The organism is Nostoc sp. FACHB-110 (assembly GCF_014697425.1).
Lineage (GTDB): Bacteria > Cyanobacteriota > Cyanobacteriia > Cyanobacteriales > Nostocaceae > Nostoc_B.
On sequence record NZ_JACJRU010000002.1, the window covers coordinates 1 to 230,686 of the forward strand.

Annotated in this window: 195 protein-coding genes, 2 tRNA genes and 4 pseudogenes (1 of these 201 cut by a window edge); 97 read left to right on the forward strand and 104 right to left on the reverse strand. The window is 40.6% G+C overall.

What is annotated here, in order from left to right:
* A pseudogene (locus H6G69_RS02475) lies at window positions 1-410 on the reverse strand (photosystem II q(b) protein); the annotation flags it as partial.
* Window positions 411-826: 416 nt separating this feature from the next.
* Between H6G69_RS02475 and H6G69_RS02480 the strand changes: the two are divergent.
* The 3 genes from H6G69_RS02480 (at window position 827) to H6G69_RS02490 (ending at window position 3,869) form a co-directional block, all read left to right on the forward strand.
* Window positions 827-1,669 carry a DUF2382 domain-containing protein gene (locus tag H6G69_RS02480; RefSeq protein ID WP_190681232.1) on the forward strand — a complete coding sequence of 281 codons (843 nt, stop codon included), beginning with the start codon at window positions 827-829 and terminating at the stop codon, window positions 1,667-1,669.
* A gap of 380 nt (window positions 1,670-2,049) precedes the next feature.
* On the forward strand, window positions 2,050-2,946 hold the full coding sequence (locus tag H6G69_RS02485; protein ID WP_190681233.1) for a DUF2382 domain-containing protein: 897 nt from the start codon (window positions 2,050-2,052) through the stop codon (window positions 2,944-2,946).
* A gap of 116 nt (window positions 2,947-3,062) precedes the next feature.
* On the forward strand, window positions 3,063-3,869 hold the full coding sequence (locus H6G69_RS02490) for a YsnF/AvaK domain-containing protein (RefSeq protein ID WP_190681235.1): 807 nt from the start codon (window positions 3,063-3,065) through the stop codon (window positions 3,867-3,869).
* A gap of 121 nt (window positions 3,870-3,990) precedes the next feature.
* Here the strand turns inward: H6G69_RS02490 and uvrB are convergent, their stop codons facing one another.
* Complete coding sequence (uvrB, locus tag H6G69_RS02495; protein WP_190681237.1) at window positions 3,991-5,988, reverse strand: excinuclease ABC subunit UvrB; 1,998 nt, start codon at window positions 5,986-5,988, stop codon at window positions 3,991-3,993.
* Window positions 5,989-6,238: 250 nt separating this feature from the next.
* On the opposite strand from uvrB, the gene H6G69_RS02500 reads away from it, so the two are divergent.
* From H6G69_RS02500 to H6G69_RS02515, 4 genes are all read left to right on the forward strand, one after another.
* Complete coding sequence (locus H6G69_RS02500; protein ID WP_190681239.1) at window positions 6,239-6,700, forward strand: hypothetical protein; 462 nt, start codon at window positions 6,239-6,241, stop codon at window positions 6,698-6,700.
* Between the two features lie 560 nt (window positions 6,701-7,260).
* Entirely contained in the window at window positions 7,261-7,443 is a 183-nt protein-coding gene (locus H6G69_RS02505; protein ID WP_190681240.1) for a CsbD family protein, read from the forward strand.
* A gap of 291 nt (window positions 7,444-7,734) precedes the next feature.
* Entirely contained in the window at window positions 7,735-8,175 is a 441-nt protein-coding gene (locus H6G69_RS02510) for a hypothetical protein (RefSeq protein WP_190681242.1), read from the forward strand.
* A 99-nt stretch (window positions 8,176-8,274) separates the two neighbouring features.
* Entirely contained in the window at window positions 8,275-8,796 is a 522-nt protein-coding gene (locus H6G69_RS02515; protein ID WP_190681244.1) for a hypothetical protein, read from the forward strand.
* 102 nt (window positions 8,797-8,898) lie between these two features.
* Here H6G69_RS02515 and H6G69_RS02520 read toward each other — a convergent pair whose 3' ends face one another.
* On the reverse strand, window positions 8,899-10,182 hold the full coding sequence (locus H6G69_RS02520) for an MFS transporter (protein ID WP_190681246.1): 1,284 nt from the start codon (window positions 10,180-10,182) through the stop codon (window positions 8,899-8,901).
* Between the two features lie 1,109 nt (window positions 10,183-11,291).
* On the opposite strand from H6G69_RS02520, the gene H6G69_RS02525 reads away from it, so the two are divergent.
* The 6 genes from H6G69_RS02525 (at window position 11,292) to H6G69_RS02550 (ending at window position 19,487) form a co-directional block, all read left to right on the forward strand.
* Window positions 11,292-12,149: a TauD/TfdA family dioxygenase gene (locus H6G69_RS02525; protein WP_190681248.1), complete on the forward strand. Its 858-nt coding sequence runs from the start codon at window positions 11,292-11,294 to the stop codon at window positions 12,147-12,149.
* Between the two features lie 18 nt (window positions 12,150-12,167).
* Window positions 12,168-12,749, forward strand: a complete 582-nt coding sequence (locus tag H6G69_RS02530) for an FcoT family thioesterase (RefSeq protein ID WP_190681250.1) — start codon at window positions 12,168-12,170, stop codon at window positions 12,747-12,749.
* A 14-nt stretch (window positions 12,750-12,763) separates the two neighbouring features.
* A complete protein-coding gene (locus H6G69_RS02535) occupies window positions 12,764-13,150 on the forward strand; it encodes an acyl carrier protein (protein ID WP_190681251.1) in 387 nt (128 codons plus the stop codon).
* Window positions 13,147-17,418 (forward strand): non-ribosomal peptide synthetase, encoded by a 4,272-nt coding sequence (locus H6G69_RS02540; protein WP_190681253.1) that lies wholly within the window; start codon window positions 13,147-13,149, stop codon window positions 17,416-17,418. The genes H6G69_RS02535 and H6G69_RS02540 overlap by 4 nt, the downstream gene beginning before the upstream one ends.
* A complete protein-coding gene (locus H6G69_RS02545; protein ID WP_190681255.1) occupies window positions 17,408-18,985 on the forward strand; it encodes a long-chain-fatty-acid--CoA ligase in 1,578 nt (525 codons plus the stop codon). Before H6G69_RS02540 ends, H6G69_RS02545 begins: the two co-directional genes overlap by 11 nt.
* A gap of 268 nt (window positions 18,986-19,253) precedes the next feature.
* The gene (locus H6G69_RS02550) at window positions 19,254-19,487 is read left to right on the forward strand and encodes an EF-hand domain-containing protein (protein WP_190681257.1); all 234 of its coding nucleotides are present in this window, start codon (window positions 19,254-19,256) and stop codon (window positions 19,485-19,487) included.
* Window positions 19,488-19,549: 62 nt separating this feature from the next.
* Here H6G69_RS02550 and H6G69_RS02555 read toward each other — a convergent pair whose 3' ends face one another.
* From H6G69_RS02555 to H6G69_RS02600, 10 genes are all read right to left on the reverse strand, one after another.
* Window positions 19,550-19,774 carry a hypothetical protein gene (locus tag H6G69_RS02555; RefSeq protein WP_190681259.1) on the reverse strand — a complete coding sequence of 75 codons (225 nt, stop codon included), beginning with the start codon at window positions 19,772-19,774 and terminating at the stop codon, window positions 19,550-19,552.
* Window positions 19,771-20,421 (reverse strand): MOSC domain-containing protein, encoded by a 651-nt coding sequence (locus H6G69_RS02560; protein ID WP_242071958.1) that lies wholly within the window; start codon window positions 20,419-20,421, stop codon window positions 19,771-19,773. The genes H6G69_RS02555 and H6G69_RS02560 overlap by 4 nt, the downstream gene beginning before the upstream one ends.
* A 230-nt stretch (window positions 20,422-20,651) precedes the next feature.
* Window positions 20,652-21,446 carry a peroxiredoxin-like family protein gene (locus tag H6G69_RS02565; protein ID WP_190681261.1) on the reverse strand — a complete coding sequence of 265 codons (795 nt, stop codon included), beginning with the start codon at window positions 21,444-21,446 and terminating at the stop codon, window positions 20,652-20,654.
* 174 nt (window positions 21,447-21,620) lie between these two features.
* Window positions 21,621-22,739, reverse strand: a complete 1,119-nt coding sequence (locus H6G69_RS02570; protein ID WP_190681263.1) for a site-2 protease family protein — start codon at window positions 22,737-22,739, stop codon at window positions 21,621-21,623.
* A 203-nt stretch (window positions 22,740-22,942) separates the two neighbouring features.
* Window positions 22,943-23,998 carry an RNA 3'-terminal phosphate cyclase gene (gene rtcA, locus H6G69_RS02575; RefSeq protein ID WP_190681265.1) on the reverse strand — a complete coding sequence of 352 codons (1,056 nt, stop codon included), beginning with the start codon at window positions 23,996-23,998 and terminating at the stop codon, window positions 22,943-22,945.
* 375 nt (window positions 23,999-24,373) lie between these two features.
* Window positions 24,374-25,732: an FAD-binding oxidoreductase gene (locus H6G69_RS02580; protein ID WP_190681267.1), complete on the reverse strand. Its 1,359-nt coding sequence runs from the start codon at window positions 25,730-25,732 to the stop codon at window positions 24,374-24,376.
* Between the two features lie 93 nt (window positions 25,733-25,825).
* On the reverse strand, window positions 25,826-26,641 hold the full coding sequence (locus H6G69_RS02585; RefSeq protein WP_190681269.1) for an ABC transporter permease: 816 nt from the start codon (window positions 26,639-26,641) through the stop codon (window positions 25,826-25,828).
* Between the two features lie 6 nt (window positions 26,642-26,647).
* Window positions 26,648-27,400, reverse strand: coding sequence for an ABC transporter ATP-binding protein (locus H6G69_RS02590; protein ID WP_190681271.1), 753 nt, complete (start codon window positions 27,398-27,400; stop codon window positions 26,648-26,650).
* Complete coding sequence (locus tag H6G69_RS02595; RefSeq protein WP_190681273.1) at window positions 27,397-28,464, reverse strand: ABC transporter substrate-binding protein; 1,068 nt, start codon at window positions 28,462-28,464, stop codon at window positions 27,397-27,399. The genes H6G69_RS02590 and H6G69_RS02595 overlap by 4 nt, the downstream gene beginning before the upstream one ends.
* Window positions 28,465-28,497: 33 nt before the next feature.
* Window positions 28,498-28,968, reverse strand: a complete 471-nt coding sequence (locus H6G69_RS02600; protein ID WP_190681274.1) for a tetratricopeptide repeat protein — start codon at window positions 28,966-28,968, stop codon at window positions 28,498-28,500.
* Between the two features lie 297 nt (window positions 28,969-29,265).
* Here H6G69_RS02600 and H6G69_RS02605 point away from each other — a divergent pair, with 297 nt between their 5' ends.
* From H6G69_RS02605 to H6G69_RS02620, 4 genes are all read left to right on the forward strand, one after another.
* Entirely contained in the window at window positions 29,266-30,525 is a 1,260-nt protein-coding gene (locus tag H6G69_RS02605; RefSeq protein WP_190682001.1) for a GTP cyclohydrolase II, read from the forward strand.
* 186 nt (window positions 30,526-30,711) lie between these two features.
* Window positions 30,712-31,944: a URC4/urg3 family protein gene (locus tag H6G69_RS02610; RefSeq protein ID WP_190681276.1), complete on the forward strand. Its 1,233-nt coding sequence runs from the start codon at window positions 30,712-30,714 to the stop codon at window positions 31,942-31,944.
* A 156-nt stretch (window positions 31,945-32,100) separates the two neighbouring features.
* On the forward strand, window positions 32,101-32,736 hold the full coding sequence (gene upp / locus H6G69_RS02615; RefSeq protein WP_190681277.1) for a uracil phosphoribosyltransferase: 636 nt from the start codon (window positions 32,101-32,103) through the stop codon (window positions 32,734-32,736).
* Between the two features lie 524 nt (window positions 32,737-33,260).
* Entirely contained in the window at window positions 33,261-33,665 is a 405-nt protein-coding gene (locus tag H6G69_RS02620; protein WP_190681279.1) for a DUF2294 domain-containing protein, read from the forward strand.
* Here the strand turns inward: H6G69_RS02620 and H6G69_RS02625 are convergent.
* The gene (locus H6G69_RS02625) at window positions 33,628-34,029 is read right to left on the reverse strand and encodes a PleD family two-component system response regulator (protein ID WP_190681281.1); all 402 of its coding nucleotides are present in this window, start codon (window positions 34,027-34,029) and stop codon (window positions 33,628-33,630) included. The two genes, H6G69_RS02620 and H6G69_RS02625, sit on opposite strands and share 38 nt — an antisense overlap.
* Window positions 34,030-34,389: 360 nt before the next feature.
* Between H6G69_RS02625 and H6G69_RS02630 the strand changes: the two genes are divergently transcribed.
* From H6G69_RS02630 to H6G69_RS02640, 3 genes are all read left to right on the forward strand, one after another.
* Window positions 34,390-34,527: a hypothetical protein gene (locus H6G69_RS02630; RefSeq protein ID WP_190681283.1), complete on the forward strand. Its 138-nt coding sequence runs from the start codon at window positions 34,390-34,392 to the stop codon at window positions 34,525-34,527.
* A 381-nt stretch (window positions 34,528-34,908) separates the two neighbouring features.
* The gene (locus tag H6G69_RS02635; protein WP_190681285.1) at window positions 34,909-35,349 is read left to right on the forward strand and encodes a DoxX family protein; all 441 of its coding nucleotides are present in this window, start codon (window positions 34,909-34,911) and stop codon (window positions 35,347-35,349) included.
* Between the two features lie 13 nt (window positions 35,350-35,362).
* The gene (locus H6G69_RS02640) at window positions 35,363-35,857 is read left to right on the forward strand and encodes an ureidoglycolate lyase (protein WP_190681287.1); all 495 of its coding nucleotides are present in this window, start codon (window positions 35,363-35,365) and stop codon (window positions 35,855-35,857) included.
* Window positions 35,858-36,122: 265 nt separating this feature from the next.
* On the opposite strand, the gene H6G69_RS02645 is transcribed toward H6G69_RS02640, so the two are convergent.
* The 4 genes from H6G69_RS02645 to H6G69_RS02660 form a co-directional block, all read right to left on the reverse strand.
* Window positions 36,123-36,983 (reverse strand): nitrate ABC transporter ATP-binding protein, encoded by an 861-nt coding sequence (locus H6G69_RS02645; protein WP_190682004.1) that lies wholly within the window; start codon window positions 36,981-36,983, stop codon window positions 36,123-36,125.
* Between the two features lie 264 nt (window positions 36,984-37,247).
* On the reverse strand, window positions 37,248-39,251 hold the full coding sequence (locus H6G69_RS02650) for a nitrate ABC transporter ATP-binding protein (protein WP_190681289.1): 2,004 nt from the start codon (window positions 39,249-39,251) through the stop codon (window positions 37,248-37,250).
* Between the two features lie 105 nt (window positions 39,252-39,356).
* Window positions 39,357-40,196 (reverse strand): nitrate ABC transporter permease, encoded by an 840-nt coding sequence (gene ntrB / locus H6G69_RS02655; RefSeq protein ID WP_190681292.1) that lies wholly within the window; start codon window positions 40,194-40,196, stop codon window positions 39,357-39,359.
* A 39-nt stretch (window positions 40,197-40,235) separates the two neighbouring features.
* On the reverse strand, window positions 40,236-41,615 hold the full coding sequence (locus H6G69_RS02660; protein WP_190681293.1) for a CmpA/NrtA family ABC transporter substrate-binding protein: 1,380 nt from the start codon (window positions 41,613-41,615) through the stop codon (window positions 40,236-40,238).
* A gap of 550 nt (window positions 41,616-42,165) precedes the next feature.
* Between H6G69_RS02660 and H6G69_RS02665 the strand changes: the two genes are divergently transcribed.
* Window positions 42,166-43,035 (forward strand): endonuclease/exonuclease/phosphatase family protein, encoded by an 870-nt coding sequence (locus tag H6G69_RS02665; RefSeq protein WP_190681295.1) that lies wholly within the window; start codon window positions 42,166-42,168, stop codon window positions 43,033-43,035.
* A gap of 36 nt (window positions 43,036-43,071) precedes the next feature.
* Here the strand turns inward: H6G69_RS02665 and H6G69_RS02670 are convergent, their stop codons facing one another.
* Complete coding sequence (locus H6G69_RS02670) at window positions 43,072-43,239, reverse strand: hypothetical protein (RefSeq protein ID WP_190681297.1); 168 nt, start codon at window positions 43,237-43,239, stop codon at window positions 43,072-43,074.
* A gap of 216 nt (window positions 43,240-43,455) precedes the next feature.
* On the opposite strand from H6G69_RS02670, the gene H6G69_RS02675 reads away from it, so the two are divergent.
* The 3 genes from H6G69_RS02675 (at window position 43,456) to H6G69_RS02685 (ending at window position 52,074) form a co-directional block, all read left to right on the forward strand.
* Complete coding sequence (locus H6G69_RS02675; RefSeq protein ID WP_190682007.1) at window positions 43,456-44,913, forward strand: YdiU family protein; 1,458 nt, start codon at window positions 43,456-43,458, stop codon at window positions 44,911-44,913.
* A 775-nt stretch (window positions 44,914-45,688) separates the two neighbouring features.
* Window positions 45,689-51,094, forward strand: a complete 5,406-nt coding sequence (locus H6G69_RS02680) for a PAS domain S-box protein (RefSeq protein ID WP_242071959.1) — start codon at window positions 45,689-45,691, stop codon at window positions 51,092-51,094.
* Window positions 51,091-52,074 carry a PleD family two-component system response regulator gene (locus tag H6G69_RS02685; protein WP_190681299.1) on the forward strand — a complete coding sequence of 328 codons (984 nt, stop codon included), beginning with the start codon at window positions 51,091-51,093 and terminating at the stop codon, window positions 52,072-52,074. Before H6G69_RS02680 ends, H6G69_RS02685 begins: the two co-directional genes overlap by 4 nt.
* A 321-nt stretch (window positions 52,075-52,395) precedes the next feature.
* Here the strand turns inward: H6G69_RS02685 and H6G69_RS02690 are convergent, their stop codons facing one another.
* Window positions 52,396-53,436, reverse strand: a complete 1,041-nt coding sequence (locus tag H6G69_RS02690; protein WP_190681301.1) for a glycerate kinase — start codon at window positions 53,434-53,436, stop codon at window positions 52,396-52,398.
* A 34-nt stretch (window positions 53,437-53,470) separates the two neighbouring features.
* Complete coding sequence (locus tag H6G69_RS02695; RefSeq protein ID WP_190681302.1) at window positions 53,471-53,803, reverse strand: DUF565 domain-containing protein; 333 nt, start codon at window positions 53,801-53,803, stop codon at window positions 53,471-53,473.
* A gap of 570 nt (window positions 53,804-54,373) precedes the next feature.
* Here H6G69_RS02695 and H6G69_RS02700 point away from each other — a divergent pair.
* Together H6G69_RS02700 and H6G69_RS02705 are read left to right on the forward strand one after the other, a co-directional pair.
* Window positions 54,374-55,006 (forward strand): hypothetical protein, encoded by a 633-nt coding sequence (locus H6G69_RS02700; protein WP_190681304.1) that lies wholly within the window; start codon window positions 54,374-54,376, stop codon window positions 55,004-55,006.
* A gap of 186 nt (window positions 55,007-55,192) precedes the next feature.
* Window positions 55,193-57,046, forward strand: a complete 1,854-nt coding sequence (locus H6G69_RS02705) for a glycosyltransferase family 39 protein (protein WP_190681306.1) — start codon at window positions 55,193-55,195, stop codon at window positions 57,044-57,046.
* Between the two features lie 46 nt (window positions 57,047-57,092).
* Here H6G69_RS02705 and H6G69_RS02710 read toward each other — a convergent pair whose 3' ends face one another.
* Window positions 57,093-60,419 (reverse strand): hybrid sensor histidine kinase/response regulator, encoded by a 3,327-nt coding sequence (locus H6G69_RS02710; RefSeq protein ID WP_190681308.1) that lies wholly within the window; start codon window positions 60,417-60,419, stop codon window positions 57,093-57,095.
* Between the two features lie 665 nt (window positions 60,420-61,084).
* Between H6G69_RS02710 and H6G69_RS02715 the strand changes: the two genes are divergently transcribed.
* From H6G69_RS02715 to H6G69_RS02745, 7 genes are all read left to right on the forward strand, one after another.
* Window positions 61,085-61,666: a KaiA family protein gene (locus H6G69_RS02715; protein WP_190681310.1), complete on the forward strand. Its 582-nt coding sequence runs from the start codon at window positions 61,085-61,087 to the stop codon at window positions 61,664-61,666.
* A 116-nt stretch (window positions 61,667-61,782) separates the two neighbouring features.
* Window positions 61,783-62,109, forward strand: coding sequence for a circadian clock protein KaiB (gene kaiB / locus H6G69_RS02720; RefSeq protein ID WP_190681312.1), 327 nt, complete (start codon window positions 61,783-61,785; stop codon window positions 62,107-62,109).
* An 80-nt stretch (window positions 62,110-62,189) separates the two neighbouring features.
* The gene (kaiC, locus tag H6G69_RS02725) at window positions 62,190-63,749 is read left to right on the forward strand and encodes a circadian clock protein KaiC (RefSeq protein ID WP_190681314.1); all 1,560 of its coding nucleotides are present in this window, start codon (window positions 62,190-62,192) and stop codon (window positions 63,747-63,749) included.
* Between the two features lie 104 nt (window positions 63,750-63,853).
* The gene (locus H6G69_RS02730) at window positions 63,854-66,112 is read left to right on the forward strand and encodes a TolC family protein (protein WP_190681316.1); all 2,259 of its coding nucleotides are present in this window, start codon (window positions 63,854-63,856) and stop codon (window positions 66,110-66,112) included.
* A 126-nt stretch (window positions 66,113-66,238) separates the two neighbouring features.
* Window positions 66,239-66,619 carry a hypothetical protein gene (locus H6G69_RS02735; RefSeq protein WP_190681318.1) on the forward strand — a complete coding sequence of 127 codons (381 nt, stop codon included), beginning with the start codon at window positions 66,239-66,241 and terminating at the stop codon, window positions 66,617-66,619.
* Window positions 66,620-66,788: 169 nt separating this feature from the next.
* Window positions 66,789-67,286, forward strand: coding sequence for a hypothetical protein (locus H6G69_RS02740; RefSeq protein WP_190681321.1), 498 nt, complete (start codon window positions 66,789-66,791; stop codon window positions 67,284-67,286).
* A gap of 64 nt (window positions 67,287-67,350) precedes the next feature.
* Entirely contained in the window at window positions 67,351-68,130 is a 780-nt protein-coding gene (locus H6G69_RS02745; protein ID WP_190681323.1) for a photosystem II S4 domain protein, read from the forward strand.
* A 177-nt stretch (window positions 68,131-68,307) separates the two neighbouring features.
* Here H6G69_RS02745 and H6G69_RS02750 read toward each other — a convergent pair whose 3' ends face one another.
* Complete coding sequence (locus H6G69_RS02750; protein ID WP_190681325.1) at window positions 68,308-69,024, reverse strand: response regulator transcription factor; 717 nt, start codon at window positions 69,022-69,024, stop codon at window positions 68,308-68,310.
* A gap of 540 nt (window positions 69,025-69,564) precedes the next feature.
* On the opposite strand from H6G69_RS02750, the gene H6G69_RS02755 reads away from it, so the two are divergent.
* Window positions 69,565-72,027, forward strand: coding sequence for an NACHT domain-containing NTPase (locus H6G69_RS02755; RefSeq protein ID WP_190681327.1), 2,463 nt, complete (start codon window positions 69,565-69,567; stop codon window positions 72,025-72,027).
* 154 nt (window positions 72,028-72,181) lie between these two features.
* Entirely contained in the window at window positions 72,182-72,634 is a 453-nt protein-coding gene (locus H6G69_RS02760; RefSeq protein WP_190681329.1) for a rhodanese-like domain-containing protein, read from the forward strand.
* A gap of 150 nt (window positions 72,635-72,784) precedes the next feature.
* Here H6G69_RS02760 and H6G69_RS02765 read toward each other — a convergent pair whose 3' ends face one another.
* The 6 genes from H6G69_RS02765 to trpB all read right to left on the reverse strand — a co-directional run bounded on the left by H6G69_RS02765 (window position 72,785) and on the right by trpB (window position 80,627).
* Complete coding sequence (locus H6G69_RS02765) at window positions 72,785-73,414, reverse strand: ribonuclease H-like domain-containing protein (protein ID WP_190681331.1); 630 nt, start codon at window positions 73,412-73,414, stop codon at window positions 72,785-72,787.
* An 86-nt stretch (window positions 73,415-73,500) separates the two neighbouring features.
* Entirely contained in the window at window positions 73,501-74,037 is a 537-nt protein-coding gene (locus tag H6G69_RS02770; RefSeq protein ID WP_190681333.1) for a CAP domain-containing protein, read from the reverse strand.
* A 167-nt stretch (window positions 74,038-74,204) separates the two neighbouring features.
* On the reverse strand, window positions 74,205-77,477 hold the full coding sequence (locus H6G69_RS02775; RefSeq protein WP_190681335.1) for a PAS domain S-box protein: 3,273 nt from the start codon (window positions 77,475-77,477) through the stop codon (window positions 74,205-74,207).
* A 469-nt stretch (window positions 77,478-77,946) separates the two neighbouring features.
* Window positions 77,947-78,360: a CAP domain-containing protein gene (locus H6G69_RS02780; RefSeq protein ID WP_190681337.1), complete on the reverse strand. Its 414-nt coding sequence runs from the start codon at window positions 78,358-78,360 to the stop codon at window positions 77,947-77,949.
* A 464-nt stretch (window positions 78,361-78,824) separates the two neighbouring features.
* Window positions 78,825-79,280, reverse strand: a complete 456-nt coding sequence (locus H6G69_RS02785) for a DUF29 domain-containing protein (protein WP_242071960.1) — start codon at window positions 79,278-79,280, stop codon at window positions 78,825-78,827.
* Window positions 79,281-79,391: 111 nt separating this feature from the next.
* Window positions 79,392-80,627, reverse strand: coding sequence for a tryptophan synthase subunit beta (gene trpB, locus H6G69_RS02790; protein WP_190681340.1), 1,236 nt, complete (start codon window positions 80,625-80,627; stop codon window positions 79,392-79,394).
* An 89-nt stretch (window positions 80,628-80,716) separates the two neighbouring features.
* Here trpB and H6G69_RS02795 point away from each other — a divergent pair, with 89 nt between their 5' ends.
* Together H6G69_RS02795 and fghA are read left to right on the forward strand one after the other, a co-directional pair.
* Window positions 80,717-81,064 (forward strand): translation initiation factor, encoded by a 348-nt coding sequence (locus tag H6G69_RS02795; protein ID WP_190681342.1) that lies wholly within the window; start codon window positions 80,717-80,719, stop codon window positions 81,062-81,064.
* Window positions 81,065-81,217: 153 nt separating this feature from the next.
* Window positions 81,218-82,060 (forward strand): S-formylglutathione hydrolase, encoded by an 843-nt coding sequence (fghA, locus tag H6G69_RS02800; protein ID WP_190681344.1) that lies wholly within the window; start codon window positions 81,218-81,220, stop codon window positions 82,058-82,060.
* Window positions 82,061-82,088: 28 nt separating this feature from the next.
* On the opposite strand, the gene H6G69_RS02805 is transcribed toward fghA, so the two are convergent.
* Window positions 82,089-88,046, reverse strand: a complete 5,958-nt coding sequence (locus H6G69_RS02805; RefSeq protein ID WP_190681346.1) for a non-ribosomal peptide synthetase — start codon at window positions 88,044-88,046, stop codon at window positions 82,089-82,091.
* A 91-nt stretch (window positions 88,047-88,137) separates the two neighbouring features.
* Complete coding sequence (locus H6G69_RS02810) at window positions 88,138-88,794, reverse strand: DUF6875 domain-containing protein (RefSeq protein ID WP_190681348.1); 657 nt, start codon at window positions 88,792-88,794, stop codon at window positions 88,138-88,140.
* A gap of 1,400 nt (window positions 88,795-90,194) precedes the next feature.
* On the opposite strand from H6G69_RS02810, the gene glgP reads away from it, so the two are divergent.
* The gene (gene glgP, locus H6G69_RS02815; protein WP_190681350.1) at window positions 90,195-92,405 is read left to right on the forward strand and encodes an alpha-glucan family phosphorylase; all 2,211 of its coding nucleotides are present in this window, start codon (window positions 90,195-90,197) and stop codon (window positions 92,403-92,405) included.
* 129 nt (window positions 92,406-92,534) lie between these two features.
* Entirely contained in the window at window positions 92,535-93,323 is a 789-nt protein-coding gene (locus tag H6G69_RS02820) for a Tab2/Atab2 family RNA-binding protein (protein WP_190681352.1), read from the forward strand.
* A gap of 456 nt (window positions 93,324-93,779) precedes the next feature.
* Here H6G69_RS02820 and H6G69_RS02825 read toward each other — a convergent pair whose 3' ends face one another.
* Window positions 93,780-94,097 carry a DUF3155 domain-containing protein gene (locus tag H6G69_RS02825; RefSeq protein WP_190681354.1) on the reverse strand — a complete coding sequence of 106 codons (318 nt, stop codon included), beginning with the start codon at window positions 94,095-94,097 and terminating at the stop codon, window positions 93,780-93,782.
* 284 nt (window positions 94,098-94,381) lie between these two features.
* Here H6G69_RS02825 and H6G69_RS02830 point away from each other — a divergent pair, with 284 nt between their 5' ends.
* Window positions 94,382-95,743, forward strand: a complete 1,362-nt coding sequence (locus tag H6G69_RS02830) for a GAF domain-containing sensor histidine kinase (protein ID WP_190681356.1) — start codon at window positions 94,382-94,384, stop codon at window positions 95,741-95,743.
* A gap of 108 nt (window positions 95,744-95,851) precedes the next feature.
* Here H6G69_RS02830 and opcA read toward each other — a convergent pair whose 3' ends face one another.
* From opcA to nrdJ (H6G69_RS02870), 8 genes and pseudogenes are all read right to left on the reverse strand, one after another.
* Window positions 95,852-97,222: a glucose-6-phosphate dehydrogenase assembly protein OpcA gene (gene opcA / locus H6G69_RS02835; RefSeq protein WP_190681358.1), complete on the reverse strand. Its 1,371-nt coding sequence runs from the start codon at window positions 97,220-97,222 to the stop codon at window positions 95,852-95,854.
* A 77-nt stretch (window positions 97,223-97,299) separates the two neighbouring features.
* Window positions 97,300-98,829, reverse strand: a complete 1,530-nt coding sequence (zwf, locus tag H6G69_RS02840) for a glucose-6-phosphate dehydrogenase (protein ID WP_190681360.1) — start codon at window positions 98,827-98,829, stop codon at window positions 97,300-97,302.
* A gap of 106 nt (window positions 98,830-98,935) precedes the next feature.
* Entirely contained in the window at window positions 98,936-100,081 is a 1,146-nt protein-coding gene (gene tal / locus H6G69_RS02845; RefSeq protein WP_190681361.1) for a transaldolase, read from the reverse strand.
* A 243-nt stretch (window positions 100,082-100,324) separates the two neighbouring features.
* Window positions 100,325-101,374, reverse strand: a complete 1,050-nt coding sequence (gene fbp / locus H6G69_RS02850) for a class 1 fructose-bisphosphatase (RefSeq protein ID WP_190681363.1) — start codon at window positions 101,372-101,374, stop codon at window positions 100,325-100,327.
* A 465-nt stretch (window positions 101,375-101,839) separates the two neighbouring features.
* Entirely contained in the window at window positions 101,840-102,139 is a 300-nt protein-coding gene (locus H6G69_RS02855) for an RNA-binding protein (RefSeq protein ID WP_190681365.1), read from the reverse strand.
* Window positions 102,140-102,616: 477 nt separating this feature from the next.
* Window positions 102,617-102,820, reverse strand: coding sequence for a hypothetical protein (locus H6G69_RS02860; protein ID WP_190681367.1), 204 nt, complete (start codon window positions 102,818-102,820; stop codon window positions 102,617-102,619).
* 130 nt (window positions 102,821-102,950) lie between these two features.
* A pseudogene (gene nrdJ / locus H6G69_RS02865) lies at window positions 102,951-104,021 on the reverse strand (ribonucleoside-triphosphate reductase, adenosylcobalamin-dependent); the annotation flags it as partial.
* Window positions 104,022-104,324: 303 nt separating this feature from the next.
* Window positions 104,325-105,554, reverse strand: a pseudogene (gene nrdJ, locus H6G69_RS02870) (ribonucleoside-triphosphate reductase, adenosylcobalamin-dependent); the annotation flags it as partial.
* A 124-nt stretch (window positions 105,555-105,678) separates the two neighbouring features.
* On the opposite strand from nrdJ (H6G69_RS02870), the gene H6G69_RS02875 reads away from it, so the two are divergent.
* On the forward strand, window positions 105,679-106,257 hold the full coding sequence (locus H6G69_RS02875) for an Npun_F5749 family FMN-dependent PPOX-type flavoprotein (RefSeq protein ID WP_190681369.1): 579 nt from the start codon (window positions 105,679-105,681) through the stop codon (window positions 106,255-106,257).
* Between the two features lie 128 nt (window positions 106,258-106,385).
* Here H6G69_RS02875 and nblB read toward each other — a convergent pair whose 3' ends face one another.
* From nblB to H6G69_RS02905, 6 genes are all read right to left on the reverse strand, one after another.
* Window positions 106,386-107,042: a phycobilisome degradation protein NblB gene (nblB, locus tag H6G69_RS02880; protein ID WP_190681371.1), complete on the reverse strand. Its 657-nt coding sequence runs from the start codon at window positions 107,040-107,042 to the stop codon at window positions 106,386-106,388.
* Window positions 107,043-107,204: 162 nt separating this feature from the next.
* Window positions 107,205-107,663, reverse strand: a complete 459-nt coding sequence (locus H6G69_RS02885) for a CBS domain-containing protein (protein WP_190681373.1) — start codon at window positions 107,661-107,663, stop codon at window positions 107,205-107,207.
* A gap of 526 nt (window positions 107,664-108,189) precedes the next feature.
* Entirely contained in the window at window positions 108,190-108,966 is a 777-nt protein-coding gene (locus H6G69_RS02890; RefSeq protein ID WP_190681375.1) for an ABC transporter ATP-binding protein, read from the reverse strand.
* Between the two features lie 8 nt (window positions 108,967-108,974).
* A complete protein-coding gene (locus H6G69_RS02895; RefSeq protein WP_190681376.1) occupies window positions 108,975-109,985 on the reverse strand; it encodes an iron ABC transporter permease in 1,011 nt (336 codons plus the stop codon).
* A 593-nt stretch (window positions 109,986-110,578) separates the two neighbouring features.
* On the reverse strand, window positions 110,579-111,880 hold the full coding sequence (locus tag H6G69_RS02900) for a recombinase family protein (protein WP_190681378.1): 1,302 nt from the start codon (window positions 111,878-111,880) through the stop codon (window positions 110,579-110,581).
* A gap of 358 nt (window positions 111,881-112,238) precedes the next feature.
* Entirely contained in the window at window positions 112,239-112,598 is a 360-nt protein-coding gene (locus H6G69_RS02905; RefSeq protein WP_190681380.1) for a VOC family protein, read from the reverse strand.
* Between the two features lie 526 nt (window positions 112,599-113,124).
* On the opposite strand from H6G69_RS02905, the gene H6G69_RS02910 reads away from it, so the two are divergent.
* Complete coding sequence (locus H6G69_RS02910) at window positions 113,125-114,375, forward strand: DUF4912 domain-containing protein (protein WP_190681382.1); 1,251 nt, start codon at window positions 113,125-113,127, stop codon at window positions 114,373-114,375.
* A 104-nt stretch (window positions 114,376-114,479) separates the two neighbouring features.
* Here the strand turns inward: H6G69_RS02910 and murD are convergent, their stop codons facing one another.
* Entirely contained in the window at window positions 114,480-115,850 is a 1,371-nt protein-coding gene (gene murD / locus H6G69_RS02915; RefSeq protein WP_190681384.1) for a UDP-N-acetylmuramoyl-L-alanine--D-glutamate ligase, read from the reverse strand.
* Between the two features lie 83 nt (window positions 115,851-115,933).
* On the reverse strand, window positions 115,934-118,084 hold the full coding sequence (glyS, locus tag H6G69_RS02920) for a glycine--tRNA ligase subunit beta (RefSeq protein WP_190681386.1): 2,151 nt from the start codon (window positions 118,082-118,084) through the stop codon (window positions 115,934-115,936).
* A 205-nt stretch (window positions 118,085-118,289) separates the two neighbouring features.
* Here glyS and H6G69_RS02925 point away from each other — a divergent pair, with 205 nt between their 5' ends.
* Window positions 118,290-119,240, forward strand: a complete 951-nt coding sequence (locus H6G69_RS02925; protein ID WP_190681388.1) for a class I SAM-dependent methyltransferase — start codon at window positions 118,290-118,292, stop codon at window positions 119,238-119,240.
* A gap of 116 nt (window positions 119,241-119,356) precedes the next feature.
* Here the strand turns inward: H6G69_RS02925 and H6G69_RS02930 are convergent, their stop codons facing one another.
* From H6G69_RS02930 to H6G69_RS02965, 8 genes are all read right to left on the reverse strand, one after another.
* Entirely contained in the window at window positions 119,357-120,100 is a 744-nt protein-coding gene (locus H6G69_RS02930; RefSeq protein ID WP_190681390.1) for an ABC transporter ATP-binding protein, read from the reverse strand.
* 496 nt (window positions 120,101-120,596) lie between these two features.
* Window positions 120,597-121,316 carry a PEP-CTERM sorting domain-containing protein gene (locus H6G69_RS02935; protein WP_190681391.1) on the reverse strand — a complete coding sequence of 240 codons (720 nt, stop codon included), beginning with the start codon at window positions 121,314-121,316 and terminating at the stop codon, window positions 120,597-120,599.
* A 414-nt stretch (window positions 121,317-121,730) separates the two neighbouring features.
* A complete protein-coding gene (locus tag H6G69_RS02940; RefSeq protein WP_190681394.1) occupies window positions 121,731-122,924 on the reverse strand; it encodes a 4-hydroxy-3-methylbut-2-enyl diphosphate reductase in 1,194 nt (397 codons plus the stop codon).
* Between the two features lie 119 nt (window positions 122,925-123,043).
* Window positions 123,044-123,862 carry a GDSL-type esterase/lipase family protein gene (locus H6G69_RS02945; protein ID WP_190681396.1) on the reverse strand — a complete coding sequence of 273 codons (819 nt, stop codon included), beginning with the start codon at window positions 123,860-123,862 and terminating at the stop codon, window positions 123,044-123,046.
* Between the two features lie 101 nt (window positions 123,863-123,963).
* Window positions 123,964-125,319 carry an ammonium transporter gene (locus tag H6G69_RS02950; protein WP_190682015.1) on the reverse strand — a complete coding sequence of 452 codons (1,356 nt, stop codon included), beginning with the start codon at window positions 125,317-125,319 and terminating at the stop codon, window positions 123,964-123,966.
* 372 nt (window positions 125,320-125,691) lie between these two features.
* Window positions 125,692-126,015, reverse strand: a complete 324-nt coding sequence (locus tag H6G69_RS02955; RefSeq protein WP_190681398.1) for a YnfA family protein — start codon at window positions 126,013-126,015, stop codon at window positions 125,692-125,694.
* Window positions 126,016-126,312: 297 nt separating this feature from the next.
* Window positions 126,313-127,923, reverse strand: a complete 1,611-nt coding sequence (locus H6G69_RS02960) for an ammonium transporter (protein ID WP_190681400.1) — start codon at window positions 127,921-127,923, stop codon at window positions 126,313-126,315.
* 830 nt (window positions 127,924-128,753) lie between these two features.
* A complete protein-coding gene (locus tag H6G69_RS02965; RefSeq protein WP_190681402.1) occupies window positions 128,754-129,323 on the reverse strand; it encodes a DUF3611 family protein in 570 nt (189 codons plus the stop codon).
* 587 nt (window positions 129,324-129,910) lie between these two features.
* On the opposite strand from H6G69_RS02965, the gene H6G69_RS02970 reads away from it, so the two are divergent.
* A complete protein-coding gene (locus tag H6G69_RS02970) occupies window positions 129,911-130,921 on the forward strand; it encodes a saccharopine dehydrogenase-like oxidoreductase (protein WP_190681404.1) in 1,011 nt (336 codons plus the stop codon).
* A gap of 27 nt (window positions 130,922-130,948) precedes the next feature.
* On the opposite strand, the gene H6G69_RS02975 is transcribed toward H6G69_RS02970, so the two are convergent.
* The 4 genes from H6G69_RS02975 to H6G69_RS02990 all read right to left on the reverse strand — a co-directional run bounded on the left by H6G69_RS02975 (window position 130,949) and on the right by H6G69_RS02990 (window position 136,164).
* The gene (locus H6G69_RS02975; protein WP_190681405.1) at window positions 130,949-131,515 is read right to left on the reverse strand and encodes a hypothetical protein; all 567 of its coding nucleotides are present in this window, start codon (window positions 131,513-131,515) and stop codon (window positions 130,949-130,951) included.
* 154 nt (window positions 131,516-131,669) lie between these two features.
* Window positions 131,670-132,893, reverse strand: coding sequence for a type II secretion system F family protein (locus H6G69_RS02980; protein WP_190681407.1), 1,224 nt, complete (start codon window positions 132,891-132,893; stop codon window positions 131,670-131,672).
* A 92-nt stretch (window positions 132,894-132,985) separates the two neighbouring features.
* Window positions 132,986-134,107 (reverse strand): type IV pilus twitching motility protein PilT, encoded by a 1,122-nt coding sequence (locus tag H6G69_RS02985; protein WP_190681409.1) that lies wholly within the window; start codon window positions 134,105-134,107, stop codon window positions 132,986-132,988.
* Window positions 134,108-134,151: 44 nt separating this feature from the next.
* The gene (locus tag H6G69_RS02990) at window positions 134,152-136,164 is read right to left on the reverse strand and encodes a GspE/PulE family protein (RefSeq protein ID WP_190681411.1); all 2,013 of its coding nucleotides are present in this window, start codon (window positions 136,162-136,164) and stop codon (window positions 134,152-134,154) included.
* A gap of 297 nt (window positions 136,165-136,461) precedes the next feature.
* Here H6G69_RS02990 and grpE point away from each other — a divergent pair, with 297 nt between their 5' ends.
* The 6 genes from grpE (at window position 136,462) to mgtE (ending at window position 144,099) form a co-directional block, all read left to right on the forward strand.
* Complete coding sequence (gene grpE, locus H6G69_RS02995) at window positions 136,462-137,205, forward strand: nucleotide exchange factor GrpE (protein WP_190682018.1); 744 nt, start codon at window positions 136,462-136,464, stop codon at window positions 137,203-137,205.
* Window positions 137,206-137,419: 214 nt separating this feature from the next.
* On the forward strand, window positions 137,420-139,381 hold the full coding sequence (gene dnaK / locus H6G69_RS03000) for a molecular chaperone DnaK (protein WP_190681413.1): 1,962 nt from the start codon (window positions 137,420-137,422) through the stop codon (window positions 139,379-139,381).
* A gap of 438 nt (window positions 139,382-139,819) precedes the next feature.
* Entirely contained in the window at window positions 139,820-140,950 is a 1,131-nt protein-coding gene (dnaJ, locus tag H6G69_RS03005) for a molecular chaperone DnaJ (RefSeq protein ID WP_190681414.1), read from the forward strand.
* Window positions 140,950-141,207: a sulfurtransferase TusA family protein gene (locus H6G69_RS03010; protein WP_190681416.1), complete on the forward strand. Its 258-nt coding sequence runs from the start codon at window positions 140,950-140,952 to the stop codon at window positions 141,205-141,207. The genes dnaJ and H6G69_RS03010 overlap by 1 nt, the downstream gene beginning before the upstream one ends.
* Window positions 141,204-142,325, forward strand: coding sequence for a small ribosomal subunit biogenesis GTPase RsgA (rsgA, locus tag H6G69_RS03015; RefSeq protein ID WP_190681418.1), 1,122 nt, complete (start codon window positions 141,204-141,206; stop codon window positions 142,323-142,325). The genes H6G69_RS03010 and rsgA overlap by 4 nt, the downstream gene beginning before the upstream one ends.
* A gap of 373 nt (window positions 142,326-142,698) precedes the next feature.
* Window positions 142,699-144,099, forward strand: a complete 1,401-nt coding sequence (gene mgtE, locus H6G69_RS03020; protein WP_190681420.1) for a magnesium transporter — start codon at window positions 142,699-142,701, stop codon at window positions 144,097-144,099.
* Window positions 144,100-144,148: 49 nt separating this feature from the next.
* Here mgtE and H6G69_RS03025 read toward each other — a convergent pair whose 3' ends face one another.
* The gene (locus H6G69_RS03025; RefSeq protein WP_190681422.1) at window positions 144,149-144,406 is read right to left on the reverse strand and encodes a hypothetical protein; all 258 of its coding nucleotides are present in this window, start codon (window positions 144,404-144,406) and stop codon (window positions 144,149-144,151) included.
* A 453-nt stretch (window positions 144,407-144,859) separates the two neighbouring features.
* On the opposite strand from H6G69_RS03025, the gene H6G69_RS03030 reads away from it, so the two are divergent.
* A complete protein-coding gene (locus tag H6G69_RS03030) occupies window positions 144,860-145,522 on the forward strand; it encodes a class I SAM-dependent methyltransferase (RefSeq protein ID WP_190681424.1) in 663 nt (220 codons plus the stop codon).
* Window positions 145,523-145,524: 2 nt separating this feature from the next.
* On the opposite strand, the gene H6G69_RS03035 is transcribed toward H6G69_RS03030, so the two are convergent.
* The 3 genes from H6G69_RS03035 to H6G69_RS03045 all read right to left on the reverse strand — a co-directional run bounded on the left by H6G69_RS03035 (window position 145,525) and on the right by H6G69_RS03045 (window position 147,625).
* A complete protein-coding gene (locus H6G69_RS03035) occupies window positions 145,525-145,980 on the reverse strand; it encodes a response regulator (RefSeq protein WP_190681425.1) in 456 nt (151 codons plus the stop codon).
* A gap of 256 nt (window positions 145,981-146,236) precedes the next feature.
* Window positions 146,237-146,428: a hypothetical protein gene (locus H6G69_RS03040; RefSeq protein WP_190681427.1), complete on the reverse strand. Its 192-nt coding sequence runs from the start codon at window positions 146,426-146,428 to the stop codon at window positions 146,237-146,239.
* A gap of 291 nt (window positions 146,429-146,719) precedes the next feature.
* On the reverse strand, window positions 146,720-147,625 hold the full coding sequence (locus H6G69_RS03045; protein WP_190681430.1) for a rhodanese-related sulfurtransferase: 906 nt from the start codon (window positions 147,623-147,625) through the stop codon (window positions 146,720-146,722).
* Between the two features lie 71 nt (window positions 147,626-147,696).
* On the opposite strand from H6G69_RS03045, the gene H6G69_RS03050 reads away from it, so the two are divergent.
* Window positions 147,697-147,769 (forward strand) — tRNA-Ala (locus H6G69_RS03050).
* Window positions 147,770-147,777: 8 nt separating this feature from the next.
* On the opposite strand, the gene H6G69_RS03055 is transcribed toward H6G69_RS03050, so the two are convergent.
* Window positions 147,778-149,046 (reverse strand): glycosyltransferase family 2 protein, encoded by a 1,269-nt coding sequence (locus H6G69_RS03055; RefSeq protein ID WP_190681432.1) that lies wholly within the window; start codon window positions 149,044-149,046, stop codon window positions 147,778-147,780.
* Between the two features lie 833 nt (window positions 149,047-149,879).
* Between H6G69_RS03055 and H6G69_RS03060 the strand changes: the two genes are divergently transcribed.
* From H6G69_RS03060 to H6G69_RS03100, 9 genes are all read left to right on the forward strand, one after another.
* Window positions 149,880-151,316 carry a sugar transferase gene (locus H6G69_RS03060; RefSeq protein ID WP_190681434.1) on the forward strand — a complete coding sequence of 479 codons (1,437 nt, stop codon included), beginning with the start codon at window positions 149,880-149,882 and terminating at the stop codon, window positions 151,314-151,316.
* A 69-nt stretch (window positions 151,317-151,385) separates the two neighbouring features.
* The gene (locus tag H6G69_RS03065; protein WP_313950118.1) at window positions 151,386-152,375 is read left to right on the forward strand and encodes a glycosyltransferase family 2 protein; all 990 of its coding nucleotides are present in this window, start codon (window positions 151,386-151,388) and stop codon (window positions 152,373-152,375) included.
* Between the two features lie 171 nt (window positions 152,376-152,546).
* The gene (locus H6G69_RS03070; protein ID WP_190681436.1) at window positions 152,547-153,920 is read left to right on the forward strand and encodes a flippase; all 1,374 of its coding nucleotides are present in this window, start codon (window positions 152,547-152,549) and stop codon (window positions 153,918-153,920) included.
* Window positions 153,921-153,971: 51 nt separating this feature from the next.
* Window positions 153,972-154,928, forward strand: a complete 957-nt coding sequence (locus H6G69_RS03075; protein ID WP_190681438.1) for a glycosyltransferase family 2 protein — start codon at window positions 153,972-153,974, stop codon at window positions 154,926-154,928.
* A 27-nt stretch (window positions 154,929-154,955) separates the two neighbouring features.
* The gene (locus H6G69_RS03080) at window positions 154,956-156,218 is read left to right on the forward strand and encodes an O-antigen ligase (RefSeq protein ID WP_190681441.1); all 1,263 of its coding nucleotides are present in this window, start codon (window positions 154,956-154,958) and stop codon (window positions 156,216-156,218) included.
* Between the two features lie 86 nt (window positions 156,219-156,304).
* Window positions 156,305-157,375 carry a glycosyltransferase family 4 protein gene (locus tag H6G69_RS03085; protein ID WP_190681445.1) on the forward strand — a complete coding sequence of 357 codons (1,071 nt, stop codon included), beginning with the start codon at window positions 156,305-156,307 and terminating at the stop codon, window positions 157,373-157,375.
* Complete coding sequence (locus H6G69_RS03090; protein ID WP_190681448.1) at window positions 157,356-158,159, forward strand: WecB/TagA/CpsF family glycosyltransferase; 804 nt, start codon at window positions 157,356-157,358, stop codon at window positions 158,157-158,159. Before H6G69_RS03085 ends, H6G69_RS03090 begins: the two co-directional genes overlap by 20 nt.
* A gap of 65 nt (window positions 158,160-158,224) precedes the next feature.
* Window positions 158,225-159,394, forward strand: a complete 1,170-nt coding sequence (locus tag H6G69_RS03095; protein WP_397326879.1) for an endo-1,4-beta-xylanase — start codon at window positions 158,225-158,227, stop codon at window positions 159,392-159,394.
* A 245-nt stretch (window positions 159,395-159,639) separates the two neighbouring features.
* Window positions 159,640-161,868, forward strand: coding sequence for a polysaccharide biosynthesis tyrosine autokinase (locus tag H6G69_RS03100; RefSeq protein ID WP_199335697.1), 2,229 nt, complete (start codon window positions 159,640-159,642; stop codon window positions 161,866-161,868).
* Window positions 161,869-161,925: 57 nt separating this feature from the next.
* Here H6G69_RS03100 and H6G69_RS03105 read toward each other — a convergent pair whose 3' ends face one another.
* On the reverse strand, window positions 161,926-163,344 hold the full coding sequence (locus H6G69_RS03105; RefSeq protein ID WP_190681454.1) for a right-handed parallel beta-helix repeat-containing protein: 1,419 nt from the start codon (window positions 163,342-163,344) through the stop codon (window positions 161,926-161,928).
* Window positions 163,345-164,273: 929 nt separating this feature from the next.
* Between H6G69_RS03105 and ppsA the strand changes: the two genes are divergently transcribed.
* The 3 genes from ppsA (at window position 164,274) to H6G69_RS03120 (ending at window position 167,922) form a co-directional block, all read left to right on the forward strand.
* Complete coding sequence (gene ppsA / locus H6G69_RS03110) at window positions 164,274-166,706, forward strand: phosphoenolpyruvate synthase (RefSeq protein ID WP_190681458.1); 2,433 nt, start codon at window positions 164,274-164,276, stop codon at window positions 166,704-166,706.
* Window positions 166,707-166,913: 207 nt separating this feature from the next.
* The gene (locus tag H6G69_RS03115; protein WP_190681461.1) at window positions 166,914-167,393 is read left to right on the forward strand and encodes a universal stress protein; all 480 of its coding nucleotides are present in this window, start codon (window positions 166,914-166,916) and stop codon (window positions 167,391-167,393) included.
* A gap of 103 nt (window positions 167,394-167,496) precedes the next feature.
* The gene (locus H6G69_RS03120; protein ID WP_190681463.1) at window positions 167,497-167,922 is read left to right on the forward strand and encodes a hypothetical protein; all 426 of its coding nucleotides are present in this window, start codon (window positions 167,497-167,499) and stop codon (window positions 167,920-167,922) included.
* A 212-nt stretch (window positions 167,923-168,134) separates the two neighbouring features.
* Here H6G69_RS03120 and H6G69_RS03125 read toward each other — a convergent pair whose 3' ends face one another.
* Entirely contained in the window at window positions 168,135-168,614 is a 480-nt protein-coding gene (locus tag H6G69_RS03125) for an Hsp20/alpha crystallin family protein (protein ID WP_190681466.1), read from the reverse strand.
* 471 nt (window positions 168,615-169,085) lie between these two features.
* On the opposite strand from H6G69_RS03125, the gene H6G69_RS03130 reads away from it, so the two are divergent.
* The 4 genes from H6G69_RS03130 to moeB all read left to right on the forward strand — a co-directional run bounded on the left by H6G69_RS03130 (window position 169,086) and on the right by moeB (window position 173,133).
* Window positions 169,086-169,799, forward strand: coding sequence for a carbonic anhydrase (locus H6G69_RS03130; RefSeq protein ID WP_190681469.1), 714 nt, complete (start codon window positions 169,086-169,088; stop codon window positions 169,797-169,799).
* 410 nt (window positions 169,800-170,209) lie between these two features.
* On the forward strand, window positions 170,210-170,965 hold the full coding sequence (locus H6G69_RS03135) for a carbonic anhydrase (RefSeq protein WP_190681472.1): 756 nt from the start codon (window positions 170,210-170,212) through the stop codon (window positions 170,963-170,965).
* A gap of 456 nt (window positions 170,966-171,421) precedes the next feature.
* On the forward strand, window positions 171,422-171,898 hold the full coding sequence (locus H6G69_RS03140; RefSeq protein ID WP_190681475.1) for a Mov34/MPN/PAD-1 family protein: 477 nt from the start codon (window positions 171,422-171,424) through the stop codon (window positions 171,896-171,898).
* A 62-nt stretch (window positions 171,899-171,960) separates the two neighbouring features.
* Window positions 171,961-173,133 carry a molybdopterin-synthase adenylyltransferase MoeB gene (moeB, locus tag H6G69_RS03145; RefSeq protein WP_190681477.1) on the forward strand — a complete coding sequence of 391 codons (1,173 nt, stop codon included), beginning with the start codon at window positions 171,961-171,963 and terminating at the stop codon, window positions 173,131-173,133.
* 190 nt (window positions 173,134-173,323) lie between these two features.
* On the opposite strand, the gene tkt is transcribed toward moeB, so the two are convergent.
* The 3 genes from tkt to H6G69_RS03160 all read right to left on the reverse strand — a co-directional run bounded on the left by tkt (window position 173,324) and on the right by H6G69_RS03160 (window position 177,576).
* The gene (gene tkt, locus H6G69_RS03150; protein WP_190681479.1) at window positions 173,324-175,336 is read right to left on the reverse strand and encodes a transketolase; all 2,013 of its coding nucleotides are present in this window, start codon (window positions 175,334-175,336) and stop codon (window positions 173,324-173,326) included.
* Between the two features lie 416 nt (window positions 175,337-175,752).
* Window positions 175,753-177,003, reverse strand: a complete 1,251-nt coding sequence (gene fabF, locus H6G69_RS03155; RefSeq protein ID WP_190681480.1) for a beta-ketoacyl-ACP synthase II — start codon at window positions 177,001-177,003, stop codon at window positions 175,753-175,755.
* A 321-nt stretch (window positions 177,004-177,324) separates the two neighbouring features.
* On the reverse strand, window positions 177,325-177,576 hold the full coding sequence (locus H6G69_RS03160) for an acyl carrier protein (protein ID WP_190681481.1): 252 nt from the start codon (window positions 177,574-177,576) through the stop codon (window positions 177,325-177,327).
* Between the two features lie 332 nt (window positions 177,577-177,908).
* Here H6G69_RS03160 and H6G69_RS03165 point away from each other — a divergent pair, with 332 nt between their 5' ends.
* On the forward strand, window positions 177,909-178,814 hold the full coding sequence (locus H6G69_RS03165) for a CoB--CoM heterodisulfide reductase iron-sulfur subunit B family protein (protein WP_190681482.1): 906 nt from the start codon (window positions 177,909-177,911) through the stop codon (window positions 178,812-178,814).
* Between the two features lie 426 nt (window positions 178,815-179,240).
* On the opposite strand, the gene lpxD is transcribed toward H6G69_RS03165, so the two are convergent.
* The 4 genes from lpxD to rd form a co-directional block, all read right to left on the reverse strand.
* A complete protein-coding gene (lpxD, locus tag H6G69_RS03170; protein WP_190681483.1) occupies window positions 179,241-180,287 on the reverse strand; it encodes a UDP-3-O-(3-hydroxymyristoyl)glucosamine N-acyltransferase in 1,047 nt (348 codons plus the stop codon).
* A 143-nt stretch (window positions 180,288-180,430) separates the two neighbouring features.
* On the reverse strand, window positions 180,431-181,504 hold the full coding sequence (locus H6G69_RS03175) for a hypothetical protein (RefSeq protein ID WP_190681484.1): 1,074 nt from the start codon (window positions 181,502-181,504) through the stop codon (window positions 180,431-180,433).
* A 210-nt stretch (window positions 181,505-181,714) separates the two neighbouring features.
* Window positions 181,715-182,944 (reverse strand): NAD(P)/FAD-dependent oxidoreductase, encoded by a 1,230-nt coding sequence (locus H6G69_RS03180; protein ID WP_190681485.1) that lies wholly within the window; start codon window positions 182,942-182,944, stop codon window positions 181,715-181,717.
* Between the two features lie 417 nt (window positions 182,945-183,361).
* A complete protein-coding gene (gene rd / locus H6G69_RS03185) occupies window positions 183,362-183,526 on the reverse strand; it encodes a rubredoxin (protein ID WP_190681486.1) in 165 nt (54 codons plus the stop codon).
* A 459-nt stretch (window positions 183,527-183,985) separates the two neighbouring features.
* Here rd and H6G69_RS03190 point away from each other — a divergent pair, with 459 nt between their 5' ends.
* Entirely contained in the window at window positions 183,986-185,230 is a 1,245-nt protein-coding gene (locus tag H6G69_RS03190; RefSeq protein ID WP_190681487.1) for a serine protease, read from the forward strand.
* Between the two features lie 83 nt (window positions 185,231-185,313).
* Here H6G69_RS03190 and H6G69_RS03195 read toward each other — a convergent pair whose 3' ends face one another.
* Complete coding sequence (locus H6G69_RS03195) at window positions 185,314-185,508, reverse strand: hypothetical protein (RefSeq protein WP_190681489.1); 195 nt, start codon at window positions 185,506-185,508, stop codon at window positions 185,314-185,316.
* Between the two features lie 260 nt (window positions 185,509-185,768).
* On the opposite strand from H6G69_RS03195, the gene H6G69_RS03200 reads away from it, so the two are divergent.
* Entirely contained in the window at window positions 185,769-186,326 is a 558-nt protein-coding gene (locus tag H6G69_RS03200; RefSeq protein ID WP_190681491.1) for an SRPBCC family protein, read from the forward strand.
* Between the two features lie 68 nt (window positions 186,327-186,394).
* Here H6G69_RS03200 and crtO read toward each other — a convergent pair whose 3' ends face one another.
* Both crtO and H6G69_RS03210 read right to left on the reverse strand, forming a co-directional pair.
* Window positions 186,395-188,089: a beta-carotene ketolase CrtO gene (gene crtO, locus H6G69_RS03205; protein WP_190681493.1), complete on the reverse strand. Its 1,695-nt coding sequence runs from the start codon at window positions 188,087-188,089 to the stop codon at window positions 186,395-186,397.
* An 86-nt stretch (window positions 188,090-188,175) separates the two neighbouring features.
* Window positions 188,176-188,934, reverse strand: coding sequence for a DUF2993 domain-containing protein (locus tag H6G69_RS03210; RefSeq protein ID WP_190681496.1), 759 nt, complete (start codon window positions 188,932-188,934; stop codon window positions 188,176-188,178).
* A 414-nt stretch (window positions 188,935-189,348) separates the two neighbouring features.
* Between H6G69_RS03210 and H6G69_RS03215 the strand changes: the two genes are divergently transcribed.
* Complete coding sequence (locus tag H6G69_RS03215; RefSeq protein WP_242071961.1) at window positions 189,349-190,593, forward strand: OFA family MFS transporter; 1,245 nt, start codon at window positions 189,349-189,351, stop codon at window positions 190,591-190,593.
* Between the two features lie 186 nt (window positions 190,594-190,779).
* On the opposite strand, the gene H6G69_RS03220 is transcribed toward H6G69_RS03215, so the two are convergent.
* Entirely contained in the window at window positions 190,780-192,165 is a 1,386-nt protein-coding gene (locus tag H6G69_RS03220; protein ID WP_190681502.1) for a cytochrome P450, read from the reverse strand.
* Between the two features lie 315 nt (window positions 192,166-192,480).
* Here H6G69_RS03220 and H6G69_RS03225 point away from each other — a divergent pair, with 315 nt between their 5' ends.
* From H6G69_RS03225 to H6G69_RS03255, 7 genes are all read left to right on the forward strand, one after another.
* Window positions 192,481-194,694, forward strand: a complete 2,214-nt coding sequence (locus tag H6G69_RS03225) for a phosphoketolase (protein WP_190681505.1) — start codon at window positions 192,481-192,483, stop codon at window positions 194,692-194,694.
* Window positions 194,695-194,785: 91 nt separating this feature from the next.
* Window positions 194,786-196,414, forward strand: a complete 1,629-nt coding sequence (locus H6G69_RS03230; RefSeq protein ID WP_190681508.1) for a DUF4435 domain-containing protein — start codon at window positions 194,786-194,788, stop codon at window positions 196,412-196,414.
* Between the two features lie 281 nt (window positions 196,415-196,695).
* Window positions 196,696-196,914, forward strand: a complete 219-nt coding sequence (locus H6G69_RS03235; RefSeq protein WP_190681510.1) for a hypothetical protein — start codon at window positions 196,696-196,698, stop codon at window positions 196,912-196,914.
* Window positions 196,915-197,027: 113 nt separating this feature from the next.
* Window positions 197,028-197,171 (forward strand): type II toxin-antitoxin system RelE/ParE family toxin, encoded by a 144-nt coding sequence (locus H6G69_RS34315; protein ID WP_313950120.1) that lies wholly within the window; start codon window positions 197,028-197,030, stop codon window positions 197,169-197,171.
* Between the two features lie 273 nt (window positions 197,172-197,444).
* On the forward strand, window positions 197,445-198,038 hold the full coding sequence (locus tag H6G69_RS03245; protein ID WP_190681512.1) for a Uma2 family endonuclease: 594 nt from the start codon (window positions 197,445-197,447) through the stop codon (window positions 198,036-198,038).
* Window positions 198,039-198,082: 44 nt separating this feature from the next.
* Window positions 198,083-198,313, forward strand: a complete 231-nt coding sequence (locus H6G69_RS03250; RefSeq protein ID WP_190681514.1) for a hypothetical protein — start codon at window positions 198,083-198,085, stop codon at window positions 198,311-198,313.
* Window positions 198,314-198,583: 270 nt separating this feature from the next.
* Complete coding sequence (locus tag H6G69_RS03255) at window positions 198,584-199,618, forward strand: Gfo/Idh/MocA family protein (protein ID WP_190681515.1); 1,035 nt, start codon at window positions 198,584-198,586, stop codon at window positions 199,616-199,618.
* A 64-nt stretch (window positions 199,619-199,682) separates the two neighbouring features.
* Here the strand turns inward: H6G69_RS03255 and H6G69_RS03260 are convergent, their stop codons facing one another.
* The 12 genes from H6G69_RS03260 to H6G69_RS03315 all read right to left on the reverse strand — a co-directional run bounded on the left by H6G69_RS03260 (window position 199,683) and on the right by H6G69_RS03315 (window position 206,531).
* Window positions 199,683-199,871: a hypothetical protein gene (locus H6G69_RS03260; protein ID WP_190681518.1), complete on the reverse strand. Its 189-nt coding sequence runs from the start codon at window positions 199,869-199,871 to the stop codon at window positions 199,683-199,685.
* 18 nt (window positions 199,872-199,889) lie between these two features.
* A complete protein-coding gene (locus tag H6G69_RS03265) occupies window positions 199,890-200,195 on the reverse strand; it encodes a hypothetical protein (protein ID WP_190681521.1) in 306 nt (101 codons plus the stop codon).
* A gap of 14 nt (window positions 200,196-200,209) precedes the next feature.
* Entirely contained in the window at window positions 200,210-200,554 is a 345-nt protein-coding gene (locus H6G69_RS03270; RefSeq protein WP_190681524.1) for a hypothetical protein, read from the reverse strand.
* Entirely contained in the window at window positions 200,551-201,054 is a 504-nt protein-coding gene (locus H6G69_RS03275) for a hypothetical protein (RefSeq protein ID WP_190681527.1), read from the reverse strand. Before H6G69_RS03275 ends, H6G69_RS03270 begins: the two co-directional genes overlap by 4 nt.
* Complete coding sequence (locus tag H6G69_RS03280; protein ID WP_190681530.1) at window positions 201,038-201,265, reverse strand: hypothetical protein; 228 nt, start codon at window positions 201,263-201,265, stop codon at window positions 201,038-201,040. The genes H6G69_RS03275 and H6G69_RS03280 overlap by 17 nt, the downstream gene beginning before the upstream one ends.
* The gene (locus H6G69_RS03285) at window positions 201,252-201,794 is read right to left on the reverse strand and encodes a hypothetical protein (protein WP_190681534.1); all 543 of its coding nucleotides are present in this window, start codon (window positions 201,792-201,794) and stop codon (window positions 201,252-201,254) included. The genes H6G69_RS03280 and H6G69_RS03285 overlap by 14 nt, the downstream gene beginning before the upstream one ends.
* A gap of 119 nt (window positions 201,795-201,913) precedes the next feature.
* Complete coding sequence (locus H6G69_RS03290) at window positions 201,914-202,735, reverse strand: hypothetical protein (protein WP_190681537.1); 822 nt, start codon at window positions 202,733-202,735, stop codon at window positions 201,914-201,916.
* Window positions 202,735-203,046, reverse strand: a complete 312-nt coding sequence (locus H6G69_RS03295) for a hypothetical protein (protein WP_190681540.1) — start codon at window positions 203,044-203,046, stop codon at window positions 202,735-202,737. The genes H6G69_RS03290 and H6G69_RS03295 overlap by 1 nt, the downstream gene beginning before the upstream one ends.
* On the reverse strand, window positions 203,039-203,509 hold the full coding sequence (locus H6G69_RS03300) for a hypothetical protein (RefSeq protein ID WP_190681544.1): 471 nt from the start codon (window positions 203,507-203,509) through the stop codon (window positions 203,039-203,041). Before H6G69_RS03300 ends, H6G69_RS03295 begins: the two co-directional genes overlap by 8 nt.
* The gene (locus H6G69_RS03305; protein ID WP_190681547.1) at window positions 203,509-205,695 is read right to left on the reverse strand and encodes a hypothetical protein; all 2,187 of its coding nucleotides are present in this window, start codon (window positions 205,693-205,695) and stop codon (window positions 203,509-203,511) included. The genes H6G69_RS03300 and H6G69_RS03305 overlap by 1 nt, the downstream gene beginning before the upstream one ends.
* A gap of 2 nt (window positions 205,696-205,697) precedes the next feature.
* On the reverse strand, window positions 205,698-206,183 hold the full coding sequence (locus tag H6G69_RS03310; RefSeq protein WP_190681550.1) for a hypothetical protein: 486 nt from the start codon (window positions 206,181-206,183) through the stop codon (window positions 205,698-205,700).
* Window positions 206,184-206,201: 18 nt separating this feature from the next.
* On the reverse strand, window positions 206,202-206,531 hold the full coding sequence (locus H6G69_RS03315; protein ID WP_190681552.1) for a hypothetical protein: 330 nt from the start codon (window positions 206,529-206,531) through the stop codon (window positions 206,202-206,204).
* Window positions 206,532-206,747: 216 nt separating this feature from the next.
* Here H6G69_RS03315 and H6G69_RS03320 point away from each other — a divergent pair, with 216 nt between their 5' ends.
* Together H6G69_RS03320 and H6G69_RS03325 are read left to right on the forward strand one after the other, a co-directional pair.
* Complete coding sequence (locus tag H6G69_RS03320) at window positions 206,748-207,329, forward strand: tyrosine-type recombinase/integrase (RefSeq protein WP_190681555.1); 582 nt, start codon at window positions 206,748-206,750, stop codon at window positions 207,327-207,329.
* Entirely contained in the window at window positions 207,326-207,484 is a 159-nt protein-coding gene (locus H6G69_RS03325; RefSeq protein WP_190681559.1) for a hypothetical protein, read from the forward strand. The genes H6G69_RS03320 and H6G69_RS03325 overlap by 4 nt, the downstream gene beginning before the upstream one ends.
* A 116-nt stretch (window positions 207,485-207,600) precedes the next feature.
* Here H6G69_RS03325 and H6G69_RS03330 read toward each other — a convergent pair whose 3' ends face one another.
* From H6G69_RS03330 to H6G69_RS34745, 4 genes are all read right to left on the reverse strand, one after another.
* The gene (locus tag H6G69_RS03330) at window positions 207,601-208,008 is read right to left on the reverse strand and encodes a hypothetical protein (RefSeq protein ID WP_190681561.1); all 408 of its coding nucleotides are present in this window, start codon (window positions 208,006-208,008) and stop codon (window positions 207,601-207,603) included.
* A gap of 48 nt (window positions 208,009-208,056) precedes the next feature.
* Window positions 208,057-208,482 (reverse strand): hypothetical protein, encoded by a 426-nt coding sequence (locus H6G69_RS03335; RefSeq protein ID WP_190681564.1) that lies wholly within the window; start codon window positions 208,480-208,482, stop codon window positions 208,057-208,059.
* On the reverse strand, window positions 208,479-209,183 hold the full coding sequence (locus H6G69_RS03340; protein ID WP_190681567.1) for a hypothetical protein: 705 nt from the start codon (window positions 209,181-209,183) through the stop codon (window positions 208,479-208,481). The genes H6G69_RS03335 and H6G69_RS03340 overlap by 4 nt, the downstream gene beginning before the upstream one ends.
* Window positions 209,184-209,550: 367 nt before the next feature.
* Window positions 209,551-209,748, reverse strand: coding sequence for a ribbon-helix-helix protein, CopG family (locus tag H6G69_RS34745; protein WP_397326873.1), 198 nt, complete (start codon window positions 209,746-209,748; stop codon window positions 209,551-209,553).
* A 546-nt stretch (window positions 209,749-210,294) separates the two neighbouring features.
* Between H6G69_RS34745 and H6G69_RS03350 the strand changes: the two genes are divergently transcribed.
* From H6G69_RS03350 to H6G69_RS03405, 12 genes are all read left to right on the forward strand, one after another.
* The gene (locus H6G69_RS03350) at window positions 210,295-210,477 is read left to right on the forward strand and encodes a hypothetical protein (protein ID WP_190681572.1); all 183 of its coding nucleotides are present in this window, start codon (window positions 210,295-210,297) and stop codon (window positions 210,475-210,477) included.
* A complete protein-coding gene (locus H6G69_RS03355) occupies window positions 210,474-210,746 on the forward strand; it encodes a hypothetical protein (protein WP_190681575.1) in 273 nt (90 codons plus the stop codon). Before H6G69_RS03350 ends, H6G69_RS03355 begins: the two co-directional genes overlap by 4 nt.
* Window positions 210,747-210,835: 89 nt before the next feature.
* Window positions 210,836-211,168 (forward strand): hypothetical protein, encoded by a 333-nt coding sequence (locus H6G69_RS03360; protein ID WP_190681577.1) that lies wholly within the window; start codon window positions 210,836-210,838, stop codon window positions 211,166-211,168.
* Between the two features lie 20 nt (window positions 211,169-211,188).
* Window positions 211,189-211,347 (forward strand): hypothetical protein, encoded by a 159-nt coding sequence (locus H6G69_RS03365; protein ID WP_190681581.1) that lies wholly within the window; start codon window positions 211,189-211,191, stop codon window positions 211,345-211,347.
* Window positions 211,348-211,434: 87 nt separating this feature from the next.
* Window positions 211,435-211,671, forward strand: coding sequence for a hypothetical protein (locus tag H6G69_RS03370; protein WP_190681584.1), 237 nt, complete (start codon window positions 211,435-211,437; stop codon window positions 211,669-211,671).
* A 2-nt stretch (window positions 211,672-211,673) separates the two neighbouring features.
* The gene (locus H6G69_RS03375) at window positions 211,674-212,141 is read left to right on the forward strand and encodes a hypothetical protein (protein ID WP_190681587.1); all 468 of its coding nucleotides are present in this window, start codon (window positions 211,674-211,676) and stop codon (window positions 212,139-212,141) included.
* Entirely contained in the window at window positions 212,131-212,367 is a 237-nt protein-coding gene (locus H6G69_RS03380; protein ID WP_190681590.1) for a hypothetical protein, read from the forward strand. The genes H6G69_RS03375 and H6G69_RS03380 overlap by 11 nt, the downstream gene beginning before the upstream one ends.
* Window positions 212,360-212,557, forward strand: a complete 198-nt coding sequence (locus tag H6G69_RS03385; protein ID WP_190681592.1) for a hypothetical protein — start codon at window positions 212,360-212,362, stop codon at window positions 212,555-212,557. The genes H6G69_RS03380 and H6G69_RS03385 overlap by 8 nt, the downstream gene beginning before the upstream one ends.
* Window positions 212,558-212,740: 183 nt before the next feature.
* Window positions 212,741-214,231: a transposase gene (locus H6G69_RS03390; RefSeq protein WP_242071962.1), complete on the forward strand. Its 1,491-nt coding sequence runs from the start codon at window positions 212,741-212,743 to the stop codon at window positions 214,229-214,231.
* 88 nt (window positions 214,232-214,319) lie between these two features.
* Window positions 214,320-214,805: an NADAR family protein gene (locus H6G69_RS03395; protein WP_190681596.1), complete on the forward strand. Its 486-nt coding sequence runs from the start codon at window positions 214,320-214,322 to the stop codon at window positions 214,803-214,805.
* 324 nt (window positions 214,806-215,129) lie between these two features.
* Window positions 215,130-217,949: a GAF domain-containing protein gene (locus tag H6G69_RS03400; RefSeq protein ID WP_190681597.1), complete on the forward strand. Its 2,820-nt coding sequence runs from the start codon at window positions 215,130-215,132 to the stop codon at window positions 217,947-217,949.
* Between the two features lie 342 nt (window positions 217,950-218,291).
* Window positions 218,292-219,062, forward strand: coding sequence for a hypothetical protein (locus H6G69_RS03405; protein WP_190681599.1), 771 nt, complete (start codon window positions 218,292-218,294; stop codon window positions 219,060-219,062).
* 123 nt (window positions 219,063-219,185) lie between these two features.
* On the opposite strand, the gene H6G69_RS03410 is transcribed toward H6G69_RS03405, so the two are convergent.
* The 5 genes from H6G69_RS03410 to H6G69_RS03430 all read right to left on the reverse strand — a co-directional run bounded on the left by H6G69_RS03410 (window position 219,186) and on the right by H6G69_RS03430 (window position 222,747).
* Window positions 219,186-220,436: a serine hydrolase gene (locus H6G69_RS03410; protein ID WP_190681601.1), complete on the reverse strand. Its 1,251-nt coding sequence runs from the start codon at window positions 220,434-220,436 to the stop codon at window positions 219,186-219,188.
* Window positions 220,437-220,588: 152 nt separating this feature from the next.
* A complete protein-coding gene (locus tag H6G69_RS03415; RefSeq protein WP_190681603.1) occupies window positions 220,589-220,954 on the reverse strand; it encodes a hypothetical protein in 366 nt (121 codons plus the stop codon).
* A gap of 104 nt (window positions 220,955-221,058) precedes the next feature.
* Window positions 221,059-221,454, reverse strand: coding sequence for a beta-lactamase hydrolase domain-containing protein (locus H6G69_RS03420; protein WP_190681605.1), 396 nt, complete (start codon window positions 221,452-221,454; stop codon window positions 221,059-221,061).
* A gap of 51 nt (window positions 221,455-221,505) precedes the next feature.
* Window positions 221,506-221,673 carry a hypothetical protein gene (locus H6G69_RS03425; RefSeq protein ID WP_190681607.1) on the reverse strand — a complete coding sequence of 56 codons (168 nt, stop codon included), beginning with the start codon at window positions 221,671-221,673 and terminating at the stop codon, window positions 221,506-221,508.
* Window positions 221,674-222,132: 459 nt separating this feature from the next.
* The gene (locus tag H6G69_RS03430) at window positions 222,133-222,747 is read right to left on the reverse strand and encodes a metal-binding protein (RefSeq protein WP_190681609.1); all 615 of its coding nucleotides are present in this window, start codon (window positions 222,745-222,747) and stop codon (window positions 222,133-222,135) included.
* A 106-nt stretch (window positions 222,748-222,853) separates the two neighbouring features.
* Here H6G69_RS03430 and H6G69_RS03435 point away from each other — a divergent pair.
* The 4 genes from H6G69_RS03435 (at window position 222,854) to H6G69_RS03450 (ending at window position 224,421) form a co-directional block, all read left to right on the forward strand.
* Window positions 222,854-222,926 (forward strand) — tRNA-Val (locus tag H6G69_RS03435).
* 70 nt (window positions 222,927-222,996) lie between these two features.
* On the forward strand, window positions 222,997-223,173 hold the full coding sequence (locus tag H6G69_RS03440; RefSeq protein ID WP_190681611.1) for a hypothetical protein: 177 nt from the start codon (window positions 222,997-222,999) through the stop codon (window positions 223,171-223,173).
* Window positions 223,174-223,303: 130 nt separating this feature from the next.
* Complete coding sequence (locus tag H6G69_RS03445) at window positions 223,304-223,726, forward strand: hypothetical protein (protein ID WP_190681615.1); 423 nt, start codon at window positions 223,304-223,306, stop codon at window positions 223,724-223,726.
* A gap of 182 nt (window positions 223,727-223,908) precedes the next feature.
* Window positions 223,909-224,421, forward strand: a complete 513-nt coding sequence (locus H6G69_RS03450; RefSeq protein WP_199335699.1) for an endonuclease domain-containing protein — start codon at window positions 223,909-223,911, stop codon at window positions 224,419-224,421.
* Window positions 224,422-224,626: 205 nt separating this feature from the next.
* Here the strand turns inward: H6G69_RS03450 and H6G69_RS03455 are convergent, their stop codons facing one another.
* The 5 genes and pseudogenes from H6G69_RS03455 to H6G69_RS03475 form a co-directional block, all read right to left on the reverse strand.
* The gene (locus H6G69_RS03455) at window positions 224,627-228,373 is read right to left on the reverse strand and encodes a CHAT domain-containing protein (protein WP_190681618.1); all 3,747 of its coding nucleotides are present in this window, start codon (window positions 228,371-228,373) and stop codon (window positions 224,627-224,629) included.
* A 128-nt stretch (window positions 228,374-228,501) separates the two neighbouring features.
* Entirely contained in the window at window positions 228,502-229,101 is a 600-nt protein-coding gene (locus H6G69_RS03460) for a Uma2 family endonuclease (protein ID WP_190681621.1), read from the reverse strand.
* 34 nt (window positions 229,102-229,135) lie between these two features.
* Complete coding sequence (locus H6G69_RS03465) at window positions 229,136-229,435, reverse strand: hypothetical protein (RefSeq protein WP_190681624.1); 300 nt, start codon at window positions 229,433-229,435, stop codon at window positions 229,136-229,138.
* A gap of 424 nt (window positions 229,436-229,859) precedes the next feature.
* A pseudogene (locus H6G69_RS03470) lies at window positions 229,860-229,952 on the reverse strand (IS5/IS1182 family transposase); the annotation flags it as partial.
* A 76-nt stretch (window positions 229,953-230,028) separates the two neighbouring features.
* Window positions 230,029-230,686: the 3' end of a diflavin flavoprotein gene (locus tag H6G69_RS03475; protein ID WP_190681627.1), read on the reverse strand. The gene runs 1,079 nt beyond the window's last position; 658 of the gene's 1,737 nt are visible here — the last part of the coding sequence; its start codon lies off the right edge, out of view — the gene reads right to left on this strand; its stop codon occupies window positions 230,029-230,031.

Below are 230,686 nucleotides of genomic sequence, written 5' to 3' on the forward strand. Positions count from 1 at the left end.
AAGCGGTAGGATAGTTCCCACTCACGTCCTAAGTAGCAGAATACGCCAATCAGGAAGTGGAAGATTACCAATTGGTATGGGCCACCGTTGTACAGCCATTCATCTAAGGATGCTGCTTCCCAAATTGGGTAGAAGTGTAAACCAATTGCGTTGGAGGAAGGTACTACTGCGCCGGAGATGATGTTGTTTCCGTACAGTAAGGAACCTGCTACAGGTTCACGGATACCGTCGATGTCTACGGGGGGTGCAGCGATGAAGGCGATTACGAAGCAGGTGGTTGCAGCTAGCAACGTGGGGATCATTAACACGCCGAACCAGCCAATATACAGGCGGTTGTTGGTGCTGGTTATCCAGTTGCAGAACTGCTCCCATACGTTTGCGCTTTTGCGCTGTTGTAAGGTTGCTGTCATGTCTTTATGATTGCTTTTGTTATGTATGTTTCAGGTGTTTTTACCTGTAATGATTTATATCTTAGAGGCTTTGTAACGGTTTGTAAAGAAGTTTGACTAAAAGTTTACTTAACTACCCCATAAGCGCGGCTTATCTATATATACAGAGTATGAAAAAATTGGAAGTAGAGCGGTGCAATTCAAGATAGCTGGTGAAGGCTGTCATTATTTATTGGTAAGGGTTTTAAGCTTGTTTATGTTTCGTAACATAATTTGGTTTATGTCCACTGACTCACTTAATTCCTGAGATGTCAATTAAGCGGGACGTAAAGATACTCTCATAGCTTAAATTTAATTCAGTCGTCAGCCAGAGGATTTCTCGCACAATAATTTTTACGCTGAACATATAAATAGAAATCCCCAAGAATTGAAAACCTATGCCTCTATACAAACTCGCAGAATTTGATCCGCAATATAGAGAAACCTTTGGTGGTGATGATGTTAAAAGTTTGGATCTCTACACTGAAGGCGGAGTAAAAGTCGGTTCAGTCGCAGATGCTTTAGTTGACCATGATGGACGTTTTCGCTATCTAGTTATTGACACTGGTTTTGATACTCTCGGCAAGAAAATATTACTGCCGATTGGTCTTGCACATATCAATTATCCAGACCAGCGTGTATATGTTGATGGCTTAAGTAAACAACAAGTAGAAATGCTACCTGAGTACAGCGATAAGTTCGTAGTTGATGATGTTTATGAAGAAAATGTACGCAGTGTATTTCGTCCATCTAACAGCGATTTTATTTACGATCGCAACACATATAACTATCAGCAGGAACCTAATTTATACAACTTAAATGCTCAAAATCATCAAACTCTCAGATTATATGAAGAAAGATTAATTGCAAATAAGCAACGTGTCAAAACTGGAGAAGTTGCAGTTAGTAAGCATATTGAGATTGAAACTGCAAAAGTTGAAGTCCCAGTGACTAAAGAACGGGTTGTAATTGAAAGACTTCCAGCTACAGAAGGAGGAAGAGTTACCGATACTAACGAACTTCAATTTCAAGAAGGTGAAGTAGCACGGATAGAAGTATATGAAGAAACACCCGAAATTCGCAAAGAAGCGTTTGTCCGGGAGGAAGTTCGAGTTAGGAAATTAGTAGAGCGAGATATAGTAGAAGCTCAAGAGACCATTCGGAGAGAAGAGTTAGATATTAACACTACAGGTGAATTAAAAATAGATGATTCTGGTGTTAATCAGAATCCAGCTGTTTAAATTCATAGGAATAAAGACTTAGCTATTCTTAATTTAATCAAAAAAACGTACAGAATCTGTACGTTTTTTGTTATTAATTTTAATATAAAACATTAGAGTTAACGGGCGACTGGAAATCGCGCCTACACAGATGACATACGTGGGTTTGAAAATCTTGATTTTGTGTGAGTCCACCCAGGTGGACTTTGTTTGTGTAGTAGCGAATTTTATTCGCCCAATACTTTTCAAACATCTTCTTGAAAAATCATAAAATCACGGGAAATATTACTTTTGATGAGATTAATGTGTAGTAATTATTTCGAGAGAAAGAGGTAATGTGTTGAATATTTTTTTACATTAATTATGGAGTGATTCTATAAAACTTTCAGAGGTAAAATATAATGTCTCTTTACAAATTACATGACTTTGACCCAGACTATAAAGATAGTTTTGAAGGCAACGATATTAAAGGACTTGGTGTCTATACAGAAGGAACTGATGAGAAAATTGGTACTGTTAATGATGTTTTAGTAGATGATGAAGGCCATTTTCGTTATTTAGTTGTTGATTTAGGTTTTTGGATTTTCGGGAAAAAAGTTTTATTACCAGTTGGACGTACCCGGATTGACTATGGACGAGATCGCGTTTATGCGGTTGGTATGAGCAGAGAACAAGCAGAAGACTTACCAGAATTTGATGAACGTCGCCTAGAGTATGATGACGAAGAGAGAGTACGTAATGTTTACCGCGATCAAAAGTATAGCAATGTACCTCTAGACACAACCACACCTTTAGACGCAGTTGCGCCTTTAGATTCTGCTGCAACATTAGGTACAGCCGCTAATTCAACATTCAGCCGTGACACCTATAATTATGACCAAGAGCCTGCTTTGTTTGGTTTGAATGAACGAGATCATCAAACTTTGAGACTCTACGAAGAACGATTGATTGCTAATAAAAAACGCCGCAAAACTGGGGAAGTAGCGGTTGGAAAGCGGATTGAAACCGATATAGCTAGAGTTGCAGTTCCCGTGGAAAGAGAACATGTAGTTATTGAACGTACTACCCCAGCCGATGCAGGTAGAGCAGTTGCGCCTGGTGAAGCAACCTTCCGTGAAGGTGAAGTGGCTCGTGTAGAACTCCATGAAGAGACTCCAGACATTCGCAAAGAAGCATTTGTTCGTGAAGAAGTTCGAGTCAAAAAAGTGGTAGAGCAAGATACTGTAGAAGCTCAAGAAACAATCCGCAGGGAAGAATTGGATGTCAATGCTCCTGGTTTACCAATTGAAGAACGCTAATAAAAACTGATTAGCTTATAGCTAATTCAGTACAGTACAGGTGAAGCTTTTTATCAGCTTTACCTGTACTTGTAATAAATGCTTGTACAAGGTTATTTGGTGAATCAATTATGGTGATGAATAGCCAATCTAGGGCAAATAGTTTTGAACGCGTCAATCAAAAATCTAGCATTAGTAACTTATTGACAACTTTAAAAAATAAGGTTGCCTATTTTGATGTTATAGATAATCAAGGCCAAATAGTTGGTAAAGTTAGAGATTTAATTTTAGATCATCGCCGCAGATTAAATTTAGTAATCTCTCCACCGAGCAATTTTATACCGCCTAGTTTGGCTCTTGTCTGGAGTCAAAAAATTCAAAGAATAGATACTCTTAATAAATCTATTTTTTTAAATGTAAATATATTAGAAGTTGAATATATGTCTGAAGATTTTAAATCCCAACTCACAAATCAATCCTATGAGCCATTAGATAGTTCTGGTACAATCAATGAAGATTTGACAGAAATTTCGGAAGAAAATATTATTAGACTGTTAGAAGAAAAATTAGTAGTTGATAGTAGTATTCAAAAAATTGGTGAGGTAATTGTTCGCAAAGAAATTGAAACTCGGATGGTACAAGTTCCTGTGCGGCGTGAGAAATTAATTGTAGAACAGGTAAGCCCACAACATAAGCAACTAGCAGAAATTAATTTATCTTCGGAAACACTGGCTGATATTGATGGTGCAGCAGTTAGTCAATTTGCAGGTGATTTCACCGTTACAGGAGACTTTGATTCACCTAAAATAGCCAGTTTAATTTTAAATGCGATCGCACTGGAAAAAAACCACGGCTGTCAGCGAGTGCGAGTATCTATTGTATGTGATAACGAATCGCATCAACAAAAATATCAAGAGTGGTTTGAGCGTTGTTCTAAACAGTAATAATCTCAATCCATATTATAAGTTTCTAGCAGATGATTAAACAGTAGGGTGAATTATTTCACCCTATTTTTTTGCTATTTAATCATGATCAATGGTATTTTGCAAAAGTCCTAGATACGAATTAATGACCTAGTAATTTATCTCGCAAATTTTTAATGCGATCGCGCAATTTTGCCGCCTCTTCAAATTCGAGTTTTTTCGCTGCATCTTTCATCTGTGCTTCCAGCTTCGTAATTAAGTCGGGAACTTCTTCTAGAGGTATTTCATGGATATGTTCATCTACAGCTTTTAATTCAGTTGCATTTAACCGTCGAGATACTTCTAAAAATGATAAAATTGCGTTGCTGGATTTTTTAACAATTGGTTGGGGTGTAATTCCATGCTTCTGGTTATATGCTATTTGAATACTACGCCTTCTTTCAGTTTCTTCGATGGCTTTAATCATGCTGTCTGTTAAATTATCAGCATATAAAATTGCTTGTCCTTTAACGTGACGCGCCGCTCTACCAATAGTTTGAATTAAAGAACGTTCAGCACGTAAAAAACCTTCTTTATCTGCATCTAAAATTGCCACTAAAGAAACTTCTGGTAAATCTAAACCTTCCCGCAGTAAGTTAACTCCCACTAACACATCAAAATTTCCATTCCGCAATTCTTGGATAATTTCGATGCGCTCAATCGAATTAATTTCTGAATGCAAATATCGCACCCGAATGCTGTGGTCTTGCAAATATTCTGTCAAATCTTCCGCCATCCGCTTAGTTAAAGTAGTAATCAGTGTTCTTTCGTGGCGGTCAACTCTGTCTTTGATTTCTCCTAATAAATCATCAATTTGCCCTTCGGTAGGACGCACAGAAATTTCTGGATCAATTACTCCAGTAGGACGGATAACTTGTTCAACGATGTGATTTTCAGAAACTTCTAATTCCCAATTTCCTGGGGTTGCGGAAACGAAAATACATTGGTTGACTTTTTGCCAAAACTCTTCTGATTTTAAAGGACGGTTATCAGCAGCACTCGGCAGCCTAAATCCATGTTCAATTAATACTTTTTTTCTGGCTTGGTCGCCGTTATACATCCCGCGAATTTGCGGGACACTAACATGAGATTCATCGACAACTAACAACCAATCTTTCGGAAAGTAATCAATTAAACATTCTGGTGGTTCTCCGGCTTGTCTACCAGCAAGATGTCGAGAATAGTTTTCTACACCGTTGCAATAACCGACTTCGCGTAACATTTCTAAGTCGTAACGGGTACGTTGGTCGATGCGTTGTGCTTCTAATAATTTGCCCCCTGTTTCTAATTCGGCTTTGCGTTGCTTTAATTCAAAAGCAATATCATCGCAGGCAATTTCTAAACGTTCTTCTGGGGTAACAAAGTGACGCGCTGGGTAAATATTGACTGCTTCTAAACTATTAATAATTTCGCCTGTTACCGGGTCAACATAGCGAATGGCATCAATTTCATCGCCAAAAAATTCCACGCGAATAATTCTATCTTCGTAAGCAGGGCCAATTTCTAAAACATCACCCCGGACACGGAAGCGTCCTCGACCCATTTCTAGGTCGTTGCGGCTATACTGCACAGATGCTAAATCGCGTAAAACTTCTCTTTGATTAACTTCCATACCAATTTTTAAAGGTATGGCTGCTTTGAGGTATTCGGCGGGAATTCCTAAGCCGTAGATGCAGCTAATAGATGCAACGACAATCACATCACGGCGTTCAAACAGCGATCGCGTCGCTGAGTGACGCAACATATCAATTTCGTCGTTAATCGCAGCTGTCTTTTCTATATAAGTATCGGTGACGGGAATATACGCTTCTGGTTGATAGTAATCGTAATAACTGACAAAATATTCGACTGCGTTTTTTGGGAAGAACTCGCGTAACTCATTACAAAGTTGTGCAGCCAAGGTTTTGTTATGTGCCAAAACTAAAGTTGGTTTGCCAACTTTTTCAATTACTGCTGCTACTGTAAAGGTTTTGCCAGTGCCGGTGGCTCCCAGTAAGGTTTGGTAACGATTCCCTGATTGGATGTTTGAGACAAGCTGGGCGATCGCTTTTGGTTGATCGCCTGTCGGTGCAAAGGGAGCTTGAAGACAAAATTCTGTCATACAGTTTTGCTAGTAATACCCTATCTCATGGTAGCGATCTGCTTCTGTACCTGTTGGGCTAGCGTAGTCAAATGAATATATGGAAATATTTCTTGATAAAGCTTAACAGTTTAAATTTACTTATGTGTAATTTTTGAAGATACTTATATCTATGCAAGGTTTTTTAAGGGTAAACTTTAATATACCGGAAAAAAACTAATTTTTCCTCAAATATTGTAAAGTTCATTTAAGCAACCAGAGGTGTTAGTTTATGAGCATTAGCAGCACTGGCAAAGCCGCCAGTCCTCGTCAAAGACGTGCCAAGCTAAAGGGAGAAACAACAGTGGAAGTTGAAAATAATCAGGGTCAAGCTGTGAATAACGATCAAACCGCAAAAGATAACGACAAACAAGAAGAATCTGGAAAACTTGTGATTGCTGGAGTACGTCCCATTGCTGGTAGTGATTTGCAAGTTGCTGAGACTGTCTCAATCGCAGGTATTCGTCCTATAACCGCTAGTAATTTAGAAATTGTCGAAACAATCAACATCATGGGTATTCGCCCCATTGCAGCCAACAATATCAAAGTTGTTGATAGCATTAACCTCTCGGGTATCCGTCCAATTGCTTCTAGCGCGTTAGTAATTTCTGATAGTTACTCCGTTATGGGGAACCGTCCAGTAGCATCAAATATTATTGACGACTCTAATGCACTTATGGGTTTTATCGATTAGACAAAAAAAATATTGCCATAAATCTCACTAACCCGGTCTCTTGAAGGAATCGGGTTTTTTAGTTGTCTTTTATTGCTAATGATATCTATAGGACTTACGCACAAAGATTGTCTGTGGAGACTGGCGTTGTAAGGGTGTAAGGGTTTTGGATACATACACCCCTACACCCTTGATTTTTCGTTTTTATGCTTATGTTCTTATTTTTTATTTTGAATTATGCTAATTGTCATTTAAATTGCACCGTATTCATGGTCACACAATTTTGGATTTGAGATTTGAGATTTTGAATTTTCAATTGATTCCACATATAAATCTGAAGGACTGTACTATCAAATTACTATTGGTCATCAAAGCTGTAAACCATATTCCTATTATTTAATAATTTGGATATCTTGTTATTCCTAATGCCTGAAAGTATCTCTCTTTTTATATAGGTGGCTAATATATCTTGTGGCGGAAGCCAAGAGTAAAAATCTTAAGATACTTTGTAAATGTAATCACTAAGAATCAAAGTAATTAATAGCTTTGAAACTTAATTTATATACAATTAGGAGAAAAAAATGAGCTTAGAAGATCGTGCAAAAGCAGCTGCTAAAAATGTTGAAGGTAAAGCGCAAGAAGCATTAGGTAATGTAACTGGCGACCCTGAAGATAAAGCTAAAGGTAAAGCAAAGCAAGCTGAAAGCGAAGTCCGCCAAGGTATAGAAGATGTCAAAGATTCTGTAAAGAAAAATATTGACTAGAAATATTTGTTTGTTTTTCTAGTCTAAAGGGATAGACACTCAAAAATATTTCAATTTAACTAGTGTATTAACATAGTTAAAAATTGAGTTTTATCCCTTTTCTATTTCTCTTTCCATTTCAGCTAGGTTTACAGATAGCACAGGTTCTGACTGTAGAGGTGTGCAACTCACATCTCTACGTTTCTGGTCTAACTTGCAAGTGTTGAATAAAAATAATAGAAATTATCTTTAACTAGCTAAGAAATATAAGTAATTGGTTATGGAAATTGTTTCGTTTCAGGAGTGAAAGAAATGACGCTGTTTGAGCAGATTCGTAAAGTTGCGATCGCTTTTGCCTTAATTGTGATGCTAACTGTGACTACTGCTTGTGGTAGTGCGACAGTCAGCCAAGCCGACCGCACAAGTAGCCCGGCTGTCATTGGACGGGATGTAGCTTACAGCGAATTAGAAAGAGGTAATACTTCGAGCGGTCAAACTTTTGGTGATTGGGTAGTGCAAACATCCAAGGGATTGATTAAGGATGCTTACGTTAGAGATAACAACAAATTAGGTGTTGTGATTTCGCGTGATGTTCGTCCAACGGATGTCAAACCTTTAGCTAAATCTCTAGTTCAAGGTTTTCATAAAAACTTCCCTAATCAAGATTTAACGGTGTTGGTTTACGGCCCTGACAAAAAGTTAATTTTGACAACTCAGTACGACGTACAGACAAAGCAAGTCAAGTATAGCTAATAGTTAAGTAGCAAGTTTCAAAGTCTTTTACATAGCATTTCGCCGGAAATTTAAGACTAAAAATTCCAGAAATACGACTTGAAGAAGGAGATTAAGAAAGTGTCAACTAGTGAAGAATACAGAAGACAAGTAATGCAAGACTTAGCTCAAGGTGATGTTGAATCGTTAGACGATCCAGCCTCTGATGGAGCTACTCAATACGAAAATTTCGATGATTTTGCTCAACGAACCACTACAGATCAACGTCGTCAATTATTTGGTCGCTCTATTCATCCTGATCGGATTCCTAGCAGCCAAATGGAACCAGAATTACAAAAAGCGATCGCGCAAATTAAACCTAATGAACGAGATGATGTAGCGCGCGCCTTTTTCAAAAATTTGAAGGGTAGAGGCTTAGATGAGCGTCACTTAGAGCAACAGTTAGGTCTTTCAACTCATCACGCTAGCAGAATGAATGCTGATGATGTCAGCAAACTTGCATCCTTCGCTTATCACAACCACCCAGATGTTTTCCGCGAAGTACTAGCAGAGCAACCTGGTATTATCAAATTCCTCAGCAACCCAATCGTAGCTGGAATTTTAGGGATAGCAGCAGCTAAGTGGTTAGGTAGCCATAAATAATCCCAATTCCTGATTAAATAACTACTAACTTTTGGCTCTGGCTATAAATAGCTCTCGTGGAGAGAGTTATTTATAGCCTTTGCTATGTGTGATGAAAAATCATCAATACTCAATAGTTCGGATTGAGGAATTTAAAGCCAATAAGCCATTAAGTGTAACGATAATTCCACCTGTCACACTAAAAAGTAGGATGAGATTGAAATCTGCTAATAAACCAGCTAAAGCATAGGAAAATGGAGCAATCCCAAAGGCAGACAATGTTCCCAAACTCATAACTCTTCCTAACATGACAGGAGGAGTTTGCTTTTGAATCCAAGTTATTCCTAAAACAGTAAAAAAGCCACTACAGCAACCTAATACAGCAATGGTCATACTAGCTAACAAGATGTTTGGTAAAAATCCTAGTAAAAATAGACCAAAGCCTTGGATGCTGGCTAGACTCAGCATTAAGATTCCCAAACGTGGTGTATGGCGAAGCACTCCGGTCATGAGTGTTCCCAATAACGCACCACCACCCCAAGCCGACTTCATTGTTCCTAAAGCGATCGCACCTGACAAAAAGCGACTTTGAGCTAATGATGTAATGCCAATTTCTAAAGGGCCGACAAAGAAAAGATTGATTGCCGTTATGACTAATAAAACTGCTCTCAATGCCGGATTATGCCATGTATAATTTAGCCCCTCACGAATACTAGTAAATAAACTCAAAATCTTGCTATTGAAAGACAATTTAGACTGCTCAAAATTCGCTGGCAATTCATCAGAACTTTTCTGACGACTACCTTTGATTAGCAAAAGTGCAACAGCAGCAACAACAAAGCTAGCCGTATCAATTGCAAATGCTTTCTCAATCCCCACAGTAGCAATTAGCAACCCACCTAAAGCTGGGCCAATCAGCACAATTAATTGAGTAGTTACTTGGCTTAAAGTGTTACTAGCGATTAGCTGCTCTGGAGTTACAAGCGTAGGAATAATTGACCTGGCAGCAGGAATAGAAAAACCTTCTACAATGCCATAACTAATTGCAAATAGATAAATCAGCCATATCTGTGTTGTCTGAAAAAAAACCAACATCGTCAATAAACTGGTCAGCACAGCACACAATATGTGAGATACCAGCATCATCAACCGAGGTGAGAAGCGATCGCTCACAACACCACCAAGCAACATCAAAATAGCACGCGGAACGGCTGCTGCCATTAACACCGCCCCCAAATTCACAGGAGAATGAGTTAACTGTATAGTTAACCAAGGCAATGCCACTAAAAAAAATTGATCTCCAATTAGTGAAATAGTTTCACCGATAAATAAGAGTAGAAAATTGCGTTCAGTTAAAGGTTGCCACAGCGGCAATTTGTCTTTACACGAAACAGGTGATTTTCCCATTGTTAATTTAATTCTGGGACAGTTACTCTTGTATTTGTCAGCTAAGAAAACTCCTTCTTAACAGATATTTTATTCTTTATCAGAAGGATTTTTGTTGATATTTGATAGCTTAACTTATATCAATCCAAAATCTTTTGATAATTCCATCACCGATACTTAGTGAAGACTGTGATTTCGTCCTATTTTTTTGTGAGAGTTGCAGAAAAGCTGTAGATATTATTGAGTGGACAGATATTTTCGTCAAAAGACAGACTGTCAAACTTGGCACTATTTCTTTGGGCTGAATTCTGCTGCATATAAATAATAACCAAACCTCAATATATATATTTTAATTTTATTAAAAATCATTATGTATCACCCCTTGCTAATTATGATTATTATGGTATATGCTTAACCAATGAGTTGCTGAAAAGACAAAACACTATTTTGGAGGCATTATCTCCCAAAAATCGTAGAAATAACGGCAACGTAGTTAATTGATTAGCTAAATATTGAAGTGACCAGAAAAATAATTTTCTGTGTATTTTAGGGTGTGTATTTTAGTGTCAAAATACTTGTAATCAGGTAGACATAAATTTCAATAAATGTCAATAAAATTTCATGTTTTACCCACCCATTACTGATAATAAGTACTGGAATTAATAAACTTAAATAATCCCCAGAAAATATCTAGTTTTGGTTGATGAATGTAATGTCAAATTGCACATTCTCTGGGTGATTTTTGTATGAGGTATTTGTAAACACAAATGACTCATAGATATACACACATCTTGCACCTAGCCCCAGCGAATGGAATTCGCGGCTATACAAACGTGCGTCCGCCTATCGCGCTTGCGCTGCGCTTGGCGCACCACGCGGACTGACGAAAAGTCTAGGGTTTGAAACCCGCGCAGGCGGGTTTTGCCTGTGTAGCCGCGACTTCAGTCGCAGGCGTGCAAGATATGAATATAGGTAATCAAAATATAAGATTCCTATTTGAATTGTGAAAAAGAATATTTTCACGAACCGCATATACGCGCTCTATATTACTCCTAGCTACTGCTAATGAAAAGCACAGAGTTGTTTGAACAACTTGAGGAACTAACCTATCAATTTACAAAACAATAACCATGAAAATTCATCAGCCAGAGACAGAGAAAATTGGTGCTGAAATTGTGGATACCAATGTTGCTGATTTAACTAATACAGAAGTTAACTTGATTAAAGAACTTGTGTATGAGTATAAATTAGTAGTTTTTCGGGGACAAGAAATTAATGATGACCAATATATAGAATTTGCCAAAAAAATTGGTACGCCGCAAATTTATCCTCAAGATAACTATCATCACCCAGAATATCCAGAAATTTTTGTATCTTCTAATGTTGCCAAAGATGGCAAAAAATTTGGTGTTGCTGGAACTGGTAGATACTGGCACACTGATTGTGCATTTCTGGAACAACCTTTGCCTTTGACGATGTTGTATCCAAAAGTGCTGCCAAATTCTATCAGAGAGACTTACTACATTGATATGCAGCAAGTTTATAAAAAATTAGCTCCAAATTTAAAAAATTATCTTGATGATAAATACATGATCCACGAAGCAAAATGGCGTTATAAAGTGCAGGCTGGGGATATAGATAAAGCCATCATAGACATTTTAAAGGACTTTGAAAAACAGTTTCCGCCTGTAAAACATCCAGCAGTGATTACACACCCATTCACCCATCAACAAATTTTGTATATCAATCAAGGTTTTACTACTGGTGTTAAAGGCTTAAATTACGAAGCAAGTCAAGAACTGTTACAGGAATTATTTTTATTTATTGAGCGTGAGGAACATATTTATACGCACGTATGGCAAGAAGGCGACATTCTCTTATGGGATAACAGAACGCTCAATCACAAGGCATCTACAGTCCCAAAAGGTGAAAACAGTGTGAGCTACCGCATTGGTATTTATGATGGTTTACCATTTTATGTTGCTTAAAACTCAAGGAGGAATTCTATGAAAAGTAATGCAGAACTAATTGAGTTAAAAGATGTCAATACAAATTTACTAAATTTGTTCTTAGAACCATATAAAGACGATTGTAAGTATCTGCAAAAAGCTTACTTTAGCAACTCACAAGCTCAGAAAAATCATGAAAATCAAAGTTTATGGGTCATCAAAGGAGACTTTGCCATTCCAGAGTCTTGTTATATTTCTGCGACGGGACACTTTAATTCTGTAGAATTTAATATTTGTTACAATCAGCTATTCTATATCATGATTGCTTATTTACTCGACAATCATTTACTGGCAGTGATGCAGGACTGGGATTTAGAAACTTATAAACGACGACAATTAAGCAACTTTCTCATTGTAAAATTTTCTAGCATCTTCAGAAGACCAATAAATCCTAGCAAGTTTCAAGGCACTTTATCTATCAATAAATCTTCTGTTCGGGGTAATTTAATTATCCTCAAGACTACTTGTAATTTCTCTGATAATCAAGATGGCTGGTCAGAAGGTGATATCACCATTGCGGTACTCAACAGCGAACCAGAACTCAACTTGGATAATTCTCCTGAATCTGTAAGTGTGTAATTTTTTGAGAGCAAATGTTAGCACCTGTGCATGAGATTTTAGCAAAATTGGGGGCAATGAATTTAAGCGATCGCCAAGCAGCCTTAATCAGTTATCTTCAAGAACAAATTGCCCAAACTCTCGGCATCAATACATGGCAATTAGATATCCAGCAACCCCTAAACTATATGGGAATTGACTCTCTCATCGCTGTGAAATTGAGGAACCGATTGAGAACTGACTTAAAAGTAGATATAGCTGCGGTCAAATTTATGGAAGATTCTAGCATTACTGGTCTAGCGACACAAATCAGCGAACAGCTAACAGCTATGACATCTGTTTCGCAAATACCAAACTGGGATGAGCAAGAATTAGCCCAAACCAATCTCAGTCAACAGGAGTGGCTAGAAGGTGAATTATGAACTTAGCAGAGTTTCTCCAAAACCTTTCGCAGCAAAATGTCGAATTGTTTATTGAAGCAGAGCGTCTACGTTATCGTGGCCCTAAAGAAATTCTCACTCCCACACTGCTAAATCAAATTAAGCAGCATAAACAAGAAATACTACAATTACTGCAAGAAAAATCTCACACTGCAAAATCTTATCCTCTGACTTATGGTCAGCAAGGTTTGTGGTTCATGTATCAGTTTGCTCCTGAAAGTGGAGCTTACAACATTGCATTTACAGTCCGTATTTGTTCTAGTTTAAACATTCTCGCTTTAGAAAGAGCGTGTCAGAAATTAATCCTGCGCCACCCAACACTGCGAACTACATTTGGTCAAAATAATGCTGAACCTTTTCAAACAATTCACGCAGAGCAAAAAGTTTGCTTGACAGAAATAGACGCTACAACATGGAACTGGGAAGAACTCACAGAACAGGTAATTGAAGCATATCAGCGTCCCTTTGATTTAGAGCGAGGGCCTATATTGCGTCTATGTTTATTTACTCGTTCTGCTCAAGAGTATATCTTTTTACTAGCAATTCATCATATTGCAGTTGATGGATTCTCCTTTGGCATTCTCTTAGATGAGTTGCGTTTGCTGTATCATTCGGAAAATACTGGTCAAAAAGTATATCTATCTACTAGTCAATACCAATATCCAGACTTTGTACAATGGCAGCGACAAATGCTGCAAAGCCCCAAAGGAGAACATCTTTGGTCATACTGGAGTCAACAATTAGCTGGTGAATTATCCGTGCTGAAGTTGCCAACAGATAGACCTAGAGGGCAATTCCAGAAACATCAAGGAGCATCTTACACCTTTGAGTTACCCAAAGCTTTGACGGCTCAACTTAAGCAGCAGGCAAAAGCTTTAGGAGTTACTCTTTATATGACTTTGTTGACAGTGTTTGCTATTCTACTCCACCGCTACACTGCTCAGGAAGATATAATTATTAGCTCTCCTACAGAAGGTAGGAGTCAACCTGAATTTGCTGGGATTGTCGGGTTTTTTGTGAATATTTTGGCTATCAGAGTTAATCTAGCTAACAATCCCACTATTTCTGAGCTTTTAACTCAAGTACGCCAGACAGTGTTGCAAGCGATCGCTCATCAAGATTATCCCTCACCTTTACTAGTTGAACAATTCCAGCAAAAATCCAATCTCAGTCTCACCAAAATTCTGCGCGTCTCTTTCAACTTGATGAAATTACAAGAACTGGGACAAGACATAGAATTATCGGTTGCCAAACAAGCAAAAGCCAGAACCGACTGGGGAGGTCTACATTTAGAGCCTTTTGTGATTCCCCAACAAGAAGGGCAGAATGATTTAGTCTTTGACATGATGGAAACTTCAGAATCGCTGCTTGGATTGTTGAGATATAACAGTGATTTATTTGAGGCAACGACGATTCGGCGGATGGCTGGACATTTCCAAAATTTACTAGCAGCAATTGTCACCAATTGTGAACAACAAATCGGCTCATTACCCCTACTAACCACAACCGAACAACAGCAATTGCTCCTCTGGCAGCATACCCAGGCAAATTATCCCCAAAATCAATGCATTCATCAATTGTTTGAAGACCAAGTAGCACTGACACCAGATGCCATAGCAGTAAAATATCAACATCAACAAATTACCTATCAAGAATTAAATGCACGCGCCAATCAACTAGCACACCACTTGCAAAGCTTAGGAGTAAAACAAGAGGTGTTGGTAGGTATATGTGTCGAGCGTTCTTTAGAAATGGTTGTGGGACTTTTAGGGATTCTCAAAGCAGGTGCAGCTTATTTACCTTTAGACCCTAGTTATCCTCCAGAGCGGTTACAGTTTATGCTGTCGGATGCTCAAATATCGGTGCTATTGACCCAGCAAAAGCTAATCACCCAATTACCAGCCCAATCAGCACAGGTGGTGTATTTAGATACTGACTGGGGTGAAAGTCTAGAACCAGAAAATCTCGTCACGACAGTTCAACCAAAGAATCTAGCTTATGTAATTTACACATCCGGTTCTACAGGAAAACCCAAAGGCGTAATGATTGAACATCAGTCTTTGGTGAATTTTACGCACACAGCCAAGCTAGCCTATGAACTTCGCCCCAGCGATTACGTACTACAATTTGCTTCTATTAGTTTTGATACGGCGGCAGAAGAAATTTATCCTTGTTTGAGTAGTGGTGGCACATTAGTATTGCGTACCGAAGAGATGTTGAGTTCTGGACGCGATTTTGTCCAAGCTTGCCAAGATTGGCAAATCACAGTGTTAGACTTACCGACAGCATACTGGCATCAGTTAACCTCAGAATTAGCGATCGCTAACTTGACTTTACCAAAATCATTGCGTTTAGTAATTATTGGTGGAGAGCCAGTGCTACCGCAGCAAGTCGCCATCTGGCAGCAACATGTGGGATCTCAACCAAAGCTAGTTAATACCTACGGGCCAACCGAAGCAACGGTAGTTACCACCCTCTGTGAGTTATCTGATTTAGCATCCAGCAAACTTCAGGGCAACAACATACCCATTGGCAAACCAATTTTTAACACTCAAGTTTATATCTTAGATCGATATCTGCAACCAACTCCTATTGGTGTTGTCGGAGAACTCTACATTGGTGGTGCTGGCTTGGCTAGAGGCTACCTCAACCACCCAGACTTGACCAAGCAGCAATTTATTCCCCATCCCTTTGACATGAACCAGGGAACAGATGTTACTGAATTGAGCAGCCAAGAAAAGTCAAAACTTTTATATAAAACAGGTGATTTAGCTCGTTATCTTGCCGATGGCAACATTGAATTTCTCGGACGCATCGACCATCAAGTCAAAATTCGTGGTTTCCGCATTGAATTAACAGAAATAGAAACCGTACTGCACCAACACCCATCTGTGCGTACTGCTGTAGTCACAGTCCGTGAAGATATCCCCGGGGAAAAAACTTTAGTAGCCTATGTTGTTCATCAACTACCAACTGCAGTTAACGAGTTGCGTGGCTTTTTAATCCAAAAGTTGCCCGGATATATGATACCTTCTTTTTTTGTCGTCTTGGAATCTTTGCCCTTAACGCCTAATGGCAAGGTAGATTTTGCTGCCTTACCTGCACCCTGTCGCACTCAACTAAATTTAGAAACAACCTTTGAACTACCTCATCATCCAGTTGAGGAAATCTTAGTCACAATTTGGGCTAAAGTTCTGAAAATTGAACAAATCAGTATCCAAGATAATTTCTTTGAGTTGGGTGGACACTCATTATTAGCGGCTCAACTCATATCAAAAATTAATCAAAAATTTAGTCGCAGCATCCCTTTAAGCATTCTGTTTCAGCATCCAACTATAGCCGGACTAGCCAATTTTTTGATTCAAAACCCTGCTACTGTAGTTCAGCCTACGTGTTTAGTTCCGATTCAACCACAAGGAAATTTACCACCGCTATTTTGTCTGCACTCAGCAGGCGGACAGGTAATGGCTTATCAAGATTTAGCTGTTTGTCTTCGCCCAAATCAGCCAGTCTACGGTTTACAGTCCCGCGCGCTGAATGACCCAGCACTTGAGCATCAGAGTATTGATTGTATGTCCTGGGAATACGCCCACGCTATTCGCCAACATCAGCCGCATGGCCCTTATTTTCTTCTAGGCTGGTCAATGGGTGGGGCGTTAGCTGTGAGTGTGGCTCAAAAGTTAGAGCAACTAGGCGAGTCAGTCAGTTTTATCGGACTGGTGGATGCTTTTTTAGTTCCAGATGACAGCTTAACTTATGAAAATCTCTTAGTAGAACTAGCATTAAGATTTAGCCAGTCTTTTGCAGAAGCAGTAATGGCTATTCATCCTTCGGAAAAACAAGCACTACAAGAGAAATTAACAAATTTACCTTATTTTGAAAGTCTCAGACAGATGCTAGTTTGGGGACAACAACAAAATTTACTTTCAACAGAGATTTCTTACGATATTCTCGAAACCCAAGTAGCCCTCAACAAAATTCACGAACAACTGTTTCGAGGTTACTGTCCACCACAGGTTCAAGCTAATCTCTATATTTGGTGGGCTGCAAATAAGCTAGAAACAAGACTCTCTCAGACAAATTGGAGTCAATACACCACAGGGAAAACTTATACAGAAATTGTAGATGGCAACCATTTTAATATCATCTATCCACCACAGGTAAATCTGCTGTCCCAGCAATTACAAAAATATTTGGCAATGGCGCGATCGCTGCAAATTTCATGCTGCACAAATACCAATGATATATAACGATAAAATTACCACATTAGCTGATTTAGCTTGTATCCAAGCAGAGCAATTTTCTAACAAAACAGCATTAACTTGTCAAGCTAAATCACTGACTTATTTACAATTACATACACAAAGTAATCGAGTGGCGAATGCACTTTTAGCACAGGGTATCAAAGCCCAATCGAGAGTAGCCATATTAGCAAAAGATTCCCTTTCAAGTTTTGCAATATTATTTGCTTGCGCCAAAATTAACGCTGTTTTAGTACCAATTAACTGGCGGTTAGCGGCTTTAGAAATAAGTTACATTATCACAGATGCTGATGTAGAAATTCTCTTTATTGGGGCGGAATTTCATTCATTAGTTAAATCGATTAAAAATGAACTTCCTTGTCTAAAGACTATTATTACTCTAGAAAAAAATGAACATGACTGGCTAAATTACGATGTATGGTATCAACAATTCAGCGATGTTCAACCGCAAATTCCTATTGAACCCAATGATGTGGTTGTGCAAATTTACACTAGTGGGACAACAGGCCGTCCTAAAGGTGTTCAACTAGGACATTATAGTTTTTTTGCGATTGCTAAAGAGGTAGTGCAGCAAAATAAAACTTGGATAAATTGGCGGGCAACAGATAAAAGTCTATTAGTAATTCCTTTTTTTCATATTGGTGGTTTATGGTGGGCGATTCGTGGTTTAGCATCTGGGGCAGAAAATATTTTGCTTCCAGGCTTTATAGGAATTGAAATTTTAGCCGCGATAGAAAAATATCAAATTACTAAAATATGTATGGTTCCCTCAATGATTCAAGTTTTATTGACTGAACCTGATTGTCAACAAACAGATTTTTCCGCATTAGAATATATCGTTTATGGGGGTTCACCAATTGCCGAATCACTATTAAAAAAAGCAATGGCCACATTTGGCTGTCAATTTGTCCAAATTTATGGCATGACTGAAACAGGCAACTGTGCTGTCACTTTACCTGCTAACGATCATACTTGGGAAAATCCAGCCCGACTTAAGGCGGCGGGTAAACCTTTTCCTGGTGTATCAATTGCGGTTGTGAATCATCAAAAAGAAGCCTTAGGATTTGGTGAAATTGGCGAAATTTGGATTAAATCACCAGCAAACATGATTGGTTATTGGAAATTACCAGAAGCTACAGCCGCAACATTAGTAGATGGTTGGATTCATACAGGAGATGCTGGCTACTTGGATGAAGCCGGTTATCTTTATATTTGCGATCGCATTAAAGATATGATTTGCTATGCCGGAGAAAATATTTATCCAGCAGAGATTGAAAATATTTTATCTGAACATACAGCAGTTGCTGAAGTTGCTGTCATTGGGATTCCCGATGAAGATTGGGGAGAAAGTATTAAAGCGATCGTAGTTTTAAAAGCAGGTATGAGTGCAACTGCTTTTGATATCATCAATTTTGTCAGAGGGAAACTAGCTGATTTTAAGTTACCCAGAAGTGTAGAGTTTACAGAATCTCTACCCAGAACACCAAGCGGCAAAATTCAAAAAGGTCAGCTACGAGCCAAATATTGGCAAGGCTATCAACGGCAAGTTAATTAGGGGGTAGAGGATAGGGTGTAGGGTGTAGTGTTTAAGACTTCAAGGGACGACAATCACCTCTAAAGCTCGCCAAATAAAGGTTTTGGACGTACAGACCCCTTGAAAAAAGTGGGTACTTCTTGAGAATAAAACTGATAGTTCTTCACTCTTTGCTGAACTTCTAATCTCATCTAATCTAAATCCCAACGATACCTATTTATATATCTTTTGATATAAGTTTATTTACTTGTGAAATATTAAAGTAAAAGATTAATTCAGATAAAAACTTATGACAACCGAGCAAGAACTTCGATCTCTTTTTAATACCCTAGATGGCGATCAAGACGGCAAAATCTCCATTAATGAGCTTTTTTTAAGTCCTGGCTTAAGCGCAGTCATCTCATCACAAACAAAGACAACTAGCCCCCAAGGATTAATAGCACAGTATGATTCAGATAAAGACGGTAGTATTACCTTTGAAGAGTTAAAGCAAGCAGTTAAGGAAGCAAGTAGTTTAACCTAAAACTCAAAAAACTTAATACCGGAATCCTTCAAAGCACCCATGCTACGAGGGATTTGCAATTTCTAACTTAATTTTATGGCGTTGCATAAGTGCGGGATGAAATCATAAAATTCCACTTTTAAAACTCTTGCTGTCTGCGCCTTTGCGCGGCAGTCGCTACCCTGCGGGAACGCTTTCAGCGAACAAGTCGGCAGAGCCACCCAACGCGCTGCCTTGCCTTTGCGCGAAACAAAATTCATCCCATTAATCAGCAACGCCCGAAATTTTTTCTCCCTAATGAAATTCATCTTTTAAACTTCTCGATTTGCTGCTGAAAGTAATCTCGCCAACCTGTAGGTAAAGCCTCAACTTGTACAGCACGCTGTAACAGTTCTAGGTCGTGTGTTGCCCGTGCATAAAGTTGGGTAATATTAGCAACAGTAACATTATTTGAATCTCGACTGATTAACGACAAAGTATCACCATTTTCGACTGTACCCTCTTGCAGCACTGAAAAGTAGAACCCCGTTAGGCGGCTATCTAAAAACAGTTTAACTATATCAGTTCTTCCAAACTTAATTCCCAATTTATAACAAGGCATTCGCGGTTGAGTTACCATGACCTCTGCACTACCAATCCGAAAGCAATCGCCAATATTAACCTCATCTTCTAATAAGCCAACCGTAGTTAGATTTTCACCAAACATTCCCCAGGGCAAATCCATATAAGGTAACTTGTGCCGCCAATAGTCGTAATGCTCGAATGGATAAACATAAACTGCTTTGTCTTTACCTCCGTGGACACTCAAATCAGCTTGTCTATCTCCATCTAAATTGAGCGATCGCATCATCACTCGTCCCTCAACTGGTTCTTTAAAAATTCCAGTTGTCACTGTTTTACCCTTCCAAAGCACTTCACGGGGTAGTCCTACATTAACAGAGATAACTTGCAACATTTCATATCTCCTCTATTAAAATTTTCTACCGATATTCAGCCTGATAGATAATATGCTGGATATTACTTGGTTATCAGAGGAATTTATTAAAAGTAAATAACAAGTTTAAGCACCAGAATAAATTAAGTAAGTCGGTGTAAATAATTATTGTTGGAATAAGGCAGGGGGAAAAAGCGTTTGAGCCTTATTTACTTTTCTTCACATAGTTTGGTTTTATTGCATCGACTTACTTACTCATCCAAAAAAGATAAGGGATTGCTCATATTTTTGGCAAAACCTAAAATGCCCTGATCTTGATGTTCATAGATTAATTGCCCTTGAGAATCAAATACAAAAGTTGCTCCACGTTGTGTCAAATAAGATGAGTCTGGTACGTAAATCTTCCAGTTGCTCAAAACTTGGGTCATGTTTCGCAGGCGCAAGGTTGCTAGTTCAAAAGGTCGCTGAAAACCCTTTCCTCCAGCCGCCTTGAAAAATGCACCTTTGATTGGTGGTAATGGCGTACCTCTAACGACTTCCTCATCAGCAATTAATTGAGGGGCTTTCTTGTCACCTTTGTAACCCCGAAAAACTTCCTTCAAGGTTCCTGGGCTACCAATCCCTGCACACATGAGCATTAAATTCAGCCAAGCTTTTTGTGAACTTGATAGCAAAGGAAATTGTAGAGATAAACCTTGATAAAGACCTAAAAGGCTATGAATTTGGGCTTTTGCATCTACAAACAACCATTCTTGAGGAAACCCAGTATATTCACAAAACTTGATTCCCGAATTGTGATCGCCAATTCCAATAGCTCGAATTGAAATTCCTCTAGCTTGGATTTGTTCTTTTTCTTTCCTCAGCCACCAAGCATATTCTAAATTATCAAAATCTCCCAACTGCGACCATATAAGTACCAGTAGCTTTGAACTGTGGCTGCAACCATCTAGAATGGGTTTCATCTTTCCATCGCTAACTCGCAGACGTTGAGTTTGGCTCAAAATTGAATAAATTTCTGGGGAGTTAGAGCTTGTCTGAGTATTCATGCAGGTGAGGTTAACAGTATTTGATTTTAGGTGACTAAAACGGGGTGTAGGTTAGAGGTTGTTTTCCCACACCCCATAGGGTACAAGCCCCTGCTTTTCAGTATGTGGTTTCCTACACCCTACCCCCTCTACACCCTTTTCATTGAAGGAGTATTCTTGAACAAGAAATAGAGTTTAAGCAGCGTTAGCCAGAGGATTACCTTGCAATAGCTGGATAATTGCCGTTTTTTCTAAAATTCCTACCAGTACACCGTTTTCTCGAATGACAGCTAAGGCGGATAGTTTTTGCTGTTCGAGTAGCTGTATGACTTCTAACAGGGGTTGATCTGATTTGACTGTATTTGATGCAGCAACTGGGCGCATGATTTGTGTCACGGGAGTTTCCGACCATTGGGTTGTGGGGATGGTTCGCAAGTCATCTACCAGCACTGCACCAACTAATTGTCCAGCATCATCAGTCACCAGAAACCTGCACCAGCCTTGGAAAATTTGCTCGTCAGCTAACTCTCGCAAACTGGCATTTGCAGAGATGATGGGACTATTGGTTGTGACTACATCTGCTGCGGTTAAGCCATTGAGTTTTTCTTGCACTCTGGCAAATTGGGCTGCATTACCAGCATTTTGCAGTAAGAAGAAACCGATTAACAGATTCCAAACATTAGCGAAACTGCCAAAGAATAATAGAGGAATTATCCCAGAGGCGATCGCCACCCAACCAAAGATTTGTCCAACTCGGCTAGCAAAACTGACACCTTTGTAAGGATTACCTGTAATTTTCCACACCAAAGCTTTGAGGACATTACCGCCATCTAAAGGCAAGCCAGGGATTAAGTTAAACAACGCTAACGCTAAGTTAACAGTTGCTAGCACACCCAAAATTGCGGCTAAGGGGCCAGAGACTGCGCCAGTTATGGCAATGCCTGTAAACAGACCAAAGAGTAATAAACTTACTAACGGGCCTGCGATCGCAATCCAAAAAGCCCCAGCAGGAGTTTTCGATTCTTTTTCTAGATTTGCCAAACCACCAAAGATAAATAAAGTAATCGATTTAACATCAATTCCTTGGCGAATAGCGACAAAGCTATGTCCTAATTCGTGGGCGACGACAGAAGCAAACAATAATAACGCCGTCATCAATCCTAGTAGCAAACCCAACCCCCCAGATAAGTAGGGAAATTGCGCTAACAGTCCACTACTATAGCTCCAAGCCACTAAACCCAGAACTAAAAACCACGAAGGATGGATGTAAAACGGAATCCCGAAGAGATTCCCAACGCGAATTGTGCCATTCATATCGTTCACCTTTGAATGCTGCCGAGAGATTGACTTTTCGCTCTCGATGTCTCTAGTGTAACGAAATGTAACAAAAATTAAATTCTCTCAACGGTTGTAGTTACCGTCCTTTTCTGTGCGGGTATTAAGAACATACTCACAAATATTGTCTGTTGAGACTAGCCTGATGGGTTAGTAGGGTGTTTCCTCACATCATCAAACTTCTATAGCCCTAGTTTCTTTATAGGTAATACCTTGACAATCTTCTCCACCTTGTCTACAGTTACCCGCGAAAGTCCAAATTTTTCAATTACTGTGGCATTGGTTGTCAGGTGAGAACTCACATTAGCGACTTTATATTGACTTTCTTCAGAAGCTAAAGTCGCTGGCAAGATTAACTGATCCCCTAAATGCTCATCGACAGGTGCGCCAGCGTGATGAAACTTCAGTAACTGTTCACAAGCAATTTCGGCAACTTTTTCCGATGACATTCGCCAGCGGCCAAACCCGCCAAATCCTGTCAGACTATGTTTATATTCAGCCGTTAAAAAAATCCCTGCTCCTGCTGCTATGCTCTTTTCCCGCAAAGCTTGTATCGAAACTTTTAATCCAGCTGTTCTTAATAAATTTTCCGCCCTATTTGCCATACGTTGGGGGATATGGGCAGGTAAATCTGTCACCACAGCAAGTCCCCGCACTTGCTGTAAATCACCGCGTTCTAGCAAATCAATACCACACAGTTGACTACCACCACTAACCTGCATCTTAACTTCTCCGCCACCTTGGGGATACCACCCCCAAGCCCCTAATTTCACAGATGCGTTTATCCCCATCCGCTTTAACATCGGCAAATAGACTTGCTCAATATAGGTCATCGTTGGGCTAAAGATGACATGAGTGCCTCCGCGTAAAGTCACATGAGAGTCACCCTGGGCTAGTGCTAGAGGTAAGAGAATAGTTTGTAAAACTAAAGTAATTGCCCCAGCCGAACCACCTTCTTGCACTTCGCTGACATCAAAGGTATAGTTTCCCGCCTGTACTGGAATAGTAGGAGTAAATTCCAGCGTCATCGAACCTAAAGCATCACCTTGTATTTGAGCATGACAAATCTTGGCAGCAGCACGAACAGCTGTGAGATGCTGTGCCGCTAACCCTGGTCTTTTGCGTCCAGCACGAATAGCTGTAATGCGAATAGGTTCACCAGTAATGGCAGCTAAACTCAGACAAGTGCGAAGAACTTGTCCGCCTCCCTCTCCAAAGGAACCGTCGATGTCAATCATGAGCAATGATTAAAAGATAGATTTTGGGTTATGCCCACGGTTTTGACAATTAAACCACAGATAAATGCTGATGCACACATTTATTAGGTATGACTTACGCACAAAGTTTATCTGTGGAGGTTGGGTTAATGGGTTTTATATCGTGTCCTGTTAAAGACTTATCATGAAGACCGCAGGGGAGCAGGGGGCAGGGAGATAAAGAGTTTGAGCTTTATTTACTTTTATTTACATAGTTTGGTTTTATTGCACTGACTTACTTAGTTAATTATCAATTTGGGGCGTTGCATAAATGCGGGATGCTCCCAGCATTTTTAGCAAGGTTAACTATCGATGTTTCGCGCCTTTGCGCCTTTGCGCGAAACAAAAAACATCCCTCTAATCAGCAACGCCATCAATTTGGAATTCTAATACTTTGCTTTTGCCTGGGTTCATCAGTCCATAGGGATCAACCATTTCTTTAAATTTCAACTGCTCAGGATCGATTACTTTTCTGCCACCGTCCTCAATAATATACGTGTGGGGATTAGCGATAAACACACCTTTGGCTTCGTGGTAATGAATAATTTCGTTGAGGCGTTCTGCAGTGGTGTAACGTACTAGTTGTAAAGCCGCAGGTATGACTCGACCGTTAACACGAATAAATTCTAAGTGCATCATCACTTCTTCACCGAAATGATGATAAAGTTCTTCGACTAATTCTAAACCTTGATCGGCTGGGAAGATACTTTGTAAGTATGTAATCGAAGTATCTACAGTTCTGGCGTGCAAGGTGGTGTGATTCCAAGTAAATTCGGCTAAATTTAATCCTTTACCTGCTTCTTGGGCTGGTTTTTGATAGGTGATTCGACCACCGAATTGCTGTACCAAACCAGATAATAGTTCTAAACTAGGCTCGGCAATCATTAATAGGGCTGCATGATTACCCTCAGAAATATATTGATGCAAAGCGGTAAAGTATTCTGGTATGGGAGATGCAAAGATGGAGATGGTTTTTTTCATCATCCCATCGGCGTTACCTAGAGACTGCCCAAATTTTGCGGCTGTGATGAAGTCGTCAAAAGTAACAATTACTTCTGCCCAAGGATAAGCAGGGCCTAGAGGAATTTCTACCTCGGTGATAATGCCGTTAATTCCCCAAGCATGGTTGACCTTCTGCACGTCATCTGAGCGCAGTTCTATGACACGGGGTTCTGCTTCTAAAGTTACCACACGCAAGCCCAAAAGATTACCGCGATCGCCAAGTAACCCATACTGTATTGAGCCAATACCACCACTTCCACCAGCAACAAACCCTGCAATAGTCGCTGTGCGGTAGGTTGAAGGGGCCATCCGCATTTCCCAACCGCTTTCTCGCGTTTTTTTATCTAAGGCTGCCAATTTCACCCCTGCTTGGACTCGCGCTACCCCTGGTTTGACCCAGAGAATTTCTTGCATCTTGGTCATGTCTAAAATTACACCACCGTACATCGGTACGCATTGCCCATAATTCCCTGTTCCTGCACCACGTACAGTTATAGGTACGCGTAATTTGGCACAAGTCGCTGCTACTTTAACTACTTCCTCTTCATTAGCAGGACGTACTACAATATCTCCGACTTTGCCAGCGAGTTTGGGTACAAGGACAGGGCTAAAGGTGTGATAATCCTGGGACAGTTTCGCTACTTGGTTTGGGTCGGTGATGGTTTCGATGCCTGTAAAAGCAGCAGTGAGAGTTTCTAAATTGGTAGTTGCCATAGTCTTTTTTTAACGCAGAGTAACGCGAAAGTACACAGAGGGTTTGATTCTCAGCGCACCTTTGCGTGAACCTCAGCGTACCTCTGCGTTTTATTAATTTTCCTGTTTAACAGCACTTTCATGCCATTTACTTAATATAAAGTCTGATAGGTAACTGAGGCTGACAAATATTAATACGCCTAAGCCAGTGGTGAGAAATAAAGCCGCAAACATCCTCGGAATTTGCAGGTTATAGCTAGAAATCAAGATACGGTAGGCAATGCCTGATTTTGCACCACCAGTTCCGGCGACAAATTCCGCGACGACAGCACCAATTAAGGCTAAACCACCGCTAATTTTTAACCCACCTAGAAAATAAGGCATAGCACTAGGTAAGCGTAGATACCATAAGGTTTGCCAGCGAGAGGCTTTGTAAAGTTGGAATAAGTTGAGTAAGTTGCGGTCAACGCTGTTGAGTCCGAGGGTGGTGTTAGAGACGATGGGGAAGAAGGCGACTATCCAAGCACAGACTACAAGGGCGGCGAAGGTATTATTTTTAAACCAGAGGATGATGAGGGGGGCGATCGCTACTATCGGCGTTGTCTGTAAAATAACTGCATAGGGAAATAAACTTTTTTCGATCCATTTACTTTGCGTAAACAAAATTGCTATGAATAAGCCAGAAACGACAGCAGCAATAAAAGCAACAATTGTAATTTGTAACGTAATTAATAACGCAGAAAATAACTCGTTCCAATCAGCAATTAACGTTTGAAATACTAATAAAGGCCCAGGCAAAATATAAGGCGGTAAGTTTGTTAACCGCACCAAAATTTCCCATAGTAATAACACTAACGCCCCAACTACAACAGGTGCTAAAACCTCAGCAGAAATAAACTTACTTTTTGTTTTTCTCTCAATGCTTTTCATCGGCGGTTAATTCATCGCTGCGGCTAAACAGTGCGAAACCTGACGGCAATATTCGTTATATATTGGCGATGTCCGAAACTCTTCATCACGGGGGTAAGGCACATCAATTGCAATATCCGCCACCACCCGCCCAGGATTTGCCCCCATGACCAAGACGCGATTAGATAAATACACTGCTTCGTAAATATTATGAGTTACAAACACCACAGTCCAGTGATATTTCTGCCACAAATCTAATAAATCGCTGTTGAGTCTACTGCGAGTAATTTCATCTAATGCCCCAAAAGGTTCATCCATTAATAAAATGTTGGGCTGAGTCACTAACGCCCTAGCAATGGAGACGCGCATTTTCATCCCCCCAGATAATTGTCGGGGATAACTCTCGGCAAAATTTGTGAGTCCTACTAATGTTAAGGCTTGCTGGACTAAATTTTGGGCATCTCGCTGAGGCACTCCTGCCAATTTTAAAGGTAAGCGGACATTTTCTTTCACCGTTGCCCAAGGCATCAAGGCGGCATCTTGAAAGACAAACGCTAATTTTCGGGCTGTTGGCGGTATACCCCAGTCAATATTACCGGAACTGACTTTACCTAATCCAGCTATCAGCCGCAATACCGTACTTTTACCGCATCCCGAAGCCCCTACTAAGCTGACAAATTGCACTTCGGCAATGGCTAAGTTTAGGTCTTGCAGGGCAACAGTGCCATTAGCGTAGACCTTGCTAATGTGACTCAGAGTAATCGCTGGATGGTTACTCATACAGACTTGTAATAATCTATGCCTTTATTGACGAATTGCAATGTAAACGCGTCTTGATATTTAATGTTGGGCTGATAAATGCCAGCAGTTACCATGCTATCGTAGAGCGTTTTCCAGCGTTCTTCTGTCATTGAGCCGATACCTTGTTGTACGGCAGTACCAGAAGTAATAATCCCATATTCTTTAAGTTTTTGCAGGCCGTAAGCTAGTTGGTCATCGGTCATTTCGGGGTTATCTTTTTTGATGAGTTGATTTGCTGGTTGGGGATTTTCGAGGTAGCTGTACCAACCTTTGATAGAAGCATCAACAAATCGCTGCACTAAGTCGGGATTTTTTTCTACTAGTTCTTTTTTGGTTTCGATGGTTGTGGCGTAGGTAGTGTAACCATAATCGGCTAGTAAAAAGACTGTGGGTTTAAAGCCGCCTTGTTTTTCAATGGCGTAGGGTTCTGAGGTGATGTAACCTTGTTGTGCCGAGGTTTTATCGGCTAAGAAGGGGGCGGGGTTAAAGTTATAAGGGCGTTTTTGGTCGTCGGTAAAACCATACTTAACTTTAAGAAGTGGCCAATATGTGACGTTTGCTGCTGCTGAAATATAAATTGGTTTGCCTTTGAGGTCTGCAAGGGTTTTGGTTGCTGTGTTGGGATGGGAGATGAGACATTGCGGGTCTTTTTGGAAGATGGCCGCGACGGTAATTTTGGGGATTCCTTGAACAATGGCGTTAATGGCATCGATGCCATACCCCATAAAGAAATCAACTGCACCCCCGACTAACAACTGAGTGCCGCTAGGTACTTGTGGGCCGCCCATTTTAATGGTGACATCTAGACCGTGTTTTTGATAAATACCTGTGGCGATCGCTTGATAAAATCCGCCGTGTTCTGCTTGTGCATACCAGTTTGTTCCAAAGCTGACTTTATCTAGCTGTGAAGAAGAATTTCCAGGTTGGTTACTATTGGTACAAGCAGCAAGCAAACTGCTACCCAGACAAATAGAACCATACTGAATCAACTGGCGGCGACTAAGGCGATGAATCACTGTTGTTAAGGGTGGTAACGGATTCATAATCTAAGAAAATGTACGCTTCAGACGAATGTTTTAGCTGAGTCTGAGTGTACATTCTAAAATCAACTTTTGATTTACTAAAGAATAGGGTTGAATTGTTAAAGCGCGTTTAAAAGCCTTGATTGCATCAACATATTGACCAATCGCCGCATAACATAAGCCCATACCATGCAGTGCGCCAAAATGCACTGGGTTAATTTGAATTACCATCTGACAATCAGCTAAAGATTCTTTATATTTGCCTGTGCTGTAGTAGAGGAAAGCACGGCGATTCCATGCTTCAGCAAAATCAGGTTGTTGTTTGATCAATTCGGTTAATACTGATTCCGCTTCAGTGGTTTTACCAGCATCCAGTAATTTTTGACTGTGGTCGATTTTTTCTAGACCACTAATTCCCTTTTGCTGAAACCAAATCCGCCATAGTTTTTTAGTTGCTTGTTCCCGCACAGAAGCGTTGGGATTTTTCAAATCTTCAAGTAATGAATTGATAGATAAAGAATCCATGAATTTGAGAGAATTAGAGATTAGTGTTTTTACCTTATTAATAACTTTCGCACAAAATTCTGTTTACAGTGACGTTTAATCTCATCTTTAAATTTATTCCACATTAATATTAAATCTCAGCAGTTTTTGTGCTATTAATTGTATTAACCAATACTATTAATACGAAACTCTACATAATAGAGTGGTAAACAATTAGTCATTAGGAAACTGAATTTTTAAATAAAAAAACTTACTATTGATACTTGACATCTACTTAGTGACTAATAATTCATCAAAACATTACAAAAACCTATGACTATGCCAAAGCCAAATAGTGTGTCCCGGCATATTGTTTTAACATCACATCCCAGTCGTTTTGGCCCCAAGCCAATTCCGATTTCTTGGGGAGTAACTGACCCAATGGCAAGAGGCCCAGTAATTGCCACGTTAACTAATCAAACACATCGGAATGTGATTGGTACTCATTCAGGCGGTTATGCAATTTATCGGGCTTTAGCGGTGGCTAGTGGTGCTTTACAAACAGATCACCGCGCTGATTTAACTAATACTTCTCCCATTGAGCAGATTGGCCCCCATCCTAGCTGGGCTGACCCTGATAAAATTGTCTCACTTGACCCCTTAGGAGCGATCGCACCAGAAGTTTTCTCTGCCTATCTCCAGCAAGGTTATGATATCCGCCCGACAATTGCTATCACCAAGGCGCATATCAATATGCCAGAACTGCAAGATGCGGTAGCGAAAGGCCGCTTGCAGGTGGATGGGACAATTATGAAACCTGGCGGTGATTTAGTTGTCACCAAAGCAGCCATAGAACCAGTGTGGTATTTACCTGGAATTGCTAAACGTTTTGGCATTACCGAAGGTGAATTGCGCCGGGCTTTGTTTGAACAAACTGGGGGAATGTTCCCAGAATTGGTGACGCGTTCTGATTTGGAAGTATTTCTACCACCCATTGGGGGTTTGACTGTATATATTGTTGGTGATATAGCGGCAATTACTGACCCCGATAAACCTGTGGCTGTGCGAGTACACGATGAGTGTAACGGTTCTGATGTCTTTGGTTCAGATATTTGTACCTGTCGCCCTTATTTAGTCCACGGGATTGAGGTATGTGTCCAAACTGCCCAAGAAGGCGGGGTGGGAATTATTGTCTACTGTCGCAAAGAAGGCCGGGCTTTGGGAGAAGTGACGAAATTCTTAGTATACAATGCCCGCAAGCGTCAAGAAGGAGGCGATCGCGCTGATGCGTATTTTGCCCGGACAGAATGCGTTGCAGGTGTCCAAGATATGCGCTTTCAGGAATTGATGCCTGATGTGTTACATTGGCTGGGGATGACGCGGATTGACCGGATGGTATCGATGAGTAATATGAAGTACAACGCCATTACTCAGTCAGGTATTGAAATTGTGGAACGCATTCCTATACCCGAAGATTTAATTCCTCAAGATGCGCGGGTGGAAATTGAAGCAAAAAAAGCTGCTGGTTATTACACTACAGGGGATGTGTTAGATACAGACGGCTTGGCAGAAGTGAAGGGACGGTCTTTGGAAGTATGAAGTGTGAAGTCTGAAAAGTTTTCCTCAATTCATACTGAATATAATCGTTGCATTATCACTTTCTTGGGGATAGGCTTCTAGCCTGTCCGTGAATTTTAAGACGTGAGAGTGTTCAGATATCCGATTTTTTTGAGAAGTTGGGTATCTTGTAACCCCTCATAAATGGTGGCATTACAGGGGTGAAGGGTGGAAAAAACCACAGAGACACAGAGTTCACAGAGAAAAATTGAGTATCTTCGTTCTCCCAAGGCGATAAGGGAAAGGTGTGGGCAAATTTTTGCGTTAGTTAATGAGGGGAAGTCGCGCTATTTTACTTGTGATTTGTCACAGTTGGGAAAAGTGGCAGACTATGTTGTTGAGGTGATGCGCTGTGAGTACCCTGATTTAAATATTCCGTTTCATAGTCGGTGGCGACATTTTGAAGCGCAAGGTGTACCGCGTTTAACAAATTTAAATAATTTGTTAGCGGGACTAACGCCTTTACAACAAGCCATCGCTAAGTTTGATTTGGCAATTGTGAGTGTATTGTTAGATGCGGGGGCGGGGGAGAGTTGGCGTTATCATGAACAGTCAACGGGCTTGAGTTTGGGACGTTCTGAGGGGTTGGCTATTGCTAGCTTTGAGATGTTTTGTCAAGGGGCGTTTTCTTTGTCAGGCTTGCCGCAAGTAGATGCACTAAAATTGCTGAGGTTAACTGAGGCAGAATTAGCCAGTGGGTTTCAAGTTAGTGCAGAAAATCCCTTAGTAGGAATTAGTGGGCGATCGCAATTATTACAAAAATTGGGTCGAGTTGTAGTTGCTTTTCCGCATTTGTTTGGGGAAGAAAACCCGCGTCCAGGCAATTTAGTTAATTATCTTGTGAGTAAATCAGACAATGGGCAGTTAGCAGCGTCAACTGTATTTAGTACTGTACTAGAAGGTTTGAGTGATATTTGGCCACCAAGATTAACAATTGCTGAAGTTAACCTGGGCGATGTGTGGCAACATTGGGCTGTCACTGACGATAGGTTAGTTCCATTCCATAAACTTTCTCAATGGTTAACTTACTCTTTATTAGAACCATTACAAGAATTAGGTTTAATTATTACTGATTTAGATGCACTAACGGGATTACCAGAATATCGTAATGGTGGTTTATGTCTCGATTTAGGATTAATTAGTATCAAAGACCCAGATATTTTCCATTCATCTCATTCTGTCGGTTCAGAGTTAATAATTGAATGGCGTGCTTTAACTGTAATTTTGTTAGATGAAATTGCGGCTACCGTCCGCCAAAAGTTAGATATGAGTGTTGTAGAACTACCTTTAGTCAAAATCCTCCAAGGCGGCACTTGGACAGCAGGGCGCAAAATTGCCGCCCAACTCAGAAAAAGTGGACAACCCCCTATCCAAATTGACAGTGATGGAACAGTATTTTAAAGGATGAAGAATGAAGGTGGAAATTTAAACTTCATTCAACTTCTGGTAAAAGTCATAATTTGCGAGCTTTTCTTTGCGCCTTTGTGCCTTGGCGCGAAACTAAAAAATATTTATGTAAAAGGTCTATTATTCATACTTCATACTTAAGTTGACAAAATGCAAAATCAAGTAACAGTTATTGAACATCCATTAATTCAACATAAACTTACTTTGATGCGGAAAGCGGAAACTAGCACAACGAAATTTCGTAATCTCCTTAAGGAAATTAGTTTGTTGTTAGGTTATGAAGTAACACGCAATTTACCGCTGAAATATGAAGAAATTACAACACCCCTAGCCCCGATGAATGCACCAGTACTAGCACCAGATAAAAAGCTAGTGTTAGTTTCGATCATGCGAGCAGGGCAAGGAATATTAGATGGAATGTTAGAATTAATTCCCTCAGCGAGGGTGGGACATATTGGTTTATACCGCGACCCAAAAACATTAATTCCGATTGAATATTATTTTAAAGTTCCCCATGATGTGGAACAACGGGATATGATTATTGTCGATCCGATGTTAGCAACAGGAAACTCGGCTGTGGCTGCGGTGGACAGATTAAAGTCTACAAATCCTTTATCGATGAGGTTTGTTTGCTTGCTAGCCGCCCCAGAAGGACTAAAGCATTTCTGTGCAGTTCATCCTGATGTACAGGTTTATACTGCTGCTATAGATGACCATTTAGATGAACACGGTTATATTATCCCAGGTTTGGGTGATGCAGGCGATCGCTTGTTTGGCACAAAATAAGCAAGTAGGCTCATAAAAAACTCCCTCACCGCCTGCGCTGCTTCCCAAGCCTTGTTGATTCACATCTTGCACCTAGCCTCAGCGAATGGAATTCGTCGGGGCTAGGTGCAAAATGTGAATATAGAAATCTGTTGTATAACAGTCAAAGTAAAATTTTGAAACAACAATTATCAAATTAAAAAATCAATAAGTTTTTTATCTCCTATTTGCTAACTTTCAACCTCTGTTAATGCTAGTACAAAAATAAAATTATTTAACCAAACAAACTTTATTAAATAACATTTAATCGAACATATTTATTCAGGTAGTCAGCATGAATTAATGCTTGGATCAACAGTACTCAAGCATTAATTTGAAATAAAAATAATCAATTAAAATCTTGCTTTTTGATTACAAGTATCCTATATAATATGTATAAATTAGCAACTGTTACAATAATGGTGTAAAACTAATGATGCAAGCTTTTAAAAAATAAAAGATTGTAAAATTTACATATAAAATTATCAAAACATAGATCAACATTAATGCCATACCCCACTATTGGACAACTGGAAAGAGAAATTGCACAGCGTATTAGTGCTTTATATTATGAACAACTAGGGCAAAGGCCTAGCCAAGTTGTTTGTCATTTCTTTGACACAGAACTAGTTATTTCGTTAGAAAACTCCTCTACTTTAGTAGAGCGGACACTCATATCTGGTGGGCATGGAAATTTAGCAGAACAAGTCCGGGTCTTATTAGATAAAATCCTAAAAAGCCAACTTCAAAATTTAATTGAGGAAGTTACTGGTAAACCCACACTTGACTTAATGACTAATACAAATTTAGTCACAGGTAGAACGGGAATTATTGTAGTATTACAACAGCTACCAGAAGTTCGTAATCCCGAATCTATCCCGAAAGCAAACCTGAAAAACTTAACTGATTAAAGTATTGAGAAAGCACAATTTCCAATTGGTTAAAATCATAAGGCTTGGTTATATAATTATCCGTACCTTTGAGAAACTGACGCTCAGATTCACGCGCTAAGTACCAAGGAAACGTAGCAATAATGGGGATATTAGCTGTTTGAGTTTCTCGCTTCAAAAAATCAATTACTTGAACACTTCTAATATCTGAAATCATCATGTCTAAGATGATTAAATTAGGGCGGTGCGTTTGTGCTAATATCAGACCTTTGATTCCTTGGGTCGCACAAATGCAAGCAAAATTGAGTGATTTGAGATGAGAATTTAGTAACTCTAAATGATTAATATTTTTCTCTACAACCAAAATTAGTGGCTGTTTATTCATATGCAGCACATTACCTTTAATTTCAGGAATACATACCCAATTGTTAGTTACTCGCTTAAATGATGACTTCCCAGTTAGTTACTATGTTATCTGGTAAGTATTTTGACTGGTATACGAGGTTTCCTTCACATGGCGTGTGCAGCTTGATACGGGCTAGCTCGTAATCGAAATCACTAGGTTGATTGTCTATGCTGAAGTTGAGGGTAGACAATAACAAGCTAGTAACATTATCCAGCAATCATCATTACTAAAAGTGTACATTTCGTCAAGGGCTAACTGCAACTATAGCTAGCTATTATTTTTTACCAACTTAATCATAATACTTAGTGTAGTTCAATCTTGATTAAAATAGTAAAACTTATGCCCCAAGCACTTTACAGCCCCAAATTTATGTTGATTGAGCAACTTATCCAAGCAGCGATCGCTATGAGTAGTGTTATGATTGTTAACAGTAGTAAAAGTTATTTGATTGACTCTCTAATATTTATTAACATTTAACCAAATAAAATCAGCCTCAAGTAATATATTGACTCGGAAGCATGACAATATTACTGCTATAAATACATAGAGCTTGCTGAAAATTAATCTAGTTTTTAGGCATAATGGCAAGCAAATTGTCTAGTTTTTGTGTGCCATTATTGCTATTTTTTGACGGTAGAGATGAATTTAAGGCTCGCTAAATCCGAACTTGCCAAAGCGCGATCGCTGTTTTAAATTTTTTGATAGTGATTTATGTCTGCATTTGGTAAATGACCAAATTAATCTCAAATATAGGTATTATTTTGGCTGAAGTTTGCTGATTTTTACGACTGTTGACTGAAGACATATGCGCCCTCAACCAGCACACTGAAGTGATAAGCAACAGTATCGGGCGAAATTATGAATCAGCGTCAGGAATTATTTCGGGTCATTTTAGCTGTATCCATCATTATAGTTGGCATCACACACTTTGCTGTACCTGACCCTTACGTCAAAATTATGCCTCCACAACTGCCTTACCCATTAGAACTAGTTTATCTGAGTGGATTTTACGAAATTTTGGGGGGTATCGGCTTATTAGTGCCTCCTGTTAGTCAAGCTGCGGCTTGGGGACTAGTGCTGCTATTTATTGCAGTTTTTCCTGCTAATATCAACATGGCAATAAATCATATTAAGATTGAGGCAATACCATATTCAGATTCACCTTGGTTACAGGCAATTAGATTGCCTATGCAAGCAGTTTTAATTGCTTGGGCTTGGTGGTACACAAAACCTTCTGATAAAAAAATTCAAGCTTCTTTAATTCCCAAATCGCTGATTCCCAAAGAGCTAGATTGGTAATTTACAAAATATTATGGCTACAGCACAAACCTTGCAACAATTACAAGCAGAATTAATTACGCCAGAAAACTTTCGGCGTTATGGACAGGTGATTTTTGCTAGTTCAGATGGTAAAGCTTTTGATGCGGCAGATGCTCAATTAAATCTGCAAAATGGTACGCCACGATTTTATATTATGCGTCTAGATAAGCGGGGGCGGAAGTTTCATAAAATTACGCGTCATATGCAGTGTACTCAATGTTTAGGTTCTTTAGAAGGGAAAGATTGGTTCATAGCAGTTTGTCCACCCTATAATGATTTGCCAGAACCAGTGTTAGAAGAAATTGCCGCTTTCCGCATTCCTGGCAATTGCTTTATTAAATTAAATGAGGGGACTTGGCACGCTGGCCCTTATTTTGACCACGAGTTTGTCGATTTTTATAATTTAGAACTTGCAGATACAAATACAGTAGATCATTTTACTCATGATTTTTTTAAGAGCCATCAATTAAAGTTTGAGATGGTGTAAATTAACTTACGGCAGTTTTCATTTGCTAGTTATAGCAAAGTGCTGAGTGCTGTTAGCGGTAGCGGGGCGTTTAGCCTGTGCTGAGTAGAAAACAAGTATCCATCACACCTTGAAGCTATCAACACTGTCCTCACCTAAGTGACTACAGCTATATAAAAAAATAAGGCAAAAGATAAAAGGTACAAATTCCTTTTAGCTTTTACCCCGTGCTGTGTTGCTAACCTTTGTCGTTGGGAGTGATGGGTCAATAGTCAAGTTTGATTGACTAACCCACATCATCGTGGGCAAAACGGTTGAAGAGGAAGTCTAAGGCATAGTTACGCAGCTTGTAATATTGTGGATCTTCCATGATGCGGGCGCGATCGCGGGGACGAGAAAAAGGAATTTCCATGACTTCACCAATTTTGGCGTGAGGGCCATTGGTCATCATCACTAATTTGTCTGCTAAAAATAACGCTTCATCAATGTCATGGGTAATCATTAACACTGTGCAACGGTTATCATTCCAAATTTTCAGCAGTTCTTCTTGCAATTCTTCTTTAGTAATCGCATCTAACGCCCCGAAAGGTTCATCTAAAATCAGCACCTTGGGACGAATTGCCAACGCCCGTGCAATAGAAACACGCTGTCTCATACCGCCAGACATTTGCATTGGCTTTTTCTCCATTGCGTCAGCCAGTCCCACCATCGCCAAATGGTCGCGGACAATTGCTCTTTTCTCCGCTTCTATTTTGTTGGGGTAAACTGCATTCACCGCTAAGTAGATATTTTCAAACGCAGTCCGCCAAGGTAACAGGGCGTAGTTTTGAAACACAACCATCCGGTCTGGGCCTGGCTTGGTGATGGGTTGACCTTCCAGTAACACTTGTCCAGTTGTAGGAAAGTTAAACCCAGACACCATGTTGAGCAGTGTAGACTTGCCACAGCCAGAGTGACCAATCACACAAATAAATTCACCTTGGTTAACGCTGAGGTTAACACCATCAAGAACAGTGAAGGGGCCTTTCTTCGTGGGGTAAACTTTGCTGACATCTCTGATTTCGAGGAAAGCTCTGCTGTTATCTGTCAATGTTGGTAAGGGCTTTCTGGAAGTACTGGTGACGGTGGACAAATTGCGGTTTTGCATGGCGGGGGTGAAGTGTGAAGTGTGAAGTCTGAAGTATGAAGTTTGAAGTTTGAAGTTCTGAGCTTGGTGAATGAACGTTTTATCCTCAACGGTGAAGATAAAAGGTTCATTGTTCAACCTTTGAGGTTCAACGGTGAGGTTCTGAGGTTCATCGTTCAACCTTTGAGGTTCAGCGATGAGGTTTTGAGGTTCACCGTTCAACCTTTGAGGTTCAACGGTGAAGATAAAAGGTTCATCGTTCAACCTCGGAGGTTCAAATTTCCGTTACGCAATTCTTCTAATGGGCGCGTCGAGAATGACTTCGGCGATGGAAAAGTCGCGTTTAATTTCTAAGCTGTTGAGGTAGGCGATAGGATCATCAGCGTTAAAGGGCATACCATCAAATAATTGAATGGGTTGGCGAGTATAGCTGATATCTAAACCTAATTCCCGTGCGGCGGTACTGAAGACGCGCACCCGACAAATTCGTTCGACAACTTCTACCCAATTTCTGGGGAAGGGAGTATCACCCCAACGCGCCAACTGAGTCATAATCCAAATTTGTTCTGTGCGGCTGGGGCGGTTAATCGCCGAATCAGAGTAAAACTGGTGGTGGGCGTAGTCCCGTAGGGGATGGTCTATGTCACAAGTCAGGTTATTCGGGTCTTCTAGCTGGATGTAGTCTAAATCAGTGCTGACGTATTCTCTCCCCGCCACAATTGTTCTAACTTCTTCGGTGTTTTGGGGATCTGCACAGTATTGGCAGGCTTCTAACAATGCTTTGGTTAAGGCAATATGGGTGTTAGGATACATTTCTGCCCAATCTTCCCGCACGCCGAGAACTTTACCGGGGTGTCCTAACCAAACTTCTAAGTCTGTGGCGATGGTAAAGCCGACATTTTCCACGGCGGCGCGATAGTTCCAAGGTTCACCCACACAGTAACCGTCAATACTCTTGTTTTGCAAGTCAGCGACCATCTGGGCGGGTGGAATAATGTGCATATCCACATCTGTATCTGGGTCAATACCACCAGCCGCCAACCAATAACGTAGCAACATATTGTGCATGGAGGCTGGATGGACTACGCCCATTGTGTGGCGTTGTTCGCGGGTGTGGAGAAGGTAATTTTTGAAGTCTGATAAGGTGCGGACACCTTCATCATAAAAGCGTTTAGCTAAGGTAATGGCGTTACCGTTGCGGGTCATGGTGAGGGCGGTAACGACGGGGATGGGTTGATTTTTGTACCCGCCTAAGGTTAACCACATCGGCATCCCGGAAGGCATTTGGGCTGCATCTATATAACCGCCAGTGATACCATCCACGATACCCCGCCAGCTAGTTTCCCGAACTAAGTTGACTTCATCTAAACCATGCTTGGCAAAGAAACCTTTTTCTTTGGCGACAGCGAGGGGGGCGCAGGCGGTAAGCGGTAGGAAGCCAATTTCTAAGTTAACTTTTTCTAAACCGTGGCGAGAAATGGCGGCTGTTTTCCGCGCCCGAATTTTCTTAATCCGTTTTTGCTGGTTGAGGAAGTAAATCATCTCACTCCGCAAGCTGTAGTAGCTGGGGTGTTCCACTACTTCCATCCGTTTGCGGGGACGGGGGATATCTACTTCTAAGATGTCACCAATTTTAGATTCGGGGCCGTTGGTCAACATGACAATTCTGTCAGACAACAGCACAGCTTCATCTACGTCGTGAGTCACCATTACCGCAGTGACTTCATTTTCTTCGCAGATTTGCATTAACTGTTCTTGTAAGTTACCCCGGGTTAAGGCATCCAACGCCCCAAAGGGTTCATCTAACAGTAATAGTTTAGGACGGATTGCCAAAGCGCGAGCGATCGCCACCCGTTGTTTTTGTCCACCCGAAAGCATTCCTGGCTGTTTGTCGGCGTGGGGACGCAAACCCACCATATCTATGTGTTTTTCAACAATTGCCTTCCGTTCTGCCGCAGGTAAACCATTCATTACCGAGTCTACCGCCAAGGCAATATTTTCTCTCACCGTCCGCCAAGGTAACAGCGAATAATTTTGGAATACCACCATCCGGTCTGGCCCTGGCTTGGTGATTTTTTGTCCTTGCAGTGTCACAATACCTTCGGTTGGCAAATCCAAGCCCGCAATCATATTTAATAATGTGGATTTACCGCAACCAGAGTGACCAATTAAAGAAACAAACTCACCTTTTTTAATTTGCAGGTCAATACCTTTTAAAGCAATATATTGACCGCCGCCACTTAAATTAAATACCTTATCAATTTGATCAACAGCAACGAATACTGACATAGTGAAGTATGAAGTATGAAGTATGAAGTGGGAAGTGGGAAGTATGAAGTGGGAAGTATGAAGTGAGAAAGATAAATTTCAGACTTCAGACTTCATCCTTCATACTTATTTTTGTTCTGCTGGTAAAATCAGGTTTTGTAACCAAGCCATGAACTTGTCGAGTAATAAACCAACGACACCGATATAAACCAGAGCCAAAATTACTTCACTCACGTCGTTATTTTGGTAAGCATCCCAGATAAAGAAGCCGATACCGACAATCCCAGACATAACGATTTCTGCCGCGATAATCGCTAACCAAGCCAAACCAATCGCAATTCTTAAGCCAGTGAAAATGTAAGGTAAAGCAGCCGGAATCAAAATGTTAAAGAAGTATTCTTTGCGGCTAAGTTGTAGAACTTTAGCAACGTTGTTGTAGTCTTGGGGAATTTGCGTTACACCAACTGCTGTGTTAATTAAGATGGGCCAAATTGAGGTGATGAAAATTACGAATAATGCTGCTGGTTCGTTTTGACGCAGTGCTGCCAAAGAAATAGGAACCCAAGCCAAAGGCGGTACAGTTCTTAATAGTTGAAACAGTGGGTCTAAAGCTTTGGACATGGTTTGATTCACACCAATCAAAATGCCCAAGCCAATACCAACCACCGCAGCTAGTGTGTAACTAATAGCCACCCGTTGCAAACTAGCCCAAATTTGCCAGAACAGACCTTTATCAATACCACCTCTGTCATAGAAAGGCCAGAAAATCAGTACCCAAGTATCTTGCACTACTTGAATTGGCCCTGGCAAGGTTGCGCCGGGAGTCCAAGCAAATAATTGCCACAGTCCGAGAAAGATTAAAATTGCGATCGCTGGCGGTACAATATTCGGAATTTGTTTCTGTATCTGTGAAATAAAACTGTTATCTAACCTTGGGCTACTTGGTCTTTTCTGTGCAATTGTCATGATTTTTCTCTCAATTAACTAATGACTAAGGACTAATAACTAAACACTCGCTTTTTTAATCTTGAGACTCTTGAGATATGCTTCGGGATTTTCAGGATCAAATTTCACCCCATCAAAAAATTCTTCTACGCCGCGAGATGTGCTTGTGGGAATATCCGCCGCCGCGATACCTGCTTCTTTTGCGGCTTCTTTCCAGATGTCTTCGCGGTTAACTTTATTAATTAGTTCTTTAGCCTTCGCGGCATTATTGGCGAGATAATCTTTGGGTAAGAAGCCCCAACGCACATTTTCAGTTATGAACCACAAATCATGACTCTTGTACGGATAAGACACGCTACCTTTTTCATCTTTCCAGTAATAAGCAGCCATTGATTTATCGTCAATTTTGCGACCATCACCCATGTCATATTTACCTTGATATGGGTCTGCTAAAATTTCCGGTGTGGGTAAGTTGAAATAATTTCTGCCTGCGAGAATTGCGGCGGCTTCTTTGCGGTTGTCAAAGTTATCCAACCACTGTTGCGCTTCCATGATGCCTTTTAAAATTGCTTTGGTGGCTTTGGGATTTTTATCAACCCAGTCAGCGCGGATGGCTAAATATTCTTCTGGGTGATTTTTCCAAATCTCTGCGGTTAACGCCGCCATAAAACCAATTTTATCTCTGACAATGCGATAAGGCCAGGGATCGCCAGTGCTGAACGCGTCCATTGTCCCGGTTTTCATGTTGGCGACAGTTTGCGCCGCAGGTACGGTGAGCAATTTAACATCTGCATCTGGGTCTAAACCACCAGCCGCTAACCAATAACGAATCCATAAATCTTGGTTAACGTGGGGGAAAGTGAATGCAGCAGTAAATGGTGTAGAAGATTTTAGCTCGGAAAATAGAGACTTAGCTTGAGCAACTTGCAGACCAATTTTACCAGCGTGTTTACTGGCGATCGCAATCCCGTTTCCATGTGTTACCAACTGCGCCAACACATACATCGGAATTTTTTGATTACCTTTAGTAATTAAACCTTCGGTAATTAAATGTGGCATGGGCATTTGCCATTGTCCACCATCAATCCCACCACCAGCAGAACCAATTTCAACGTTATCTCTGGCAGAACCCCAAGAAGCTTGTTTAGAAAGGTCAACTTTTGTCATGCCATACTTGGCAAAAAAGCCTTTTTCTTTGGCAATAATTAAAGGTGCAGCTTCAACAATGGGGATATATCCTAATTTAACTGTATCTGTTTCCGGTGCTTGTTCTGGGCTAATATTCGCTACAGTTTGAGCAGTAGGCGCAGACTGAGAACTTCCACCAGTCAGGCTATCTGGGGGATTTCCTAAACAACCTTTAAGAAATACCGCACTTGCAGATGCCCCAGCTGTTACGATAAATTTACGCCGCGAAATTTGGTTAAAAAATTCTGTCATAAATATGTCTCCTCAAAGGTGAATTTAAATTTTTTTAGGCATGACAATTAACGCAAGTCGAAGGTAATTTCGCTTGTGGTCATTAAAAAATAATTTCGAGCTATATTCAAAAAGCCAATCTCAGCCCATTACTTATTGCAAAAGGCTAAAATAACGACTTAGAAAGAAAATTATTAGGTGTAGGAACTCGGTTCGGGGATCGCTTAATTCGTTGAAACTTAGTTTACATGTTTTAATGTCAAATTTGTTAACTTCCAAACCATTATTCTTAAATAAATCTTAGATTGATCATATAAGTAAAAATTTATTATGAGCGGCAAAGTCAACGAATAATGGCAATGTATGGGGGGTTATTGATGATAACAATTAACTTTACATAATGATTAAGCAGAAAAAACTTAATTTATGCCATCAATCATCAATAATTACCTATGCGTACTATTGTCTAAAACATATATTTTGTTTGCAAACTAAAATTTACTAGAAATAATTGATAATTACTGATGCTCATGATTACTTTCAGCCTATAGATAATCACCAAAAAGCACAGATGTCAAAATCAGCCAAGCCAATATTCAAGCCCCTACCTGTTTATCAATACACTATCCCTGGTTGGCAACCAAATACACAAAAAGCTACCGCAGTCAAGTTAGAAACTTTAACAATTGCCAGCTTTAACGTTCTTTGTGACCTCTACGAAAAAGATAAAATCGCCACCGAAAAAAGATTACCAGCAATTGTTGAGGAGTTACGTCAATGTAACGCTGACATTATCGCTATTCAAGAAGCGACACCAAATTTATTAGAGTTACTTTTATCACAAACGTGGGTACGCAACTACTATATTTCCGAATCCAGCGCAGCCGTAACAGTGCGACCTTACGGTAATTTATTATTATCGCGTCTGCCTTTTAAACTAGTTGAGCATCAATTTTGGGGACGCAAGCGGGTATTAGTAGGCAGTTGTGAGATTAATAATCAATTATTGCATATTGCCGTCGTGCATTTAACAAGCGATCGCTCTCAAAATGCCCTTGAAAAACGCCATCATCAGTTAACCACCATACTTGCATATCTCCAAACCCTACCAGGAAGTAGCTTAATAGCTGGTGACTTCAATACACGCGGTAACGAACAAGAAGAGATATTAACCAGTGCTGAATATATTGATATTTGGCAGCAACTTAACCCCCAGACACCAGGTTACACCTTTGACCCCCAACGCAACGCCTTAGCAGCATTGATGAGTTTACAAGGAATACCCCTGAGACTCGATCGCATTTTACTAAAAAGTCAAAACCATGATTGGCAACCGCACTCAATTGACTTATTCGCTTGTGAACCAGTCCCAGATACAGCAGAGAAAATCTATCCATCCGATCATTTTGGTCTTTATGCAGTTCTCAAAGCAACGAGATAACACCCTCTGCTGATGTCAGCAACTCATGAGAAAATCTCACAACCAAACATGAAAGAATTGGCTACTAGGATTTTTGGCATTGCTGATTAGTGGGATGTTTTTTGTTTCGCGCAAAGGCAAGGCAGCGCGTTGGGCGGCTCTGCCGACTTGAAGCGACTGCCGCGCAAAGGCGCGAAGAATCAATATTTTATTTTTGTTAAACATCTCAATTCATCCCGCATTTATGCAACGCCGGATTTTTACTCAGCACTCAGCACTTTTAAGCTAGTTCCAATGAAACAAGTTTCATCGCCTGAAAGTGGGACTAGCATTTTTACTCAGCACGGGCTAAACGCCCCGCTACCGCTAACAGCACTTAGCACTCAGCACTTTCAAGCTAGAGGTAGGATGAAGAGAATAATCCTTTTAACTTGGCGCGTAATGACTCTGGCTGAAACTCCCAACCAAGAAAATTCTCTTAATCCTTTGCTCACCCTCAACTACGAACCAGCCTTAGAATCTTTGGGTGGTGATTACTACGACGAAGTAGCAGCAGAGGAATTTCCCCAACATATTTTGCGCTGGCGGAATGATGCACTGTTATCTGATTTAGGTCTAAATCCTCCAGATGTAACTGATGAGGACTTTATTACCGCTTTTGGCAAATTTCAAGGACGCAAACCTTTATTAGCACTGCGCTATCACGGTTATCAATTTGGAACCTATAACCCGCAACTAGGTGATGGTAGAGGTTTTCTCTATGGTCAAGTCCGCGCTAATAACGGCGAATTATATGATTTCGGGACTAAAGGTTCTGGTAGAACACCTTACTCTCGTGGTGGCGACGGAATGCTGACACTCAAAGGCGGGGTGCGGGAAGTTTTAGCCGCCGAAGCACTGCACCAAATGGGAGTTCGTACCTCACGCTGTCTGAGCATGATTGAAACTGGTTTATCTTTGTGGCGTGGTGATGAACCTTCCCCCACCCGTTCCTCTGTTATGGTGAGAATGAGTAGTTCTCACATTCGCTTCGGTACGTTTGAGCGGTTTCATTATTTACAGCGTCCTGATTTAACTCAAAAGCTCTTAGACCATGTAATTGAATATTACTATCACCACTTAGTCAACCAAACAGATAAATATGCCTTATTTTATGCAGAGTTAGTCCAGCGAGTTGCTGAATTAGTAGCACAGTGGATGGCCGCCGGTTTTTGTCATGGTGTGCTGAATACTGACAATATGTCGATTACTGGGGAAAGTTTTGACTATGGCCCTTATGCTTTTATCCCAACTTACGATCCCTATTTTACGGCGGCATATTTCGATTATTACAAACGCTATTGTTACGGTCATCAACCCAGTATTTGCCAATGGAATTTAGAAATGCTGCAAGAACCATTAAAGGCAATTATTGACATAGCTGATATGCAAGCGGGATTAGCCAGCTTTAATAATTATTATGGTGCAGAATATCGCCGTTTAATGTTGAAAAAATTAGGTTTTGAAGAGTTGAATCATCCCGAAGCTGATGAACTTTTAGAATTAACCATAAAATTCCTCAAAGAAAGTCAAGTTGGTTATCATCTATTTTTCTTTGAAATGGCTCGGACTTTTTCTCTTAAATGGCGAGATGACCCAGCCTGTGTACTCAACAATTCAGAAATTGTACCAACCGCCGATACTTCAGCAATTTTTGATAGTTGGTGCATACTCTACCATCAAATCTTAAATCATTTTGATTTAGATAAAATGGAGGCGATCGCCCAAACATTGTCTCAGCATAATCCGCCAACAGTAATCCTGCGACCCATCATAGAATCAATTTGGGAACCAATTGTTGAATCAGATAATTGGCAACCTTTTACTCATTTAATTCAAGCAATTCAATCTCGAAGTTAGGAGTTGTATTTTTTGGGAATTTTGGCATGGTTGATTGAGAAAATTTTCGGACATCAACTTATGGTAATCATTACTCAAATTGGTGGTAGCTACCTCATCAAACATCCATAATTACGACTGACACACAAAGGTTAGGTGTAGGGATAATTAATCTGTACCTAATCTTCATTTAAATTGCACCGGATTCATAGTCATAAAAACTGCAAATTTCTCCCTTGTTTCTCGCTCCCTGATCCCTGAAATCCTGAACATCTAATTATTATCTAGCCTCACTAATGCTTGATCAAGCAAATCATATTGCTGGATTTGTTGTTTTTTCTATCTCTAAAAATAATATTTAACCTAACCAAATAGGATTGCTATATTAAAGTTAAGGCAAGCAGATATTCCAGTAAATATCTGGTTAACAGCATAATACATGCTTGATTTTATGGACAACAGAAGATATCATCTAATAATTAGCGAAATCAATCATTAAGAAATGCAAAATAATTTAAACAAATATTTGATTATGGATGAGATGTTTTAATTTCTGATGAAAAACAAGACAGGTTTCAACATAAAAATATTATTAAATTTTCAGTAATTCATCCAAGCTAGTAAAAATTAATTTTAATTAAAACAAATCCGCAGGTTGTAAAATTAATTATGATTTTAAATAATTAACAAGAGAAAATCATTAAAACAAATGCTGAAAGTGCTAGAGGATGAATAAGTGGTTAGGCAGCACAGATATCATCAATTCCAAGCAAAGAAACTTTTCAGCAAACGCGAGTTGCTGCCATTATTAGTGGGAATTTTAATTTTAGTTGCGGTACTTATACTTTGGCAAAGACTACTAATTGAAGATCAAGCAGATATTAAACAACTGATTCAACAGCAAGCACTCGCTATTAAAACAGAATTAACCGCTCAAATGCAAACGCGGATTTTGGCTTTAGAGCGGATGGGAAAACACTGGCAAAGGCATGGTGGGCTAAAAGAAGATGAATGGCGATCGCAGGCAATAGACTATATAAAAGATTTAGGTGGATATCAAGCTATTGAATGGGTTGATTCATCATTAAAAGTCAGATGGACTGTACCAGAAACTGAAAACGCCGCTTTCCAAAATCTGGAACTTAACCACAAACCCCAGCTAAGAGTTTATCTAGAAAGTAGGCGCAATCTTCGGCAAACAACTGTCAGCCATGCAATTAAACTTACCCAAGATGAGCCAGGATTTTTAGCTTATGTCCCACTGTGGATAGGAGAGCAGTTTGATGGATTTATTAGCGGAGTTTTTCAGCTAAAAATATTATTAAATTCGGCGATCAATTGGCCACAAGATTATCAAGTCAGAATTTTTGAAGGTGGCAGGTTAATCTATGGCCCAGAAAAACTGTTACCACAGCTAATACCTTGGTATGGTGAAGTTAACGTTACCTTATCAGATATCAATTGGCAAGTTCAGGTTTTTCCCACTACAGAATTACTGGACAAATTGCGATCGCCTTTACCGAATGTGGTCTTAATCTTCGGGCTAATTGTTTCTACCACATTTACCTTATCGATTCATTTAATTCAAGGTACAGAATTAAGAAATCAGCACATAGCAGCAATCAACCAAGAACTAGCACAACGGATAAAAGAGCAAAAAAATACCGAAAGTGCTTTGCGTGCCAGTGAAACTTGGTTGCGAGAATTACTAGAAACAGTCAAAGTTATTCCTTGGGAAATGAATGCCAAAACTTGGCGATTTACCTATGTCGGCCCCCAAGCAGAAGTCTTACTAGATTATCCTTTAGAACAATGGTATCAAGAAAATTTTTGGCTGAATCATCTACATCCCCACGACCGCGACCAGGCCATCAAGATTTGCCAAGAAGCCTCAGCTAAAGGCGAAAACCATGAACTAGAATACCGAATGTTAGCCGCTGACGGCCGGGTTGTGTGGTTGCGAGATATTGTCAATGTCGTCAAAGAAGCTGGCGCCCCTAGATTATTAAGGGGATTCATGTTTGATATTACCGACTTGAAACTAGTCGAAGAAACATTGCGATTGCAGGAACGGGCGCTCGCTGCTGCCAGTAATGGCATTATGATCATTGATGCCAGATTGCCCAATCAGCCAATTATTTATGTTAACTCCGCCTTGGAAGTCATTACAGGTTACAGTGCCAGAGAAATCATCGGTAATAACTGTGGTTTTTTGTTGGGTGAAGATCACCTTCAGCCAGCAATTGCCCAACTGCAAACATCACTGAAAGTTGGGAAAAGTTGCCAACTAGTGTTGCGGAACTATCGCAAAGATGGCAGCTTGTTTTGGAATGAATTAAGCATTTCTCCAATTCATGATGAAAACGGCAGGCTCACCCATTTTATTGGTATTCATAACGACATTAGCGATCGCGCTGCCGCCGAAGCCGCATTAAGAGAAAAAGAAGAACGTTGGCAACTAGCCCTTAAAGGCAACAATGATGGCATTTGGGACTGGAATCTCAAAACCAACGATATCTTTTTTTCTGCCCGTTGGAAGGAAATGTTAGGCTATGAAGACCATGAAATTCTCCACGATTTAGATGAATTTCTCACCCGCGTTCATCCAGATGACCTAGAAGGGGTAATTCAAATCATCCAAAATCACTTTCGCAAGCAAACCCCATACTACATTCACGAATTTCGGATGCAGTGTAAAGACGGCAGCTATAAGTGGATTTTAGATCGGGGACAAGCACTGTGGGATGAAGCAGGGAATTTATTACGCATGGTCGGCTCCCATACCGATATTACCGACCGCAAACAAATGGAAGAAGCCTTAAAAGAAAGCGAAGGGCGGTTTCGGACAATGGCAGATAGCGCCCCTGTGCTTTTATGGATATCTGACCCCAATGGGCAGTACACCTTTTTCAATCAAACATGGCTCAACTTCACAGGACGGAAATTAGCCCAAGAATTAGGTAGTGGTTGGGCAGAAGGGGTACATTGTGAAGATTGGCTACATTATCAAAATATCTATCTTCAGGCATTTGCCACACAACAACCATTTGATGTAGAGTATCGATTGCAACGTGCAGATGGGGAGTATCGCTGGATTTTAGAAACTGGCGTACCAAGGTTTAATGTAGATGGCAGCTTTGCAGGATTTATTGGTTCCTGCGTAGATATTAGCGATCGCAAACAAGCAGAATTAGCTCTGCATCGACAAGCTCTCATCTTTGAAAATATGTATGATGGCGTGATGATCGCAGACTTAAACGGCAAAATTATTGATTGGAATGGTGCAGCCGAGTGGATGTTTGGCTATACCAAAGCAGAAATAATCGGCAAAACGCCGAGTATTTTATATAAATCTGAACCCGAAAATCTACTTACACCCAAGATTTTACAGGAGATTCAGCAAAAAGGACGAAGGTCAGGAGAAACTCATTTTAGACGGAAAGATGGCAGTGAAGGGATGTGTGAAACAACTGTCATCTTGCTGCATAACGAGCAAGGTCAGCCGATTGCCAGCGTCAGTTTTCATCACGACATTACAGAACGGGTATTAGCCCAACAAGCCTTGCAAAGACAGCTGCATCAAACACTACTATTAAAGCAAATTACGCAACACCTTCGTCAAAGCCTCAATAGCAAACAAATTTTTGAAACCGCAGCAATTCAAATCGGGCAAGCTTTTCAAGTAGATCGCTGTCTCATTCACTCCTATGTCAACAATGCCCAACCGCAAATTCCTTTAGTAGCACAGTATAATAACTTCCCTATGTACAGTTGCGAGCTACTCTTGGAAGTCCCTGTCTCAGGTAATCCCCATGCCCAGCAAATGATGACAGAGGATAAAGCGATATCCTCACCAGATGTTTACGCCGATCCTTTACTACAAGCCGCCCAAGATATTTGTCGCAGCCTTGGCTTAAAATCCATGTTAGCCATCCGCACCTCTTATCAAGGAGAACCCAACGGTGCAATTGGCTTACATCAATGCAGTTATTTTCGCCAATGGACAGCAGCAGAAATTGAATTAGTCGAAGCAGTCGCCGCCCAACTCGGTATCGCCTTAGCTCAAGCTCACTTACTAGAACAAGAAACTCGCCAACGAGAAGAACTCACCTTAAAAAACTTTGCGCTAGAGCAGGCAAAACGCCAAGCAGAAACAGCTAACCGTGCCAAAAGTGAATTTTTGGCCATGATGAGCCATGAAATTCGCACCCCCATGAATGCCGTAATTGGGATGACAGAACTGCTATTAGACACAGACTTGACTCCGCAACAACGAGACTTTGTGGAAACAGTTCACACCAGTGGCGATGCCTTACTGACCATTATTAACGACATTCTAGACTTCTCCAAAATTGAATCGGGACGGCTGGAACTAGAAGCAACACCTTTTGATTTAAAAGCTTGCATCGAGCAAGTTATCGATCTTTTAGCACCAAAAGCCGCCCAAAAACAAATTGAACTGATTTATCTAATTCATCCCCAAGTGCCAACACAGATTATTGGCGATCTCACCCGCCTGCGCCAAGTGTTGATGAACTTGCTCAACAATGCAATTAAATTTACCTCCGAAGGAGAAGTTGTCTTATCTGTTTATGCCAATCAACTAGAATCGCAAAATGGCACTAGCAACTGCACAATTCTCTTTAGTATCCAAGATACAGGTATTGGGATTGCTCCAGAAAAAATGACAAGGCTATTTCAGCCATTTAGTCAAGCGGATGCTTCCATGACCAGACTTTATGGGGGTACTGGGTTAGGGTTAGTCATTAGTAAACGCTTAAGTGAAATGATGAATGGCACTCTCTGGGTGGAAAGTCGTGGCTGTATTGGTGGCCATCCCGCTCAAGAGTGGCAAAATAGTCAGCAAGTTACCTCAATTGGCTCAGATTTAGGTTCCACTTTTTACTTCACTATTCAGGCTGAAGTTGTCGCTAACGCGATGATGCGAGAAACTTCGCCTTTATTGGCAAAGTTGGCAGGGAAGCGAATGCTAATTGTCGATGATAATCCCACCAACAGTAAAATTCTCAGTTTGCAAGTCCAACCTTGGCAAATGCAAACATATATCGCTCATTCAGGCGCAACAGCTTTAGCCATGATTGAGCAAGGAATGGAATTTGATGTTGCCATTCTGGATATGCAAATGCCGTATATGGACGGTTTAACCCTAGCCCGAGAAATTCGCCAGCAGCCTCATTGTCAAAATTTACCTTTAGTACTGTTGACTTCTGTAAATCAACCAGAAATAAGTAAAGACTTTGGCAATGTGGAGATTACAGCCTGTTTGACTAAACCAATTAAACAGTCTCAACTCCATTATGTCTTAACCCACACTTGGCTGGAACAGCAAAACCCGACGCAAATTTCTCGCTCTGATACTGGAGAAGTTGCTGCCAAATTGGCAAAAAAAATGCCGTTGCGGATTCTCTTAGCCGAAGATACTATTGTCAATCAAAAAGTTGCACTATTGATGTTGCAAAAAATTGGATATAAAGCAGATGTCGTAGTTGACGGTCGAGAAGTGCTACAAGCATTGCAACATCAACCTTATGATGTAGTGTTGATGGATATTCATATGCCAGAACTAGATGGGCTAGAAACTAGTCGCATCATCCGTCAGCAATGGTCAGTGGACAGTCGTCCTTATATTATTGCGATTACGGCTAACGCTATGCGTGGCGATCGCGAAGCTTGTTTAGCAGCTGGGATGAATGATTATATTAGCAAACCAGTGCAAATGGCAGAATTAGCCCAAGCATTAAGCAAATGTCGCCCGCGTCAATTATCCCCAGCATTACCTACCCCAAAATTCTACCGACATCAGCCAGCACTCAAAACGCCAAATTTAGGCTCTACAATTGATGAGAAAGTTTTGCAGTCTTTGTGTCAAATGGTAGCAGGCGATCGCCGAGCATTAGTAGAATTAATGCTCTGTTATCTTGCCGAAGCTCCCAAACTTGTAGAAGAAATTAGGGCATCTGTGGTCAATCAAGATGCCCAAACTTTATGGCAGACAGCTCATAAACTTAAGTCAAGTAGTGCTTCTTTAGGGGCAATAAATCTAGCACAACTTTGCAAGCAGTTAGAAATTCACGGCAAAAATAATACTCTGATTGAGTGTGCAGATATCTGCACCCAAGTGCAACAAGAGTATGAGCAAGTTAAAACTGCACTGCAAACAGAGCTAGAGGAGGAAGCATGAAAACAACTTTTCAAGAAGACCAATCTCTAGTTCTAATTGTTGATGATGAGGCGTTTATTCGCACCCAGTTGCGACTCGCCTTAGAGCGAGAAGGCTATCAAATAGCCGAAGCAAAAGATGGCAAAGAAGCGTTAAATATATTTCAACAGTTACACCCGAATATAGTTCTCTTAGATGCCATCATGCCAGGTATGGATGGTTTTGAGTGTTGTCTGCAATTGCAATCTCTCGAGCAAGGCAAATATACCCCAATATTAATGATTACAGGACTAGAAGATCAAGAATCCGTTGACCATGCCTTTGATGTGGGTGCAATTGATTATGTGACTAAACCAATTCACTGGCCCGTATTGCGCCAACGAGTCAAACGCTTAATTCAACAATCTCAGCTACAGTATAAATTAGAACTAGCTAACCAAGAATTACAAAGATTGGTAACTATTGATGGTCTCACCCAAGTAGCCAGTCGCCGACGCTTTGAAGAGTATTTTGCTCAAGAGTGGCAACGTATGGCCAGAGATCAATTGCCTTTATCGTTGATTCTTTGTGATGTTGATTATTTTAAATCTTACAACGATACCTATGGCCATCGTGCAGGCGATCGCTGTTTGCAAAAAGTGGCACAAGCCATCAAAGATACTGTTAAACGTCCAGCCGATTTAGTGGCGCGTTATGGCGGTGAAGAATTTGCCGTGATTTTACCAAAAACTGAAATGTCAGGGGCAATGGTTTTGGCAGATAAAATTTGCTCAGTCGTTAGGAGATTAGCAATTCCCCATAGTAATTCTCAAGTTAGTGGTTATGTGACCATCAGTGCTGGGGTAGCTACAGATATTCCTCAACCTGGCTCTGATTTTCAAGAGATGATTGCCGCCGCAGATAGAGCATTATATCAGGCAAAAATTGATGGACGCGATCGCTTTCAGCAGTCTACAAAGCAATCATCTTCTACTTTCTCTATTCCCCGTTGGGGTACATAATATCTTTGTTCTATAGACACAACCCAGCCCTCGGAAACATCAATCACATTCAGTAGATCACAAAGTTATCGGTTGAGGCAGGGTGTAGGGTGTAGGGGAAGAAAAGTTAATTAGCGTGAGTAAATTTAATCTCTCATCCAGGACTTACGCACAAAGATTATCTGTGGAGATTGGGTGTCAGGATATTGAATTAGTACACCCCTGTGATTCGACCAATTTGTGCAGAAACGACAAAACCCTCTCCCCTGCCCCCTTGCACCCTTAATGATAAATCTTTCACAGGACACGATATGACACCTAGGGATTGATTGTCCTCATGGTCTATGGACTATAAATTGCACCAAAAGTCTGGTCAGGAGAAATTTCAATTACCAAATCTACTACTTCCGGCGATCGCAACAATGGCTGAAGGTATAATTCTGGATGGAGCGAGCGCCAAAAATAATTGACAAAATCTTCAATTTGTGCATTGCTCATACCGGGTTTGCCAGTCGCAATCATCCTTTGTTCTGCTTGCAGTCGCCACTCTAAGGAACTGCGATAATCTCTGGGATAGAGCAGAATCAAGCTATCTAATCGCTCCCACAATGGCAGATAACTACTCAGTTGGCGATTCATCTCACGGGCAAATGCTTTATCTAATTCTGTGACAATTGGTGGTGGTGCTTGAGCAAATAAACTAGGGTCAATTGGTCGCACACCGACAAACCAGCCTTCAAATAATACTATATCTACATTTGTAACAATTTCAGGATGAGTGCGATCGCCTGCCCCTGCATGAAGAGATTTATCAAAGCGAGGAACTCTGACAGCAGTGTTTCCTTGGCGAATTTGATTGAGTACATTTAACCCTAAATCTACATCATGGGTTCCTGGTGGCCCCCGCCAAATCAAGCGGGGGTCTTGTTGTGATAAAGCCAAGCGATCGCTGTAAGTTTTATATAAGTCATCCAACGACCAACTCAGAGTCCGGTATCCTAACTGTTGGAGAATCAAAGATAAAATTTGGCACATTGTGGTTTTACCTGTGCCTTGAACTCCTAAAATTCCTTGAATCAGAGGACAATTTAGCTGTTGGCGATGGCTGGCTAATTTCATCCCTAAAGGAAGCCACACATCCCAAAACAGTGTTAACATTTCCGCAAAATTCGCGTGAGGCAGCTGAGTTTGGCAAAATTGACTAAAGGCTGGCAAAAGAGATTTAAGTAAGTGCGATCGCAATTTGATCATTTCATCAACATTCGTAGGTGTAATCCCCAAAGCCTTTGCTCTGGCAATATCAACCAACGCTGCCTCTCGTGCTTGCTGCCAAGTTGACGCTGAGACATCTTCTGTTATAATCTCCCTTAGCCAAGCATTCATCTACATCACCCAAAAATCCCAGTTAATCATTTTTTTAAGAGCCTAGTTTGAAGGCTTCAATAAATAAACTGTAGGTAAAACCTACTTTCAAAATATTGAGCGATTCTACCCAAAGTGCCTTTCTCGCAAAAAAGCCCCGACTATAAAATATCCTACTAGTTACCTCTGTCAAAAATACTAAAAATGCAGCTGCAACAATATCTAATTCAGCCTTTTGTCCTGCCGTTGTAGAAATAGCTGTTCCCAAAAAAAAGCCAAATAAAAAACTCATTATTAATAATGATAATCGCCGCCAAGGATTGAGAAATAACTTGCCCAAACTACTAGAAATAGCATCAAATAAATTATTAATCCGCGTGTTTTGCATAAATATCACCTCATTTGATTACCGACTTGATTACTCAGAAGATGGGTATCAGCATAGGCAGCAATTGATTAGTATCGTAAATTTATTGTGAATTATACGTAAATTTCCAGATTTTATACTGATTAAATTAGTCTAAATAGAATGTATATTTGTTAACTAAGGTGATTTTAAGTAAAAAATGTTAAGAAATATAAATATTTTCTAGCCAATATGTTTGAGGTTGCCATCACAGAGATTTGGTTGTTTAAAATACGTCAAATCAAAAAATATTTAGATGTGATTATACGGTGATCACTTTTGTTTCGGTATCATATTTTGCTGGCAATATGTGGCTAATGAGGACAAAGCTACGACATAATCTTAAATATATGGTTTTTGGGGTTGAGGGGCGAGGTAATTATTCACTTAATGGATTTTCTCGAAAATAATGATACTTATGATACATATTGTTAGCTAATTGTACGAGAACTTAGAGTAGGCAATTCGGTAACTTTCTTTAAGTCTTATTGCGAAGAATAAGCTAATATTTGGCCAAGACTAAACAAATACTTATTTCTAATCAATATCAAGATGAAATCTCAGGTGTATCGTAAAGCTGTGATTACAGCTTGTGCATTGGGGCTACTTGGCTTTCTAGCAGGATGTCTAGATTTGAGCGTATCTTTTGAGGCCACAAATCCTGAAACATCTTCTGCTGCTTCTACTAATAATATGTCTCAGTCAGAGAATAATGTAGAATTACCTATTGTAAATGCGACAAACACTTCTACGCGTGTTGCGAATCAGACCACAATACCAGTAACTCAAGTAGAAGAAAATAGCCAATTTAAGTCTATTTTGCTTGAGCGCCAAAAAGGGACTAGCAATAGCAAAACGCCAGGAATGTTGCGCATGAGTAATCAAACTGATCAGCCTGTGCGCTTGGCTTTGCTAGCGCGTCAGTCTTCCGGCAAAGGCTCGGCCCGCAGCCAGAGTTCTATTGATATTCCAGCGCATTGGGATTTTGCGCCCCAAGAAGGCAGCTCTAACGGTATGCTTCTTTCGTTGCCCAACGGTAGTTTAAAGCTACAAAAAGGAGATATTTTAGTTGCCTTCGCCCAAGATGGTTCTCGCCGCTATTGGGGGCCTTATGTTGTGGGGGAAACATCTGTACCGACTTGGAATGCTCAAACTAAAGAATGGCGATTGGTCTTGAGTCCATAGTCAAAACTCAAGAGTTTAAAGAACAAAATATCAATAGTTAACGACTAATAACTATTGACTGTCCCAATTTGAGATTTGGAATGAAAACAATTGGGTTTTATGCTCAATATCTATGTCTAAAATCTCAAATTGGTTGACTATTGACTCATAACTCTTGACCATTAACTATTGACCACAAATTTCAGCATGAAAATGAAATTTAGTAATTTCCACACTGTTGACCAATGGTTCAACAAGATAGCGCAACGTCCAACCCTAGCGGTAACTTTATCGATTTTATGGCTAATGCTAATTGGTTGGCTGGGCTATGGGTGGAATTTAGGAAATATTGGTTTAGTTGATGAAACGGAGCCTTTATTTGCTGAAGCATCTCGGCAAATGTATGTCACTGGTGATTGGATTACTCCATTTTTCAACGGCGAAACTCGATTTGACAAACCTGCTTTAATTTATTGGTGTCAGGCGATCGCTTATTCTATCATTGGCGTAAATGAATGGGCGGTGCGTCTGCCTTCCGCGCTGGCAGCAATGACAGTGATTAGCTTGGTTTTTTACACTGTACAGTGGTATCTCGCCCAGCAAGATGTCGTTGAGCAAGTTGAACGCCCGACTCGTCGTTATCTAACAGCTGCAATAGCATCTGCAATGATAGCACTGAATCCAGAAATGATTGTTTGGGGCAGAACAGGGGTATCGGATATGCTCTTGACTGGGTGTATAGCATCTGCCTTGTTGTGCTTTTTTCTCGGTTATGCTGATCAAAAAGAAAATGGGGAAACTTCAACCCCACGCCCTATTGCCTATTCCCTGTTCCCCAACAAATGGTATTTAGCTTGTTATATCTTAATTGCTGGGGCAATTCTGACTAAAGGCCCTGTAGGAATAGTTTTACCTGGGCTAATTATTCTGGCTTTTTTACTATATATAGGCAAGTTACGGGAAGTCGGGCGGGAAATGCGCCCCTTGATGGGGTCACTGATTGTTGTGGCTTTATCAGTTCCCTGGTATGTATTAGTAATTTGGCGCAACGGCTGGAATTATATCAATTCCTTTTTTGGTTATCACAATATAGAACGTTTTACAGAAGTAGTTAACGGTCACTCTGCGCCTTGGTATTTTTACTTTATTGTCGTGCTGTTAGGCTTTGCACCTTATTCAGTCTATTTGCCTGCGGCCCTAGCCAAACTGAAGTTTTGGCAGATATCTCTCTGGCGTAACCAAGAACGTTTTCAGCAATTAGGTTTATTTGCTGCTATTTGGTTTTTTGGCGTTTTTGGATTTTTCACCATAGCTGTGACTAAACTACCTAGCTATGTTTTACCCTTAATGCCAGCTGCGGCGATTTTGGTGGCGTTGTTGTGGAGTGATTATTTGCCAACACCTACTGCGGCTAGATCCCCGTTGGCTTTTTTCAAAGCTAGTGGTTGGGCAAATGTGGTTTTATTCGTTTTCTTGTCAGTGGCAATGTTTAACATCACCCGGATATTAGGTAGTGATCAAGCCGCACCTAACTTCCGCCAAAATTTAGAAAATTCTAGATTAACAGAGATAGGCGGTTACATTTGGCTATTGAGCGGTGTGATTGTAGCATTTATGTTAATCACTCGGCGTTGGACAGGCGCGATCGCTGCAAATTTATTGGGTTTTACAGCATTTTTAGTTGTAGTTTTAATGCCAGCTGTGTTTTTGATGGATTCCGAACGCCAATTACCATTAAGAGAAATATCTGCTGTTGTGGCTAAAGTCAAACAACCAAACGAAGAAATCATCATGGTTGGCTTTAAAAAACCTAGTGTTGTATTTTATAGTCACGAACAAGTCAATTTCATGAAATTGACCAAAGATGCCGTTCAATATATTCAAAATAAAACTAATCAAAAGCAAAAACCACCTTCATTATTGCTTTTAGCAGAACATAGAAATATTGTAAAAATGGAATTATCCCCAGATGATTACCAAAATTTAGACTCGAAAGGAGCCTATCAATTAATTAGATTATCTTTCAAAAAAATGAAGCAAGAAACAATCAATATTTCCTAATCAATTAATTGTCAAAGGCTGACACAATTTTGACTATCGCCTATTATTAGCATTTCTCTACCTGATTGTAAAATAAAGCTTGGTTAATGTGAGTTAGTAAATCTTCCATCGAAATAGAGCGAGGCAAAATTTCCGAAGCGATCGCCCTAATTGCTGGCTGTATCTCCCCTAAAACATCATCTGGATTACTTGCTCGTTGATCGAGTACCAAAATTGGCGGTTTTAAAGGTAAATCTTCTAAGCCTTGGAGTACTTTTAACACTTCTGGATGGAGTGGCGATTCTCCTAAGCAAATTAACAATAAGTCAACACTTTTATAGCGGATTTGTTGGTTGACTTCTGTCCAAGAGCGACCAATTGCTGCTTTTAAACCAGCGGTTTGCAAGTATTGAATTAAAGCTTGGAACCACTCAGATCCCCGTTTAGCAGCATTAATTAGCGGAGAATTTTGGTTCTTGCGGTAATTTCTCACTTGCTTGCGTTTGATTTGGGGTAAATCATGCAAGGTAGCTAAATCTACTACTAAAATACTCGGTGGGCAGCAGATACCTGATGCAATTTGCAAAACTGACAATAGCGGATCTGTTTTATCACCACGGCTAGTTTGATTGTTACCCAATGGTGTGAGACAGGGAAACACTGACAGGCTAGGTATTTGAGATGCGGCCAAGCTAGTAGCAACATCGCAGGTCACTAGAGGTAGAGCCACCAAGCGGGGGTGCTTAATCAGCTGTTGCAGATAAGCTGGGGCGATGGCACTGTCTACATCTAACAACATGACATCAAATTGCCAAACTCGTGCTAAAAGTTCGGCTTGGTCTAAGTTATCCACTTCTATGACTCGATGTTCCCGCAGTGAGGGGTGCGGATTAATCGTTACCAACTCGGGATTGACTAATCGCAGAATTCGCAGTGGTTGGTTTTTCGCAGTGGTTGGCTGAGTTTCCACCTCTGACTCGAGTATTTTGGGTTCTGCACAGAGTTTATCTAAAAGTGGGGCTAACGATTGATTTTCTACAGGCAAACTCAAGAAACCATCAGCTTGATTAGCAAAAGCTTGGTCTTTTTCTGCGCCTGTGGCGGTAACAACCACAGGTATATGGCGCGTAGCCACATCAGATTTGACTAATGTCAGCACATCCCAGCCAGATAATAATGGCAATAAAGGATTTAAAAATATCGCTTTTGGCTGCAAGCGTCGGGCTTTTTCTACTGCTTCTGTACCGGAGCGAGCAATTACTACCCGGTAGCCTAAACCTTTGAGTTGTTCGGTTAAATCTTCAATGTAGCGAGCGACAGCCTCAACTACTAGTACTAAGCGTTGCGAATAGTCTGTGTGATGCTGCGTCGGTGTAGCCGCTTGAGGACGTACAGAAGTAGCAATTTTTTGCATTCCTTGGTCTTTGCCATCTTCTTGATTGCTCTCTGTATCTGCAAAACCTGTGGCTGGGGGGGTAGGTGGAAGTAACAGGGTAAACTGGCTACCTTTACCTTCTTGAGATAAAAAGCTGACATCGCCTCCGTGCAATCGAGCTAAAGCTCTAGTCAAGACTAAACCTAAACCTGTACCTTCAAATTGGCGGGTAAGAGGATTTTCCAGCTGTTGAAATTTTTGAAAGATGAGATGCTGCTGATGTTCAGGAATACCAATACCTGTGTCCCAAATGGTAAAGGCAATCCACCCTTCCCAATGATTGACCCGTAAACCAATTTCGCCGGAAATTTCCGTAAATTTAAAGGCGTTAGATAGCAGGTGGACTAACATCTGCCGCAAGCGTAATTCATCTGCCACCATCTGCTCTATGCCTGGTTCGATGGTGAGGGTGAATTGCGGAGTTGAGGCGACTGTCGCTGGTGTTTGACTATTGGATAAGTTTTTACTACTTTGTGCTTGAATAGCTTTAGCTTCGGCTAAAGCGCGATCGCATACAGCCCGAATATTCACAGGAGCTAGGGCTAGTTCCATTTGTCCCGTTTCCATCCGGGTCAAATCTAAAATGTCGTTGACTACGCTCATCAAATGGCGACCGCTTTGATGAATTAAGCCAGCGTAACGGGCTTGTCTTTCGTTTAATTCTCCTAATTGTTTATCTACCAACAACCGCGATAATCCTAAAACTGCTGTTAAGGGAGTTTTGAGTTCGTGACTAATACAAGCCAAAAATTCATCTTTTAAGCGGTTGAGTTGAATCAAATCAGCATTTTTCGCTGCCAGTTCTTTGCACAACTGCTGCTGTTCGGTGACATCTGTTGCTAGCACTAACCACAAGTTATCTGCATTTATTGGCGAGTCTTGGGTGTGTTGAGCATCAATCAACTTAAATTCTGGACTATCTAAAGGAATTTTCGCAAATTGCCAAACTCTTTCTTGACCGTTTTGTTCTTCGACAACGCAAGTACAAGTCCCCATTTGAATATCTAAAAAGCAGCGATTGGTATTGATAGCTGGGTTAATCAGTGGCTCGTTGAGGTGATTAAAATTTGCTGCTGTGTTGGGGGAAAAGGGGAGCAAGCCGTTGTGGGGTAAGGCTTCGTGTCTGATTGCCCAAGTGTTTTCTACAGAATGTAGTTTTAAGGATGAGGTTGACTCATCATCGCTATGCTGCACTTTTGTGGCCGTTTGGGCATATTCTGGCTGTTTTGTGACAAGAGGAGATAAAATAGCTGCGACTTGTTCCCGCACGCCTTCGGGATCTTTTAATACTCCCAATTGCTCCCACCAGGCTGGGTTTTGCGTGACGATTTCACCAGTGCTGGTTTGCAACATTAAAGGCCAAGGCAGTCGTTCTAATAATTGGATTAAGGGTTTGTTTACCCTGGATTGACGTTGGGGAGTTCTAGGCCGCCAGCGAGTTTTGAGCCTCGACTCATGATTTTCTATTCTATGATGAGTTTTTTCCGCCGAGTCAGAGTATTTTCTACCAGCTGCCGTTATGCCGACTTTTTCTTGGACTAACAATCTCAATAGTCGGCTACTATCCAACATTCCTAAAAACTTGCCTGCGGGATTGATCAGTACCCAATTGAGGCTATTGTGAGTTTGAGTTGGTTGATATTGTAAATACTGGACAAATTGCTCTACGCGATCGCCTGCTGCTAATATTTGGATTGGTTCAAAAATACTTTGTTGCCAAATTGTTAAGGGCTGTTGTAATAATTGTAAATATTGCTCTTCTTTTGATTGTGCCAATAACTGCTGCGTGAATCTGGCTGAATTTAACAGTCCAATTGGCATTTGCTGTTGATTGACTACTATTAAGCGATCGCACTGCTCTTGCTCAAAAAGCTCTAACACCGCCACTAACGCACTTGTTTCTCCGCATTTGGGTACGGTTGCTAGAAAGTTGTAAAGCGGATAATGTAGCATTGACATAAGGCTTGGGGGTTTATTCTTCCTCTGGCAGCTTTTGGCTTAAGCATTGGCGATGGGCTAGATGTGGTCGCGCTTACAGTAATATTCTTTAAGAAGACTCTTTTCGGCTATTGTTGCTTTTGCGAGAATACATCGCAACAATGGTTTCGGTTTTCTCAGCTATAGCCTTGCTGGTTAACTGAATTTTTCCAGTGCCAGACTCTACCTTTGCCGCTTTAGAACTTTGGGGAATATTATTTACAGTGTTTTACTGATGCTGAAATTTCTCATTGCTCATGACAACTACAACAATTATGGCTTCAAAGATTCGCTTTAGAACCTTGAGGAATTATAATGATTTAGAATGTGAGCTAACTTTAAGTTAGTTTAAGTATCCTATCAAGAGGTGAAATTCAAAAATCTATATTCTGATAGATATGCATATGCTAATTATGAATGGATTTATCTCTCCTCCACTAATACCTCATCAACCACTCCATCATGCCAATCGCTTAGTTGTTGGTTGTTGAGTTAATTTAGACAATGGTTTATCCAAATTTTATGTTTGGGCATAAACTCACAGAATTAACTCTTAGGTTTAATCCCATTCTCTAAAGTTTTCCTCAAACTTTGTGCTAATTGCCAACGTTGGTTGGACTAACTAAGCAAGATATTTAAATATATAAATGCTACTACCTATACTAATTTTCCAACCAAAAGTTAAAAAAATTTTAGATAAACCAGCTTGGGTAGCAATCAAACCAGAACTTAGACCCAGCAATTGTAGCTTTTTTTTATCTAGTCCTGTCCAATTTAACACATTGCCTCTGGTTGCCGCTACCACAGATAGACTTTACTACTTACTGAATTGGTTGCTGGCAAATCTTAATGAAAATTTTACAGGCCAATATTTTTACGTATTAGCTTGCCGTACGCAAAAACCACAACGGGTTTTTCAGCAAATGACTCAAGTCGATCAGCGGGTATTATTACAGCAGATCAAATCAGATTACCGCCAAATTCTTGTAGATTACTTTACTACAGACACAACATTAAAAGAGAGAATTGATAAATTTATCAACACAGTATTTTGTGCTAATATTCCTGTGCCACAAATTATAGAAATACACATGGAAATTATTGACGAGTTTTCTAAACAGTTAAGATTAGAAGGAAGGAGCGATGAAACATTACTAGATTACCGCTTGACATTAATAGATATTTTGGCGCACCTTTGTGAAGCCTATCGATGTGCGATTTCTAAATAATCGTCAAATGTACTCCTTAGCCTCAAAGCGGAGTAATTGCCGCTTATAGCTCTATTCGCCTGTGGAATCAGGAAATTTGTCCCTATTTTCGTTTTGATGTTTCAGCCTGTACCTTTATGAATCAAGCCAGAAAGACCTATGTTCTTAAGCTTTACGTAGCTGGAAACACACCTAATTCAGTACGGGCGCTCAAAACATTAAAAAATATATTAGAACAGGAGTTTCAAGGTGTTTATGCTTTGAAAGTCATTGATGTACTTAAAAATCCTCAACTAGCCGAAGAAGATAAAATATTAGCCACCCCAACATTATCAAAAATTTTACCCCCTCCCGTGCGCAAAATTATTGGCGACCTATCAGATAGAGAAAGAGTGTTAATTGGACTAGATTTGCTGTATGAAGAACTAAGTGAAGAAGATTGGCAAGAGTCAGATAGTCTTTAATTCTAATTTTTTTGCTTACAGACAAATTACCTACTTTACTAATAGAAATACTGGGTTAAAAGCCCATTGATAATCTAGCAATGAGTGAGAAAGAACAACAGGAAAATAAGTCTACACAAAGTGGCGGTGTAGAAAAAATTCGGACAATGATCGAGGGCTTTGATGACATTAGTCATGGTGGTTTACCTGTAGGCAGAACTACCTTAGTCAGTGGCACATCTGGCACAGGGAAAACTTTATTATCTCTTCAGTTTCTCTATAACGGTATTACCTATTTTGATGAACCTGGAGTGTTTGTCACTTTTGAAGAATCCCCCAGTGATATTATCAAAAACGCCCATATTTTTGGCTGGAATTTACAACGATTAATCGATGAAGGCAAATTATTTATTCTCGATGCTTCTCCAGACCCAGAAGGGCAAGATATTGTCGGCAATTTTGACCTTTCAGCATTAATTGAACGCTTGCAATATGCCATTCGCAAATACAAAGCCAAGCGAGTTTCGATTGATTCGATTACCGCAGTCTTTCAACAATACGAAGCCGTTGGTGTAGTTAGGCGCGAAATTTTCCGTCTGGTGGCCAGACTCAAGCAGTTGAATGTTACTACCATCATCACCACAGAACGTGGAGAAGAATACGGCCCTGTAGCATCTTTTGGGGTTGAGGAATTTGTTTCGGATAATGTGGTAATTGTGCGGAATGTATTAGAAGGAGAACGTCGTCGCCGCACGACCGAAATCCTCAAGTTACGCGGGACAACTCATATGAAAGGTGAGTATCCTTTTACAATTACTAATGCTGGAGTCAACATTTTCCCCTTGGGAGCTATGCGGTTGACTCAACGCTCTTCTAATGTTCGCGTTTCTTCTGGGGTGAGAACTCTAGATGAAATGTGTGGCGGTGGTTTCTTTAAAGATTCGATTATTTTGGCCACAGGGGCTACCGGGACTGGCAAAACACTGCTGGTCAGCAAATTTTTACAAGATGGTTGTATTAATGGTGAACGGGCCATTTTGTTTGCTTATGAAGAATCACGCGCTCAACTTTCACGCAATGCTTCTTCGTGGGGAATTGATTTTGAGGATTTAGAACAGCAAGGTTTACTCAAAATTATCTGTACTTATCCAGAATCAACTGGTTTAGAAGATCACTTGCAAATCATTAAGTCAGAAATTGCTGATTTTAAACCGTCTAGAATTGCCATAGACTCACTTTCAGCCCTAGCCAGAGGAGTAAGTAATAATGCTTTTAGACAGTTTGTGATTGGTGTAACTGGTTATGCCAAGCAAGAAGAAATAACTGGATTTTTTACCAACACAACTGACCAATTTATGGGTTCTCATTCAATTACCGATTCTCACATTTCGACGATTACTGACACAATTTTGATGTTGCAGTACGTAGAAATTCGTGGCGAAATGTCGCGGGCAATTAACGTATTTAAAATGCGCGGTTCGTGGCATGATAAGGGAATTCGTGAGTATAATATTACGGCTGACGGCCCAGAAATTAAAGATTCTTTCCGGAACTACGAACGGATTGTCAGTGGTGCGCCTACCCGCGTTAGCATCGACGAAAAGGCAGAACTTTCTCGTATAGTCAAAAGTTTTGAAGAAAAAAGAAGTACGGATTCCTAAATTTGGTATCGTGCTATATTCCTTCTTCAATTTAGTATCGTGCTATATTCTGTGGTGAAGAAAAGGTTTCTGCCGCTAGATTGATTTTCGTGTGAGGGGATGCGGTGAAAGGACAGCAAATATTTCATACTTTCTTACCTGGCGTAACATTAGCGGTATTAACAACTCAGCCTGCTTGGGCTGACACGGTAAAGGTAAGTAGCATACAATCACAGTCTTCTCCTAGTGTCTTGACTTTCACTGAAAGTCATAACTTGGTGGCGGACAAGACTCATATGCAACTGCCTAAAACTGCTAGCCAGATTTTCCCAGATGCCATGACAAATTCTGGGTTGCAGACATTGAATGTATCGAGTTTAACTAATAACAGTAATTCAGTTGTTTTGACAGGAAATACTGGTGTAGCGATCGCACAAATACCTCAAAAACAACCAGGTAGTTTTGTCAATTCCACATCTAATGCCAACGTTGACCAAACTTCGGCGCAGCGTCATTCGGCGAATATTCAAAAAGCCCAAAAATTAGCTTCTGTTTTAAAGCGGAAAAAAAATAATCTAGGTGTTAATTCTGCTACAACCCGATTCTCTTCGATTCCCAGCACAACAGTTTCTCTGGCGGCTGGTCAACAGCTAACACCAAAGCCGACTCTGAAAACTCAGCTACCAACAGCTTTACCAACAGCAGTCAAAAGTGCAGGCGCAGCGCAACTGTTGGCGGTGCGAAGTTGCACTCAAGAAATGGGTTATTTGCCTGCTGGAAGTTGTGGACTGCCACGATTGACATCAGCCCAGATAGCACAAAACACCACTTCTCCTTCAGAAACAACTTCCACCCCAGCACCAGTGGAGTCAGCACCTGCTTCTACGACTGTGCCGACTAATCCTAGTTCTACTACCAATGAAGTAGCACCCGCTTCTACGACTGTGCCGACTAATCCTAATGAGGCAGCACCAGCAGCTACTCCTTCTGGGGTTGAAACAACCCCAACGGTTGCTCCTAGCAATACTAGTCCGGTGGCAACACCAGAAGTAAAAATTCCTGAAAACCTGATTCAGACTGGTAATCCCCTGCAATTTCCCACAAAAGCAGAGGAAGTCACAGTGCAAGGTAATCAACCAATTACTTTGGCACAAGCACTAGAACTGGCACAACGAAACAATAGGGATTTGCAAGTAACTGCATTGCAGTTAGAACGCAGCCGTGCGGCTTTACGAGAAGCACAAGCGGCTTTATTTCCCACTGTGGATATTAATGCGGATGTGAGTCGCAGCCAATCAGCTAGCACTCAGCTAAGTGATGAGTTAAGCAGTCGCCAAGGAATACCCTCTAATCAAGATAAACCGAGTACGGCTTTTAACGGTCAAGCCCAGTTAACATACAACATTTACACTTCAGGCAGACGGCAAGCTGCGATTAAAGAAGCTGAAGAACAGGTACGTTTTAATGAATTAGACGTAGAACGGCAATCTGAAGAAATTCGCTTGAATGTCAGCACAGACTACTACAGCTTGCAAAATGCTGATGAACAAGTACGTATTGCCCAATCATCGGTAGAAAATGCCCAAGCCAGTTTGCGAGATGCGGAAGCTTTAGAACGTGCTGGGGTCGGAACTCGCTTTGATGTGTTGCGATCGCAGGTAAATTTAGCTAACTCCCAGCAAGATTTGACTAATGCGATCTCACAGCAGCAAATAGCGCGTCGGCAGTTAGCCACTCGCTTAAGTTTGCCACAAAACGTAACTATCAGTGCCGCAGATCCCGTGCAACTATCAGGTTTGTGGAACAGGTCTTTGGAAGAAAGTATTGTCCTCGCTTTTCAAAATCGACCAGAACTGCGACAAAATCTGGCACAGCGCAATATTAGCGAACAACAGCGGCGACAAGCCCTAGCCACTTTGGGGCCACAGTTGAGTTTTGTGGCTAATTACAACTTGTTAGATCAGTTTGATGATAACGTCAGCGTCACTGATGGCTATTCTGTAGGACTAAGAGCCAGTTTGAATTTGTTTGATGGTGGTGCAGCTAAAGCTAGAGCCGCCCAAGCTAGAAGCAATATTGCCATCGCTGAAACGCAATTTGCCGAGCAACGCAACCAAATTCGCTTCCAAGTAGAACAAGCTTTTTCTACCCAGCGTTCTAATTTGGAAAATGTTCAAACTGCCAATACTGCCTTAGAACAAGCTAGAGAAGCTCTACGTTTAGCAAGGTTGCGCTTCCAAGCTGGCGTTGGGACACAAACAGATGTCATCAACTCAGAAAATGACTTAACCAGAGCCGAAGGTAATCGAGTCACCGCAATCTTAGACTACAACCGCGCTTTGGCTCAATTACAACGTGCAGTTACCTCCAGGGCATTTCGTTAACCCAGTCCATAGTCAATAGTCATTCGTCAACAGTCGTGAGTTAATGATCGTTAGTTGGTAATTAGTTATCAACGGATAATAAAAATCTCTGACTCTAAACTATTGACCCTTGACTATTGACTACCTATGACTCAAGTTACATCACAAGAAATTGCCTTATTGCGATCGCAGTTAGTAGATGATCCCCTGGCGATGGAAGCCTTGGATTTAATTGAAGATTGTGAAGGAGATTTAGAAGATGCAGCCATGACACTAGCCATTAAAGCTGGACAACAACCAGAAACAGCCAATGCAGAATGGTTAGATGCTTTGGCAAAAAAATGGCGTGCTGTGATTTGTGAATCAGAATTTAGAGAAGAATTAGCCAATAACTCGATTTTAGGAATGATGGCACACATCAAAACTATGCCAACTTTCCCCAAAATTTTAGCCACACCAGTATTGATTTATGTCCTCAAACAAGGTGTGAACAATTTTTGTGAACCATTGGATTTGATTAAATCGTGAGTAGGGATGAGAGCTTAGGGGCTAGAAGAATTTGAGGTTGATTGCCGATTCTAAGCTAAACTCAGCACGCTGCTCAACGCCCCACTACTGCTAACAGCACGAACGCACTTTTTTACTGATAGGCTGGTAATTAAGGAAAAACTTCTATCAGACAACTATTTTGCGAGCGATGAATTATCTTGTTGCAGTATTACCAGACCGTATCCAAGCCGAAGCTGCTTATTTAGCTTTAGAAAAAGACAGCATCAATAGCACTATCCTTGGTAAGGGATATAAAACTGCTGACGAGTTCGGCTTGATTGATCCCCAAGTAGAAGCCAAAAAGCAAGCAAAGCTAATGGCATTGTGGCTAGTGCCATTTGGCTTTTTTGCTGGTTTTACCTTTAGTGTCATTACAGGTTTAGATACCTTTGCTTGGGCAGGAGAAATCGGCAATCATATCGTTGGTGGATTGCTCGGCGCGGCTAGTGGTGGTATGGGTAGCGTATTTGTTGGTGGTGGAGTGGGAATGCTCACAGGTAGTGGTGATGCTCTGCCATATCGCAATCGCCTAGATGCTGGCAAATACTTAATTGTAGTTCAAGGTTCTGAGACTTTGACTAGGCAAGCAACTCGGATATTACGCCAATTTGAACCAGAAAATATTCAAGGTTACGCTGATAGCTAAAGGGTGAAGTGGAGTTTAACTGCTTGCCTTCAGACAAATGACAATGACTATTGATTTCTAAAGAATGTTACCACGCGAAGAACTTTTAAAGGGTGTAGAAAATCGAGATGGTGTTGCTCGCGTCATCGATCAAGCAGAGCAAGCTATTAAAACTTGGGAAGTGGTTTTGACGGATTTCTTATCTCCGCCGGAATTAGCAGAAATTCAACGGGTTTTTAGTCGCTTAACCGAGGTGCAGTTGGTAGCTTGGGGTGGTTATCCGCAAGCTGAACGGCAAAGAATCGCACTCGCTCGTGCCGAAATGCCTTTAGATCAATCACAAGTTGCGATTGCGGCAATGGAAATTGCTGGCAATTTTTTGTTTGATACAGCAACTCATCGTGACTTTTTAGGCTCCATGCTGGGAACAGGAATTGTGCGCGATAAGACAGGAGATGTGATTGTTTTGGGAGAACGGGGAGCGCAGGTAATTGTCATTCCCGAAATGGTCGAGTTTTTAGAGATGAACTTGCAACAGGTACGCTCAGTTCCTGTCAAAACCCAGCGAATTGACATCAGCGAGCTAAAAATCCGCGAACCAAAGAAGAAAGAATTAACAACAGTGGAAGCTTCTTTGCGATTAGATGCGATCGCATCTGCTGGATTTGGCATGTCTCGTAGCAAAATGGTTGACTTAATCGATGCTGGTGATGTGCGCGTCAATTGGAAAGAAATTACCCAAGCCAGTTCTCAAGTTAAATCTGGTGATTTAATCGCTATCCGCGGTAAAGGACGCTTAGAAGTTGGCGAAATTGCCGTCACTAAAAAAGAACGTTACCGCGTTCAACTCACTCGATATATGTAATCGAGTGAAGGATGAGAGGCTAGAGATAAAAAAGTAGTATTTTTTACTTAAAATTGTGGCGTTGCTGATTAAGGGGATGAATTTTTTTTCGCGCAAAGGCGCAAAGGCGCGAAAAATCAATCTTTCATTTTGCTTCGACATCTTAATTCATACCGCATTTATGCAACGCCAAAATTGTTAAACATTCGTTGCTTCTGGCGATTCAAATTTATATCCGTAGCCACGCACAGTTTTAATAAACTCTGGCACACTCGTATCTACTTCCAATTTTTTGCGTAGTTGACCAATATGAACATCAACTACGCGTCCGTCACCCGGATGATCGCAACCCCAAATTTTTTGGATCAGTTGGGGACGACTCCAAGCTTGACCAGGATGGCTAGCCAGAAAATGTAGGATATTAAATTCCAAAGCTGTCAAATTTAGTGGCTGGTCATTTAATGTTACTTCTCGACCTTCTGGGTTAATTGCTAGTTGCTTAAACACCAGCCTTTGCGGGGCAGAAGGGTTAATTGAGCGTACTCTTCTTAACAATGCTTGTACTCTGACTTCAACTTCTGCAAGACTAAATGGTTTAGTTATAAAGTCATCTGCACCTGCTGAAATTATTTTAATTTTATCTTCTTCAGCATTTCTACTAGTTAACATCATTATTAAGACATTAGTACGGCTTTGCATTTCCTGACAAAGTTGGTAGCCACTCATATCAGGCAAATTCCAATCCAGAATTACTAAAGTTGGGCTGAATTGCTCAAATAACCTCAGTGCTGTTTTGCCATCTGCGGCTGACTCTATTTGATATTTTTGACCAAGATAGCGATAAATCAGATTACGCACACCGAAGTCATCATCTACAACCAGGATTTTGGCATTTGTATCAGAAAGCATAACCATAACTTACTAGCCTATTATTTCTTTGGCAACTTCATCTAGGACAGGTTTTTGATATAGGAAATTCACCAAAAAAAGCCCTTTTGTCTGGATTGTTGAGGATTTGTTGATACTTCCTCAAATTGATTTTTTGCCAGATATTGCCATTTTTCTCATGAGATACACTTAATTTTCTATTAAATTTAGGAAAACTTCAGCTATCACAACGCTTACTAAATGTATGACTTTTGCATGACTTTAGTATATTGTTGACTTTAACAGGTATAATTTCGTAGGTTTAAGAAAAAAATTCATTCAGAGAATGATACTTAGCGACAAATACCCCTGAGTTAGTTGCTAGTTTTCTCTAACTGTGTCAGATGAACTTAACTCTTCTATATTAGGACTCGTATTTGACTTCTGAAAAAACTCAGTACAGTTCCCAAACCCTGTTCCCTATCTTCACAAGTAAGTTCAGAAATAAAATCGGATTGTTATAGGTGATCAATCCAAGGTGCAGCTATCTCCTGAAATGTCATTAACATTATTAATCAAGCTGATACTATGGCAAGCCAAGGATTAAGAGCCACTCCAGCAGGCATCAAGGCAGCAAAAACAGCGTTAATTGATAAAACTTTAAGCCAGCACAGATTAGCAATAGCATTAGGAATTACACGTCAACCAGTATCGAAATTTTTTGCAGGTGAGCCTGTATCTCGGAGTTGTTTTGTCCAAATTTGCCAATACTTAGGGTTATCTTGGCAAAAAGTTGCAGGTTTACCAGAAGAAGCACTTGCAAACGCCACTACTAAATCAATCAGCCAAAATCTAGATATCAATAGTTTAGTTCTAGAAATCCGTCAAAAACGCCAAGACAAAATTCAAGACCAGTGCGCTACTGTGCAAATGTTAGATATTGGGAGAGTCATTCCACTAGAGTATATTTACACTAATGTCTATGTTGTAGAACAAATTACCAGTCAACAATGGCTAGAAATAGACGACTTGTCAAAAGACTTTAGTTTTTTTGCAGGTTTTATTCAAGTTAGCAAAGAGCAATTACAAAGAAAAATACCAGCTTTAGACGCTGCAAATTTATACTCAAAGCTGATGCTATTGGGGAAACCAGGCTCGGGAAAAACCACATTTTTAAAATATTTAGCTCTTGAGTGTAACAAAGCTGAATTTCAAGCCAAACGCATTGCTATTTTTATCAGTCTTAAAGATTTTGCTGAAGATGTTAGAGATAATCATGAAATTAATCTCGGGGAATATATCAGCCAAGAATTTCTCAGTTCTTTGATTGAAGATGAAGCAACAGCGAGTATTTTAACTGAAGGTAAAGCATTAATTTTATTAGATGGTTTAGATGAAGTTCCATCTGAGTATATACAGCAAATAAACAGAGAAATTCGGCGATTTACTCAAACTTATTATAAAAACCGATTTATTATTAGTTGCCGAGTCGGTGGACAACAGCATAGAGTAGCAGGATTTACTGAAGTAGAAATTGCTGATTTTGATATTCAACAAGTCAAAGTTTTTGTCAAAAATTGGTTTAGTACTGTTGCTTATCAATCTCTAGAAAATGGCGAAGCTCAAAGTAATCTATTTATTCATCAATTGTATTTACCAGAAAATCAGCGAATCAGAGAATTGACAGCTACACCAATATTGTTACATATAATTTGTTTATTATTTCAGAAAAAATTAGAATTTCCTGCTCAACCCGCTAGTCTATATGCGCAGGTGTTGAATTTAATTGTCAGAAGATGGGATGACATTAAAGGCATTAAACGAGATGATACTGAATTATTTTTAAATTGGAATAATAAAATCAAGTTGCTGTGCCAAATTGCTGCTATTACTTTTGCACAAAAAAATTACTTTTTTGAGTATACAGAAATTCAATATTTGATGGCTGAAATTTTAGAACAGCTATCAGAAGTAAGAAATTGTACCTGTGAAAAAGTTGACGCAAGTATACCTGTAGTCAATGCTAGACAAGCATCAGATAGCTGGCTATTGAGTATTAAAAACTTGCAAGACAGCGAAAAATTATTAAAAATTTTTGAGTCAGAACACGGTTTATTAGTGCAGCGATCGCAGGGAATTTACTCTTTCTCTCATTTAGCATTACAAGAGTATTTAACTGCTAAATATTTTGTCGCCAATTATTCTGAAAAATCTCTCCATCAGTTGGTGAATTATACAACTGAAGAACGGTGGCACAATGTTATATTACTAAGTGTAAGTATGTTAAAATCTGCCGATATCATCTTCGGTTTGATGAAACAAAAAATTGATTTTTTAGTAGCTGACGATGAGCCAATTCAAAACTTTCTAGTCTGGCTGCAACAAAAATCTCATGCAGTTACTACCCAGTATCCAGAAGTAGCAGTTAGAGCATTTTACTTAGTTTGTATTGGTCGTTCATTAGAAGTCTTTTTAGATGATTGTGATTTTCCGCGTCGCCAAGTGTTTAGCCATGAACCTAACTATGGACTTGAGCGTGCTATTGTCGGTAATTTAGCCTTTCATCGTGAGTTAGCTATTGATGAATTCTTGACCAGTACTTTTACTTGCGCTGGAGAGTTAGACTTTGCCTGTGATTATATTTGGAATGATGAGATTTTTATTGACCATGCTCAAGCATTAATGATTGCCTTTGAGCAAGCTTTAGATTTAATTGTTGAGTCAGAATTTAAACAATCACTGATATTTTGCCAACAAGCATTATCAAATCATGACATTAATGCTGATGAATTTCGTACCTGGTGGAAAGCCAATGGTAAATCTTGGAGTAAAAATTTCCGGGAGATATTAATCAAATATCGTAATATTTGTCATGATTGGCAGTTTGCTCCAGAGCAAATAGAAATGCTGCAAAAATATTATCATGCCAACAAATTATTAATTGATTGTCTGAATATTTGTCAGAATATTTCCGCCAAAGTTAAACAAGATATTGAAAATACATTACTATTAGCGATCGCCCAGATTAAATTACACAGCCAAATGCTTTAAAAGTAAATAGATTCAATTATTAACCTGGCAAAAAATCACTAATGTAACTAATCAGCCAGAAGAAATACTTTTAGGATATTCATCCCAAAGAAAGAGAAATTAATGATGTTCATTTCGTTAAATTGCTGTGTAGGAATCATTTAGGGAGATTTTTATGAGCAATCTAATAGAAGGTATTATTCCTCAACAACCACCAATTGAGCCTCAGTCTGACGCTCATGTTCTCAAGTCTCGTTTAGAATGGGGTGAGCCAGCATTCACTATTTTAGATGTCCGCGATCGCCAGGTATTTAACGAAGGTCATATCCTGGGTGCAATGGCTATGCCAATTGGTGACTTAGCCGAACGCGCAGTACCATCCATAGATAAAAACCGTGATATTTACGTTTACGGTGGGAATGACGAAGAATCGGCCCAAGCTGCACAAGTTCTGCGTTCTGCTGGATTTGTCCACGTATCGCAACTTAAAGGTGGTCTAGCTGCGTGGAAAGCAATTGGCGGCCCCACAGAAGGCATAATTGAATCTAGAACTCCTCCCGGTAAAGACGACTACAATGTTGTTGATCGCCTGAAAAATCATGTAGAAACTCAGCAAAAAGAAGTATAAATTTTTGGTGATTAGTCAATGGTCAAGGGTCAATAGTAATGAGACACTTGACTATTGACCAAGCCCCTTCGGGGCGGGAATAGGAGAAGAATTTAGCCCCTAATTTTAATTACGGGGATTTCCCTGTTCCCTTTTAATACTGATATAGAATTAATGCTCAAATAAATCTTTGAATTGCAGCAAATCTAGAGAAACTATTGTTGGCAAAACTTGAAAAGATTCTTGTGCAAGTTGCCAACGTTCTTCGCGTTTGAGCATATCAGTCAGCTTTTGTTGGACATTAATTAAATAACGAACGTCATTAGCTGCATAACTTAATTGAGCTTCAGTTAAATTAACCGCATTCCCCCAATCAGAACTTTGAGCGCTTTTATCCAGTTCTACTTGTTCCAACTCTTGCACTACATCTTTCAAGCCGTGACGGTTAGTATAGGTACGAGCTAACTTACTGGCAATTTTAGTGCAGAAAATTGGCTGGGTGTAAATGCCTAAATGGTAGCGTAAAGTGGCAATATCAAAACGAGCAAAGTGAAATATCTTCAAAATATTCTTTGCTTCGAGGAGTTGTTTTAAATTTGGTGACTCAGTTTGTCCCTTAGCAATCCGAATGGCTGTTACCTTACCCTCATGATTGCATAGTTGGACAAGACACAAGCGATCGCGCTGCGGTAATAATCCCATTGTCTCAGTATCAACAGCGATTTTACTTGATTGTAAATATTCGCCCAAAGCCGCATCACTAATATCATGATCGCAAACCTGAAAATCTTGTAAACTCATGAATTACTCAACTATAAATGCAGTGTTTCCAGATTAGACACTACATGATTTAGGCAACCCATACCATTTTGCATTTGAGATTTCGGCTATCTAGTTAACAGAAAAATTTGAGTGAGATAGACTTCACCTTGTGCATTAGCCGCAACACCAACTCCAGTTAAGTTGTAATTGCCTTTAATATTTTTTAAATGTCCAGGACTATTTAGCCAACCGATGACGGCTTGACTGGCGGGGTCGCTATATCCCTGATTAACTGCGACATTCTCGCCTGCACTAGTGAAGCGAATGGAAATTGCTTTGACGCGTTTTTCTAACCCATGATGACTAAACGCAACTTTCCCTGTAGCCATATTTTGGCTGTGAATCCTTGCTTGCCGAGAAATATTAGCATTCAGAGTCAACTTTGGCAGCTTTTTCGCAACTCGATAGCGATTAATCTGTTCAAAAACTGATTTCTCTAAAGCAGTGGTGTTAAAAGTAGTAGTTGATGTAGCAACCTGACTAGAAGGAATCTCTTGATTGGGACTGTTGGTAGAAGAGTGACTGGGTATAGGAGTAGTCATGAATCCACTAGCAAGGACAAGCGTACTTAAAGCAATGCCAAAAGCAGGTTGTCGAAACATGAAGAATTACGCAATATAAATAATTTAGACCTATACTCTACCTTCGAGTTCCGAGAATGTAGAACAGGATATTCTTGAGAATTAATCAACTAATACCGTTTTGCTTGCCTAAATGTACCAACCTCAAAGTGAAACGGTACTAGCACAGTTTAATTTGCTGTCACCTTCTACATCACTTTTTGTTTTTTGAGTTTCTCTGTGATTAAAAAATCTTGAATTGTCGTGGCCAGTTGCTTGAGTTTGATCGGTTTTGAGAGATAACTGTTAGCGCCGATGGCCAGACATTTTTCGCGATCGCCTGGCATGACTAAAGCGGTTAGGGCAATAATAGGCATACTGAGATTGCGTTCTAATCGAATCTGTTTGATGGCTTCTAGACCATCCATTCCCGGCATTTGAATATCCATTAAAATTAAATCGGGATTTTGAGCATCAGCCAAGGCGATCGCTTCTTGACCATTTTTGGCCAAGATCAGGCGGTATCCGATTGCTGTTAAATAAGTAGAGAGAGTAAAAATATTATCTTCGTTATCTTCTGCTAATAAAATTAGCGGTGCATACTCTAATGTTTCGTTGCCTGAAGAAGTTAGCTCGGTGAGTGGGTAATTGACTAACTCTGGAGAAGACTCAAAAATATTGGCATAGGGTAAATCAATACTAAAGCAGCTTCCTACACCAAGTTCACTGCTAACATTCACCTTGCCATTATGTAATTCCACAATCCGCTTGACTAGAGCTAGCCCTAAACCAGTACCGACATATTGGCGATTTAAAGCACTATCAATTTGAATAAAAGGTTGAAAAATTTTCTGAAGATTTTCACCAGCAATCCCAATACCTGTATCAATAACTGCTATATGGATAACATTCTGCTCTGGGGCAATGATTTCGTGGCTTACTTCTAAGGTGATCTGTCCACCTTCTGGGGTAAACTTAACAGCATTATTAAGTAAATTAATCAAAACTTGTCGGATACGTCGTTCATCTAACAGTAAGTCTGGCAGATTAGGCTGAATCTTCATTTCAACCTGAATATGTTTCTGCACGGCTTGTTGTTGAATAAATGCCAAACTAGCTTGACAAAGTGAACTGATAGCCGTCTGAGAGTAGTGTAACTCCATCTGTCCGGCTTCAATTTTGGATAAATCTAGAATGTCATTAATTAATTCCAACAAATGTTGTCCACTGCGCTCAATGGTTTGCAAACTGCGTCTTTGATGGTCATTAATTAAGCCAAAGACTTCATCTTGCAATCCTTCTGCCATACCTAAAATGGCATTGAGAGGTGTACGCAGTTCATGACTCATCGTAGCGAGAAACTCATCTTTTAAGCGAGTCGCCCGGGCAAGTTCTTGATTGGAAAAGGCTAATCTTTCGTTAGCTTGGCGTAAAACTAATTCTGCTTGTTTTCTCGAAGTAATATCTCGATCTATGCCGCGATAACCACAAAATTGTTGATTTGCATCAAATATGGGAACAGCACTGGTTTCTAGAGTGATCAGTCGTCCATCTTTGTGACGGTTAGTATTTTCTAAGCATTGAAAAGGAGCTTGAACTGAGGAGAACTTGGTAAATTCTGCCATTACTCTTTGTGCTTCTTCTGGTGGCATTAAATCAAAGGGAGTTATGCCCAAAACTTCGTCTGGGGTATATCCCAAAAGATTAATGATTTGAGGACTGGCATAAGTGTAAATGCCAAATTGATCAACTTCCCAGACCCAATCGCTGGATGTTTCCACCAAATTCCGAAAGCGTTCTTTGCTTTGTTGCAGTTCTGCTGTGCGTTGAGTGACTTGTGCTTCTAAAGTCTGATTTTGTTGTTCTAACATTTGCAATAAGCAATCGCGTTCCTGTTCTGCTTTTCTGCGCTCAGTAATGTTTTGGCTGACAAGAATACCTGCAATCACCTTATCCTGCTCATCGCGTACAGGCAGATAGTTAGTCAAGTAAAATTCATTGTGATAAGGAATCTCCGCAATCACCATTTCTCCAGCTAATGCTCGCTGATGTAAAGGTGCAAGCATCTCACTGACTTCTGCGGAAAAGATTTCCCAGATAGTTTTGCCTTCCATCTCAGCTTTGCTCAAACCTGCACGCGCTAATCCTAGTCCCCCAACTAGTAAATACCGCAGATCATGGTCAAACAGGATAACTGCACCATTAGGAAAGTTATCTACTAGAATGCGATAAAGTTGTTGACTGCGATGCAACGCTTCTTCTGCTTGTTTACGGCTAGAAATGTTAGTGATTGTCCCGGCATAACCAATGATTGTGCCATCTGAATTTTTTTCCGGCACTGCTTGGCCAAACACCCAAGTTTCTAGACCATCTGCCCGCAAAAACCGATATTCTAAATTAAAAATCTGGCCTGTCTGTACCACATGATGCCATTGTTCCTCAACCATCTGCTTATCTTCTGGGTGTAAAGCCGCTTTCCATCCATAAACTGCGGCTTGTTGGGGGGTTAATCCTGTATTTTCACACCAGCGATCGTTAACATATACACAATTGCCTTCCACATCGGTGCGGAAAATGCCCACAGGAACTGATGCAGCTAAAGTTGCATAACGTCGTTCGCTTTCTTGTAGTGCCTGCTCAATTTCTTTACGTTCTGTAATATCTTCATAGCAAGTCAGAACGCCAAAAATCTCACCATTGAGGTTGTGCAGGGGGATTTTATTGGTGCGTACCCAAATAGTCCGGTTGTCGCCTGTTGTCACAGGTTCTTCAATATTAAACCTAGCTTTACCAGTTTTAATAACAATCCGATCTTCTGACTGATAAAGTGATGCCTGTTCTCGCCAAGGCAAATCAAAATCTGTTTTGCCAATTATTTCTTCTACAGAAGATAAACCTGCATCTGCAAGTACCTGACGATTACAACCTAAATATCGACTGTTCAAGTCTCGCCAAAGAATGGCCATCGGTAAGCTATCCATAATTCCCTGCAAGAGAATTTGGTTGTCGTGCAGAGCCTGAAAAGTCTGTTGGCGAATAATTTCGTTAGCTTGCTGCTGTTGCTCGTACATTTGGAGTTGTTGCCTGAGACTGTTTTTTTCTAACGTAGAATACACAGTTTGGCAGAATCTCAAACAACTCAGATGTTCTTTAATTAAATATTCAGCGGCTCCACTTTCAATTAATTTAATAGCAAGGGTTTCGTTACTTTCTTCTACTAAGATAATCACGGGAATGTGCCAGTTATGAAATTGGCATTTCCACTCCTGCAGAAGTTCTAACGCACTTATATCTGGCAGTTGAGCATCCAAAAGTATTAAATCTGGCTGGTTCTGCACCAGATAAGTCAATGCTTCTGTAGCTGTCCCAATTTCAATTACATCATAGATGGAGCGTATATCTTGACTTAAGTAATGACAGAATTGCGATCGCAATTCTGGAGAATTCACCAGCAGCAAAATTGAGTAATGGGAAATTTCCATATTTATTTTTATGTATTTAAAGATACATAAATTTTTATTTCAACTTTTTTTACTAATCATCAGATTAAAAAATATTTTATAAATTACTTTCGGAGAATTATATTTATATATATATTTCTGTTATCTATCATGGCTAGTCTTTGCTTTAATGGCAAGTTTTATTGCATAGATTTTAGAAAAAAATATGCAATTCTTTTGCGTATTTATACTATAAAAACCAAGAATTTTATACTAATCATCAGGCAGAAGGCAGGAGACTAAAGCCTGAAGGTAAAAGTCTTGCTATATCTGGGATTTATACTTTTTAAATGTCCTCACCCATACTTCGACGGCTGTATTGCTGGCACTACGCTAGAAATACATATTTTTTGTTTTTCATCAATAAATTTACCCTGCTGTGACAGAGGGCAAGAAATATATTTTATTCCTCCTACCTCCTACTCTCTGCCTTTGCTTGGCCATTCAAAGTTTAGGGTTTTGGAGACTGCGTGAGGATAAATATTTGAGTGAAGTAATATTCACCTTGAATATTTTTCGCCACACCTACACCTGTGAGGTTGTAATTACCTGTGATATTTTGCCAATGTCCAGAACTATTACGCCAGCCTTGCACCGCTTGGGTAGCAGGATCACTATAGCCTTGGTTGTAAGCAACATTTTCCGCTGTAGCTTTGTAGAGAATTTTAATTGCCTCAATTCGTTCTACAAAACCATTATGACTAAATGGAACTTGCCCACTTGCCATATTCTGGCTGTGAATTCTAGCTTGAGTATCAATAGCAGAGTCACGCTTTAAGTCTGGGAGACTTTGATGACGGCGCAACTGATTAATTTGTTGATAAACCAAATCTTCTATGGCAGATGTAGTCAAAGATTGTGCCATTGGTAAATTTTGCCTCACCAATTATTCACTACACTCTACACCCTGCACTCATTTTGACTACCTACATCTAATAATTCAGCAAGTCCGCGTTAATATCTATCGTAGTGTTTTCCCAAAGTGCGATCGCTCCTGAAGTTGTGCATCGCACCAGCACCTAAAGCAGCGATAATCAGAGAAATAGGTTCCATAGTTAATTCTCAATAAGCTTGCAAGAGCAATTCGATGTATCTAAGAACCATACAGCAAAAATAGGGTGCGTTACTAGATTTGCGTAACGCACCCCAAGCTTTAACTAAAATCTATCGTCTTATCGTTTGAGGCTACATATTTTGGTGAAGTAAACCGTACCTTGTTTGCTTCCCGCTACACCAACACCTGTGAGATAGCTTAGGTAACAGGATCACTATATTCTCTGAAGATAAAAATTTTTATGGGGCTGACGGATCTGAAGTGTAATCCTTTTTTCAGCTACTTGGACTACTTAACCAATCTATATCAAGTAATTTCTCAAGGGAATAAGGGCATTCTAGAGGAAAATCAACAGTATTTTGAGTTTTAATTTTTACAAACCCTAACGCATCTTGATAGATAGAATCCAATTCTGAATCTAAATAATTACGCAGATTAGTAGTTAATTTTCGTTTTAATTGAGTGCGAAAATTATAGATTTCTTCTTGCCAGTGAATTGAATTATACTCAGATTCGCTTGTCCAATATTGCAGTAATAATAAATGACGAATGATTTGTTCTAAAAGACTGGCTACGGCATTTTTCTTTTCTCTGCCCAAATCCTCTAATTCCTCAACTAAATTCTCTAAATCTAGTTCTTGAAGTTGATGATTTTTAATTAGTTTGACTGTTTCTTCTAGCCATTGAGAATCATCAATTTCGTAGAGTTGTTTTAATTCATTAACTTTCATAATATTTCGCATTATTAGGTAGAGTAGGAAAGCTATCTAAAGCACTAGCTCCCCTACACTCAGTATTACAAAAGTTTCATCTTGACAAAGGTGTCTAGACAGAGTTTATTGTTAAGTTAAAAATTTGGCGACTGTTTGCACATCCTTGTCGCCGCGTCCAGAACAGTTAATGACAATCTTGGGGCTACCGCTAAGTTGGGGACAAAGGGTTTCGAGGTAGGCGATCGCATGAGATGTTTCCAAAGCTGGGATAATACCTTCTAAGCGTGATAATCTCTGGAATGCTTCTAAAGCCTCTGCATCAGTCACACTATAGTATTCCGCCCGATTAGTATCTTTTAAATAGCTGTGTTCTGGCCCCACACCAGGATAATCTAACCCTGCACTAATAGAATGAGCCTCTGTTACTTGTCCGTCTTCGTCTTGCAATAAATAGCTCATTGCACCATGCAATACACCAATTCGTCCTTTTGTCAAGGTAGCAGCGTGTTTGTCTGTATTTACTCCTTCCCCAGCCGCTTCTACCCCAATTAACTTCACAGATGGCTCATTCACAAACTCATGAAATAATCCCATTGCATTGGAACCGCCACCGACACAAGCCATGAGAATATCCGGTAAACCGCCCCATTTTTCTAAAGCTTGGGCGCGCGTTTCTTGACCAATCACCGCATGAAAATCACGTACCATCATTGGGTAGGGATGGGGGCCGGCTACGGAACCGAGGATGTAGTGCGTTGTTTCGACGTTCGTCACCCAATCTCGAATTGCTTCGGAGGTGGCATCTTTGAGTGTACCTGTACCCGCCGCCACCGGACGAACTTCTGCGCCCATCAACCGCATTCTGAACACGTTTAAAGCTTGACGTTCCATATCGTGAACGCCCATGTAAATTACACAGTCCAGCCCAAACCGCGCGCAAACTGTTGCTGTGGCTACTCCATGCTGTCCCGCACCAGTTTCGGCAATGATGCGCTGTTTGCCCATACGTTTCGCTAACAATACCTGACCAAGGGCATTATTAATTTTGTGTGCGCCAGTATGATTTAAATCTTCTCGCTTTAAATAAATTTGCGGGCCACTACCATCAGGACGGGCATAATGGGCAGTTAGACGCTCGGCAAAATACAATGGTGTGGCGCGTCCGACATAATCTCGCAGCAGTTGTTGTAGTTGAGCTTGAAACTCTGAATCGTGACGATATTGCTGATAGGCTGTTTCGAGTTCAGCTAAAGCAGGCATTAGCGTTTCTGGGACGTACTTACCGCCAAAGCGTCCAAAGCGTCCTTGTGTATCGGGAAACAGAGCAGTTGTGGAAGAATTTGGGGAAAGGGGAGTGGTAGTCACGCAAATATTTTTCATCACAAGACAGACTTAATTATTATAAGAAGTCTAGGCAGATAAGTTACGATATCTGATGAGAAAAATGGTGTCTTATGTCTTCTTCCCCAGAGAAACCTACTGATAAAAAATTCGTCTACCGCGAATTTGGCGATGACAACTCCGCCGCCACCGAAAGACCTGTTCAGGAACTACCGCCACAACAACAAAATGTGAGGGTTCAAGCTACCCGCGCCGGACGCAAGGGGAAAACTGTGACGGTAATTACTGGGTTTCAAGCTAAACCAGAAACTTTAGCGGCTTTGGTTAAACAATTAAAAACTCAATGTGGCACTGGTGGCACTGTCAAAGATAATGAAATTGAAATCCAAGGCGACCACAAACAAAAGATTTTAGAGATTTTGATCAAACTAGGTTACAAAGCTAAAATTAGTGGTGGTTAGACAAAGAATTTTAGATTTTAGATTGATCAATGAGCTAATCATAAGTACGCTTCGCCTAAAGTCGTAGCGAATTGATGCTTGAAATTTAAACGCAAAGTAGCGCAGAGGTAAGCGCAAAGGTACGCAAAGAATTCGCTACGAATTAATGAAATTATGACGAATCTGCAACTAATTTCAGAATATAAATGCTATGACGGCAAACTTGGCTTTTACTCGCATTTTTCAGCAATTTGTAATAGTGAAATGCGTTTTGCTGTCTATCAGCCACCACAAGCACTGCAAAAGCCTGTACCAGTTCTTTATTTTTTGTCTGGTTTAACTTGCACAGAAGAAAATTTTATGGTGAAGGCGGGAGCGCAGCGTTATGCCGCCGAGTATGGTTTAATGCTGGTGGCTCCTGATACTAGCCCACGGAATACAGGTATTGCCGGTGAAGATGATGAGTGGGATTTTGGGACAGGTGCTGGTTTTTATGTTGATGCTACCGCAGAACCTTGGCGATCGCACTATCAAATGTACAGTTATGTTGTCCAAGAATTGCCAGCGATAATTGCTGCCAACTTTGCTGTACAAACTGACAAGCAAGGTATTTTCGGTCATTCAATGGGGGGACATGGGGCGTTAATTTGTGCGCTGAAAAACCCGCAACTGTTTAAATCAGTTTCCGCCTTTGCACCCATCGCCGCACCCACGCGCTGTCCTTGGGGACAAAAAGCTTTCAGCCGTTATTTAGGCAATAATCAAGCTAGTTGGCTTGCCTATGATGCCAGTGAGTTAGTTAAGCAAATAGGTTATCACAGCCCAATTCTCATTGACCAAGGCACTGGAGATCAATTTTTAACCCAACAATTATTACCAGAAGTATTTGAGCAAGCTTGCGCGGCTGTTGGTCAACCACTAAATTTACGTTATCAACCAGGCTACGACCACAGTTATTATTTTATATCTAGTTTTATCGGTGATCACATTCGCCATCATGCGATCGCTTTGAGATAAAATGCTGAGTTGTGAGTAATTAAAAATACTAAACTCCAGCCCCTAAAGCTGCTACTTGGTCTAAATGCGCCTGTAATTTTGCTGCCAGAACTTTTACATAAGGTTCCTTGAATAGCCCAAGGTGAGAACCTGGAATATGTTCAATATCCAAGCCACCTGCAATTACTTCACTCCAGCCGAATTGCGGATCGTATTGTATACCAATTGCTTCTAGCCGCGCGCGATCGTCAGTCCGTAATAAAATTGCTTTACCTGGGTAAACTTGGAAGTTGTATTGGCTGGCAGCCTGAATATTAACATCCATAATTCCGATGTGCTGGTCAGTTTCCGACAGTTCTTGCGCCACATCTGATAAGTAAATCGGTTTAATATCTAAGTATCTTTGTTTTAGATAAAACTTACTGCGCTCAATGTTTTCTTGAGTGAATCTGCTCCAGACTTCCGCCCTATCTCGAAGATATTTAGGCCCCATTTCTACAAAATTGCGAAAATGCACTCCTATTCGCTTTAGAAATGGCAATCGTTCTTTAGAACCTGGTCGGCAAGAATCTAATAATACTAATGTGGCTACTTTCTCGCCTTGTTTACGCAGTTGTTGAGCCATTTCAAAGGCGACAAATCCTCCAAAAGAATAACCTCCCAGATAATAAGGGCCTTGGGGTTGAACAGTTTTGATTTCTTGAAGATAATGGGCTGCCATATCTTCTAGGCGAGTTATTCTTGGCTGTTTGCCGTCTAGCCCTTGTGGTTGCAGTCCGTAAAAGGGTTGGTCTTGACCTAAACATAGTGCTAATTCCCGGAAGCAAAGCACTTCGCCTCCTAGACCATGAATGCAGAAAAATGGGTGTTTAGAACCATTGGGTTGAATTGCTACCAAAGATGACCAAGTTGGTGTTTGTTTGGTGAATGCTGTTGTCGGGGAAAGAATTTCCGCTAAGGCTTCAATGGTTCCTGATTGAAAGAGAATTGCTAAAGGCAGCTTTTGACCGAAGCTTTGTTCAATTTGCCAAAACAGCTTGACTGCTAACAGTGAATGTCCACCTAATTCAAAGAAGTTATCTCTCACACCTATAGGTTGGATACCTAAAACTTCTTGCCAAATCTGCACGAGTTGATGTTCTACCGAATTGCGTGGTGCAACAAAGCTAACTTCTGCTTCTTGTCTTGATAATTCTGGTGCAGGTAAGGCCCGACGGTCAACTTTACCGTTGGGGGTTAAGGGTAAGGTATCTAACAAGAGGAAAGCTGACGGTATCATGTACTGTGGCAGCTTGCTTTCTAGGAAGCGTCTAATTTCGCTAATGCTTGGTTTTGCCTCTGGCTGCGGAATCAGATAAGCAACTAAACGCCGATCGCCTGGGGTATATTCATAAGCAATGACTACAGCTTGGAATATTTCGGGATGTTGGGTTAAGACGGTTTCAATTTCTCCGGGTTCAATGCGGATACCCCGAATTTTAATTTGATGATCTCGGCGACCGAGAATTTCTAGTAAGCCATCGGGACGATAACGACCGCGATCGCCTGTATAATAAAGTAAATCCTCCGCATCATCACTAAAAGCATTCGCCACAAACCGCGCTTGATTTTCTTCTGTAGCATTGATATAGCCCAAACTACGGAATGGTGTACGGATGACAATTTCCCCAGTTTCACCAATACCACACAGTTGATTTGTAGCTGTCAACACCAAAGCTTGAGTTTGCGGTAGGGTCAAGCCGACAGGCTGTATCCCTGGGGTGGGTACAGTAGGTACTCGGTGATAACACTTGGCTAGAGTGGTTTCTGTAGGGCCGTAGAGATTAACTATTTCACCAGATTCGGGAAATGCGCTTCGCCAAGACTGTACCAGTGTTTCTTTGAGTGGTTCGCCAGCCAAGAACAACCAACGCAAACTCCGCAATGATACTTCTGCTGGGACATTAACTAACCAAGATTGCGCCAAAGAAGGAACTGTATGCAGAACGGAAATTTCCTCTCGCTCTAAATAACGGAGAATTTGTGTTGGTTCGAGATCATCTGCTTGGGGCAAGCATAAAGTTGCACCACTTGTCAAGGGCAGGAAAATATCTCGCAGAACGACGTCAAAGGAAAGCGCAGTTAATTGACCAACTCTGTCTTGCAAGCCTATATCAAAGGTCTGGCGTTGCCAATTCAGGAAATGTGCCAATCCTTTGTGACATCCCAGCACGCCTTTAGGAACGCCTGTAGTTCCAGAGGTAAAGAAAACGTAAGCTGCATCGTTTGGTTTGATGCAGGGTAATTCTCTAGTTTCCTTATCTGGTGGCAAATTGTGAATTTCTCCTGTCTCTGCATTTACATAAATAATTTTCTGAGATGGCCATAACTCTTTATCTGCTGGATATTCATCTTCAATACACAAAACATATTTTGCCTCGGCAGCTTGCAGCATGAGTTCGTGGCGATAGCTAGGCAAATTGGGATCTAGAGTCAGCAAAACGCCGCCACTTAAGAAAACTCCAAGCATACTGGCAATTAAGCCAAAGCTGCGTGTACCGGATACAGCTACCACATCGCCAGGCTGAACACCGTTAGTCAGTAAGCCTTGTGCTAGGTCGTGAGCTATGTTATTTAATTGGTTGTATGTACAAATGCGATCGCCTTGAGTCAGTGCAGGTTGTTCTGGGTGACTATTTGCCCAAGACTGGAATAAGGTTGTGACTAATTCATAATCTGGTTGGGGCAGTACTACACTAGGATTTGGCAGTAATTTTTGAGATTGGGGTGTTACCAAAGAATACTGACTGCAAAACTTATCTGGAACTGCAACTATTTGATTGAGTAAATGCTGAAATTGATGCAGCATCTCCATCATACGCTCTGGAGCAAATAAGTCAGCGTTATAAACTAATTGCAGTTGAATTCCCTGGGTTTGTTCGATGACATACAAAGTTAAGTCAAACTTGGAAGCAACTTCTACCAAAGAAACCGACTCTACAGCCAGCCCTGGTAATTCTAGTTGTGTATCCCCCAAGTTCAGCATATTAAACCACACCTGAAATAGGGGGTTACGGCTGGTGTCTCGTTCTAATTGCAGGGCTTCTACTATTTTCTCGAAGGGTGTATCTTGGTGAGTGTATGCAGCTAAGGCAGTTTCTCGCACTTGCGCCAGGAGAGAAACAAAACTGGGATTGTTTGCAAAGTTAGTACGTAAAACAACTGTGTTGATGAAAAAGCCAATTAGCTGTTCAATCTCAGCTTGGTTGCGCCCAGCAATGGGAGTACCAATTAAAATGTCTGCTTGTCCAGTGTAGCGATGCAGTAATGTGCCGAAAGCGGCTAGTAATGTCATGAATAACGTTACGCCTTGTTGACGCGACACTGTATTGAGTGACGCACCCAGAGAAGGCGGTAACATTAATGTTTGACTGGCTCCCCGATAAGTTTGTACTGGTGGGCGAGGTTTATCGGTGGGGAGTTCTAAAATTGTCGTCGCCCCAGCCAGTTGATTTTTCCAGTAATTTAGCTGGGTTTCTAACCGCGCACCAGATAGCCATTGATGTTGCCAAACAGCAAAATCGGCATATTGAATGGGTAATTTTGGTAACGGGTTAGGTTCATTGTGCAGAAAGGCTGCGTAAGCTGCTGCTAAGTGCTGCCACAAAATACCTATCGACCAACCATCGGAGGCGATGTGGTGCATTGCCAACATCAAGATATACTCTTCGGCGGCAATTTGAATTAACGTAGCACGCAGCATTAAGTCTGATGTCAAGTTGAAGGGGCGTTGTGCCTCTTGGTTAAGGATTTGCTGTGCTTGTGGCCAAGGCTCGGTGAGTTGGGGCGATCGCAAATCAATAATTTTTAGTTCAACCGGACGAGGTAAATTAATTACTTGTACAGGACTACCATCAGCAGCAGCAATAAAAGTAGTTCTTAATGCTTCGTGTTCAACAACAACTGCATCCAGAGATTTTTGCAGAACATCTATATTTAATTGACCCTGTAAACGCTGGGTATCAGTAATAATATAAGCCGCACTATTTGGTTCTAATTGCTCTAAAAACCAGATGCGCTGCTGGGCAAAAGATAGGGGAATTAATTCTCGGTTTGCTAGTTGAGCAATTAGTTGAGAGTGAAGCTTAAATTCTGGAGTTTGCTGCTGTTCAATTATTTGGGCAAACTGAGCAATTGTCGGGTGAGCAAACAAAGATTGTAGTGGAATTTCCACACCCCAAGTTTGACGAACGCGGGAAATTACTTGTGTCGCTAACAGAGAATGACCACCCAATTCAAAAAAGTTGTTGTAAATACCTATTTTTTCTATACGTAGGACTTTTGACCAAATAGCAGCTAAAACTTCTTCGGTAGTGGTGCGGGGTGGGACAAAGTTAGTTTCTAAGCTTAAACTCGCTATATCTGGTGCTGGTAATGCCCGACGGTCGATTTTGCCGTTAGGATTTAACGGTAGACTATCTAAAAATACAAATGCCGACGGCAGCATATAATCAGGTAGCTGACTCTGCAAAAAGCTACGCAGTTGATTTTGGCTAGGTGCGGATTCTGAATTCGTGACAACATATCCTACCAGCCGTTTATCGCCAGGAACATCTTCTCTAGCAATGACTACAGTCTGCTGCACGGCTGGATGTTGCAAGAGTCGTGCTTCAATCTCTCCTAGTTCAACTCGAAAACCGCGAATTTTTACTTGATAATCAATCCGCCCGAGAAACTCGATGTTACCATCCAGAAGATAACGAACTAAATCACCAGTTTTGTAGAGCCGTTCTCCTGGTTTGCTGCTAAACGGGTTAGGGATAAATTTCTGTTTAGTTAATTCTGGATTATTCAGATAGCCTCGTGCTAAACCAAGTCCACCAATGTATAATTCACCTGCTTCACCTACTGGTACAGGCTGTAAATCTTCATCTAAGATGTAAATTTGAGTATTGGCGATCGCACTGCCAATTGGCGCAACAATATAATTAGTTTCTTGCTGACAAATCCAACAACTAGTATCAATAGAAACTTCTGTCGGGCCGTAACAATTAATTAAAACATTTTCTAAATTCAACTTAGCCAAAAATAACTCTACCAGTTCTATTGGTAAAGCTTCACCACCACTAGTAACATGTCTTAAACTTTGGCAATTTTCTATTCCCTCTTCTTCTAAAAGCACGCGCAAAATTGAGGGTACTAAACCTAATACTGTAATTTGTTTTTCAACAATTTCTCTAACAAGATAAGCAGTATCTTTATGCCCATCTACACGAGCCATAATCAATTGACCACCAGAGGACAATGGCCAAAATATCTGCCAAACAGAAGGGTCAAAACTAAATGAAATTGTTTGTAAAACCTTATCTTGGGCTGTGATTTTAAAAGTTTTTTGTCGCCACTGTAAGGTGTTATAAATCCCACAGTGGGGAATCATTACACCTTTAGGTTTCCCTGTAGAACCTGATGTATAGATAACGTAACTTAAGTTACTAGGAGCGACTTCACTAACAGGGTTTTCTGTGCTATTTTGAGCAATTTCTGTCCAGTCTGAGTCAAGACAAATAACTTTTTTTGAAAAAATAGATAGATGACTAGCTAATTTTTCTACAGTTAAAATTACTGGGGTTTGAGTATCTTCTAAAATAAAAGCTAAACGTTCTGGCGGATATGCAGGATCTAAAGGTACATACGCTCCACCTGCTTTGAGTATCCCCAACAACCCGACTACCATTTCTAGAGAACGTTCTAGACAAATACCAACTAATACCTCTGGCCCTACTCCTAATTTTTGTAAGTAATGGGCCAGTTGGTTTGCCTTTTGATTTAACTGTTGATAAGTTAATTGCTGATGCTCAAATACTACAGCAATAGCATCAGGAGAGCGTTCTACCTGCGCTTCAAACATCTGATGCAGACACAAGGTATCTTCTGTTACTAGACCAATTTCCGACTCCGGCAGAACTTGACCAGTATCGGTGTTAGTAACATTACTGACATCAATGTTTTGCTGACAGTCGAAATACATATTACTTAATGATTAATAAATTAATAGTTAGTTAAACACAGTAGCAATTTAGCTATCTATGATGATTGCTGATAGATTTAGGTAAAAGTGTTTACTTGAGATTTGCTTTGGCTAAAGATAATTCTTGAGTTGCTTTTAGAAAGTTATTTTCATTTTTAAATTCATCTTTAAAACGGTTTAAATAAGCTTCTAAAAATCTTACTCGACAGTTTAAATCATCTGCACTTAACAAAAAGGGTAGGTCAGATTCAACCATAAAGCGGATAGCTAGCATGGGAGTTGGACTACGCAGAGGACGGAAATTAGCGTTGTGTAATCCAGGAGTTTCATTATATTTATGAAATTCTCCTAACATTAATCCTGACTCAACAAATAAAGGCTTCAATTGCTTCTGCACGCTATCAATTAATTTTGGTGCATCTTCATGAGTAATATCAGGAAAAATTAGGATGATAGCTTTATAAATTGATTCTTCTGTATTTTTTGGTTCTAACTCTAAAAAAGCATCTAAATAATTTAGTACTATTTTAGAAATATCTTGACGATCTAAATTTTTAGAACGAATAACTTTTAACCTAACACTATTTAAATTCAAAGCTTTAGGCATATAAGGGCAAACCGGGCCAACTCTACCTAAATCACGATGTGGTTTCCCTAGGGAAGTTCTCAACCAATTCCAAGTTTCCACTAAGTATGGGATGTCTTGCTGAATCTGATCGATCTCATCAGGTGTGTAAAGTTGCGCCATAGCCGGATGTCAATATCTACTAAATGTTATTTGTTGCCGAATTTTGATTTGAATTTATGTAGTCAAATCTAAAAAAGTTTCTCATCATCAAATCAAATAGCATTGATATGTTTTTATCGATAGGTTGGCGATGGATGTAGAAGCTTTTTTAGCAAACTAATTACTTTAATTAATTAAAATTTGTATTGTATTTAGTCTACCATCTAAAGACAGAGGTTTATAATCACTTGGAGTTCGGAATAGAAAATTTGTTTAAACCCTGATCAGAGAAAAAAGCTATAAAATTAGCGGTACAAATGCTAAGTTTGAGATTAATTGAAGTTAGCAAGTAATTGCCAATAGATAGGCTGTACCTGCCGATTCATTTAAATCAACAGCTATATTCATAGGATGAATAGCAACTATCTAGTTACTTGAGACTTTGATTATTTAATAATTTGCATAATTTTCTGATCATCACAACATTATATTAAGTTAATTCATACAATCTTTACGCAACCCGACATTGAAAGAATAAATTGTAAAAAAATGGTTAAGTAAATATTCGGTATCCGGTTCGGTGGAATCACGACTGTAGGGATATAGTTTGCGTCACGAAACGCAACAACACAGAATATCGTTAGGAATAGACTAAGTTATTGGCAAAAATCAAACAAGAGTTCTTTATTGAGATGCGATCGCTACATTTTACACAATGAGCATCAAAATATAAAGCTTTTTGCTTGATGTTCATCTATGGATTTTCCGCTAAACATCATAGCTAAATCAAGACTTTTGAGAGAATATGGTAACTGTAAATGATCAAGGTAATTTTAAATACACTAGTTAGTTACAATATAATGGCAATGGAAATTTTCAACTGCCTTTAGATAGATAAATTCTAGTTAAAAATTAACAAGAATTGCTATGGTAATCTAGTTTGATTTTGAACTTAATTGCATAGGGAGAGAAATCTGAATAAGCAATAAAATAGTTTCCAGCAAAACAGTCAAATAGAAAATAATTACCCTATTTAAGATTATCTTTATACAGAAAATTATTGGTTTTCTGTATAAATCATGATGTTTTGCATCATATTTTTTGCTGTTATCTATTTTCTATCTAGTAATAGAATGTTTCTAGTAACTAAGATTTACACATACTAAATAAATATTAATAATCGAGAAAATTTTGTAAAAAAAAGTGATGCAAATTGATAGCAAAAACAGCATACACCAGAGATAATACTTAAACAGCAAGAGCAAAAAAAATCATTTAGGTACAGATTTGATTTCAATAGCTGCTTCGACTTCAGGGGAGGATTCGCAAATCAAGACTCCGGGAAAATCAACCTGAAGAGTAGTTGCGTGGAAGCAGATAGTCAGAGAAAGAGAAAAAATTAACAGAGAGTTTAAAGTTATATGGCTAACAGTGCAATGACCGCAGCATTACGCTTGAGTGAAAAGTTACCCTTTCCACTCAAGCGTTTAGCAGATTTGGCTTATAACTACTGGTGGAGTTGGACAAGCGATCGCATATCCTTATTTCAAGCCATCGATCCCCAAGAATGGGAACGTTGTGGCCATAACCCAGTGGCAATTTTAGAGTCAGCTAGTTACGAACGCTTAACTCAAATCGCAGAAGACCCCCTTTACCTCAGACAAATTTCTGCCTTGGCGCAAGAGTTTGACCAATATATGGCGCAAAAAGATACTTGGGTAAATCGGGTTGCACCGCAAGTTTCTGCTGAACACCCCATAGCGTATTTTTGTGCAGAGTTTGGCATCCATGAATCTTTACCCGTCTACTCTGGCGGCTTGGGTATTCTCGCCGGAGATCACCTCAAATCATCATCAGATTTGGGTGTACCAATGGTTGGCATAGGCTTACTGTATCGCCAAGGTTACTTTCGTCAACGTTTAAACCGCAATGGCTGGCAAGAAGATTACTATTTAGATAATCCCTTCCAGAGAATGCCCTTAGAGTTAATTAAAGACGAACAAGGGCAAGCACTGACTATCCAGCTAGAAATTCGCCAACGCCAAGTCAAAGTCCAAATCTGGCAAGTGCAAGTTGGCCGGGTAACATTATATTTACTCGATAGCGATCGCCAAGACAACGATCCCATCGACCGTTGGCTAACAGGACACCTATATGGCGGTAACTTAGAAACCCGTATCGCCCAAGAAGTTGTCTTAGGCATTGGTGGTGTCCGTGCCTTAACGGCCTTAGGTATTCAACCTGCTGTTCATCACCTCAACGAAGGTCACGCCGCCTTCTGCACCTTAGAAATTGCCCGTCAAGAAATCGAACGCACTGGTAAATCCTTCTACGATATTGAAGCCAGCGTGCGAAATCGTTGTGTCTTCACCACCCACACCCCCGTTCCCGCTGGTCACGATGTCTTCTCCCCCGATTTAATCGATTCCTTCTTTGCCCAGTATTGGCCGCAATTGCGACTTTCCCGCGAACAATTTTTAGCCTTAGGAGCTAGACGACTCGGCGATCCTTGGGAACCCTTTGGTATGACCGTTTTAGCCTTGCGGATGTGTCGTGCTTGCAACGGTGTTAGTGAATTACACGGCAAAGTCTCTCGCAAAATGTGGACTGTCCTTTATCCCCAACGCACAGAAGACACTGTACCCATTGGTTACATTACCAATGGTGTTCATGCGCCAACTTGGACTGCACCTTTAATGGCTGACTTATATAACGAGTATCTAGGCGAAGACTGGAAAACTCGTGCAGTTGACCCACAAATGTGGGCGAAAGTTGATGACATTCCCGACGATGAACTCTGGGCTAGACATCAAATCCTCAAAGAAAGATTAATTGCCTACACTCGTTATAAAGTCAAAAAATCACGAGAACAACGCGGTGAAGATTATCAACGCATTCAAGCGGTTGATAACTTACTAGACCCAAATATACTTACCATTGGATTTGCTCGCCGCTTCAGCCCATATAAACGTGGCGATTTGATTTTACGCGATGCCGAACGGGCAGTAAAGATTTTTGGTAATGCTCAAAAGCCAGTGCAAATCGTCTTTGCCGGCAAAGCACACCCAGCTGATGAAGAAGGCAAACGCATCATCCAGCGGTTGATGGAATGGTGTCACAATTCCGGCATTATCAACAGTGTTGCCTTTATTGAAGATTACGACATCTACACTGGGCAGAAACTAGTGCAGGGCGTGGATGTGTGGTTAAATAATCCCCGTCGCCCCTTAGAAGCATCCGGTACAAGTGGGCAGAAAGTCTGCTTTAATGGTGGGATTAATTGCAGCGTTCTCGATGGTTGGTGGTGTGAAGGCTACCAAGCTGATGCAGATGGTAAAGGTATTAACGGTTGGGCAATTGGTGAAGATGCTCACACCAGCGATCAAGAATTGCAAGACCGGATCGATTCTCAATCACTGTATCATTTATTGGAATCAGAAATTGTGCCTCTGTATTATGACCAAGACGAATTAGGGATTCCTCACCGTTGGGTACAGATGATGAAGGCATCAATTAAAACGAATGCACCATTATTCAACACTGACAGAATGATTGCTGACTACGTTTCTCAAGTGTACGTTCCAGAAATTTCTGCCCGTGTAGAACCCATTTTGGCAAAGATTCTGTTTTAAAGTCTGAAAAGAATTGTAAATTTCCTGGTTCAATATAGGGGTAGGTTAACTACCCCTTTTTTTTGAGGAAAAATATCAACGCATATCAGCGCAGATAACTTCATCTTTATGTAGCTATGATTTTAAATTATGAAAATTTGGCAAGCTGACTTTTATCGAAGTTCCAAACAAGATGACACTAAACAAGTGTTGTGGGAATTGTTGATTTGTGATGCAACTCGTAGCTTTGAGTATGTAGCTACCTGTCCCCAGTCAGCCGCAAATTCGAGTTGGGTGGAAACTCAAATTCAACAACTAGCAGGTGAAGCATTACCAGATGTCATTCAAGTGTTTCGTCCTCAGTCTTTGAGTTTAATTGAAAAAGCTGGTCAAAATTTGGGTATTGCTGTCGAAGCTACGCGCCGGACTTTAGCGTTAAAACAATGGTTGCAAGAAAGACAATCTGCTTTTACTTTAGAACAACCTGCGCCTCTACCGTTGCCAGAGAATTTGTGGGGTGAACAGTGGCGGTTTGCAACTTTAGCAGCTGGAGATTTAGAAATAGAATTTAGCGATCGCCCTATCCCTATTCTATCTCTACCAGAATCTCTTAAACCCCTCAATCTGGGTTTAGCATCGACAGTACCTGTTCCTGGTGTTGTCATTTATGGTGGCAGACAATCAATGCGTTTAGCCAGATGGTTAGCCTCTACGCGCCCAGTCGCCTTAAATTACATCGCTGGTGCGCCTGATGGCTTAATTTTAGAAGCTGGCTTAGTCGATAGATGGGTTTTAGCCACCTTTGAAGATACCGACGTTTCCACAGCAGCTAAAGTTTACGAACAACGCAAACAGCAAAGTCAAGGACTGCACTTTTTATTAATTCAACCCGATGACTCGGGAGTAACTTACACTGGGCTGTGGTTGTTACAAGCTTGAAAAAACTTACTATTCAAGGCTTTGCACCGATTTTGGCAATATTTTTCTAGGTTTTTAATCTTAAATCCGAAATTTTCAAATTCAAAATTGTAGAAGACAGACAATAGGGAGCAGGAAGAAAACGACAGTTTGGTTGTAAATTTTGCCCATCACGCAGTAGCTTAGGGAAAACATAGCTTGTAAAGTAGCGCCCCTTAGGAAAGTGCAACTCAACTTCCACTTTTGAGTGCTTTATGTCGCTCTTCCTTACCCCCTGATGTGTTATGAGATGATCTTTCAACTCACACAAACCCAAAATTGGTTTGAGCAAAGTCGTTGTTCAAGCGCTGGGACTAAATTGACTGGCAAATCGCACCCAAATTTAAAAAAAATTGAAAATTTTGCATAAACTGAGCAACTTTGCCAGTTAAATGAATATTCAGAACAAATTCAATACGTAAGACCACCACTAATGGTTCAGCGTGCAGCTAAAGCCACAGGTTCAGAACCAGCCGGAGACTCTAATGTCCGCAGGCTAGGAAACAAGAAATGGTTTTCTTCTACGTACTGTGCGCCAAACAAACCTTTTTCTGCCCAGAAATAGCGGTCTGTTGTGTGTTCATTGCGCTTAACGAGTAGCAAAGCGGGTGGCAAGATACCCTCAGCTTGAATAAATTTTCGTGCTGCTGTCACAGGTTTTTCTTCGCCGCTTTCGATGCTGTATTGAGGTACATGCTCCAGAATCCGTCGTCCTTCTTGGCGACGACGACTTTTCCGTTTCCGTCTTCTTGCCAACCTAGTTTCCTCCTCTTTCAAGCTATTTAGATTGTAGTGATAGCTACAAAATCCGTCGTAATTATAAAAGTTCTAGTTTTAAAAAGCAAGAGTTTTTAAAGTTTAGATACAACAAAAATAATTTTTTTGAAGACAAATAAATCTAACGCCTAGTGAAATACATAAATTCTTTATTTAGAAGCATTATTGAGAAGATTTAGTTAAGCTTTATTAAAAGAGAGGGAATACCAAACTCAAGCTAGGAAATTCCCTCAAAGTCTGAGATCCTGAGCCAGAACTGAAAAATGTTAATGTCTGCTAGTTCAGATTTTGTTGCTTTATGCCGAGAGCAAATAGCACTCTTAGCCCAAGGGTTAGGAGCATCTTTAAGTGTGGTTTATTTAACACAAGAATTGGTAGAAGCTGCAACAGGTGAGTCCCAATTAATTCCTGTTGTGGTTTATCCTGAAACAGCAGGATTACCACCAGGAGAAGAAAACACTGAAGTAAAAACACGTAAGCAATTACAAATTAGTAATATTTTGCTACCACGCAAGCAACAAAAAAGGTTACTAACAGCAGCTACGGAATCTACTGTTTCATCATCAAATGGTGAAGATTTTCCAGAAGATTATTTGTTGACTGAACATCAAATCGTTTTACCCTTGGTTCATGAAGGGGTAATGATGGGATTATTGGTGACTTGCAGAGCAGACAGGGCTTGGAATCAACAAGAACAAAGTACAATTGAAAAGATAGTCCAGACTTTAGCGATCGCTTGTGTGTTAGATCAGCGTCGGGGTTGGTTGCAACATCAGCTACATCAACAACAAATTCTCCAAGAACAGCAGCAAGATTTATTAGATAACCTGTTACACCAATTTCGCAATCCATTAACAGCATTGCGTACTTTTGGGAAATTACTCTTCAAAAGATTGCGCCCAGGCGACCCGAACCGTGAAGTCGGAGCTAATATAGTTCGAGAAAGCGATCGCCTACAAGAATTATTACAACAATTTGAGCAAGTTATTGATTTGACAGAATTAGATGTTGCACCATTAGATTTCTCGGAAAACGAAGTATTAGTCGAAGCAACTGTCCAAAAAGAACCAAAACCAATTCTTTTATTACCAGGTACAGGAGAGAAAGAAACTGATTGCTCCTTAACTGATTTATTAGCACCATTATTAATCACAGCAAAAGCAATTGCTCAAGAAAGAAATTTAAAATTAAAAACAGAAATTCCCAAAAACTTACCGTTAGTGCAGGTAAATATTAAAGCATTACAAGAAGTATTGAGTAATATCATTGATAATGCTTTAAAATACACTCCTACAGGCGGTAAAATACTTTTTCAAGTAGGCAAACAAAAAGCTAATTTTCTCGGCATTGCTATTAGCGATACTGGCCCAGGAATTCCGCAACAAGACTTAGAACATCTAGGAGAAAGATACTACCGAGGCGAAAAAGCACAAACAGAAATTCCCGGTACAGGATTAGGAATTGCCATCGCTAAACAATTAATCGAGCAAATGCACGGTGAAATTGAAGTTTTTAGCCCAGCAATTACAACTGCGATCGCATCTTCAAATGCACCAGGAACTACGTTTATTATTTGGTTGCCGATGAGTCAACAACAGAGTGTAGGGGGTAGTGAAGACTTCTAAGATGCACATTTTAGAATCCTGATGTAGCAAAGGTTTGAGAATTTATGAATAAAAAAGCCTCCGGTTGGAAACAACAGGAGGCTTTGTGATAAATTGGCGATGATCAATCTAACTCTTCGTTGCCAATTTGAGAATTTGGGCGATAATTCCCAGACTGTCTTCAAATAAATTTTCCCGTCCCCAGCGTTGTACTTGCTGACTCAGCAGTGCTTCTGCTTTTTGTTCTGATAGTGAACCCACTTGTTGGAACAAACCAGAGGTTTGGGCGGCTCCGTGGGTTTCCATCCGCATACAACCACCAGTTTCGGTACAAATTAAAGTACTACAATCTGCTTTTGGATTAGTGGAACTGAGGCGCAAGGCAATCAAGTCACCTGCAATATCACCCACATCAGCTACCGGTACACCAGCTAACTCAGCTTCTATTTGTCTTTGGTCTTTGGCCAAAAAGCGAATCCGCGCGATATCATAATCATCGCTTTGAGTTTGATAAGCAACTGGCATCCACTCTAAGCGGCTAGCCAACCAACCCAAATACAACAAAGCTTGGGCGGGGTTGCCTTTTTCGTAGTCAATCATCACACGGTCAATTTCTGGCAGTGCGGCGCGGCGATGGGGTGCGTCGTAAGCTTCCGCAGTTAATTCTTGCCATGCAGACAAGCGCCGCCAATTTAAATCAGCCAAAGGTACGTTGTTGTCTACCAACTCTTGTAAGCTGAGTAAATCTTGTTCTGGCTCGTTGAAGTTGCAAGAATCAACTATGACGTTGTTGCAGACTGCTGATAACCGCTTAAATAAAGCGTTGTTGGGGTCGGGAGTGGCTTTCCACCAGAGGAACTTGGGCAAACCACCAATTAACAAGGCGGGAATCATCCCGCCGATTCTTTCTAAAGCGGAGGTCGTACCAGAAAGAGTAATGTATTCGCAACAAACCAGGGTGCTAGAAGACTGCTTTTGAATAGGACAATAAGCAGAAACTTGGGCTTTAACTCCTTCATCTTCGCCGGCGAGTGGACATAGGGCAATGATGCGGCAAGGGTTACGTAGGGCAATTTCGTCAGCAATGGTTGGGCTACTGGTATTAAAGCTATAGGCTCCATTACCATTTTGCGCAACAACTCCATTACCTTGACGTTTGGCGTATTCTTCCCGCAACTTTGTTAAAGTTTCTGGGGTGGTAGTGCCAGTTTCTAGGAGTTGATATTTCTTTTGTGCTTCTCTGAGGGCTGCGTCTGTTTGTGGCCCTAAAATGCCATCAATGGGGCCGTGATAAAAACCCAAAGATGCTAGTAGATATTGTGTTTCTTCTGGTTCGTAAACTACTAAGGTAAAAGTTGTCGCACGAGTGGCCGCAGGTAGCGCGCCATCTTCACCAGTGATGCCGTAACTTTGCCAAATTTGGTTTAATTCCGCTTCGATTTCATTCAGCGAAATGTCCTTGGGGGCTTGGAGGGAAAAAATGGTAGGAGCTTGGGTCATAGCTATTGAAGTATGAAGTATGAAGTATGAAGTATGAAGTATGAAGTTTTAAGCTTCATCCTTCAGCCTTAATGTTTTTAGAGTCTGCGCCAACGGCGGCCGTCTTGGTTAATTAACAGTTCGGCTTCTGCGGGTTCCCAAGTGCCGGCTTCATACTGCGGAATGGTGGCGGGGTCTGCGGGCGCATCCCACACAGAAAGAGCGGGGGTGACTACTTGCCAAGCTGCTTCCACTTCGTCGGCCCTGGTGAACAATGTTTGGTCGCCCATCATACAATCAAGGAATAGGCGATCGTAAGCATCAGAGGTGGCTTCAATACCGAAAGAACCGTAGCTAAAATCCATATCTACAGAACGGGTACGGAATTCTGCCCCTGGCATTTTTACATCAAAGCGCAAAGAAATTCCTTCATTAGGTTGAATCCGCATTGCCAAGATGTTGGCATTTTTTTGCTGGGCGGCAGACTGGAACATAGTTGAAGGAACTTCGCGGAAATGAATAGAGATTTCGCTGACTTTTTTCGGCATCCGCTTGCCAGTGCGGAGATAGAAAGGTACACCTTGCCAACGCCAGTTATCTACCAAAAATTTCATGGCTACATAAGTTGGCACACCAGATTTGGGGTCAACACCGGGTTCTTCTCTATACCCTGGTACTTGTTGCCCTTTCATCCAACCTGCGCTATATTGCCCACGAATCGCGGAACGAGATAAGTTATGCACATCTGCTAAACGGGTAGCTTGCAGCACTTTCACTTTTTCTGTACGGATACTGTTAGCATCCATTGAGTTGGGTGCTTCCATTGCGGTTAAGCAGTACAGTTGCATCAAGTGGTTTTGCAACATATCTCGCAGTGCGCCAGCTTTTTCATAATAGCCAGCCCGGTCTTCTACACCGACGGTTTCCGCAACAGTAATTTGTACGTGGTCAACAAACCGACGGTTCCACAAGGGTTCAAAAATCGCATTGGCAAAGCGAAACACGAGCAAGTTCTGGACGGTTTCTTTGCCTAAGTAGTGGTCAATCCGGTAGACTTGGTTTTCTTTACAATACTTCTGCACGACTACGTTGAGGCTTTGGGCAGAGGCCAAGTCCCGACCAAAGGGCTTTTCAATGACTAAGCGATGTTTGTAGGCATCTTCTAGCATTCCCGCGTTGCCTAGTTGCCGAATGGCTTCAGGGAAGAAGTTGGGCGCAACGGAAAGGTAAAACATCCGGTTGCCGCGTGTACCCCGTTTTTGGTCTAATTCGCTGAGTAAGTTTTTCAGTTTTTGGTAACTTTCGGGGTTGTCTATGTCACCGGGACAGTAAAACAAACCTTGGGAGAAGTCTTGCCACAGTTCTTCCGGCGCGACACCACCGTGGGCTTCTTCCATCCCTTTACGCATTTGTTCGCGGAAATATTCGTGAGTCCATTCCCGACGTGCAACACCAACAATGGTGATTTCGGGAGGGATGCGTCGTTCTTTCCGGAGTTTGTATAATGCTGGAACTAGTTTGCGCCAGGTTAAATCACCAGACGCGCCAAAGATAACTATAATTTGGGGTTCGGGCATCCCTTGTTGTTGTAAGCCTACGCGCAAGGGATTTTCTAGCAGACTGACCATAACAATTTTGGATCTTTGTTTGGGAAGTTTGGAGAGAAATATGAAGTGTGAAGTCTGAAGTCTGAAATCTCATACTTCATAATTCAGACTTCAGACTTCTTATTCCTTATACAGGTGACAATAGCTTGACTTTGTTTTCTAAAGAGTTCATCAAGGACTTGAAAGGTTGAACGAATTTGTCAATACCTTCGACTAACAGTTCATCCATGACAACATCAATATCGATATTGATGTCTGGGTCTTTCAAGCTTTCGATTAGTTGATAAGCCTCTTCAACGTTGGTTTCCACCCGATCGCCTACGTCGCAATGGTCGGCGCAAGCTGCTATTGTCGAGGGTGGTAAGGTGTTAACGGTATCGTGACCAATTAACTCATCAACGTACATCACATCGCTGTAATGGGGGTCTTTGGTGCTGGTACTTGCCCAAAGTAACCGTTGTACTTTTGCTCCTTTAGCGGCTGTTGCTTGCCAGCGATCGCTCTTGATAATTTGCTTGTATTCTTGATAAGCTATTTTGGCGTTAGCGATCGCTACTTTACCCTTGACGGCTCTTAGTCTTGCTTCTAAGTTGATATCATCCACGCCACGCGCCAATTTGGCATCGATTTTACCGTCAATGTTGCTATCAATCCGACTGAGGAAAAAGCTAGCTACAGAGGCAATTTTGCTAATGTCTTTTCCTTGGGATACACGTTTTTCTAAACCCCGAATATAAGCCCAAGCTGTATTAATATAGCTGTCTACAGAAAATAACAGGGTAACGTTAACGTTGATACCATCAGCTATTACTTGTTCGACTGCTGGTAAACCGGATTCTGTGCCAGGAATTTTGATCATGACATTTTCCCGGGCTATTTCTTGATAATAGCGGCGGGCTTCGTTGATGGTGGCTTGAGTATCATGGGCAATACTGGGTGGTACTTCGATACTCACATAACCATCTAATGCATTTGTGGCTTCATATACGGAGCGTAAAATATCACAAGCATTGCGGATATCTGCAAACACTAAAGATTCGTAAATTTTTTCTGTGGATAAACCCGCACGTACTCCTGCTTCTATATCAGCATCATAAATTGCATTACCGGCGATCGCTTTTTCAAAAATAGCTGGGTTGGAAGTAATTCCGGCAATTCCTTGATTTTCTACTAAATCTTTCAGTTCCCCTGATTGAATAATGTCACGGGTCAAATTATCCATCCAAATACTTTGACCGTATTGTTTAATCTCTTGTAGATGATTGGTGGTCATAGCTATATTCCCTCCGTTTAATGATGTTTCCAAGTAAACTTGGCAAATCCATCAGTGTGATAGTGACCCTTGCATTGTGGCTTTGCCCATCACTTAGCGCATCGACCCGCTGAAATAATCTCTACTGCTTCTAGTAGCGATATTTCTGCTACCTCATCCCAAGTACGGAGTAGAAAGTGCTGTTAGCGTAGCGGGGCGTTTAGCCCGTGCTGAGTAATTAACTCCTCTCCTGCCTCCTGCTTTTTAATGACCGTTTTGAATGAAAGACTCAACTTTTGCCACAGACTCTTTACTACCAATAATCAGAGGGGTGCGTTGGTGGAGTTTTTTCGGTACGACATCCAAAATATCTACCAGGCCAGTAGTAGCACGGCCGCCTGCTTGCTCAATTAAAAAGGCTAAAGGTGCAGATTCATATAACAAACGCAATTTACCTTCGGGCTTTTGAATTGTCCCTGGGTAGAGAAAGACACCACCTTGAACTAAAATTCGATGAATGTCACTCACCATTGCGCCGCTATAGCGCGCCGTGTAACCTTCTGTACGATGGACATAGCGCACGTATTCCCGAATGGACTCTTCCCACTGCCAGAAGTTACCTTCATTCACGCTATAAACAGAACCATTATTAGGAATGCGGATATTTTCTTCAGTCAGGATAAACTCGCCTAGGCTGGGGTCGAGTGTAAATGAATGCACCCCTTTACCTATACTATAAACCAGCATCGTGCTAGGCCCATAAAGGATATATCCTGCGGCAATTTGCTGGCGACCACTAGTCAGTAAATCGGTAGCTAAACCATCAGCGTCAAGACCTTCTTGTTGGCGGATAGCAAAAATTGAACCCAAACTGAGATTTGTATCCGTGTTAGAAGAACCATCTATAGGGTCATAAAGCAAGGTATAGCGACCTATAGGGCAGTTTTCGGGGATGTAATAAGGTTTATCCATCTCTTCGGAAGCTAGGCGGCAAACTAAGCCACTTTGCTTAAATACCGAGATAAATACATCGTTGGCATAAACATCCATCTTTTTGACAGATTCCCCTTGGACATTTACTTCCCCAGTAAATCCCAGAACTCCTTCCATTAAACCTGCATGGCTGAGACGACGGGCAATTAATTTACCTGCTAGGCCAATACGATTCATCAGCGCGCTCAAGTCTTGAGCATCCGAACCAAAGCTTTGCAGTTGCTGGAGTACATGACGGGATAAAGTTGTACAATCGCGATCTAGAGCTTTGTCTGTGTGATGCTCCATTGACAACTCCAGAGATTCTGGCGCTTTAGCCATGTGAGTTTCTCCCTAGTGACTTACTAGTAGTTGAGTTGAGAAATTATTGCATAGCAACTAATAGCTGCTGCTTCTATCTTAGAAAGGTAATTAGATAACCTGGATATGGCTTTAGATAAACTAAAGAAATGGATAAGTTTTTGCTGAGTTGAGCAAAATCAAAGATTGCTGTTGCCTGCTGAAGCGAATAGATTACAGATTAAGCAATATTACTTAATCTGAGCAGTGAGATGAGTATGTTTGAATCCATTAAATCCAAATGAGATCATTCGCACCCATACGCAAAAAAGACTAGCCGTGAGACGAATCTGATTACTCACAACCAGCCGGATGTCATTATTGTTGCTTAAAGCTGACAGCAGTTTGTGATTAAGTCAGCCTGCTGTCATTGTTTCTAGTCAACTTGAGTAATTTAAATTCTTGCGTAACTAGAACACAATTTGTTATGATGATTCTCCGCTTTGATTAATATTCTTGTTTTTTCGCCCAACTACCTCGTCGGCTATCTTCTCTGCGATTGTCTTCTCGCGGTTTTGCTTTATTGACTCTGAGTTGACGGCCCATCCATTCTGCACCATCTAACTCAGTGATAGCCGCATCTTCTTGAGCGTCTTCTTCCATTTCCACAAAGGCAAAGCCACGCATCCGCCCTGTTTCGCGATCAGTAGGTAAGACCACTCTTTTAACTTCGCCATAGTCTGCAAAGACTGCTTTTAAATCTGCTTCAGTAGCACGGTAGGAGAGATTACCAACGTAAATAGTCATGTGGGATCACGTAATTTTCAACAAACAGCAATTAGTTCAGCGAGAAAACAGATCTAAACAAACTGCAAATCTTGCATCGTCGCTTCTGATTCATTGATGGCGAATGTTGTAGGGCAGCAATCGTGGTGCTGGCATAACTTCAACTAAACTGTCCATGCGGCTGAACTTACGCTTACGCTCATATGATAACTGATTGTGACGTTTTTCAAAGTATGGGATATTACAATCCCCAATAACATAGAATAAGCCAATCTTATATATATTTTTTTAATTAAAAATTTTATGATATTATGGTTTGTTTGCTTGAAAGCCACAATATCGCTGTTCAGTAACCAAAATAGCGGATTATGGGGAGAAAAAAGTTACGCATCTTTACATTGAAGTGAGTTTTTATCTGTGAAAAAAATTGACTTGCCACTCATCTCCAATTCCGTCTATAAGTTGCAAGTCAATAATTTTTAATCAAAAGCGACAAATTTACTCAATAGAAATTGTTTGTGGGCCAGAGGCTTTACCATTGTTGCTAGTATAGCTAGTTGTGCCACGTTGTTTATCTAGCCAGCTTTTAACAGGATCATCTTTTAAGTTCAGTCGCAGTACACCAGAAACAAACCCACCCAAAAATGAGGCTGGGTGTTGAGTGAATTCTTTAAATATTGGTGACAATTCATCAAGAAACATTACAATCTCCTAGTTCTGTAATAAAAATTATTTCTTTTTAATTAATCGTAACGTAAGGAAAAGTATGAAGTGTGAAGTCTGAAGTATGAAGTCTGAAATTTATACTTCAGACTTCACACTTGAGAATTTCCTAGTTGGGTTGTTGATCTGGGAACATACACTTATCAGAATCACAACCACTGGGGCCTGCTTCTGTTAATTCGCCGGAATCGTAGCGGCTGAGAACGGCACAGAAGTCATCGGTTTTGCGTCGCGCTAACACTTCTTGAGATAAACGCTCATAGGTGGCTTTGTCTATGGGTTCAAAGGGCAAGCGGGGGAATGATTGTAAATCGTCAAATCGTGCTAAGAGGGCGGCGGAAATATAGCCTTCATCATTTTGAATGGCTTCGTAAATGCGTGTTCCCAATGGTTCCACTTCATCAGCGCGAAGTTCTAGGGTAGCGGATGTGTTGTGGGTGACGTAATGGCGCTGCACTTGCATGACAAAATCAAATTGGGCTAAGACGGGGAATCTAGAAACATCAATTTGATCAGCACCGGGTAAATCAGCCCAAGGTACAGCAACAGGAATTTCTACTAGCCATTCACTGACGCGGGAATCGAAGGGGTCATTTAATAAGTTACCTTGTTCGTCCTTGTCTGATTGGGAGGGAATGACATTATAACCATAGTCAATACAGGCTAAGGCTACTGGGTCATTTTTGCGGAAAGTGATACGGCGAATAAATCTTTGGGCTTTGGGTGGATGCCATCCAGAACTTGCGCCAGATAACAGAGATTTAGTACCGCTAGGTTGGACTGTAGTACAACGATTAGGGCGTTTGAGGTGATGGCGATCGCAATAATCCCACACTGCCTTGTGTACTACTTCTCTCCAAAAGCTGAGATATTTTTCTTCTTGGTGCTTAAATGCTAACCCTTGGGGAGTTGCGGGTCTACCTTCTGCCCACCAGCGCAACCAGTCCACGCCAAAAGCATGAACAAAGAAATCAAATAAGCCTGTAAAAGAAACCCCAACAATTGGGTCTAATTCACGACTATATTGATAGCGCGGTTCTAAGAATTTATGGTTGAGAAGTGTCGCTACAGATAACGCCCCAGCAGTGAAAGCTTCCTCTTGTTCTTTGTAATTAAATGGGTCAATTTGATTGAGATGAATCTCTGAAAGATTGCAGTGAAAGTTGCTACCAATAATTTCCATTTTGTTAACCCAGAGGCTCTTTATCCCCTGGTTCTACGAGTTCTTAATTCCTCGTAGATCCGACTATATTTTCTACTAATATTTAGTAGCCGGAGACTCGTGGAGCCGTTATCTCTAACGTGGGCATAACCCAGATTATATTCTTTTTAAACTACGTAAATTTCTAATTATTTATAGCTTAAAAAGTTTCACTCTCTAGTCTGTACAGTGTCTAAGGTTTTTTAATTCCTTTGATTACCTCGGTATTCCCAATCGCAGGGTTCACCGATTTTCCCCGGTGTTTAACGTGAGGCAACATTACTTACCACACGGGTTTAACCCAAAACGAGCTAAACGATGTTCTAATTCACTAGCATCTATTTCTGGATAGTGTTGTTGCAACCAGTCTTTAGCGGTTCCTTGTTCATAAGCTTGCAAGAACTCTTTTTTCAATGCTTGGGTAGAAAGCAAATCAATGTTAGCTCTCGCAACAGCTTCCCCAGCCCATTGAATCGCGCCTTCGCCACTGTAATATTGCTTACGGACGGCTTCAATTGACTCTTGTAAAGTTGGTTTATGGTGAAATACCCTACTGTGATTCGCCATCCGTAAAGCATCACGTTCAGGATCAATGCGCCAGTTACCGTTTTCGTCTTGTTGCCAGAGATTATCTTTGGCATTTGCTCCTAATTGGTCTTCAGCAACAAACTGGCGAATCCCCGCACTTCTTCGGATATTGCCTGCAACAATTGTTACAGCAGCTTCATCGATTAATAGGCAGCATTCTACAGAATTTAATTGTCTGCCTAAAGCTTTATTTAAGATGTCAGCACAACGTTGATACAATCCTGGTAATTTCACAGGATTGGCAACACCGCCAAAACCGTTGAGTGTTTCCCCGGCTTGACGGACATCGCTGATATCAACAAATACTGCTACATTATCTGTAAATCTTTCGTCTGTGGAAAGTTCCAACAAAGTTTGATAAGATGCAACCCAACCTTCGCGGCTATCACCAACATGAATGATAACGCGGTTGCCTTCTATATCGGTTTGTGTAAATTCACGACGTAAGTTTTTTGGAGTGCTGCCGATTTCGCCTTGTACGGTGACATGGAGGCGATTACGGATGGCAGGCAGTTGATTAATATACTGTGGTTCGATGATGGCTCCTGTACCGCAGCCCATCATGGCCAAATCCATCATTAAACCGAAGGCTTTCCAGTCTTGGAGATTGGTGGAGGTGCAATTATACCCACCGGAGAAGTTTTTGGGTTTGTTTATCCAATCTGTACCACCTACCCACAGCCAGCGGCCGCTAGGTAACGCTTTGAGTTGGTGTTGGGTTTTTTCTAGGAGGGCGATTTCTTCTGGGTTGAGCTTACCTAATTCGATTAAGCCTTGGATGGTGCGATCGCACACTTCATCCCATGATTCTCTTAATCCTACTCCCGTCCGGCGGCTGTAAGTCCTGAAAAATACAGGATTGGCTGCTGGCGCAGTTTCGGGAAATGTCACACCCTGACGTTTTCTTTCAAGCTCTCGAACCATAATCAAGTCTTGTTGGTTTTGAATAGATTACGACTATACGCCAAGTAGGTTGAGGATAAAAGATTGCAAAATTTCCCACTTTGCGCTACGTCTGTAGCTGTACCAATTGCAACGAAACTTCACAATGTCCCTTGCTCCTTGGCGAAGTGCGATCGCTCGCGCCCTACATCGCAACCGTAGTCTGATATACTCTCGTTACCTACAATTGGCGACAATCCGGGCAGATCATCGTCCTGCTAATCGGACTGTAGTCTTTCGTGACTTTCTCAACGATACCAATCAGCTAAAATTTATTACTGACACCCGTAGCGATAAAATTGACCAGATAAAATCTCAACCTTGGGCGGAAGCTTGCTGGTATTTCCCCAACACCCGCGAACAGTTTCGCATTGCTGGCGGCTTAAATTTAGTAGATAGTAATGATGCTGCACTGCAATCAGCCAGACTCGCTACTTGGCAAGCACTTAGTGATGCAGCACGGTTACAATTTGCTTGGCCGCATCCTGGTAAAACCAGAGACACAAAACCAGAGGCGTTTACACCACCAGCCCCTGATCCTTTACAACCAGTTTTCAATTTTTGCTTGCTCTTACTTGATCCTGTGGAAGTTGATCATTTAGAGTTGCGCGGTGAACCACAAAATAGAATGATTTATCAGCTTGATGAAAATCAAGAATGGTTTTGTACAGAAGTTAATCCATAAATGCTGAGTTTGGTGGGTAGGGAATGGGGAGTTTTAGACCCCGAAAAATTGGCAATAATCAGGTAAAAACTGTTCCCTGTCCCCTACCATTACCAAAGGACTTTTTCAACCAGCCCTAATTTGACAACCTACAAGGATTTTTGAGCTTCTAGGGCGACGGCTTCGACTTCATCATTGACTAGGGTTTCGATGATGGATTTGGCTTCTGCACCACCTAAACGCGCTAAAGCTTGAACAACTCGATAGCGGATTTGCCAGTCGGGATTGGTAGAATACGGAGCTAATAAAGGAATTGCTTCGATATCGCCCAACTCTCCAAAGGAGCTAATAGCAGCTGTTTGGATTAATTCATTTTCAGATGAGAGTGCTTCTTGGAGTAATTCAAAGGATCGTGGATCGCCCAACTCTCCTAAAGTGGCGATAATGCTAAATTGGACTAACCACTCATTGGTAGAGTGATAAAGCTGTTGTAAATCTGCGAAAGCATCGTGTAGTTTTAACGCTCCTAAACAGTCTGCGGCGGCTGCTTGGACATCAGCTTCGGGGTCATTGAGTAAGCGATCGCGTAAAATATCCAAAGATAATTGCAAATCTTGTGTACCGAGCGTATCCATCTGACTCACAGCTGAGTAGCGAACTCTAGAGTTGCTATCGCCTATAGCAACTTGTACTAGTTCTAAACCAATAGCTGGTTCTAACTCGCGGATTTGATTTACTGCACGTAAACGATCGCCCAAATCCTCAGAACTGAGCATTTGTCTTACTGACTCAGGAGTGATAGTCATTTAATTAACCCGATTTCAAAGATGTTTTAAAAAATGTCCATAGTTAATAGTCAATGGTCAATTGTCCATAGTCAAGCAACTCTTAAACTTAATAGGGAATAGGGCATAGGGCATAACTGTTGCCCCTTCCCTGTTCCCTTTTCCAAAGAGAGTTGACTATTTTTAACTTGCGGCCATTGCCCGAATCACATCCCCACGGGTCAGAATGCCAACTACTTGACAGTCATTATCAAGTACAGGTAAGCGATGCACATTGCGATCGTGCATGGTTTGTGCGGCTTCTTTTAATGTTTTGTTTGGGGAAATAGTTATGGGGTTTTTGCTCATCACTTCCCCGACTGTTTGCCCTAAGGCTTTGTGTAAATCCCGGTCATAAGTAGCAGGATTTTTTAAATAGATGACACTATCTAAAAACATGATGTAAGCAGGTGGAGTTACGCCCGTTTCCTGCCACATTAAATCTGTTTCTGAGATAATTCCTACCAATTTACCGACATCATCCACCACAGGTAGCCCACTGATGCGTTTTTCTGCCAAAATCTGAATGGCTTCTTTAAGTGGAGTTTCTGCCCGCACAACAATCGGGTCGTGGCTCATCACGTCGGCAACAGTTTTAGACATTTGCTTGCTGACACCAATTTTTTATATTCACTGCGATTATTGTAGAAAATTGCCGACATTAACTGAATTGAGTTAATACATTGTTACTTGCGGTGATTAATTAGGGGGTAGGGTGTACTGACAGGTGTAGGTTTTTTAAGTTCTGCCCCAAAAAGATTGATTTAGGGTATAGGGGTGTGATACCAATTCGCAATGACGCTCATTCCGACGCTCAAAGATTCGCTAACGCTTCGCTATCGCAGGCTCGCTACCGCAATTAAAAAATTTAGATGCAGCAAAGCTTTGGGGGTTTACATCTGTATCAGATTTTTGGTGAGGGTAGGGTGTAATATTAAGAACGCCAAGAAAAGAATAGACTTCTTGCACGAATGTTATAAAATACGAATTTTCAACCTCACGCAAAGGCGCAAAGAGTTATGGAAAATTAACTTTTTTAATAGGCACAATCTGATTCATGCAAGAGGTCTAATAAGAAAAAAGATAAAATTATTGATTGCAAATTTATTGGGAATTGAGGTAATTAAATTTAAACTGCAGAAATAGCGCAAACTTGTAAACCTACAGGTGTGTGAATAATTACAGCTTCTACGCCGAAAACTTGAACGATCGCCTGTGGTGTCAACACATCTTTTGGTGTGCCTACTCCCCACAATTGACCATCTTGTAATAAAGCAATGCGAGAACTATATCTTGCAGCTAAATTCAATTCATGTAACACTGTCACAATCGTTAATTTTTGCTCTTGATTTAAATTTTTGAGCAGTTCTAATAGTTGTAATTGATAGTTGATATCTAAATAAGTTGTCGGTTCATCTAATAATAATACCTTTGGTTCTTGTGCTAAGGCTAAAGCTAAAAAAGCCCGTTGCCTTTCCCCGCCTGAGAGTTGTTCAACTAGGCGATCGCGTTTATCTTCTAATTGCGTCTTTTGAATTGCTGTTTCAACTTTCTGCCAATCTTGGGCTGTTAATTCCCATTGCCACCAAGGTTGATGCGGTGTACGTCCTAAACTGACTAATTGCCGCACTGTTAAACCAGCCGGAATAGTTTGTTGTTGCGGTAATAATGCTAATTTCTGCGCTACTACATTTGGTGGTTGCGAATGAATTGCTTTGCCATCCAGTAAGACAATTCCTGTTTGTGGCGTGAGAATCCGACTCAATAGTTTAAGTAATGTGGATTTACCTGAACCATTCGCACCTACTAAACTTAACCATTCCCCTGTTTGTAAGGTGAGGTTAATATCTCGCACAATTGGTTCTGCGGTATACCCGCCAGTGAGATTTTGCAGTTCTAAGGGCATTTTTAAACTTAATTTAATCCAGCAGAACGACGACGATAAAGCAACCAGATAAATAAAGGTGAACCTAACAAAGCCGTGACCGAACCTACAGGGAGTTCGACTGCACCCAGGCGCGAAAGTAAATCAGCAAAGGTCAGCAACCATGCACCCGCCAATGCTGACAATGGTAAAACAAAGCGGTGGTCTGTACCCACTAGTAAACGCACACCGTGAGGAACTATCAAACCGACAAAGCCAATTAAACCACCAATACTAACTGCGCCAGCAGCTAATAAAGTTGCAACTCCACCGATTAATAAACGCGATCTTGTCAAGGAAACTCCCAAACCCACAGCTAAATCATCTCCTAACGCCAGCACATTTACTGAGCGCGCCAGCAACCATCCAGCACACAACGCCAAAATTATATAAGGGCCAGCTGTCGTTACTTCTTTCCATCCCCTCGCATTTAAGCTACCCACTAACCAACTCAAAGCAGTTTGAATTTGACCATCTTCGGCGAGTAACAACAATGTACCCTGCACCGCGCCTAATAAAGAACTGACCGCAACTCCCCCTAAAATCAACTTTTCAATCGAAATTCCTGACCCCGCACGACCAAGAAAAATCACAACTGCTGAAGTTAAAATCGCGCCTAGCCAAGCAGCGAAGGGAATTGCGATGGGGAAGACTTGCCAAGTAATCATGACAATGACAATTAGTCCTGCACCTGCGGAAATTCCCAAAATAAAGGGGTCAGCTAGACTGTTGCGTAACATCCCTTGTAGTAATGCGCCGGACATTCCCAAAGCTGCACCAACAATTACAGCAGCGATAATTCGCGGCAGTCGCAAATCCCAGATAATAGTCTGGTTAGTGGGATCGCCTTTGTGGAGAATTGCTTGCCACAATTGCTCAAGACTTAAAGGTACGGCTCCTTGCGACAGAGACAGCGCTAGGGTAATGATTAATGCTGTACCAATGAGCAACACAGCCAAGAGTATGCGGTTTTGCCTAACAGCTGACAACGGAATTTTCATTAATGAATGTTTATCTGGGGTGCAATCGCTGTTATTTTACCTTATGCACAAATTCTTCAACTTTCCTGTTGCTGAAACTGGCTCAATAACCAAGCACCAGTTTGAGATTGAATAAATATTCTTGCCGAAGACAACGGAAAATCGAACCACAGAGGCGCAGAGATCGCGGAGAAATGAGATTATGAGAGGTTTTTTGCGTAAATTCTATTAAATAATGGTGTTCTGAAGTCGAGACTTCGTGTTCAAAGGCTTAACGTTGCTGTTCTGAAGGTGAAGTTTCGAGCTTTTTGCTTGAATGATGGTGTTCTGAAGTCGAGACTTCGTGTTCAAAGGCTCAACGTTGCTGTTCTGAAGGTGAAGTTTCGAGCTTTTTGCTTGAATGATGGTGTTCTGAAGTCGAAACTTCGTGTTCAAAGGCTCAACGTTGCTGTTCTGAAGGCGAAGTTTTGAGCTTTTTGCTTGAATGATGGTGTTCTGAAGTGGAAACTTTGTGTTTAAAGACTCAACGTTGCTGTTTTGAAGGCGAAGTTTCGAGCTTTTTGCTTGAATGATGGAGTTTTGAAAACAAATGACCAATTACAAATGACAAATGACTAAAAAATAAATATCACGCGCAAATCCCATTCCTTGTCTTGCCTAATTATTTCTATTTGCCGAATAAATTCCCGCAGATAAAAGCGTCTTTCTGCCTCAGACAAATCTAACCAAAATTGGGGAATAGAAACAGCTTGAGCCACAGAACGCAAATTAACAGGTGGAAGTGTTGCTAATTTGGCCTGTAATGTCGAGATTTCAGTGCGGATTTTGTAAGCCCTGAATTTTGCTGTTTCTGCATCTAAAATGCCAGTTTCAATTAAATTTGGTAACTGAGCAAGGATTTCTTGTTGACGCGCGATCGCATCTCCTAAACTATTCTTAACTGCATCTAGTTGGGGTGAATTCATCCCCGCAACCGCTAAAGGTAATTCACGACAAACTTTTTCGATGGTACATTGCAAAATTTCTGGGTAAGAAATCGCCCGACACTTGGGTTTTTTAGGACAATTAATCGGGCGTAAATACAAATATTCTTTATCTTGATAGCGGCGAGTGACGCGGGTAACTGTTGTATGTGATTGACATTCGCCACACACAACTAACCCAGCTAAAGAACGCGGCGCGCTTGCAGTTCGAGAAGGTAAGCGGCTATTCCGGCGTAAAAGTCGGTCAATTTGGGCGGCTTCTTCCCTGGAAATAATCGGCGTATGCGTATCAGAAATAATCTCACCATTGAGATAAGCTGTATCTCCCCGATAAATAGAGTTAGTTAACCAGCGTCTTCCAGTAGTTACGGAAATTTTCTTCGCATATTTTTTCGCTAAATAACGGACTGCGCCCCGCAAAGAACCGTAAAGTAAAAAGTTATCAAAAAAATCTTTCACAACTGGGGAAGTGCTGCGGTCAAGAATGTATTTTCCTTGACCCCGGCGATAACCGTAGGGTGCTTTTCCTGGTGGGGGTGCTGCGTCTAAACGATTGCGCGCGTGTCCTTGACGAATCCGGCGACTGCGTTGTTGATATTGAATTTCTTGCACAAGTTGCAGCAACTCAGCCCGAAAATTTGACTGTTGTGATGTATACCCTTGTTCAATCGCAATTACCGCAATACCTAATGCTTCTAATTGAGTGACGCGATCGCTTACTTGTTTGACTGTATCTCCCAATTCTTCCAAACGTCGCACCAATAAACATTCTACTGTGTCATGTTCGCAGTCAATGAGTAATTGTTTTAACTGCGATCGCGTCTCAGATTTGCCCAAATCCTGATAAACCCGCACCACCTCCCATCCCCAATCAACATCATCGGGAACAGCTTCCAGCAAGGGATCACAATAAATGTAGGCAATGATTGTCATTGGTCAGGAGGTAAAAAAAGGCAAAAGGTAAAAGGTAAAAGGTAAAAGGTAAAAGGTAAAAGGTAAAAGGCAAAAGTCAGAAGAATTTAGGACTTACGCAAGAACCCTCTCGAACTCTTATAACTTCGTGTCCTACCCTGCGGGAAGCCCTGACGCTCGAAGACTCGCTACCGCTTCGCTAACGGGTTCAGCAGTGAGGGAGTCGGGGAACCCGCCCAACGCACTGCTTCACCGCTATCGCGTCTATGCGCCCTTTGCGGTTCGTTTTTTCATAATTTTGCGTAAGTCCTGGAATTAAATTTCATACTTCATACTTCATACTTCACACTTCATACTTCACACTTCATACTTCACACTTTCATCCCTGGCTCATCTCAATCACATTCCCATCGGGATCTTTGGTAAAAATGGCGGGGCGACCGGAGGCACTAGCTTGAATAGGATAATTGTGAGTGAGTAATTCTTGTTTAACTTGTTCTAAATCAGCCACCGCAAAAGCAATGTGAGGGTTACGTCCCCATTTTTCGTTTTGGTTTTCGGTCGGAACAGTTGATGCGACTATGAGGTGAAGTTGATAGTTACCAAGTTGATACCATGCGCCAGGGTATTTCAGGGATCGGTCGATTTTGGATAAGCCCAACACTTGGCCATAAAAGTGTTCGGCGCGTTCTAAATCAGTGACGAGAATAGCACTATGAAGGCTCTGGGTAATCTGCATGGTGTGTAAGATGCGATGGCTGTTATTTGACAAAAATTCAGGGATCAGAATTAATGACTCCTGAATTTTGAGTTCTTCAATTAGATTTTGACGTATTTACATCACCAAGTGCGGACAAATTCAGGCTTTTACTCACCCGATAGAAGTATTGTCATGGTTTCCTAACAATAGACGATTGCTATGAAACTCAAATATCATAATTTCATGACAATATGATCCCTGAATAGCTATTAACTACGTGAAAGCCTTAAAAAACCGTCTTTAGACCCCTTGATCGATACAGAGGTTTACTGGTTAATATTGATTTAACAAAGCGACTCCTCCGATCCCGAAAAATGCTTATTCAAGTATTTAAGGAAATTAAAAGGGAGTGACCCTCTTTTTAAAAGCCAATTAAAAAACTTTAAAACTGGGCAAAACCAGGAGTCAGGAATAAAAAAATTCATCTGGGATAAACAGCCTCTTACCAAGCCTTCTTTATACCCAGAGAAATAATTTACCATTCAAACTACTGGAGGCCAAAGTAATGGCAAAAGAACGCCCACCGCTAGAGGAGATGACTTTGAGGCAACTGAGAAGAGTTGCCAGTGAGTATAGCGTCTCCCGCTATAGCCGAATGCGTAAATCACAATTACTAGCAGCTATTCAAGAAGTACAACGTAGCAAAGTTTCACTCAGCCCATCTCGTTCACTGGAGGCACAGGAAACCGTGGAAGCAGCAAAATTTGAATTAGGTCAAGAAGACCGTACTGGTGGCTCTCTGGCTGATGTTGATGAAGGACTTTTAGATTTGCCAGGTGGATACGGTGAAAGTCGGATTGTACTTTTACCACGCGATCCCCAATGGGCTTATACTTACTGGGACATTCCCAACGAGCATAAACAAGAACTGCGTCGGCAAGGTGGACAGCAATTAGCACTGCGGATTTATGATGTTACCGACATCAATCTTGAGTATCAAAGTCCTCACAGCATTCAAGAATATCCAGTTGATGAACTAGCTAGGGAATGGTATTTACCAATTCCCGTGAGCGATCGCGATTATGTCATTGATATCGGTTATCGTACACCTGATGGTCGTTGGTTAGTCTTAGCTCGTTCTGCCCAAGTACACATTCCTCCTGTATACCCATCCGACTGGATTGAAGATGTCTTCATCAAAGTTGAATTTGAAGAAGACTTACGTGGTAAGACTTTGTACGAACTAGTACCACCTGCGAAGAAACTAGCGACAGCCTCAGCTGGAGTCAATGGCAGCAACCCCATTTACGACCAAATCTTTGGTTTGGCAGAATCCGCCGAAGCACAACGGGTTGCAGGTTCTTTGTTTGGTTCCATGCAGCACGTACCTGGTTCTGTTCGTCCCGAACAAGCAATCAGTTCCTACATCTTCCCCTCTGGTGTAGGTATGTGGGCAGTTCCCACCACCTCTGGTTTAACCATGTCTGGTGTAGGAATGTCTGGTGTTGGCTTCTCCGGCTCCGCACCTCCAATTCGTCCCCGTCAGTTTTGGTTAATTGCTGATGCTGAATTGATTGTTTACGGTGCAACTGAACCCGATGCTACCGTTACTATTGGCGGACGTGAAATCAAACTCAATCCCGATGGTACATTCCGCTTCCAAATGTCCTTCCAAGATGGTTTGATTGACTACCCAATTGTGGCAGTTGCCGCTGATGGTGAGCAAACACGCTCAATTCATATGAAGTTCAATCGTGAAACACCATCTCGCAACACCAATACCAAAGAAGAAGCTGTTCCCGAATGGTTCTTCTAAGTTAAAAATGATTGTGTATTTTCGATAATCTCAATTAGTAACCGCTATAGCAAGACTGCTATAGCGGTTTTACCCTGTTTCATAACACCATACTAGCTTGACGCTTATTTAGCTGCCCAAGCCAAACATAATTGGCGGAAATCGTCACCGCGCACTTCAAAGTTAGGATACTGGTCAAAACTTGCACAAGCGGGAGACAGCAAAACTACAGGTGCTTGATGCTGTTTGGCTAATTCTGCTGACCGAGGTACAGCTTTTGCCATTGTTTCGACGATTTCGTAATTGGTGTAACCTACTTCTTGTAAGCGTTGGGCAAAGGCTGGTGCGGCTGCGCCAATGAGTAATACTGCTGCGGCTTTGGCTTGGATTTTGGCTAACCAACCTGTATCATCGCCGGGTTTGGCTTCTCCCCCCGCAATCAAAATTGTCGGACTTTTTACCGATGCTAACCCGACTTCGGCCGCATCGTAGTTGGTGGCTTTGCTGTCGTTGATAAAGTCAATTCCTTCCCAATTACAGATATGTTCTAAACGGTGGGGAACGCCAGGGAATTGTTCAATGGCTGTGGTGATTGCGTCGGGTTGAATATCTGCTAATCTGGCTGCAGCTACAGCCATGAGGAGATTTTGCAGATTGTGTTCTCCAACCATGCGTAATGCAGAGGCGGGAATAATTTTGGTTGGTGTGGAGGTGGCGTTGATTTTCTCAATCACCCAGCCATCTTCGATGTAAAAACCTTTGTCGCCAATTAAAAAATCTTTACCCTTAACACTTGTCCAATAAGCATCGGGCCAATGATTCAGACCGACTTTATTTAAATAAGCATCATCGCCGTTAAATACTTGTAACTGAGACTGCTGTAACAGCTTGGCTTTGATGTCGTAGTAATTTTCTAACGTTTTGTGGCGGGCGAGGTGGTCTGGTGTAAATGTTGTCCACACGCCGATGCGGGGCGCTAAGGATGAGGATGATTCGATTTGATAGCTGCTAATTTCACCGATGACCCAATCAGGAAGCTTAGGGGCTAGGGCGACTTCACAAGCTGCATAGCCGATGTTACCGCAGGCGGGGGCATCAAAATCGGCGGCTTGGAAAATGGCGGCAATTAAGGCTGTGGTGGTTGTTTTGCCGTTTGTACCAGTGATGGCTACCCAAGGCTGAGATTTTAAATGTCGCCAAGCAAGTTCCATTTCGCCAATTGTTTCAATCCCTAGTTCTCGTGCTTTGACTAACACGGGAATATCCCAAGGTACACCGGGACTAACAACAATTAATTGGGGTAAATCAGGACTGGTTAAATCTAGGGAATATCCTAGTTTAACGGTGATTTGTTCGGCAGCAAGTTGTTGTTGTTGTTGCAGGAAGGCACTAGAGGTGTTTCGCTCGCCTAGCTCCACCTCCCAACCTTCCCGTTTCAACAATCTCGCCGCAGCAACACCGGACTTACCTAATCCAATTACATGAGCTTTGGACATAGACTGTAGCAGAGACCCCTGGTTAAGCACTCCCTATACTAACGCTTATTGGCAACATTTACACCATATTTTGTTGATCTATGCTACAAATTTTTGACGATCGCTCCAAAGTCAGCTAACACACGCGCGTGATTTCGCAATAATCCGAGCAAATTCAAGCGATTGCGCTTAATGTCAGTATTTGTATCCATAACTAACACGCTTTCCGGGCCATCAAAGAAATTACTGACAGTAGGGGCGATTTTTTCTAACGCTGCAACTAACAGCTGATAGTTTCTTGATTGCTGGGCGGTTTGGGTTTGGGGTACTAATTCCACAATGGCATCGTAAAATGCTTTTTCAGATGATTTTTGGAATAGTTCAGCATTAATTAAACCTGCTGGTTCTAGCTGTTTGGTATTTAAATCACCTTGGGCGGCGAGGCGGGTAGAACGGTTGACAGTTTCGTAGATTTTATCGAGGGTAGCATCATTGCGGATTTGTTGCAGATATAAGGCGCGATCGCGGACATCTAATAAATCCTGCAATGCTCTTTCTGTATATTCTGGGTCATTTTCTCCCAATACAGCATTAACCAAATCATAATCAATTTGTTTTTCTTCTTGTAGTAATGTCCTAATTCTTTGCAGGAAAAATTCTTGTAAGCTTGTGACTAATGCCCCTGATTCTTTGTTATATTCCTGGGCAAAATTAGCGGCTGTTTGCTGCAATAAATTATCTAAATTAATTCCTAAATTTGCCACCCAAGCAATATTGACAATCGCATTCGCCGCCCGACGTAAAGCAAAGGGGTCAGAGGAGCCAGAAGGAATCATCCCCAAGCCAAAAATACTAACTAAAGTATCTAATCTATCAGCTATGCCGACAATTTGACCTGTTAAAGTTTCCGGTAAGATATCATCGGCTCCCCGTGGTAAATAATGTTCAAAAATTGCTGTTGCAACTGCGGCATTTTCGCCACTTGCCAAAGCATATTTTTGCCCCATAATGCCTTGCAACTCAGGGAATTCATAAACCATTTGGCTGACTAAATCAGCTTTACACAATAAAGCAGCACGTTGAATATTTTGGCGGTCGGTTTCGTCTAATTGTAATTGTGTAGCAATTTGCTCGGCAATATTAATGATGCGATTTACTTTGGCACGTAGCGAACCTAAATCTTCTTGGAAAGTTACCTTTTCTAGCTGGGGTAAAAAGCTTTCTAAAGGTTTAGCAATATCGGCGTTATAGAAAAACTGTCCATCGGCTAATCGGGCGCGGATGACTCTTTCATTACCTTTAGCGATAATATCTGCTTTTGTCGGGTCGCCATTAGAAACGGTGATAAAATGTGGCAGTAATTCTTGATGATTTTCTCCTTTAAAAACAGGAAAATATCTTTGGTGGCTCACCATCACAGTTGTAATAACTTCTGTGGGTAAATTTAAAAATTCTGAGTCAAATTTACCAACAACAGGAGAAGGCCATTCTACTAAGTTAGTTACTTCTGCTAATAAGTCGGGATAAATTTCTGTAGAACCATTGACAGAATTAACGGCTGAGTGAACTTCTTTTTCAATTGTAGTTGTCCGTTCATGATCATCAACTACTACATAAGCAGAACGTAGAGTTTCAACGTAATGGGTTGCTTGGTTAATAGTTATAGTTTCGGGATGTAAAACACGATGACCATGCGAAATGCGATCGCTGGTAATTCTATCAGAACCATTCACCAATTCTATCGGCAAAATCGCCTCATCCAACAACGCCACCAGCCAACGCACCGGACGCGAAAATCTCACATCGCCGTCACCCCAACGCATCAACCGCTTACCTTCTAAATTGAAAATCCATTGGGGAACCAGTTCGGTCAAAATATCGGCTACCGGACGACCAGGTGTTTTTTTGTTCACAAACACAAAATCGCCTTTATCTGTGGGGCGAATTTGTAGCGCGCTCAGTTCCACACCTTGCTTTTTCGCAAAGCCAGCAGCAGCTGGGGTTGGTTGACCATCTTTAAAAGCAGCTTGGGCGGGTGGCCCTTTAATTTCTTCTTCTCGGTCTGGTTGTTGTTGTGGTAGACCTTTGATAAGTACCGCCAAGCGTCGGGGAGTACCGTAAACTTCTACAGCGTCACTGTTGAGACTATTGGCTGCCAAAGTTTGGGGAATGCGCGATCGCCATTGTACGATGGCATCACTGAGAAAATTCGCAGGTAGTTCTTCTGTACCAACTTCCAATAAAAAATCAGGCATAAGACGCTGTTTAGCTTCACTCTAGTTAATGCTTTCCAATTTTAAAACCCCACCGTAACTTAGTGGGGTTTAGCATTAGGGATTAGTTAATGATTAATGACTGACAGGCCATTTTTGTGCGTAAGTCATCACACAGAAATGATTGCCTAAGCCAGATAAAACCTACAATAGGTATAGGCAATTATCGCTTCATTCCCGTACAGTGATGAAAAATAAAATTAAACCTGATTGGGCTGGTGAAAGCTTACTCTCCAAGTTCGTAAATTTGCTCATCCAGACTAAACCCATCTACAATGTGATGAAATACCAAGCCAGACAAGTATTAATCACAACAGCCGAAAAAAACGGGATTCCCTGGCGCAAAAACTCTGAAGCCCTCAAAGGGTTGATGACAAAACAACTGCTGAGTTCTGTTACCAACCCTGAAGTTGTGTATCCCGAATATTACAAAGTGCCATTTCATGCCTACGCTGATGGTAATCTTTGCTGGGAAGCGGCTTTTGAAGCGGAGTCAGCTACCTATGCAATGGCTTTGCGTGTTTGGCCTCAAGAAAACCTAGCTTGGGAAGCGGCCCATGCTAGACTACGCGGCACTTTTCATGATGTTTTGGCAGCTTACGGCCCTTTGCAGGTGAGAGAAATTCTAGATATCGGCTGTTCTATTGGTTTGTCTACCTTGGCGTTGCACCGTTACTATCAACAAAAGCAAGAACAGCCAATTCGCACTGTTGGTTTAGATTTATCACCTTATATGCTGTCGGTGGCGAAAGCAAGAGATGTCAATAACGAAATTTCTCAGTGGGTTCATGCTAGGGCGGAAAATACAGGCTTACCAGACAATTCCTTTGATTTAGTCACACTTCAGTTTGTCTGTCACGAACTACCAAGCCACGCCAGCAAAGAAATTTTTACCGAAGCTAGACGTTTATTGCGGCCAGGTGGCTATATTGCTTTAGTAGATAATAACCCGCGATCGCCTGTAATTCAAAACCTCCCGCCTGCACTCTTCACTTTAATGAAAAGCACAGAACCTTGGAGTGATGATTATTACGGGTTTGATATTCAAGCAACCTTAGAGGAAGTAGGCTTTTCACCCACAATTGAAGTTGCTAGTGACCCCCGCCACCGCACTATTGTTGGGAAAAAGCCGTTGTAATTGGGGAGTAGGGCTTACTCTGTAGAGACTGGGTGTAGGGGTGTAAGGGTGTAAGATGTTAAAGTTTTTTTGATACATTCACCCCCCATTCCCTATTCCCTATTCTCTTCCATACATCAATGACCTTTCCCTGCACCCAAATACAGTTCACCTACTTTCGGGTCATTGAGCAATTCTTGTCCAGGGCCAGACATTGCATCACGTCCAGACTCTAGGACATAACCACGATGAGCCATTTCTAAAGCTTTACGGGCATTTTGCTCTACAAGTACAATTGCTGTACCCCCGTGGTTAATTTGTTTAATTTGTTCAAATACCTGTGTCACCAGAATGGGGGACAAAGCCGCAGAAGGTTCATCTAAGAGTAATAAACTTGGTTCCAACATCAAAGCTTTACCCATCGCCAGCATTTGACGTTCTCCACCTGAGAGTGTACCAGCCCGTTGACGACGGCGATCGCTTAATTTGGGAAACATCGCAAATATTTGATCTTTGATGGGTTTTAAGGGAGCGTTACTTACAAAAGCTCCCATTTCTAAATTTTCTTCCACACTCAAAGAAGGAAATACATTGGCAATTTGGGGAACGTAGCACATTCCCTTTTTCACAATTTGATTTGATTTGAGTCCAGCAATATTCTCGCCTTTGAAGGTAATTGTGCCTGTATGTGGTGTTAAAAGTCCAAAAATGGTCTTTGCCAAAGTAGATTTACCTGCACCGTTGGGGCCAATAACCGTGACTAATTCTCCAACTGCTACCTGAAAATTTACACCTTGCAAGATGTCTACATCTTTGATGTAACCAGCATGGACATTTTTAACTTCTAGCAATGGGGCAGAATTATCAACTGAACCTGACATATAATCCTTGAATTAATAAATGTAAAATATAGCAGCATCCTCAATCTCTTTTCATCTGTGAGTTTGCGATCGCATCAATTCTCTTTCACATAACTTCTAGAAAGAAAAAACATAGGTAAAATACCTATGTTTACCTACTAATACCAGAGATATAAATAAGTCGGTGTAAATAATTATTGTTGGAATAAGGCAGGGGGCAGGGAGCAGGGAGCAGGGAGCAGGGGGAGAAAACGTTTGAGTCTTATTTACTTTTATTCACATAGTTTGGTTTTATTGCATCGACTTACTCATAGCAATCTGCTTTGATTTTTGAAATAATTTGCGTTGAAAGGGAACAGGGAAAAGAGAATAATTGGGTCTTGGGGTTTCCCCAAGTGGAACGACTGCGGAGAAACAGCCCCAAGTTTTTCTATTGCCAACCTCTAATTAACTAAGTTCACAAGGAACAATCAAAATCTATCTTCTCTAGTCCCTAGACCCTATTGTTAAGGCAGGTCTATTCAACTTGAGTTTTTTTACTGCGGTTCACCGCCAAAAATATTCCCGCTAAAGACAAAGCAAATATACTACTTGGCTCAGGAATTCGACTTGTTTGTGGGGTTCCAATTACTTGTCCAATTCCTACCTCACCGTTGTTACCGACTTCACCGATATAAAGGTAAAGGGGAGTAGTAATAGAAATTGGATTTTTGAGTTTAAATTCAATTTGACCACCATCTCCCAAGCTGACAAATCCAAAAATCCTACTTGGGTCAGTAGTAGAATTAGCATCAAAATTCCCTAGAGTAGCAACAGTATTGTTAAGCACACCGCCTGTAGTACCAAACAATTCAGCGTTGACAGGTGGCCGCTGAGTTCCTAAAGTCAAAGTAGTGCCAATTGAACTAAAATCAAACGCATCTAAAGCAGCAATGCTATTCACAGCAGATGCATTGTTAGTCAATACAGAACTAAGTTTAATTGCGTCTAAATCAAAGCCGCTGACCTGACCAGTAGAACCACCATTACCTTGACTATTGTCTTTAATCACAATCGACGTAATATTGTCTAAGGTCGGAATTGCTGCCCGGAAAATAGCTGTTTCGGTCGGAGATCCACCAGTTAAACCTGATAGCGTGGTAAAGTCCAGAGTTAATGTTGCGGCTGTGGCACTTTGAACAGATATCAAGCCGATGGTTAACGTAGCCAGACTCGGTAAAATACTGAGATTTTTCATAAAATTCTGCATTTTATTCTACATTAAAAGTTTTTTGCCTGCGTATTTACTGATGTGCTACCTGCGGTATTTAACTAGATGGCTTCTCAATTTTTGCAAAAAATACACTAATACTTTGTAAATTTTTTATACAATAGTCGAAGAATTCAGATTTAGTATGGCTTTTCTAAGCTTATATCTTGCCCGAAGGCGACTGGAAGTCACGGCTACACAGGCAACATCTACCTAAGGCGAGCAGAGGAAGCAGAGGGGCAGAGGAAGGGATTTGTATCAGTAATTTTGGGAAATGGTATTACGCACAAGGTTTGTCTGTTGAGAAAGGGTGTAAGGGTTTACACCCATACACCCCTACACCCTATACCCCTATACTCTCCCTCAAACCCTTGATTTTTCCTAACACTGCGTAAGTTTGATCTAGGCTTTGAGGGTAAAAATCCTTTCTATGATCTCTTCGACGACTTTATCGGGGGTGGATGCACCGGAAGTTACGCCGACGACGATTTTACCTGGGGGTAGCCAATTTTGCGCGATCGCTAACTCCCCATTTAACTGACGATGTTCAATGGCACTGTCAGATTTAATTCGTTCTACACAATCTATATGATAAGAAGGAATACCTTTTTCAAAGGCAATTTGTTGTAATTGGGTCGTATTCGATGAGTTAAACCCACCAATTACCACCATTAAATCTAAATCATGTTGTACTAATTCCAACATGGCATCTTGGCGTTCTTGAGTAGCATCACAGATGGTGTTGAAGCTTTGAAAATGCTGATTTAACTGGTCGGGGCCATACTTCTGCATCATCGTGCGTTCAAATAGCTTCCCAATTTGTTCGGTTTCGCCTTTGAGCATGGTGGTTTGGTTAGCAATACCTAAGCGTTCTAAATCTGTATCGGGGTCAAATCCAGCCGAACAAGCTTTGGCAAATTTTTGTAAAAATTCCTCTCGATTACCACCATGAAGAATGTAGTCGGCAACGTATTGTGCTTCTTTTAAATTCAAGACAATTAAATATTTACCTGCAAAGGAACTGGTAGCGACGGTTTCTTCATGTTTATATTTGCCGTGAATAATGGAGGTGTAATCGATTTTTTTGTGCTTTTCTACGGTATTCCAAACTTTAGAGACCCAAGGACAAGTTGTATCAACGATTTTGCAGCCTTTATCGTGTAATATCTGCATTTCTTGGACGCTGGCTCCAAAAGCTGGGAGGATGACTACATCATTGGTTTCAACCACAGAAAAGTCTTTTTTGCCTGTTTCTACAGGAATGAATTTAACTTCCATTTCCTGCATTCGCTGATTTACCGAAGGATTATGGATAATTTCGTTAGTAATCCAAATCTGTTCTGTGGGGAAGTGCTGGCGAGTTTCATAAGCCATAGCCACAGCACGTTCTACACCCCAGCAAAAACCAAAGGCTTGGGCTAGCCGGATGGTAACATCACCACGTTCGAGGACGTAATTGCGATCGCGGATTTCTTGAATCAAACTGCTTTGATACTCAGATTGTAATTGGGTTGTGACTTCTGCTTGATGACCAAACCCTTTGCGATTGTAATTTTCGGAATGCTGGAGTGTACGTTTGAAAGCTTTTGTATCCATGTTTAATTCTTAGTGTCTCCTGTTTCTGATTTTCGCGCGTGGAGACACAATTTAGAAGTATGAAGTGTGAAGTGTGAAGTATGAAATTTCAACTTCCTGCTCCCTGCCCCTCTGCCCTCCTATTGCTTATTGCCTGACTGTGTATAAATCTGCAATGCAGTGCGCCACACTAGATAGCCGGCGGGGCTGAGGTGCAAACCATCGCTGGAAAGTTCGGGGCGAAGATTACCTTGTTGATTGGCAAATAAGGAATATAAATCTAAATATTTTGCGCCGCGTCTCGCTGCTATGGCTTGTAATTGTTGATTTAATTGGCGAATGCGGCTATTGGGAATCGCTAGAAGTTTATCTCGCCCTTCCCAACTGGCTTCGGCTGCACCATGTGGCAAAATCGACTGCACAACAATTTGCGCGCTGGGATGAGTTTTACGGAGGTAGCGGATAATTTGCCGTTGATTATCTAAAATGACTTCATCGCTTTCTTGGCGAATTAAGTCATTAATACCAATCATGACAAAAATCACTTCTGGTTTAGTGCTATCAAATATATCTAGTCTTTTTAATAGTCCAGTGCTGGTTTCGCCGGAAATTCCTTGATTGAGCCAATGTCTATCTTCGGGTAATAGCTCAACCGGAAACCACAAACTAATCGAGTCTCCGACCAAAATGCTTAAATGTTCGGGATTTTGCTCAGTGGTAGCTTTAGCTTCTTGTTTAAGAATATCTAACCACTGCTGGTAATTAAGTTGATGACGGCGGCCTAACTCGGTTGTACCAGCTTGAGATGCACTGACTGTCTGTTGCGATGGCAAACTACTAAAAACGGCGGTCAATCTCTGCCGTTGCAAAATCAGCAGGATGACCGCCAACATGAGTATGCCGTTGGTTGCCAACGAGAAAAATGCCCAAAGGGGGAAGGTTTTTACAGAAGTGGTCACGACTAGCGAATGTTGCTAATAATTTGACTCAAATTTTATACGCTAGTTTGCAAAAGTCCCACTATCTGGAATAAATGTTTTACACCTATTGGTTGGCAAATTTATGTAATAGGTCTATCGCCACCAAATTCGGAGTTGTAACCTTCTTCACCGTGTTCGTTGATATCCAAACCTTGGATTTCGGCTTCTTCTTTGACGCGCAGACCCACAGTCGCATCGATTACTTTCAGAATAATAAAAGTACCAATTGCGGCGATCGCATAGGCAACTACAATTGCTGCTAATTCTACTCCGAGTTCGCCAAAGTTCCCACGTAATACCCCATCTTTACCGCCGCCATTAACCTGGGTGGTAGCAAAGATAGCAGTTAAAATCGCACCCACTGTACCACCAACACCATGCACCGGATAGGTATCTAAGGCATCATCAATTTGGAGTTTGTGTTTAAAACTCACTGCGTAGAAGCAGACAAAAGAGGTAATAAAACCAATTAAAATCGCCGCTAAAGGAGTGACAAATCCAGCTGCGGGTGTGATACCTACTAATCCTGCAACTGCGCCTGTAGCTGCACCTACAGCTGTGGGTTTACCGCGTAATGCTGCTTCTAAAATTAGCCACATCAAAGCCGCCGCCGCCGCCGCCGTATTGGTAGCGACAAAGGCAGTGGTGGCTATGTTTGTAGGGATATCACCAGAAGTGCCACTAGCAGCAGATAAAGCACTACCCGCATTAAAGCCAAACCAACCAAACCACAGCAAGCCAGCACCTAATAAGATAAAAGGTACGTTATGGGGCGGGCTGAGGCGGTCAGGGTGAGTTTTGCGTGGCCCAAGAACAATTGCCGCTACTAACGCCGAAACCCCAGAACTAATGTGAACGACTGTACCACCTGCAAAGTCTAACGCGCCTAAACCGCCATATAAGCCAAGAAATCCACCTTTAGCCCAGACCATGTGTGCTAAAGGGCTGTAAATAAAGGTTGACCACAGCAACACAAACAAACTGTAAGCGCGAAAACTCATCCGTTCGGCGATCGCACCAGAAATCAACGCAGGGGTGATAATGGCAAACATGGCTTGATAAATCATGTATGCCTGATGAGGAATTGTCCCAGCATAAGAAACGACCTCTTTCGGCTCAGAACCTTGGAGATAATTAGTTGTTTCTAGCCCTACACCATTTAACCCGAGCCACTGCAAACCACCGATAATTGAGTTTCCTGGCGCAAAAGCTAGGCTGTATCCCCACAAAACCCAAGTTACGCCAACAATTGCCATCAACACAAAGCTCATCATCAAAGTGTTGAGGATATTGCGCGATCGTACAAATCCACCGTAAAAGAATGCTAGTCCTGGTGTCATCAACAAAACTAATGCTGCTGACACCAGCATAAATGCTGTATCTCCTGTATCAGCAGCGGGTGGTGCTGCTGGGGTTTGGGCAAGCGCATTGCCCATGAGGGGCCACCCTAAAAGTAATATAGTCAAAGCCGCGATCGTGATGCCTTTCTTCAGCACTTGTTTCTTTCCTTTTTTCTTGAAAGTCAAGATTTTTTGTATACTAAACTACATTGCATTCTTTTTTGCTACTCATTTTTGTCTCGAAAGATACCCAACTGAATTTTTTTCAAAAGATTAACAAAAATATAATCCTTGTGACAGTTGTCAAGACATTAATAAATGTGTATTGATGCAATTTTCGCATTTTTTGTTTGAGGATTCACATTGATTGCGGTATAAATAAATTTTTGTATTTGAGTTAGTTCACATATCCAAGTCCAAGATTAGTAACAAACCAAATAATGCCAGAAATTACAAGCGGAATTGTACTTAATTTCTGGGTGCAAAGATAATAACCAAAACACTTAGCAATATCAAGAAAGTCCCTATCAAGTCGTAATTATCTGGTTTGACTTTATCGATTTGCCAACCCCAAAGCATCGCCATTGCAATAAATACACCGCCATAAGCCGCATAGACTCTGCCAAAATTAGCAGGTTGCAAGGTAGAAATTACACCATAAAGAGCTAAAGTGATTCCACCTAAAATTCCTAACCAAATTGACTGACCTTGACGCAACCATAACCAAATTAAATAACAACCTCCTAATTCAAATAAACCAGCCCAGACAAAATAAATTAGGGACTTGATCATATACAAAATTTGGACTCAGAAAAGTAGGTTGGGTGTAGCGATAGCGTAACCCAACAAAGTATGCTCGGATGTTGAGTTTCTTTCCTCAACCCAACCTACGCCAGAATTGGTTTTTAGTCTTAACCCAAGCGTATTGCCATATACAAAATTTGTACTCAGAAAGTTGAATTTTTTGTCAATAAAAAGCTATGAAATTAAAAAAATTATTCAAGCTTGCATAAGAAAACCACCCTCTACATTCAAGGCAAAAGTTGTAGGGGTGGATATTGGTCAGCAATAAATTTGAAGATTGACAAACTACAGAGGACTTTTTAAGTCACCACCAGATGAAATTCCTCCAGAGCTTTGCCCTTCATTAAATCCACTAGGGCTAGCTTCTTTCAAAAATCCACTGTAGGCTTCCATACCATGTTCGCCAATATCTAAGCCTTCTAATTCTTCTTCTCTAGAAACGCGAATTCCTAAAGTTGCTTTGAGTATTAACCAGAAGATGCTGCTCAAAAGAACAGTGAATCCTCCAACTGCAAGAACACCAACTATTTGTGGAATTAATGTCCCAAAGCCACCACCGAAGAATAAACCATGAGGGCCGATTGGCTTACCAGCTAAGTCAACCAACCAAGGATAACCACCAGGGCCAACAGCAAATAAACCCACCGCTAAAGTACCCCAAATCCCGCAAACTAAGTGAACTGAGGTAGCACCTACTGGGTCATCAATCCCGATTTTGTCAAAAAATGGTACAGCAAAAACAACTAAAATCCCAGCAATCAAACCAATCACGATGGAACTGGGAATATTAACGTAAGCGCAAGATGCAGTAATACCTACTAAGCCTGCCAAAATACCGTTGATAATCATCGATAAGTCTGGCTTACCTAAGTAAAACCAAGCTGTAATAGTAGCAGCAATCCCACCAACAGCACCTGCCATATTAGTTGTTAAAGCAATGTGAGTAATTGCATTTGGGTCGGCAGCCATCACAGAACCCGGGTTGAAGCCAAACCAGCCCAACCACAAAATTAGACAACCCAAAGTGGCAATACTCATGTTGTGGCCAGGCAGAGCCACGGCTTGTTTATCTTGATATTTACCAATCCGCGGCCCGAGAAATGCGGCTCCCATCAATGCAGCCCAACCACCAACTGAGTGAACTACAGTAGAACCAGCAAAATCCCAAAAGCCCATATCTGCTAGCCAACCAGCACCCCAAATCCAGTGTCCAGTAATGGGGTAAGCAATGCCTACCAGTAACAGACTGAAAATTAAAAAGTCAACAAACTTAATCCGTTCAGCTACTGCCCCTGAAACAATTGTGGCTGCGGTTCCGGCAAACACTAGCTGGAATAAAAACTTAGCAGCTAGAGGTACGCCTGTCCAATTGAGTGCGCTAAATACGCCTTCATAGGCATCTCCGGTAGCTGGGCTGTTATCTGTTCCGGCGAGGAACAAGCCACTGTGTCCGATGAAGTCATTGCCATCACCAAACATTAAGCCAAAACCGAGGGCCCAAAATGCTACGGTCGATAAGGCAAATACAATTAAGTTTTTCGCCAGAACGTTAACCGCGTTTTTCTGACGGCAAAATCCGGTTTCTAACATACAAAAACCGGCATTCATAAAAAATACCAAAAAGGCAGCGATCGCTACCCATAAAGTATCCAGTGCAATTTTTAAATCTGCTGTTGTTGGCCCTGCGGGTGCTGTAGATGCTGGAGCTTGAGCAACTGCTACATAACCCCATCCCAAGACAATCAAACACGCCAAAGGTAAGCAAGCTTGCCAACTAGGAGAAAGACGCTTAATGGCTACAATTAATCGCTTTATTTTTGGGTTAAATTGTAAATTTTTAGCAGAATTTCTGGCAGATGTTCGCCTAATTTTTGTTCTCGATTTATTTCTTTGCATGAGTTTGAACATTCTCCTCCAAACTATCCTGAAAGGAAAATCCTATAGAGCAAAAAACTAATGCTCGAAGTTAATATGTAGCGGTTTTTGAGATTTATCTTTCAACCACTAATTTCCACGCCAGAAAATCACACTACCCAAACAAGAGTTTGGTAAATTTTTTGCTGTGATTCTTAAGAAATTATTACGTAATATCCGCAACCGTCAAGTCTCCTTCACCTAATCTTTAATCTTGTAATTTTGATTTTTAGTGCTTAACCTTTGCCAATTGTCAATACAATCGGGGCAAAAAGTTATGGAGAAATCGGCACATCATTTACACAATAAAAGCAGAGTTCAGCAAATTTTATGCTGTGGAATTACCAAGAAATGACTGGACAGAAATTGTTAAATTACTTCTTGATGTAAATCTTGGTCAACTCACAAATAAAATTTGACTGATTTTCTATTTATCAATTTTGCAATTCTGTATAATTAGATACTGTTTTTTGCGGCGTGTGTTTTCTAATACACTAAAAGTTAATATATGAATCAACCATATCCTTGATAGACAAAGGCTCTATCCTTATAGGTTAAGAAAATTAAAAAAATATTAAATTATATAAAATTTGAGTATAGATTAATACCCATAAGTCATCTTCGATGTTTAATCAAAAATCTTTGCTATTCGCTGTTGTCTGTCTACAAAAGTATGTTCACTCATTCAATCAAATTCTGCATATTTAATTGGTTAGGCTAAAAAATTTAGGAAAAAACTCAAAGATAAGATCAGCACTTTGAGTTTCAGATGATCAAGCTGACTAGTAAATTTTCAAAACATCCAAATATTATTAGTGTTTATGCACTCGTTCTAATAACCATAAAGATGCAATTGTACCGACAAAATGAGCAGTAATACCATTAATATTTGCCACTGCGACAAACACATCAAGAGCGCGAATAATTTTGTTCGGGTCAGTTATTGCCACACCAGGCGGTTGAGAGATTGATTTAGCGACTAGCACTCCTAGAGTTGAGCCAGTCCCAAATAAAGTTAATAATATCCCAAGTAAACTGACAATTATTCCTAATCTAATAGCTTTGATCGTATCTATTTTACTAGGATGTAAAGCGTGGTTAGGATTTCCTAACCGTTTGCCGAGGCGAGTATAACGAAAATCCCAGTAAACGCTAAATAGTAAAGTAAAAATGCCACAGATAGCCCAGAATATGCCAACTCCCAAACCAGCGTTTGGTTGGTCGGCAAAACCGCGTCCAGTGGCGGCAAACAAAACTGTTAAGCTAGATACCACTGCTAGTCCTAGCTGTATCCAAAAAGTAATCCAGCCTGTTAACCGAAGATTGTTAGCTATCCCCTGAATTGATGGTGCTACATTTGTAACTTCTGTTTCAGTGTGCATACTCTTGTCCGTCTGATTAGGATAACTCCTCATCTTTAGGATATTTCGCCGCGATCGCAGCTTACGCCCACCTACAGACATAATACCCAAACTATCTTGAGTCGGAAATTAATCACAAATTTAGTATTTAAACTTAAAAATAAGATGTTAATTTCCCAATAATAATTGCTTGATAAATACCAACAAGATGTTTTTTGTCATTGAATTATTTTGCAAATCTTATTGGAAAAATTTTTAGCTTAACTTTGCGCTTGACCCTGCGCTCCTCTGAGTTCAAAAACATTAGTTATGTACCTCACTTAACTAGGAATCGCTATAAATAAATATCTAGAGTAACTCCCCCTTTATTTGAAAAAATCATGACATTTAACTATCACTATTGATGTAATACACTTTTTTGTGAAAATTTATTCAAGTCTTGTTCAAGCAGCAAGAATTTCCTGTGAAAAAATTGATCTGGGTGGATAATAAAGCATAATTATCTTTTATGGCTTTGAGCGATGCCTAACGGTGAACCGCAAAGCGTCTACACTGTCAATCAAGATGGTTGGGACTCAAAGCCTCTGATTCAACTTAAGTAATTGACTATGAGTACAGAAAATCTCAAAATTGCGCCAGCGTTACGTGTGGGAGTACTGGGTTTTGGCGGACTCGGACAAGCAGCCGCCAAGGTACTTGCTGGTAAACGAGAAATGACTTTAGTAGCAGTGGCAGACCAAAAAGGTTACGCCTATGTCACTGATGGTTTAAATTTTAAAGATTGCATTGCGACCTATCAATCACAAGGCTCTGTAGGTTATTTAGAGCCAATCGGTACATTAACAAATAACAGTATTCAAGATTTAATCGATAGTAACCAACCTGTTGATGGTTATTTTTTAGCTTTACCCAACCTACCCAACGACTTTATCCCCTCTGTTGCCAGACAATTTATCAAATCTGGTTGGCGTGGTGTGTTAGTAGATGCCATCAAGCGCACCAGTGCAGTAGAACAGCTAATGGCGATGAAAGCCGAACTACAAGCCGCAGGTATTACCTACATGACAGGATGTGGTGCTACACCCGGACTGTTAACTGCTGCTGCGGCTTTAGCTGCTCAAAGTTATGCGGAAATTCATCAAGTTGAAATTACCTTTGGTGTAGGTATTGCTAACTGGGAAGCTTACCGTGCCACAGTGAGAGAAGATATTGGTCATATGCCCGGTTATACAGTAGAAGCAGCCAGAGCAATGACTGATGCAGAGGTAGAAGCATTACTAGACAAAACAAATGGCGTGTTGACCTTAGAAAACATGGAACACGCAGATGATGTAATGTTAGAGTTAGCAGGAATAGTAGAACGCGATCGCGTGAGTGTTGGTGGTGTAGTTGATACCCGTAATCCCAAAAAGCCCCTCAGCACCAACGTCAAAGTGACAGGACGTACCTTTGAAGGTAAAATTTCCACCCATACATTTACATTAGGCGATGAAACCAGTATGGCCGCAAATGTCTGCGGCCCTGCTTTTGGTTATCTCAAAGCTGGTATGCAATTACATCAACGTGGCATGTACGGCATTTTTACCGCAGCTGAAATCATGCCTCAGTTTGTGAAGTAACGGGTGAGGGGCTAAAGGCTAGAGAGGCTAGGGGTTAGAGTCTCTAGCTTGTAGCCCCTCTTCATCTCTTCGTTCTTCTTCTAATAGTAAATATGATGTTTGTATAACAAAGGGCAATTCTGCACCAATTAGACCTCGTTGAATGCGTTCCGATGTTTCACTAAAAACGACAAACAAAGGATATATAGCATTAGCTCCTTCACTTAAAACATGGCTGTGGCGAGGGGGCATTAACCATTCATAATCTTGGTCTAAATAAACTTGTGTTTGCCGCCAACGCCCTAACAAATCTGAAAAATCTTCATGGGGACGATGAATAAATAACAAAATCTCGGCTCCAGTTTTAATTTTCCATTCTGGATCGCACATTAAAATTGATATATCACAGGGTAAAGGAATTGCCTGAGGAGCTTCAGACGTAGTATGACGCAGACGAACAATGGGTAGAGGAATAGTAATTAAACTTTCATCTGGACGACGCAAACTAGGAATCATTTCCAGGTATGGTCTATGTTGTTTAAGTAGAGCGATCGCCGCTTGATGATTGCTATACTCTGCCAAAGTGGCTTCATAATGAGATTTCTGCACAGGCATAATTTGATTAAGTATGAAGTATGAAGTATGAAGTGTGAAGTTTATAGCAATTGACAGGCTAGTTAATACCTCTGTAGATGATAAAATGTAGGCAACAAAAGACTTTTAATTCTGTCACCTGTAACCTGTCTCCCTGCTATATCCTTCTGCGTTTTCATCCCAGCTTTTCAAACACTTTGAATAGTGGCAAATACATTGCTAAGATGATTGTCCCAACCATGCCCCCTAGAACCACAATCATCAATGGTTCCATAATACTAGTTAGTGCTTTGACTGTTTGTTCCACTTCATCTTCATAGAAATCAGCAACTTTCATCAACATTCCATCTAATTCCCCAGTTTCTTCACCAATACTCATCATTTGAATTGCCATAGGGGGGAAAATTTTCTCTTTTTGTAACGCAATACTAATCATGCCTCCCTGTTGCACTTCTAAACGCGCTGCATCTATAGCGTTAGCCACAATTTGGTTGCCTGATGTATCTCGCACAATTTCTAAAGAAGTTAAAATTGGTACTCCTGAACGAGTTAAAGCACCAAAGGTGCGGCTAAAACGAGCAACTGAAGACTTTTGAATTAACTCACCAAACAAGGGAATTTTCAGCGAAAGACGGTCAATTGTTTGACGACCAGCTTCTGTTTTATAAAACTGCTTATAGACATATCCTAAACCTATGAAAGCACCAATAATTACTACAGACCAAAAACTTCGCAAAATGCCACTACAAATCATTAAAAACTCAGTTAAAGCAGGTAATTCTGTCCCTAAATCTTTGAAAATTCCCGCAAAAATAGGTATCAGAAAAACTGTCATCCCCACAAAAATAGTGACAGCGATAAAACCGACAACTACAGGATAAGCTAGGGCAGATTTAATTTGGTTTTGTAAGCGAGCGACATCTTCTAATAATTTTGCCAACCGACCTAATACTTCATCGAGTACACCGCCTACTTCACCAGCCTGAATCATACTCACATATAAACCATCAAAACAATCAGGATGCTTCCGCATAGCATCAGAAAGATTCATCCCGCTTTGGACATCATTACTAATATCAATTAAGGCTTGTTTCATTTTAGGATTTGTACACTGGTCAGATAGCACACCTAAACCTCTAACAATGGCTACACCAGCATTCACCAAAGTAGCAAGTTGTCGAGAAAAAACTGCTTTTTCTTTAATTGGAACTTTAACAAATGAATTCTGAAATTTTTTGAAGTCAAAATTTAGTTGAAAGCCTTGAGATTCTGTGATTTCTTGAACGACAAAACCTTTATCTCTAAGATTAGTACGCGCTTGTGTTAAAGATTCAGCGACAATTTTTTCTTTCCGCGATTTTCCTTGAGCATCTCGAATACTGGCAACGTAGGTAGGCATAAATCAAATAAATTCAAAATTTTAAATCTGGTTATCAGGCAATAATCAATATTTAAACTATTAACTATTGCCGTTTTTAAGGGGATGAAATTTTAGTGAGCTTTTGCTGCACCAGGTTTTGCTGCTGATGGAGGAGGCGTTGTCGCACCAATAAGACGTTGAATTTCATCAGGTTTAGAAGTTTTAGACATTGCAGCTTCAAAAGAGATGGTTCCAGCTTTGTAATAATCTGCTAAAACTTTCTCCAGAGTTTGCATTCCCAATTTGCCACCAGTTTGAATAGCTGAGTAAATTTGTGATGTTTTACCTTCTCTAATTAAGTTAGAAATAGCGGGAGTCACAATCAGAATTTCTTGAGCCATGACTCGACCATATTCACCTGGTTTAGGGTTTTTCTTGGGTACTAAAGTTTGGCTAAACACTGCTACCAAGGAGTTAGATAATTGCACCCGCACTTGAGTTTGTCTCTCATGGGGGAAAACGTCGATAATCCGGTCAACAGTTTGTGCCGCAGAACTGGTGTGTAATGTGCCGAATACTAAGTGTCCGGTTTCTGCGGCGGAAATTGCCAAAGAAATTGTTTCTAAATCCCGCATTTCTCCCACCAGAATAATATCTGGGTCTTCCCGCAGGGCTGCTTTTAAGGCGTTAGCAAAGCTCTTAGTATCTTCGCCCAATTGCCGTTGGTGGACTAAGCTTTTAATTGGTTCGTAAACAAATTCAATCGGGTCTTCTACTGTTAAGATATGCTCTGCTTTTGTGCGGTTAATCAAATCGATCATTGCCGCTAGGGTGGTTGTTTTACCAGAACCTGTAGGGCCAGTTACGAGAATTAATCCTCTAGGTTTGTCTGACATTTCTCGCACAACATCAGGTAAACCTAATTTTTCAAAGTTAGGAATTTTAGAACTGAGTGCGCGTAAACAAGCAGCGTAAGAGCCGCGTTCTTTGTATACGTTCACCCGAAACCGAGCTAAACCCTTAACACCGTAAGAACAATCTAACTCCCAGGTTTGCTCTAGAGTCTTGCGTTGGGTGTTGTTGAGCATACTAAAGATTAATCTTTGGCATTGATCACCTGTCAAAACTTGATCGCCAATCGGAGTCAGTTTGCCACTGATACGGAAGTAGGGAGGTAAACCTGCGGACAAGTGCATATCCGAACCACCCATTTCAATCATCTGCTCCATCAAGTCTTCAATCATCATTTCCATAGTTCTGCTCCTCAATTTTTAATTCAAAATCCAAAATTGTCTGACTAATCTTGAAATCTGGGTGTCATACAGTAGGGACAATCCAGCCATTCCGGTTGGAGTTCAGCACTGCAAGTTCGACAGGTTAAACCGCTCTTACGCTTGGCTCTTAATTCTGCTTCTAAGCCTGTATCAGTAAATGTCACCCGATCAACTTCTTCTAGGGTGGTGGCTCCCTGACGCACTAAATCTAAGCTGTAAGCCAACAAGGTTTTCATACCTTCTTCCACAGCAACTTCTTTGATACGTTCTGTGGGTGCTTCTTGGTTAATCAGAGTTTGCAGATTTTCGGTGATCCGCATAACTTCGTAAACACCACAGCGTCCTCTATAACCACCGCCATTACAATTTGGACAAAGATGATTTTTAGCTTTGGCTTCTGCTATGGCTTCTACGGTTAAAGTATTAGCTTTATAAAATGTGAGTTCTACATCACCCGAAGCAGACAGACCATAACGAGCTAGTTCTTCGGCAGTGGGAGTATAAGGAATGCGGCATTCAGAACATACGCGCCGCACTAAGCGTTGTGCTAGAACACCGATTAAGGAACTAGACACCATGAATGGTTCAATGCCCATTTCTCCCAAACGAGCGATCGCACCAGGAGCATCGTTAGTGTGTAGAGTAGTTAATACTAAGTGACCTGTTAAGGCAGCCTCAATCGCTGTTTTGGCAGTTTCTTTATCGCGTGTTTCACCTACTAGTAACACGTCTGGATCTTGCCGCAAAAACGCCCGCAGTGCCGTGGCAAAGTCTAATCCTTTTTCCCGAATTACCTGTACTTGGGTAATCCCTGGCAAGCTGTACTCAATCGGGTCTTCAACCGTACTGATATTGATTCCCGGTGAATTTTTTTCTGCCAAGGCTGAATATAACGAGGTTGTTTTACCAGAACCCGTTGGCCCAGTCACCAAAATCAAACCAAAGGGACGACTAACCATCTCTTGGACAATATTTAAGGTTTCTGGGTCGGTGATTAACTTGTTCAAACCCAATTGGGTAGAAGAGTTATCCAAAATCCGCAGTACTACTTTTTCCCCGTAGCGACTGGGCAAAGTATTCACCCGAAAGTCTACTTTTCTGCCTTCAAAAATCCGGCGAATACGTCCGTCTTGAGGTAAGCGTCGTTCGGCAATATCTAGGTTGGCAATAATTTTAAAGCGGGCTGTGACTGCAGGAATAATCTTTTTCGGCAGTTCAGGAAAGGCTTCACCCAATACGCCATCTTTGCGAAAACGAATGCGTAAGTTTTCTTCTTGCGGTTCGATGTGAATGTCCGAAACTTTCTCATGCAAAGCTTTGGCTAGAATTCTGTTTACAAGGCTAATGACAGGCGCATCTTCCGCACCTTTCATCGCTGCGCCTAAGTCAGCCTCCATATCTTCAGGCGCATCTTGTAAATCCAGATTTCCCAGATTCTCTAAATCCTGATTGATATCTGTAAACTTTTCTTGCTCTAGATGCTTTTGCCTGACAGCCAAATCATCTAAATATTGATTAATCAGCTGCTGATAATCTTCTTGAGTGATTACCATGCGCTGCAAGCTTAAACCTTGGGGGCGCAAGATGCGATTTAGATCGTCAGAAGCTTCTAGGTTGTCGGGATCAACCATCGCCACCAAAACGCTTGGTGGGTTTTGGTCTTCGTTTTTGGATAGCGGTACTAAGCGATGGCGACGACAAATATCTACGGGTATGAGAGTTTCAATCAAGCTCCCGACACTCGTATTGCCAATGTTATTGACTTCCGGATCGAGGTATTCAACCCCGTATAGTATTTTAAGTTCAAATAACTGTTGTTTTTTATACTGCCTGAGAAATTCAGGTGATAGTTGTCGCCCGGTGATCGACTCCAGCACTTCCGTCAGGGGCCTGCCAGATTTGCGACTTTCAATCAGTGCCTGTCTCATCTGTTCGCTATTAACATAGCCAGATTGCACTAGCTTACTGCCGAATGGCGAAAACTCTGTTCTGGTCGTGAGAGCGGTACTGCGCCGTTGCGGTGACGAGTTAGTCATAGGTGAGCAATTACTAGGGGAAAACCTCTGAATCAAGTATTCCCAAGCTGTGGCTGAAAATTTTCATTTAAACTTAATAAAATTTTTCGGGAAGTAGGAAGTGGGAAGTATAAAGTATGAAATCTCTACTTCACACTTCATCCTTGGTCGTTCGGGTTCCCGTCCTTTGACGATATACGCTAATATATTCACCATTTGTCACAATAAGGTGACGGTGATATTACTTCCAGAACAATGTTGGCAATCATATCTCCCTCTGTGGTGATTTATTGTCATCAAGGGTATCTGGAAGAGACAATGATGGACGAAAATAAACAGGTAAACAATACCAGCCAGCAATTGGGTGAACCAACAGAGGTAAAGCAAGAGATGATGAGCGATTCCCCAGCCCAAATAAACTCCAACGAATCTGGCAGCGAGGTTACTGAGCAAGTTGCAGCCACAAGCAATGTATCAGGAGATACGGCTGCGCTCAATCAAGAAGATAACTTCGCTGCAAGCGACAAAACAGAAACACCAGCTTTGACAGAATTAACTCAACAAATTGAGTCTCTCAAAGCCCAGGTAGAAGAACGTAGTAGTCAGTACATGAGGATTGCGGCAGATTTTGAGAATTACCGCAAACGCACTAGCAAAGAAAAAGAAGAGCTAGATGTCCAAGTGAAGCGGAATACAATTCTCGAATTGTTGCCAGTGGTTGATAATTTTGAGCGGGCGAGAGCGCACTTAAAACCACAAACTGATGGCGAGATGACAATTCACAAAAGTTATCAAGGTGTTTATAAACAATTAGTAGATTGTTTAAAACGCTTAGGGGTATCACCGATGCGTCCAGAAGGTGAGCAGTTTGATCCTAACCTACATGAAGCAGTAATGCGGGAACCTACGGATGAACATCCTGAAGGAACAGTGTTAGAAGAGTTAGTGCGCGGATATTATATAGGCGATCGCGTGCTACGTCATGCAATGGTTAAGGTGGCTGCTCCGCAAGAGGATACACCGTCTGTACCAGAAGATCAGTCGAGTTCAGCCAACAGTTAAGCTGTTGTTGCTTGCCTTACTTCAAGTAAAAAGTTAAAGGTAAAAAGTCAAAAAAATCAATTCCGCTTTTAACTTTTTACTTTTGATTTGTAATTTCTTGAAGCAAGGCGGTGAGGGTGTCAGCATTTTTACGTACACCCTTACGCTTGATTTCTCGCCCACAGATATCCCGTACAAAATTACGCCAAAAGCATTCAGTACAAATACTGTAAGTATGGGAAAAGTTATTGGGATCGACTTAGGCACTACTAACAGTTGCGTCGCAGTTTTAGAAGGTGGCCAACCAATTGTCATTTCTAATTCTGAGGGCGGACGAACCACTCCTAGTATTGTGGGATTTGGCAAGGGTGGCGATCGCTTGGTCGGTCAGCTGGCAAAACGCCAAGCCGTAACTAATGCCGAAAATACAGTCTACAGTATCAAGCGATTCATCGGTCGTCGTTGGGAAGATACGGAACAAGAACGTGGTCGTGTCCCCTATAGCTGTGTCAAAGGTCGAGATGACACTGTTGATGTGCAAATTCGCGGTAAAAATTACACGCCTCAAGAAATTTCCGCCATGATCCTGAACAAATTAAAGCAGGATGCGGAAAATTTTTTAGGCGAAGCTGTCACCCAGGCAGTAATTACCGTACCAGCATATTTTACTGATGCCCAAAGGCAAGCAACAAAAGATGCTGGCACAATTGCAGGCTTAGAAGTATTACGAATTATCAATGAACCAACGGCTGCGGCTTTAGCTTTTGGTTTAGATAAGCAAGACCAAGAGCAATTAATCCTGGTTTTTGACTTGGGCGGTGGTACTTTTGATGTCTCTATCCTGCAACTAGGTGATGGCGTATTTGAAGTCAAAGCCACTAGCGGTAACAATCAACTTGGTGGTGATGACTTTGATAACTGCATTGTCAGTTGGATGATTGAACGCTTCCAAGAGCAAGAAAAAATCAACCTCGCTCAAGACAAAATGGCTTTGCAGCGTCTACGAGAAGCAGCAGAAAAAGCCAAAATAGAACTTTCTAGTATGGTAAGTACCTCAATTAACTTGCCGTTTATCACAGCTGATGAATCTGGCCCAAAACATCTAGAGATGGAACTTAGCCGTTCTAAATTTGAGGAACTGGCAGCTAGTTTGATTGAAGCTACCATCGAACCGATGATTCAATCCCTCAAAGATGCTGATCTCAAACCCCAAGATATAGACAGAATCATTTTGGTTGGTGGTTCTACACGCATTCCTGCCGTTCAAAATGCTCTAATTAAGTTTTTTAACGGCAAAACTCCTGACCGTTCCATCAACCCTGATGAAGCTGTAGCTTTGGGTGCAGCCATTCAAGCAGGTGTTTTGGGTGGTGAAGTTGATAATCTTTTACTACTAGATGTCACTCCCTTATCTTTAGGTATTGAAACTCTAGGTGAGGTCTTCACCAAAATCATCGAACGTAACACGACAATTCCTACTAGTAAATCCCAAGTTTTTTCAACTGCCATAGATGGGCAAACCTCGGTGGAAATTCATGTCCTCCAAGGGGAACGGGTCATGGCGCGGGATAACAAAAGTCTAGGTAAGTTTTTGTTGGCTGGAATTCCCCCCGCCCCCCGTGGTGTGCCACAAATTGAAGTATCCTTTGAAATCGATGTCAACGGTATTCTTAAGGTTTCGGCTCAAGATAAAGGCACAGGCAGAGAGCAAAGTATTCGCATTACAAATACTGGTGGCTTGAGTGCTAATGAAGTCGAACGGATGCGGCAAGAAGCGGAAGTATTTGCTGAGGAAGATAAAAAGCGTAAGGAACTGGTTGAACTGAAAAACCAAGCCGATAATCTCTTAATCAGCTACGAATCTACTATGAAGGATAATGGCAACTTGATTGGTGAGCAGATGAAAGCCTTAGCTAGCGAAAAACTGGCACAACTGCAAGCTGTCATGACTAACCCTGGCATCTCTTTGCAAGAATTCCAACATTGTTTAGATGACTTCCAGCAAACTTTATTTGCTATTGGTGCTGATGTTTACAATCGGGCTAACAGCCAAAATCCCAATGAGTTTGAAGAGGTTTCAGAAGATTTATTAACACCAGAATCAACCAGTACCGCTAATGGAACAGTCATACCACAGTTTAACTTTGATTTTGATGAAGAAATGACAGCGCAAGCTGATTATGAGGCGATAGACTAAAGATCAAGTCTGAAATGTAAAGTATGAAGTATGAAATTTTTAACTGGAATACTTTGTTCTTTAACTGGTAAGAGTGCTTTACTACAGATCCGATGTAATCCAAATGGGGGGTTTTCCACACCTAGTGGTGCGGTTAGCCCCTCTAGTTCATAAGCAGGGTTTTACCATAATACGTAGCACAATTGTAAGAGAGACAAACTCGGCGGTCATGAGTTTTTGCATCTGCTAACTCTGCATTGCCGTCTCCTAGGCAAAAGCAAATTTTGCTTCATACTTGCTGGTGATTTTTGTAAAAGGTAAAAGGTACAATCAATTATTAATAAAAATTAATCTATGCCTTCTGCCTGAAAAAGTGCTGAGTAAAAAAGTCTAGTTTCTAGGCTCTAGCCTCTAGTCCCTAGCCTCTAATCCCTACCTTCTAACTTTTACCTTTGCTATATGGCCCGCGACTATTATGAAATTCTGGGTGTCGCTCGTGACGCCGACAAAGAAGAAATCAAACAAGCTTACCGTCGTTTAGCCCGGAAGTATCACCCAGATGTGAACAAAGAACCCGGTGCAGAGGAACGGTTTAAAGAGATTAACCGCGCTTATGAAGTACTTTCAGAGCCAGAAACCAGGGCACGTTACGATCGCTTTGGCCCAGAAGGTGTTTCTGGTGCTGGTGTTGGCTTCCAAGATATGGGCGATATGGGTGGTTTTGCCGATATCTTTGAAAGCATTTTCAGCGGCTTTGCTGGGGGCGGTATGGGCGGACAAACAGCGCAAAGACGACGCAGTGGCCCGGTACGGGGTGATGATTTACGCTTAGACCTGAAGTTAGACTTTCGGGAAGCAGTTTTTGGTGGTGAAAAAGAAATTCGCATTTCCCACCTAGAAACTTGTGAAGCTTGTAGTGGTTCTGGCGCAAAGCCGGGAACTCGGCCGCGTACCTGTTCAACTTGTAGTGGTTCTGGTCAAGTACGCCGGGTAACTAGAACACCTTTTGGTAGTTTCACCCAAGTTTCTACCTGTCCTACCTGTAATGGGACGGGTTCGGTAATTGAAGATAAATGTGATTCTTGCGACGGTAAAGGCACAAATCAAGTTACCAAAAAACTGAAAATTACAATTCCGGCTGGGGTAGATAACGGTACACGCTTGCGGATATCGCAAGAAGGCGATGCAGGTCAACGTGGCGGCCCGCCTGGTGATTTGTATGTCTACCTATTTGTGAATGAGGATGAAGAATTTCAGCGCGATGGAATTAATGTTCTGTCGGAAATTAAAGTGAGTTACTTACAAGCAATTTTAGGCTGTCGCTTGGAAGTGAATACAGTCGATGGGCCAGTGGAACTAATTATTCCCCCAGGTACTCAGCCCAATACAGTGATGAAGCTAGAAAATCGTGGCGTACCTCGCTTGGGTAATCCTGTGAGTCGCGGAGATCATCTACTGACAGTATTAATTGATATTCCCAATAAGGTCACTCCAGAGGAGCGAGAATTGCTAGAGAAGCTAGCTAAAATTAAAGGGGATCGTACTGGTAAAGGCGGTCTAGAAGGGTTTTTAGGAAATTTGTTTAAGTAATGAGTCTATCTTCTGTATCTACTCCTGATGCTCAACTCGATTTGCGCGGTACTCCCTGTCCGATGAATTTTGTGCGGACAAAACTTCGCTTGGAAAAAATGCCGCCAGGAGGTTTGTTAGAAGTATGGCTAGACCCGGGAGAGCCAATTGAGCAGGTTCCTGATAGCTTGACGATGGCAGGTTATCAGGTAGAACAAATTCTAGACTGCACTGACTATTTTTCTTTGTTAGTCCGTCGTCCTTTGGCTGGCCAATGACAGGGGAAACGATAACGACTACGGGAGAGTTAGTTGGTACAGTCTTGGCTGTACAGGCAAATTTTTATCGTGTGCAAATTGATGCGGTAGAAAACGAGGAAGGAGAAGGAACAGATCAATATCCGTTGTATCTGTCCTTGTCTTCCCATTTGCCGCTCCTGCTTTGCACCCGCAGAACGCGGTTAAAAAAAATTGGACAGCAGGTGATGGTAGGCGATCGCGTCGTGGTAGAAGAAGCAGACTGGGCTGGTGGACGCGGTGCAATTTCAGAAGTTTTACCCCGCACGGGGCAATTGGATCGACCAGCGATCGCTAATGTTAACCAAATTATGCTGGTATTTGCTGTTGCCGATCCACCTTTGGAACCTTACCAATTGAGTCGGTTTTTGGTGAAGGCTGAATCAACTGGCTGGGATGTAGTGCTTTGCTTGAATAAAAGTGATTTAATTTCAGCAACCGAACAGCAACAAATTAGCGATCGCCTCTCTATTTGGGGCTATCAACCCTTATTTATCAGCGTTCAAAATAGTATTAATATTACCCAAGTATTAACTCGCCTCAGCCATAAAACTACGGTAATTGCTGGGCCTTCTGGTGTTGGTAAATCCAGCTTAATTAACGCCCTCATTCCTGATATTAATTTGCGAGTTGGCGAAATCTCCGGTAAACTTGCCCGTGGTCGCCATACTACACGCCACGTTGAATTATTTGAATTACCTGGTGGTGGTTTATTAGCTGACACTCCTGGTTTTAACCAGCCTGATTTAGATGATCAACCAGAAGAGTTAGCTTATTATTTCCCGGAAGCGCGCAAACAATTAACGGTGGCGAGTTGTCGGTTTAGTGATTGTCTGCATCGAGACGAACCTGATTGTGTGGTGCGCGGTGATTGGGAACGTTATGAACATTATTTAGAATTTTTGGATGAAGCGATCGCTCGTCAAACCCAATTAAACCAGCAAGCCGATCCAGAATCAACTTTAAAGCAAAAAACTAAAGGGAAAGGGCAAACTAAATACGAACCTAAACTAGAAACTAAGAAATATCGCAGGATTTCTCGTAAGACTCAACTGCAAGCTTTACAAGATTTATATCAAGAGGATGAGGAAGAAAATTGATTAGGGGTTAGGGGCTAGAGGCTAGTACAACAAGGCAAAAGTAAAAAGGCAAAAGTAAAAAGAAAGAATACTGATACCACAAGCCTTTTAGCAATTTCAGATGGTCTGTTTATTTCCGCCAACCTGTACTAGGGGTTCAGCTGACATAGCTTATGTATTTGGGTTTGGAAAAATATTAATGCCCTTGCAAATTTAAATTAAGAAGCCTTTAAGTACTTGATTACCCAGCCCCTCTTAACACAAACCCTAGTCCCTAGCCTCTCTTAACATTAGCCCCTCGTGAAAAAATCACAATTTTAGCCTTTCATCTCACCACATTGTCCCCTAGACTAGGGGCAGCAACCTTATTAAAACTGGCTGAGGAAAGTGGAAATTGACTGAGGCGAACAACGTAAACTCTACCCTCCAGGATGTGTCCCGTAGAGAATTGCGAGATTTAGTACGGACTCAATTGCAAATGCTGTTAGAAGCAGCTGACTTGCAAGCAGCAAAGGCAATTCTTGTACCTGTACAACCTGCGGATATTGCCGAAGCGATTGAAGGTTTGCCAGAAGCGATGCACGCTTTGGCTTTTCGTTTGCTGTCTAAAGATGAGGCGATAGAGGTTTATGAATATCTTGACTATAGTGTTCAAGAACGACTGATTGAAGAACTCAAAAGCCAAGAAGTCCGAGATATTGTCGATCAAATGTCTTCGGATGATCGCGCTAGACTATTTGACGAATTGCCTGCAAAAGTTGTCAACCGTTTATTAGAACAACTTAGTCCTACAGAACGTCAAGCTACTGCTTTGTTGTTGGGTTACGAACCAAATACAGCAGGGCGAATTATGACGCTTGAGTTTATTTCTCTCAAAGAAAATATTAATGTCTCTCAGGCTCTAGAGCGAATTCGCCGTTTGGCAAATGCTAGTGAAATAATTTACTACCTTTACGTCACAGATAACGAAAGAAGATTAACGGGGATTGTTTCTTTACGAGATTTGGTGACATCCCAACCGGAGGAAATTATTGGCGATATTATGACCCGTGATGTTGTGTTTGTACGTACAGATACAGACCAAGAAGAAGTGGCCAGAGTCATTAAAAGATATGATTTTTTGGCTGTACCTGTAGTTGATAAACAACAACTTTTAGTCGGTATTGTGACTGTAGATGATGTAATTGATATTTTAGAGGAAGAAACCACCAAGGATATTTATGCTTTGGGTGGTGGTGTACAATCTAGCGGTGACAACTATTTTCAGATGAATTTACTGAAAGTAGCACGTAAACGGGTGGTGTGGTTATTTGTATTATTAATAACTAATACAGTTACAGGCACAATTATTAAATCGCAAGAAGATATCTTGACGAAAGTAGTAACGCTCACTGCATTTATTCCTTTGTTGACGGGGACTGGCGGTAACGTTGGCGCGCAGTCTTCAACAGTAGTAATTCGCGGGATGAATACTGAAGAAATCCGCTCGCTTGGGCCATTGCAGGTAATTGCTAGAGAAGCGATCGCTGGTTTATTATTAGGTGGAATGCTAGGGATAATTGCTACTGTTTGGGCGTTCTTTTTGCAGGGACGAATAGAAGTTGCGATCGCAGTTGGTAGTAGTCTGATTGCTATTTCACTTTTAGCTTCAGTTTCCGGTTCAGCATTGCCGTTTTTATTTCGTTTTTTGCGCTTAGATCCGGCTTTGATGTCAGCACCTTTTATTACTACCGCAGTGGATGTTTTAGGGGTTTTAATTTACTTTAATTTGGCACGAATAATTTTAAAATTATAAGTCAATAGTCTATCGACCATTGACTGTGATAACTAATAAATCCTAATTTTTACAATTCTGAAGCTGTATCAGGCGCAACGACTTCACCAGTACCTATTTGTAATATTAAATCTTGGTCTGTGATTAATTCGCTTAATTCCTTAACTTGCAAATTCATTTGTTCACAGGCTTGTCTTAGTTCCCGTGCAAAAGTATTGAGATCATCTCCATAGCCACATTGAAAAGCAGCAGTTTCAATTCCTTGCTTGGCGTTGGCTCTGGCACAATCTACTAATTCTGTACCATGCAATGGTTTTGAAGACGGCATAATTCTATCTTTTATTGATTAATTTTTACAGTTATTCATAATTTAGCAATTGTGCATAATTAACACATCCTCCTGATGGAAGACACAATCAAGCCAAAATTTCAGAATTCAGAAATGGCTGATATTCCTGAATTCTAAAATCTACATTTTGGATGATTTTAAATTAACCGTTGACCAAAACAATTCGCAATTCGCAATTCGCAATTCGCAATTGCGAACAAAATTGGAAATTGATTCATAATTTGGCTCAACCTTGCGGCAGAGAATCAATTAATCAAAATTAGGATTTTGGCTAAAATTATAGTTCTGCTAATTATAGCGATTCCCAGTTAAGTGAGGTACAGGTAATATTTTGAAACGCAGAGGGTCGCAGAGTGAAGCGCAGAGGTACGCAGAAATTTGTACTTCAGCAGACTAGGAAACGCTATAAATCAATGAAAAATCTCCAATTGTATGACTACTCAAACACTAGGTTTATCAACCAATTTGTCTGAATATTTACTATCAATCTCTGTAAGAGAAGCAGAAATATTGATGCAATTACGCCAAGAAACAGCCAATCATCCAATGGGGAGAATGCAAATTGCCCCAGAACAAGGACAGTTAATGGCTTTGCTGGTACAGTTGTTGGGGGCAACGAAAACTTTAGAAGTCGGTGTATTTACAGGTTATAGTGCCTTAGTTGTTGCCTTGGCGTTACCACCAACAGGTAAAGTAGTAGCTTGCGATATTAATGAAGAGTTTACCGCGATCGCACAGCGTTATTGGCAACAAGCAGGGGTAGCGGAAAAAATTGACTTACATCTTGGCCCAGCAATGGATACGTTAGATAAATTTTTGGCAAATGGGGAGGCGGAAACCTTTGATTTTGCTTTTATTGATGCAGACAAAAGCAACTATGATGGATATTATGAGCGATCGCTACAATTAGTGCGATCAGGTGGATTAATTGCCATTGATAATGTTTTATGGTCAGGGAGGGTAGCAGATCCTCAAGTACAAGATAATCGCACCAAAAAAATTCGGGCTTTTAATCAAAAACTCTATCAAGATTCACGTATAAGTCTTAGCTTGCTACCTATTGCAGATGGATTAACTTTAGCCAGAAAGCATTAGAATTATTCTTGATTTTCTCCATCAGGAAATCGCACAAGCTTGGTGATTTCTGCAATTAAAATACCTGCATCTACAGGTTTATTGACATAGCTTTGAAAACCAGAAAGCAAAGCTAAATTATAACTTTCTTCAGAACTTAAAGCAGTCAAAGCAATGGCTGGAGTTAACCTTTGTTGTAATAACAACATTTGTCTAGCTTTCCGCACTAAAGAATATCCATCTACTTCTGGCATAGCAATATCAAAAATTAAAACATCAAATCTGGAATTTTTAATTGCTTCTAATGCAAGTATGGCTGATGTTGCTGTTGTCACTTGCACACCGTAATTTTCTAAAATTACGGTCATTAAAAACAGACTATCTTCATTATCATCTACCACAAGAATCTGTAAACCTTCTAAAGATTGGTAGTCTTTTATATCATCGTGAAGATGCGAATGTTCAAAGTTATTTGCCATGATATGCTGTGCCTCCTTAGTTGGCCTAATCAATTACGGAGGAAGACCCAGTGTAGTTAGCCGCATACTAACTACACTGGGCAATTATTAATGAAGCTACCATGACATTAGTCAGATATATCAAAGAGATATTTATGCTTGAGCGCGTTAACTAATTTTAGTTTGTGCATAAATATCGTGTACCGGGTCAAATAGCATCTATGTGCTTTTTTAATTGAGATATATTTTAAAAACCCGGTTCTTAGATAACTTAAAATTATAAATCTGTTTTAATCTTGATTTTTCCTACGGCTCTACCTACTTTTTCCCATGTTCTAGCAGTTTCGAGGTCTTGCCAGTTGGTTCTAAGATGTTCAGCTTTTTCGTAACAAACTTGAGAGAGGATACTGAGTACATCAGGTAAACTCATATTCTCAATCAGTGTTTCTATGTCACTTTTGTCGTACATTTTTACAACTCCGAAACCAGAATTTATTAAACAGGTTTGATATAAGCCATCATCTACCAAATTTGGTAGTAATAATACCGATAATTGTCGTATTTAGTCATGTGGCAAGAGAATGACTTCAAAAAATCTTTAGCGTTAGCTAGATATATATACCGAGGAACAGGAAATGCTTTGGGGTGGGGGGGGAAGAGAAAGCTATGTTTTGTACACCCTGCCTCGTAGCCAACTGGGTACAAGCCTCCATTGATTTTCCCCTACACCCCACACCCTACCCTTGTAGTTAGAAGTCCTTTATTCCTGCTGCTTGGCTTGCTGTAGTTGATGCTGTCGCCATTTTTCTTGTTGACGAATTCGTTTCTCGGGTGTGAGATGATCGAAACAGTAGGGGCAGGAGATACCTTGTTCATACTTAGGCGAAGTTTTATCTGCTGCTGAAATTGGATGTCCACAACAAAAGCAAAGTTCGTGAGTTCCTGGTTCTAAACCATGACTAACTGTAATTCGCTCGTCAAACACAAAACATTCACCTTCCCATAAACTTTCTTCGGCAGGGATTTCCTCTAAATATTTCAAAATTCCACCTTGAAGATGATAAACTTCGGCAAATCCTTGCGCCAGCATAAAAGATGTGGCTTTTTCGCAACGAATTCCGCCAGTACAAAATAAAGCAACTTTTTTGTGTTTATCGGGGTCAAGGTTTTGTTGAATATATTCAGGAAATTCCCGAAATGATTCGGTTTGAGGGTTTTTCGCTCTTTGGAAAGAACCAATTTTCACTTCATAATCGTTACGAGTGTCAATCACAGTCACTTCAGGATCGGAAATTAATGCATTCCATTCTTGGGGCGTTACATAAGTGCCAACTTGCTGGTTAGGGTCAATTTCTGGTAAACCTAGGGTAACAATTTCTTTTTTTAAGCGTACTTTCATCCGTTCAAACGGCGGGTTCTGAGCGTAAGATTCTTTGTGTTCTAAGTCTGCTAAACGGGGATCGGAACGCAGATAGGCCAGAACAGCATCAATATTTTGCCGAAGACCCGCAATTGTACCATTAATACCTTCGGAAGCTAGCAGAATTGTGCCTTTAATGTTCTGTTCTAGACAATAAGACAGCAAAGGTGCTTGCTTTTCGGCAAAATCGGGCAAACTGACAAATTTATATAGTGCTGCAACAATTTGCGTATTTTTTTGGTTCATCCCTTTAACAATGGAACAATCTTCAGGTATAATTTTTAGGTGGTAAAATTAAACCACAATTTTAATTTTACGGGGGTTTAGCTCAGTTGGTAGAGCGCCTGCTTTGCAAGCAGGATGTCAGCGGTTCGAGTCCGCTAACCTCCATTAAATAGTTAAGGTTTATCTCCGTAATGGTCGGTTTTAATCCAAGGCGATCGCTTTTTTTGCACCCACATCCTGAAAGTCGCTACAATCATCACAGGAATCCAATGCAGCATATAAATAGAACCTTGCACTGTTGCCCAAAGCAAAGATATTCCGCGTAAATTTTGCAATTGGTAAAGTCCTGCAACGAACCCCACTGTTAAAATGATGCTAAGTAGTGTTTGGAGTGGTAATAAAACTGGGCGATCGCGGTAAAATACTGTCCAAAGTAGGTCAGGAATCAGCCCAATTGGCAATAAAAATTGTAAGAGAAAAAATAAGCATAAATCAATTTCTTTAGCCCAGCCTAAGTTGAGAATTTGCGGAAAGTAATCTAGATAACGCTGATAGCCACCTTCAGCCCAACGCCTGCGTTGATGCCAAAGTTTTTTCCAGGTTGTGACTCCTTCTTCTTGAATAACAGGAAGTGTGACAAACTCAATTTCGCTACCTGTCAGATACAGCTTAAAGCAAAGATCCAAATCATCGGTCACTGTGTCTTCATTCCAACCATGACATTGTTCTAATAGTTGGCGGCGCACCAACATCCCGTTACCTCGCAGTTCCGACATTCCCCCAACAGCTAGGCGATGAGTTTGCAAAAAGCTATCGCAAGTCATTTCTATCTGCTGACAACGAGTTAAGAAATTAGTATCTGCATTGATAATTGCTTTTCGTACTTGCACTGCACCAATCTTTTTTTGCTGAAATAAAGGTGCTGTTTGCCGCAGAAAATTGCCAGGAAGTACCGCATCAGCATCACATATCAGGATAATTTCGCTTTGGGTAAGCGGTAAAACGGCATTTAACGCCCCTGATTTACCACCTTGTGATTGCCGATGATGAATTTTTAGGGCTGGAAATGAACTTTGCAATTTCTTTAAAATTTGCGGAGTTGCATCAGTACTTCCATCATCAACTATCCAGATATCTAAGCGATCGCTTGGGTAGTCTAATTGAAATAAATTTTGAATGAGATTTGGTAAAACAGCACTTTCGTTTTTAGCAGGCACTAAAATCGCTACATAGGGTAAGTAGTTGTGATTTTCAATGACTGCTTTGGTTGGTTTGGCAATCAGCATCCTGAGTGTTTGCCCAGTCAGCACAATGGTTAATCCGACTATGAACCATTGTGTTTGTGGTTGCCAGTGTAGCAAACTTACCAAAACCCAAATCGACACAAAGATCAAGACGGCTTTGAGTCGGCGGTTGGGGTTTGGCTGATAAATGCTTGCCATTCTTAGTTACCCTACCTTTCAGTTCTTGGCTGAAATTGGCGTTGTAATAACATTGTTGGTGCGATCGCAACAACTCTGCAAATATATAAGATGATTGAATCGCAAGTTTACATTTGAATCAGTATAAGCGTGTATTTGCGAATTATTTTTAAGATTAATACTTGCGTTAAAAAATAGAATTTTGCGAACAAACCCAGCTACAACAAACTCACGGATGTTCTCTATGATGGCAGACTTCGTAAAACACTTTTTAGTAATGCAGATATTCTCATCAACAAAATTTACTCTCTCATGAGATAAAAACTGAGGTATCCAAATTCCAATACTTTCTTCTTAACCGGAAATTAATATTTACCTAGACGTTAATAAGTAAGTTCCTCACAAAGCCAATACAAAAGTATTTTGCCTGTATGATAAAATTTACTTATGAGTCGTTATTTATTAGCATTCTAACCTAACACTCATATTCATCAGAAAGCAACTTTTATATATAAATCTAAAATAAATCTAAAAATATATAAATTTTACGTAAAGTTATAGTTGATATATGAAACTTTGTATCTTCAAAGAGTATTATTTATTACGTACAAGTAAATTTACAAAGTTTCATATAATACATTTACTAATTAAGTAGTGAAGTAAGTAACTAAATACACAATAAAACGAACCCAAGTAAATCAAGACTATGTGTCTGATGCAGAGATAAGTGTTTTTATACTCATTCCAAATTTTTAGGTCAAAGAGAGGAATTATTTCAACCACATAACTTAGACAGAGGTTAATTTAATATTCCATAAGGCAGTTATTCACTAAAAATACAACAAGGCCATTTTATGAGTAATCAGGGCATTGCAACTACGCAGGTAAATAACACCAACTTAAACTCTACTCCTTTAGATATACGTGCTTCAGGTTTTTTTAGAGTAAGTAAAGGGTTTTGGTGGCTCAGGCTTGCAACATTAATAGTAGTAGACTGCGCAGTTCTATCTTTAGCTTGGATATTAGCGAAGCATACTGGAACTGCCATATATACACAAAATAATTTCATTCCTAGTTTAGTTTTAATTCAAGTAGCTACGCTTGCTTTACAAGGTACATATCAACCAGGAAAGCAACGTTATGACTATTTCAATATTATTAAGTCACTAACATTTGCACATGGTTTAATACTATTGTGCAGCGTTTTATATCGACCAATTGTTGAGTTTAGTTTCTCGACATTAACTTCTTCCTGGTTGATGAGTACAACTTTTGTGGTCACAGGTAGATTATTGGTAGGGATAGTTTTACAATATTTTCGCCAACGCAAATTATTAGGATGTAATTCCGTTTTTCTGATTTGTGATACTGGCTCTGAAGAACAGATTATTAATTTGATCAAAAACGAAAAGCGTTACATTATTCGTGGAACTGATACTGCAAGTGCCTTAGACAGGTACAATCGTCAGCAAACTTTAGCAGAACTAAACAGGCTAGGAATCACAGAAGTCTTTATTGATTGGGATGCAATCAAAAACAGAATGTTTGTGTGCTGGTTATTTCAAGTCTCGGGAATTACAGTTCACATTATACCTACGCAATTAAAACCAATTGACAGGCAAGTATATTTCCAGAAAATTAGTGGGATGCCTTGTCTTAGCGTTAGTTGCCCAACAATTATTAGTAAAGATTTTTGGATTAAGCGATCGTTTGACTTTTGTTTTACAGCTTTGTTTTTAATCTTGACATTTCCTGTGTATCTAGCGATTGCGATCGCAATTAAATTAGACTCACCAGGCCCAATATTCTACAAACAAACACGTATTGGTCTACATGGAAAACCATTTAAAGTCTGGAAATTCCGAACCATGAGACCTGATGCTGATAAACTGCAAAAAGAATTAGAAGCATTAAACGAAGTTAAAGACGGTATTATCTTCAAAATCAAAGACGACCCCAGAATTACCAAAGTGGGCAAATTCTTACGTCGCTATAGCTTAGACGAATTACCACAACTGTTTAATGTTTTACTGGGAGAAATGAGTCTTGTAGGCCCCCGTCCTTTACCTACTAGAGACGTAGATAAATTCTTAGACCATCATTTCATCAGACAAGAAGTTCTGCCAGGCGTAACAGGTCTTTGGCAAGTATCAGGAAGATCAAACATCCTAGATTTTGAACAAGTAATCAATCTCGATATGAGTTATATCGAAAATTGGTCACTGCAACTAGATTTTGAAATCTTATTGAGGACAGTAAAAGTAGTTTTGAAAAAAGAAGGTGCTTATTAAATTCAAAACCTTAGCCCTATCGTAGAAAATCCTAATGTTATATAGATTATGTCCAACTGCTAATTGACTATGAGTATGAAACCAGAAGTATCAGTAATAATCCCTGCATACAACACCGAAGCTTATCTTGCAAAAGCTATAGAGTCTGCTCTAGGACAAACACTAGAAAATATAGAAGTGATTGTTGTAGATGATGCTTCCACAGATAAAACCTTAGAAGTAGCTAAGAGTTTTAATGACAAAAGGCTAAAAGTTTTAGCAAATGAAAAAAATCTTGGAGCAGCCGAAGCAAGAAATCGCGCATTAAGAGTAGCTAAAGGTAAATGGATAGCTGTCCTTGATTCTGATGATTGGTATGCACCAGAAAGGCTGGAAAAACTTTTAGCTATAGCGTACTCTAACAATGCCGATATGGTTGCCGATGATATTAATTACATCATAGATGGCGAAGCAACTCCTTGGAGTACACTAATTACTCAGAGTGGAGAGGATATCAGGGAAATTTGTCAAATTGATATTATACGCTTTGTATCAACGGATGTTTATGGACAAAGAGGGCTGCATCTGGGTTTAAGCAAGCCTTTATTAAAACTAGACTTCTTGAATAAACATGGGATTGAGTATGATCCTAGCTTGAGAATGGGTCAAGATTTTTGGCTATACATTAAATGTCTGATGAATGGAGCATCCTATTTCCTAGTACCAGAAGCATATTACTTCTACCGTTCTCGTCCTGGTTCCTTAATCAAGCAAAGTCAAGTAGAGCGCCTTAACCAAAGTCTGCGTGCTACGCAAAATTTTATCCAACAGGAAGCTGTCAAAAATAAACCAGATTTGTTGCGTGCTATGTCTTATAACCTGGCAATATATCAAAAAGGTAAAGCTTACTATTGCGTTGTTGAACCTTTAAAGCAGAAAAAAATTTTAACTGCTTTCATTAAATCAATACAACATCCCTATTTTTTTGTAGTGTTTATAAATCGACTACCAATGATTATAATTCGTCGCTTTAAATATTATATTTTAAGAGATAGATTAGCTTTAGAAATGGGAAGATAATATCAACAAACACATCATATATATATTTTTTTATAAAAAATAGTGTATCAGTTATTGAAAGATTGAGATACATATTTTAAGCTTGTTCAACTTGATTGAAAGCTTACTGGTGTCTACTATAAACAGGCAAAAAAGCTCTGCCTTAAGGAAAACGGAGACAAGTTTGATTAGATGAATAAATTATGGAGTATTGCTCCACTCATTAAAAAGATTCAACAGCCTGGGATCATAGCCTATTTTATTAAAAAAGCTAGCATAGCATTTGTCATTCAAGTTACAGGTATTGGGTTAGGTTATCTACTCCAAGTTTTCCTTGCCAGAGTAATGGGGACTCAAGAATACGGTCTCTTTACCTATATCTTTGTATGGTCTACAATTTGTGCAGTTATTTGCAATTTGGGAATACCTTTAGCAGTACTACGCTTCATACCTCATTACATTACAAAAGGGAATTGGGGACTATTTCAAGGTGTAATTCGTGGGAGTTCAAAGCTCACTGTTACCGTCAGCATAATGATGTCTTTTGTGCTGACATTTGCAGCATTGTTGCTGAATTACTACAGCTATTTAGAAAATTTGGTTCCCATACTGTTTGGAATTTGGTTAGTACCGCTACTGGCTTTAGAGAATTTACAGTGTAATTTATTCCGAGGTAGTAGTAAAATGGTTGCAGCCTATGGTCCCAGTAAAGTACTGCGACCATTACTGTTTATAGCCGGGACTGGGGCAATGCTGCTTTGGGCAGGCAGCCAAAAGCTAACGGCTCAACTTGTATTTATTATTACAATAATCACTTATGTGATTCTGATCCTCAGTCAGCAAGTATTGATTCACAAAAATCTATTGAATCAAGGTGAAACTGCGACACCAATATATCAATTCCGTTCTTGGTTGCGTGTTTCGCTCCCTTTACTATTGATTATTGGCTTCATAATCATTTCCAATCAGACTTCTATTGTAATGATTGGAGCTTTATTAGATCCAGTCCAAGTGGGTATATATAATGCAGCCACAAAAACCTCTTATTTAGCTAGTTTCGTATATATAGCAGTAGAAGCGATCGCAGCTCCCACAATTGCTTCACTTTACACAGCAGGCGATCAATCCCAGTTACAAAAAGTAGTGACAACAATGGCACACTTGGTTTTTTGGCCAACTATGCTCGTCACTTTATTTTTAATTTTATTTAGCAACTATATACTGAGAATGTTTGGCTCAGAATTTTTAGCAGCGCAATCGTCTCTGGTTATCTTAGCTGTAGGGCAACTCGTCAATTCAGCAACAGGCCCCGTAGGATATATGCTCGATCTTACAGGGCATCAAGATCAAAGTGCTCGTGTACGTTGCTTTACCGCAATTACTAATTTTCTTCTCAATTACTTTTTAATCCCTAAATTTGGCATTATGGGTGCTGCTATAGCTACATCAATTGTTGTCATATTAGATAACCTGATAATTTATTTTTTAGCAGTCAAGTATACAGGTGTTCATGCTTCAATTTTTTCTCACTATACATTAAATTTTATTAACAAAAAAAAATCTTAAAATTGGTTTCTGACTTAAAAAAAATATACCTTTGAATTAAACAGGAAAATTATGAGTGAACCTCTTAAAAACTTAGTAAGCGCGGTCATACCTACACGTAACAGACCATCTATTGCGATCAAAGCAGTCAAGAGTGCCTTAGCTCAAACAATTCAATCAATTGAAGTCATAGTAGTCGTAGATGGCCCTGATGAAGCTACAGTCAAAGAACTTCATCAGATAGAAGATCCACGACTCAGAGTAATAGCCTTGCCAAAAAATATAGGGCCTTCAGGTGCTAGAAATGTTGGTATTAGAGAAGCTAAAGGTAATTGGATCGCTTTTCTAGATGATGATGACGCATGGCTACCCGAAAAGATTGAGCGTCAACTAGAAGCTGCATACAAATCAAACTATACTTTTCCTATTGTTTCCTGTCGTTTCTTTGCTCAAACTTCTAAAGGTGAATTAATTTGGCCCAAAAGACTTCCACATTCCTCCGAACCTATCAGCGAATACTTATTTGTGCGTAGCTCTTTATTTTTAGGAGAAACCTTTATATCAACCTCTACAATTTTAACGAAAAAAGAATTATTAGAAAAGATACCTCTAGACGAAAAATTGCATAGGCACGAAGATTTTGACTGGTTGGTTAAAGTTAGCCTTATTGAAGGCGTAGGGGTTGAATTTGTCAGTGAGCCTTTGGTTAATTTCAATGCTATGTATACCCCAAACCGTAAAAGTTTAAGTAATATCAATAACTGGCAATATTCTTTAGATTGGATTCATTCTGTCCGCGATTTAGTTACACCATTAGCATATTCAGCATTTGTAACAACAGTTGTGAGTTCCCAAGCTGCTACGGAACAAAATTATCAGGCTTTTGTTCCTCTTTTATGGGATGCAGTAAAGTTTGGCAGGCCTAGAGCCTTAGATATATTATTATATTTAGCGATGTGGCTGATACCAAAAAATTTGCGGCAGGTATTACGTTATTTCATGAATAAAAATACCCAAAAACCAGCCTAATGAAAGTAATATCTCTGCCTTCTATTTATGAATAAATACTTTACATTGGCTGAAAAGATTTTTACCATTTTTTCTTTACTCCATTATACAGGAGGGCCACTAGCTGTAATCTTATCAGGAGGAGCAAGCGAAGGAGATGGCTTAGGCAGATCTTCACAAGATAACTTGTTTATTCAACTGCTGTTCTTTTTAAATTTTTTAATTTCCTTTGTATTATTGGTTCTCAGATGGAAAAAAGTAGTTAAAATTCTTAGCCAAGATAGATATATAACAATAATAATTGGACTTTGCTTCTTATCTCTTTTATGGTCTGCTGCCCCAACATCCACCTTAGTGCGTAGTGTGGCAATACTAGGAAATACATTGTTTGGAATTTACTTAGCTACTCGCTATAGCTTCAAGCAGCAACTACAGATCCTAGTATGGACATGTGGTATAGCGATATTTATGAGTTTTTTATTCGCTGTAGCTTTACCTAGATATGGACTTGAATCAGGTATTCATGCAGGTGCATTCAGAGGAATTTATGCTCATAAAAACTTGCTAGGAAGAGTAATGGTTTTTAGTAGTGTTGTGTTTTTAATTAATGCTACTGAAAATAGTAAGAATAGGTTATTATTTTCTGGAGGTTTTCTATTATCAGTAATTTTATTGATACTTTCTAAGTCTTCTTCATCATTAGTAAACTTTGCAGTTATTTTCATTATGTTCTTTATGCTTCGTACTTTATTATTGCGGTACGATCTATTATTTCCTGTGCTTTTTTTATTGACAATAGTTGGGCAAATTTCAGGCTTGTTGCTCATCAACAATGCAGATTCTATATTAAGTTCCTTAGGGAAAGATTCTAACTTAACAGGCCGTACACCACTATGGAATGCAGTCTTGGATATGATTTGGCAACGTCCTTGGCTAGGCTATGGATATAGTGGGTTCTGGGGTGGAGGATATCGAGAGTCTGCATATATAGAACTGGTCACAGGCTGGAATCCCCCACATGCCCACAATGGTTTTTTAGATATTTGTATAGATTTAGGTCTTCTAGGACTATCTATATTTTTAATAGGATTTTTAATCAATTTCTTAAAGGGTTTAGCTTGGTTACGAATAAGTAGAACAGCAGCAAGTTTTTGGCCTGTAATGTATATGATTTATTTTTGGTTAACTAACCAAACTGAAAGCGCACTATTAAGACAAAATGAATTTTATTGGTTAATTTATGTGACAGTTATAATTTCAATGCTTATCCCGTCTAATCGCTTAAAAGATTCAATATCTGAAAGCTCCTAAATTTTATAAATATGAGATAAATAATGCAAAATCTGTATATGCAACTCAAAAATAACACTCACGTAAAATTAGAGGGTTGAACAATCATGAAAATTGTTCAAATAGTTACACAAATGGAATCTGGCGGAGCGCAGCGAGTCGCTATGCTTGTGAACGAAACTCTCCAAAAACGCGGATATAATGCCGAAGTTTGGTTTTTATATCTTAAACGTCCTACGTATGTTGAGCATCCAGGTGTGAGAGTTTTGCTAGAACATAAACCTTCAGGATTGGACTATTTAAAAATTTTGACCAAGTTACAACAAATGCTGCGTCTTCACCAGCCAAATGTTGTTATTACTCACACTCACTATGCAAACTTGTTAGGGCAATTAGCAGCCAAACTATGCGGTGTGTCACACAGGATTGCAGTTCAACAAAATCCCATGTCTAGTTATCCTGGAGTAGCAAAGTGGGGTGATTGGCTGTTTGGTAGCACAGATATTTATTCTCATAATGTAGCCGTTTCTCAAACAGTAGTAGACTCTGCTGCTAAGTATCCAAGTGCTTACAAACGGAAATTGAAGATTGTCTACAATGGTACCAATTCTCCAGACATTGAAGTTTCATCCAAGGAGGTGCGTAATTCTTGGGGTCTACCCGAAGATGCTCCTCTATTAATTAATGTGGGACGGTTAGCATATCAGAAGAATCAACAAATTCTGCTGGAAGCATTAGCACACCTCGATAATGCTCACCTAATAGTTTTAGGCGAAGGCGAGTTACGTGAAGTTTTACAGCAGAAAACTACTGAATTGCAATTGCATGAAAGAGTCCATTTTTTAGGCGAGTTACCATCTCATGATGTATACGCCTTACTCCGTACAGCTAATGTCTTTGTGTTTCCTTCATTATTTGAAGGTACACCAATGGCATTAGTTGAGGCTATAGGTGCAGGTTTGCCTGTAGTGGCGAGTGACATTCCTGTTATGCATGAAATATTAGACAATGCAGGATTATTCATTCCTCCAGATAACGCTGAAAAACTAGCCAGTGCTATTCAGAAAATTATAGATTCTCCAGAACTAGCCGAAAACTTAAGGAAACGTTCATTAGAACGGGCGCAGATTTTTAGTTTAGAAAATATGGTGGATGCCTATGAAAAACTCCTTTGCTGAATTGGCATCAATTCAAACACTGAAAATGTTAGGCATTAATGTTAATGCTTTATCTCTGCCTCAGTTGAATGCTTTGATTGCTGAAGCTATTAACCTCAACAAATGTTGGATAATCGCTAATCATAACTTTCACAGTATCTATCTCTACCATCATGATGCTAAAATGCGTAATTTTTACGCCAAGGCACATTACACCCATGTTGATGGTATGAGTTTAGTATTGGTGGGGCAGTTTTTAGGTATGCCCTTGCAACGAGAACATCGAGTTACTTACGCTGACTGGACAGAACCACTTATAGCAGAGGCGGCTAAACAAGGGTGGAGAGTATTTTATATAGGTTCTAAACCAGGTGTAGCTGAAAAAGGAGCTAAAATTCTGCAAGCGAAATTTCCTAACTTACAAATAGCTACGGCAGATGGCTATTTTGATGCACGTGTAGATAGCACAGAAAATCGCGATCGCTTGGCAATCATTAATGCTTATAAACCCCACATATTAATGGTAGGTATGAGTATGCCACGCCAAGAACATTGGATATTAGATAATCTGGAAAATCTTGCTGTGAATGCTATTTTGCCATCAGGCGCAGCTATAGATTATGTTGCAGGTGCTGTTCCTACTCCGCCAAGATGGGCAGGTAAAATTGGTTTAGAATGGCTATTTCGCCTAATATCTGAACCTAAGAGATTGTGGCGACGCTATCTAGTTGAGCCTTGGTTTTTATTAAAATTATTGTTACTTGACTTGGGGAAAAATTATAATTTTCGTGAGTTCAAGAAATAATTTTAATTGTAGAGCAATCTAAATTTTAACTAACCTAAAAAGCTATGAACTCTTTTAGCTCCAATATATTGTCTAGAAAAATTTTCGGCAGACGACAGACATTATTAGGTCTAGGAGGCTTGGCTGGTATAGGTGCATCTGTAATAGGGACTGAACTCAATAAACAGTACAAACTTAGGCAGATACAGCGTGATTCTCAAAACAGAAACTTTAAAGTTACAAGTAATACAGCTTTAGGACAGCGAGCTGCTACTAAGGGTTTGATTTATGGGGCAGCTGTACGCCAATATGCTTTATCTTCAGATACTAAATTGGCAGAATCTGTTGTATATGAATGTAAAATGATAGTCCCAGAATGGGAATTAAAGTGGAATTATCTGCGCCCTACACCTACTTCCTTTAACTTCGCACCTGCTGACTGGTTAGCTGACTTTTCCCGCAGAAATGGGTTGCTATTTCGTGGACACACTTTAGTCTGGCATGAGGCTTTACCCATATGGTTTCCCAAAACTATCAATAGTAAAAATGCTAGACAGCTATTATTAGAACATATTACAACAGTTGTTAAGCATTATGCAGGTCATATCCATTCATGGGATGTAGTAAATGAGGCAATTGATCCAAGAGATAGACGAAGTGATGGTTTGAAAAATACGCCCTGGTTGCAATTTATTGGGCAGGATTATATTGAAATAGCTTTTAGTGCAGCGGCCGAATCTGACCCCAACACACTATTAGTTTATAACGACTATGGACTACAATATGACACTCATGAACATGAAGCTAAAAGAAATGCTGTACTCAAATTATTGGAAAATTTAAAGTCTAAAGATATACCAATTCATGCCCTAGGTATCCAATCTCACTTGTCCGGCTACGAAACTCGCTTTAATCCTGATAAATTCAAGAAATTCCTCAGTGAGGTAGCTAGTCTTGGCCTCAAAATCTTAATTACAGAAATGGATGTCGCAGATAACAAGCTACCTTCAGATATTAAATTCCGCGATCCAATTGTTGCTGGAGTTTATGAAGATTATCTATCAGTAGCCTTAGAAGAACCCGCTGTGATTTCTGTATTAACCTGGGGACTAAGCGATAGCTATACTTGGTTAAGTCAAAATAAACCCAGAAAAGATCAAGCAACTGTAAGAACTCTGCCTCTTGATACTCAGATGCGACGCAAATTAGCATGGAACGCGATCGCACGTGCTTTTGATAAAGCTACCAAACGTTAAGATGACAGTAAAATAAAAATTATATATATTTTGCGACTTAGTTCAGTTTATACTATTGTAAATATAATAACACTATCATTATTTTAATAATAGTGTTTTCATATTTATTATACTTGGTGTTTCAATTATCTCACATAAGTATAGTAAATTTCATTCAAAACTTATGAAATAACACTTTGAAAGTTATTGTTATAAATAATTTAACTGTTCTTGACTCAACATACAACAATACAGGGAGTTAATCTATGACAAAAAATATTATGGAATCTAGAGAATCCCTTGATTTAGACATTGGCCGTTACTTTATGATATTAAAACGGCGATGGTTTTCTGTCACTAGTATTTTTATAGGTACAGTTGCTCTGAGTGCTTTAGCAACAACTTTACTCAAACCTTCTTATGAAGCTGAAGGAAAACTCCTATTCAGGATGCCTTCTTTTAATGTAGTAGGTACTAATCTTTTACCTAATAACAACGATGGCAACGAAGCAGGAGATTTGAGGAGCTTAGTATCCAGTCAAAATCCTATTAGTACTCAAATAGAAGTTATCTCTTCTCCACTTTTGCTACAGCAAGTTATAGATAAAGTTCAACTGAAAGATGAAAACGGTGAACCACTAGAAGTTGACGTACTAAAAAAGAAACTAACACTAAAAATAATTGGTGGTACAGATGTGTTACGGGTTAGTTATCAAGATAGTAACCCTGAAGAAGCAGCAGCAGTAGTCAACACAGTAATGAATCTTTATTTAGAAAATGATATTTTGGCAAGCCGTTATGAAGCTGAAGCAACACGCAAATTTATGTCCAAGCAGCTGCCAGTATCTCAGGCTGCTGTTAATAGGGCAGAAGTTGCACTAAGAGTTTTCAGACAAAAGAATAACATTGCAGATTTAACAGAAGAAACAAGGACATCTGTAGGAATTATTGCCAACTTAGATAACGAGATTAATGCTATTCAGGCTCAATTAGCTGAAGTAAATGCCCAAAGTAATGAACTCCGACAAAAGCTAGGGCTAAATTCACAAGAAGCCCTAGCCGTAAGTTCACTAAGTCAATCACCAGCAGTGCAAGGCGTTTTAACACAACTTCAAGATGTAGAGCGGCAGTTAGCAAATGAACGTAGTCGTTTTTTAGATGACAATCCTGTAATTGTGTCGCTAGAAGCTAGAAAAGCTAATTTAACCAACTTACTGCAACAGCAAGTTACTCAAACTGTGGGACAACAACCCCAATTTGCGCCAAGATTATTACAAATTGGTGAACTTAGGCAAAACCTCATCCAAAATTTTCTGCAACAAGAAGTGCAGAGCTTTGGCTTAAACCAAAGATTGGCTTCTCTGTATAATTCTCGTTCTGCTTACGCACAACGGATGAAATTTATACCCCAACTAATGCAAACCCAAGGCGAACTAGAGCGAAAAGTTGAAGTTGCCCAGTCAACCTATCAAACTCTACTTAAAAAAGTTCAAGAATTACAGGTAGCGGAAAATAGTAATACAGCCAATGCCAGAATTATTGCTCAAGCTTTAGTTCCTGAAAAACCGGAATCAGCTAAAAAAACAATAATTTTAGTGTTAGGAGTGTTATTTGGAGCATTCTTGTCTACTAGTAGCGTCCTCTTGTTAGAAATGAGAGATAAATCTCTCAAAACACTTAAGGAAGTTAGAGAAGCATTTGCATATCCATTACTGGGTGTTATTCCTCTGTATTCTAATAAAACAAACTATCGCAAGCGTGAGACAGACTTAACTACGGTTGGAATTGCTGTTAGGGATATGCCATACTCACTAACTAGCGAAATTTATCGGATGATTCAAGCTAACTTGAAATTTCTCAGTTCCGATAAGATTGTAAAGACTATTGTTGTAACTAGTGCAGTTCCTAAAGAGGGGAAATCTACAGTTGCAGCTAACTTAGCAGCAGCAATCGCTCAATTAGGACGACGAGTTTTACTGATTGACGCAGATATGCGAATTCCTTCACAGCATCATTTCTGGCAACTTACAAACGCTGCTGGTTTAAGCGAAGTTTTGGTTGGTCAAACGGAATTTGATATCGCTGTCAATAAGGTAATGGATAATCTTGATGTTTTAACTGCGGGAGTTAGACCTCCTAACCCACTAGCTTTGTTGGACTCTAAGCGGATGGCCTCATTAATTGATAGTTTTTCCTCTCAGTATGATTGTGTAATTTTTGATGCTCCACCTGCTCTATTAGCTGCTGATGCTCTAGCTATAAGCCAAATGTCTGATGGTATTTTGTTAGTAAGTAGACCTGGTGTGATTGATTCTAATAGCGCATCTGCTCTTCAAGAGATGTTAAATAGAGCTAATCATAATGTATTAGGTTTAGTAGTGAATGGAATTATTGATAAACATGAATCAAGTAACTATTTTTCACATACTTCAGAATATTTCAGCCCTCAAGAGTTAAGAAAAGAGGTTGTGTTAAACAGAAAGGCGAACAGGTAATTGAAATTCTTCTTTATAATTCACGTTCTTAGTACACAACCTCATATATGCCCTTGACTAAAATTGGTACTCGTATGCTCCTCTATCGTATACTTTTCCAGATGGACGAGGATTACCTAAAATATCAGTTTTTAGGTAATTCCACTGTTGGCCACTGTTGATAGCTGGACTCGTTGACTTAACTCGAAAGTCAGCAATTAATGGATTAGTAGAGGGATTTACAAACTGTGGGTCTCCAACAATGTCATTAGGCCCTATAACGGCAATAGATCTAGCCGGAGCATTGGCATAGATATTATAGGCATAAGTGACATTGATGTTTTGCCAATCCATATTCATCTTCTTACCTGGGTAAGCGTAGAGGATATTGTTGTAAATTTTCACATCAGTTGAGTTATTAGCTAATATCTGCCCATGTGTAATCTCTGGACTCTGGTTATTCATATAAGCGACATTGTTAACAATATCAACGTGTTCACTTTTAAATGTATGAATACCCGTACCACCATTGTTAAATGAGAGATTGTTGGCAACTAAAGTACGTCCTTGATATACACCCAAGGTTGAACCGCTTTGGCTACTTCTGAAATCATCAAGAATAATGCCATTACCATCCTGAATTTTCCCATTTTTATACCAGGGAATGTACTGCCTATTGTTGTAGACCTTATTGTTAGTTACAAAAAGCTTATATCCTGTATTTTGGTCAGAATTCCAAGGTTGCCATATCGAAATACCACTGTTGCCATGAGCAGAGTCCCACGCATTATTAAATACTTCATTCCTGTCTATGGTTATATAGTCAGAATGCATAGCTACAATGCCAGCTCCTCCACAATCATGGACTTTATTGTTGACAATACGTATATTACGAGGACGACCGTTACTGCTATCTCTTCCATCGATTGTAATGCAGTTACCATTCGTTTGTGGGTTTAATTCGTTATTTTGCTGACTAAGAGCATATTCCAGGGTAATATTACTATTATTGCCTTCTATATCCAAACCGCTGATCTCGATATACGATGCTCCATTTTTAACGAGAATTCCATTCCATCCATTGTGTTTAAGTTTTGGTGAATGCCCAGGATAAGCTTGGAATTTGATCCATGCATTGCTCTTTCCAGAGTTCTTAATTAAGACTACCTCTCCTGATGAATATGAATTGGTATACACCCCGTTCATGATCAGGACTGTATCTCCAGGTTGGGTAAGATTTGCCGCTTTTTGAATGGTTCTAAAAGGAGATGCGGTAGTCAGCCCACTATTGCTGTCGTCGCCACTACCACTTACATAATATGTAACTCCACTCGTGGCTTGGCTGATTAGCTTGCGGCTAGGTAATGTTGTTTCTTTACTAGTAGATGCTGAACTTACAACTTTAGATGAAGATGTTGTGAAACCTTGTGTACCGATTGAACTAGCCAAGACTAAAGGAAGCACAAAAGATGCGCTGATGTTGAAACTCTTTTTCATAACAGGAAACACACTTATGTAGTTGATACCACCCTTCAAAGATACATTGAAGAGTTCAGTGTGCCATCTGTAAGATTACTCAGTAATAATGTTATTAAAAGACATATATTTTTTATTGTAAAAGTATAAAATATTACTGAGCTTTTATATTCTGATAAATTTAGAAAAAATATAAATACGGACAAAGCTACAGTATTCTAAAAATAGAAAAAATTATATTCAATAATTATTTGAGTTTTTAGATAAAAAGTCTAGATTTTTCGTTGTAAGAGAAAATTTTGTTGGTAAGGGGTGTATAAAGCTCTGGATTAAGTTGTTTATCTCTTTTTTTACTTATTGCTTGTCAGAATTTGATCCGTAATTCTTTGAAGACTTAGATAAAATTATTGCAATAATAAATAAGTATAGATTAAGTACATAGTTAGAAATTACACATAAAAATCTTGATTTGATCGCTAAAATTGGTTATTTAAATTTCTAATATTTTCCGTGATACTACGAGTAAAATACCTCATATCTATCTTTGATTTTAAAGATTCGGGAAAATAACTAGAATTAATTCCATTCGATATTGAATATTCACTTTGGGTATCAGGATTTATATTTTTCATTACCATAAATTTGAATCACAATTTACCAAACTTATGTTGCTGGATCATAGAGGTTCGCAGACTACTTTGCAGCATTAGTTTATAGGTTAAAATTTTAGTTATTGGCTCAATCACCTGGGTTGCTGAATAGGATTGATGCAGTAATGAACCCTCACAAGATCCTCAAAGTATCTTTCTATAAACAAAAGTGTGAAACCTAGGAGCCAATGAATTTACTACAACTGGTTGATTGAGATGAATGACGATCGCTTGGCACAAAAAATCCTGATGTAGTCAGCAGCTCTTAGATATCTCTATAGTTTTATAGGAAGCTCTACTATGCTAGAAACGCTGCTAGATTCAGCCTCAAGCACTAAAGAACAAGCTTTAGTTTTATCTTTAGGTGATGTCGGAATTGCAGATATTCCCCTAGTGGGTGGCAAGAACGCATCTTTAGGAGAGATGATTCAGCAATTGCGCCGTAAAGGGGTAAAAGTTCCTACAGGCTTTGCTACGACGGCTTTTGCTTATCGCTATTTTATTTCTGCGGCAGGTTTAGAAACACAACTAAGAGAGATATTTGCCGATTTAAATGTGGAGGATGTGCCAAATCTGCGGCGATGCGGAAAAAAAGCACGAATGCTGATGTTGCAAACTCCATTTCCGCCAGAGTTGCAAGCTGCGATCGCTCAATCTTACCAAAATCTCTGCGAAGAATATGGTGCTGATACTGATGTTGCAGTGCGTTCTAGCGCCACCGCCGAAGATTTACCTGATGCTAGCTTTGCAGGTCAACAAGAAACTTATTTGAATGTCCACGGACTGCAAGCAGTTCTAGAATCGTGCCATAAGTGTTTTGCTTCTATTTTTACTGACCGTGCGATTTCTTACCGCCAAATCAAAGGCTTTGACCACTTTAATATTGCTTTGTCAGTGGGCGTACAAAAAATGGTGCGTTCGGATTTGGCGGTGTCTGGTGTGATGTTTTCTATTGATACCGAAACAGGTTTTAAAGATGCAGCTTTAATTACTGCAGCTTACGGTCTTGGCGAAAACGTCGTGCAAGGTGCAGTCAACCCCGATGAATATTTGGTGTTTAAACCAACTCTCAAACAAGGTTATCGCCCAATTATTCAAAAACGTCTGGGTACGAAAGAAATCAAAATGGTCTATGACCTAGAAGGCTTGAAGTTAACTAAAAATATCTCTGTCCCCACTGCCGAAAGAAATCAATACGCCGTCAACGATGAGGAAATTTTACAACTAGCAAACTGGGCTTGCATTATTGAAGAACATTATTCCCAAGTGCGGGGAATTTACACGCCGATGGATATTGAATGGGCGAAAGACGGTTTGACTAATGAATTATTTATTGTCCAAGCGCGTCCAGAAACAGTCCAATCACAAAAAATCAAAAATGTTCTCAAACAATACCAACTAAAAGAAAAGGGTGAAGTAATACTCACAGGCCGCAGCGTTGGTGAGATGATTGGCCAGGGTAAAGCCAGAGTCATTTTAGATGTCCGTCAAATTAATCAATTTCAACCAGGAGAAGTACTAGTTACGAACCGCACTGACCCTGATTGGGAACCAATTATGAAACGGGCAAGTGCAATTGTCACGAATTCTGGCGGTAGGACTTGTCATGCAGCGATTATTGCCAGAGAAATGGGCATCCCGGCGATTGTCGGTAGCACTAATGCAACGACTGTTTTAAAAACTGGGCAAGAAATTACTGTTAGTTGTGCCGAAGGTGAAACGGGGAAAGTTTATCAAGGTTTATTACCTTACGAAGTGCAAGAATTAACTTTAGAAAAATTGCCTCGCACACGTACGCAAATTATGATGAATTTGGCTAATCCTGAAGAGGCTTTGGGTTTAACAGCCATTCCGAATGATGGCGTGGGATTAGCGAGGATGGAATTTATTATTAACAACCACATCAAAGCCCATCCTCTGGCATTAATTCATTTTGATCAGTTAGAAGATGAACTGGCAAGGTATAAAATTACTGAGTTAACTGCCCAGTACGAAGATAAAGCTAAATTCTTTGTTGATAAACTGGCACAAGGCATTGGTACGATCGCAGCTGCTTTTTATCCTAAACCTGTCATCGTGCGGCTATCAGATTTCAAGAGTAACGAATATGCCAACCTCTTGGGTGGTAAGCAATTTGAACCCAAAGAAGAAAACCCGATGATTGGTTGGCGTGGTGCTTCTCGTTATTATGACCCCCGCTATAGTGAAGGTTTTGCCTTAGAGTGTCAAGCTATGAAGCGAGTCAGGGATGAAATGGGTTTGACTAACGTCATTCTCATGATTCCTTTCTGTCGGACTCCCCAAGAAGGTCAACGGGTATTGGCGCAAATGGTACAACATGGCTTAGTGCGAGGCGAAAACGGACTGCAAGTTTATGTGATGTGCGAATTACCTAGCAATGTGCAACTAGCAGATAAATTTAGTGAAATCTTTGATGGTTTTTCGATTGGTTCCAATGATTTAACGCAGTTGACCTTGGGACTTGATAGAGATTCGGAATTGGTCGCCCATTTATTTGACGAACGGGATGAAGCTGTGACTAGAACTATTGCCAATGCGATCGCAACTGTCAAGCAGTATGGTCGCAAAATTGGGATTTGTGGTCAAGCACCAAGCGACTATCCAGAATTTGCCCGCTTCTTAGTTGAACAAGGAATTGATTCTATCAGTCTCAACCCTGACTCGGTACTCAAGACTCTCTTAGAAATTGCCAAAGCGGAAGAAAAAGAATGAATGAAGTGTGAAGTGTGAAGTCTGAAGTTTCATGCTTTAGACTTCTACTATTCTTATCCTGAAACACATCTCATATTTCTGCCGTTTTTATTGGTGGAATTTGTTTTAATCATCAGCATCAATCATATTTATTTTTTTTCAAAACCTATACCTTTTTTGCTTTTTCAACTCCTAACCAAGGAATAAATGACAAACAAGATTAAATCTATGTTCAAGAAAATTTTAGTAGCTATTAATAATACAGAAGTTAGTCGTCATGTTTTTGAACAAGCTTTATCATTAGCCAGATTAACTAATGCTGAGTTGATGATATTGCAAGTGATTTCTCCGTTGAATGATGACTTTATCAATACTTCTACAACGGAAATAGATAGCCGTAATAACTTGACTCAAAGCCAGAATGCAGAGGGTAATTTAAGAGAATGGGAAAAATTAAAACAACAAGGGATTGAGTTTTTAAGATTACTGACAAATCAAGCGATCGCTAAAGGTATAGTAGCAGAGTTTAACCAAGAATTAGGTGAGCCTAGTCGCATGATTTGTGAGGTAGCTAAAAATTGCCATATTGATGTTATTGTGATTGGTCATTGTACTAAAAGTGGACTTACTGAATTATTTTTGGGTAGCGTGAGTAATTACGTTTTACATCATGCACCTTGTTCAGTTTTAACAGTTCTTAATTATTAGTGAATCACTACAATCCAACTAGCATAACTTGAGATTTTTGCAGAAACTTCTTGTGCTGGATTAACGTCGTTAAGGCAAAGCATTTTAACCAATATCAAAAATTATGAACCGAAAGCAGATAATTTTGATTGCTTGTGCTGTAAGTTTATTATCTTTTGGGGCGATCGCTACAAGACAGATCGGCTCAAAATCTACTGATGAAGTATTGGTGAAAAATTTGACGCAGCAAATTGCTCAACTAGAGGTAAAACAAGCACTTTTAGCATCTATATATACACAAGATGCACCACAATTTACCCAAGTGATTGCAGAAAAAGCAAATCTAGCACAACGTCTTGAACAACTACCGTCTCAGAGTCATCAGACTCAAGTTGTGGTTGCTACGACCAATGCCTTAGAGTCCAAACTAGGGGAATTAGAAGTAGAATATGCAAAAGACCGCTCAAAACTGAGTGAACATCATCCTGTGCAACAAATCCGCCAATCACAGATGAATAACATCCGTCAACGTCTAATAGCATTGCGTTAGTGTTGGCAATAGTTTAGTTGATTTGATGAATGCGATCGCAAGTATTAATTAGCTCAAAATATTTGTTTTGTTTCCCCTACAGGGATTATATTTTTACAAAATCACCGACTTCTTTAAGAAGTCGGTGATGACAATTTATTTGGTTGTTTTAGAGACGTTGTATACAACATCTCTACAGGATTGATAAAGTGCAAATTTTAAGAATTTACTGTTTAGACATTTGCATCTACTCTGTTGACAGAATTATCTGTAACTTCGCCCAAGTTAATTTTCACAACTCGATTCCGTACTTCTTCAACTTTGGGAAGAGTTAAAGTTAAGATACCATCTTTGAATTCTGCTTTTACTTTGTCATTCTGCACAGCAACAGGCAAGTTGACTACTCTTTGGAATTGACCGTAACGAAATTCCGAATGAAGATATTTAGTATTTTCATTTAAACGCTGGCGATCGCCTACAATTGAAACAGTATCACGAGTTACTTGCACATCAATATTTTGAGCAGTAACACCAGGTAATTGTACTTTGAGAACTAAACTATCACCCGCATCGATTAACTCTATAGCTGGACTCCAAGTGTCTGCTGTTTCAGTTGATTGATTAGTTTGTACAGATAATCCATCAAATACTAAATCTATGTTACGACGTAAGTTTTCGATTTCGCGGATGGGTTGGAAGTAGCTAATCATCATATTATTTTTCCTCTGCATTGATAATTTATGGAACTGCGATTTTTTAAGCTTTAGCAATTTTTATTTTGTCTGCCGCTCACACTTGTAATCTTGCCTTAATCCTCAAGCAAATGAAAATACAGAGAACACAACTTTGGTAGTAGGGTTTTACACACCTAGCGAACAATCACTCGGCATTCTCTTGCCAAAATAAACTTGGATTTTTAGAGAAAAAATCTGAATATTGTAGAAAATTATTGATTTTATTTAGTTCGGCTATTTCTACATCCTCTGTAGTATTTTTTGGTATTTACAAGTAACTAAGTATTTTGTAAGTTTAATTCTGGCTACCGAGTCCTGATTTTTGAATTCTTCTTGTACGGGGTATTTTCATTCCCAGATAAAATCTTAAAACCGTGTCAGAAAGTACTCTTACACTTGAATAAAGTTGATATCTTCCTGTTAACAGCGCAAGTGTTGTCAGGTAGATTAATGACAAGAATTAACGGATTTATTGGTCGCCGTAACTTTTTGAAATTTGCCGGGACAGGCAGTTTAGCGATCGCAGCTACAGCGATTGGTGGTAGGCTGATAGGTAATATCCAACAAACTGCGATCGCTGATGTTCATCCAGCCAATCCAAATCCAGTTAACCCCACTCAGGCTTTAAAACTTTTGCTGGATGGTAATCAAAGATTCAGCCAATACAAACGCCAACATCCGCATCAATCTTTAGCACGTTTACAATTAGTCGCCAAAGCACAGTACCCTTTTGCAGCTATTTTAGGCTGTGCCGACTCTAGAGTCCCGGCGGAAATTATTTTCGACCAAGGGCTAGGAGATTTATTTGTTGTGCGCGTCGCTGGTAATGTCGCCAGCGATATGGCGATAGGTAGCTTGGAATATACAACAGCCGTACTCGGTACACAGATGATTGTCGTGTTGGGTCATACAAAATGCGGTGCTGTAGCCGCTGCGGTCAAAAACGAACCTCTGCCTGGTAAAATTAGAGATATTGCCGCAAGCATCAAACCTGCATTAATTCACTCAAATTCCAGCGATTTTGTGATTGCTAATATTAAATATCAGGCACAAGAATTACAAAAAAATTCACAAATCTTAGCTAAATTGCAACAAGCAGGCAAACTCAAGATTGTTAGTGCTTGTTACGACATTGACACAGGTAAAGTTAATTTAGTTAATTGATTTTTATTTTATATGTAGGACTTATATTGGATTTTTGGAAAAAAATACAGTACATTCAAAGGCAATCTTGCTTACTCCCAGCTTGTACTGATAATTTCCCAAGTAAAACCGGATTCCTAATCAAATTTCTTGAGTTGGAATTTGCTCTAAACTTTTATTCCAACCATAGAGTAAACCCATACTTAACCATATTATTCTTATATATAAGTTTATTGTAAGTGTGATCCACCATTCTGATATATTTCAATCAATGACAAAGATTTAATATTTCTAAGTTGCATTTATAAATTAATTTTTGCCTTAAAGACAAAGTATGCTACACAGCGATCGCGCTTTAAGATAGCAAAAATTAAATTTATTTTGAGCTAGAGCAACTTAGGCTCAATATACTTTTGGGAGTGAGGAGAATAATGAGCAGAATTAATGGATTTGCTGGCCGACGCAATTTCTTAAAATTAGCTGGTATAGGCAGTGTTGCTATTGGTGCAAGTGCGGCTAGCGGAGTTGTTTTGCAAGGAGAACAAGCTATTGCCCAAAAACCATCTAATAGTAATACTAATACAGAGAAAAAACCCCCATCACCTAAACCAGTAGATCCGCAAGCAGCTTTACAAAGAATCTTAGAAGGAAATAAAAGATTTGTTGATGGAAAGCGACTTAACCCTAACCAATCAAGTTTGCGTTTACAAGAAACTGCTGTAGCTCAGTATCCTTTTGCTTCTATACTAGGCTGTGCTGACTCTAGAGTCCCGGCGGAAATTGTTTTCGACCAAGGACTAGGAGATTTATTTGTTGTACGTGTCGCTGGTAATGTTGCCAGCCAAACAGCTATTGGTAGTTTAGAATTTGCCACATCTGTACTAGGTTCACAGCTAATTGTAGTTGTAGGTCATGCAAAATGTGGTGCAGTTTCAGCAGCAATTCAAAATGCTCCGCTTCCAGGAAGAATAGGCGTTTTTGTAGAAGAAATTAAACCAGCCGTAGAATCGGTGAGATACAAAACAGGTAATTTAGAAGAAAATTCCATTATTGCTAATGTGCAATATCAAGTAGCAAGATTAACAGAAAGCTCGACAATTTTAAAAGGCCTAATTAAAGAAGGTAAGCTGAAGATAGTTGGTGGACGTTACGACTTAGCTACAGGCAAATTTACATTAGTAACTTGAGAGTATGTTTTAAAAGTTTTGGGCGAATATAATTCGCTACTACACAAACAAAGTCCGCACTTCGACAAGCTCAGTGACCACCTGCGCGGACTAATGAAAAATCAAGAGTTCTGAACCCACGAAGGTGGGTTTTGTCTGTGTAGCCAAGCCATTGCGTTGGGCGGGTTCCCCGACTCCCTCAATGGCGCGCGATTTCTAATCGCCAAGGAAAGTAATAAATTAGACTTTTAAAACAACCTCTGAGATGTCAAGGCCTTGTGATTGCAAAAGAATCTAGAATTCCGAATAGTGTATTCTGAATGAATAAGTGGGGGAAAAGACCCCCACTTAATTCATCCGCCACTGCATACAAAATTTATACTTAATTTTGACTCCTGACTCCTAAATTATATTTAATTAGCAATATAGTGAAATAAAGCAATTAATATCTTTGATTGAAAAGCCGAGTCGGAATTTTTGAATACAGCAGTTATAAATATCCTCCCAGAACATATCCAAATCATTCGCAGCCACGCCCAAAGCACCTACCCGAACGAATGCTGCGGAATCATTCTGGGCTATCTAGATAATCACACCAAAACAGTTGTAGAAATTATTCCTACAGAAAATGCGTGGCGTGCGGAGTCCGAGAACTTTGCCAATAACGCAACTCAATACAGCGAAAAAAGCAGATATGCGATCGCACCCCAAGATATGTTACAAATCCAAAAAGCAGCACGGGATAAATCATTAAACATAATTGGAATTTATCATTCCCATCCTGATAACCCTGCTATCCCTTCCGAATGCGATCGCCAGTATGCTTGGCCAGAATACTCGTATATAATAGTTTCCGTTCAAAATGGTAAAGCAGGTGAACTCCTAAGTTGGAGTCTTGATGACCATCATCAGTTTCAACCAGAGACAATCGATACCATAAACTTAGCTACTTAAGTTAAATAAAGACATCATTTTTCGATAGGATTAATGATCCGTTCGTCAACAGCAAAACTGCTATGTTAAATCCCAACCTGGAAGAAATCCAGCTGACTAAAGACGACTACGAACGTTACTCCCGCCACCTGATTTTGCCAGAAGTCGGGGTAGACGGACAAAAACGCTTAAAAGCCGCCAGTGTATTGTGTATTGGTACAGGCGGTTTAGGTGCGCCACTGCTGTTATATCTAGCGGCAGCAGGTATTGGACGCATTGGTATTGTGGATTTTGATGTTGTTGATACTTCTAACCTGCAACGTCAAGTGATTCATGGTACTTCTTGGGTAGGTAAACCCAAAATTGAATCCGCAAAAAACCGCATTCACGAAATTAACCCCCATTGTCAGGTAGATTTATACGAAACTCGTTTGAGTTCCGAAAACGCCCTCGATATTATTAGACCTTACGATATCGTCGTAGATGGGACTGATAACTTCCCCACCAGATATCTAGTCAACGATGCTTGTGTGTTGCTGAACAAGCCCAACGTCTACGGTTCAATTTTCCGCTTTGAAGGCCAAGCAACCGTATTTAACTACGAAGGCGGCCCCAACTACCGCGACTTATACCCAGAACCACCACCACCAGGGATGGTTCCTTCCTGTGCAGAAGGTGGCGTATTAGGGATTTTGCCAGGAATTATTGGTGTCATCCAAGCAACGGAAACTGTCAAAATCATCCTCGGCAACGGCAACACTTTAAGTGGACGACTGTTGCTGTACAATGCCTTAGACATGAAATTCCGGGAGTTGAAACTGCGTCCCAACCCCATTCGCCCAGTCATTGAAAAGCTGATAGACTACGAACAATTCTGCGGTATTCCCCAAGCTAAAGCAGAAGAAGCAAAACAGCAGCAAGAAATTGCAGAAATGACCGTGACAGAGTTAAAAGCATTGCTAGATAGTGGTGCTAAAGATTTTGTCTTGTTGGATGTGCGTAACCCTCACGAATACGACATTGCCAAGATTCCTGGTGCGGTTTTAATCCCGTTACCAGACATCGAAAATGGTGATGGCGTAGCCAAAGTCAAGGAATTACTCAACGGTCATCGTTTGATTGCTCATTGTAAGATGGGCGGACGTTCTGCCAAAGCCCTCAACATCCTCAAAGATGCAGGTATTACGGGTACAAACGTCAAAGGCGGTATCACCGCTTGGAGTCGAGAAGTTGATCCTTCCGTTCCTGAATACTAAAGAATAACTACAAATGACGCACAGAAGACTGGGAAGTAATCAAATTGCTTCCCATTTTTCTTTTAATACCATTTCCCGAAAATCCTGATGTTTTTAATCCTATCTCCCTGCGACCCATTTGTATCAACGTAAAAAAAGGTGGGACGGAAAGCCCACCTTGCAAGAATCTTAAAATAAGATGCTGTTGTTATTAGCCCAACAATTGTTTAGCCTTAGCTAATACGTTATCAACGCTAAAGCCAAATTTCTCTAAACAAACGCCACCAGGCGCAGAAGCACCAAAGCGGTCAATGGTGACAGTATCGCCTTCAGTACCAATGTACTTGTGCCAGCCGAAGCTAGAAGCTGCTTCTACAGCTAAACGCTTGGTGACAGCTTTCGGTAGAACTGATTCTTTGTAAGCTGTGTCTTGTGCTTCAAATAAATCCCAAGCAGGTAAGGAAACTACACGTACTTTCTTACCTTCAGCTGTGAGTTTCTCGGCGGCGGTGACAGCAAGGCTCAATTCTGAACCAGTACCAATGATGATTAAATCTGGTGTACCGTCAGAATCGACAACAGTGTATCCCCCCTTCGCCACATTCTCAATTGATGTACCTGCCAAGTTGGGGACATTTTGACGGGTGAAAGCTAATAAAGTTGGATTATTGTTCTTAGCTCTTTCAATTGCTACTTTATAAGCACCAGAGGTTTCGTTACCGTCGGCGGGGCGAATCACGGTTAAGTTAGGAATCGCGCGCAATGAAGCCAAGGTTTCGATTGGTTGGTGGGTGGGGCCGTCTTCACCTTGACCGATGGAGTCGTGGGTCATTACCCAAATTACCCCAGCTTGAGACAAGGCAGATAGGCGGATAGCTGCCCGCATATAGTCGGTGAAGATTAAGAAGGTCGCACCGTAAGGAATTAAGCCGGAACTATGCAGGGCAATACCATTACAAATTGCGCCCATTGCGTGTTCGCGTACACCAAAGTGGATGTTGGGGTTTTGGTATTGTCCTTTTTGGAAGTCGCCTTTACCTTTAATTTCGGTGAGGTTGGAGTGGGTTAAGTCAGCAGAACCACCAATCAGTTCTGGTAAAACTGCTGCTAATTTGTTGAGGCAGGTTTCTGAGTGCTTCCGGGTGGGAACGCCTTTGTCTTCTGGAGTGTAGGTAGGTAGTACCTGATCCCAACCATCAGCTAGTTTGCCACTGAGGTAACGCTCAAACTCAGCTGCTTCTTGAGGATACTTAGCTGTATAGTCAGCAAATGCCTTGTTCCAATCAGCTTCGTAGCCTGCACCGCGTTCTACTGCTTTGCGGGTATGGTTCAGAGCATCTTGAGGAACTACGAATGGTTCGTGTTCCCAATTTAAGTTTTCGCGGGTTAATTTGACTTCATCTCCACCCAAAGCTGCACCGTGAATACCAGCAGTGTTAGCCTTATTGGGTGAACCGTAACCAATGGTAGTTGTCACCTTAATTAAGGATGGTTTGTCGGTGACAGCTTTAGCTGCTTCAATCGCTTTGTGGATTGCGTCTAAATCGGTGTTGCCATCTTCGACGTGAAGAACGTGCCAGCCATAAGCTTCAAAACGCTTAGAAACATCTTCAGTGAATGCTACATCTGTAGAGCCATCAATAGAGATGTGGTTGTCGTCGTAGAGAGCGATGAGTTTACCTAATCCCAAGTGTCCAGCAAGGGAGGCTGCTTCGCCAGAAACGCCTTCCATGTTGCAACCATCACCGAGAATGACATAGGTATAATGGTCAACAATCTTGGCATCGGGTTTGTTGAACTTAGCTGCAAGATGGGCTTCTGCTATGGCTATACCAACGCCATTGGCAATTCCTTGTCCTAAAGGCCCGGTGGTAACTTCAACTCCAGGAGTCATGAAGTTTTCTGGGTGTCCGGGAGTTTTCGATTCCCATTGACGGAATTGTTTGATATCTTCGATGCTTACACTGTCGTAGCCTGTCAGGTAAAGCAGAGCATACTGCAACATTGAACCATGACCAGCAGACAAAATAAAACGATCGCGGTTGAACCACTTAGGATTTTTCGGGTTATGCCGGATGAAACGATCCCATAGCACAAAAGCCATTGGAGCAGCGCCCATCGGCAGCCCTGGGTGTCCCGATTTTGCCTTTTCTATAGCATCAACAGCCAAGAAGCGGATTGAGTTAATACAAAGTTCTTCGAGGGATTGGGTTGCAACAGCCATAATAAGATTGTTTTTAACGACGGGTTAGCACTCTTCGAGCTTCTTTTTCATTTACCGGGGTTTTTTTACAGTTAACAGTTCACAGTTCACAGTTATCAAGATAGAATTTACTATTGCTTATAACTGAATTACTGATAACTTATTACTGACTGGGATTCCCCTACAGTATTCTCATCATCCCATTCTCGATTGTCTATGGACAAGCGAGATTTTCTGAGTTTTTGGTAATTAATCAAGCTGAGAATTTGGTTATGCTGAACCCTAGGTTCAGCTGGGAATGATATCTATGATACTTTTGTGTGGCTGATTTCAGCATAACCAATAAAAATTAGTCCCAAGGTAATCAACTTTCACTACTGGGCTGGAAAGAAAGAAAAAGGCTAGGGACTAGAGATTTGACTCAGCACTCAGCACTTTTATTGGTACTTTTTAAAGGCTAAGGTGACGTTATGTCCACCAAAGCCGAAGGAGTTAGAAAGGGCCACTGCGATGTTTTGGGTGCGGCTGGTGTGTGGAACATAATCTAAATCACACTCAGCATCAGGATTTTCGAGATTAATTGTCGGAGGAATTTGACTGTTGGCGATCGCTAGTACTGTGGCTACTGCTTCAATACCACCAGAACCACCTAACAAATGACCTGTCATTGACTTAGTAGAGCTAACTGCTATTTTATAAGCATGGTCGCCCAATGCTTTTTTAATTGCTGAAGTTTCGTTAGAGTCGTTAGCTGGGGTACTAGTACCATGAGCATTGATGTAGGTTACTTGTTCTGGCGTAACTTCTCCATCCTTGAGTGCTAATTGAATCGCTCTAGCTGCACCTTCACCACCAGGGACGGGAGAGGTAATGTGGTAAGCATCACAGGTCATGCCATAGCCAACGATTTCGGCATAAATCCGCGCACCGCGACTTAGGGCGTGTTGTAGCTCTTCTAAGATTAAGATTCCCCCACCTTCACCCATGACAAATCCATCGCGATCGCGGTCAAAGGGACGGCAAGCATGAGTCGGATCGTCATTGCGAAAAGACAGGGCTTTACAAGCGGCAAACCCAGCTACAGATAAGGGTGTAATTGCTGCTTCACAGCCACCGCAAATCATGGCTTGGGCGTAGCCTCCTTGGATGAGGCGAAAAGCATCGCCGATGGCATTGGAACCTGCGGCGCAAGCGGTAACAGTACAGTTATTAGGCCCTTTAGCACCTGTATGGATTGCTGTGAGTCCGGCTGCCATATTGGCAATCATCATCGGAATCATAAAGGGACTACAGCGATCAGGCCCACGGTTCAGGTAGACTATTTGCTGGTCTTCTAATACCTTAATGCCACCAACTCCAGAACCAATAATTACCCCTATTTGTTCGGCATTTAGCTCATTAATCACCAAGTTCGCATCAGCCAGTGCTTGTTTTGCGGCTGCAACCCCGAATTGCGAAAACCGATCCATGCGCTTGGCTTCTTTGCGCTCTAGATACTCATGTGGATCGAAGTTTTTTACTTCACCAGCAATGCGGCAATCGTGGCTGGACGCATCAAAATGTGTGATGTAATCAATGCCATTGCGTCCACTGATCAATCCTTCCCAATATTCTGCTGGTGTGTTGCCAATAGGTGTAATCGCGCCAACACCAGTGACCACAACGCGTTTACGTATAAAATCTGTCATGACTCAGTTAAAGGTAGCGAGAAAGCTGCAAATTAGAGTGCTGAGTGCTGAGGAGCTAGTGCGTTGACGAGACAGAGCCATAGTATTATCACAGCGTCAAGCCTGACGGTATGGCTTCGCTGAGAGCGACGTAGGAGCGTCGGCAGTCTGGTCTTGGGGTTTGCCCCCAGGAGAACCAGCCACGCATGGTTTCCTGACTTGAGGCTACTGTCGTCGGGTTCCCCGACTTCCTCAGTGGCGTTGCTGAGTGCTGAAAGTGAAAAAGATTCGCAAAAAAATTCTTGGCTACTCAGCACTAACTACTCAGCACTCAGCACTTTCTTAAGCTGATGCGGCAACTTGATTGTTAATGTAATCAACCGCATCTTGGACTGTCAAAATTTTCTCAGCGGCTTCATCAGGAATTTCGATCTCGAATTCTTCTTCAAAAGCCATAACTAGTTCCACTAGATCCAGGGAATCAGCACCCAAATCATCGATAAAATTGGATTTTGGCGTAATTTTTTCCTCATCCACACTGAGTTGATCGGCGACAGTTTTCTTGACCTTTTCAAAAGTTTCCGCTTGGCTCATAAAATAAAATTCCTTGACCAGTTGCTATTAGCCGCTCTTGATGAGTGACATGGTTTTGAGCATATACATCTTATCGGAAAGCGCGATCGCCCGTATACTACCGAAGTATTTTCTTCTCGAAAACTTTTTCCCTAGCCCCCCAGGGTTAGATAAGGTAGTATGACAATTTTGGCGATCGCCTACACTGTATAAATGCTTCTACTTATTAATTGTTACTATTTTTTTGACTAATGTCCAAATAAATTCCTAGTTCTAAGTAGTGAGTGCTGAATGCTGAGTGTTCAGCAACTAGACTAGCCTCTAGTCTCTAACCCCTAGTCCCTTTTATTTTTATGATTACTCAAACGCTGAAATACGCTTATTTTCCAGGTTGCGTTGCCCAAGGGGCTTGTCGAGAACTGTATCAATCTACCCAAGCCCTCACGCAAGCTTTAGGGATTGAATTGATTGAACTCAAAAAAGCTGCTTGCTGTGGCTCCGGCACGTTTAAAGAAGATTCTCAATTGTTGGAAGATACTGTTAACGCCAGAAATATTGCTTTAGCAGAGTCCTTAAATCTTCCACTACTCACTCATTGTAGTACCTGTCAAGGTGTCATTGGTCATGTTAATGAACGCCTAAAAGATTGCCAAAATAGCAATCCCACTTACGTTGACCAAGTAAATGGCTTACTCAAAAAAGAAGGTTGTTCGCCTTATCAAGGCAGTACAGAAGTAACACATTTGCTTTATGCTTTGGTCAAAGATTATGGCTTAGAGGAAATTAGCCAGCGCGTCACCCGCAAGTTAACCAATTTAAAATGTGCGGCTTTTTACGGTTGCTATCTACTGCGTGGGCAAAAAACCATGCTATTAGATGATCCTTTCCAACCAGAAGCAATGGAAAATGTGTTTCGGGCTGTGGGTGCAACACCAATTTATTATCGTGGTCGCACGCAATGTTGTGGTTGGCCGTTGGCAAGTTACGCCACTAATGAATCTTTTAAAATGGCAGGAATTCACATTCAAGAAGCCATAGCAAATGGCGCTGATTGTTTAGTGACTCCTTGTCCTCTTTGCCATTTAAATTTAGATTCTCGTCAACCAGAGGTAGAAAAAGTAATTGGACAGAAGTTAGGCTTGCCTGTACTGCATTTACCACAGTTGATTGCTTTAGCACTAGGAATTAGTCCGAAAGAATTAGGATTAGAAAGACATATTGTTTCGACAAAACCAGTGTTAGAAAAATTAGGGCTATAATTGGCAAATTGCTCATAAAAAATACGCTCTCGCTACCATCAAAAACATAGGTAGCGAGAGCTTTGTTTAGATATATTTCAGTTAGGTAAATATTGTTTAAGGGATAAATCGTTAACGTCTACTTTCGTAGAAACTTCAAAGCATTTTAGCTTTGCTTTACCATCACTTACCTGAGTTGATTCTAACTAATTTTCCGTAGTTAATCAGACAAAATTAATCTTAATTCAGTCAGGAAAACCCTACCTAAACGTAGGGCTTCCCAGAAAAAAGTCAAGTTTACTATAGGAATCCGGTTGGATGATTGAAATTATTTGCGTAGCCTGAGAGTGAGGAGTGGGAAATGGGGAGTAGGAAAGAGTGATTTTTGGGGGTACGGATTTTTTTTCCCAAATCAAAGATGAGTCCTATATTCACTGATTTAAGAGTTTATTTCTGCCCTAAGTGACGTTGCAATTGTTTGAATGATTGATACATATCCGGGAGGCGACTGTAAATAGCAGAGACTTTCAAGTATAACTTGTGAGAAACGGCAGGAGTTCCCGAAACTATCTCTCCTGGTGCAACATCGTTATGAATGCCAGATTGTGCAGAAGCAATTGCCCCATCACCGATTTTGACTTGATTAGCAATGCCTGTTTGTCCAGCTAAAATTACCCGATTGCCGACTTTCACACCGCCAGCCATCCCTGCTTGACCTGCGATGGCACAGCCAGCCCCAATTTGGCAGCCATGAGCAATTTGCACCAAATTATCAATTATCGTGTTGCGGCCAATTCGAGTTTCCCCCACGGCGGGACGGTCAACTGCACTATTACAACCAATTTCTACCCCATCTTCTAAGACTGTGTAGCCTGATTGCTCCATTTTGAACCAACCAGTGCGGGTAGGCACAAAACCGAAACCTTCTGCACCGATAACCGTACCACTGTGAATTACGCAATTTGCGCCAATTTGGCTGCGTTCGTGAATTGTACAGTTAGCGTGTAACGTAGTGCGATCGCCAATTTTTACATCGGGATAAATCACAACATTGGGATGAATCACCGCATCATTACCAATTTCCACTCTTTCTTGCACCACTACATGGGGGCCGATGTAAACATCACTGCCAATCGTGGCAGTAGGATGAATTACCGCCGTCGGATGAATTTCTGGATTTGGACGGTAAGGTTGATAAAACAGAGTCAGAACTTTGGCAAACAATAATTTTGGTTCGCGGGTACTTACCCAAGCAATACCTCGTGCCTCTGCTTGAGACTTAAATTTTGCCTCATCCGGCAAAATTAAAGCACTAGCAGCTGTACTCGCAATCAAAGATGCAAATTTACTGGTTTCTATATAGCTAATTGTTCCAGTTGTAGCTTCATCCACAGCAGCTACCCCGGTAATTTCTACATCTTGGTCTGGGTTGCTTGTCAGACTGTGGTTAGTGGTGATGTCCCCAAATTGGCGGATGATTTCGCTGAATTTCATTGTTGGATTAATTTAAAACGCATCAAAGCAAGATTATTGTCCCTCTTTATGTTCTTGCTTGCAGGTAGTTTAGCAGTCTCTCAAGGAAGGGAACAGGAAATAAAAAGGCAATATTTAGATTGTTCCCTGTTCCCCCAGCCCTGTTACAGACATTCTTCTGGTGATGGCGTTCTGTTTTGTAAATTCTCCCGTAATAGTATTTTTAACCGTTGATTATCTTCAGCACTAATTGTTTCACCATAGTGATGTAACTGAAATAACTGGCAATAACGATTTTGTTTAGCGCAAATCAAACAACCATAAGCATGATTGCCGTTTGTCCCACATAGTCGATGTCCCATAACTGGGCCAAGGGCAATATTTTGTTCACTAGCAACCGTGCTGAGAATAGAACGTAACTTAGATTCAAACTTGGCTGATAAAAGTTGTTTGCGACCTGGTTGTGTACGATCCCATTGGGGCACAATTAATTCTTTTTGCAATAGACTCTCTTCAATTTCTTCAGACATGACAATCCCAGACAATATTACGTGGTGGGCAACATAAGGCAGCAGTGTGCGTGTTAATTGCCACATTAAAGCTTCATCAAACCACTCTTCTACTAAAGGACGGAGATACCAACAACAGGGAATGCCAAGGTCAACTAAATCTTGTAGCAGTTTTACTCTTCCGGGAATTGAGGCTTGTTCATAGCCTGGTTTTAAAGGTGGGAGACTGACAAATACCGTCACGCGCAGTGAGTTTGGCTTTGCTAATGTCGCTTGGAGTCGTTCGAGAAATGCCTTACCAGGGTGGACTTTAGTGGTTATATAAACCATATTGGCGGCTTGACGGTCAATCAAAGCGTTGAGGATTGACAGTACACGTTCCCGATGCGCCCCAATGAAGGGATCAGAATAGTCACATAGGGATATGGGAAAGCCTTTTTGTCCTTCTGGGGTGGCAAAAATGCGGTCTAATAAACTGTCCAGCAGGTCGGCTGGAGTAAAACTATGCTCAAAATTTTCTGGATGATGATGCCAATCACGGTCTTGATGGCAGACACAATAAGCACATTCGACCGGACAACGGTTTTGGGCATCTGGGAGAAATGGATTGAGACTGAAGTATTTAACAGCACGTTTGACATCTGGCATTCCTAGTACAGGAAAGCCATGCAGCATATACTGACTGCCCTGCAATGTAATTTCAGACAGAGTAGATTGATAGTTTGGCATACACCCTTTAAAAATTATTACAGCCGTGAAAAATCGCTTACTCTAAAGTGGCTGTTAAAAATATGGAGTGACAATGAGATAAATGCCCGAAAATAGGTATTAATTAATGCCAAGACAGGAATTTGTACTGAGGTAATATTACTCTAAAATGCTAGTAGAAAAAAGATTTCAGTATTCACAATGTTCCTCTCAGGAATACTGAAATTTTTATTAATTTTTTGCTATTGCTGAACCTGCTAAATAAGCTGTTGTCCAAGCACTCTGGAAGTTAAATCCACCAGTAATTCCATCAATATCTAAAACTTCTCCGGCAAAGTAAAGACCGGGAATTAACTTACTTTCCATTGTCTTAAAGTTGACTTCTTGGAGACTCACACCACCACAGGTGACAAATTCTTCTTTGAACGCTCCTTTGCCACTAACTAAGTATTTTCCCTGAGAAATTTCTTGTACTAGTTGATTGAGGCTTTTGTTGGATATTTCGGCCCATCGAAGGTCAGTATTTATACTGATACGGTTAATCAGGTATTGCCAAAGGCGATGAGGTAAATCAACTCCACGATGTAAGGCGATCGCTTTTTTGCCCCACTCGTTTTTCACGGCTAAAATTCTTTCGCGTACCTGTTCTTGGGTCAAGTCAGGTAGCCAGTTAATCACTAAAGTAGCTTGATAGCGGTTGTCATGCAGTATCCTCGCACCCCAAGCCGAAAGCTTCAATACTGCCGGGCCACTCACACCCCAATGGGTAATTAACAAAGGCCCTGTTTGTTCTAAAACAGGTTTTTCGGGAATTGACAGCCGCAAGCGCACAGGATTAACGCTAACACCACTTAAGGCGCGCAAATTTGAATCGGCAATATTGAACGTGAACAATGAGGGAACTGGCGGTTCAATTTGATGACCAAATTCTTGAGCTATTTTATAGCCTATGGGATTACTGCCTGTGGCTAATAGCAGGCGATCGCACTTTAAAGTTTCACCTGATTTTAAATTAATCTCAAACTGAGTGCTGAGTTTTGTAACAGAGACAACGGGTGTCCCAATCCGCAGTTCTACACCATTGTCGGTGGCTGCATTCATCAAACATTCGACGATAGTTTCCGAACTGTCTGTTACAGGAAACATCCGGCCATCAGCTTCTTTTTTGAGTGGAACTCCCTGGTTAGCAAACCAAGATACGGTATCTTTGGCTTGAAAGCGGCTGAAAGCACCCCGCAAAGCCTTTCCACCTCTGGGGTAATTGGGTATTAAGCCTGCTGCTTCAAAACAAGCATGAGTTACATTACAGCGTCCACCACCAGAAATGCGGACTTTGGCGAGTGGTTGACGACTGGCTTCGATTAAAATAACCTGAGCGTGAGGGTTGGCATTAGCACAAGCGATCGCACCAAAAAATCCCGCAGCCCCACCTCCAATCACAATAATTTTTAACGGTTGCAATTTTCAAAAGTCTCTTTTGTCAATGGTCATTCGTATTATCTCGCTTCTTCAGGAGTGCTGAGTGCTGAGTGCTGAGTGCTGAGTAACCCCATAGATAAATCTAGGGGATTGAAGTAAGGACGCATTATTTCTTGTGCTACGCATCTCGAAATAAATCTTTTTTTGTTTTTCCATGCTTAAAAGCAGGGGCTTCAGACATGAGTGTAGTCAGTGCAATGATTACTTTTTTTACTCAGCACTCAGCACTATTTTGGTGAGGAAGGCAGATGGCAAGAGGTTTCATCTAGGTTTAGTAGCCCAAGCGGCAAGCCATCTCATTCGGATTTAAGATCCCCGCTAATTACCCTCATACTTGCTGCAATTAAAATTGCTGAGTGCGGAGTTGGATATTTTCGCTGCTTACTCCCCTCTCTAACGTTATACATCTGCTGGTTCAAATTGGTCTTTAGTCGCACCACATACAGGACACACCCAATCTTCGGGAATATCTTCAAATGCCGTTCCTGGGTCAATTCCTCCATCCGGATCGCCTACTTCTGGATCGTACTCGTAACCACAAATAGTGCAGAGATATGTTTCCATCGTGCTTCACCGTGTTAAATAATACTGAAGAAAGAGAAATTCAAATTTAGGAAGTTTTGATTTTTATTCTGCAAACTGACGAAATTTATTTTTAGCTATCTGCTGTGTGCGGCTATAAATTATATCAGAAAAAATTATAGTACAAGTTGGCGTAAATCAACAGACCATCAGAAATTGCTAAAAGGCTTGTGGTATCACGATTCTTTCTTTTTCCTTTTGCCTTGTTGTACTAGCTTGTGCCTGATTTTGTTCTCAACCAGAAATATTACTTGTTCTAAATACTTATCTTTACTTTAATTCAAAAATTTTTTGAACTTTTTTGAGTGGCTTTAATCTTTTTAACTCAGTACTTTCCACTAAACTTTATTTTATTTTTACATTAACTTTATCTTAGCTTCACATAAAAATTAACACAATAACGATATTAAATATATCTACTACAAGAGTGAATTCATTTTTATGCACAAGTTTTACGTTCTCGCTCTTAACATCCCTGTTTTAGCAGCCTCACTAGCAGTATTACCACTACCTGTTTTTGCCCAAAACCGTGATGTTGTCATTGTTAACAAATCACAAGCTAGGCTGAGTGACGAGCAGATAAAGAATTCTCGAGCTTTTAAAAATCCTTTACCAAGTCTATTTCTCCCTAATCTTGCGCCAGAAACAGGAGCAGCGCGGAGTTCACTAGTACCAGGGGCAGGGACAAAAGGAGCAATACCTGACAACCCTGAGGATGACACGGTTTCTAACGATCCGATAGCTAATTTTAGTGTACCTAGAGCTTTTGGTTCTTTTGGAGTACCTTACACTTCTAAACGAGTTTCCCATTTACCAACTTCAGCCGTAAGTTCCAGTTCTAATGCTTACCTCAGTGCTACTTATCCCTACAGCACAATGGGAAGGCTCTCATTTAATGCTGGGCATTGTTCTGCTACCTTAATTCGCAGAAGTGTAATTGTCACAGCTGCACACTGCGTCCAGGATTTTGGCTCTGGCTCTAATCTGTATACAAATTTCACCTTTACACCAGCTTATTATTATGGTTCTGCTCCCTACGGAAGTTGGTCTTGGAGAATATTAGTCAGGCCTTCTTCTTGGGCAAACGGAACCGATACTGGGAGTGGCGCAGCTAGAAATAATGATTTAGCTGTAATTCTGTTGAATAAAAATTCCCAAGGTCAGTTTATTGGAGACATCACCGGATATTTGGCTTACGGTTGGAATAATTATTCGTTTGTTAGCTCTAGTCGCACAGGCAATTTATCGGTTGCAGCTCTTACCACCACTGGTTATCCAGGGTTACTAGATTCTGGTTCAATTCTGCAAAGAACTGACGGCCCAAGCTATTTAACGACAGTTAGTGGTGCTAAACAGATTTATCAGGGTAGCAATTTAACAGGTGGAGCTAGCGGCGGTGCTTGGATAGCTAATTTTGGATATCAAAACCCCGTTTTTTCGGGCGGAGCAAATGCAGGCAATTCATCTTTAAGTAATGTAGTTGTGGGTGTTACCTCTTGGGGAACTGCCGATCCCAATAACCCTAAAGATAATTACTCATCTCAATTTGCCCAGAATACACAGTACCCAAATAGCAGTTATGGCACCTATGGAGCAGGCAATATTGGTTCTTTACTGAACACGTTATGTTCCTCTAAACCTTCTGGTAGCAGTCAGACTTATCAACAACTCGGATATTGTAATTAAGGCTACCTATTGGTGGTATTGATTAGCCATAAATGCCTTTAGAGGTTAAAAGCATAAATCCTCTAAAGGCACTTATGTTTTTGTCAAAAACGCCACCAAGTTCTTTGAGCGTAACTGAAAATAGCAATAGCGATCGCACCTAAGAAAAATAACCAAATAATTCCTCCTGGTAAAAAAGTCAAAATCCCAAAACCTCTAAGAACCCAAATAGCAATGCCAATACCAAGGAGAATTCCAAATAACTGTGTTAGTCGGCGATTTAAAGACGATTGGCTCATTTAATTTAGCTATAAAATTAAAATCTACGATACTTCTATATTAAAGTGAGTGCTATTTTTGCAGCTGCCTGAAGGAAATTTAATTAAATGTATTGAGAAATACAAATTTTTCAGTAATTTTACTTAAAATAACCAGAAATTGCCTAACTTCCGGAAAGTTGAAGTGAGGATGTGGAACTAAAATTTTAGAGAGTTGATCTAAAATTCTGGGGTTCAACTTGAGTGGGAAGTGTGGAAATCAGAGGAGTGAGTGAAGTAGTATGGCTGCGTCTTATGTTTCAGAACCAATTATTGCAGGTTTAGATATGGCTTGGAGCGATGACAAGCAAAGATTGCTGATGCAGGGCGAAATTATATTAGAAACGCGATCGCACACAGCCTGTGGTGGTGCGGTTACTGCATGGATGTATGTGCCAATGATGCGATCGCAGGTATGGCAACAACTCACAGATTATCCTCGTTGGGTGCAATATTTTCCTGACATCACCAGAAGCGAAGTTTTGCAAAGAGGCGAAGTTAAGCGTTTATACCAAGCAGCCCAAAAAGCCTTTTTATTTTTCACCGCCCAAGTGGAAATTTACCTCAACGTTGTCGAAGTTTTGGGACAACAAATCCACTTCCGGATGGAAAGAGGCACATTTAACGACTTTACCGCCTGCGTAGACCTAAAAGACTTTGGTAACGGTACATTGCTGGCTTATAACGTGCAAGCCACACCCAACATTCCGATCCCATCAATTTTTATTCAACAAGCCATGAATTTTGAACTACCTACGAATATGCGGAAAATGCGACAGGTATTGTGTAAAGCACAATAAATAAATTTAATTAACGCAAAGACGCTAAAAACTATTACGCGCCTTTGCGTCTTTGCGCGAAACTTTTGTTAAATAATCCCAAACACAGATTCGACAGTTGATTTAATCGAATCCCTAGCATCCTTCAAAGTTTGCGTAATCGGATGCTTAGACTGTAAAAATACCCGCGCGCAATTGCGCCCTGGCATACCAGAAATTGAACCACCTGGATGAGTTCCCGCACCAGTCAAGAATAAATTATCAATGGGGGTTTTGTAGTTGGCGATTTCTGGCAAGGGGCGGAAAAAGACCATCTGATCTAGACTCATATCAACATGGTAGTAATTGCCTTTATATGCGCCTAATCTTTCACCCAATTCAGCCGGACTTTCGACCCTGCGGGCGATAGTTGCTGTTTTAACGTTAGGTGCGTAAGTCGCTAACTTGTCCACTACTTTGTCAGCGACCTGATTTTTTAATTCATCAGTCCAACCAGTCCCTCTTAAACCTGTACCTTCTGCGCCGGCGATTTGATAGGGCGCGAAAAATTCAATCCAGACAGTATGTTTACCCGGTGGTGCTAATGTGGGGTCAAGGAAACTCGGCATAACTACGTACATTGACGGATCAGCATCAGGGATTTCTCCTAGGGTACACTTACTATGAGCCTGTTCTACATGAGAGACAGAATCTGCAATTAAGATGGAACCCGCGAGATACTCATCTTTGTGCGCATGGAAAGGAAAGCGCAGCGGTTCGTCTAAAGCTAAATCTATTTTGAGGATAGTCTCGTTGTTGTTGACAATGCGGCGTTCTAATCTTTCCCACAAATCAGGATCGGCTGCATCAACATCGCTTTTATCGGTCATTTGTAAAAACAACCGTTTGGCATCAATATTAGAAATTACACCGTATTTTGCTCGATATTCTTTATTCCCAGCAACACGCACACCAACAGCTTTACCATTATCAATTAATACTTTTTCAACGTGCTGGTCTGTAAGAATTACGCCGGCTTTACTAGTAACTAAATTCACCAAAGCTTTGACTAATGCACCTGTTCCACCACGCGGTCTCGCCATCCCTGGGTTATGACGCATTGCCATCATAATTGCACCAATAGCAATGGTTTTTTGTGATGGAGGCGCACCTAATTCTGCGGCTAATCTTGCTAGTGGTGCTTTTAAAAATTCGGAATCAAACCACTCATTGAGTAAATCTTCAGCACTGGTTAGCATGGTGCGAATAAAATCTAGTGTTTTATTTGGTGAACCAATCACTGAAAATAAATCTTTAAGTTTGGTGATGTCGTAGTTCCCAATAATATCTATGATTGATTTTGGTGGTGCATTAAACATCGGAATCATTGCGCCTAATGCGCGTTGCCAATATTCAGTAAATTCTGCATATTTTTTGGCATCACGTTCACTATAACGGGCAATTTCCGCACAGGTTTTTTCAAGTGATTTATGTGCTAAGAAATATTTTCCATCAGGATGGGGGCAGAAAACAACGGGATCGCATTCTAGATATTCTAAGCCATATTTTTTTAATTCTAATTCTTCAACTACTGGGCCTAGATGGATAAATTCGTGATCAATCGCACAAAGATTAAATTTAAATCCTGGTGCTTCTTTGGGTAAACATTCTTCGGTTGTGGCTGCACCCCCAGGAACAGAACGCTTTTCTAATAACAGGACACTGTAACCTGCTTTAAGTAAATATGCTGCACAAACTAGTCCGTTATGTCCAGCACCGATAATTACAACATCATACTCTTGCATAAGTTTAATTTTAGAATTGAGAGGCTTGATAATATTACAAAGTGTTAGGTCAAATGGCAATATTGGGAATTGCTAATTTTCATACTTTAATCCATTAATTCTGTAACAGACTCAGGTATTTGATTAACTTTTGCTTCAATGAAAAATATTACTTTTTTTTGTTGCAATTCCATGTTTTTTATGCTTATTTTCATGTCTTCTAATTGGAAATAAGGTAATCTGGATAGTTCTTGAAATCTCTGCATTAAAGCCACCATTAAGTCAAGAGAAATACCTCCTCCTTGAGTACAGGTAAATTTTTCAAAGATGATAGGGCTAGATTGAGTCCGGGGAAGAATTGTAGCATTAAATCCTAGTAGATGCTTCTGGTTATTTTCTTTTATCTGGTATGTTCCTTCTATTTCAATTTGACCAGTACTATGTAGACGTACTTGCATTTGTTGTAAAGTGAAATTTACAATTTTATCCTCTACAGTTATCTGAAATTTTTCTACTAAGTCATGAGAAAATTTAGATTTAAGTGCATTGTTAATATCAGCTTCTGTGAGGGTGATACGGGCTACTAAATCTACTGATTTATTCAGATGAATCTGTCCGAATATTGCTTTTAAAGGATTAATATCAATACTATCTGTTTGTAGCTTGATTTCTTGAAGACGGATATTTTGTTTAGTGACTAATCCTTGTCCAGTCAAGGTCAAGCCATCTACTTGACCTTGAACTATTTTTAAGATATCTGTTTCTACATAAATATCAATTTTTTCTGCTGTTTCTAGCTGATTAGCTATACTTTGTTCAGCGACTTGAGAGATAATTTGTTTGTCTAGGCTTTGTTGATCAGACATGAATACATATTTTTTTCATCTACTATTATTAGTCACTTTAGACTTTAATATCTCTTGGCGAATCTATAACATGGTATATATCTTGCAAGAGAAAAGTTAGGTAGTTGCAAGTATTACTTTTATTTGATACGAATGTGTAGCTTGGGCAAAATTTTAGCTGAAATACTTGATGGAGATCGCCACCAATAGACAATCGGGAAAATTCACTACCTACAAAATACTTCAGGACGGAAAAAGGTCAGGTATTTATCGCTTTTAAGTGGGAAAAAAACTAGTCATTTACCTTGCCCAATCCAGAAATTTTTATCTGTAAAAGGTAAATTAATCTAACTAAAGTCTGATTCTTGTGAGGTATTTTCTCACCAAAAAGTGAGATACTAATGAAAAAATAATTTCAGAAGGTAGATGCGAAATATGCAGCTTTTTGGTATGCCAGCCGAAAAAGGCAGATGGTTGCTGATTCCCTTAGGGGCAACTATTTTACTCTGCCTTGGTACTGTTTATTCCTGGAGTATTTTTAGAAAACCTTTAGAAAAATTATTGAGTATTAATGCAACAGAAAGTCTGTTGCCGTTTACGATTTTGCTCATCATGTTTGCTGTATTGATGCCCATCACTGGCTTTTACATTAACCGCTTCGGTGCGCGTTTGATAACCACAGTCGGTGGTGTGATTATGGGGTTGGGTTATATCTTGTCTGGTTTGAATAGCAACTTTCAAATACTGACTTTTACCTACGGGGTGATAGCTGGTATCGGTGTGGGTATAGTTTATGGTGTACCGTTAACAGTTGTGGCGAAATGGTTTCCTGATAAAAAAGGTATTGCTGTCGGTTTAACTGTCATTGGGTTTGGTCTTTCACCGTTAATTACCGCACCTTTGGCTAAATCACTGATTGATAGTTATGGAGTTCAGCAAACGTTTGTGATTCTAGGTATAGCTTTTACAGCAATTATTGTAGCGATCGCAACTGTATTAAAAACACCTCCCCAAGATTGGCAACCAACGGCGGGAAATTCTCATGGTTCTGGCCAAAGTAATATATCTGGGACAACCTCTGGCCAGATACTGCAAACACCAGCATTTTACGGTTTGTGGTTATGCTACACCATCGGCACATTTTCTGGACTGGCAGCAATTGGGATTTCTAGCCCTTTAGCCCAAGAAATTATTAAACTTGATGCAACCACAGCCGCAAGCACAGTTTCTTTATTTGCAATATTTAATGCTTTAGGAAGATTGTTTTTCGGTTGGTTTACTGACCGTTTTAGCCCTAAATTAGGAGCAATTGTTTCTTTTACATTAGTATTGATTGCTTCGCTGATGATGTTAAGGGCGGGACAGGGGAGTGTCGCTACTTATTTAGTGGCATTTTCTTTATTCTACTTTTCCTTTGGCGGCTGGTTAGCGATCGCCCCCACCACTACCTTAATTTTGTTTTCCACAGCCGACTATGCCAAAAATTATGGTATTGTTTTCACCGCTTACGGTGCAGGTGCTTTAGGCGGAACTTTGCTGGCTGGCAGAATTAGAGACATTTTCGGCAGCTATACAATTTTCTTTTACCCGACTACAGCCCTGGCAATTCTCGGTATTGTATTAGCTGTGTTCATGCTGAAACGTAGCTTCTCGGCTTCTACTGTCAGCCAGGTTAATTAAACGTAGTTAGGAATTAAGCACAAAGTTTGTCTGTGGAAGCTGGGTGTAAGGGTTTTTGATATAGCAAACGAAGCATCGTTTAAGACATCAACAGATGAAAAAACCTAGACTATATAGGGCTTTTAACTCTGTAACCTGTCACCTCTCACCTACACCCTTACACCCTTACACCCTGCTTTTTTACATTCATCCTACGGTGGTAGTTTCTAAACTCCGAGACTTGATTTGACGCTGACTTTTCACCACCATTTGAATAGGACGATTTGGCCCGGTAACTAAACCACGACGTTTGGGTTTAACTTCTGTGCGGTCAGCTAAATCCAAGTCTCGTATAGTTAACATTTTAGCGATCGCTAGTTTCATTTCCCATTGAGCAAAGGCTAAACCAATACAACGTCTTGCACCAGCCCCAAAGGGTATATATTCAAAAGGTGAAAACTGTTTTTCTAAAAAGCGTTCTGGTCTAAACTGTTTTGGTTGTGGGTAAATATCTTCCCGTTGGTGGGTTAAGTAAATTGAACCGATAACTGGTGTACCAGGTGGAAGTTCACAACCACTGACAGTAATAGGTGTTTTGACTCTTCTGGGGAAAGTTAGCATTCCCACTGGGTAAATTCGCAAAGTTTCCGAACAAACAGCACTCAGGTAAGGTAGCTTGTAAATTGTGTTTGGGTCGGGATTATCGCCTAAACTATCTAGTTCTGCGATCAGTTGTTCCTTAACTTGTGGTAACTTATGAATCCAGTACATAGCCCAAGCTATGGCTGTGGCTGTGGTTTCGTGACCTGCGACTAATAAAGTCATCAGTTCGTCGCGTAACTCGACATCAGTCATTGGTTGACCTTGGGTATCCCTAGCATCCATGAGTAAGCTGAGAATATCTGTACGTGATGAATCTGGATGTTCGCGCCGTGCTTGAATTTCCTCATAGATAAGTTTGTCGGCTTCCTGTTGGAGTTTTTGTTGTCTTCCCCAAATTTTAATCGGCCCAAAATCTTTTTGTAATGCCGGGAAGTATAGCAAAACTACACGCCACACAGAACTGCCATTTTCTAAAATTTCCTTTAACTTTTGTTGGAGTTGTTCGGCGCGCAGTCCCTCATCTAAACCAAATACAGCCTGCATAATTACACGCAGAGTAATTTCTTGGCTGACAGTGCGAATATTAAAAGGTTGCCCGACTGGATATTGGCTGATGACTTTGGTAGTAATATCATTAATAATCTGGCTGTAGGCGCGCATTCTTTCGCCATGCAAAGGCGGCATCATTAATTGTCGTTGGCGTTGATGTTCTTCACCAGACAAAGAAATTAAAGAACGCTTACCCAATAAGCCTTCAAACAAACTATTTAAATCTCCAGGTGCTTCTAATTCCTTGGTGTCATGAGCCAGAATTTGTTGTAAATCTTGGGGGTGACTGACAAATACGATAGGAGGAATCTTTTTTTGCAACTTGAGTGCAAAAACATCACCATAGCGTTTAGTACACTCCTCCATGTAGGGCATAGGCCGGAATACCCAGTTCAGTAATTGTAAAGCTGTGGGCGTGTTGGGCATTTTTGGTGACTGCATAAAAATGTAGGTGTAGTTGATTGATAACGTTATTTTTACTTAAATTAGGGGTAAATAGTTGAGTGTTGAGTCAACACACTAGTGCCTAGTACAGGTTGGCGTAAATAAACAGACCAGCAGAAGTTGCTAAAAGGCTTGTGTTATAACTATTTTTACTTTTGCCTTGTTACTTTTGCCTTTTTGTACTAGCTATTTAAACAACTTATCTTGAGCATCGTGAAACACTGATATTTCTTCACATCCTTAAAGATGTAAAATTTCTGTTAAATTCAACGGGCATCTACAGTTTCCCTTCATCCTTATAAGGTACTCAGCATGACAGCAATTACACCAAAGGCATCTGCCGCGCTTCCTAATTTTTGCGAAGGAATTCAATATTTTGGCGAAGCCTTACCAGATTTTGCCACTTATGGTGCTACACCTGCGATAGATTCAGATAAAGTAGCGATCGCATCTCCTACAGATACCACAGCCGTATATCAAACTTTACTTGCTGCTGATGCCTTGCGTTACCTAACCTTGCAAATCACTGGGAGTAAAGCATCAGGACACCCCGGCGGGTTTGCCAGCCAAGCGGAAGCGTATGCAGCATTAGTCATGCTGGGTTACAAAAATATTATTACCGAAGTGGGACACCACGCCCCTGGATTTTATAGTGCCATGTTTTTGGATCGCTCTTTAGAAGACATGGGCATTTTTACAGTACAACAATTGCGCGATCGCTTCCGCGAAAAACACGGACTTTTAGGACACCTCTCCGGTTACATTCCCGGTATTCTCGCACCCGCCGGGCCTTTGGGACAAGGGCAACACTTTGCAATGGCGGCTGCACTCCTCCACCGTGACAAACTTTTCCCCTTCACCCTCGGCGATGGTGGACTAGGTGAACCATACATTATGAGTTCAATGGCACACTTCAACACCGCCTATCCCAGCGTCACCAACTTCTTACCCGTGCTGGTGTGGAACGGTTACAGCCAAGAACATCACAGTATGGTTTCCCTCAAAACCAATGATGAAATGAAAGCCTACTGGCAAGGTAACGGTTTTGCCGAAGTTATTCTCGTTGATGCCAAAGAATTTGACGACCAAAATCAACCAGGCGACTACATAGATAGTACCGCCTTTTCCTTCCAGCAACGCCTCGCCTTTACCCAAGCCGTATTAGTCGCCGTTGATAAAGCCGCCCGTTCTGCCCTCAGTGGTAAACTCACCGTATTTATTATCAAACAACTCAAAGGCGCAGGCGTTCACGCCAGAGGTGCAAAATCTCACAACTTATATCCCAAAGACACCTTAGATGCACCCCACATTGTCAGTGCATTGCAAGCACGCGCCTTATCACAAGAAGCTTGGCAAATCGTGAGAACCAATGCAGAACGCGCTGGTGGTGGCCCGGCTGCAAAAACTGTAGTCACAGAATTTGAATTACCATTACCAGAATTAGGCGAATTACCATTAGAAGAATATGCAGTTGGCGGTGAACCCAAAGTTTCCACAACCGCAATGGGCAGATTAGTTGGTTTTGTTGGACAAAAAGATAAAAATTTCCTCGTTACCAACGCCGACGGTAACGAAGCATCAGGAATTGGTAACATCAACCAAGCCTTAAAAATTATTCACCCCACCACCGACGACTTATATAATCAAGCACCAAACGGTCAAGTTTATGAACCATTAAGTGAAGATGCTTGTGCAGGTTTAGCTGTTGGTTTATCACTCATGGGTGCGAGAACTTTGTGGTGTTCTTACGAATCTTTTGCCATCAATGGTTTACCAGTTTGGCAAACAGTCATTCAAGCAATGGCAGAATTACGCCGTCAAACACCCTCAACAATTACATTATTTACAGCAGGTGCATTAGAACAAGGACGTAACGGTTGGACACACCAACGTCCCGAAATTGAAGCTTACTTTGCATCAATGATGCGAAATGGAAATGTCTTCCCCTTATTCCCGCCTGATGCTAATAGTATCCAAGCTTGTTATGACTGGGCATTGACAACAAAAAATAAAGGAATTGTCATTACTGCCAGTAAGTCACCCTTGCCAATTCATACAACTTTAAAACAAACCCAGCAAGGCTTAGAAGATGGTGCAATAGTATTACATGAAATTGCTGGCGGCAAGCAAGTTGTATTTGCAGTTATTGGCGATATGACATTAATTCCTGTCTTTGAAGCCGCAGCATTTTTAGAAACAGAAGGTATAGGGGTGAAGATAGTTTCTGTTATTAATCCCCGTCGTTTATATCGTCCTAGTGATGTCGCTTGGGATACTTGTTCTGAAGCCGATGATGGTTTTATTGATGATGCAAAATTTGCTGATTTATTTGGTGGTGATGCGTTAATTGGTATAACTGGTGGTGCTGCGGCAATGCTAGAACCAATTATGTTAAGAAGCAACAGCAAGCGCGATACTTTTGCATGGAAACGTGGAGAAACTACAGCCAGTGCTGGTGAGTTGATGGCGTTTAATGGTTTGACGGCTGAGGCATTGACGAAAAGAGCTATTGAGTTAGTGCGTTAAGATAATGTAATACCCCATCTAGGTTTATATTTAGGTGGGGCTTAAAATAAAATACTAAATAGTTATTACATCATTTTAAACTCTTAAAATTATGGAAAGAACATTTACATTAGAGTTACCTACAAAAACAGGTGTAAATGAAAAGTTATCAACTAACAGTAGTTTGTTATTTATCGGTGCTAATGGCTCAGGAAAAACTCGATTAGGTGTTTGGATTGATATAGAATCTCCACAAAATAAAAATGTACATCGTATTTCAGCGCAAAAGTCGTTGTCAATGCCAGATACAACAACACCTATATCTATCAACTTGGCAGAGAAAATGTTGCTGTGTGGATATGCAGATTTGAGTGATGATGAAGTTAATCACAATTACAAATATTACAAACAGAGTCAGCGATGGCAGCAGAAACCAGCTATTTCTTTACTGAACGATTTTGACAAATTAATGACTTATCTGTTTTCAGTTGAAACTGAGGAGAATACAAAATACCGTAACGCAGCAAAAGCAAGTGAAGAACGTATAGAACCTCCCACGACTAAACTCGATAAAGTAAAAGAAGTTTGGGAGAAAATTCTGCCCCATCGAGAATTAATTATTGGTGGGTTGGAAATAAAAACAAGAGTCAGAGAATCTCACGATTACATTTATAACTCATCTGAAATGAGTGACGGAGAAAGGGTTATATTCTACCTAATTGGACAATGCCTAGCAGCACCTGAAAATGGGATAATTGTTATTGACGAGCCAGAGCTTCATTTACACAAATCTATTCAAGCTCCTTTGTGGGCTGAAATTGAAAAGTTACGCCCAGACTGTCTTTTTGTATATCTTACTCATGATGTAGATTTTGCCACAGCACAAGAAAGTGCGGAAAAAATATGGCTGAAGTCCTATGAAGGTAATAATTGGGATTGGCAACGGATTGAAAAGGTAGATGGTTTACCAGAAGAGTTGGTTATCCAAATTCTTGGTAGCAGAAAGAATGTCGTTTTTGTTGAAGGAGCAAATGGCAGTTTCGATATAAGCCTTTACAGATCATTGCTTAGTAATTTCTTGGTAATTCCAGGGGGTAGTTGTACACAAGTTATCCAATCTGTTAAAGCTCTTAAAGCTAGTCATCAACTCCATCATTTGAATATCTATGGAATTATTGATAGAGATCGAAGAGTTGAAGATGAAATTACAGAACTTTTGAACGATGGAATTTACGTTCTAGAAGTTGCTGAAGTAGAAAACCTGTTTTTGACTCCTGAAGTTTTAGAACTTGTTAGCAAAAAACTTGCAAGAAATCCAGAAGATGATTTTAAAAAAGTCTCTAATTTTATTTTTCAAGAACTTAAATCGGAATTAGAAACGCAAATATCACTAAGAACTGCAAGAGAAATCAAATTCAAACTAAATCTATTTGATGATAAATCAAAGGGTGAGATAAAACTTCAAGAAGCTTTGAACAAACTTGTTGAAAATATTGATGTATCACTCATTTATAATTCTAGTAAGAAGCTTTTTGAAGATATGATTAGCCTGAAAAATTATAACGATTTACTAAAATATTACAATCGTAAATCTTTGGCTAAACGAATAAGTGTGTGCTTTGGTTTAAAAGATGGTGAACTTGCTGAATTTGTTGTTCGGCTGGCTAAAGGTAGTGACCAAAATGAAATTAAAACTCAGATAAAAAGATACTTTGGTGAGTTTTCTAGTTACATGGACTAACAAATTTATAATACAAAAACTCTGTATCTGTTCATATCACCACACCCAAGTATCACCAGCATCAAGGTTTCTTGTCTTAAAAATGGCAGAAAATGGCAAAAGATGTTCTCCGAGTCATTCATGGTACAAGAGACATTGAATCTATATTTGAGGAAATTTAGAACTATAATTGCTAGTGATATTAAGGCGATCGCTTTTAAATGCGCCTGACAAACTAACGTAAGCATAACTTCAATATACAGACTAAAATCGATAAAGAAGCATTCCATGAAGTCACTACTATGCAAGTTAACGAACTCACTATCGAGCAACTTAAAGCCCTGATTCGAGAAACTGTCATAGAAACCATAGAAGAACTACTAGCAGATCCAGATACAAATCAAACCGTCAACGAGAATTTTAAACAAGAACTATTAGCAATTCAAAAGCGCAGAGAAACAGGTGCAAGAGGTATCACCACAGAAGAAGTTATGCGAAGACTAGGTTTAAAAGACGGATGAATTACTTAGTTGAATATGCACCAGAAGTCCTAGCAGACTTAGAAAAGTTGACAAAAGCTGTCTGTGCAAGAATTGTTAACAAAATTAATTAACTGGCTGAGAACTTTGACGAAATTACACCCCAACCTCTTACTGCTGACTTATCCAGTTTCTTTAAACTGAGAGTAGGAGATTATCGAGTTATTTATGAGTTTAACTCTGAGAGAAGAATCATTTTTATTTATCGGGTTGGACATCGAAAGGATATTTACAACTGAATTGCATACTTTCACTTACGCTAGGTAACTCAATCAAAGTATTTAAAACTGTTTGATTTTTACTGCATTACTCAACCAGGAATCAATATCTATCTATCAATTCATTCATGGCGTAAAAAGCATTAAATCAATATTTGCTGAAGGTTTATAATTCCTACTTTTAAGACTTTAAATAGTTAGCATATTCATCAGTTTAACTTACCCCATCAGGCTTATTAGTTTCAAAGCAATTCCCCATTATAATTAAAATAAAGTCATAAACATAATTTAACTATGACTATCCAAATCTTAGATAAAAATACTGCAACTTTAGAACAGCGATTTCTCCTACCTGGTTATTACACCTGGGAAGAATTGGAGAAAATAGAAACCTTAACCGCAGATGCAGCAGGTTTGCGGATAACTTATCTTGATGGGTGCATTGAATTTATGACGCTTGGTGAACAGCACGAAATGATTAAAACCATTCTTGGTTTTTTACTAGAATTATACTCTTGTGAAATAGGTATAAATCTTATCCCAGTAGGTAGTGCTACGCGTCGCTCCAAAGAAAAAAGTGCCTCCTTTGAACCTGATGAATCTTATTACATAGGAGAAAAAAAAGAAAATCCAGATTTAGCAATTGAAGTTAATATCACCAGTGGCAGTATTGACAAACTAGAAAAATACAAACGATTTAATATTACTGAAGTGTGGTTTTGGGAAGATAATAAATTATTTTTATATCGTCTAAAAAATGATAATTATGAGCCAATTCAACAAAGCGAATTCTTCCCAGATTTAGATATAGAGTTATTAGCAATTTGTGTGTTAATGCCATCAATTATTGATGCTAGAAGACAATTCATACAAGGAATTAAAAAATAGTCTCATAAAAATGATTTACTAAAATAATACTAAATTCACTACTGATGAACTCAGAAACAAGCAAAGCTGACAAGTTGTCAGCGGTATCAACAGTAAATTTACAATCAAAAGAAGATGCAGAACTTGAGCGCAAGTTGCGGGAACTTCAGTTTAGACAGGAACTAAGAAAAGATTGGATTTTATTTATTGTCAGAGATGTAGTTATATTTCCAGCAGCTATACTCTTCATTTTTGTTATCACTGGTTATACACTATTTACCTTAATTCATCGATAAATTATCTATTTATATACAACTGAAAATCTCAATAGTAAATTTACAATTTATAGAGTTTTACTCTATAAATTAGACCTCTGGCAAAAGACAGCATTGTTGATTAAAGGTATGAAATTTGTTTCGCACATAGACGCGTTCAACAAATTCGTTGTCGGATAGTCAGCATATCCATTAGTTTGAGCTACTCTATCCGACTTATACGATCGCCTATTGACGATTGCTTATTTACCGATGACCATTAACTATTAATTATTTAGCTATTGAATAATCATGAAAATCGCTGTTATTGGTGTTGGTCGATGGGGAGTACACTTACTACGGAATTTTTTAGCCCATCCTTTAGTCAGTGTAGCAGCAGTAGTAGACCCTCATTGGGAAAGATTAGCAGCAGCCAAACAGCAATTTCATCTAGAAGATCACATATTCTTAACAACCGAGTGGTCAGATTTACAGCAAATAACAGATTTAACAGCAGTAGCGATCGCTACACCAGCTACTACCCACTATAGTTTGATCAAAGATGCTCTTAAGCAGGGATATCATGTTTTAGCCGAAAAGCCTTTAACCCTTGACCCCAATGAATGTCAAGAACTTTGTCAATTGGCCCAGTTACAGCAGTTAATTTTAATGGTTGACCATACCTATTTATTTCATCCAGCCGTTGAAGCCGGGCAAGCAGCAATTCAAGCTGGGAAGTTAGGTGAATTACGCTATGGTTATGCCTCCCGCACACATTTAGGGCCTGTGCGGCAAGATGTTGATGTACTTTGGGACTTAGCAATTCATGACATTGCTATCTTTAATCATTGGTTGGGCGAAGTACCTGTAAAAGTCCAAGCCACAGGAACAGTTTGGTTGCAAGGTGAAGCAAGTAGCCAAAAGCTTGATTCACTATCAGGTTTAGCAGATTTAGTTTGGGTTACATTAACATACCCAAATAACTTTCAAGCCTATATTCATTTGTGCTGGCTGAATGCTGATAAACAAAGGCGATTAGCAGTGGTAGGTAGTCTTGGCAGCTTGATTTTTGATGAAATGTTAACCGCATCTCCCTTGACCTTACTACATGGAGAGTTTGAACGTCAGGGAACTAATTTTGTCCCAATCAATCAAAGCCGACAAGTGTTGGATTTACAACCAGGCGAACCACTACAACGAGTTTGCGATCGCTTCGTCCACTGTATAATCCAAAATCAACCTTCTGTCGTCTCATCTGGTTGGGTTGGCACAGAATTAGTCAAAATTCTAGCTGCTTTGACTCAATCTCTTCACCAAGGCGGACAGCCTGTAAATGTCAACACTTAACAGCATTACTTCTCAGGGAATTGGTGAAGGCTGTAGAGACTCAGCTAGAGTGAATCCCCACAGGTTATTTAGGTGGTTGGGGTTGTTGTGGGGTAGCTGGCATCCTGGCTAACACCACAGTCAGCGCAGAAGAAACAGCCGCGATAGTTTGCGCCCAAGTTGAACCAATGACACCAGCACCACCTAACGTGGTAGAAGCAACTGCAACAGAACCGAAAATGGCGGTTAGCCTATCTAAAGTTTTTTGATTCATTTTGAAATTTCCAAAGAGTCACTTGTCAGTGGTGTGAGAGCGAATAAAGTAGGCTTTGATTTCCGTCATCTCACGATGAAGAATATTAAATCGGTCTTCAATTTCATCAAAGCCAGTAGCGATAGCTGCTGAGATTTGAAGTTGATTGTTTTTTAAATGTTCAAAGTCTCTTTGCGCTGCATATTCTTTTTTGGCTGCTTCCGCCGCTTTTTGAGTTGAGTTTTGTTTATCAGTTTGGATTTGATTAACCCACCAAACAACCCAACCGGAAGCAGCGCAGACAGAGCCTAGTATAAAACTTGCTACATTAGCATCAAATTTCATGAGATGTTTTTTAATTAAGTTGTTGGGTCAACTAAATTTTCAATAAAATTAGCAGTGTTGACCTTGATTTTCACCTCAAACTTATATTCAGGTTGGCTAGGAGTGCCTTGCAAAGTTTGAGAAGCAAAAGTAATTGGTTCTTGTGGTGGATTAGCTGTGGCTCTATCCTCATTGATTTGATTAGTCAGTTCAGCTAAACCTTGCAACAACTTAACAACACCTTCAACACAAGAAGAATCAGGTGTTAAAGTGCTATCAGCCGCCAACAAAGTAAAATTTAGTTTCAGTTGATTATTACCAACAAACTCAATAGAACCAGCAGGTAATTTTTCACCTAAAGCAGTAAAAGTTAGACTCATAAGTTATCAATTTTGAATTCAATAGTTTCTAATTTGGCTCGAACAGATTGAATTAACTCTTCTGTAGAGTCGGTTTCTGTGCCAGTGTATTCCCAAACCCCTAAAGTAATTTCTTCAATCCAAGGGAGAGCCTCAAACCGTAAGCGAAATGTATCAGAAATTTTGGGGAACTGGACAAGCTCGATAGCATTGAGCTTAATCATCCGGCGGGTGTAATCTACCTCAGTGCTAGGAACTGCCCCCAAACCTTCAAAAATGATCGTGTCGTTGATTTGGATGCCATCAATTTGTTGGTAAAAGTATCCTGCCCTCAACCAGCTTGGCTTTGCTTTGCTAGAAGTTGCCCCGACAAGAAATAAATGCTTGTCAGTGAGGTAAGGTAACTCAATCGGGTCAATAATGGGCGCACGAATGCGGCGGTTGTTAATGTCGCCAGAGTGCTTTTGGTAGTAAGTTAACTCCCATGCCCCAACAGCCTTAAGGTCAACTTGTAATGTCATCCCCCAGCCCCCAATCATCGGCTAGGTCAAATACATCATGTCCCTGTTCATCCAGGAAATCTAAAAAAGTATCCGGGTGAATTTCGCCTTTCAAAAATGCCTGTGTCCACTGGGCGCGAACTAACATCAATGCGACTTCTTCCTCAAATTCTTGAGAAGTTTGACCCGGATACCAAAGTGCGGGAGTTGCGAGAGTATTATTCTCCACCATCAGCTAAGACAAAAAATTCAGGTGTAAACCAAACTCGACCATAAGGGCCGCCTAACTTATTCTTGACCGCAGTAAATACAGTTTTAACTTCTGTATCAATAGCGATGGCTGATTGAATAGAAATTGGTGCAGTGTAAGTGTATTGTGAACGGCTATTACGTTCACCTTTGCCATAACGAACATAAGGACGTTTGCTGCCAACAGCCCGTACCAAATTAGGTGTACCATCAGCGACCATTGCATGAACCTTGGAAGGTTGTGCGCCGCGGGGTAATGGATCTTGGGCTGCTGCTTCTGTTAAATTAAGTGCGCTCTCTCCAAAGAACAAAACGCTTTCTTTAGATGCCTGTACTTTAAATTTTTTGGCATTCTCACCAGCAGCAATTTGCATGGGCTTGTAAGCATAGGCAATTTTAGGTCTACGACTGGTGGGTTGCCCTTCTTCTCGAATAGCTGGTTTATAAGCTTCTCGGTTTCTCGCGTATTCAAGCTCTTGTTGTAATTTAGCCGCGCTCTTACGTCTTCCCATATTTACTGAGTTAATTGTGTAAATTGTTTCTCGTATCTCAGTTTTAGCAAGGGTTAGGGGTCATTATTTCCAACCGGATAACATATATGTTGTCCGTCAAATTTTTGGCATTATTTGTTTTACACCCTCTCGATTACACTTTTTAGGCGAGTACCACTGGTAGCTACCAAGTTCACCGGGTTTTGTTTACCCCAAATGAGCAGCTGGGCATAGCGGAATCTCACTTGAGCTGTGCGTCTGCGAGCGAATTTTTTCACTGTTCGCCCGTAAACCCGGTGAGTTCCTGGATTAGCCGAGTAAACACGATCATTGTCGATGTATTGTAAATAATCGCGGTCAAAAGGGTGTTCTTGAATTTCTAAGACTGCCCTGATAATTCGTTCACCCTCAGCTTTGCTCGGCACTAATAGCTTTAATTCGTATCCTCTTTCTTTGTCTGTGTAGCTACATTTGAAGTGTCCTTTGTGCCAAAGGAAAGGCGGGGTAGCGAAGATATTTTTAATTTGTCTAGCAAGTCTTTCTGCATCACTTCTAGAAATAGATTCGCTTGATTCATTCATTAATCTAAAAGTGATTTCACCTTCTAATTGTGGGGTTGATTCACTATTATGAATTTCAAAATCATAAGGTTCTAAAAAGTATAATTTTATTTGTGGTTTGAATGTGCGTTCTGCTTGCACATCAAACCAAGGGATACCATAGACCGGACGTTGCACACTTTGTAATCTTCCGGCTGTCACTTCAAACAGCCACATTCTCATTAGAGTCATTGTTGAGGTGTCACTATCTTTCATTGTGCAAGCAACACGTAATGAAGATTTAGGTGTGTCTAAACTATCAGCAGGTGTATTTTTAAAATACTGATTGACGGCTTTATTGTGCCAAAGCCTGACGGTATCTTGTAGATGTTCCCATTCTGAAAAGTTATCAGGTAGTGCCATTATTTAATTACATTTAAAATTTGCATTAAACTTTGATAATCAACCGCACTAATACGAATACCACCAATAATTGCCGTCCATCTGCTATATTGAAATGCACCTTTATCAGGCGTGTTATTTGTACCTAGATAATGGTCAGTGCGGTAAACAGATATTTTTCCTGTTGATGTGCTAACTTCACCTATTAATCTATCAACTGTTCTAGTTGTTTTAGATTGATTATTGGTAAAATCATTTATTAATGATTTTAAAAAATCTTGCTGTGCTTGTTTCTCTTGGGCTTGCTTTTGGCGATTCTCAAAATTACTCATCTGGATTTAAATCTTGCGAGATTGCAGATGTTAAATAAGTTAGTGTGCGATTAAAAAACTCATCCATGTAATCTAACCTTAAATTCTCACTACTTAAAACCAATGATGCAGTTGGGACTAATTCAGTTTTATCAATTTGAATGTTACATAAACCTTTAGGTGTTGCGCCAAATGTATTAACAAGATTTGCTATTGGATTTGTATTTAAACCGGGTATAGGGTTAATGTCATTGTTGGCTAAGTTCATGACATAATCAAAAACTCTAGAAAAAGTAGAATGTGCCAATGGGATTTTTACACCAGTAATCGTAATTTCAAAACTACAAAATCTACTACCTGTATTAGTTCCTACTCCATTGATTGATATAGTATCTACACTAGTAAAAGTGCTTAATGATATAACAATTTCTGGAGTATCAGATTTTAATACTGTGGTGGTTGTAGTTGTTCCTGTATTTACCATTACTGTTCATCTGCCTCTAAATCACTTTCATTCATATCTTGCCCTTTAGAAGCTGCTTTACTATCCTCAGCAGCTTTTTTAATAAGTTTAGGCTCAGGTACTTCAATACCTTTTTTACTGCCTTCTTCTTCCCCAAGATTTTTATCTAAATCTTTTTTCAAATCTCCAAGCTGTGCCACTGTTTCTTTGACGTTCAAGACTTCCGAAGATACTGTACTAATATGACTAACAATATTCTCAGCAGCTTCTAAACCAGTAAAGAAACGGTTTTGAAAGTTCGGCTGTGGATTAAACCAACCATAGGCTTTTTCGCTAACTTCTCCGGCTGCTCTTAAAGCGTTACCGACTTTGGCACTCCATCCACCAACTACTTCTAAGGCATTAAGTGTTGATTGACCTATTGATTGAAACGCGTTCAATAAATTTGATGCTGCTTGATAAATTCTATTTAGCTTATTCCAAGATTCAGCAGTAGCTTTGTATTGAGCTTCACCCAGAATACTTATTAATAAAGCTTTGATAGAGTTGCTAATAAGTTGTCCTGTTTCTATATCATTTTTATTCTCGTCTTTTAGCTGAATGCCAAATACTTTTAGTACTACATCAACTGTAGAGAATAAAGACTGGGCTAAGTTGTTCGACAGCATTAAACCATTGTGGATGGTAGCCGCAAGTGATAAGTAATTTACTGTGTTTTGAACAACCTGATTATTTACAATTGAGTTCATTGCACCTGATAAACCACTAGCTAATTGTGTTCCTAACTTAGTGTTTACTAGGTTTAATGTGTTGTTCATGGTGTTGAGTAGTGCCAATTGTGCAGCGTTAGCACCTGCACTAAAAGCATTATTTAACTTGTCAAAACCATCGCTGAGTTTATTTCTTAAATCGTTGGTTTCTCTCCTGATCGCGTTTGAGGTACAGCCTCCCGGTTGAGCGCTGCGACAAGCTCCGGCTGCTGCGGCTTCAACTGCTTGACCAAAGCTCAGAGGTTTTGCGGCGGCGGTTGCAGCGACTAGAGGCAAGATTGTATCTAGTTTGCTGTCGATTCTAGTTATTTTTGATAGTGCTTCTGGTGACAATTCCCCGTCCTTCCCGTTAATTCCGTCTTTCCCTCTTGCACCGGGTATTCCTGGCGCGCCACGTTCACCACGCGTACCGGGTATTCCTTGAATCCCTTGCGCGCCAGGAACCCCAATATAGTTGGTGATAGTTTTTGGCTGTCGTGCTAATGCCAGAGCTTCATCTGCTGTTGTTTGGGCGTGTCCGGCTCGACTAATGGCAGTGCCAGCCGCCGCCGCCGCATTGTCAGCAGCTTTTCTTGCACCATTGGCAGTATCTAAGGCCGTGCCAGCTTTCTCAATAGCATTGGTAGCTGTACTGTTGGCAGTTTGCGCCAAAGTAAATGCTTGATTTGCTGTCTGTTGTGCGACTTGGGCATTGTCTAGAGCATCATTAGCGGTGTCTTGTGCTGTATTCGCACGTTTGGCGGCTTCAATAGCGTTACTGTTTGCCTCACCTGCGGCTTGAAATGCTTTGTCTGCCTTGTTTACAGCATTTTTCGCCGTATCCTTAGCATCTGTAGCAGCCGCGATCGCGTTTCGTGCCAAAGTTGTTGCACTGTTAGCAGTCCCTTGCGCTGCCTTTGCGTCTAGCTGTGCGGTTTGGGCGTTGTTTAGGGCATTTACAGCAATACTTTTAACCCCAGTTAAAAGCCCAAGCACGTTACTTAAGCCAGCGTTAAGACCATCAACCATGTTCTCAACGGTATCTATCCGGCTTCCCAAAACTAGCAAGGTGGCAACAGATGTAGCCAATACTGCTAATTGAGCCGCCACAGATGCAATTGAAGCGAGAGCCGAGCCTGCTTTACCCAGAGCTTGACCCGCTTGACCTAAAGCATTTCGAGCAACTCCTAAAGCTTCTCCAGCATTGGCAGCTGCATTATCTACTGCTGTTTGCAATGGATTGAATTTTTGGGCAATTAAAATACCAACTGCTGGCAGAATTAGACTTTGAGCTTCAGCGACAGAAGCTTTAATAATTCGTGGTTCATCTACTGGTTTAATACCTGCAATTTGCGCTCTTAAATCATTGATTTGAGCTTGCAATTTTGCACAGCAGTCACACTTTCCCGAACAATTCAAAGCCTGTTGAAGGTTGCTAATCGTACTTGCCGCACTCATATTTAACTACAATCTTGATTTTTTAATTGCACGGCTAAACTTTCAATGGTTGCCCAATCAGTGTTGGATATACACTGACCACCACAACCCGGGCCGCAATGAGTTTGGCATTCTGCGAGGGAAGCGTAAAAGCCGGGTGTGTTGTAAACAGTGTTTTTAATGCAGGCTGCATTGATGCAATCATATTTATCTGCGGGTGGCGGCGGCGCACTCAGGCAAGCGGAACAGTTACCGCCATAACCGTTCCCCGCGGCCCATGCGTCAATAGCTGCTTGATTCGCTAAGGGTGTAATGCTTGAGACAGTCGCCAGCGCCCACCATTGATCAAAAATGGGGGTGTTATCGCCGTTGACTATCCAGTAAAGCCCGTCCCGCCCAATGTTTTTATAATTCGGATTTTCAACGGCTTTTGGGTTTGTCCCGCAAAAAATCCACCGTGCTTGGTTCCCGCCGCCGTCATAACCTTGCACGCCATAACAATTTGCCATATATATGCGACCTAATTATTAATAATCGTCTGGGTCAAAAGTTGATTGTTGGTCAATTTTGGCAAGGGTAACTGTTAATTGGTCAGTTCTGTATTGAGTTTGGTCAGTCCCACGGCTTGCAAATGATGAAAACCCAGTAGCAATGTATATGCTTTGGTCAATATTTGAATCAAAGTTAGTTTGCGTTAAATTGACCTTTGCTTTTAACAAAATAGCTACTAGTAAACTTTCGCCTGTGTTACTAGCACTTGCTGTTAATCCGGTTAAATCACTTTTACGGATAGTAATAGTGTTGATATCTTGAGTCGCATTACTACCGAAAATTTCTTGTAAAGTTGGTTCCGCCATGTTTCGGATTTTTAATGAAGTGATAAATCCGTTGTAAGCGTGATTTAAAAATCAGTAAATCTTCCAGTTTTATGTAGAAGTGGTATATCTCCTGATGGCGTGTAAATATTGCTGCTACTAGGATTGAGCAAATATTTACCAATAGTGAATATCTACAAAATTTCGCTTTTACCTATTTTTTGGGTAAAAGCGGAATATTCAAACTTCGGTTTTGATATGCCCAAGATTAACAGAAAAGGAAAAGCTGCTGTCATCTCTAATGATGAATTTTCCAAATTGCGTAAACAAATTAAAACTCAAAAGTACAAATTGCTTCTTGACCTAGCTTGGTATACAGGCGAACGTTGGGGGGCTTTGCTCAAGTTGAAGGTTAGTGATGTTTACGATCGCACTGGTAAACCCAAACAAATACTCATTTTCCCTGCGCTCATTAGAAAACACAGGCCCGACGGTACAGCTGAAACTGTGGAGATTCCTGTACATGACAATTTACGCGAATCGTTGGAACGTTATGAGCCTGGCGAGTGCGAGTGGTTATTTCCTTCCAGGTGCGGGACTAAGCCGATTACTTTACGAAATGCTTATGACATTCTCAAACGGGCCACCGAACGGGCAGGTATGAGTGCCAAAGGAATCTCAACTCACACTACCAGAAGGAGCCTAGTCAACCGACTGCGGAAGAATGGTACGGCTAAATCTGTGATTCGCAAAATCACAGGCCACCGCGATGACAAGGGTTTAGACCCCTACATAGATATTGATATTGATGAGGTTAAAGGAGCGATCGCAACACTATGACACCCGAAATATTTTTAAAAATTGAAGAACTCTACGTCAGGGCAACGCTTCAGGACTACAAGCACCCCTATGACTTGGCCAAGGCAGTTGAAGAAATTGCCGATTTAGCCTGGGATGAAGTCGAGAAACTTTACCCACAATCTATGATTCCGTGACTACAATTGCTTTGAAATATACTCATTGTTGTGCGATCGCCCGACTCTTCAAGCTGCGATCGCATTTTTATAGGTCGTAGGTTATAACTAAGTTGCGTTAACTTGTGGGGCTTGGATTATGAGCAAACTTTGTTTGCTGATGCCCCACTCCCAACAATTCCTACTTTTCCGCACTCAGAGCCATTTTTGTAAATTTTGATTTCTACAACTTCTTTGTTAGTTGTGATTGCTGATGCTGAGACTACAGAATTTTTAGGAGCAGAAAAGCTGATTTTATGGGGTAGTGTTCCATTAACGCTTTCTACTCTCATAGGTGTGGCGAAGTCTTTAGAAACAACAGAATAACCAGCAGACAATTTTTTGCCACCTGTTCCAGTCCAGCGAATCTCATATTTATCTGAACCACCGGGAGAATTTGTAATTGGTGGTTCAGAGCTTGTAATTGAACTTGATTTCGCTGAAGGAGTACAACCTTGTAACAGCAAAAATCCAATAACAACTGATAGTCTAATAATATTTTTCATTTTCTTGATGAAAACGATAAGTACAGATTTAGATTACCCAGTATTTACTTATACATTTCTACGCCAATAATGTATTAGTTTCTCAATATCTTTTGGAGTTTGTCCATCGGCGATCGCACTTTCAATTTCTGCTTTTCGCGCCATCGCAATTGGCGATCGCCAATTTCCACCGGGGATATGGACATGATGCAGTTTCCGGCCTGACATCCACAGGTAACGGTAATAGTAATGTTCTGTGCCGTATCTAGTTACGGTGTACTTTTCTACCCAGTGTGACTGTTCTGGAGCAGATTTATTTGTATTGGGTTTATCCTGCTCCAGAACAGTAGAATCAGCTTTTGAAGACTCATTAGTTTGCTCCAGAACAGTGTTTGTTACTGAATCTGGTTTATCCCAACTGTCGTCATAGCTACTCTTAATTGCTGGTTGTGTGGTGAACTGTTGCAGGTCAAACAGTGTCAATTGTTCTTTCATAACTGCACCCCCAGCGCAGCGAGTAACCCGGCAAAGCTCCAACTCTCTTTTGGCAGGTAGTAACCTTTCTTCAAGCAACTGAGTAACCAGCCTTGAGGATTGCGGATTTTGGGCCTACCACGCCAATCAGTTTCATGACCTCCGCGGCTGTGAAATAGTGAAATGGCCGCTTTGACATCCTCAAGGCTGTATTCCAATATTTCAGGTGATTGCTCAGGGTCAAATGGGATACCTGCTTTCTCACACTCACTGAGAACTTCTTCACATTCGGCTATCATCTCGTCCCTAAAATGATCTTTGCTGCTGCTGTTCTCCCCCTGTACCGCAGATAAGTCATTTGAGGTCTGTAAATTGTAATTTTTATTCTGCTTTTGTAAGTTTTTTTTCGGCTTGAGCCAATCTAAGGGTCGAGTAACAATTTTGACTACTTTCCATGTGTACTCTCGAATGATATTCACTACCCGGTGCTGGGCGAGTTGAAGGAGTGCATTTTTGAGAGTTAGTCGGCAGTAAGGTTTACCTCGATGCTTGGCGACTTGCTTGTTGAAGTCGCTGAGGTCAATTTCTACTTCTGTCCCAACTCCCTCGGTGATTAGGTATCGCCATAAGAATTGTGCTGATGGGGTTATCTGCTGTTCTAAGCAGTATGCGTCATGTTGCTCCGTCCATGCGGAGTTTTGTAATTTGGTATTTCCTGGCATAATTCGTTTAGATAGATGCAGCCGCGCGCAGTTGTGCGGCTTTTAGTTTTTGGTTATTTGCGATCGCTCTGTGTTGAGGTTAAGCGATCTGCCATGTAGTAAATGCTGGTAGTTAAAAATTGCGATCGCATAAAATAAACCGTCCTCACCTCACAGGTAAAGACGGTTTATTGAACGTGTTCTACGTCTGTTACTTTATTCTCACTATTTTCACGAGTTACCAGATGATAAATGTCACTTTTTATCTGGTTTGCCTCTTCTATAAATTCATTTTCAGCTTCTTCACTTTCTCCCAGCCGCGCCTTTAACCGGGACTGGTGGGCATGAACATATTCTAAATGCCTCTTCTCCAGAGCTTCTAGGCGCTCTAGGATTTTCCCAGCAGTTGTGTCTCTGACCGGGGTGAGTTTCCAATCGGGATTTCCCCTGTTGCTATCTTCTCCACTAACGCTGATCTGGAAAGTCCCATTGCTTTGGCTTTCTTTTGCAACTCCTCCCATGCGCTTTGACTTAGTTTGAGTCCTACTGTTGTTACGTCTTCTGCGGATTTTTTCGGTCTTGCCATTTAAGTCATCCATATATTCCCCTCCATTTTACATGAGCAGAATAATTAAGCATGAGCGAAATGCTTGACAGGAATTCTGCTCATGCTTAATATACATTAAGTATTCTGCATTAGCAAAATGTTTTTATCGCTCCCCCCTCACCCTTGCCTTTAGGCCCGTGAGGGCAAATTCAGGAGCCATCACCGCAGCACATAGGCGATTATCGCCACCGCAGCGGCAACACCCTCAACTCAAAAGTTAATAGTCAAAAGTCATTAGTCATGTGACCGTCATGTGACTAGTGCTGAGTAACCCTACTCCCCATGAACGACGCTTCACTTCACACTTCACAGTTGCGCCGATACAGTCATGCCGTTTAGTTATGGAGGTCACAAGTAGACGACAAGTAAAGTAACCAACAATTTTCTATAGGTTAGTTTGCCCGGTCAACATCCAACCGGGCTTATCTACAACCTTTTAATAGAGCTTTTCTTCATCGTTCCGCTCACCCCAGCACAGCTAGGTGGTTAGCTTGTGCTGGCTTTTCTACCAAGGATTTTGAAAATATGACTTACCGCACCGAGCTTAGACCTTGGGCAATTTTCCGCTGTCGTGTTTCCGGTAATATCTGCGTTGCCAGATTTCGCTCTCGTACAGATGCCGATGCTTACATGAGCATCCTGTGCGGGTTGTCTCCCGGAGAAATTTTTGAGGTGGTTTTTGATGTGGCGGTTGAGGTTAAACAATGAGTGACTACGAGAAATTCACCACTCTGCTACAAGCAGAAATCGACAATTCCCCGCCGGAGATAGCCGCCCAATTTCGTCAAATCATCGCCAGAGTCAACACTCAACTTCAGCAAGATACAGAAGTAGAAGTACTGCCACCTTTAACAGAAGAGCAGCTAGATGCCTACCTAAACTCTGTCAGCTGTCCCGAGTGCTGGGGAACAGGCAGGATTTACGTCTTGGATAGCCCTAGCAAATGTGGCGAATGCAATGGTACTGGCTATCTCTAGTCAAAAGCGATCGCATTAATCTCTCAAAAATGCGATCGCTGTGAAATTCACTACTTCAACCGTTGACTAGCAAAAAATAACACAAGGTTATGGAAATTAAAACAATCTCCTGTGAACGAGTGATCAGCCTGGGGAACTACGAAAGCCGACGATTACAGCTAGGGGCTGAGATTGCCCCTGGTGAAGATGTAGAAGCTGCAATTACATCTCTAGTGGAACTAGTCGAGCGAAAGTCTAGAGAGAAATATGACTTGATCCTTGATTCGAGAGAACTGCGCCAAGAAGTCAAACAACTTCAACAGCAAGTGGCCCAACTTAAGGCCGAAAAAGACAAACTCACCGGGCAGGAGCCAGACCCAGACAACATCCCTTTTGATGCGGGGGCCGCGGCCCCCGATTCTGGCATTCCCGATAATTTTTAACTGAAATTTTGAGGCCAAAAATGAAACTCAAAAAACTCATTGAACAATTGCAAAAGCTAGACCCTGATCTGAATGTGTTTATCCAGGATGTAGCCTACGACGAAATTTACACAATCATCAATATCCAGCCAGGTGAAAAGACAATTCGGCTCCAGTTCAACGGGGATGAGCCTAAGTAACTAAATTTTTCATGCGATCGCACAAACAGCGACGTTACCGCGATCGCAATTTTTCAACTAGCTAAATCACCCGACGTAAATTAGCTCATGCAAATTATATCAGTTCCTACTGTGTTTACCTGTAAGACTCCCACAGCCGGCTGGCTGAATTTAGCCCAAATTCGCCAGCTGCAATTTGAGGAATATCCCAACCCCATCGCCGTTATCACCTGGCACAACGGCGAGAAGCAAAATTTCTTTGGTGAAAATGCCACTGCCATCATGGCCACTTGGCTAGATGCTGCTGACAGAACTAGTGATTACCGTGTCAAAAACCGGAGGTAATTATGAATCAAGCCGCAATTAGTCGAGGTAAAGAAATCATCAAGCAACAGATTCGCCTGGCGCAACCGGGTGAAGTAGTTCACATCCCCGTTGAAGATGACGCTAATTTAGCTGTATTTCAGCAAGCCCTGAGAAGTTTCGATATACAGCGAATGCTGGTGCAAAAAAATGTCTTAGTTGAATTTCACATTCCCGAACCGCCAACTGAACAGGCCAAAAAATTGATACTGCAATTCATTCATGACGCTCCGCCTGAATGCCGTGAAATTCTTTTCCCATATCGAGCGCGTGACTGTGCTGATGCACAAGCCGCCTTAGACTCCCCTGAAGTTCAAGCAGCATTACAGCAACGAAATATCACAGCTTCCATACAGCGAATTGATGATCAGCCCTCAATTGTTGTCGCCAGTATCGACCAAGTAATGAACGGTGATTTAGACAGATTTATGGAGCAATTCAATGAGCGATAATTCTAAATTTTTGATGGATAAAGAACATTACATGGTTAACCATATTTCACTGGGAATTGCAGTTAGATATTTGTGCCAAGTAACAAATCAACCTTTTGAATACTGGGTTCAAAGAATCAGTAAAGAAGCAAATTTACAGTGCAACCAGTTGACACCCCAACAGATTGAAAAATCCGTTCAAGCTTATTTATCTGAACAATTTGAGGACGATGAAGTTTATGAATAATGAGAATCCACAAACAGATCCAAGCTGGGATTACTACATACTTTGGCACAAAATATTTCAAGCCAAATTTAAATTAGAAAAAATGTTGTCTTACATTTCTGAAATTGAATACGCCACTGAAGAAACAGACAAATCTGTTGATGCTGATTTAGCTGTAATTACCAATTTATTAAAAACAGCCAACGATTAACCGCCTGATGATGGCTACCTTGACTCAGTAGCCGAAACGGTGAGCATCTCGCCCACCGTCGCGGGTTGAGTCCACATCAATTCGCACATTAGTCAGAGAAAGTGCAGCGTTCAGAGTGAATTGCGCCCCTCAATTGTGGCGTTTTATATTTCATGCGCGGCTTTTCTCTTACTAATTCCCCGAATGCGTTTACTCCTGAATCGCGCCCCTTATATGTGGGGCGTTAGGGTGATTCGTGCGCTTTATAGTTCGGGTTTACCAAAGGATGCCAGTCCTGATAATTCACCTTACTTTTATCGCAGAACCATGACAATTCAATCAACAATTTTGGGAATTGATGTTAGTAAAAATAGCATCACGACTCATATTTTATCACAATACCCAAAGGGTGGATTACAGGCTTATTGGAACAAAACCAGGAATAAAGCATCAAGCTTATATCCGGCTTTTTATTCCAATCCAGATGTTAGAAAAAAACAAAAATCAGCTTTTGATTTTGCTGAATATATAACCCAAATAAAGCCAGATTACGCAATTATGGAGCCAACAGGAAACCATTATTCTAGACTGTGGGCTTCCATTCTTAAAAAGTTAGAAATCAAAATTCTTTGGGTAGGTCACGTTGAATTGCGACGTTATCGCGGGGGCAAAAATTTACCTAATAAAAGTGACCCGGCTGATGCACTCGCTATGGCCGCTTATGGTCACGACCCAGACCACAGGCTGGAGAATGGTGAATTAAACATGAGATATTTTCTCATGCACCGACCGGAACCCATAGATCAACTACGCGACCTCTGCCAGCAACTCGAACACCTTAATCGTGTTCAGTCGCCAATTGTGAATTATGCCCGTCAGCTGTTGGCTTGGCAGTTCCCAGAGATGGCACACACAAGGAGTGTATCTAACAAGCCAGGGTTACTCCCACCGCTTTGGGCTTGGTTAGCCAATAGGTTAGAAATTTCACCCGCCGGAAAAACCAGGATAGAAAATCGCTATAAAATATCCATTGCCCGTGATTACGGAATTGGGATTGATCCAATATTGGAACTACACGCAGGATGGATGTGTGACATCTCACTTTATGAGCAGCACCTAGAAGCTCAAATTAGAGAAATGCTAAACCACTCAGCCTTTGCACCTTACATGAGCGTGTTTGATAAATTTGGTTTTGGGTTACGAGTGCGCGCGCGTTTACTCACCAGGATTTACCCGTTTGAGTCATTCCTCGGCGTTGATGGCAGGCCTGTCATTGAGTACGAAGTGCGGGAGGTCAAAAAAACCGAGCGCGATCGTAAAAATGGCGAAACCATTGTGAAGCGAATTGCTGGAGAAACCAAACGAATCAAACGCAACCGCAGCCGCGATACTTTTAAAATGCGGCTGGGTATGGGTACAACTCTTGAGCAGTCCGGTGATGGTCTTGTGGAAAAGGCTAGCGGTTCGTCACTATGTAGAATCAGCCTGTGGCAATACATTCTTATTGGGGTAGAAATTGGCCGACTACCAGACAATGAACTGACTAAGGAATTGATTAACTACCGTGACTCGCTCAAAGCTAACGTCACTGAACAAGGTGAGAAGCTGCTAGGCGGTAAACATATCCAAGGTAAGTTAATGAGTAAAGTTACAAACTTACTATTTGCTGAACTTTGTAAGATTTCATCAACCTGATGCTTAACCCTTCATTAGTATGAAGGGTTTTAAAAATCTATGAAAGTTTCAGTTACCCTGAAATATATATATAAAGAGAAATTTTGAAATGACCATTTACTTTTACAAGGTTTGGCAGCCTTACGGTTGTTTTTCCAACTTTTCTCCTCACCCAATCCAAATCTACGGCACTTATTGGTCAACCGTTGAACATTATTATCAAGCCCAAAAGTTTGTTAATAGTTTTGACGCAGCAATCATCCCGACAATTCAGGCTGCTGCCACCCCAGAAGAAGCCGCCGCTTTAGGACGCTGTAGCACACGTACACTCCGCTCAGATTGGGATTTGGTGAAAACTCAGGTAATGCGAGAAGCTGTACTCAAAAAGTTCCTGACTCATGCTGACATTAGAGAAATTCTCCTGGCTACAGGTAAGGAAATGATTGTGGAGAACTCTCCTACTGACTACTTTTGGGGTTGTGGTCAAGACAAAACAGGACAAAATCACCTTGGACAGATTTTGATGAGTGTGCGGGAAGAAATTTGCCAACTGTACCTTTACTCAGTAATTACCAGTGATTGCCTAAAAGAATAGTTACACCTAAAGCATTATTAACACTGATCGGGGAATGGCAACATTCCCTAAAATACGCAAATTTTGAGAATTACTTAGTTATATTTACGGATGCAATTTAATTAAAGATTAAAACAATATAAATAATTATTGAAATAATAGAAAAAACTTTGGATTTAGTGGATTTGCATAATTTTACCGAATACATCATCCGGGAGAAAGTATAATATTAATTGAATATAAATATGATTTTTAACTATTAAAAATTCTGGGATAGAAATGGCGACTTTTAATTAGCAGGAGTTTTCAAAAAGTTTAATTATTTTTGGATAGGTTTACTAGGCAATGGCATATATTAATACCTCAAGCGGTTCGCAGCCAGTCTTTGATAAAGAAGGACTATTATATCGCATCACCAAACGCATAAGACGATCGCTTGAACTGAAAGAAATTTTAGCAGCCACCGTTGCCGAAATCCGTTTATTTTTAGCCACAGACAGAATAATGGTATATCGGTTTGATGCCGATGGTAGTGGTGAAGTTATTGCCGAATCTATTAACCAGCAAAATTTACCATCTTTATTAGGTTTACACTTTCCAGCCGCAGATATTCCTGCAGAAACTAGAAAAATGTTGCTATTAGCCAGGCAACGTACAATTGTCGATGTATCGACTAATAAAATCGGTTTATCTTTTTTAGAATTACAAGAAAATCAACAACTTTTAGATACAGAAGATATTTACTATCGAGAAGTAGATCCTTGCCATATTCAATATTTAAAAGCATTAGGGGTACAATCTTCACTAGTAATTCCGATTTTACATAGTGAAGTGCAAGGTGAAACTATCCAGCCTTCGCTATGGGGATTATTAGTATCTCACCATAGTAAATCCCGAGAAATATCGCTAGCAGAACTAGAATTAGTTCAGCAAGTTGTCGATCAATTAGCAATTGCGATAGCGCAAAGTAACTTATATACTCAAACACTTGCTAGACAAAAGCGAGAAGAAACCATTAATCGAGTTACTACCTTATTACATAAATTACCTAAACTCGAATTACAAGCAGCTTTAGAAGAAACTGTCACAGCTTTAAATGGCATTGGTGGCAGACTTTACATTGAACAGACAAAAGAACTATTTTTTTCTGGCAACCAACCAAAAATGCCTTATTTAGAGACTGGCATCATAGAACAGCATCCAGTCTGGCAAAAATGGATGGATGAATGCAAACAAGGGCATATCTGGACAACTACCAACCTTTATCAAGAATCACATTTGCGCGTATTAGCGTCTGCATTTCGCTTAACACCGATTCGGGGGCTGTTAATTATGCCCCTATATTACCGCCAACAATTTATTGGTGTATTAAGTGTTTTTCGTCCAGAATTCGATACGGAAATTTTGTGGGCTGGCAAACGTGAGCAAAATTCTCAACAACAGTTACCCCAGATTTCCTTTGAAGCATGGCGAGAGGAAAAAAGAGGGCAATCTGTTGAGTGGAAACCAGAAGAAATTTCTTTAGCACAAGCCTTATCTTACAGCTTTTCGATGGCGATTCAGCAGCAACAAATGTACCAAGAAGTTCAACTGCTCAATGCCAATTTAGAACAGCGAGTTGAAGAGAAAACAGCAGAATTAGAAAAATCATTATTATTTACTAAAATTATCAAACAAGTTTCCGACCAAATTCGTCGGTCGTTAGACTTAAAAACTACATTACAAACTATTGTCTATGAAGTTCGTTCTTTACTCCATTCGGATAGAGCGCTAATTTTTCAAAAAACTAGTGCAATGAATGGCAAAGTTATTGTTGAAGATATTCATGGTCACTGGTTATCAACCTTGGGGATAGAAACACCAGTCGGATGTTTGCCTGAAGATTATGTTGAGCTTTATTTTAAAGGTAGAGTTAAAGCAATTAGTGACGTAGCTACATCTGGACTAAGTTGCTGTCATCAAGAATTTTTAGAGAGTATCCAAGTCAAGGCAAACTTAATTGTGCCAATCAATATCAGTTTGCAAGTTTGGGGTTTATTAATTGTTCATCAGTGTGATGCTTGTAGAGATTGGCAAGATGCAGAAATTAATTTATTACAGCAATTAGCAAACCAAGCTGCTATTGCTATTCAACAGGCGCAACTTTATGAACAAAGTTGTATTGCTGAAGCTACAGCCACAGCTAAAGCTACGCAACTAGAGCAAGCTTTGTTAGAACTACAAGAAACACAAACACAATTAATTCAAACAGAGAAAATGTCCAGCTTAGGACAATTAGTTGCAGGTGTAGCTCACGAAATCAATAACCCCGTTAACTTTATCTATGGCAACCTACATTATGCCAGTAAGTATACTCAAGATATGCTGGCTGTGATTCGTCTTTATCAATTGCACTATCCTCAACCTCACCATGAAATCACAACAATTACACAAGAAGTTGATTTAGAATTTTTAGCTGAAGATTTACCAAAAATTATTTCCTCGATGCAAGTTGGAGCCGAACGTATCCGTTCCATTGTGCTGTCTTTACGTAACTTTTCGCGTTTAGATGAGGCAGAAAATAAACCTGTTGACTTGCATGAAGGCATAGACAATACACTATTAATCTTGCAACATCGCCTTAAGGCCAGTAGCAATTTTACAGGCATTGAAATCATTAGAGACTATGGCAAATTACCATTGGTAGAATGTTATGCCGGACAAATAAATCAAGTCTTTATGAATATTATTACCAATGCTATTGATGCTTTGGAAGACCAAGGAAAGTTAGGCGAAGAAAATTATCCAAAATTACCTGCACCACAAATTTGCATTTCTACTAGGCTGGCTACTGATACATCGCGGATGTTGGTTCGCATAGCTGACAACGGCCCAGGAATGACAGAAGAAGTCAAAAAGCGAATTTTTGATCCATTCTTTACCACTAAGTCAGTAGGTAAAGGTACAGGACTAGGTTTAGCAATCAGTTACCAAATTATTGTTGAAAAGCATGGTGGGATGATGGAATGTGTCTCTGAGCTAGGAAGAGGTACAGAATTTTGGATTGAGATTCCTATAAAATTATCACGAACAGAAAATGCTGTAGAAACAAAATCAGCCCAAGAGAGTTTTTGTGTAGAATCAGAAAATTTATTTACAGTAGAGAATCAGCTGGAAAATATTTGAGTGAAGCTACTAAGCTTCCCTGGCAGATAAAACAGCTAGATGTGCAATGTAGAAAAGAGTTAAAACGCTGTTGAGTTCACAATCTTTCTCGTTCAAAACCAACAACACCCAACGCGAACGCTGATATTTCCTCAAATATTGAAAATCAGGGGGTGCTGTAGTTAATCATTACTTGTTTCGAGTGGTGAATATAGATTACATCCCTGGCTAAAATAAACAAGAGGAGGAAGTGATTACAGCTAGTAGATGTTTGGGTGTTGTTGTGTTTGGCTGAATCAGTGTAAGCTTGTATAAAGTTAAATAGACAGTTAAATAACAGAGACAAATAAACAGCGCCTGATTATGTCAATTATTGCGCTCAGAGCATGGTATCTTCAAGATTATGAGCCAATCACAGAATTGGAAAAACGCCCACCAGATATTCGCCTTAGTAAAAAAAGTTTGCTGAGGTCGGCTTTGCGGGCTGACTTTTTAGAAGATAGCGACGAGATAAAAAAATCAGTTTGGTTTGGTCGCTATCTAGAAGGAGAAAATATTGAATTTTATGTAGAAGGTAGCGGTGGTTATTGTGTAGCTAACATTGACTTAATTAGTCATGAAATTTATTTCACAAAACAAGCATTGTTAGCGCAATTAGAGCCAACAATTTTTTTCTGCTATCAAACTGAGTATGCAGCAGCAAGTGAAGCTCTGCGTGAAGGCTTGCAAAACAGTTTAGAGAAATTAAATATGCGATCGCGCTTGCCTTTAACATTGGTAGAATCCCATAGACCTAAAGATGGGCCTATGAGATTAAGTCGCACTTTGATGCGAAAAATCCGTAAAAGTCTGTTATTTATTGCAGATACTACACCCATTGCCAGTGTTGACGGTCAAGAAACACCACAATTAATTCCTAGCCCTAATGTCTGCATAGAAATTGGTTATGCAATTCAAAGTAAACGCTCTGAACAAATTTTGTTAGCCAATATGCAGCGTCCTGATTTAGAAGGGCAAATTCCTTTTGACTTACCTAAACAACAAATTTTGCAATTTAAAAATAGTACAGACTTAAATAAAATTCTGACTAAATTTCTAGAAGCTCAGTTAGCACGGTTTAAATTATTTTATTAAAAGTGTGATTGACAAATTTGAGTAAAAGCTAGAGATGAATATTGGTGAATTTTTCACTACTACGCTGGTGGAAATCTACAACCGAATATAAGAAAATTTCTCTAGCTTCTAGTTTCAAGAATGTTATTTAGCCGTAGCTAAATTAGCAATTACACCACTATATAAGCTCGTAAACTTTGATTCTTCTAGGGATGCTTTGCTGTTATTCCAAGTTGCAACTACACAGTAATTCTTGCCGTTTTTTGCTTCTAACCAAGTTGTTAAATTTAGCACTCCAGGCTCAGAACCTCCTTTAAAAGCTACTTTTCGCCAATCTTGAGGGTTAGCAACCCCTGGATTAATGCTCATTAATGGTAAGTCAGCAACTTGTTGTATTAATCCGCAAAGTTCTTCTGCTGTAAACAACCATTCTACATCTAGAGCAACTGGGTTAGTTCCCTCAAATTCCCTAACATCAGGCAGCGGCTTGGCTATTAATTCTTGAAGTATAGCGCGACGTTGCGTTTCATTACTATTCTGATAAAGCTGCAATAATTTGCGATTCCACAAACCTTTTAAAATAAATAATTCACGCGTAGTTAAAAAGGGACGATTCCGAGGTGAAATTAATTCAATCTGCTCTCTTCCTAGTAAATTAATTAATACATCTGTGGCTGTATTATCACTCAGAGAAATCATTAAAGATGCCAGGGTTTGCACTGTTAAATATGCACCATCTGGCCATGTTTGTAGCATTCCCGAAGGTAAACTCTTCCAATTTGGTTGTAGTTGAACGACATCTTTCCATGTTCGTTTACCAGCAGCAATTTCTGATTTTAGAACTTTTAAAACAGCTAGTTTAAATGCAGAACCTACGGCTAAGGGTGTTTGTGAATTTAGTGTTGCTTTAACTTTTGTGTTTTCTTGAACTAAAAAACTGACTTTTCCTGGTAGAGCTTGAAATTGTGCGGTTGCGGTTTTTAAATCAATGACTTTAGCTTGTGGTGGTTGAAACAGCAAACCTGCTATCTGCCCCTTGCCGTTCAGTGCGATTTTACTGGGTACAGAAGCTTGATGAAAAACAACCAAAAAATCTTGTCCACTGTTTTGAACTTTTTGATATTTTCCCAATTGGCTTTTTAATCCACTAATTACCTGTGTGATTTGAGCAATTGGAACTTGTCTTAAAAAATCTGTTGTAAACCATTCTGGCTGTATTTTTTCGCTCGTAAATAATCGTTCTAAAGCTAGTTTAGGAGTTAGAGATGGAGATGGCGATCGCAATTGAGCTAAAGGTAATATATCTATTGGGGGTGCTGCTAACGCTAATTGAGGCAATATCAAATTTGTGGTTAGCAAGGTAGTACATAAAAAACAAATGTAATATTGTAACATTAGTAATTTACACTAATTGATAGGATGGTAAATTACATATCATTAAACTCTGCCATCTGTGGATTAAAAAAACATTTTTTTATGTCAATGGGGAACAAGCAAAATGGAAGATGCGCTTGTTCCCTATTTTTTGCTTGCTAGGCTTGCTGATTTTAGCCAAACCAATGAGATGCAACTGTAGCTGGATCAACCACTTCGGGAATGTAGCGATGAATATTTTCTACTTGCTCGGATACCACTTTTTCGATGCCTTTATGAATGATAGATTCTATATCTATCCGTGATGTAGATTCTAAAGAACGACATAAAGAATCTGAACACAATAAATCTGGTTTTGCTTCCTCATCTAGGGTAATATATTGATTGGGAATTCTGCTTAAAATATAAGCAATTAGCGTTTGTCTCACATCAGGGTTTGCCAGAGCTTCATGATAAGGATGATGAGGATAAGTTTCTAAAATATTCTCCAGCTTTTTAATGACAACTGGGATTGTGATATTAACAAGAGTTCTAGTCATTTTTTAACGCCTCTTTTAATTAAATTGTGTTAAGAAAATCTCACCAATGAATAATGGTGCTTTTATAAAATGGATATAAAAAATATGCTGCAAAATAAATATGTTTAACAATGAGACGTAATCAAGCCTAAATTTATAGTTTGTTGGAATGCTTTTTCAAAAGCAATACCTTGTTTCGTCGCAATATATAACAGTACTATTGCTGCCGAACGAATGGAATCATCACAATGTATTAAAGTCGGTTTCGATGATTGATTAATAATTTGAAACACCTTAAGTGCTACTTGATGATTAATTTCATCCAGGTTGGTAGGAAAATTTATATACTGTAAGCCCAAAAATTCGACTTTTTCTTGTTCATTTTTTAAGAAGCCTCTTTCTTCCGGCGATCGCAGATTGAGTACGGATTTATAACCATCTTCAGATACTTGTGTTAACTGATCTGCGGTAATTTGTCCGGAGATAGCTAACTCATCGTTAATTTTTCTAACAGTGATCATGTTTGCCGCCTTACTTTAGTATGGGCGGCTAACGAAGTCGCCCATGTAATTTTAATGTTTATGTTTACTATCAGTAATATCGCCTTCAAATGGTTGAACTCCCGTAGCTGGATAGTTATCATCTTTGGGGCCAAAAATCCTACTGACTGCATCTGAAACATAGTTCAGCACTTGGGCTGACCTATCTATAGTTGCTTGGAATATTTTTGTAATAGACATAAATTATTCTCCTAAATTCTTTTTGATGGTAAAAATTTATGGGGCGGCTCAACTTAACTATTAGTTAGCCTCATTTTCTATCTCTAGACATCTCTCTAACAGGGTAATTATTTCGCAATTACAACATTTCTCTAAAAACTGAATTGTGTCATAATCCCATGTTTGCTCTAATTGCTGTCGTATTTGGTAAATTTGCCAAAACTTTAAAGGATTTAAGAAAGTCGTTTGGCTAAAAAGTGGCTGATGAATAAACCTCCAGAAAATAATAATGTTATTTAAAAAATAATTTTTGTTTTTAGGCATTGTGAGTGGATATTGAAGATAATTAGGTCAAATAATTCTTCCCAGAAAAGCAAGTAAAAAATGAGTCAGCCCATAAAAAATAGCACTTGCTATTTTTTAATCACATCTTTAATGTAAAAGAACAATTTGAGGAAGTTGTGAAGGTAAAAAATAAAATTATGGCTTTGACTTTGGTGTACGTCTGCTGGTTTTTGGCTTAGTTTGACGATTAGACCTAGAAACCTTGCGTTTTTTAGCTTTGCTCGTAGTGAATAAACTCCGAACTCCCTGCTTTTGCACTTTTTTGTAAAAAGAGCCACCCCAATCGCTCAGAGAATGACTCATTGCTCCTAGTTCCAACCCCAAAAACAAAGCCAGAAATTCCGGGCTATAACTGACCAGCCATCGCTCAATATTTTTTCCCAAAGCTTGCCAATTAACAGCCGTATTTCCCAGCCTTTCAATAATTAGCACCCCAACAAAAGCACTCAGTCCCAACAAGCATGAAAGGTATAACACCCGCAACGTCGTACCAATAATCGGCCCATGCGATAAAAAAGAACGATGGCGGAGGCTTTTTTGATAAGGTAGCCAAATCCAGCGTAAGAAACCCCAGCGTTGGTATTGGCGGGAGTAAATATCCAAATCTGGGCCAAACATCAAACCGCCAAACATAAACCCGCCACTGACCATCAAAGTCACACTGCTACTGTGTGTCTGCCAAAAAGTCACACCCGCCACTAATGGCAAAGCCCAAAGAGTAATGCGATCGTGTGTCCGGCCAGAGGGCATTTAGGAGTTCTCAAAAATACTTCAAATTTTTTTCTCAAAAATACTAGCGCGATTAAAAATATTTTGCTATATTGTTTAATTGTGAGCGCAAACAAAAAGCTCAAGCGGGTGGTTAGCTCAGTTGGTAGAGCGCCTGCCTTACAAGCAGGATGTCACTGGTTCGAGTCCAGTACTACCCATTTTTCCTACAACTTGCATGAATAGCAAATTTTGTGACTTTACCCATAAGTTTGCTGTAATGGCAAACTTATGGTTCTAATAGAATCCGGCAAAGTTATGGTTCCAGCTTGGAAGGGTATAGGTAAAACTATAACAGCTTATAAACCAAACTCACGTCGTGCATCATTAAAAGCAGCGCGGATTTGTTTATATCTAAAACATCCTGGATTTGTAATTAATTCACAAACGCGAGCTTCTGTTGGATAGACACCCTGAGCATTAAGGCTAAGGACAATCTCTCTAAACTTTATTTGTGCAAGAGCAACTTCTCGCTATTGTTGAGGCGAAAACAGTCTCTATTGGCACATAAAATGTTTTAAAACAAGCGAAACTCAAAATGAACAGCATCTTTACCCCCGAAGAAATTACTGCCCTCTCTGCGGAAATTGACCGCCAGTTAACAGAACTGCGCTATGCCCAAGATTCAGAGCAAAAACAAGGAGAGGATAAAATTTCAGATGAAAAATTGCTCGTAAAACAAACCGCAGCAATTACAAAACTGGCACAACAAGAACCTAAAAGTTTTTTGCATAAATTTGGACGAGCGGCTAAAAGTGATTTATGCCAAGAGGGGGGAATGCTGAATAAGCAGTGGAAGAAATGGGGCGATTTGGATAATAAGGATGCTGTGGAACGTTTGGGTGCAGTGTTGGTAACGATGGGTTTTTCGGGTGATGTGCTATCTCCTTTAGTTGTTGCTGTCACGGTGACTATTATTCACATTGGATTGAAGGCTTTTTGTGAGGATTATTCTTCGTAGCGTGCGTTAGGCGTAAGCCGTAACGCACCAAGATATTTGGCTACTAGCTGGGCTGGGAGCGTAACCCAACAAAATCCTGAAAATGTTGGGTTTCACTGCGTTACGCCCAACCTAACTTTTAATGCTAGGGTGAAAAAGGGGAAATATAAGGTTAATCAAGGATAAGATGAGTTTATTTCATTATGAAAAAAAGACCCTCACCCCAACCCTCTCCCCAAGGGAGAGGGAGTAAAGAACAAGAACAAGAACAAGAGAATCAACAAAAAGATGAAAATAACTCTTATTCCCTTCTCCCAAAGGGAGAAGGGCTAGGGGTGAGGGCAGAAATTGCGAAATTAGCAGGTAAAAACCGACAAATTCCCGATGTATTATTAGAACGCGCCCGTGAATTAAGAAAACAACAAACACCAGCAGAAAAAATATTGTGGGAATGTTTAAAGAATCGACGTTTATTAAATAAAAAATTTCGCAGGCAACATAATATTGATAGATATATCGTTGATTTTTATTGTCACGAAAAATTACTAATTATCGAAGTAGATGGTAGTATTCATGCAAATCAGCAGACTGAAGATTATATCAGAGAAAACTGGTTACGTTCTCATGATTTTACTGTGATTCGCTTTAGTAATGAGCAAATATTTAATGATATCGAATTAGTTTTACATACAATTGCTCAAGCCCTCATCCCCTAACCACTTCTCCCACAAGGAGAAGGGGAAAAAGAATTTTTGGCTCCCCTCTCCGCTTGGGAGAGGGGCTGGGGGTGAGGGCAGTACCTTGCCAACAAGCGGGTTTCACGTTCAGTTGACGTGAATTCGACAGACCTCACCCACCCAGCCTCCCTCTCCTGCAAGGAGAGGAAGGAGCAACGAAAAACTAAACCCCTTGATTTTAATATCACTCTGCCAACAACGCCTCAAGGAATTGAGGGTCAGCAATACCCCGCAGGATAGCGGAGATAATCATAGAAGCTTCCGAATCTAACGGCTCGCACAGTATATTCTCATCTCGCTCGCCGGCTAAGATACGACGGATGGCAGCAACGAGATTTTGCCAAACTTCTGCAAAATTTTCCATCTCAATTTCTAACTGTTCCCTCTCTTCTGCATCATCCACAGCATCTACTACCTGTGCAATAAACTGCCCATATTGCCGCAACTCATACTGTGTCCCCGCAAACGCCGCTTTTGCTTGCCTTGCTTGGCGACGATATTCTTTAGCTTGGGTGGTGTTGCTTTGCTTGTCGGCAATATTTGCCAAGGTGTCATAGATTTTCCAAATCTCAGCCGCAGCCGGGTCTAAGGTTTGCTTGATAGCTAATGCTTCTTCTGCCAATTGTCGGGCTTCGCTGAGGCGGTGGGGTTGGTTTTGTAGTATGGCAGCGAGGTTATTTAATACTTGAGATGCACTTGCTTGATTTTCTAATTTTTGAAATTGCTTCAAAGCCTTGCGATACCAAGCCTCTGCCTCTCCCAGTTTGCCAACAAAGTAATTTAGGTTGCCTAATTGAGACCAAGTACCTGCTGCATCTGCTAGATTTCCTAGAGATTCTTTAATTTGTGCTGATGTTCGGTAGGCATCTTCCGCAGCGTCCCACTGCTTGCCTTCTTCGTACACCCTACCCAGTTGATGCCAAGCCGTAGCTTCTGGTGCTGGTTCGTTGAGTTGCTGGAAAGTAGTCAGTACTTCTCGGTAACGCCGTTCTGCTTCTGGGAGGTTGCCTTGCAGCATGGCTAGAATTCCGAGTTGAAAATTTGATACCGCAGCCTCACGAAGGTTGCCAAGTTTTTTATTAATAGCTAATCCTGCTTCATAAGCAATGCGTGCCTCACCATAATTCCCCATCAACATCAGCGCATCTGCCAAGTAAGTCTGCAACGTTCCCATCAGTTGCTTAACACCATCAGACTGTTCCAACTGCTGCGCCACTACCAACCCCTGACGGTGGATTTGTGCTGCTTGTGCTGTTTGTCTTTGAAACCTCAAGCACCGCCCCAGCCTAACCAGAGTAACACAATAGTTATAACTTGGTTGTTCACCCAACTCTGCCAGTATCTCACTAAACACCTGCGCTGCTTGTTGATAGCGACCTGTATCGAATAATTGCTCGCCTGAACTCGTACGGCTGAGAAACCATGTATCAGAACCTACTTCCCCAATTAACTGAGCAATCCGTTGATTTAGTCTAGTGCGATCGCGGTTAAGTCCAAAGATATAAAGAAATCTGTTTACGTTGTCAACAAAGTCTACTGCCCATTCTGCAACTGCATTCAACGCCCCATCAACTGCATAAAGTAAATTCGGTAATTCCCGTTGGGCAATGGCACGGGCAAAATGAGGGTTTTTGCTATCTTCAAAATACAAATAGCGAGAAACTTCATAATACCGCTCTTGATAACGGGCAAGCAGTTCTGTCTGTGCTTCTGGGGATAAGCGCGACCACAAGGCAGGGGCTAAGGTGGGGTGAAATTTGAGAAAAGACCCATCAACTTGAATTAACCCAGTAGTTTCTAATGCGGGGCGTAAAGTTTGCCACTGTGACTCAGAAATTTCTGTAATATCCAGCAAGATAACTTCTAATGCCCCACCCTGAAACACGCCTAAGCGAAGCAACAACTGCATTGCTTCAGCATCCAACCGTTCTAAAGATAAATTCAACGATGCTAATAGGGGATTATTTGGTGTTTGGGCAACCAAAGCTTCTAAGCGTTGTCCCAACTCTGCCGGACGGCGGGTTTTCAATTGTCTCGCTAACAAACCAATCGACAGGGGATGAAAATCGACCAGTTCAAATAATCTCAACAACACGTCGTGTTGCGGTGGGTCAAATTTGGGTGCTGGCGGCAGTTTAATCAAACTCTGGAAATACGCTAGGGCATCTTCTTGTCCCAAACCTCGCAAAGATAAGGAGATATGTTTGCGACTGCCTTCTGTGGGATAATCGGGATGGTGAAAATCTGGTGTGCGCGTGGTGAGTAATACCCGACATTCCCCAACCTCAGACCAATGTTTTGCCACGGTTAACAGTTCCCGTAAAGGTTCTGGGGGCAAGGTTTCTAAGTTATCTAAAATCAGCAATGTGGCTTGCTTACGCAACGCCTGAGTTGCCGCCGCCCCATCAATTAAACTCTCTTCTAACACTGTCGCCAGGGTGCTAATTGCCCAGCCTACAGCATCCACACCACCAAAAGCGGCATAATCAACAAAACAGACTTTCTCAAACATCCCCGTGCGGTGTAACCAGCGTCCTGCTTCCTGGACAAGGTAGGTTTTTCCCTGTCCACCAAAACCCGATACTGTGAGGCGGCGCGTTTCCTGGACAAACCATCTTTCTATCTGCCACAATTCCCGGCTACGACCGAAGAATCCAGCTTCTTGTAAATCCGGCAAGTTTCCCCATTTTGGTGATTCGCCGCTTTCTTGGTTGTTCAAGTCTTGCTGCAATAACGGCGTATCCCCAGCCGCTTGATACAAGGCAGGTAAAAACCAATCTTGCAATTTTAACTGCACCCGTTCCTCACCCCGTTGCCGTTCTCCCCGTTGTTGGTTGAGATACAAATCTCGTCGCGCATTATCTAATGCTTCACCCATACCAGCACCAGATACTAAACCCTGATAAAATTTAGCAAACAGTTGTTGGGTAGTTGTCACTAATACGGAATAAGTCATTGCCAAGACTGTGGGAATACCTGCATGGGTTAACCTAGCGGCTACACTACCCATTGCATCTTCTCCATCTTCGCCACCCATCGCCGCCGACTGACAAGCAGATAAAACAATTAACCCCACTTTTTGCCGATTCAGCATATCACCCAAGGTTTCGGCAGTAATCAGGGCTTTTTTCCCTTCTTTATCTTCAAATAACAAATAACCTATATTGCCGCCGTTCTCATTCCCGCCTTTAGTTAGTCCCACCGGATCGCTATGTTTAGCCTGTTCTTGGAAACGCCCATCTAAATCAAATACCCCATGACCGTCAAAATGCACAATATCAACAGGGGGTTGGCGCGAGTCTTCTAACCGCGCTACTAAATTATCCAAGGTGGCTGGACGCAAAAATTCTACCTCAACCCGTCCTGCTGCTGCTTGTTGAATGGCGTTCAAAACTGCCATTGCTTCACCACGGGGGTCAATAAATCCCGCATCACTGGGACGACTGATAACAAATAATAACCGCAATCGGTCTTTGACTTGCACTTTAAACGGTCTGCGTCCACCCCCTGCACCAGCCAAGCGGCGACGAATTGAAATCCGGGGATTTTCGTGAAACAAATAAGTACCTTCTGGGTCGCATAACAATTCCCAAGGCAGCGATAAAATTGCTGGATGACTGGCGCTGATTGTTAATAAGCGTCCTGGTTGATTTTCATCTTGAAAATAATTAAACAGCCGTTGAGCAGTCCGATTTTGAAAAACTGCATTAAATAAAGCTTCGCCCCATTGCCGGAATTTTTTTGCTATCCCTTCCGCCCGTTTATCGTCTACATCCGTGGTGTAACGTGCCGCATAAGTTTCTAAGTACCAGCGAATCTCTTCTCTGTCTGCTGCACTTAACGGTGAGGCAAAATCCAGCCTCTCAGTTTCTTGCCCATCAAATGTTACAATGACTTGATTATTCTCTGGGAAGCGGAGATTTAATTCCATAGCTGGCGGTTTGGGCGTGGCAGTTTATTTGAGAGAATACAAACTTTTTAGCCTAAATTCCGTAAAAATGCTAGGCGATTATTTTGAAGATAGGTAGAAGGGAATGGGTAATGGATAATGCTTTGATTCTATTCCCTATTTTCTGGTTCAAGGGTTAAACCGCGATAGACTTGTTCAATGGGAAATTTGAAGTTAATGCTTTTGAGTTCGATTGTGTCGCCTGGTTTGTAGTTGATAATCAACCAGTCGCCTGCGTCGTTTTTGTGATATAGGTCGATTTCGATGCTAGTGGAACTGACTAGTAGGTAATCAATTAAGGCTGGGTTTTGGCGGTACATTCGGAATTTGCCGCCTCTGTCGTAGGCTTCGGTGCTGGCGGAGAGGACTTCGACGATTAAGCAGGGGTAGGTAATATATTGGGTGGTGGTTTTGTCGCGATCATCGCAGGTGACGCTGACATCTGGGTAGGTGTAGTTATTTGTGCCAACAATATTAATTCGTAGGTCTGAAGTTGCAGTTTCGCAGCCACTCCCTTCTAAATGATTACTAAACAATGTGATCAATTTGGCAGCAAGTAAGCTATGGTTTTTGCTACCACCAGTCATGGCATAGATACCCATAGGATAAACTTGACCGTTGATCAGTTCGTGTTTTTCTAGTTGCTGTTCTTCCCAAGCAAAGTATTCTTCGGGGGTTAAGTTTGTGGGTTTGTCTTTAGCTGTGATCATTTTTGGGTAATTGGTAATACTTTGATTTTATTCGCTATCCCCTAACTAACTTTTCGTTGACAAAGAAAGAACCTGTACTTCGCTGATTTTGGACAATTGCTTCACTCCGAATTTGCTCTTGCCAAGCTAAAGCATTAACTCCTTGAAAAGCTGTAATTTTCCCTGAGAGTTGGTTAATGGGATGCTCTGAAGCATGATCAGGATTAGATTGACTATCAATTGGTTGACTATGGAGTTTTTGACTCAGATATTGCAAAATCTCCTGTTGTTCTGCCCCAGATAATTGTTCAATTAAACTAAATACTTGTTCTTTGGTGATTTGCAAGTTCAGCATTGCTTAAATCTCTATACTTTCTATTAGGTAATGGGTAATATTTTTATTTTATTCCTTGTTCCCTTTTTTTAAATAAACAGTTTTTGGAGTCAGCCTTTTTTGAATTTTTCGGTTTGGTCGATTTGGCGGGTGAGGGTTGCGATTTTGCGATCGATTGCGGTTAGGAAGTTAGCTATTTTTTCTTGTTATTCTGAATGAGGTCTTAAAACATTAATCGATTCAAAGAAATCAGAGATTATTTATCAGGACTTACGCACAAGCTACGGAAAATCGTAGACGCGATAGCGGCTTGCCGCAGGCTACCACAGAGAGAAGTTGCGTGCGGAGGTTCCCTCCGTTGAGCAAACTTCGGTCGGCGCAGAGTTCACGGAGAAATGAGAGTTTGAGAGATATTTTGCGTAAGTCCTATTTATAAAGTAAATCTTTAGGAGACAAGACGACGTAGCATAATTCTAGTCATAACAGCATATATGGCTGCTTCGCTCATTTCAGGCAGACGCTCATAATCCTTTTTTCTCGTCAAGCTCATAATGAAACCAAAAGGCCTGGTATTTCTCATAGTTGGTGAGAAATACCAGGCCTCTGTCAGTTTTTTAATAAAAACTACCAGATTTGCGATGTTCAATAGCGGTTATTCCATCATTGGTTAGCATTTCTCCTTTATCTACTACTGCATAAATCAACCATCGATCGCCACATTCGAGTTGATTCTGTACAGTGCATTCTAAATAGGCTAATGCGTCATCCAAAATCAAACAACCATTAGCAGCAGTTTGGGTAGAGAGATTAGCAAATGGGTTATCGCCTAAAGTGCTGTTGCGAGAAAAGTAGCGGCGTACATTTCTGCCTTCTTTGAGAATATTCAGTACGAATTTATCACCAGGATGACGCATTAAATCAGCATTTTGCTCTTGGGAAATCGCCATCATAATTCCTGGTGGGTTAAAAGTAGCTTGTGATACCCAAGAAGTTAAGATGCCTTTATGGGTATTTTGCTCAAGCGTCGTGACAACACACAACGAACCAACTATTCGTCCTACCGCTTGTTCGGTACGGTCTACGTGTGCTTCTGTAATAACTTGGCGGGGAACACGGAGTTTTTTATTTTTTTTCAAAGTTTGGGCAAAGTTAGCACCTGCATCTTTACACTGTTGCAAGGTCTCAGCAGTAGGGCTAAAGCGTACCCGAATTGTTTCAAACCCTAAACTATAATTGGCATCTTGGAGTTTGCTTTCTAATAAATCAATAGCT

Coding starts and splice junctions, on each gene's coding strand:
- H6G69_RS02480 (WP_190681232.1), top strand. CDS start 827: ATGCCTCTATACAAACTCGCAGAATTTGATCCGCAATATAGAGAAACC.
- H6G69_RS02485 (WP_190681233.1), top strand. CDS start 2,050: ATGTCTCTTTACAAATTACATGACTTTGACCCAGACTATAAAGATAGT.
- H6G69_RS02490 (WP_190681235.1), top strand. CDS start 3,063: ATGAATAGCCAATCTAGGGCAAATAGTTTTGAACGCGTCAATCAAAAA.
- uvrB (WP_190681237.1), bottom strand. CDS start 5,988: ATGACAGAATTTTGTCTTCAAGCTCCCTTTGCACCGACAGGCGATCAA.
- H6G69_RS02500 (WP_190681239.1), top strand. CDS start 6,239: ATGAGCATTAGCAGCACTGGCAAAGCCGCCAGTCCTCGTCAAAGACGT.
- H6G69_RS02505 (WP_190681240.1), top strand. CDS start 7,261: ATGAGCTTAGAAGATCGTGCAAAAGCAGCTGCTAAAAATGTTGAAGGT.
- H6G69_RS02510 (WP_190681242.1), top strand. CDS start 7,735: ATGACGCTGTTTGAGCAGATTCGTAAAGTTGCGATCGCTTTTGCCTTA.
- H6G69_RS02520 (WP_190681246.1), bottom strand. CDS start 10,182: ATGGGAAAATCACCTGTTTCGTGTAAAGACAAATTGCCGCTGTGGCAA.
- H6G69_RS02525 (WP_190681248.1), top strand. CDS start 11,292: ATGAAAATTCATCAGCCAGAGACAGAGAAAATTGGTGCTGAAATTGTG.
- H6G69_RS02530 (WP_190681250.1), top strand. CDS start 12,168: ATGAAAAGTAATGCAGAACTAATTGAGTTAAAAGATGTCAATACAAAT.
- H6G69_RS02535 (WP_190681251.1), top strand. CDS start 12,764: ATGTTAGCACCTGTGCATGAGATTTTAGCAAAATTGGGGGCAATGAAT.
- H6G69_RS02540 (WP_190681253.1), top strand. CDS start 13,147: ATGAACTTAGCAGAGTTTCTCCAAAACCTTTCGCAGCAAAATGTCGAA.
- H6G69_RS02545 (WP_190681255.1), top strand. CDS start 17,408: ATGATATATAACGATAAAATTACCACATTAGCTGATTTAGCTTGTATC.
- H6G69_RS02550 (WP_190681257.1), top strand. CDS start 19,254: ATGACAACCGAGCAAGAACTTCGATCTCTTTTTAATACCCTAGATGGC.
- H6G69_RS02555 (WP_190681259.1), bottom strand. CDS start 19,774: ATGAATTTCATTAGGGAGAAAAAATTTCGGGCGTTGCTGATTAATGGG.
- H6G69_RS02560 (WP_242071958.1), bottom strand. CDS start 20,421: ATGTTGCAAGTTATCTCTGTTAATGTAGGACTACCCCGTGAAGTGCTT.
- H6G69_RS02565 (WP_190681261.1), bottom strand. CDS start 21,446: ATGAATACTCAGACAAGCTCTAACTCCCCAGAAATTTATTCAATTTTG.
- H6G69_RS02570 (WP_190681263.1), bottom strand. CDS start 22,739: ATGAATGGCACAATTCGCGTTGGGAATCTCTTCGGGATTCCGTTTTAC.
- rtcA (WP_190681265.1), bottom strand. CDS start 23,998: ATGATTGACATCGACGGTTCCTTTGGAGAGGGAGGCGGACAAGTTCTT.
- H6G69_RS02580 (WP_190681267.1), bottom strand. CDS start 25,732: ATGGCAACTACCAATTTAGAAACTCTCACTGCTGCTTTTACAGGCATC.
- H6G69_RS02585 (WP_190681269.1), bottom strand. CDS start 26,641: ATGAAAAGCATTGAGAGAAAAACAAAAAGTAAGTTTATTTCTGCTGAG.
- H6G69_RS02590 (WP_190681271.1), bottom strand. CDS start 27,400: ATGAGTAACCATCCAGCGATTACTCTGAGTCACATTAGCAAGGTCTAC.
- H6G69_RS02595 (WP_190681273.1), bottom strand. CDS start 28,464: ATGAATCCGTTACCACCCTTAACAACAGTGATTCATCGCCTTAGTCGC.
- H6G69_RS02600 (WP_190681274.1), bottom strand. CDS start 28,968: ATGGATTCTTTATCTATCAATTCATTACTTGAAGATTTGAAAAATCCC.
- H6G69_RS02605 (WP_190682001.1), top strand. CDS start 29,266: ATGCCAAAGCCAAATAGTGTGTCCCGGCATATTGTTTTAACATCACAT.
- upp (WP_190681277.1), top strand. CDS start 32,101: ATGCAAAATCAAGTAACAGTTATTGAACATCCATTAATTCAACATAAA.
- H6G69_RS02620 (WP_190681279.1), top strand. CDS start 33,261: ATGCCATACCCCACTATTGGACAACTGGAAAGAGAAATTGCACAGCGT.
- H6G69_RS02625 (WP_190681281.1), bottom strand. CDS start 34,029: ATGAATAAACAGCCACTAATTTTGGTTGTAGAGAAAAATATTAATCAT.
- H6G69_RS02630 (WP_190681283.1), top strand. CDS start 34,390: ATGCCCCAAGCACTTTACAGCCCCAAATTTATGTTGATTGAGCAACTT.
- H6G69_RS02635 (WP_190681285.1), top strand. CDS start 34,909: ATGAATCAGCGTCAGGAATTATTTCGGGTCATTTTAGCTGTATCCATC.
- H6G69_RS02640 (WP_190681287.1), top strand. CDS start 35,363: ATGGCTACAGCACAAACCTTGCAACAATTACAAGCAGAATTAATTACG.
- H6G69_RS02645 (WP_190682004.1), bottom strand. CDS start 36,983: ATGCAAAACCGCAATTTGTCCACCGTCACCAGTACTTCCAGAAAGCCC.
- H6G69_RS02650 (WP_190681289.1), bottom strand. CDS start 39,251: ATGTCAGTATTCGTTGCTGTTGATCAAATTGATAAGGTATTTAATTTA.
- ntrB (WP_190681292.1), bottom strand. CDS start 40,196: ATGACAATTGCACAGAAAAGACCAAGTAGCCCAAGGTTAGATAACAGT.
- H6G69_RS02660 (WP_190681293.1), bottom strand. CDS start 41,615: ATGACAGAATTTTTTAACCAAATTTCGCGGCGTAAATTTATCGTAACA.
- H6G69_RS02665 (WP_190681295.1), top strand. CDS start 42,166: ATGTCAAAATCAGCCAAGCCAATATTCAAGCCCCTACCTGTTTATCAA.
- H6G69_RS02670 (WP_190681297.1), bottom strand. CDS start 43,239: ATGTTTAACAAAAATAAAATATTGATTCTTCGCGCCTTTGCGCGGCAG.
- H6G69_RS02675 (WP_190682007.1), top strand. CDS start 43,456: ATGACTCTGGCTGAAACTCCCAACCAAGAAAATTCTCTTAATCCTTTG.
- H6G69_RS02685 (WP_190681299.1), top strand. CDS start 51,091: ATGAAAACAACTTTTCAAGAAGACCAATCTCTAGTTCTAATTGTTGAT.
- H6G69_RS02690 (WP_190681301.1), bottom strand. CDS start 53,436: ATGAATGCTTGGCTAAGGGAGATTATAACAGAAGATGTCTCAGCGTCA.
- H6G69_RS02695 (WP_190681302.1), bottom strand. CDS start 53,803: ATGCAAAACACGCGGATTAATAATTTATTTGATGCTATTTCTAGTAGT.
- H6G69_RS02700 (WP_190681304.1), top strand. CDS start 54,374: ATGAAATCTCAGGTGTATCGTAAAGCTGTGATTACAGCTTGTGCATTG.
- H6G69_RS02705 (WP_190681306.1), top strand. CDS start 55,193: ATGAAAATGAAATTTAGTAATTTCCACACTGTTGACCAATGGTTCAAC.
- H6G69_RS02710 (WP_190681308.1), bottom strand. CDS start 60,419: ATGTCAATGCTACATTATCCGCTTTACAACTTTCTAGCAACCGTACCC.
- H6G69_RS02715 (WP_190681310.1), top strand. CDS start 61,085: ATGCTACTACCTATACTAATTTTCCAACCAAAAGTTAAAAAAATTTTA.
- kaiB (WP_190681312.1), top strand. CDS start 61,783: ATGAATCAAGCCAGAAAGACCTATGTTCTTAAGCTTTACGTAGCTGGA.
- kaiC (WP_190681314.1), top strand. CDS start 62,190: ATGAGTGAGAAAGAACAACAGGAAAATAAGTCTACACAAAGTGGCGGT.
- H6G69_RS02735 (WP_190681318.1), top strand. CDS start 66,239: ATGACTCAAGTTACATCACAAGAAATTGCCTTATTGCGATCGCAGTTA.
- H6G69_RS02740 (WP_190681321.1), top strand. CDS start 66,789: ATGAATTATCTTGTTGCAGTATTACCAGACCGTATCCAAGCCGAAGCT.
- H6G69_RS02745 (WP_190681323.1), top strand. CDS start 67,351: ATGTTACCACGCGAAGAACTTTTAAAGGGTGTAGAAAATCGAGATGGT.
- H6G69_RS02750 (WP_190681325.1), bottom strand. CDS start 69,024: ATGGTTATGCTTTCTGATACAAATGCCAAAATCCTGGTTGTAGATGAT.
- H6G69_RS02755 (WP_190681327.1), top strand. CDS start 69,565: ATGGCAAGCCAAGGATTAAGAGCCACTCCAGCAGGCATCAAGGCAGCA.
- H6G69_RS02760 (WP_190681329.1), top strand. CDS start 72,182: ATGAGCAATCTAATAGAAGGTATTATTCCTCAACAACCACCAATTGAG.
- H6G69_RS02765 (WP_190681331.1), bottom strand. CDS start 73,414: ATGAGTTTACAAGATTTTCAGGTTTGCGATCATGATATTAGTGATGCG.
- H6G69_RS02770 (WP_190681333.1), bottom strand. CDS start 74,037: ATGTTTCGACAACCTGCTTTTGGCATTGCTTTAAGTACGCTTGTCCTT.
- H6G69_RS02775 (WP_190681335.1), bottom strand. CDS start 77,477: ATGGAAATTTCCCATTACTCAATTTTGCTGCTGGTGAATTCTCCAGAA.
- H6G69_RS02780 (WP_190681337.1), bottom strand. CDS start 78,360: ATGGCACAATCTTTGACTACATCTGCCATAGAAGATTTGGTTTATCAA.
- H6G69_RS02785 (WP_242071960.1), bottom strand. CDS start 79,280: ATGAAAGTTAATGAATTAAAACAACTCTACGAAATTGATGATTCTCAA.
- H6G69_RS02795 (WP_190681342.1), top strand. CDS start 80,717: ATGTCTTCTTCCCCAGAGAAACCTACTGATAAAAAATTCGTCTACCGC.
- fghA (WP_190681344.1), top strand. CDS start 81,218: ATGACGAATCTGCAACTAATTTCAGAATATAAATGCTATGACGGCAAA.
- H6G69_RS02805 (WP_190681346.1), bottom strand. CDS start 88,046: ATGTATTTCGACTGTCAGCAAAACATTGATGTCAGTAATGTTACTAAC.
- H6G69_RS02810 (WP_190681348.1), bottom strand. CDS start 88,794: ATGGCGCAACTTTACACACCTGATGAGATCGATCAGATTCAGCAAGAC.
- glgP (WP_190681350.1), top strand. CDS start 90,195: ATGGCTAACAGTGCAATGACCGCAGCATTACGCTTGAGTGAAAAGTTA.
- H6G69_RS02820 (WP_190681352.1), top strand. CDS start 92,535: ATGAAAATTTGGCAAGCTGACTTTTATCGAAGTTCCAAACAAGATGAC.
- H6G69_RS02830 (WP_190681356.1), top strand. CDS start 94,382: ATGTTAATGTCTGCTAGTTCAGATTTTGTTGCTTTATGCCGAGAGCAA.
- opcA (WP_190681358.1), bottom strand. CDS start 97,222: ATGACCCAAGCTCCTACCATTTTTTCCCTCCAAGCCCCCAAGGACATT.
- zwf (WP_190681360.1), bottom strand. CDS start 98,829: ATGGTCAGTCTGCTAGAAAATCCCTTGCGCGTAGGCTTACAACAACAA.
- tal (WP_190681361.1), bottom strand. CDS start 100,081: ATGACCACCAATCATCTACAAGAGATTAAACAATACGGTCAAAGTATT.
- fbp (WP_190681363.1), bottom strand. CDS start 101,374: ATGGCTAAAGCGCCAGAATCTCTGGAGTTGTCAATGGAGCATCACACA.
- H6G69_RS02855 (WP_190681365.1), bottom strand. CDS start 102,139: ATGACTATTTACGTTGGTAATCTCTCCTACCGTGCTACTGAAGCAGAT.
- H6G69_RS02860 (WP_190681367.1), bottom strand. CDS start 102,820: ATGTTTCTTGATGAATTGTCACCAATATTTAAAGAATTCACTCAACAC.
- H6G69_RS02875 (WP_190681369.1), top strand. CDS start 105,679: ATGTCCCTTGCTCCTTGGCGAAGTGCGATCGCTCGCGCCCTACATCGC.
- nblB (WP_190681371.1), bottom strand. CDS start 107,042: ATGACTATCACTCCTGAGTCAGTAAGACAAATGCTCAGTTCTGAGGAT.
- H6G69_RS02885 (WP_190681373.1), bottom strand. CDS start 107,663: ATGTCTAAAACTGTTGCCGACGTGATGAGCCACGACCCGATTGTTGTG.
- H6G69_RS02890 (WP_190681375.1), bottom strand. CDS start 108,966: ATGCCCTTAGAACTGCAAAATCTCACTGGCGGGTATACCGCAGAACCA.
- H6G69_RS02895 (WP_190681376.1), bottom strand. CDS start 109,985: ATGAAAATTCCGTTGTCAGCTGTTAGGCAAAACCGCATACTCTTGGCT.
- H6G69_RS02900 (WP_190681378.1), bottom strand. CDS start 111,880: ATGACAATCATTGCCTACATTTATTGTGATCCCTTGCTGGAAGCTGTT.
- H6G69_RS02905 (WP_190681380.1), bottom strand. CDS start 112,598: ATGCAGATTACCCAGAGCCTTCATAGTGCTATTCTCGTCACTGATTTA.
- H6G69_RS02910 (WP_190681382.1), top strand. CDS start 113,125: ATGGCAAAAGAACGCCCACCGCTAGAGGAGATGACTTTGAGGCAACTG.
- murD (WP_190681384.1), bottom strand. CDS start 115,850: ATGTCCAAAGCTCATGTAATTGGATTAGGTAAGTCCGGTGTTGCTGCG.
- glyS (WP_190681386.1), bottom strand. CDS start 118,084: ATGCCTGATTTTTTATTGGAAGTTGGTACAGAAGAACTACCTGCGAAT.
- H6G69_RS02925 (WP_190681388.1), top strand. CDS start 118,290: ATGAAAAATAAAATTAAACCTGATTGGGCTGGTGAAAGCTTACTCTCC.
- H6G69_RS02930 (WP_190681390.1), bottom strand. CDS start 120,100: ATGTCAGGTTCAGTTGATAATTCTGCCCCATTGCTAGAAGTTAAAAAT.
- H6G69_RS02935 (WP_190681391.1), bottom strand. CDS start 121,316: ATGAAAAATCTCAGTATTTTACCGAGTCTGGCTACGTTAACCATCGGC.
- H6G69_RS02940 (WP_190681394.1), bottom strand. CDS start 122,924: ATGGATACAAAAGCTTTCAAACGTACACTCCAGCATTCCGAAAATTAC.
- H6G69_RS02950 (WP_190682015.1), bottom strand. CDS start 125,319: ATGGGCAATGCGCTTGCCCAAACCCCAGCAGCACCACCCGCTGCTGAT.
- H6G69_RS02955 (WP_190681398.1), bottom strand. CDS start 126,015: ATGATCAAGTCCCTAATTTATTTTGTCTGGGCTGGTTTATTTGAATTA.
- H6G69_RS02960 (WP_190681400.1), bottom strand. CDS start 127,923: ATGCAAAGAAATAAATCGAGAACAAAAATTAGGCGAACATCTGCCAGA.
- H6G69_RS02965 (WP_190681402.1), bottom strand. CDS start 129,323: ATGCACACTGAAACAGAAGTTACAAATGTAGCACCATCAATTCAGGGG.
- H6G69_RS02970 (WP_190681404.1), top strand. CDS start 129,911: ATGAGTACAGAAAATCTCAAAATTGCGCCAGCGTTACGTGTGGGAGTA.
- H6G69_RS02975 (WP_190681405.1), bottom strand. CDS start 131,515: ATGCCTGTGCAGAAATCTCATTATGAAGCCACTTTGGCAGAGTATAGC.
- H6G69_RS02980 (WP_190681407.1), bottom strand. CDS start 132,893: ATGCCTACCTACGTTGCCAGTATTCGAGATGCTCAAGGAAAATCGCGG.
- H6G69_RS02985 (WP_190681409.1), bottom strand. CDS start 134,107: ATGGAAATGATGATTGAAGACTTGATGGAGCAGATGATTGAAATGGGT.
- H6G69_RS02990 (WP_190681411.1), bottom strand. CDS start 136,164: ATGACTAACTCGTCACCGCAACGGCGCAGTACCGCTCTCACGACCAGA.
- grpE (WP_190682018.1), top strand. CDS start 136,462: ATGATGGACGAAAATAAACAGGTAAACAATACCAGCCAGCAATTGGGT.
- dnaK (WP_190681413.1), top strand. CDS start 137,420: ATGGGAAAAGTTATTGGGATCGACTTAGGCACTACTAACAGTTGCGTC.
- dnaJ (WP_190681414.1), top strand. CDS start 139,820: ATGGCCCGCGACTATTATGAAATTCTGGGTGTCGCTCGTGACGCCGAC.
- H6G69_RS03010 (WP_190681416.1), top strand. CDS start 140,950: ATGAGTCTATCTTCTGTATCTACTCCTGATGCTCAACTCGATTTGCGC.
- rsgA (WP_190681418.1), top strand. CDS start 141,204: ATGACAGGGGAAACGATAACGACTACGGGAGAGTTAGTTGGTACAGTC.
- H6G69_RS03025 (WP_190681422.1), bottom strand. CDS start 144,406: ATGCCGTCTTCAAAACCATTGCATGGTACAGAATTAGTAGATTGTGCC.
- H6G69_RS03030 (WP_190681424.1), top strand. CDS start 144,860: ATGACTACTCAAACACTAGGTTTATCAACCAATTTGTCTGAATATTTA.
- H6G69_RS03035 (WP_190681425.1), bottom strand. CDS start 145,980: ATGGCAAATAACTTTGAACATTCGCATCTTCACGATGATATAAAAGAC.
- H6G69_RS03040 (WP_190681427.1), bottom strand. CDS start 146,428: ATGTACGACAAAAGTGACATAGAAACACTGATTGAGAATATGAGTTTA.
- H6G69_RS03045 (WP_190681430.1), bottom strand. CDS start 147,625: ATGAACCAAAAAAATACGCAAATTGTTGCAGCACTATATAAATTTGTC.
- H6G69_RS03055 (WP_190681432.1), bottom strand. CDS start 149,046: ATGGCAAGCATTTATCAGCCAAACCCCAACCGCCGACTCAAAGCCGTC.
- H6G69_RS03060 (WP_190681434.1), top strand. CDS start 149,880: ATGAGTAATCAGGGCATTGCAACTACGCAGGTAAATAACACCAACTTA.
- H6G69_RS03065 (WP_313950118.1), top strand. CDS start 151,386: ATGAGTATGAAACCAGAAGTATCAGTAATAATCCCTGCATACAACACC.
- H6G69_RS03070 (WP_190681436.1), top strand. CDS start 152,547: ATGAATAAATTATGGAGTATTGCTCCACTCATTAAAAAGATTCAACAG.
- H6G69_RS03075 (WP_190681438.1), top strand. CDS start 153,972: ATGAGTGAACCTCTTAAAAACTTAGTAAGCGCGGTCATACCTACACGT.
- H6G69_RS03080 (WP_190681441.1), top strand. CDS start 154,956: ATGAATAAATACTTTACATTGGCTGAAAAGATTTTTACCATTTTTTCT.
- H6G69_RS03085 (WP_190681445.1), top strand. CDS start 156,305: ATGAAAATTGTTCAAATAGTTACACAAATGGAATCTGGCGGAGCGCAG.
- H6G69_RS03090 (WP_190681448.1), top strand. CDS start 157,356: ATGAAAAACTCCTTTGCTGAATTGGCATCAATTCAAACACTGAAAATG.
- H6G69_RS03100 (WP_199335697.1), top strand. CDS start 159,640: ATGACAAAAAATATTATGGAATCTAGAGAATCCCTTGATTTAGACATT.
- H6G69_RS03105 (WP_190681454.1), bottom strand. CDS start 163,344: ATGAAAAAGAGTTTCAACATCAGCGCATCTTTTGTGCTTCCTTTAGTC.
- ppsA (WP_190681458.1), top strand. CDS start 164,274: ATGCTAGAAACGCTGCTAGATTCAGCCTCAAGCACTAAAGAACAAGCT.
- H6G69_RS03115 (WP_190681461.1), top strand. CDS start 166,914: ATGTTCAAGAAAATTTTAGTAGCTATTAATAATACAGAAGTTAGTCGT.
- H6G69_RS03120 (WP_190681463.1), top strand. CDS start 167,497: ATGAACCGAAAGCAGATAATTTTGATTGCTTGTGCTGTAAGTTTATTA.
- H6G69_RS03125 (WP_190681466.1), bottom strand. CDS start 168,614: ATGATGATTAGCTACTTCCAACCCATCCGCGAAATCGAAAACTTACGT.
- H6G69_RS03130 (WP_190681469.1), top strand. CDS start 169,086: ATGACAAGAATTAACGGATTTATTGGTCGCCGTAACTTTTTGAAATTT.
- H6G69_RS03135 (WP_190681472.1), top strand. CDS start 170,210: ATGAGCAGAATTAATGGATTTGCTGGCCGACGCAATTTCTTAAAATTA.
- moeB (WP_190681477.1), top strand. CDS start 171,961: ATGTTAAATCCCAACCTGGAAGAAATCCAGCTGACTAAAGACGACTAC.
- tkt (WP_190681479.1), bottom strand. CDS start 175,336: ATGGCTGTTGCAACCCAATCCCTCGAAGAACTTTGTATTAACTCAATC.
- fabF (WP_190681480.1), bottom strand. CDS start 177,003: ATGACAGATTTTATACGTAAACGCGTTGTGGTCACTGGTGTTGGCGCG.
- H6G69_RS03160 (WP_190681481.1), bottom strand. CDS start 177,576: ATGAGCCAAGCGGAAACTTTTGAAAAGGTCAAGAAAACTGTCGCCGAT.
- H6G69_RS03165 (WP_190681482.1), top strand. CDS start 177,909: ATGATTACTCAAACGCTGAAATACGCTTATTTTCCAGGTTGCGTTGCC.
- lpxD (WP_190681483.1), bottom strand. CDS start 180,287: ATGAAATTCAGCGAAATCATCCGCCAATTTGGGGACATCACCACTAAC.
- H6G69_RS03175 (WP_190681484.1), bottom strand. CDS start 181,504: ATGCCAAACTATCAATCTACTCTGTCTGAAATTACATTGCAGGGCAGT.
- rd (WP_190681486.1), bottom strand. CDS start 183,526: ATGGAAACATATCTCTGCACTATTTGTGGTTACGAGTACGATCCAGAA.
- H6G69_RS03190 (WP_190681487.1), top strand. CDS start 183,986: ATGCACAAGTTTTACGTTCTCGCTCTTAACATCCCTGTTTTAGCAGCC.
- H6G69_RS03195 (WP_190681489.1), bottom strand. CDS start 185,508: ATGAGCCAATCGTCTTTAAATCGCCGACTAACACAGTTATTTGGAATT.
- H6G69_RS03200 (WP_190681491.1), top strand. CDS start 185,769: ATGGCTGCGTCTTATGTTTCAGAACCAATTATTGCAGGTTTAGATATG.
- crtO (WP_190681493.1), bottom strand. CDS start 188,089: ATGCAAGAGTATGATGTTGTAATTATCGGTGCTGGACATAACGGACTA.
- H6G69_RS03210 (WP_190681496.1), bottom strand. CDS start 188,934: ATGTCTGATCAACAAAGCCTAGACAAACAAATTATCTCTCAAGTCGCT.
- H6G69_RS03215 (WP_242071961.1), top strand. CDS start 189,349: ATGCAGCTTTTTGGTATGCCAGCCGAAAAAGGCAGATGGTTGCTGATT.
- H6G69_RS03220 (WP_190681502.1), bottom strand. CDS start 192,165: ATGCAGTCACCAAAAATGCCCAACACGCCCACAGCTTTACAATTACTG.
- H6G69_RS03225 (WP_190681505.1), top strand. CDS start 192,481: ATGACAGCAATTACACCAAAGGCATCTGCCGCGCTTCCTAATTTTTGC.
- H6G69_RS03230 (WP_190681508.1), top strand. CDS start 194,786: ATGGAAAGAACATTTACATTAGAGTTACCTACAAAAACAGGTGTAAAT.
- H6G69_RS03235 (WP_190681510.1), top strand. CDS start 196,696: ATGCAAGTTAACGAACTCACTATCGAGCAACTTAAAGCCCTGATTCGA.
- H6G69_RS03245 (WP_190681512.1), top strand. CDS start 197,445: ATGACTATCCAAATCTTAGATAAAAATACTGCAACTTTAGAACAGCGA.
- H6G69_RS03250 (WP_190681514.1), top strand. CDS start 198,083: ATGAACTCAGAAACAAGCAAAGCTGACAAGTTGTCAGCGGTATCAACA.
- H6G69_RS03255 (WP_190681515.1), top strand. CDS start 198,584: ATGAAAATCGCTGTTATTGGTGTTGGTCGATGGGGAGTACACTTACTA.
- H6G69_RS03260 (WP_190681518.1), bottom strand. CDS start 199,871: ATGAATCAAAAAACTTTAGATAGGCTAACCGCCATTTTCGGTTCTGTT.
- H6G69_RS03265 (WP_190681521.1), bottom strand. CDS start 200,195: ATGAAATTTGATGCTAATGTAGCAAGTTTTATACTAGGCTCTGTCTGC.
- H6G69_RS03270 (WP_190681524.1), bottom strand. CDS start 200,554: ATGAGTCTAACTTTTACTGCTTTAGGTGAAAAATTACCTGCTGGTTCT.
- H6G69_RS03275 (WP_190681527.1), bottom strand. CDS start 201,054: ATGACATTACAAGTTGACCTTAAGGCTGTTGGGGCATGGGAGTTAACT.
- H6G69_RS03280 (WP_190681530.1), bottom strand. CDS start 201,265: ATGGTGGAGAATAATACTCTCGCAACTCCCGCACTTTGGTATCCGGGT.
- H6G69_RS03285 (WP_190681534.1), bottom strand. CDS start 201,794: ATGGGAAGACGTAAGAGCGCGGCTAAATTACAACAAGAGCTTGAATAC.
- H6G69_RS03290 (WP_190681537.1), bottom strand. CDS start 202,735: ATGGCACTACCTGATAACTTTTCAGAATGGGAACATCTACAAGATACC.
- H6G69_RS03295 (WP_190681540.1), bottom strand. CDS start 203,046: ATGAGTAATTTTGAGAATCGCCAAAAGCAAGCCCAAGAGAAACAAGCA.
- H6G69_RS03300 (WP_190681544.1), bottom strand. CDS start 203,509: ATGGTAAATACAGGAACAACTACAACCACCACAGTATTAAAATCTGAT.
- H6G69_RS03305 (WP_190681547.1), bottom strand. CDS start 205,695: ATGAGTGCGGCAAGTACGATTAGCAACCTTCAACAGGCTTTGAATTGT.
- H6G69_RS03310 (WP_190681550.1), bottom strand. CDS start 206,183: ATGGCAAATTGTTATGGCGTGCAAGGTTATGACGGCGGCGGGAACCAA.
- H6G69_RS03315 (WP_190681552.1), bottom strand. CDS start 206,531: ATGGCGGAACCAACTTTACAAGAAATTTTCGGTAGTAATGCGACTCAA.
- H6G69_RS03320 (WP_190681555.1), top strand. CDS start 206,748: ATGCCCAAGATTAACAGAAAAGGAAAAGCTGCTGTCATCTCTAATGAT.
- H6G69_RS03325 (WP_190681559.1), top strand. CDS start 207,326: ATGACACCCGAAATATTTTTAAAAATTGAAGAACTCTACGTCAGGGCA.
- H6G69_RS03330 (WP_190681561.1), bottom strand. CDS start 208,008: ATGAAAAATATTATTAGACTATCAGTTGTTATTGGATTTTTGCTGTTA.
- H6G69_RS03335 (WP_190681564.1), bottom strand. CDS start 208,482: ATGAAAGAACAATTGACACTGTTTGACCTGCAACAGTTCACCACACAA.
- H6G69_RS03340 (WP_190681567.1), bottom strand. CDS start 209,183: ATGCCAGGAAATACCAAATTACAAAACTCCGCATGGACGGAGCAACAT.
- H6G69_RS34745 (WP_397326873.1), bottom strand. CDS start 209,748: ATGGCAAGACCGAAAAAATCCGCAGAAGACGTAACAACAGTAGGACTC.
- H6G69_RS03350 (WP_190681572.1), top strand. CDS start 210,295: ATGACTTACCGCACCGAGCTTAGACCTTGGGCAATTTTCCGCTGTCGT.
- H6G69_RS03355 (WP_190681575.1), top strand. CDS start 210,474: ATGAGTGACTACGAGAAATTCACCACTCTGCTACAAGCAGAAATCGAC.
- H6G69_RS03360 (WP_190681577.1), top strand. CDS start 210,836: ATGGAAATTAAAACAATCTCCTGTGAACGAGTGATCAGCCTGGGGAAC.
- H6G69_RS03365 (WP_190681581.1), top strand. CDS start 211,189: ATGAAACTCAAAAAACTCATTGAACAATTGCAAAAGCTAGACCCTGAT.
- H6G69_RS03370 (WP_190681584.1), top strand. CDS start 211,435: ATGCAAATTATATCAGTTCCTACTGTGTTTACCTGTAAGACTCCCACA.
- H6G69_RS03375 (WP_190681587.1), top strand. CDS start 211,674: ATGAATCAAGCCGCAATTAGTCGAGGTAAAGAAATCATCAAGCAACAG.
- H6G69_RS03380 (WP_190681590.1), top strand. CDS start 212,131: ATGAGCGATAATTCTAAATTTTTGATGGATAAAGAACATTACATGGTT.
- H6G69_RS03385 (WP_190681592.1), top strand. CDS start 212,360: ATGAATAATGAGAATCCACAAACAGATCCAAGCTGGGATTACTACATA.
- H6G69_RS03390 (WP_242071962.1), top strand. CDS start 212,741: ATGCGTTTACTCCTGAATCGCGCCCCTTATATGTGGGGCGTTAGGGTG.
- H6G69_RS03395 (WP_190681596.1), top strand. CDS start 214,320: ATGACCATTTACTTTTACAAGGTTTGGCAGCCTTACGGTTGTTTTTCC.
- H6G69_RS03400 (WP_190681597.1), top strand. CDS start 215,130: ATGGCATATATTAATACCTCAAGCGGTTCGCAGCCAGTCTTTGATAAA.
- H6G69_RS03405 (WP_190681599.1), top strand. CDS start 218,292: ATGTCAATTATTGCGCTCAGAGCATGGTATCTTCAAGATTATGAGCCA.
- H6G69_RS03410 (WP_190681601.1), bottom strand. CDS start 220,436: ATGTTACAATATTACATTTGTTTTTTATGTACTACCTTGCTAACCACA.
- H6G69_RS03415 (WP_190681603.1), bottom strand. CDS start 220,954: ATGACTAGAACTCTTGTTAATATCACAATCCCAGTTGTCATTAAAAAG.
- H6G69_RS03420 (WP_190681605.1), bottom strand. CDS start 221,454: ATGATCACTGTTAGAAAAATTAACGATGAGTTAGCTATCTCCGGACAA.
- H6G69_RS03425 (WP_190681607.1), bottom strand. CDS start 221,673: ATGTCTATTACAAAAATATTCCAAGCAACTATAGATAGGTCAGCCCAA.
- H6G69_RS03430 (WP_190681609.1), bottom strand. CDS start 222,747: ATGCCCTCTGGCCGGACACACGATCGCATTACTCTTTGGGCTTTGCCA.
- H6G69_RS03440 (WP_190681611.1), top strand. CDS start 222,997: ATGGTTCTAATAGAATCCGGCAAAGTTATGGTTCCAGCTTGGAAGGGT.
- H6G69_RS03445 (WP_190681615.1), top strand. CDS start 223,304: ATGAACAGCATCTTTACCCCCGAAGAAATTACTGCCCTCTCTGCGGAA.
- H6G69_RS03450 (WP_199335699.1), top strand. CDS start 223,909: ATGAAAAAAAGACCCTCACCCCAACCCTCTCCCCAAGGGAGAGGGAGT.
- H6G69_RS03455 (WP_190681618.1), bottom strand. CDS start 228,373: ATGGAATTAAATCTCCGCTTCCCAGAGAATAATCAAGTCATTGTAACA.
- H6G69_RS03460 (WP_190681621.1), bottom strand. CDS start 229,101: ATGATCACAGCTAAAGACAAACCCACAAACTTAACCCCCGAAGAATAC.
- H6G69_RS03465 (WP_190681624.1), bottom strand. CDS start 229,435: ATGCTGAACTTGCAAATCACCAAAGAACAAGTATTTAGTTTAATTGAA.